Source organism: Bradyrhizobium sp. SZCCHNS1050, assembly GCF_032484785.1.
Lineage (GTDB): Bacteria > Pseudomonadota > Alphaproteobacteria > Rhizobiales > Xanthobacteraceae > Bradyrhizobium.
On the sequence record NZ_JAUETR010000001.1, the window covers coordinates 2,532,304 to 2,758,380 of the forward strand.

General features: G+C 66.2%; 205 protein-coding genes, 4 tRNA genes, 2 pseudogenes and 1 riboswitch (1 of these 212 only partly in view). Of the genes and pseudogenes, 113 read left to right on the plus strand and 98 right to left on the minus strand.

From position 1 onward, the window contains the following. Positions 1–136 precede the first annotated feature (136 nt). Complete coding sequence (locus QX094_RS11500) at positions 137–505, plus strand: hypothetical protein (protein WP_316173410.1); 369 nt, start codon at positions 137–139, stop codon at positions 503–505. 12 nt (positions 506–517) lie between these two features. Here the strand turns inward: QX094_RS11500 and QX094_RS11505 are convergent, their stop codons facing one another. Beyond that, positions 518–1,705 carry a DNA topoisomerase IB gene (locus QX094_RS11505; protein WP_315750595.1) on the minus strand — a complete coding sequence of 396 codons (1,188 nt, stop codon included), beginning with the start codon at positions 1,703–1,705 and terminating at the stop codon, positions 518–520. A 378-nt stretch (positions 1,706–2,083) separates the two neighbouring features. On the opposite strand from QX094_RS11505, the gene acs reads away from it, so the two are divergent. Together acs and QX094_RS11515 are read left to right on the plus strand one after the other, a co-directional pair. Further along, on the plus strand, positions 2,084–4,036 hold the full coding sequence (acs, locus tag QX094_RS11510) for an acetate--CoA ligase (RefSeq protein ID WP_316173411.1): 1,953 nt from the start codon (positions 2,084–2,086) through the stop codon (positions 4,034–4,036). Positions 4,037–4,263: 227 nt separating this feature from the next. Then, entirely contained in the window at positions 4,264–4,758 is a 495-nt protein-coding gene (locus tag QX094_RS11515; RefSeq protein ID WP_409977911.1) for a L,D-transpeptidase, read from the plus strand. Between the two features lie 84 nt (positions 4,759–4,842). Here QX094_RS11515 and QX094_RS11520 read toward each other — a convergent pair whose 3' ends face one another. Further along, positions 4,843–5,097 (minus strand): DUF1674 domain-containing protein, encoded by a 255-nt coding sequence (locus QX094_RS11520; RefSeq protein WP_409977908.1) that lies wholly within the window; start codon positions 5,095–5,097, stop codon positions 4,843–4,845. Between the two features lie 195 nt (positions 5,098–5,292). On the opposite strand from QX094_RS11520, the gene QX094_RS11525 reads away from it, so the two are divergent. From QX094_RS11525 to purH, 3 genes are all read left to right on the plus strand, one after another. After that, a complete protein-coding gene (locus QX094_RS11525) occupies positions 5,293–6,645 on the plus strand; it encodes an RsmB/NOP family class I SAM-dependent RNA methyltransferase (RefSeq protein WP_315715871.1) in 1,353 nt (450 codons plus the stop codon). A 242-nt stretch (positions 6,646–6,887) separates the two neighbouring features. After that, positions 6,888–8,603, plus strand: a complete 1,716-nt coding sequence (locus tag QX094_RS11530; RefSeq protein WP_316173412.1) for a heparinase II/III family protein — start codon at positions 6,888–6,890, stop codon at positions 8,601–8,603. A 173-nt stretch (positions 8,604–8,776) separates the two neighbouring features. Further along, positions 8,777–8,857: riboswitch (ZMP/ZTP riboswitch) on the plus strand. 23 nt (positions 8,858–8,880) lie between these two features. Continuing rightward, positions 8,881–10,473, plus strand: coding sequence for a bifunctional phosphoribosylaminoimidazolecarboxamide formyltransferase/IMP cyclohydrolase (gene purH / locus QX094_RS11535; RefSeq protein ID WP_315715869.1), 1,593 nt, complete (start codon positions 8,881–8,883; stop codon positions 10,471–10,473). Positions 10,474–10,603: 130 nt separating this feature from the next. On the opposite strand, the gene QX094_RS11540 is transcribed toward purH, so the two are convergent. Beyond that, the gene (locus QX094_RS11540) at positions 10,604–12,013 is read right to left on the minus strand and encodes an MFS transporter (protein ID WP_315750588.1); all 1,410 of its coding nucleotides are present in this window, start codon (positions 12,011–12,013) and stop codon (positions 10,604–10,606) included. A gap of 124 nt (positions 12,014–12,137) precedes the next feature. Here QX094_RS11540 and ggt point away from each other — a divergent pair, with 124 nt between their 5' ends. Both ggt and QX094_RS11550 read left to right on the plus strand, forming a co-directional pair. After that, entirely contained in the window at positions 12,138–13,889 is a 1,752-nt protein-coding gene (gene ggt / locus QX094_RS11545; RefSeq protein WP_410052954.1) for a gamma-glutamyltransferase, read from the plus strand. Positions 13,890–14,056: 167 nt separating this feature from the next. Next, entirely contained in the window at positions 14,057–15,463 is a 1,407-nt protein-coding gene (locus QX094_RS11550) for a serine hydrolase (RefSeq protein ID WP_316187933.1), read from the plus strand. A 3-nt stretch (positions 15,464–15,466) separates the two neighbouring features. Here QX094_RS11550 and QX094_RS11555 read toward each other — a convergent pair whose 3' ends face one another. Then, positions 15,467–16,132 (minus strand): glutathione S-transferase, encoded by a 666-nt coding sequence (locus QX094_RS11555; protein ID WP_316187934.1) that lies wholly within the window; start codon positions 16,130–16,132, stop codon positions 15,467–15,469. Positions 16,133–16,293: 161 nt separating this feature from the next. Between QX094_RS11555 and QX094_RS11560 the strand changes: the two genes are divergently transcribed. The 5 genes from QX094_RS11560 (at position 16,294) to panE (ending at position 20,919) form a co-directional block, all read left to right on the plus strand. After that, the gene (locus tag QX094_RS11560) at positions 16,294–16,866 is read left to right on the plus strand and encodes a DUF2239 family protein (protein ID WP_316187935.1); all 573 of its coding nucleotides are present in this window, start codon (positions 16,294–16,296) and stop codon (positions 16,864–16,866) included. Between the two features lie 151 nt (positions 16,867–17,017). Next, positions 17,018–18,331, plus strand: coding sequence for an MATE family efflux transporter (locus QX094_RS11565; protein WP_315716177.1), 1,314 nt, complete (start codon positions 17,018–17,020; stop codon positions 18,329–18,331). Between the two features lie 104 nt (positions 18,332–18,435). After that, on the plus strand, positions 18,436–19,044 hold the full coding sequence (locus QX094_RS11570; protein ID WP_316187936.1) for a 2-hydroxychromene-2-carboxylate isomerase: 609 nt from the start codon (positions 18,436–18,438) through the stop codon (positions 19,042–19,044). Positions 19,045–19,144: 100 nt separating this feature from the next. After that, positions 19,145–19,882: an SDR family NAD(P)-dependent oxidoreductase gene (locus QX094_RS11575; RefSeq protein WP_316173096.1), complete on the plus strand. Its 738-nt coding sequence runs from the start codon at positions 19,145–19,147 to the stop codon at positions 19,880–19,882. A 113-nt stretch (positions 19,883–19,995) separates the two neighbouring features. Further along, a complete protein-coding gene (panE, locus tag QX094_RS11580; RefSeq protein ID WP_316187937.1) occupies positions 19,996–20,919 on the plus strand; it encodes a 2-dehydropantoate 2-reductase in 924 nt (307 codons plus the stop codon). A 251-nt stretch (positions 20,920–21,170) separates the two neighbouring features. Here the strand turns inward: panE and QX094_RS11585 are convergent, their stop codons facing one another. Together QX094_RS11585 and QX094_RS11590 are read right to left on the minus strand one after the other, a co-directional pair. Next, positions 21,171–21,752, minus strand: coding sequence for a c-type cytochrome (locus tag QX094_RS11585; protein WP_315715861.1), 582 nt, complete (start codon positions 21,750–21,752; stop codon positions 21,171–21,173). Positions 21,753–21,924: 172 nt separating this feature from the next. Further along, positions 21,925–23,202, minus strand: a complete 1,278-nt coding sequence (locus QX094_RS11590) for a PQQ-dependent sugar dehydrogenase (protein WP_315750582.1) — start codon at positions 23,200–23,202, stop codon at positions 21,925–21,927. Positions 23,203–23,587: 385 nt separating this feature from the next. On the opposite strand from QX094_RS11590, the gene QX094_RS11595 reads away from it, so the two are divergent. The 3 genes from QX094_RS11595 (at position 23,588) to QX094_RS11605 (ending at position 27,882) form a co-directional block, all read left to right on the plus strand. Beyond that, positions 23,588–24,931, plus strand: coding sequence for an amidase (locus QX094_RS11595; RefSeq protein ID WP_316187938.1), 1,344 nt, complete (start codon positions 23,588–23,590; stop codon positions 24,929–24,931). A gap of 99 nt (positions 24,932–25,030) precedes the next feature. Beyond that, entirely contained in the window at positions 25,031–26,335 is a 1,305-nt protein-coding gene (gene pncB / locus QX094_RS11600) for a nicotinate phosphoribosyltransferase (RefSeq protein WP_315750580.1), read from the plus strand. 113 nt (positions 26,336–26,448) lie between these two features. Further along, on the plus strand, positions 26,449–27,882 hold the full coding sequence (locus QX094_RS11605) for a caspase domain-containing protein (protein WP_316173415.1): 1,434 nt from the start codon (positions 26,449–26,451) through the stop codon (positions 27,880–27,882). Positions 27,883–27,919: 37 nt separating this feature from the next. On the opposite strand, the gene QX094_RS11610 is transcribed toward QX094_RS11605, so the two are convergent. After that, positions 27,920–27,994 (minus strand) — tRNA-Gly (locus QX094_RS11610). Between the two features lie 288 nt (positions 27,995–28,282). On the opposite strand from QX094_RS11610, the gene trxA reads away from it, so the two are divergent. Both trxA and QX094_RS11620 read left to right on the plus strand, forming a co-directional pair. Beyond that, positions 28,283–29,203, plus strand: a complete 921-nt coding sequence (gene trxA, locus QX094_RS11615; protein ID WP_316169969.1) for a thioredoxin — start codon at positions 28,283–28,285, stop codon at positions 29,201–29,203. A gap of 48 nt (positions 29,204–29,251) precedes the next feature. Beyond that, a complete protein-coding gene (locus QX094_RS11620; protein ID WP_315715855.1) occupies positions 29,252–29,926 on the plus strand; it encodes an LON peptidase substrate-binding domain-containing protein in 675 nt (224 codons plus the stop codon). Here the strand turns inward: QX094_RS11620 and QX094_RS11625 are convergent, their stop codons facing one another. The 3 genes from QX094_RS11625 to QX094_RS11635 form a co-directional block, all read right to left on the minus strand. Next, a complete protein-coding gene (locus tag QX094_RS11625; protein WP_315715854.1) occupies positions 29,927–30,757 on the minus strand; it encodes an FTR1 family protein in 831 nt (276 codons plus the stop codon). 11 nt (positions 30,758–30,768) lie between these two features. Continuing rightward, complete coding sequence (locus QX094_RS11630; protein ID WP_315715853.1) at positions 30,769–31,065, minus strand: cupredoxin domain-containing protein; 297 nt, start codon at positions 31,063–31,065, stop codon at positions 30,769–30,771. A gap of 348 nt (positions 31,066–31,413) precedes the next feature. Beyond that, positions 31,414–31,764: a hypothetical protein gene (locus QX094_RS11635; protein ID WP_315715852.1), complete on the minus strand. Its 351-nt coding sequence runs from the start codon at positions 31,762–31,764 to the stop codon at positions 31,414–31,416. Between the two features lie 89 nt (positions 31,765–31,853). Here QX094_RS11635 and QX094_RS11640 point away from each other — a divergent pair, with 89 nt between their 5' ends. Genes QX094_RS11640 through QX094_RS11650 form a run of 3 tightly spaced genes read left to right on the plus strand, consistent with a single transcriptional unit; the run spans position 31,854 to position 33,583 of the window. Continuing rightward, positions 31,854–32,396, plus strand: coding sequence for a TetR/AcrR family transcriptional regulator (locus QX094_RS11640; RefSeq protein WP_315715851.1), 543 nt, complete (start codon positions 31,854–31,856; stop codon positions 32,394–32,396). Between the two features lie 56 nt (positions 32,397–32,452). Further along, entirely contained in the window at positions 32,453–32,650 is a 198-nt protein-coding gene (locus QX094_RS11645) for a Trm112 family protein (protein WP_006613415.1), read from the plus strand. Between the two features lie 3 nt (positions 32,651–32,653). Next, positions 32,654–33,583 (plus strand): alpha/beta hydrolase, encoded by a 930-nt coding sequence (locus tag QX094_RS11650; RefSeq protein ID WP_315715850.1) that lies wholly within the window; start codon positions 32,654–32,656, stop codon positions 33,581–33,583. A 58-nt stretch (positions 33,584–33,641) separates the two neighbouring features. Here QX094_RS11650 and QX094_RS11655 read toward each other — a convergent pair whose 3' ends face one another. After that, positions 33,642–34,862: a ubiquinone biosynthesis hydroxylase gene (locus QX094_RS11655; RefSeq protein WP_315715849.1), complete on the minus strand. Its 1,221-nt coding sequence runs from the start codon at positions 34,860–34,862 to the stop codon at positions 33,642–33,644. Between the two features lie 155 nt (positions 34,863–35,017). Here QX094_RS11655 and tesB point away from each other — a divergent pair, with 155 nt between their 5' ends. Further along, complete coding sequence (gene tesB, locus QX094_RS11660) at positions 35,018–35,893, plus strand: acyl-CoA thioesterase II (protein WP_315715848.1); 876 nt, start codon at positions 35,018–35,020, stop codon at positions 35,891–35,893. A 5-nt stretch (positions 35,894–35,898) separates the two neighbouring features. On the opposite strand, the gene QX094_RS11665 is transcribed toward tesB, so the two are convergent. Beyond that, on the minus strand, positions 35,899–36,774 hold the full coding sequence (locus QX094_RS11665; RefSeq protein WP_315715847.1) for a DUF4339 domain-containing protein: 876 nt from the start codon (positions 36,772–36,774) through the stop codon (positions 35,899–35,901). Positions 36,775–36,982: 208 nt separating this feature from the next. Between QX094_RS11665 and QX094_RS11670 the strand changes: the two genes are divergently transcribed. The 6 genes from QX094_RS11670 to QX094_RS11695 all read left to right on the plus strand — a co-directional run bounded on the left by QX094_RS11670 (position 36,983) and on the right by QX094_RS11695 (position 43,895). After that, positions 36,983–37,321: a P-II family nitrogen regulator gene (locus tag QX094_RS11670; protein ID WP_172112996.1), complete on the plus strand. Its 339-nt coding sequence runs from the start codon at positions 36,983–36,985 to the stop codon at positions 37,319–37,321. Positions 37,322–37,411: 90 nt separating this feature from the next. Then, entirely contained in the window at positions 37,412–38,722 is a 1,311-nt protein-coding gene (locus tag QX094_RS11675; RefSeq protein WP_315715846.1) for an ammonium transporter, read from the plus strand. Between the two features lie 332 nt (positions 38,723–39,054). Beyond that, complete coding sequence (locus QX094_RS11680) at positions 39,055–39,393, plus strand: P-II family nitrogen regulator (protein WP_006611147.1); 339 nt, start codon at positions 39,055–39,057, stop codon at positions 39,391–39,393. 39 nt (positions 39,394–39,432) lie between these two features. Further along, a complete protein-coding gene (locus QX094_RS11685) occupies positions 39,433–40,935 on the plus strand; it encodes an ammonium transporter (RefSeq protein WP_315715845.1) in 1,503 nt (500 codons plus the stop codon). 1,097 nt (positions 40,936–42,032) lie between these two features. Next, complete coding sequence (locus QX094_RS11690) at positions 42,033–43,232, plus strand: IS256 family transposase (RefSeq protein ID WP_315714240.1); 1,200 nt, start codon at positions 42,033–42,035, stop codon at positions 43,230–43,232. Between the two features lie 258 nt (positions 43,233–43,490). Further along, a complete protein-coding gene (locus tag QX094_RS11695) occupies positions 43,491–43,895 on the plus strand; it encodes a DUF2059 domain-containing protein (RefSeq protein WP_315715844.1) in 405 nt (134 codons plus the stop codon). A gap of 227 nt (positions 43,896–44,122) precedes the next feature. Here QX094_RS11695 and QX094_RS11700 read toward each other — a convergent pair whose 3' ends face one another. From QX094_RS11700 to tsaD, 4 genes are all read right to left on the minus strand, one after another. Next, on the minus strand, positions 44,123–44,338 hold the full coding sequence (locus tag QX094_RS11700) for a dodecin family protein (RefSeq protein WP_042340486.1): 216 nt from the start codon (positions 44,336–44,338) through the stop codon (positions 44,123–44,125). A 168-nt stretch (positions 44,339–44,506) separates the two neighbouring features. Further along, positions 44,507–44,920, minus strand: a complete 414-nt coding sequence (locus QX094_RS11705) for an EVE domain-containing protein (RefSeq protein WP_316173654.1) — start codon at positions 44,918–44,920, stop codon at positions 44,507–44,509. 175 nt (positions 44,921–45,095) lie between these two features. Next, positions 45,096–46,076, minus strand: a complete 981-nt coding sequence (locus QX094_RS11710; RefSeq protein WP_315750570.1) for an NAD(P)H-dependent glycerol-3-phosphate dehydrogenase — start codon at positions 46,074–46,076, stop codon at positions 45,096–45,098. Between the two features lie 214 nt (positions 46,077–46,290). After that, positions 46,291–47,358, minus strand: coding sequence for a tRNA (adenosine(37)-N6)-threonylcarbamoyltransferase complex transferase subunit TsaD (gene tsaD / locus QX094_RS11715; protein WP_316173421.1), 1,068 nt, complete (start codon positions 47,356–47,358; stop codon positions 46,291–46,293). Between the two features lie 140 nt (positions 47,359–47,498). Between tsaD and QX094_RS11720 the strand changes: the two genes are divergently transcribed. The 5 genes from QX094_RS11720 to QX094_RS11740 all read left to right on the plus strand — a co-directional run bounded on the left by QX094_RS11720 (position 47,499) and on the right by QX094_RS11740 (position 53,136). After that, on the plus strand, positions 47,499–48,227 hold the full coding sequence (locus tag QX094_RS11720) for a uroporphyrinogen-III synthase (protein ID WP_315715841.1): 729 nt from the start codon (positions 47,499–47,501) through the stop codon (positions 48,225–48,227). Positions 48,228–48,277: 50 nt separating this feature from the next. Then, positions 48,278–49,582 (plus strand): hypothetical protein, encoded by a 1,305-nt coding sequence (locus tag QX094_RS11725; protein ID WP_316173422.1) that lies wholly within the window; start codon positions 48,278–48,280, stop codon positions 49,580–49,582. Positions 49,583–49,599: 17 nt separating this feature from the next. Beyond that, positions 49,600–51,477 (plus strand): heme biosynthesis protein HemY, encoded by a 1,878-nt coding sequence (locus QX094_RS11730; RefSeq protein ID WP_316169977.1) that lies wholly within the window; start codon positions 49,600–49,602, stop codon positions 51,475–51,477. Positions 51,478–51,627: 150 nt separating this feature from the next. Continuing rightward, positions 51,628–51,703: transfer RNA gene (locus tag QX094_RS11735), tRNA-Thr, on the plus strand. Between the two features lie 185 nt (positions 51,704–51,888). Beyond that, the gene (locus QX094_RS11740; RefSeq protein WP_315715838.1) at positions 51,889–53,136 is read left to right on the plus strand and encodes a tyrosine-type recombinase/integrase; all 1,248 of its coding nucleotides are present in this window, start codon (positions 51,889–51,891) and stop codon (positions 53,134–53,136) included. 382 nt (positions 53,137–53,518) lie between these two features. Here the strand turns inward: QX094_RS11740 and QX094_RS11745 are convergent, their stop codons facing one another. Both QX094_RS11745 and traA read right to left on the minus strand, forming a co-directional pair. Beyond that, positions 53,519–53,734 carry an AlpA family transcriptional regulator gene (locus tag QX094_RS11745; protein WP_315715837.1) on the minus strand — a complete coding sequence of 72 codons (216 nt, stop codon included), beginning with the start codon at positions 53,732–53,734 and terminating at the stop codon, positions 53,519–53,521. A 128-nt stretch (positions 53,735–53,862) separates the two neighbouring features. After that, complete coding sequence (gene traA / locus QX094_RS11750) at positions 53,863–56,874, minus strand: Ti-type conjugative transfer relaxase TraA (protein WP_316187939.1); 3,012 nt, start codon at positions 56,872–56,874, stop codon at positions 53,863–53,865. A 169-nt stretch (positions 56,875–57,043) separates the two neighbouring features. Here traA and QX094_RS11755 point away from each other — a divergent pair. Continuing rightward, positions 57,044–57,370 (plus strand): annotated as a pseudogene (locus tag QX094_RS11755) (conjugal transfer protein TraD). A 1-nt stretch (position 57,371) separates the two neighbouring features. Next, a complete protein-coding gene (locus QX094_RS11760) occupies positions 57,372–57,647 on the plus strand; it encodes a conjugal transfer protein TraD (protein WP_315715835.1) in 276 nt (91 codons plus the stop codon). Between the two features lie 68 nt (positions 57,648–57,715). On the opposite strand, the gene QX094_RS11765 is transcribed toward QX094_RS11760, so the two are convergent. After that, entirely contained in the window at positions 57,716–59,122 is a 1,407-nt protein-coding gene (locus QX094_RS11765; protein ID WP_315715834.1) for an MFS transporter, read from the minus strand. Between the two features lie 100 nt (positions 59,123–59,222). On the opposite strand from QX094_RS11765, the gene QX094_RS11770 reads away from it, so the two are divergent. After that, positions 59,223–60,146, plus strand: a complete 924-nt coding sequence (locus QX094_RS11770; RefSeq protein WP_315715833.1) for a LysR substrate-binding domain-containing protein — start codon at positions 59,223–59,225, stop codon at positions 60,144–60,146. 287 nt (positions 60,147–60,433) lie between these two features. On the opposite strand, the gene QX094_RS11775 is transcribed toward QX094_RS11770, so the two are convergent. The 4 genes from QX094_RS11775 to QX094_RS11790 form a co-directional block, all read right to left on the minus strand. Beyond that, entirely contained in the window at positions 60,434–60,916 is a 483-nt protein-coding gene (locus QX094_RS11775; protein ID WP_315715832.1) for a hypothetical protein, read from the minus strand. A 257-nt stretch (positions 60,917–61,173) separates the two neighbouring features. Continuing rightward, on the minus strand, positions 61,174–61,953 hold the full coding sequence (locus QX094_RS11780; protein ID WP_315715831.1) for a class I SAM-dependent methyltransferase: 780 nt from the start codon (positions 61,951–61,953) through the stop codon (positions 61,174–61,176). A gap of 215 nt (positions 61,954–62,168) precedes the next feature. Further along, complete coding sequence (locus QX094_RS11785; protein ID WP_315715830.1) at positions 62,169–62,615, minus strand: hypothetical protein; 447 nt, start codon at positions 62,613–62,615, stop codon at positions 62,169–62,171. 216 nt (positions 62,616–62,831) lie between these two features. Then, positions 62,832–64,184 (minus strand): IS1182 family transposase, encoded by a 1,353-nt coding sequence (locus QX094_RS11790; protein ID WP_316167505.1) that lies wholly within the window; start codon positions 64,182–64,184, stop codon positions 62,832–62,834. Positions 64,185–64,358: 174 nt separating this feature from the next. On the opposite strand from QX094_RS11790, the gene QX094_RS11795 reads away from it, so the two are divergent. After that, the gene (locus QX094_RS11795; RefSeq protein ID WP_315723447.1) at positions 64,359–64,835 is read left to right on the plus strand and encodes a hypothetical protein; all 477 of its coding nucleotides are present in this window, start codon (positions 64,359–64,361) and stop codon (positions 64,833–64,835) included. A 120-nt stretch (positions 64,836–64,955) separates the two neighbouring features. Then, the gene (locus QX094_RS11800) at positions 64,956–66,308 is read left to right on the plus strand and encodes an IS1182 family transposase (protein WP_316167505.1); all 1,353 of its coding nucleotides are present in this window, start codon (positions 64,956–64,958) and stop codon (positions 66,306–66,308) included. Between the two features lie 204 nt (positions 66,309–66,512). On the opposite strand, the gene QX094_RS11805 is transcribed toward QX094_RS11800, so the two are convergent. Next, positions 66,513–67,121, minus strand: coding sequence for a bifunctional transcriptional activator/DNA repair enzyme AdaA (locus QX094_RS11805; protein WP_315718667.1), 609 nt, complete (start codon positions 67,119–67,121; stop codon positions 66,513–66,515). A gap of 55 nt (positions 67,122–67,176) precedes the next feature. On the opposite strand from QX094_RS11805, the gene QX094_RS11810 reads away from it, so the two are divergent. The 3 genes and pseudogenes from QX094_RS11810 to QX094_RS11820 all read left to right on the plus strand — a co-directional run bounded on the left by QX094_RS11810 (position 67,177) and on the right by QX094_RS11820 (position 71,153). Beyond that, positions 67,177–68,406: an MFS transporter gene (locus QX094_RS11810; protein ID WP_315718668.1), complete on the plus strand. Its 1,230-nt coding sequence runs from the start codon at positions 67,177–67,179 to the stop codon at positions 68,404–68,406. Positions 68,407–68,596: 190 nt separating this feature from the next. Beyond that, positions 68,597–68,881, plus strand: a pseudogene (locus QX094_RS11815) (IS110 family transposase); the annotation flags it as partial. 868 nt (positions 68,882–69,749) lie between these two features. Further along, positions 69,750–71,153, plus strand: coding sequence for a GSCFA domain-containing protein (locus QX094_RS11820; protein WP_315716721.1), 1,404 nt, complete (start codon positions 69,750–69,752; stop codon positions 71,151–71,153). Positions 71,154–71,170: 17 nt separating this feature from the next. Here QX094_RS11820 and QX094_RS11825 read toward each other — a convergent pair whose 3' ends face one another. Continuing rightward, positions 71,171–71,749, minus strand: coding sequence for a hypothetical protein (locus QX094_RS11825; RefSeq protein ID WP_315716722.1), 579 nt, complete (start codon positions 71,747–71,749; stop codon positions 71,171–71,173). Positions 71,750–72,174: 425 nt separating this feature from the next. Here QX094_RS11825 and QX094_RS11830 point away from each other — a divergent pair, with 425 nt between their 5' ends. Beyond that, on the plus strand, positions 72,175–72,576 hold the full coding sequence (locus tag QX094_RS11830) for a hypothetical protein (protein WP_315716723.1): 402 nt from the start codon (positions 72,175–72,177) through the stop codon (positions 72,574–72,576). Positions 72,577–72,655: 79 nt separating this feature from the next. Here QX094_RS11830 and QX094_RS11835 read toward each other — a convergent pair whose 3' ends face one another. Next, positions 72,656–73,699 (minus strand): polysaccharide deacetylase family protein, encoded by a 1,044-nt coding sequence (locus QX094_RS11835; protein ID WP_315716724.1) that lies wholly within the window; start codon positions 73,697–73,699, stop codon positions 72,656–72,658. A gap of 329 nt (positions 73,700–74,028) precedes the next feature. Here QX094_RS11835 and QX094_RS11840 point away from each other — a divergent pair, with 329 nt between their 5' ends. Both QX094_RS11840 and QX094_RS11845 read left to right on the plus strand, forming a co-directional pair. Continuing rightward, positions 74,029–74,316 carry a hypothetical protein gene (locus tag QX094_RS11840; RefSeq protein WP_316169979.1) on the plus strand — a complete coding sequence of 96 codons (288 nt, stop codon included), beginning with the start codon at positions 74,029–74,031 and terminating at the stop codon, positions 74,314–74,316. Between the two features lie 115 nt (positions 74,317–74,431). Next, the gene (locus tag QX094_RS11845) at positions 74,432–74,647 is read left to right on the plus strand and encodes a hypothetical protein (RefSeq protein ID WP_316173429.1); all 216 of its coding nucleotides are present in this window, start codon (positions 74,432–74,434) and stop codon (positions 74,645–74,647) included. Between the two features lie 28 nt (positions 74,648–74,675). On the opposite strand, the gene QX094_RS11850 is transcribed toward QX094_RS11845, so the two are convergent. Then, on the minus strand, positions 74,676–76,358 hold the full coding sequence (locus QX094_RS11850; RefSeq protein WP_316173431.1) for an MFS transporter: 1,683 nt from the start codon (positions 76,356–76,358) through the stop codon (positions 74,676–74,678). 177 nt (positions 76,359–76,535) lie between these two features. On the opposite strand from QX094_RS11850, the gene QX094_RS11855 reads away from it, so the two are divergent. The 6 genes from QX094_RS11855 to QX094_RS11880 all read left to right on the plus strand — a co-directional run bounded on the left by QX094_RS11855 (position 76,536) and on the right by QX094_RS11880 (position 83,456). Beyond that, positions 76,536–77,906 carry a hydrolase gene (locus QX094_RS11855; protein WP_316173432.1) on the plus strand — a complete coding sequence of 457 codons (1,371 nt, stop codon included), beginning with the start codon at positions 76,536–76,538 and terminating at the stop codon, positions 77,904–77,906. A gap of 201 nt (positions 77,907–78,107) precedes the next feature. Then, complete coding sequence (locus QX094_RS11860) at positions 78,108–79,499, plus strand: cytochrome P450 (protein ID WP_316173433.1); 1,392 nt, start codon at positions 78,108–78,110, stop codon at positions 79,497–79,499. 69 nt (positions 79,500–79,568) lie between these two features. Then, complete coding sequence (locus QX094_RS11865; RefSeq protein WP_316166436.1) at positions 79,569–80,978, plus strand: adenylate/guanylate cyclase domain-containing protein; 1,410 nt, start codon at positions 79,569–79,571, stop codon at positions 80,976–80,978. A gap of 126 nt (positions 80,979–81,104) precedes the next feature. Then, positions 81,105–81,572, plus strand: coding sequence for a TerB family tellurite resistance protein (locus QX094_RS11870; protein WP_315716731.1), 468 nt, complete (start codon positions 81,105–81,107; stop codon positions 81,570–81,572). 217 nt (positions 81,573–81,789) lie between these two features. Further along, positions 81,790–82,569, plus strand: coding sequence for an SDR family oxidoreductase (locus tag QX094_RS11875; protein WP_315716732.1), 780 nt, complete (start codon positions 81,790–81,792; stop codon positions 82,567–82,569). A gap of 80 nt (positions 82,570–82,649) precedes the next feature. Next, positions 82,650–83,456 carry a glutamine amidotransferase gene (locus QX094_RS11880; RefSeq protein WP_315716733.1) on the plus strand — a complete coding sequence of 269 codons (807 nt, stop codon included), beginning with the start codon at positions 82,650–82,652 and terminating at the stop codon, positions 83,454–83,456. A gap of 149 nt (positions 83,457–83,605) precedes the next feature. Here QX094_RS11880 and QX094_RS11885 read toward each other — a convergent pair. Continuing rightward, positions 83,606–83,681, minus strand: a tRNA-Ala gene (locus tag QX094_RS11885). Positions 83,682–83,880: 199 nt separating this feature from the next. On the opposite strand from QX094_RS11885, the gene QX094_RS11890 reads away from it, so the two are divergent. The 3 genes from QX094_RS11890 to folD all read left to right on the plus strand — a co-directional run bounded on the left by QX094_RS11890 (position 83,881) and on the right by folD (position 85,676). Next, the gene (locus tag QX094_RS11890) at positions 83,881–84,171 is read left to right on the plus strand and encodes a YggT family protein (RefSeq protein ID WP_315716734.1); all 291 of its coding nucleotides are present in this window, start codon (positions 83,881–83,883) and stop codon (positions 84,169–84,171) included. A 17-nt stretch (positions 84,172–84,188) separates the two neighbouring features. Then, positions 84,189–84,527, plus strand: a complete 339-nt coding sequence (locus QX094_RS11895) for a DUF167 domain-containing protein (RefSeq protein ID WP_315716735.1) — start codon at positions 84,189–84,191, stop codon at positions 84,525–84,527. 264 nt (positions 84,528–84,791) lie between these two features. After that, positions 84,792–85,676: a bifunctional methylenetetrahydrofolate dehydrogenase/methenyltetrahydrofolate cyclohydrolase FolD gene (folD, locus tag QX094_RS11900; protein ID WP_315716736.1), complete on the plus strand. Its 885-nt coding sequence runs from the start codon at positions 84,792–84,794 to the stop codon at positions 85,674–85,676. Here folD and QX094_RS11905 read toward each other — a convergent pair. The 3 genes from QX094_RS11905 to QX094_RS11915 form a co-directional block, all read right to left on the minus strand. Continuing rightward, positions 85,673–87,160 (minus strand): M20 family peptidase, encoded by a 1,488-nt coding sequence (locus QX094_RS11905; RefSeq protein WP_315716737.1) that lies wholly within the window; start codon positions 87,158–87,160, stop codon positions 85,673–85,675. The genes folD and QX094_RS11905 overlap by 4 nt on opposite strands. A 126-nt stretch (positions 87,161–87,286) precedes the next feature. Further along, on the minus strand, positions 87,287–87,823 hold the full coding sequence (gene ppa / locus QX094_RS11910; RefSeq protein WP_315716738.1) for an inorganic diphosphatase: 537 nt from the start codon (positions 87,821–87,823) through the stop codon (positions 87,287–87,289). Positions 87,824–88,021: 198 nt separating this feature from the next. Beyond that, on the minus strand, positions 88,022–88,531 hold the full coding sequence (locus tag QX094_RS11915) for a GNAT family N-acetyltransferase (protein WP_006611902.1): 510 nt from the start codon (positions 88,529–88,531) through the stop codon (positions 88,022–88,024). A 240-nt stretch (positions 88,532–88,771) separates the two neighbouring features. On the opposite strand from QX094_RS11915, the gene QX094_RS11920 reads away from it, so the two are divergent. From QX094_RS11920 to QX094_RS11945, 6 genes are all read left to right on the plus strand, one after another. After that, positions 88,772–89,671 (plus strand): alpha/beta hydrolase family protein, encoded by a 900-nt coding sequence (locus QX094_RS11920; protein ID WP_315716739.1) that lies wholly within the window; start codon positions 88,772–88,774, stop codon positions 89,669–89,671. A 9-nt stretch (positions 89,672–89,680) separates the two neighbouring features. Further along, positions 89,681–90,148 (plus strand): DUF2269 domain-containing protein, encoded by a 468-nt coding sequence (locus tag QX094_RS11925; RefSeq protein WP_315716740.1) that lies wholly within the window; start codon positions 89,681–89,683, stop codon positions 90,146–90,148. Between the two features lie 10 nt (positions 90,149–90,158). After that, on the plus strand, positions 90,159–91,484 hold the full coding sequence (locus QX094_RS11930) for an SDR family oxidoreductase (protein WP_315716741.1): 1,326 nt from the start codon (positions 90,159–90,161) through the stop codon (positions 91,482–91,484). Then, positions 91,484–91,894 carry a thiol-disulfide oxidoreductase DCC family protein gene (locus tag QX094_RS11935; RefSeq protein WP_315716742.1) on the plus strand — a complete coding sequence of 137 codons (411 nt, stop codon included), beginning with the start codon at positions 91,484–91,486 and terminating at the stop codon, positions 91,892–91,894. Before QX094_RS11930 ends, QX094_RS11935 begins: the two co-directional genes overlap by 1 nt. A gap of 135 nt (positions 91,895–92,029) precedes the next feature. Then, positions 92,030–93,100 carry a YeiH family protein gene (locus QX094_RS11940; protein WP_409977905.1) on the plus strand — a complete coding sequence of 357 codons (1,071 nt, stop codon included), beginning with the start codon at positions 92,030–92,032 and terminating at the stop codon, positions 93,098–93,100. Between the two features lie 7 nt (positions 93,101–93,107). Continuing rightward, positions 93,108–93,992 carry a LysR family transcriptional regulator gene (locus QX094_RS11945; protein ID WP_315716743.1) on the plus strand — a complete coding sequence of 295 codons (885 nt, stop codon included), beginning with the start codon at positions 93,108–93,110 and terminating at the stop codon, positions 93,990–93,992. Between the two features lie 99 nt (positions 93,993–94,091). On the opposite strand, the gene QX094_RS11950 is transcribed toward QX094_RS11945, so the two are convergent. The 3 genes from QX094_RS11950 to QX094_RS11960 all read right to left on the minus strand — a co-directional run bounded on the left by QX094_RS11950 (position 94,092) and on the right by QX094_RS11960 (position 98,454). Then, positions 94,092–95,336: an NAD(P)/FAD-dependent oxidoreductase gene (locus tag QX094_RS11950; RefSeq protein ID WP_315716744.1), complete on the minus strand. Its 1,245-nt coding sequence runs from the start codon at positions 95,334–95,336 to the stop codon at positions 94,092–94,094. A gap of 126 nt (positions 95,337–95,462) precedes the next feature. Next, complete coding sequence (typA, locus tag QX094_RS11955; RefSeq protein WP_315716745.1) at positions 95,463–97,289, minus strand: translational GTPase TypA; 1,827 nt, start codon at positions 97,287–97,289, stop codon at positions 95,463–95,465. Between the two features lie 403 nt (positions 97,290–97,692). Then, positions 97,693–98,454: a Crp/Fnr family transcriptional regulator gene (locus tag QX094_RS11960; protein ID WP_315716746.1), complete on the minus strand. Its 762-nt coding sequence runs from the start codon at positions 98,452–98,454 to the stop codon at positions 97,693–97,695. Positions 98,455–98,621: 167 nt separating this feature from the next. Between QX094_RS11960 and QX094_RS11965 the strand changes: the two genes are divergently transcribed. Beyond that, complete coding sequence (locus QX094_RS11965) at positions 98,622–98,996, plus strand: response regulator (protein WP_316173439.1); 375 nt, start codon at positions 98,622–98,624, stop codon at positions 98,994–98,996. A gap of 36 nt (positions 98,997–99,032) precedes the next feature. Here QX094_RS11965 and QX094_RS11970 read toward each other — a convergent pair whose 3' ends face one another. Further along, positions 99,033–100,604, minus strand: a complete 1,572-nt coding sequence (locus QX094_RS11970; RefSeq protein WP_316173440.1) for an alkaline phosphatase D family protein — start codon at positions 100,602–100,604, stop codon at positions 99,033–99,035. Positions 100,605–100,743: 139 nt separating this feature from the next. Further along, positions 100,744–102,087: a TAXI family TRAP transporter solute-binding subunit gene (locus QX094_RS11975; protein ID WP_316183624.1), complete on the minus strand. Its 1,344-nt coding sequence runs from the start codon at positions 102,085–102,087 to the stop codon at positions 100,744–100,746. A gap of 330 nt (positions 102,088–102,417) precedes the next feature. On the opposite strand from QX094_RS11975, the gene QX094_RS11980 reads away from it, so the two are divergent. Both QX094_RS11980 and QX094_RS11985 read left to right on the plus strand, forming a co-directional pair. Next, a complete protein-coding gene (locus QX094_RS11980; protein ID WP_315825711.1) occupies positions 102,418–102,765 on the plus strand; it encodes a 4a-hydroxytetrahydrobiopterin dehydratase in 348 nt (115 codons plus the stop codon). 105 nt (positions 102,766–102,870) lie between these two features. Continuing rightward, positions 102,871–103,272 carry a YkvA family protein gene (locus QX094_RS11985; RefSeq protein ID WP_315716752.1) on the plus strand — a complete coding sequence of 134 codons (402 nt, stop codon included), beginning with the start codon at positions 102,871–102,873 and terminating at the stop codon, positions 103,270–103,272. Between the two features lie 119 nt (positions 103,273–103,391). Here QX094_RS11985 and QX094_RS11990 read toward each other — a convergent pair whose 3' ends face one another. The 3 genes from QX094_RS11990 to QX094_RS12000 form a co-directional block, all read right to left on the minus strand. Then, on the minus strand, positions 103,392–104,567 hold the full coding sequence (locus QX094_RS11990) for a TAXI family TRAP transporter solute-binding subunit (protein WP_315716753.1): 1,176 nt from the start codon (positions 104,565–104,567) through the stop codon (positions 103,392–103,394). 149 nt (positions 104,568–104,716) lie between these two features. After that, a complete protein-coding gene (locus QX094_RS11995; protein WP_316173442.1) occupies positions 104,717–105,727 on the minus strand; it encodes a hypothetical protein in 1,011 nt (336 codons plus the stop codon). Positions 105,728–106,247: 520 nt separating this feature from the next. Beyond that, positions 106,248–107,222, minus strand: a complete 975-nt coding sequence (locus QX094_RS12000) for an NADPH:quinone oxidoreductase family protein (protein WP_315750543.1) — start codon at positions 107,220–107,222, stop codon at positions 106,248–106,250. Between the two features lie 262 nt (positions 107,223–107,484). On the opposite strand from QX094_RS12000, the gene QX094_RS12005 reads away from it, so the two are divergent. The 5 genes from QX094_RS12005 (at position 107,485) to argG (ending at position 112,341) form a co-directional block, all read left to right on the plus strand. After that, complete coding sequence (locus tag QX094_RS12005; RefSeq protein ID WP_316173443.1) at positions 107,485–108,096, plus strand: invasion associated locus B family protein; 612 nt, start codon at positions 107,485–107,487, stop codon at positions 108,094–108,096. A 115-nt stretch (positions 108,097–108,211) separates the two neighbouring features. Beyond that, on the plus strand, positions 108,212–109,423 hold the full coding sequence (gene rlmN, locus QX094_RS12010; RefSeq protein WP_316173444.1) for a 23S rRNA (adenine(2503)-C(2))-methyltransferase RlmN: 1,212 nt from the start codon (positions 108,212–108,214) through the stop codon (positions 109,421–109,423). A gap of 156 nt (positions 109,424–109,579) precedes the next feature. After that, a complete protein-coding gene (locus QX094_RS12015; protein ID WP_315716758.1) occupies positions 109,580–110,065 on the plus strand; it encodes a hypothetical protein in 486 nt (161 codons plus the stop codon). A 46-nt stretch (positions 110,066–110,111) separates the two neighbouring features. Then, complete coding sequence (locus QX094_RS12020) at positions 110,112–110,891, plus strand: phosphatase PAP2 family protein (protein WP_316166424.1); 780 nt, start codon at positions 110,112–110,114, stop codon at positions 110,889–110,891. 112 nt (positions 110,892–111,003) lie between these two features. After that, complete coding sequence (gene argG / locus QX094_RS12025; protein WP_316173445.1) at positions 111,004–112,341, plus strand: argininosuccinate synthase; 1,338 nt, start codon at positions 111,004–111,006, stop codon at positions 112,339–112,341. A 242-nt stretch (positions 112,342–112,583) separates the two neighbouring features. Here the strand turns inward: argG and QX094_RS12030 are convergent, their stop codons facing one another. The 10 genes from QX094_RS12030 to sdhC form a co-directional block, all read right to left on the minus strand. Further along, complete coding sequence (locus tag QX094_RS12030) at positions 112,584–114,782, minus strand: OmpA family protein (protein ID WP_316173446.1); 2,199 nt, start codon at positions 114,780–114,782, stop codon at positions 112,584–112,586. 243 nt (positions 114,783–115,025) lie between these two features. Next, positions 115,026–115,244 (minus strand): hypothetical protein, encoded by a 219-nt coding sequence (locus tag QX094_RS12035; RefSeq protein WP_316173447.1) that lies wholly within the window; start codon positions 115,242–115,244, stop codon positions 115,026–115,028. After that, positions 115,244–115,729, minus strand: a complete 486-nt coding sequence (locus QX094_RS12040; RefSeq protein ID WP_316173449.1) for a pyridoxamine 5'-phosphate oxidase family protein — start codon at positions 115,727–115,729, stop codon at positions 115,244–115,246. Before QX094_RS12040 ends, QX094_RS12035 begins: the two co-directional genes overlap by 1 nt. 82 nt (positions 115,730–115,811) lie before the next feature. Beyond that, a complete protein-coding gene (locus QX094_RS12045) occupies positions 115,812–116,639 on the minus strand; it encodes an FkbM family methyltransferase (RefSeq protein WP_316183629.1) in 828 nt (275 codons plus the stop codon). Positions 116,640–116,757: 118 nt separating this feature from the next. Beyond that, positions 116,758–118,713 carry an ABC transporter ATP-binding protein/permease gene (locus tag QX094_RS12050; protein ID WP_315750534.1) on the minus strand — a complete coding sequence of 652 codons (1,956 nt, stop codon included), beginning with the start codon at positions 118,711–118,713 and terminating at the stop codon, positions 116,758–116,760. Between the two features lie 64 nt (positions 118,714–118,777). Beyond that, positions 118,778–120,928, minus strand: a complete 2,151-nt coding sequence (locus QX094_RS12055; RefSeq protein WP_316173453.1) for an ATP-binding protein — start codon at positions 120,926–120,928, stop codon at positions 118,778–118,780. 121 nt (positions 120,929–121,049) lie between these two features. Continuing rightward, a complete protein-coding gene (locus tag QX094_RS12060; protein ID WP_315716769.1) occupies positions 121,050–121,832 on the minus strand; it encodes a succinate dehydrogenase iron-sulfur subunit in 783 nt (260 codons plus the stop codon). Positions 121,833–121,880: 48 nt separating this feature from the next. Next, positions 121,881–123,719, minus strand: coding sequence for a succinate dehydrogenase flavoprotein subunit (gene sdhA / locus QX094_RS12065; RefSeq protein WP_315750532.1), 1,839 nt, complete (start codon positions 123,717–123,719; stop codon positions 121,881–121,883). A gap of 3 nt (positions 123,720–123,722) precedes the next feature. Next, positions 123,723–124,097, minus strand: coding sequence for a succinate dehydrogenase, hydrophobic membrane anchor protein (sdhD, locus tag QX094_RS12070; RefSeq protein ID WP_315716954.1), 375 nt, complete (start codon positions 124,095–124,097; stop codon positions 123,723–123,725). Between the two features lie 20 nt (positions 124,098–124,117). Further along, positions 124,118–124,516, minus strand: coding sequence for a succinate dehydrogenase, cytochrome b556 subunit (gene sdhC, locus QX094_RS12075; protein ID WP_315716771.1), 399 nt, complete (start codon positions 124,514–124,516; stop codon positions 124,118–124,120). 555 nt (positions 124,517–125,071) lie between these two features. On the opposite strand from sdhC, the gene QX094_RS12080 reads away from it, so the two are divergent. Next, positions 125,072–125,329, plus strand: a complete 258-nt coding sequence (locus tag QX094_RS12080; protein ID WP_315758639.1) for a hypothetical protein — start codon at positions 125,072–125,074, stop codon at positions 125,327–125,329. 7 nt (positions 125,330–125,336) lie between these two features. Here the strand turns inward: QX094_RS12080 and QX094_RS12085 are convergent, their stop codons facing one another. Next, positions 125,337–126,863 carry a malonyl-CoA synthase gene (locus QX094_RS12085; RefSeq protein WP_316187940.1) on the minus strand — a complete coding sequence of 509 codons (1,527 nt, stop codon included), beginning with the start codon at positions 126,861–126,863 and terminating at the stop codon, positions 125,337–125,339. Positions 126,864–127,049: 186 nt separating this feature from the next. Here QX094_RS12085 and QX094_RS12090 point away from each other — a divergent pair, with 186 nt between their 5' ends. Then, the gene (locus QX094_RS12090) at positions 127,050–127,808 is read left to right on the plus strand and encodes an SDR family oxidoreductase (protein ID WP_316173455.1); all 759 of its coding nucleotides are present in this window, start codon (positions 127,050–127,052) and stop codon (positions 127,806–127,808) included. 1,109 nt (positions 127,809–128,917) lie between these two features. Here QX094_RS12090 and bamA read toward each other — a convergent pair. Further along, positions 128,918–131,419, minus strand: coding sequence for an outer membrane protein assembly factor BamA (gene bamA / locus QX094_RS12095; RefSeq protein WP_316173456.1), 2,502 nt, complete (start codon positions 131,417–131,419; stop codon positions 128,918–128,920). Between bamA and QX094_RS12100 the strand changes: the two genes are divergently transcribed. From QX094_RS12100 to QX094_RS12115, 4 genes are all read left to right on the plus strand, one after another. After that, positions 131,370–131,558 carry a hypothetical protein gene (locus QX094_RS12100; protein ID WP_315800934.1) on the plus strand — a complete coding sequence of 63 codons (189 nt, stop codon included), beginning with the start codon at positions 131,370–131,372 and terminating at the stop codon, positions 131,556–131,558. The two genes, bamA and QX094_RS12100, sit on opposite strands and share 50 nt — an antisense overlap. 670 nt (positions 131,559–132,228) lie before the next feature. Then, positions 132,229–133,443 (plus strand): aminotransferase class I/II-fold pyridoxal phosphate-dependent enzyme, encoded by a 1,215-nt coding sequence (locus tag QX094_RS12105; protein ID WP_315750529.1) that lies wholly within the window; start codon positions 132,229–132,231, stop codon positions 133,441–133,443. Positions 133,444–133,454: 11 nt separating this feature from the next. Continuing rightward, complete coding sequence (locus QX094_RS12110; protein WP_315716777.1) at positions 133,455–135,926, plus strand: DNA translocase FtsK; 2,472 nt, start codon at positions 133,455–133,457, stop codon at positions 135,924–135,926. Between the two features lie 196 nt (positions 135,927–136,122). Continuing rightward, entirely contained in the window at positions 136,123–136,884 is a 762-nt protein-coding gene (locus tag QX094_RS12115; protein WP_315716778.1) for an outer membrane lipoprotein carrier protein LolA, read from the plus strand. Between the two features lie 19 nt (positions 136,885–136,903). On the opposite strand, the gene QX094_RS12120 is transcribed toward QX094_RS12115, so the two are convergent. Then, on the minus strand, positions 136,904–137,974 hold the full coding sequence (locus tag QX094_RS12120) for a DUF2336 domain-containing protein (RefSeq protein WP_315716779.1): 1,071 nt from the start codon (positions 137,972–137,974) through the stop codon (positions 136,904–136,906). Positions 137,975–138,207: 233 nt separating this feature from the next. Here QX094_RS12120 and QX094_RS12125 point away from each other — a divergent pair, with 233 nt between their 5' ends. The 3 genes from QX094_RS12125 to QX094_RS12135 all read left to right on the plus strand — a co-directional run bounded on the left by QX094_RS12125 (position 138,208) and on the right by QX094_RS12135 (position 142,700). After that, positions 138,208–139,746, plus strand: coding sequence for a YifB family Mg chelatase-like AAA ATPase (locus tag QX094_RS12125; RefSeq protein WP_315716780.1), 1,539 nt, complete (start codon positions 138,208–138,210; stop codon positions 139,744–139,746). A 103-nt stretch (positions 139,747–139,849) separates the two neighbouring features. Next, the gene (locus QX094_RS12130) at positions 139,850–140,329 is read left to right on the plus strand and encodes a hypothetical protein (RefSeq protein WP_316173458.1); all 480 of its coding nucleotides are present in this window, start codon (positions 139,850–139,852) and stop codon (positions 140,327–140,329) included. A 136-nt stretch (positions 140,330–140,465) separates the two neighbouring features. Next, positions 140,466–142,700, plus strand: a complete 2,235-nt coding sequence (locus tag QX094_RS12135) for a PAS domain-containing hybrid sensor histidine kinase/response regulator (protein WP_315716782.1) — start codon at positions 140,466–140,468, stop codon at positions 142,698–142,700. 48 nt (positions 142,701–142,748) lie between these two features. Here the strand turns inward: QX094_RS12135 and coaA are convergent, their stop codons facing one another. The 7 genes from coaA to hisB form a co-directional block, all read right to left on the minus strand. Continuing rightward, complete coding sequence (gene coaA, locus QX094_RS12140) at positions 142,749–143,705, minus strand: type I pantothenate kinase (protein WP_315716783.1); 957 nt, start codon at positions 143,703–143,705, stop codon at positions 142,749–142,751. Positions 143,706–143,738: 33 nt separating this feature from the next. Beyond that, positions 143,739–144,062 (minus strand): phosphoribosyl-ATP diphosphatase, encoded by a 324-nt coding sequence (locus tag QX094_RS12145; protein WP_315716784.1) that lies wholly within the window; start codon positions 144,060–144,062, stop codon positions 143,739–143,741. Between the two features lie 77 nt (positions 144,063–144,139). Next, complete coding sequence (gene hisF, locus QX094_RS12150; protein ID WP_315716785.1) at positions 144,140–144,916, minus strand: imidazole glycerol phosphate synthase subunit HisF; 777 nt, start codon at positions 144,914–144,916, stop codon at positions 144,140–144,142. Positions 144,917–144,927: 11 nt separating this feature from the next. Beyond that, positions 144,928–145,662: a 1-(5-phosphoribosyl)-5-[(5-phosphoribosylamino)methylideneamino]imidazole-4-carboxamide isomerase gene (gene hisA, locus QX094_RS12155; protein WP_315716786.1), complete on the minus strand. Its 735-nt coding sequence runs from the start codon at positions 145,660–145,662 to the stop codon at positions 144,928–144,930. Positions 145,663–145,721: 59 nt separating this feature from the next. Further along, positions 145,722–146,372, minus strand: coding sequence for an imidazole glycerol phosphate synthase subunit HisH (gene hisH / locus QX094_RS12160; RefSeq protein WP_315750522.1), 651 nt, complete (start codon positions 146,370–146,372; stop codon positions 145,722–145,724). Continuing rightward, on the minus strand, positions 146,369–146,893 hold the full coding sequence (locus QX094_RS12165) for a DUF2628 domain-containing protein (RefSeq protein WP_316173459.1): 525 nt from the start codon (positions 146,891–146,893) through the stop codon (positions 146,369–146,371). The genes hisH and QX094_RS12165 overlap by 4 nt, the downstream gene beginning before the upstream one ends. A 27-nt stretch (positions 146,894–146,920) precedes the next feature. Continuing rightward, positions 146,921–147,514, minus strand: a complete 594-nt coding sequence (gene hisB / locus QX094_RS12170) for an imidazoleglycerol-phosphate dehydratase HisB (protein WP_172132601.1) — start codon at positions 147,512–147,514, stop codon at positions 146,921–146,923. Between the two features lie 195 nt (positions 147,515–147,709). Between hisB and hslV the strand changes: the two genes are divergently transcribed. The 4 genes from hslV (at position 147,710) to QX094_RS12190 (ending at position 151,585) form a co-directional block, all read left to right on the plus strand. Continuing rightward, the gene (gene hslV, locus QX094_RS12175; protein WP_315716790.1) at positions 147,710–148,270 is read left to right on the plus strand and encodes an ATP-dependent protease subunit HslV; all 561 of its coding nucleotides are present in this window, start codon (positions 147,710–147,712) and stop codon (positions 148,268–148,270) included. A gap of 3 nt (positions 148,271–148,273) precedes the next feature. Then, the gene (locus tag QX094_RS12180) at positions 148,274–148,873 is read left to right on the plus strand and encodes a DUF2585 domain-containing protein (RefSeq protein ID WP_315716791.1); all 600 of its coding nucleotides are present in this window, start codon (positions 148,274–148,276) and stop codon (positions 148,871–148,873) included. A 51-nt stretch (positions 148,874–148,924) separates the two neighbouring features. Then, on the plus strand, positions 148,925–150,229 hold the full coding sequence (gene hslU, locus QX094_RS12185; RefSeq protein ID WP_315716792.1) for an ATP-dependent protease ATPase subunit HslU: 1,305 nt from the start codon (positions 148,925–148,927) through the stop codon (positions 150,227–150,229). A 234-nt stretch (positions 150,230–150,463) separates the two neighbouring features. After that, positions 150,464–151,585 carry a hypothetical protein gene (locus QX094_RS12190; RefSeq protein WP_316173462.1) on the plus strand — a complete coding sequence of 374 codons (1,122 nt, stop codon included), beginning with the start codon at positions 150,464–150,466 and terminating at the stop codon, positions 151,583–151,585. A gap of 3 nt (positions 151,586–151,588) precedes the next feature. On the opposite strand, the gene QX094_RS12195 is transcribed toward QX094_RS12190, so the two are convergent. The 3 genes from QX094_RS12195 to QX094_RS12205 all read right to left on the minus strand — a co-directional run bounded on the left by QX094_RS12195 (position 151,589) and on the right by QX094_RS12205 (position 154,628). Beyond that, positions 151,589–152,164 carry a Smr/MutS family protein gene (locus QX094_RS12195; protein ID WP_315716794.1) on the minus strand — a complete coding sequence of 192 codons (576 nt, stop codon included), beginning with the start codon at positions 152,162–152,164 and terminating at the stop codon, positions 151,589–151,591. Positions 152,165–152,176: 12 nt separating this feature from the next. Next, positions 152,177–153,757, minus strand: a complete 1,581-nt coding sequence (locus QX094_RS12200) for a murein transglycosylase A (protein ID WP_315825693.1) — start codon at positions 153,755–153,757, stop codon at positions 152,177–152,179. 169 nt (positions 153,758–153,926) lie between these two features. Then, complete coding sequence (locus QX094_RS12205; RefSeq protein ID WP_315716796.1) at positions 153,927–154,628, minus strand: Tim44/TimA family putative adaptor protein; 702 nt, start codon at positions 154,626–154,628, stop codon at positions 153,927–153,929. 384 nt (positions 154,629–155,012) lie between these two features. Between QX094_RS12205 and secB the strand changes: the two genes are divergently transcribed. Next, complete coding sequence (secB, locus tag QX094_RS12210; protein WP_316173464.1) at positions 155,013–155,501, plus strand: protein-export chaperone SecB; 489 nt, start codon at positions 155,013–155,015, stop codon at positions 155,499–155,501. A 57-nt stretch (positions 155,502–155,558) separates the two neighbouring features. Here the strand turns inward: secB and dnaQ are convergent, their stop codons facing one another. From dnaQ to QX094_RS12230, 4 genes are read right to left on the minus strand one after another with little or no spacing between them, the layout of a single operon-like run. Beyond that, positions 155,559–156,257, minus strand: a complete 699-nt coding sequence (gene dnaQ, locus QX094_RS12215) for a DNA polymerase III subunit epsilon (protein WP_315716798.1) — start codon at positions 156,255–156,257, stop codon at positions 155,559–155,561. A gap of 42 nt (positions 156,258–156,299) precedes the next feature. Continuing rightward, positions 156,300–156,899: a dephospho-CoA kinase gene (coaE, locus tag QX094_RS12220; RefSeq protein WP_316173465.1), complete on the minus strand. Its 600-nt coding sequence runs from the start codon at positions 156,897–156,899 to the stop codon at positions 156,300–156,302. Between the two features lie 38 nt (positions 156,900–156,937). Then, on the minus strand, positions 156,938–157,546 hold the full coding sequence (locus QX094_RS12225) for a Maf family protein (RefSeq protein ID WP_316173467.1): 609 nt from the start codon (positions 157,544–157,546) through the stop codon (positions 156,938–156,940). Between the two features lie 11 nt (positions 157,547–157,557). Continuing rightward, the gene (locus QX094_RS12230; RefSeq protein ID WP_316166406.1) at positions 157,558–158,397 is read right to left on the minus strand and encodes a pyruvate, water dikinase regulatory protein; all 840 of its coding nucleotides are present in this window, start codon (positions 158,395–158,397) and stop codon (positions 157,558–157,560) included. A 414-nt stretch (positions 158,398–158,811) separates the two neighbouring features. On the opposite strand from QX094_RS12230, the gene hemJ reads away from it, so the two are divergent. The 7 genes from hemJ (at position 158,812) to QX094_RS12265 (ending at position 166,975) form a co-directional block, all read left to right on the plus strand. Beyond that, positions 158,812–159,234, plus strand: a complete 423-nt coding sequence (gene hemJ, locus QX094_RS12235; RefSeq protein WP_316166404.1) for a protoporphyrinogen oxidase HemJ — start codon at positions 158,812–158,814, stop codon at positions 159,232–159,234. Positions 159,235–159,473: 239 nt separating this feature from the next. Continuing rightward, positions 159,474–160,739, plus strand: a complete 1,266-nt coding sequence (gene rho, locus QX094_RS12240) for a transcription termination factor Rho (protein WP_008965552.1) — start codon at positions 159,474–159,476, stop codon at positions 160,737–160,739. Between the two features lie 179 nt (positions 160,740–160,918). Then, positions 160,919–162,256 carry a tRNA uridine-5-carboxymethylaminomethyl(34) synthesis GTPase MnmE gene (gene mnmE, locus QX094_RS12245; RefSeq protein WP_316173469.1) on the plus strand — a complete coding sequence of 446 codons (1,338 nt, stop codon included), beginning with the start codon at positions 160,919–160,921 and terminating at the stop codon, positions 162,254–162,256. Between the two features lie 228 nt (positions 162,257–162,484). Next, positions 162,485–164,362, plus strand: coding sequence for a tRNA uridine-5-carboxymethylaminomethyl(34) synthesis enzyme MnmG (gene mnmG / locus QX094_RS12250; RefSeq protein ID WP_316173471.1), 1,878 nt, complete (start codon positions 162,485–162,487; stop codon positions 164,360–164,362). Positions 164,363–164,372: 10 nt separating this feature from the next. Next, positions 164,373–165,041: a 16S rRNA (guanine(527)-N(7))-methyltransferase RsmG gene (gene rsmG, locus QX094_RS12255; RefSeq protein ID WP_409999204.1), complete on the plus strand. Its 669-nt coding sequence runs from the start codon at positions 164,373–164,375 to the stop codon at positions 165,039–165,041. Positions 165,042–165,075: 34 nt separating this feature from the next. Further along, positions 165,076–165,927: a ParA family protein gene (locus QX094_RS12260; RefSeq protein ID WP_315716805.1), complete on the plus strand. Its 852-nt coding sequence runs from the start codon at positions 165,076–165,078 to the stop codon at positions 165,925–165,927. A gap of 154 nt (positions 165,928–166,081) precedes the next feature. After that, entirely contained in the window at positions 166,082–166,975 is an 894-nt protein-coding gene (locus QX094_RS12265) for a ParB/RepB/Spo0J family partition protein (protein ID WP_315716956.1), read from the plus strand. A 413-nt stretch (positions 166,976–167,388) separates the two neighbouring features. Here the strand turns inward: QX094_RS12265 and holA are convergent, their stop codons facing one another. Genes holA through leuS form a run of 3 tightly spaced genes read right to left on the minus strand, consistent with a single transcriptional unit; the run spans position 167,389 to position 171,598 of the window. Next, positions 167,389–168,417 (minus strand): DNA polymerase III subunit delta, encoded by a 1,029-nt coding sequence (gene holA / locus QX094_RS12270; RefSeq protein WP_315716806.1) that lies wholly within the window; start codon positions 168,415–168,417, stop codon positions 167,389–167,391. An 18-nt stretch (positions 168,418–168,435) separates the two neighbouring features. Continuing rightward, the gene (gene lptE / locus QX094_RS12275) at positions 168,436–168,987 is read right to left on the minus strand and encodes an LPS assembly lipoprotein LptE (protein ID WP_315716807.1); all 552 of its coding nucleotides are present in this window, start codon (positions 168,985–168,987) and stop codon (positions 168,436–168,438) included. After that, complete coding sequence (gene leuS / locus QX094_RS12280; protein ID WP_316159332.1) at positions 168,974–171,598, minus strand: leucine--tRNA ligase; 2,625 nt, start codon at positions 171,596–171,598, stop codon at positions 168,974–168,976. Before leuS ends, lptE begins: the two co-directional genes overlap by 14 nt. A 324-nt stretch (positions 171,599–171,922) precedes the next feature. On the opposite strand from leuS, the gene QX094_RS12285 reads away from it, so the two are divergent. Then, positions 171,923–172,909 carry a GGDEF domain-containing protein gene (locus QX094_RS12285; RefSeq protein ID WP_315716957.1) on the plus strand — a complete coding sequence of 329 codons (987 nt, stop codon included), beginning with the start codon at positions 171,923–171,925 and terminating at the stop codon, positions 172,907–172,909. Between the two features lie 21 nt (positions 172,910–172,930). Here QX094_RS12285 and QX094_RS12290 read toward each other — a convergent pair whose 3' ends face one another. Continuing rightward, positions 172,931–174,628: a diguanylate cyclase domain-containing protein gene (locus tag QX094_RS12290; protein ID WP_316173475.1), complete on the minus strand. Its 1,698-nt coding sequence runs from the start codon at positions 174,626–174,628 to the stop codon at positions 172,931–172,933. Between the two features lie 109 nt (positions 174,629–174,737). Here QX094_RS12290 and QX094_RS12295 point away from each other — a divergent pair, with 109 nt between their 5' ends. Further along, positions 174,738–175,424 carry a YggS family pyridoxal phosphate-dependent enzyme gene (locus tag QX094_RS12295; protein ID WP_316183653.1) on the plus strand — a complete coding sequence of 229 codons (687 nt, stop codon included), beginning with the start codon at positions 174,738–174,740 and terminating at the stop codon, positions 175,422–175,424. A gap of 26 nt (positions 175,425–175,450) precedes the next feature. Here the strand turns inward: QX094_RS12295 and QX094_RS12300 are convergent, their stop codons facing one another. Together QX094_RS12300 and QX094_RS12305 are read right to left on the minus strand one after the other, a co-directional pair. Beyond that, the gene (locus QX094_RS12300) at positions 175,451–176,236 is read right to left on the minus strand and encodes a 2-keto-4-pentenoate hydratase (protein ID WP_315750505.1); all 786 of its coding nucleotides are present in this window, start codon (positions 176,234–176,236) and stop codon (positions 175,451–175,453) included. A 23-nt stretch (positions 176,237–176,259) separates the two neighbouring features. After that, on the minus strand, positions 176,260–176,781 hold the full coding sequence (locus QX094_RS12305; RefSeq protein ID WP_316183655.1) for a L,D-transpeptidase: 522 nt from the start codon (positions 176,779–176,781) through the stop codon (positions 176,260–176,262). Between the two features lie 274 nt (positions 176,782–177,055). Here QX094_RS12305 and QX094_RS12310 point away from each other — a divergent pair, with 274 nt between their 5' ends. Beyond that, the gene (locus tag QX094_RS12310) at positions 177,056–177,742 is read left to right on the plus strand and encodes a response regulator transcription factor (RefSeq protein ID WP_315716813.1); all 687 of its coding nucleotides are present in this window, start codon (positions 177,056–177,058) and stop codon (positions 177,740–177,742) included. A gap of 66 nt (positions 177,743–177,808) precedes the next feature. Further along, a complete protein-coding gene (locus QX094_RS12315; RefSeq protein WP_315716814.1) occupies positions 177,809–178,252 on the plus strand; it encodes a cyclic nucleotide-binding domain-containing protein in 444 nt (147 codons plus the stop codon). A gap of 13 nt (positions 178,253–178,265) precedes the next feature. Here QX094_RS12315 and QX094_RS12320 read toward each other — a convergent pair whose 3' ends face one another. The 4 genes from QX094_RS12320 to rsmI all read right to left on the minus strand — a co-directional run bounded on the left by QX094_RS12320 (position 178,266) and on the right by rsmI (position 181,531). Beyond that, a complete protein-coding gene (locus tag QX094_RS12320) occupies positions 178,266–179,084 on the minus strand; it encodes an exodeoxyribonuclease III (protein ID WP_315716815.1) in 819 nt (272 codons plus the stop codon). Between the two features lie 115 nt (positions 179,085–179,199). Then, positions 179,200–180,141 carry a glutathione synthase gene (gshB, locus tag QX094_RS12325; protein ID WP_315716816.1) on the minus strand — a complete coding sequence of 314 codons (942 nt, stop codon included), beginning with the start codon at positions 180,139–180,141 and terminating at the stop codon, positions 179,200–179,202. A gap of 33 nt (positions 180,142–180,174) precedes the next feature. Further along, positions 180,175–180,585 carry a YraN family protein gene (locus QX094_RS12330; protein WP_315716817.1) on the minus strand — a complete coding sequence of 137 codons (411 nt, stop codon included), beginning with the start codon at positions 180,583–180,585 and terminating at the stop codon, positions 180,175–180,177. After that, entirely contained in the window at positions 180,572–181,531 is a 960-nt protein-coding gene (rsmI, locus tag QX094_RS12335) for a 16S rRNA (cytidine(1402)-2'-O)-methyltransferase (protein WP_315716818.1), read from the minus strand. Before rsmI ends, QX094_RS12330 begins: the two co-directional genes overlap by 14 nt. 300 nt (positions 181,532–181,831) lie before the next feature. Here rsmI and QX094_RS12340 point away from each other — a divergent pair, with 300 nt between their 5' ends. Continuing rightward, positions 181,832–183,040, plus strand: a complete 1,209-nt coding sequence (locus tag QX094_RS12340) for a penicillin-binding protein activator (protein ID WP_316170007.1) — start codon at positions 181,832–181,834, stop codon at positions 183,038–183,040. A 13-nt stretch (positions 183,041–183,053) separates the two neighbouring features. On the opposite strand, the gene hemW is transcribed toward QX094_RS12340, so the two are convergent. Genes hemW through rph form a run of 3 tightly spaced genes read right to left on the minus strand, consistent with a single transcriptional unit; the run spans position 183,054 to position 185,552 of the window. After that, positions 183,054–184,211 carry a radical SAM family heme chaperone HemW gene (gene hemW / locus QX094_RS12345; RefSeq protein ID WP_316173479.1) on the minus strand — a complete coding sequence of 386 codons (1,158 nt, stop codon included), beginning with the start codon at positions 184,209–184,211 and terminating at the stop codon, positions 183,054–183,056. Beyond that, on the minus strand, positions 184,198–184,842 hold the full coding sequence (gene rdgB, locus QX094_RS12350) for an RdgB/HAM1 family non-canonical purine NTP pyrophosphatase (RefSeq protein WP_316173481.1): 645 nt from the start codon (positions 184,840–184,842) through the stop codon (positions 184,198–184,200). The genes hemW and rdgB overlap by 14 nt, the downstream gene beginning before the upstream one ends. Beyond that, a complete protein-coding gene (gene rph / locus QX094_RS12355; protein ID WP_315716822.1) occupies positions 184,839–185,552 on the minus strand; it encodes a ribonuclease PH in 714 nt (237 codons plus the stop codon). The genes rdgB and rph overlap by 4 nt, the downstream gene beginning before the upstream one ends. A 164-nt stretch (positions 185,553–185,716) precedes the next feature. Between rph and hrcA the strand changes: the two genes are divergently transcribed. Beyond that, positions 185,717–186,805, plus strand: a complete 1,089-nt coding sequence (gene hrcA / locus QX094_RS12360) for a heat-inducible transcriptional repressor HrcA (protein WP_316173482.1) — start codon at positions 185,717–185,719, stop codon at positions 186,803–186,805. A 131-nt stretch (positions 186,806–186,936) separates the two neighbouring features. Continuing rightward, positions 186,937–187,557: a nucleotide exchange factor GrpE gene (gene grpE, locus QX094_RS12365; RefSeq protein WP_315716824.1), complete on the plus strand. Its 621-nt coding sequence runs from the start codon at positions 186,937–186,939 to the stop codon at positions 187,555–187,557. A gap of 155 nt (positions 187,558–187,712) precedes the next feature. Here grpE and QX094_RS12370 read toward each other — a convergent pair whose 3' ends face one another. Together QX094_RS12370 and QX094_RS12375 are read right to left on the minus strand one after the other, a co-directional pair. After that, positions 187,713–188,648 carry a hypothetical protein gene (locus QX094_RS12370; RefSeq protein ID WP_315716825.1) on the minus strand — a complete coding sequence of 312 codons (936 nt, stop codon included), beginning with the start codon at positions 188,646–188,648 and terminating at the stop codon, positions 187,713–187,715. Between the two features lie 208 nt (positions 188,649–188,856). After that, positions 188,857–190,365: a hypothetical protein gene (locus tag QX094_RS12375; RefSeq protein ID WP_316173484.1), complete on the minus strand. Its 1,509-nt coding sequence runs from the start codon at positions 190,363–190,365 to the stop codon at positions 188,857–188,859. A 420-nt stretch (positions 190,366–190,785) separates the two neighbouring features. Between QX094_RS12375 and dnaK the strand changes: the two genes are divergently transcribed. From dnaK to QX094_RS12415, 8 genes are all read left to right on the plus strand, one after another. Then, positions 190,786–192,681 (plus strand): molecular chaperone DnaK, encoded by a 1,896-nt coding sequence (gene dnaK / locus QX094_RS12380; protein WP_315716827.1) that lies wholly within the window; start codon positions 190,786–190,788, stop codon positions 192,679–192,681. A 145-nt stretch (positions 192,682–192,826) separates the two neighbouring features. Then, complete coding sequence (dnaJ, locus tag QX094_RS12385; RefSeq protein WP_316173486.1) at positions 192,827–193,957, plus strand: molecular chaperone DnaJ; 1,131 nt, start codon at positions 192,827–192,829, stop codon at positions 193,955–193,957. Positions 193,958–194,193: 236 nt separating this feature from the next. Then, positions 194,194–194,796, plus strand: a complete 603-nt coding sequence (locus QX094_RS12390; RefSeq protein WP_315716829.1) for a class I SAM-dependent methyltransferase — start codon at positions 194,194–194,196, stop codon at positions 194,794–194,796. A 45-nt stretch (positions 194,797–194,841) separates the two neighbouring features. After that, positions 194,842–195,420 (plus strand): NAD(P)H-dependent oxidoreductase, encoded by a 579-nt coding sequence (locus QX094_RS12395; protein ID WP_315825824.1) that lies wholly within the window; start codon positions 194,842–194,844, stop codon positions 195,418–195,420. A 6-nt stretch (positions 195,421–195,426) separates the two neighbouring features. Continuing rightward, positions 195,427–196,158, plus strand: a complete 732-nt coding sequence (gene pyrF, locus QX094_RS12400; RefSeq protein WP_315825681.1) for an orotidine-5'-phosphate decarboxylase — start codon at positions 195,427–195,429, stop codon at positions 196,156–196,158. A gap of 33 nt (positions 196,159–196,191) precedes the next feature. Further along, positions 196,192–196,494, plus strand: coding sequence for a DUF1330 domain-containing protein (locus tag QX094_RS12405; protein WP_315716832.1), 303 nt, complete (start codon positions 196,192–196,194; stop codon positions 196,492–196,494). A 94-nt stretch (positions 196,495–196,588) separates the two neighbouring features. After that, positions 196,589–197,407 carry a 4-hydroxy-tetrahydrodipicolinate reductase gene (dapB, locus tag QX094_RS12410; protein ID WP_315716833.1) on the plus strand — a complete coding sequence of 273 codons (819 nt, stop codon included), beginning with the start codon at positions 196,589–196,591 and terminating at the stop codon, positions 197,405–197,407. A 24-nt stretch (positions 197,408–197,431) separates the two neighbouring features. Further along, entirely contained in the window at positions 197,432–198,055 is a 624-nt protein-coding gene (locus QX094_RS12415) for a 2,3-bisphosphoglycerate-dependent phosphoglycerate mutase (protein ID WP_315716834.1), read from the plus strand. A 602-nt stretch (positions 198,056–198,657) separates the two neighbouring features. Here QX094_RS12415 and QX094_RS12420 read toward each other — a convergent pair. Next, positions 198,658–199,557 (minus strand): bifunctional helix-turn-helix domain-containing protein/methylated-DNA--[protein]-cysteine S-methyltransferase, encoded by a 900-nt coding sequence (locus QX094_RS12420; RefSeq protein WP_315716958.1) that lies wholly within the window; start codon positions 199,555–199,557, stop codon positions 198,658–198,660. Positions 199,558–199,877: 320 nt separating this feature from the next. Then, positions 199,878–200,411, minus strand: a complete 534-nt coding sequence (locus tag QX094_RS12425) for a DUF2244 domain-containing protein (RefSeq protein WP_315825680.1) — start codon at positions 200,409–200,411, stop codon at positions 199,878–199,880. A gap of 22 nt (positions 200,412–200,433) precedes the next feature. On the opposite strand from QX094_RS12425, the gene nth reads away from it, so the two are divergent. The 4 genes from nth (at position 200,434) to QX094_RS12445 (ending at position 204,639) form a co-directional block, all read left to right on the plus strand. Then, on the plus strand, positions 200,434–201,258 hold the full coding sequence (gene nth, locus QX094_RS12430; protein WP_315825679.1) for an endonuclease III: 825 nt from the start codon (positions 200,434–200,436) through the stop codon (positions 201,256–201,258). Between the two features lie 209 nt (positions 201,259–201,467). After that, positions 201,468–202,520, plus strand: coding sequence for a type III polyketide synthase (locus QX094_RS12435; RefSeq protein WP_315716837.1), 1,053 nt, complete (start codon positions 201,468–201,470; stop codon positions 202,518–202,520). Next, entirely contained in the window at positions 202,517–203,023 is a 507-nt protein-coding gene (locus QX094_RS12440; protein ID WP_315716838.1) for an isoprenylcysteine carboxyl methyltransferase family protein, read from the plus strand. The genes QX094_RS12435 and QX094_RS12440 overlap by 4 nt, the downstream gene beginning before the upstream one ends. Beyond that, a complete protein-coding gene (locus QX094_RS12445) occupies positions 203,020–204,639 on the plus strand; it encodes a DHA2 family efflux MFS transporter permease subunit (RefSeq protein ID WP_315825678.1) in 1,620 nt (539 codons plus the stop codon). The genes QX094_RS12440 and QX094_RS12445 overlap by 4 nt, the downstream gene beginning before the upstream one ends. Here QX094_RS12445 and QX094_RS12450 read toward each other — a convergent pair. Then, entirely contained in the window at positions 204,577–205,329 is a 753-nt protein-coding gene (locus QX094_RS12450; RefSeq protein WP_315825677.1) for a sulfate transporter family protein, read from the minus strand. The genes QX094_RS12445 and QX094_RS12450 overlap by 63 nt on opposite strands. A 76-nt stretch (positions 205,330–205,405) precedes the next feature. Further along, entirely contained in the window at positions 205,406–208,099 is a 2,694-nt protein-coding gene (locus tag QX094_RS12455; protein WP_315825676.1) for a heavy metal translocating P-type ATPase, read from the minus strand. 46 nt (positions 208,100–208,145) lie between these two features. Between QX094_RS12455 and QX094_RS12460 the strand changes: the two genes are divergently transcribed. Then, positions 208,146–208,421: a metal-sensitive transcriptional regulator gene (locus QX094_RS12460; RefSeq protein WP_315716843.1), complete on the plus strand. Its 276-nt coding sequence runs from the start codon at positions 208,146–208,148 to the stop codon at positions 208,419–208,421. Positions 208,422–208,433: 12 nt separating this feature from the next. Here QX094_RS12460 and QX094_RS12465 read toward each other — a convergent pair whose 3' ends face one another. Continuing rightward, positions 208,434–209,411 carry a YiiX/YebB-like N1pC/P60 family cysteine hydrolase gene (locus QX094_RS12465; RefSeq protein ID WP_315716844.1) on the minus strand — a complete coding sequence of 326 codons (978 nt, stop codon included), beginning with the start codon at positions 209,409–209,411 and terminating at the stop codon, positions 208,434–208,436. A gap of 193 nt (positions 209,412–209,604) precedes the next feature. On the opposite strand from QX094_RS12465, the gene QX094_RS12470 reads away from it, so the two are divergent. Beyond that, positions 209,605–211,017: a flavin monoamine oxidase family protein gene (locus QX094_RS12470; protein WP_315716846.1), complete on the plus strand. Its 1,413-nt coding sequence runs from the start codon at positions 209,605–209,607 to the stop codon at positions 211,015–211,017. A gap of 139 nt (positions 211,018–211,156) precedes the next feature. Here the strand turns inward: QX094_RS12470 and QX094_RS12475 are convergent, their stop codons facing one another. The 7 genes from QX094_RS12475 to rpmI all read right to left on the minus strand — a co-directional run bounded on the left by QX094_RS12475 (position 211,157) and on the right by rpmI (position 217,707). Beyond that, positions 211,157–212,101 carry an MBL fold metallo-hydrolase gene (locus tag QX094_RS12475; RefSeq protein ID WP_315716847.1) on the minus strand — a complete coding sequence of 315 codons (945 nt, stop codon included), beginning with the start codon at positions 212,099–212,101 and terminating at the stop codon, positions 211,157–211,159. Between the two features lie 33 nt (positions 212,102–212,134). Next, positions 212,135–212,911, minus strand: a complete 777-nt coding sequence (locus QX094_RS12480) for a sulfite exporter TauE/SafE family protein (protein WP_316173489.1) — start codon at positions 212,909–212,911, stop codon at positions 212,135–212,137. Continuing rightward, a complete protein-coding gene (pheT, locus tag QX094_RS12485) occupies positions 212,908–215,316 on the minus strand; it encodes a phenylalanine--tRNA ligase subunit beta (RefSeq protein WP_316173491.1) in 2,409 nt (802 codons plus the stop codon). Before pheT ends, QX094_RS12480 begins: the two co-directional genes overlap by 4 nt. Before the next feature lie 16 nt (positions 215,317–215,332). Beyond that, positions 215,333–215,752 (minus strand): endonuclease domain-containing protein, encoded by a 420-nt coding sequence (locus QX094_RS12490; protein WP_315716850.1) that lies wholly within the window; start codon positions 215,750–215,752, stop codon positions 215,333–215,335. A gap of 92 nt (positions 215,753–215,844) precedes the next feature. Beyond that, positions 215,845–216,927, minus strand: a complete 1,083-nt coding sequence (gene pheS / locus QX094_RS12495; protein WP_316173493.1) for a phenylalanine--tRNA ligase subunit alpha — start codon at positions 216,925–216,927, stop codon at positions 215,845–215,847. A 143-nt stretch (positions 216,928–217,070) separates the two neighbouring features. Beyond that, positions 217,071–217,430 (minus strand): 50S ribosomal protein L20, encoded by a 360-nt coding sequence (rplT, locus tag QX094_RS12500; protein WP_012040570.1) that lies wholly within the window; start codon positions 217,428–217,430, stop codon positions 217,071–217,073. Positions 217,431–217,506: 76 nt separating this feature from the next. Then, on the minus strand, positions 217,507–217,707 hold the full coding sequence (rpmI, locus tag QX094_RS12505; protein ID WP_008539890.1) for a 50S ribosomal protein L35: 201 nt from the start codon (positions 217,705–217,707) through the stop codon (positions 217,507–217,509). A 261-nt stretch (positions 217,708–217,968) separates the two neighbouring features. Between rpmI and QX094_RS12510 the strand changes: the two genes are divergently transcribed. Then, positions 217,969–218,349 (plus strand): hypothetical protein, encoded by a 381-nt coding sequence (locus QX094_RS12510; RefSeq protein WP_316173494.1) that lies wholly within the window; start codon positions 217,969–217,971, stop codon positions 218,347–218,349. A gap of 93 nt (positions 218,350–218,442) precedes the next feature. On the opposite strand, the gene infC is transcribed toward QX094_RS12510, so the two are convergent. Continuing rightward, positions 218,443–218,982 (minus strand): translation initiation factor IF-3, encoded by a 540-nt coding sequence (infC, locus tag QX094_RS12515; RefSeq protein WP_315716960.1) that lies wholly within the window; start codon positions 218,980–218,982, stop codon positions 218,443–218,445. Between the two features lie 327 nt (positions 218,983–219,309). Here infC and QX094_RS12520 point away from each other — a divergent pair, with 327 nt between their 5' ends. Further along, the gene (locus QX094_RS12520; protein ID WP_316173496.1) at positions 219,310–220,095 is read left to right on the plus strand and encodes an alpha/beta hydrolase; all 786 of its coding nucleotides are present in this window, start codon (positions 219,310–219,312) and stop codon (positions 220,093–220,095) included. A gap of 11 nt (positions 220,096–220,106) precedes the next feature. Here QX094_RS12520 and queG read toward each other — a convergent pair whose 3' ends face one another. Together queG and QX094_RS12530 are read right to left on the minus strand one after the other, a co-directional pair. Further along, positions 220,107–221,291 (minus strand): tRNA epoxyqueuosine(34) reductase QueG, encoded by a 1,185-nt coding sequence (gene queG, locus QX094_RS12525; RefSeq protein WP_316173657.1) that lies wholly within the window; start codon positions 221,289–221,291, stop codon positions 220,107–220,109. Beyond that, on the minus strand, positions 221,240–221,932 hold the full coding sequence (locus QX094_RS12530; protein ID WP_315716854.1) for a glutathione S-transferase family protein: 693 nt from the start codon (positions 221,930–221,932) through the stop codon (positions 221,240–221,242). The genes queG and QX094_RS12530 overlap by 52 nt, the downstream gene beginning before the upstream one ends. 357 nt (positions 221,933–222,289) lie before the next feature. On the opposite strand from QX094_RS12530, the gene QX094_RS12535 reads away from it, so the two are divergent. After that, positions 222,290–223,096 (plus strand): undecaprenyl-diphosphate phosphatase, encoded by an 807-nt coding sequence (locus tag QX094_RS12535; protein ID WP_315716855.1) that lies wholly within the window; start codon positions 222,290–222,292, stop codon positions 223,094–223,096. A gap of 124 nt (positions 223,097–223,220) precedes the next feature. Here QX094_RS12535 and QX094_RS12540 read toward each other — a convergent pair whose 3' ends face one another. After that, complete coding sequence (locus QX094_RS12540) at positions 223,221–224,189, minus strand: complex I NDUFA9 subunit family protein (RefSeq protein WP_316173498.1); 969 nt, start codon at positions 224,187–224,189, stop codon at positions 223,221–223,223. Between the two features lie 222 nt (positions 224,190–224,411). Between QX094_RS12540 and QX094_RS12545 the strand changes: the two genes are divergently transcribed. Further along, positions 224,412–224,498 (plus strand) — tRNA-Leu (locus QX094_RS12545). Between the two features lie 1,334 nt (positions 224,499–225,832). Here the strand turns inward: QX094_RS12545 and QX094_RS12550 are convergent. After that, positions 225,833–226,077, minus strand: the end of a protein-coding gene (locus QX094_RS12550) for an NAD(P)-dependent oxidoreductase (RefSeq protein WP_316173499.1). 640 nt of this gene lie beyond the right edge of the window; the window shows 245 of its 885 coding nt (coding positions 641–885); its start codon lies beyond the right edge, outside the window; its stop codon occupies positions 225,833–225,835.

Genomic DNA, 226,077 nt, shown 5'->3' on the forward strand with positions numbered 1-226,077 from the left:
CTTAAGGTTGATTGGTCGGCACGGCGCCGGCTGCGGGAAGGGGATGTCCTGCACTGTCCGGCGCGATCGGCGGGGGTTTCCTACAGTGAACAGAACGATCTGGATTGCGGGGTTCTGCCTCGTGATAATCTGCTGCTTGCTTGCAACGAAGATGGTGCTTGCCGCGGTATCGCCCGGCGACATCGCGGGCGAAGCGACGTCGTCGCTGATCCGCGAGCCCATTCCCGGCGTTGATACGTTGAACGAGTCCGATCGCAGTTTCGAAACACCGCCGCTCGATCTCAACGAAGGCGCACGGCTGCCGCTGCTCTCGCGGGCCGTGCGCGCGGAGGGACGTGGTGCGTCGGCTGCCCACCGCGCCAAGCCGGCCAGCAAGTCGACCGTGCTGCGGCCGGCCAAGCGCGAGGCCGCGCCGGTGAAGAGCGCGGCGGCGCCGTGCCGGCAGCTCGATCCGATCGCCCGCTTCCTTGCGTCGGCGAAGATCGGGCCGCGCTGCCAGGCTTGATGAATTGCGGCGTCAGGCCGAGACCGCCGTCACCACCTGCGCCAGCAATTGCTCGCGCCGCGTCTGCGAGCGCTGGCCCTTCATGGTGGCGGCGAAGCGTTCGAGGATGCCGTCCTCGAACGCCGTAACGATGGTGTCGTGCACGTAGCTCTTGCGGCAGATCGCCGGCGTGTTGGTGAGCTCGTCGGCGGCGGCGCGGATCGCTTCCAGGATCTGCTTCTTGCGGCCGCGCGCGCTCGCCGCCGGCGTGATCCTCGACAAGGTCTCCAGCGCCACGGCCGAGGCCATCAGCGTGCGGAAATCCTTCAGTGAGATCTTGATGCCGGCGATCTCACGCAGGAAGGCGTTGACCTGTGTGGTCGAGACCGCGCGCACCACGCCCTGGGCGTCGCGGTATTGGAACATGCGACGGCCGGGCACGCCGCGCAAAATGCCGACGGCCCGCACCAGCTTGGCGGCGTCGCATTCCTTGCGCACGGCCTTGCCGCCCTTGGCCTTGAAGGTCAGCACCAGGGAGTCATCCTCGAGCGTGACGTTCGACTTCAACAGTGTGGTGGCGCCGCGCGTGCCGTTCAGCCGGGCATAGGACTCGTTGCCGGGGCGAATGGCCGTGCGCGCGATCAGCTCGATGACAGCAGCGAGCGCGAACTCGCGCGTCGGCTGGTCGCCGGCGAGATGTTTCGACACCGCGCGACGGATGCGCGGCAGCGCGCCGACCAGCTTGGCGAGGCGATGCGCCTTGCGATGCTCGCGCACCTTCTCCCAGTCGGCGTGATAGCGGTATTGCAGCCGGCCGGCGGCATCGACGCCAACCGCCTGCAGATGCAGGTTCGGATCGGGGGCGTAGCGCACCTCGCGATAGGCCGGCGGCACCGCCATCGCATGCAGGCGGCGGATGGTGCCGGCGTGGCGGATCGGGGTGCCGTTGGCGCGGATGAAGGTATAGCTCTTGCCCCGCCTGATGCGGCGGATGGTCAGCGCGGTCTGGTCGCCGAGCTTCAGCCCGATGCGCTTGGCGAGCTCCTCGACCGAGGTCTTGGCATTGCCTTGCGCGTCGGCGGTCTTGGCGTGGGCCAGATCCTTCAAGCTCAGCTTGCGGCGCGGCGGCTTGGGCGGCCACTGGCCCAGCGCTTTCGCGAGCGCGACCTCGGGATCGGCCGGGCCGACCCGCGGGCTCTCGAAATTCTGCTGGTCCATCATTGCTTTAGACGCCCTGCCGTCGTTTTCATCCGCTCAATGCCCCGGAGTCCGGTTTGGTTCCGGCCGGGTTATCCACAGCTTCAAGGCGATTTAGGGCGTGACGGGCCGGATAGCGAGTCCCAAATTTTGGGCAAAGCGGTTTCAAAATACCGGTACCCGCCCCGATTCCGGGTAACCTTGATGCTGCAGACTGTAGCGATCTCCGAGGCGCGGCCGGCGCACGCAACCTCCGCGCACAATTCTTTGATCCTGCTCAGACCGCCTCCCCGCCGAAGGTCCTACTTGTCTTGCCTTGTCGCCGCCGGTTACGCGGACGCATAGTGGGAACAACGATGGCCTGCGCGGGATCGACGGCAGGCCGCATGTGGAGGGTGTGAAATGTCCGAGAAGATCTACGACGTTCCGGCCGAGTGGGCGAAACGCGCCTTTGTCGACGACGCGAAGTACCAGGAGATGTACGCGCGCTCGATCAAGGACCCCAACGGCTTCTGGGCCGAGCAGGCCAGGCGCGTCGATTGGGTCAAGGCGCCGACGAGAATCGAGAACGTCTCCTACGCACCCGGCAACATCTCGATCAAATGGTTCGAGGACGGCGTCCTCAACGCCGCCTATAACTGCATCGACCGCCATCTCGCCACCCGCGGCGACCAGACCGCGATCATCTGGGAAGGCGACGACCCCTCGCAGTCGAAGCACATCACCTATCGCGAGCTGCACGACGAGGTGTGCAGGATGGCCAACATCCTGCGCAACCGCAACGTCAAGAAGGGCGACCGCGTCACCATCTATCTGCCGATGATCCCGGAGGCCGCCTATGCGATGCTGGCCTGCGCCCGCATCGGCGCCATCCACTCGGTGGTGTTCGCCGGCTTCTCGCCGGACTCGCTCGCCCAGCGCATCAAGGACTGCGATTCCAAGATCATCATCACCGCCGACGAGGGCCTGCGCGGCGGCCGCAAGGTGCCGCTCAAGGCCAATGTCGACGCAGCGCTGAACAAGGTCGACAATGTCGACTGGGTCGTCGTGGTCAAGCGCACCGGCGGCAAGATCGAGATGAATCCGAGCCGCGACCTCTGGTACCACGAGGCCGCCGAGATGGTGACCACCGAATGCCCGTGCGAGCCGATGAATGCGGAGGATCCGCTGTTCATCCTCTACACCTCGGGCTCGACCGGCCAGCCCAAGGGCGTGCTGCACACCACCGGCGGCTATCTCGTCTACGCCGCGATGACGCATCAATACGTGTTCGACTATCACGAGGGCGACGTCTACTGGTGCACCGCCGACGTCGGCTGGGTCACCGGTCACAGCTACATCCTCTATGGGCCGCTGGCCAATGGCGCCGTCACGCTGATGTTCGAAGGCGTGCCGAACTATCCGGACAATTCGCGGTTCTGGAACGTCATCGACAAGCACAAGGTCAACATCTTCTACACCGCGCCGACCGCGATCCGCGCCCTGATGCAGGGCGGCGACGGACCGGTGAAGAAGACCTCGCGCGCGTCTCTGCGCCTGCTCGGCTCGGTCGGCGAGCCGATCAATCCGGAAGCCTGGGAGTGGTATCACCGCGTCGTCGGCGACGACCGCTGCCCGATCGTCGACACCTGGTGGCAGACCGAGACCGGCGGCATCCTGATCACGCCGCTGCCGGGCGCGACCCGGCTGAAGCCGGGCTCGGCGACGCGGCCGTTCTTCGGCGTCGTGCCCGAGATCGTCGATGCCGACGGCAAGACGCTGGAGGGCGCGACCGAGGGCAATCTCTGCCTCACCCGCTCCTGGCCGGGCCAGATGCGCACGGTGTATGGCGACCATGCCCGGTTCGAGATGACCTACTTCTCGACCTACAAGGGCAAGTACTTCACCGGCGACGGCTGTCGCCGCGACGCCGACGGCTATTACTGGATCACCGGCCGCGTCGACGACGTCATCAACGTCTCCGGCCACCGCATGGGAACGGCCGAGGTGGAAAGCGCGCTGGTTGCCCATCCCAAGGTGTCGGAAGCCGCCGTGGTCGGCTATCCCCACGACATCAAGGGCCAAGGCATCTACGCCTATGTCACCCTGATGGCCGGCGAGCAGCCGACCGAGGAGCTGCGCAAGGAGCTCGTCGCCTGGGTGCGCAAGGAGATCGGCCCGATCGCCTCGCCCGACCAGATCCAGTTCGCCCCCGGCCTGCCCAAGACCCGCTCCGGCAAGATCATGCGCCGCATCCTGCGCAAGATCGCCGAGGACGAGCCGGGCGCGCTGGGCGACACCTCGACCCTTGCCGATCCCGGCGTGGTCGATGATCTCGTCCAGCACCGGCAGAACCGCAAGGAGAAGCAGGCGTAAGCACGCCGTGCCCCGCGGGCGCCAAGCGCGTTCGCCGCAATCGTCAAGTCTCATCGCACTCCCGCGGCTGATTCCGCGGGAGTGTTGTTTTCAGGTCATTTACTCGCAGACGGAGTTTTCCTTTCCTCATGCGATCTGCGTGCTCCCGGCCGGGAGCAGGCGCCGCGGAACCGGCTGAGGGGATGACCATGCGGACTGGGGCGGTCAGGCTGACAATGAAGGCGGCGATGCTGGCCGCGTCGGTGATCGGAACCATGGTCACGACGGCCGGCTCTGCGTCGGCCCGTCCCGAGTTGGTCGCCGTCGGCGGCGACTTTTCGCCGGGCACCATCGTCGTGAGGACCGGCGAGCGGAAACTCTATCTCGTGCTCGATGGCAGCCACGCCTTGCGCTACACGGTCGGCGTCGGCAAGGCCGGCCGGCAATGGGCCGGCACCACCAAGATCGACGGCAAGTACAAGAATCCGGCCTGGGCTCCGCCCGCCGACGTCAAGCGCGACAAGCCGGAGCTGCCGGACGTCATTCCCGGCGGCTCGCCGCGCAATCCGATGGGCGTTGCCGCCTTGACGCTCGCCGGCGGCGAATATGCGATCCACGGCACCAACGTGCCGAATTCGGTGGGCGGCTATGTCTCGTATGGCTGCATCCGCATGCTCAACCCGGATATCACCGACCTCTACGAGCGCGTGTCGATCGGCACGACGGTGGTGGTCACGCGCTGAGTCACCGTTGCGATACGGGAGTGCGGCGAACGCGGGACCGGCAAGCCCGGCGCCGAACAACGCAAGCCGCGCGCCGAGATCCCGTCAGAAGTCCGAGATGATTCCCTTTTTCTCCCAGTCGCCGTAACGGGTCGGCTCCGGCCCTTTCGGCCCCTGCAACTCCGTCGGCATCGGCTTCGTCTGTTGTGCTGCCAGTCGGCGGCGTTCCTCAGCCTCGGCCAGCGCGCGCTGCGCGGCCGGCGTCAGCGGCTTGCGCGGCGCCTCATTGCTGGCGACCACGGCCAAAGCGGCCTTGCCCTTCGGCTCACTCCTGGGCTCATTCTCGGGCTCGTTGCTCATCGTACCATTCCACCATTGAACCGGTTCGTTCCCGACCTCATCAGATCGTGTGCCCACCCATGAAAAAACAGGGCTAATAAAAGCAGAGCCGATTCTTACATTTGGCATATTCCGGTGACAGAGGACCCGCAAGCTGATGGCATGCACCCGATGGTCGCGGAACTGCCTTTCTTCTTTCGCGAGTAATTCCCAGGCATGCCTCCGCCGCGTTTTGCGACCCCTTCCGAAGTCCCAGGCCTGGCGGCACGGCGCATCGCCGCCGACGTGGTCGACGGCGTGCTGCACAAGCATCGCACCCTCGACGATCAGCTCGACGGGACCGGCGCACATCCCGGACTGAAGCATCTGGCCGACCGCGACCGCGCGCTGATGCGGCGGCTGGTCGCCACCACCTTGCGGCGGCTTGGAACGCTCGGTCACGTGCTGTCGCGGCTGCTGGATCGCGGCGTGCCGACCGACGCGCCGCGGGCGCAGAGCGCGCTGCTGATCGGCGCCGCCCAGATCCTCTGGATGGACGTTCCTGACCACGCCGCCGTCGACCTCTCCGTCCGCCTGGTGCAGGCCGACCGCCGCGCAGCGAAATATGCCGGGCTCGTCAACGCGGTGCTGCGGCGCTGCGCGCGCGAGGGCGCAACCCTGCTCGACGATGCCACCGGTCAGCCGCTCGACATCGCGCCCTGGCTGCTCAAGCGCTGGATCGATCATTATGGCGAAGCGACCGCCAGGGACATCGCCGCGGCGCTCGGCCAGGAGCCGTCGCTCGACCTCACGGTGAAGTCGGACCCGGCGCAATGGGCGTCGCGGCTGCATGGTGAGGTGCTGTCGACCGGCACCGTGCGCACCGTGCTGCATGGTTCGGTGACGGTGCTGCCGGGCTTCGCCGAGGGACAATGGTGGGTGCAGGACGCCGCCGCCGCCTTGCCTGCGCGCCTGCTCGGCGACATCAGCGGCAAGGCCGTCGCCGACCTCTGCGCGGCGCCAGGCGGCAAGACGGCTCAGCTCGCCCATGCCGGCGCCCGCGTCACCGCGGTCGACCGGTCGCCGGCCCGGATGAACCGGCTGAAGGACAACATGACCCGGCTGCAGCTGACCGCCGAGACGGTCGTGGCCGACGCCGCCGAATGGCAGCCCGCCGACAGCGGCGGCTTCGACGGCCTGCTGCTCGATGCGCCCTGCACCTCGACCGGCACGATTCGGCGTCATCCCGACGTCGGCTGGTTGCGCAGCGAGGCCGACATCGCCGCGTTGTCGGGCTTGCAGGCGCGGCTGTTGACCAGGGCGGGCAGCCTGATCAAGCCGGGCGGAACCCTGGTCTACTGCACCTGTTCGCTGGAGCCCGAGGAGGGCGAGCAGGTGGTCGAGCGCGTGCTGGCCGAAACCACCGAGCTGCGCCGCGTCCCCGTCAACGCCGGCGAGGTGGCAGGACTGGCCGAGCTGGTCACCCCGGCCGGCGACCTGCGCACGCTGCCCTGCCATTTGCCGCACCAGGACCCCCGGCTTGGCGGTCTCGATGGTTTTTATGCGGCGAGACTGGAGCGGCGGCCGTGAGCGTGTCATCGTGCGCCGTGCGCCGGCCCTGCGTCGGTCGGGCTTTAAGGGCGTCGGCGTTGCGTTAGTCCGTTAAATCCTGATTTTGCACCAGATTCTGGTCCCGCGATGGTGCTGCACCGGGGCCAAAAATGGTGTATCGGCGGCAGTTGCGATCTATGAAGGATGCGCAACCGAATCCCCCTCTGAATCCAAGGCTTGGCGTGTCCGCCGCTCAACGCAGACGCATATCGACGCTGGTGATGGGCCGCTTTGCGCGCAGCCTGATGTCCAACGTCAGCGGTGTATCGGTATCCGTGTCCGGGTTGTGGCCCGGTCGCGCCGACCGACTCATCATTGCGCCGCATGACCTGCGCACGTCGGACGCGACGCGGGCGGCCGAGATCTACGCCGGCCGCTTCGTCTTCGCCGGCAAGATCGTGACCTGCCATGGCCGCTCGATCTTCGACCTGGAGCCGCCGTCCGAGGACTGGGAGGTGGCCCTGCTCGGCTTCGGCTGGCTGCGACATCTGCGCGCAGCCGACACCGCGCTGACCCGCGCCAATGCCCGTGCTCTGGTCGACGACTGGATCACCAACCAGATCGGCCGCCATCCGCTGAGCCGGCGCGCCGACGTGCTGGCGCGGCGGGTGATCTCGCTGCTGTCGCAGGCGCCGCTGGTGCTGGCCGATTCCGACGGCAAGTTCTACCGCCGCTATCTGCGCGGGCTGACCCGCGAGATCCGCTATCTGCGCTATTCGACGATCGACATCCCGGATGGCGCGCCGCGGCTGCAGGTGCTGATCGCACTGTGTTACGCCTCGCTGTGCCTCGCCAACCAGGCCAAGCACATCCGCAGCGCGACCCGGAAACTCTCCGACGAATTGCAGCGGCAGATCCTGCCCGATGGCGGCCACGTCTCGCGCAATCCGGGCGCGCTGATCGAATTGCTGATCGACCTGCTGCCGCTGCGGCAGACGTTTGCGGCCCGCAACATCGCCCCGCCGCCGGCGCTGCTCAACGCCATCGACCGCATGATGCCGATGCTGCGCTTCTTCCGCCACGGCGACGGCAACATGGCGCTGTTCAATGGCATGGGCGGCACCCCTTCCGACCTGCTGGCGACCCTGCTCGCCTACGACGACACCCACGGCACGCCGATGGCGAGCATGCCGCATTCCGGTTTCCAGCGGCTCGATGCCGGACCGATGACGTTGATCGTCGATACCGGTCCGCCGCCGCCACCGCATCTGAGCCATGAGGCCCATGCCGGCTGCCTCGCCTTCGAGATGTCCTCCGGACCGTGCCGCATCGTGATCAATTGCGGCATGCCGTCGACCGGTCGCGATAATTGGCGCGCCTTCGCGCGCAGCACGGTGGCGCATTCGACGCTGACCTACCACAACACCTCGTCCTGCACCTTCGTCGAGATGTCGGCGATGAAGCGCCTGCTGCACGGCGCGCCGATCGTATCGGGTCCGACGCGGGTCGAGAATTTCCGCGAGATCGTGCCCGACGGCACCGTGCTGTCGACCTCGCACAACGGCTACGCGGCGAAATTCGGCCTGATCCATCGTCGCGTGCTGGTGGCGGCGGAGGACGGCTCGCGGCTCGACGGCGAGGACACCGTGACGCCGGCGCAGGGCGCGCGGCTCCGCGGCGGCGGATCGGACTACGCGCTGCGCTTCCACCTGCACCCGGCCGTCAAGGCCAGCCGGCTCAGCGACGGCCGCGGCGCCATGCTGGTGCTGCCCAATCGCGAGGTCTGGACGTTCGAGACGTTCGACGATCGAGTCGACCTCGAGGACAGCGTGTTTCTCGCCGGCAATGACGGTCCGCGCCGCACCACGCAACTGGTGATCCGGCAGGACGCGCAGCAGGCCCCGTCGATCCGCTGGAGCTTCGTCCGCTCGTCGACGTCCCCGACCGAGACCAACGGGCGCCGCAACGGGCGGAGAGAGCCTGAGCTGCCGCTGTAACACCCTGGCTCTCGCTTCTCAGATCATCTCACATCACCGTCCGTCGAGACGTCCGCCTTCGGCGGGCCCTCGGAACGCGGCCGACGTTCGGGCGGCTCATCGTGAGACGTGCGGCCAAGATGATCGTTCGATCGGCCACCCGTTGTCGCGGGCGGCAAAAGCTGATATGAGGCCCGCTCTCGCGCGACTGGCGACTTTGGATGGAGCACCATCGGGGAGCGCGGGATTTGACGCCGTGCGCCTGGGCATTTTGAACTCCTGCACAAGGACTCTGCCCATGACCAATCAGCTTCGTCGCGTTCACCGTGCCCTGCTTTCCGTATCCGACAAGACCGGCCTGGTCGACTTCGCCCGCTCGCTCGCCGCGCGCGGCATCGAGCTGATCTCGACCGGCGGCACCGCCAAGGCGATTGCCGATGCCGGCCTCAAGGTGAAGGACGTCTCCGACCTCACCGGCTTTCCCGAGATGATGGACGGCCGCGTCAAGACGCTGCATCCGAAGGTGCATGGCGGACTGCTCGCGATCCGCGGCAATGATGAGCATGCCGAGGCGATGAAGACCCACGGCATCGCGCCGATCGATCTGCTCGTCGTCAATCTCTACCCGTTCGAGGCCACGGTCGAACGCGGCGCCCCGTTCAACGACTGCATCGAGAACATCGACATCGGCGGCCCGGCGATGATCCGCGCGGCGTCGAAGAACCACGAGGACGTCGCCGTCGTCGTCGACGTCAACGACTATCACGCCGTGCTGGACGACCTGGCGCGGCATGAGGGTTCGACCACGCTGCTGCTGCGCCGCCGGCTTGCCGCCAAGGCCTATGCGCGCACCGCCGCCTATGATGCCGCGATCTCCAACTGGTTCGCCGCCACCATCCAGAACGACGCGCCCGATTACCGCGCCTTCGGTGGCAAGCTGATCCAGTCGCTGCGCTATGGCGAGAACCCGCACCAGCACGCAGCGTTCTACGCGCTGCCCGGCCGCCGTCCCGGCGTCGCCACCGCTCGCCAGCTGCAAGGCAAGGAGCTGTCCTACAACAACATCAACGACACCGACGCGGCCTATGAGTGCATCGCCGAGTTCGACCCGGCGCGCACCGCCGCCTGTGTCATCGTCAAGCACGCCAATCCCTGCGGTGTCGCCGAAGGGCCCGATCTCGTCACCGCCTACCAGAAGGCGCTGGCCTGTGACTCGACCTCGGCGTTCGGCGGGATCATCGCGATGAACCGCAAGCTCGATGCCGCCACGGCGCACGCGATCACCGGCATCTTCACCGAGGTGATCATCGCGCCCGACGCGACCGAGGAGGCGATCGCGGTGATCGCAGCGCGCAAGAACCTGCGGCTGCTGCTCGCCGGCGCCCTGCCCGATCCGCGCGAAGCCGGCCTCACCGCCAAGACCGTGGCCGGCGGCCTGCTGGTGCAGAGCCGCGACAATGCTGTCGTCGATGACATGGAGCTGAAGGTGGTGACCAAGCGCGCCCCCACCGAAGCCGAGCTGCGCGACCTGCGCTTCGCCTTCCGCGTCGCCAAGCATGTCAAGTCGAACACCATCGTCTACGCCAAGGAGTCGGCGACAGTCGGCATCGGCGCGGGACAGATGAGCCGGGTCGATTCGGCGCGCATCGCCGCGCGCAAGGCGCTGGATGCAGCCAGCGCGCTCAAGCTCGCCGAGCCGCTGACCAAGGGATCGGTGGTCGCCTCCGACGCGTTCTTTCCGTTCGCCGACGGCATGCTCGCCTGCATCGAGGCCGGCGCCACCGCCGTGATCCAGCCGGGCGGATCGGTGCGCGACGACGAGGTCATCAAGGCCGCCGACGAGCACGGCATCGCCATGGTGCTGACCGGCGTCCGGCACTTCCGGCACTGATTGCGCCCACAATCTCCGCCGTCATTCCGGGATGCGCCGCAAGGCGCAGGCCCGGAATCCATAACCACGATCGTGAGTATGGATTCCGGGCTCGCCCTGCGGGCGCCCCGGAATGACGGCGGAGCAAGTTTCAGGCGCCCTGCCCCGCACGACCACCTGAATTCACCCGCGCCAGCAACAGCAATCCCGCCGCAAAGAACGGCACCAGCACGGCCATGCCCGCCTTCTGGCTCGCGGTGGCCGCGGTGATGATGCCGATCAGCAGCGGGCCGATGAACGACGTCACCTTGCCGGTGAGCGCGAACAGGCCGAAATACTGCGCGACGCGCTCCTTGGGCACCATGCGGATCAGCAGCGAGCGCGAGGCCGCCTGCAGCGGCGCGCCGCAGGCGCCGATGACGCAGCCGAGCAAGAGATAGGCGCGCTCCGGCAGCGAAGCGAACAGCGGGCCGCCCGGCACGGCCGGCGTAACCGAAATGAACAGAACCGAATCACGGCTCACCATGAGAATCGCGATGATCGCGAGCAGCAGCAGCGTCATGCTGCCGGCGATCACGCGCTTCGGCCCGAGAAAGTCATCCAGCTTGCCGCCGAGCCAGCCGCCGAACGTGCCGGCGGCGGCGAGGATGATGCCGAAGGTGCCGATCTGGATCGTGTTCCAGCCGAACGTGCCGGCGGCATAGATGCCGCCGAAAGCGAACAGCGACACCAGCCCATCGGTGTAGATCATGTTGGCGAGGAGAAAGAGCGCAACGTCGCGCTGCTGCGGCAGGCTGCGCAGCGTCTGCTTCAGTTGACCAAGCCCCTCGCCCACGGCCGCGCGCAGCCGGTGCCGCGCCGGAAAGTCCGGTGTGAACAGGAACATCGGCAATACGAACACGATGAACCAGAGCCCGGTGAGCGGACCGGAGATGCGGTCGCCTTCATGGCTCACGGGATCGAGCCCGAACAGCGGCTTGAATCCAAACAGCGTGCGGCCGCTGTCGGGATTGGCGGCGAGAAAGCCGAGCACGATGACGAGCGAGAGGATGCCGCCGACATAGCCGGTGGCCCATCCGGTGCCGGACAGCCGGCCGATGCGTTCCGGCGGCACCAGGGTCGGCATCATCGCGTTGTTGAACACGGTGGCGAACTCGACCCCGATGGTGGCGATCACATAGGCCGCGAGCAGCGGCGGGATCAGCTCGGGCGCGCCGGGACGCCCGATCCACATCAGCGAGGCGCCGATCACCAGCATCGCGCCGAACGCCGCGATCCACGGCTTGCGGCGCCCGGTGGCATCGGCGATGGCGCCGAACACCGGTGACAGCAGCGCGATGACGATGCCGGCCGCGGCGGTCGCAAAGCCCCACAGCGCCTGGCCGCTCGCCGCGTCCGGCGCGACATGCGCAGCGAAATAGGGCGCGAAGACGAAGGTCGTGATCAGCGTGAAATAGGGCTGCGCCGCCCAATCGAAGAAGATCCAGCTGACGACGGCCGCGCGCCCGGGATAGATTCGGCCGTCGGCAGGGCCAGAGGTCTCGATCGTGATGACGGCCATTCGAAAATCCTCTGCAATCACCGCGTCGCATCTCGCGACGATCACGGCGTTGCGTTTTACGCCGGCGACGCGGCCCTATAACATCTGACGATCCCAGGCGGATGTCAGCAACGGCAGAATTGCGATGACCACGTTCACGATTGATCGACGACGGCTCCTTGCGGGTTTCATGCTGTTGCTGGCCGGCTGCCTGCCCGCGCGGGCGCTGGATTCGCAAACCTTCGATATCCCGCAGCCACCCGGTGTCACCGCGCCGGCGCAGCCGCCCGCACATGGCATGGTGGTGGCGCAGGAGCGGATCGCAGCCGAAGTCGGCCAGCGCATCCTTGCGCTGGGCGGCAACGCGGTCGATGCCGCCGTTGCCACCGGCTTTGCGATGGCCGTCACCTATCCCGTTGCCGGCAACATCGGCGGCGGCGGCTTCATGGTCATCCACATCGCCAGGACCAACGAGGACGTGGCGATCGACTATCGCGAGACCGGTCCCGCCGCGATCACGCGCGACATCTTCCTCGGCGCCGATGGCAAGCCCGACAACGTCAAGTCGCGCGATTCGGCGCTGTCGATCGGCGTCCCCGGATCGGTGGCAGGTCTCGCGCTGGCGCTGGAGAAATACGGCTCGGGCAAGTTCACGCTGGCGCAGGTGCTGCATCCGGCGATCGTGCTGGCGCGCGACGGCATCCCCGTCGCCGACGACGTTGCCGTCACCCTGCCGATGATGGCGCCGCGGCTGGCAAAATGGAAATCATCGGCCGCGATCTTCATCCGTCCCGATGGCACGGTGCTGAGGGAAGGAGACCAGCTGATCCAGCGCGATCTGGCGGCGACGCTCACCGCCATTGCCGAGCAGGGCCCGCGCGGATTTTATGAAGGGCCGGTCGCCGACCAGCTCGCCAAGGCGATCCAGGATGCCGGCGGCATCATGACAGCGGACGATCTCAAGGCCTACCAGCCGGTGCTGCGCACGCCGGTGCGCGGCACCTATCGCGGCTATGACATCGTGTCGATGCCGCTGCCGTCCTCGGGCGGCACCGTGCTGGTCGAGATGCTGAACATCCTCGAGGGCTTTCCGCTCGCTGAGCTGAAGCAGGGCTCGCCCGCCTCGCTGCATCTGCTGATCGAGGCGATGAAGCGCGCCTATGCCGACCGCGCGCGCTATCTCGGCGACCCCGCCTTCGTCGACGCGCCGGTGCGCGCGATGCTTTCGAAGGACTATGCCGCGCGCCAGCGCGCCGGGATCGATCCCGCGCACGCCACCAGCGCCGGCGACGTGCTCAACACCACGCCGCTGCGGGAGGGCAGCAACACCACGCATTTTTCGGTCGTCGACAATGACGGAAATGCCGTCAGCAACACCTACACGCTGAACTTCCCCTATGGCGTCGGCCTCGTCGCCGAGGGCACCGGCGTGCTGCTCAACAACGAGCTCGACGATTTCACCGCCGCGCCCGGCGCCTCGAATGCCTTCGGCCTGGTCGGCTTCGAGGCCAATCTGCCCGGCCCCGGCAAGCGGCCGCTATCGTCGATGTCGCCGACCATCGTGCTGAAGGACGGCAAGCCCGTGCTCGTCACCGGCTCGCCGGGCGGCAGCCGCATCATCTCGACCGTGCTGCAGGTGATCGTCGACGTGCTCGACTATCGGATGGACGTCCGCCAGGCCGTCACCGCGCCTCGCCTGCATCACCAATGGATGCCCGACGAGGTCCGAATCGAGAAGGGTTTTGCCGAGGACGTGCTCGCCGGTCTGCGCGCCCGAGGTCACAAGCTCGAGGAGCCGATGGGACGGACTTCGGCCAACTCCATCCTGGTGACGTCGGATGGATTCGTCGGCGCGCCGGATCCGCGCAGCAAGGGCGCCACCGCAGCCGGGCGCTGAGGCGCCGGTTCCCAGGCGATGTCGGACATCGCGGCCCCGGATGACGATTTGCCGCCGCCCGGCGGGGCCCCGCACCCGCTTCCCTCCGTTGGCGTGGTGACCGAGGCGCGTTAGAAGCATACAAGGGCGCAGCGAGGCTCGCCCGCGAGACGGTGTCGGACGTTCTGGTGCATTTGCGAAGATTCGTGGTCGGTCTGCTGGTGTTTGCGGCCCTGCTGGTGGCGGGGTGGCTCACCTATCGGCCTGACCGGGCGCTGCGCGTCGCGACCAGCGCGGTCGCCGAGATGATCTGCGCCAAGACCTACGTCTCCGGCTTCGATCCGCAAACGGTGTTTGCGGAGACCATGGAACGGCCCGGTCTGCGCCGGCTGCGGGCCGTGATGCGCTACCGGGTGGAGCCGGACATGCGCATGGTGGAGGCGTCGCTGCTCGGCCTGCACGCCACCCGGGCCACGTATCATGACGGTCTCGGTTGCGTGACGCTCCAGGGCCAGAAGCCGCCTTACGTGCCTCACACCGACGTCGCTGCGCTGCGTGCCGCGGCGCCCGCTCCCGCGTTGCCCGACTTCGCGGACAACACGGCGGTGGAGCCCAGCGATCCCGCGCTGAAGGCAGCGCTCGATCACGCCTTCGAGGAGCCGGCCAACCCGCCGTTCCGCCGCACCAAGGCGGTCGTCGTCGTCAAGGACGGTCGCCTGGTCGCGGAGCGCTATGCGCCGAACATCGGCGTCGATACGCCGCTCCTGGGCTTCTCGATGACCAAGACGGTCACCAATGCGCTGCTGGGCATCCTCACCCGGCAGGGCAGACTGAGCCCGTCGGTCCCGGCGCCGGTTGCGGAATGGCGCGAAGCCGGAGATCCGCGCCACGACATCACCATCGAGCAGTTGATGCGCATGACATCAGGTCTGGCGCTGGACGAGACCAATTCCGGCTTCGACCCGTCGAGCCAGATGGATATCCACCGCGACATGGCGGCGTTCGCGGTGCATGCGCCGCTGATCGCGCCGCCCGGCCAGCGCTGGGCCTATTCGAGCGCGAGCACCCAGATCCTGGCACGCATCATCCGCGATGCCGCCGGCGGTCCCGAGCAGGCGATCGAACTCGCGTGGCGCGAGCTGTTCCATCCGCTCGGCATGCGCAGCGCGACGCTGCAGTTCGACGGCACCGGCACGCTGCAAGGTTACGGCAACATGCTGGCGAGCGCGCGCGACTGGGCGAAGCTGGGGCTGCTCTATCTCGGTGACGGCGTCGCCGGGGACAAGCGCATCCTGCCCGAGGGCTGGGTGGCGATGTCGGCGGCCGCGACGCTGGACACCGACTATGGCGCGGGACTGTGGACGAACCGCAGCCAGCATTTTCACGCGCTGGGACGGGCGCGCGCCGGCATCCCGGCCGACGCGTTCTTCGCCTTCGGCCTGCTCGGCCAGCGGCTCGTGATCATGCCGAGCCAGCGCATGGTGGTGGTCCGGCTCGGCGATTCCGTGGATCCGGACGGCGACATCAAAGGCGTCGCCCGGCTCGTGCGCGAGGTGATTGCGGCGACCGCGGCGCCGGCGACGGCCGCCAAATAGCGCTCAGCGGCCGACCTCGTAGGGCCCGCCCTTCTCCAGCGCGATCTTGTAGGCCGGCCGTTCCTCGATGCGGGCGAGGAAATCCATCGCCCGCGGATGGCCCTGCTCCAGGCCGCCGCGCGATGCCGCCGCCTGCAGCGGGAAGCTCATTTGGATGTCGGCCGCGGTGAACGAATCGCCCGCAAACCACTCGCTCTTCTGCAGCTCGCTTTCCCAGAACGCCATGTGCTGCTTCAATTGCGGATTGACCAGCGTGCTCAAGGCCTGGTTCGACACCTTGCGCACGATCGGACGGAGCAGCGCCGGCGCGCGCTTCGGCATGATGTTGAACAGCAGCTTCAGCAGCAGCAGCGGCATCGCCGAGCCCTCGGCGTAGTGCAGCCAGTACGAATAGCGCAGCCGCTCCGGCGTCTTCGGCGGCGGGATCAGCCGTCCCTCGCCATAGGTCTCGATCAGATATTCGACGATCGCGCCGGACTCCGCGACCGTGTTGCCGTCGTCGGTGATCACGGGCGACTTGCCGAGCGGATGGATGGCGCGCAGCTCCTTGGGCGCGCGCATGTCCGGCTGGCGCTCGTAGCGAATGATCTCGTAGGGCACGCCGAGCTCCTCGAGCAGCCAGAGCACGCGTTGCGAGCGGGAATTGTTGAGGTGGTGAACGGTCAGCATGGGGTTCCCAGGGACGGATCGAGTGGCGGGCGCCGTTCCGTAGCAGGACAGGACGGGTTCGGCGAGGCGTCCTCGGCGCTGCAGGCGGCACAATAATTATCCGGGTAATATTGACTTTAATTTCACCCGGGTCTTATTAGGCGCATCACAGGGACCAAGCCATGGACACTTTCACCGCGTTTGCCGGCCAGACCCGGGTCGCCGCCGGGCCGCTGCCCAAGGTGGCGCTGGTGCTGAAACACGCCGCGCCGAACACCGAGCCGATCGTGATCTTCAGCGACCGCACCGGGCAGCCGATCGACCTCGATCTGCGCGGCAGCGACCGGGAGATCCTGGCGCGCCTGCCGGTCGACGCCGGCGCGGTCGCAGACCAGCCGACGAGCGGGCCGCGCGGCCGCGGCCGGCCGAAGCTCGGGGTCGTGGCCCGCGAGGTCACCTTGCTGCCGCAGCACTGGGACTGGCTGAACGCGCAGCCGGGCGGCGCCTCGGTGGCATTGCGCAAGCTGGTCCACGAGGCCCGCCGCGTCAGCGGCGACACCGACCGCGCCCGCGAGGCGCGCGACGCGGCCTATCACTTCATGTCGGGGATCGGTAGCAACCTGCCGCAATTCGAGGAGGCCTCCCGGGCGCTGTTCGCCGGCGATCTCGGCCGCTTCGCCGCGCTGATCGCGGACTGGCCGGCCGACATCCGCGACCATGCGGTGGCGCTCGCAAATCGCCACAGGGCCGATTGAGATCGGCTGATTTCAACAGCCAGCGGGAGCGGCCGTTCGCGGCCGCTCTCATTCCAATTCCTCGCAACGCGACCGTGCTCCGAATGAAGAGCGGTCGACGGAGAACCATGCCGTGTCGCCGCCAACCGCCTCGCTGCGCAAGCCGTTCCTGATGTTCGTCGTTCCGATGATGCTGAGCAACACGCTGCAATCGCTGTTCGGCACCATCAACAATGTCTATCTCGGCCAGATGATCGGCGTCGATGCGCTCGCCGCGGTCTCGGTGTTCTTCCCGGCGATGTTCTTCTTCGTCTCCTTCGTCATGGGCCTCGGCTCGGGCGCCGGCGTTCTGATCGGACAGGCCTGGGGCGCCGGCGAGCCCGCCAAGGTGAAGCAGGTCGCCGGCACGACGCTGACCATTGCGCTGCTGCTCGGCGGCCTGATCGCGGTGCTCGGCGGCCTGTTCAGCCGCGAATTGCTGACCGCGCTCGCCACGCCCGCCAACATCCTCGATGCCGCCGCGGGCTATGCCCGCATCATGATGATCACGATGCCGCTGACCTTCGCCTACATCCTGCTGTCGTCGCAGATGCGCGGCGTCGGCGACACCGTGACGCCGCTGGCCTCGCTCGCCGCGTCGACGACGCTCGGGCTGGTGCTCACCCCGGTGTTCATCCGCGGCTGGCTCGGCGCGCCCGTGCTCGGCGTCGCCAGCGCCGCCTGGGCGTCGGCGATCTCGACCCTGACCACGCTGGCCTGGCTCCACGTCCATCTGCGCCGGCGCAAGCATCCGCTGGCGATCGATGCGGCCTTCCTGCAGGGCATGCTGCCTGATCCGAAGCTGCTGCGGGCGGTGCTGCGGCTCGGCATCCCCGCCGCGATCGGCATGATCGTGATGTCCTTGGCCGAGATGGTGCTGATCGGCCTCGTCAACGGCTTCGGCTCGGACGCGACGGCGGCCTATGGCGCGGTCAACCAGGTGCTGGGCTATGTGCAGTTTCCGGCGCTGTCGATCGCGATCTCGGTCTCGATCTTCGGCGCCCAGGCGATCGGCCGCGGCCAGGCCGAGCAGATCGGCGACATCGTGCGGACGGGCATCGAGATGAACGTGGTGCTGACCGGCGGCCTGGTCGCGATCGGCTATCTGTTCTCACGGGTGCTGATGGGTTTCTTCATCACCGACCCTGCCGTCATCGAGGTGGCGCAGCATTCGCTGCATATCGTGCTGTGGAGCTCCGTGCTGTTCGGCATGTCCATCACGTTCTCGTCGGCGATGCGCGCCTCCGGGACGGTATGGATGCCGTTGGCGATCTCGGCGTTTGCGATCGCCGCGATCGAGGTGCCCGCCGCCACCTGGCTCAGCCGCAGCATCGGGCTCGACGGCGTCTGGCTCGCCTATCCCATCACGTTCGCCGCGATGATGCTGCTGCAGATGAGCTATTATCTCCTGGTATGGCGCAAGCGGACGGTGCGCCGGATGATCTGACGCACCACCGGCGTCTTCCGGCCGCTGGAATATGATGACCGTCATAAAACCCTGGACGGAGCTGCTGCGCTGGACCACAATGTGAAAAACCGAGGAGACCGCCCATGAGCCGTCCTGCGCCAGAATTCATGTTCGACTTCGGCAGTCCCAACGCCTATCTGAGCCATGAGGCGATCCCGGCGATCGTGAAGCGGATCGGCGTCCAGTTCTATTATGTCCCGGTGCTGCTCGGCGGCATCTTCAAGGCGACCAACAACAAGTCGCCCGCCGAGTCGCTCGCCGGCATCAAGAACAAGCGTGAGTTCCACGAGGTCGAGACGCAGCGCTTCCTCAAGCGCTACCACGTGAAGCCCTGGGTCTGGAATCCGTACTTCCCGGTGAATACGCTGAACTTGATGCGCGCGGCCATCGCCGCCCAGCTCGAAGGCGTGTTCGAGGCCTATGTCGACGCGGCGTTCCACCACATGTGGCGCGAGCCGAAGAAGATGGACGATCCCGAGATCGCGATCGCCGCGATCACATCCTCCGGGCTCGACGGGGCCAAGCTGTTCGCCCGCGCCCAGGAGCCCGAGGTCAAGGCGAAGCTCGTGGAGAACACCCAGCGCGCGGTCGAGCGCGGCGCGTTCGGCTCGCCGACCTTTTTCGTCGGCAACGAGATGTTCTTCGGCAAGGAACAGCTGCGCGACGTCGAGGACTACATCCTAGGCAGGTAATCGCCGTCGTCGCGAGCGAAGCGAAGCGATCCAGAGCCACGACGAAGGACTGGATTGCTTCGCTGCTCGCAATGACGCCTCGGGAGAACGGAGAGCAAGCATGCAGCAGCGCAACGCCACCGTCGCGGTCGTCGGGGCCGGCGACTACATCGGCGCCGAGATCGTCAAGAAGTTCGCGTCCGAAGGCTTCACGGTGTTCGCCGGCCGCCGCAATGGCGACAAGCTCGCGCCGCTGGTCGCGGAGGTCGAGAGCGCCGGCGGGCGGATCGTGGCGCGCTCGCTCGATGCCCGCAAGGAGGACGAGACCACCGCCTTCCTCAACGACGCCGACAAGCATGCGCCGCTGGAGGTCGTGATCTTCAATGTCGGCGCCAACGTCAACTTCCCGATCCTCGAGACGACGGACCGCGTGTTCCGCAAGGTCTGGGAGATGGCGTGCTGGGCCGGCTTCGTCACCGGGCGCGAGGCCGCCCGGCTGATGCTGCCGCGCGGCGGCGGCAAGATCTTCTTCACCGGCGCGACCGCCTCGCTGCGCGGCGGCGCCGGCTTCGCCGCCTTCGCCTCCGCCAAGTTCGGCCTCCGCGCGGTGGCGCAGGCGATGGCGCGCGAACTGATGCCGCAGAACATCCATGTCGCCCATCTGATCATCGATTCCGGCGTCGACACCGCCTGGGTGCGCGAGCGCCGCGCCCAGCTCTGGGGCCAGGAGGCGCTGGACAATCCCGACCTGCTGATGCCGCCGTCCTCGGTTGCCGGCGCCTATTGGCAGCTCTACCAGCAGCCGAAGAGCGCCTGGACCTTCGAAATGGAGATCCGGCCGTTTGGCGAGAAGTGGTAGAGGCGAATAGCGAATAGGGAGTAGCGAATAGGGAATGGAGCCTATTCCCATTCGCTACTCGCCATTCGCCACTCGCTTCTGCATGATGCGGCCCGCTCACGGAGGATCCACCCATGCGTATTCTCGTCGTCGGCGCCGGCGCCATCGGCGGCTATTTCGGCGGCCGGCTGCTGCAGTCCGGAGCCGATGTCACATTCCTGGTCCGCCCGCGGCGCGCGGCTGAGCTCGCCAGTGCCGGCCTCGTGATCCGCAGTCCGACCGGTGACGTCACCTTGCCCAATCCGCCGACGGTGCAGGCGGACGGTTTGAAGCAACACTTCGACGTCGTGCTGCTGAGCTGCAAGGCCTTCGATCTCGACGACGCGATCGGCTCGTTTGCACCGGCGGTGGGACCTGACACCGCGATCATTCCGATGCTCAACGGCATGAAGCACCTCGACGTGCTCGACGCCAGGTTCGGGCGCGCGCGCGTGCTCGGCGGGCTCTGCGCCATCGCCGCGACCTTGAACGAACAGCGCGAGGTGGTGCAGCTGCAGCCGATGCAGTCGCTGAGCTTCGGCGAGCGCGACGGCGGATCGTCGGAGCGCGTCCGCGCGATCTTCGAAATTTTCCAGCGCGGCAATTTCAATGCGTCGGCCAGCGAGAACATCATGCAGGACATGTGGGAGAAGTGGGTGTTCCTGTCCTCGCTCGCCGCGTCGACCACCTTGATGCGCGGGCCGGTCGGCGTGATCCTGACCGCGCCGGGCGGCAAGGATTTCCTGCTCGGCATGCTCGACGAATGCAGCGCCACCGCTGCGGCCGCCGGCTACCCTCCGGCCGGCGCCTTCTTCCAGCGTGTCTCCGGCATGCTCACGGCGGAGGGATCACCGATGACCGCCTCGATGTTCCGCGATCTCCGCGCCGGCCTGCCGGTCGAGGCCGATCACGTCATCGGCGATCTCGTCGCCCGCGCCGATGCCGCCAAGGTCCCGGTGCCACGGCTGCGCATATCCTACACCCAGCTGAAGGTGTACGAGGCTCAGCGGCAAAGTTGACCGCAGTGGCCGGATAGTCAGGCGATTTAGGTTGATCAGGCACAGTCCCCGAGGCAAGTACAGGTGTCGTCCCTGCGAACGCAGGGACCCATACTCCGCGGCCGCGGTGAGGCAGGCAACTCGCAGCGAAATCCCTCGATGGACTCCGCGGTATGGGTCCCGGATCGGCGCCCACCAACGCTTCGCGTCGGCAGGCTTGTCCGGGACGACAGCTGTGGGTGTGGCGCGAGACCCCATCCCATCACCAGCAACTACAGATGCGCCAGATAATGCGCGAGCGCCGTGATCTCCTCGTCGCTCAGCGGATAGGCAACATCCGTCATCGCCGCCTGGCTGCCGCCGACGCGCTGGCCGCTCTTATAGTCGTGCAGCGCCTTGACGAGATATTCCTCGCGCTGGCCGGCGAGCCGCGCCACGCCCTTGGTGCCGGCATAGCTGTCGAGATGGCACGAGGCGCAGCGGCGGCCGGCGGCGGCTTGCGCGCCTTTGGCCGACAGATCCGGATCATTGTCGGGCGGCGCCTTGGCCGGCTGCAGCGAGGCGAAATAGGCGCCGAGATTGCGGATATCCTCGTTGGTGAGCTGATCGACGATCGGCTTCATCGCCTCGTTCTTGCGTGTGCCGGCGCGGAAGAACACGAGCTGCCACTGGATGAACTGATCCTGCTGGCCGGCGAGCGAAGGAATGTTCTCGGTCTGCGAGATGCCGTTCTCGCCGTGACAGCCGGCGCAGAGCTCGGCCTTGGCCTTGCCTGCCTCGAGATCGGCCGCGGAGGCCGGACGCGCCGCAAGCACGAGCAAGAGCGTCAGCGCGGCCGCTGCTGCCTGGCACATTCTGGAGGTCCCTGGAGTCATCGCGGGGGTTCTCGCTCCCATCATTGCTATGGCGCGCGGACCGGCCTTCGGTCGATGAGCGGTACCTCGCCCCCGGTCAACGCGCGACTATCAAAATAGTTGGGGCTGCGGCCGCCGTAAGGCAGCGCGCAGCCCCGCTTTCACGACGAGCTCATTTCTTCTCGTAGCTGATGCGATAGATCGCGCCGGCCCAGTCGTCCGCCACCAGGATCGAGCCATCCTTGGCGAGGATGATGTCGTCGGGGCGGCCGAGATAGCCCTGGTCGCCTTCGAGCCAGCCGGAGGCGAACACCTCCTGCTTGGCGTCCTTGCCGTCGGGACCGACGATGACGCGCATGATCCGCGCACCCTGGTACTTGTGCCGGTTCCAGGAGCCGTGCTCGGCGATCAGGATGTTGTTCTTGTACTCCGCCGGGAACTGGTCACCGGTGTAGAACTTCATGCCGAGCGGCGCCACGTGCGCACCGAGGTTCAGCACCGGCGGTGTGAACTCCGAGCACTTGTGGCCCATCGCGAATTTCGGATCCGGCATGTCACCCTGGTGACAATAGGGATAGCCGAAATGCTCGCCGATGCGGGAGATCATGTTGAGCTTGTCGCTCGGCAGATCGTCGCTGACCCAGTCGCGCGCGTTCTCGGTGAACCAGTAGCGGCCGGTGCGCGGATCGACGTCGCCGCCGACGCTGTTGCGCACGCCGAGCGCCCAGATCTCGGCATTGCCGGTGCGCGGATCGACGCGGCGGATCTGCGACACCGACGTCGGCGGAATGCCGATATTGAAGGGCGGTCCGAACGGAATATAGAACCAGCCTTCCTTGTCGACCGCGATGTATTTCCAGCCATGCGCCGCATAGGACGGCATGTCGTCATAGACGACCTTGCCCTGGCCAAGATTGTCGAGATTGGCCTCGGCATTCTCGTATTTGATCAGCTTGTCGACGGCGATGACGTAGAGATTGCCGTCCTGGAAGGCGAGGCCGGTCGGCATGTTCAAGCCCTTGAGGACCGTCTTGACCTCGCGCTTGCCGCCCTTGTCGCTGATCGCATAGACGTTGCCGAGCCCGAACGAGCCGACGAACAGCGTGCCCTTGTCGCCCCACGCCATCTGCCGCGCGGCGAGCACGCCCGACGCCCAGACCTCCATCTTGAAGCCGTCCGGCAGCTTCACTTGCTTGACGATCTTCGCAAGCTCCGCATCGGAGGCACCGGTCGGCGGGCCCGATGGCGGCGCCAGCCCCTTCTGCGCCTCGGTCTCGTCGCCGAGGAACCAGTCGTCCGGCGGATGTGTCCAGAACTCCTTGGTGCCTGATTCGTATTTCTTCAGGCCCTTGCCCTGATCGGATTGCTGCTGCGCGCCGGCGATGCTGGTGCCGGCGAGAAGACTGATTGTTGCAAGCGCAAGAATGCTTCGGTGAAAAGCCGATGTCATCGCTTCACTCCCATGAGGCAGCTCATGTGGCTGCGTCTACTTATCGGAACGTATCTGAAGACGTCCTTTGGCCGACCACGTCGAGTGGTCCTGCGTGAAAATGGTAGCACATCCTGAGCGGGTGAGAAGCGGATTGCTGCCAGGGTCGCGCGAGGCTCAAGAGATGCCGTTCCACTCATCTCATACTGGATCCGCATGCTCACGCTCGCACCTGCGCCGCATCGGCGATTGTCCGCCACGCGGCACGAGCCTGCCGCCATGCGCTGTATTCATATGCTCCGATCGGCCGGACGATTGGCGCGCGCTTGAGCACCCGATAGGATCGGAACAACCGGCTGCGACCGTTCACCGCGCGGCAATGAGATCAAGTCGACAGGATCGATGAATGCCCGAGCGTTTCCCTGTGTCCACGCCAAAGGCCGGTGCCGGCGTTCTGGAGCTGCTGCGACGATTTGCAGCCGATCCGACAGCGGCCACCGCCTATGGTGAAGATTGCCTGAAGAAGACGCAGGCAATCGAACCGCGGCTGAAAGCATTCGAATATCTGCCGCGGGATGTCGCTCCAAAGACCGGCCCGCTCGGTGGAATTCCCGTCGCCATCAAGGATATCATCGCCACCTCGGACATGCCGACCACCAACGGCTCGCCGATCTACCGCGATCACGTGCCGAATGCGGACGCCTGGGTGGTCGAGCGACTGCGCAATCTCGGCGCAACCATCTTCGGCAAGACGGTCTCCACCGAATTCGCCTGGCGTCATCCAGGTCCGACCGTCAATCCATGGAACCCCGAGCACACGCCGGGCGGCTCATCGTCCGGATCGGCCGCGGCCGTTGCGGCCGGCCTGGTCCCGCTCGCGCTGGGCACGCAGACACTCGGCTCGGTGATCCGACCGGCGGCCTTCAACGGCGTCGTCGGCTTCAAGCCGAGCTTCGGCGCGATTCCACGCGTCGGCGTGCATCCCCTCAGCCCGTCGCTCGACCATGTCGGCTTCTTCGCCCGCCGCGTCGACGACGTGGCCTTGGCCCTCTCTCTGCTGGCCGGCACCAGCGCCGATGATCGCCACGGCCGGCCGCTGCCGGGCTTCACCGTCGACATCGACCACGGCCCCACACCGCTCCGCACGCCACGGCTTGCGGTGGTGCGCTTCGCCAAATGGGAGCGCGCCGAGGCCGAGCAGAAGGCGGTGTTCGAATCGGTCGTCGACAAGCTGCGCAGCGCCGGCGCGACGATCGACGAGATCGAACTGAGAGAGCTCGACGCGGTGAACTGGGATGCGATCACCACGATCATGCTCAGCGAGGCGACCACGATCTTCTCCGATCTGATCGCGCGCTATCCCGACCGGGTCAGCGAGGTCATGAAGGGCCACGTCGAGAGCGGGCGAAGCAAGACGGCCATGGAATATCTCGCCGCGAAGGCGGCCCAAGCCCTCAGGCAGAAGGCGCTCGCCGCTGAGCTCGACGGCTTCGACGCAGTGCTCACCTTGCCAGCCTTCGGCGAAGCGCCGCGCGGCCTGGATTGGACCGGAGACGCCGAATATTGCGCCCCTTGGACCTTCGTCGGAGCGCCGGCCATCTCCTTGCCGGCCGGGTTCGGCAACAACGGCCTGCCACTGGGCGTGCAGATCGCCGGCCCCTATCGCAACGACCTCCACGTGCTCCGCGTCGCGAAATGGGCCGAAGCGGTGCTGGCGTTCGATCCCGGCGTGCCGCTCCTGGCGCGCTAATCGCCGCCACGCCCCCCGAGCAAGGATGCCGCCGCGCCACGAGGGCCTCCTCCGACAAGCCCAGTGGCGGGTTTGCGGCCAGCGCTGTAAAACGGTCACATGACAATCACAGACATCGCGAGCAGAACCTATAATCACGGTTGGCGCCTCGATCCGATCGTGCGCAGCCTGCTCGACACCGATTTTTACAAGCTGTTGATGCTGCAGATGATTCGGGAGTTCTACCCGACTCAGCAGGTGACCTTCTCGGTCATCAACCGGACCCGGCGGGTGCGGCTCGGCGACGTCATCGACGAGGGCGAATTGCGCGCCCAGCTCGACCACGCCCGCACCATCCGCTTCGCCAAGAAGGAGCTGATCTGGCTGGCCGGCAACACCTTCTACGGCAAGACCCACATGTTCTCGCCGGAGTTCATCGCCTGGCTCGCCAATTTCCGCCTGCCCGAATACGAGCTGCGCAAGTCCGACGGCCAGTACGAGCTGCATTTCCACGGGCCCTGGACCCACACCACGATGTGGGAAATCCCGGCGCTCGCGATCGTCAACGAGCTGCGCTCGCGCCAGGCCATGAAGGGCCAGGGCCGGTTCGCGCTCGACGTGCTGTTCGCCCGCGCCAAGGCCAAGCTGTGGGCCAAGGTGGAGCGGCTGCGCAAGCTCGAGGGGCTGCGGCTGTCGGATTTCGGCACCCGCCGCCGCCACGGCTTCCTGTGGCAGCGCTGGTGCGTCGAGGCCGTCAAGGAAGGTCTCGGCCCGTCGTTCACCGGCACCTCCAACGTGCTGCTGGCGATGGACAACGACCTCGAGGCGATCGGCACCAACGCCCACGAGCTGCCGATGGTGGCAGCGGCGCTCGCCAAGGACGATGACGAGCTGCGCTTCGCGCCCTATCGCATTCTCGACCAGTGGCGGCAGACCTACGCAGGCAACCTGCTGATCGCGCTGCCCGACGCATTCGGCACCAAGGCCTTCCTGCGCGACGCACCCGACTGGGTCGCCGACTGGACCGGCTTCCGTCCCGACAGCGCGCCTCCGATCCAGGCCGGCGAGGAGATCATCGCCTGGTGGAAATCGAAGGGGCGTGATCCCAAGCAGAAGCTGCTCGTGTTCTCCGACGCGATGGACGTCGAATCGATCGAGCAGATCCATCACCGCTTCTCCGACCAGGTGCGGCTGTCGTTCGGCTGGGGCACCAACCTGACCAACGATTTCGTCGGCTGCTCGCCGGACGGCTCGGTCGACCTCGATCCGATCTCGCTGGTCTGCAAGGTGACGTCGGCAGACGGGCACCCCGCCGTGAAGCTGTCCGACAACCCGGAGAAGGCGACCGGCGATCCCGCCGAGATCGCCCGTTATCTCCGCGTGTTCGGCGATGCCGGCCGGGTGCGCACGCCGGTGGTCGTTTAGGCCGCCGACAGCCCACGGCAATTTCTCTTTCCTGCCACGATTCTTGTTCCTGCTTTGTTCGAAATGCGGTAAAATCGTCGCACGAGCAGATCGGGTGACAGGAGATCGTTGGCATGCGTCGGGTGATCGGCCGAGTTGGACAGCTGCTGTCTGCAACCATCCTTGTCGTCGGCGCGATCCTGATCTCGACCGGGCCCGCTGCCGCCGACAAGCGGGTGGCGCTGGTGATCGGCAACGCCATCCACGAGCACGCACCGCTGCTGGACGAGCCGGCGGCGGATGCCCGGCTGATCGCCGACAGCCTGTCGCGGCTCGGCTTCACCCTGAGCGGCGGTGCCGCGCAGATCGACCTCGACAGGCGAAGCTTCGATCGCGCGCTTGCCGAGTTCAAGGGCCGGATCGCCGACGCCGACGTCGCGCTCATCTATTATGCCGGCTATGGGCTCAACCTGGGCGGCGCCGATTATCTCGTCCCGGTCGACGCGGCGCCGGCGACAGCTGCGGATCTCAAGACCGAGCTGCGCGACCTGACTGCGATTTTGCGCGAGCTGGGCGGATCGAGCCCCCGGCAGAACGTGATCATTCTCGACGCCTTCCGCTCCAATCCGTTCGCCGGGCGCGGCATCGCCGGTCTTGCCGCCGGCCTCGTCCCGGTCGACGTTTCCGCACGGACCGTGATCTCCTTTGCCGCACAGGCCGGGACGGCGGGACAGCGCGGCCCGGACGGTCACGGCGTGTTCGCCGCCGCCCTTGCAGAGGCGCTGCAGCAGCCAGGCCAACGCCTGATCGAGACCTTCAACCAGACCAATGCGGCGGTGGAGCGTGCCACGGGCGGAGCGCAGCAGCCGCTCGTGATGTTCACGTCGATCGACGGCGGCGCTCAACTGAGCGCCGCTGCGGCGAAGCCAGCGCAGCCCGCTGGCCCCGCCGCCGCCCGGAGCAGCGCTCCCGTTTCGAGCCCGACCGCATCGTCCGACGCGGCAGATGCGCGGACGCCCGGACTTGCCGTGCTGTATGATGAGGATCTCTCCGACCCCAAGGGTAAGCGCTATTCCGGCTCGGTCACCTGGCGGACGGAGACGGTCAAGAACGCACAATCGGGACGGCCCACGCCGGTGATCCGTGGCGAGATCGACATTCCCGAGCGCAAACTGAAGGTCAGCCTGCAGTTGCGCCGCAACGACGATCCCAGCCTGCCGGCCAGCCATGTCGCCGAGCTCACATTCAGGCCCGCTGCCGATTTCGTCGGTGGCGGCATCCGCAGCGTCCCAGGAATGCTGATGAAGACGGATGAGAAGTCGCGCGGGACGCCGCTTGCCGGGCTTTCCGTCAAGATCACCGAAGGTTCGTTCCTGGTGGGCTTGTCCAACGTCGAGGCCGATCGCGCGCGCAACGAGGAGCTTCTCGCACGGCGCGAATGGTTCGACATCCCGGTCGTCTATGCGAACCAGCGCCGGGGCATCCTCGCAATCGGCAAAGGTCCCAGTGGAGATCGGGTATTCGCCGACGTGCTCGCGGCCTGGGACAAATCCCCGCCGACAAAATGATGAGGCACGAGACGAAGGAACAACGGAGCGAAATTTTTGGAGCGGGCGAAGGGGTTCGAACCCTCGACCCCGACCTTGGCAAGGTCGTGCTCTACCACTGAGCTACACCCGCATCCGTGACGCCTTGGCGGCGTGGCCGCCAGCGACGGGCAGACCTATGCCAAATGCCGCGGACGAATGCAACAGGTCTGCGACAGGTTTCGTACGCCGGCGACGTTCAAATTTTAGCGGCCGGGACCGGCCGAACCGGGCTGAGACCTGCCCATCACCGGACCGCGATGGGCGCTGATTGAAATTTCCAGCTGGACCGCCACTTAAAGTGAAAGAAAACGTGTATTGAGGCGCGGCGGCGGCCGGTTCCCGGTCGCCGTTCATCGGAATTTTTCGGACGAGGGACCCCGTGACCATTGTTGAGCAGGGCGGCGGACCGGCGCCGCAGGTGCCGGATCTGATCAAGGACACCACGACGCAGAGCTTCGTGAAGGACGTCATCGAGGAATCGAAGCGGCAGCCGGTCCTCATCGACTTCTGGGCGCCGTGGTGCGGACCGTGCAAGCAGCTGACGCCCATCCTGGAAAAAGCCGTCAAGGCCGCCAAGGGCAAGGTCAAGCTGGTCAAGATGAACATCGACGAGCATCCGGCCATCCCTGGCCAGATGGGCATCCAGTCGATTCCGGCTGTGATCGCGTTCGTCGGCGGACGGCCCGCCGATGGGTTCATGGGTGCCGTGCCCGAGAGCCAGGTCGCCGCTTTCATCGAAAAGATCACCAAGGGCGTTCCCGGCGCCGGCGAGCCCGACATCGCCGAAATCCTCAAGGAAGCCGAAGCGGTTCTCGCTGAAGGCGATGCGGCCGGCGCGGCCGAGATCTATGCCGAGGTGCTCGCGATCGATGCCGCCAACATCCCCGCGATCGCCGGGCTTGCGAAGTGCCAGGTCGAGCTCGGCGCGATCGACGAGGCCAAGCAGACGCTTGCGATGGTCCCGGACGCCAAGCGTAGCGATTCCGCGGTCTCCGCCGTGCAGGCCGCGATCGATCTGGCAGAGCAGGCCCAGTCGCTCGGGCCGGTCGGCGAACTCGAACAGAAGGTCGCCGCCAATCCGCTCGACCACCAGGCACGTTTTGACCTGGCGACCGCACTGAACGCCGCGGGCAAGCGGAAGGAAGCCACCGACCAGTTGCTCGAGATCGTGAAGCGTGACCGCAAATGGAACGAAGACGGCGCGCGCAAGCAGCTCGTGCAGTTCTTCGAAGCCTGGGGCGGCGCCGACGAGGCCACCATCGAGGGCCGCAAGCGGCTGTCGACGATCCTGTTTTCGTAACCCGGCTGGACGGGACGCGCGCTCGTTCCAGCGGACACGAGGTATCGCATGCCGATCAATGCCGAATATCGCGGTCCCGCCGAGCTGCCGGAGATCGTTCCGGTGTTTCCGTTGGCGGGAGCCTTGCTGCTGCCGCGCGGCCAAATGCCGCTCAACATCTTCGAGCCGCGTTATCTCGCGATGGTCGACGATGCGCTTCGTGACGGCCATCGGCTCATCGGTATGATCCAGCCCGACGTCACGCACTCCTCCAGCGAGGAGCGCCCGGTGCTATTCAAGGTCGGCTGCGTCGGCCGGATCACGCAGCTCGCCGAGTCCGGCGATGGCCGCTACATCCTTGAGCTCACCGGCGTGTCCCGTTTCAAGGTGGTCGAGGAAATGACGGTGCTCACGCCCTATCGGCAGTGCAAGGTCGATTATTTCCCGTTCGTCGATGATTTCACGGCGCGCAAGGGTGAAGACGCGGTGGACCGCGAAGCGCTGCTCGCGGTTCTCACCGACTTCCTCAAGGCGAACAATCTCAAGGTCGACTGGGCCGGCATCGAAGCGGCGCCGAACGAAGCGCTCGTGAACGCGCTGGCGATGATGTCGCCCTATGGTCCGGCGGAGAAGCAGGCGATGCTCGAGGCGCCGGACCTGAAGACCCGCGCCGAAATCCTCATCGCCGTGACCGAGATGGATCTCGCCAAGAAGCGGACCTCGGGCGATCCGCCGCTGCAATGATCACTCGGCGGGAGCCGCGCGCGGCGCTGGCGGGGCCGCCGTCAGGCGCATCAGTGCGATGGTGGTGACGATCACCCCGATGTAGACTGCGAGCTGCATCGCGGTAGGCTGATCCGTATAGCCGATCAGAGCCTTGAGCGTCCGCCCGGCGACGCCACGCTCGGGCAGAACCGCGCTCGAATCCCACACCACATGGTCGAACGTTGTCAGCCAGTTGGCGCGGGCGAGAAAGAACACCGCCTGCGCGGCCATTCCCGCCGACAGCAGGGTGATCAGCACGGTGGTGGTCTTGAACAGCGCGCGCGGCGGGATGCGCATCAGGCCGAGATAGGTCGCGAGACAGACGGCAACGCCGAGCAGCAGGCCAAGGACGCCGCCACCGAGTAACGCCCGCCCGCTGCCGTCGCCGGAGGCCGCCACCCCATAGAGAAACAGCGCGACCTCGCTGCCCTCGCGCAACACGGCGATGGCGATCACGGTCGCCAGCGCGACCAGCGGCTTGGCGCCTTCGGCCACCGCTTGGCCCATCGTCCGCAGCTCGGTGCTCATCTCGCGGCCGTGCCGGGCCATCCAGACATTGTGCCAGGTCAGCATGATCACGGCAGCCGACAGGATCCCCGCATTGAACAATTCCTGCCCCATGCCTTCAAATAGCTGCGTCAACGTTCCCGCGAACGCCGCGACGATGCATGCGCCGACCAGGCCGGCAAACAGCCCTGCGCCGATCCAGCGCAGGCGATGCGGAACCGCGCTGGTGACGGCAAGCACGATACCGACGATCAGGCCGGCTTCGAACACTTCGCGGAAGACGATGATCAGGGCGGCGAGCATGGGATCTGGACCTATTGGACGTTGACGAAGCCGCGGGCCTTTTCGTTGAAGTCGTTATAGAACTCGTAGCGCCCGGACTTCATGGCGCGGACGTTGAGCACCGCCTCGCTGTTGGCCGCGATCACCTTCTCGACCTTCAAGGTCTCGCTCTCGAACTCGATGGCCTTGCCCTCCATGTTCCGGACGCGGATGGTCAGCGGCGCGTCCGCGGGAACGGTCGGCTCCTTGGGCTCGAATTGACCGTTGGCATAGGTGAGGCAGATCTCGCTCGATCCCCCGGCGTGCGCCTGCGCTGCCATCAACAGCATGCCGACGCTTCCACCTACGACGACCAACTTCCGCACCACGTCGACCAACATCGATCCGTCCCCTCTCCTATCCAGACAAGCAAATCGGAGAACGGTTGTGCGCCCGGATCGATGTCGACGCCGGGCACCCGTTCGCGACGACGAACAGCTAAGCGGCTCGTCGCCGTGTCTGCAAAGAGACTCCTTCTAAGTTGGAACCATTCTTGGCGAATGTGTCGTGGCAGTGGCCTCGCGGTGAACGGAGTGCGGCCGAACAGCAGTTGAGGCGACGCGGCGGTTACGGAGCGTCGCGATGCCTTCCTCTCGCCGGGTACGTGGCGGCGCTGCGGTGGACCGGGATTCGCCGCGTCAGTAGCCGGCGATGGCGAGACTGACTACGCCGGCGAGCATGACCCAGCCGAAATGCCGCCCGCGCGTCGCGAGCGCATTGGCGCCTGCGGCGAAAGCGAACACGACGATGACCGTGGTCACCGTCCAATGCCGCGCCGACTCCGACGCCATTTGCGGGGCGACGGCGAGCAGCACGCCACAGCCGATCCACGCCACCGTGCCAGTCTGCCAGACCAGCCGCAGCAGGGTTCGCAGCCGCTCCGGCGAGATGGTGGCACGCGCGAAAACCGTCGTCTCGCCGAGCACGCCGTGGATCACGGCGACGGTGATCGCCATCAGCCCCGCGGTCACGAGCAGCGCATCGCGCATGGCACGCCTCCATACAGTTATGTATGGACAATGCACGAAGCCCTGGCGGTCGTCAATACAGCTGTGTATGGTCGTCTCATGGTGACGACATGACCGATCAGCTCTCGGCCGACGATTGGCTGACACAGGGATTGAAGGTGCTGGCCAGCCGGGGCTTCACCGCGCTGAAGGCGGAGCCGCTGGCGAAAGCCTTGGGCGTGTCGCGCGGCAGCTTCTACTGGCATTTCGCCGATGTGGCCGGGTTTCACGCGGCCCTCCTCAAGAAGTGGCGGGAGATTGCGGCCGAGCAGATCATCACCGGGGTGGAGGCGAACGCCGGCGACCAGCCGGCCATTGCCGTGCTCCTCCGCCGCGCGTTCAACGTCAAGCTCACCCTGGAGCGCGCCGTGCGCAACTGGGCCGGATCCGACCCCGCCGCGCGGCAGGCTGTCCAAGCCATCGACAGGCGCCGGCTGGGCTATGTCGAGAGCCTGCTTGCAGCCGAGGGACTAGTGCCGGCGATCGCGCGCGCACGCGCCCAGGTGCTGTACTGGACCTTCCTCGGCCACGCGCTGTCGGATCGGCCGTTGCCGGCCGAGCAACTGGACGCGGTCATCGACGAGCTGATCCGGATCGCCCGGCACATGCCTTGAAGCACGACAAGCGAGCGGACGTTATGCTACAGAGGCGCCCGCCGGAGACCCTTGCCATGAACGCCCCGCTCGAACGCCCCGCCAATTCCGTCGATCCCAAGCTGCTCGAGATCCTGGTCTGCCCGATGACCAAGGGCCCGCTGGAATACGACGCGGCGAAACAGGAGCTGGTCTCGCGGTCGGCGAAGCTCGCCTACCCGATCCGCGATGGCATCCCGATCATGCTGCCCGAGGAAGCGCGGAAGATCGACTGACCGATGCGGCCCGTCGTGATCCGCTGTGCGCTCGCCGTGGCGCTGATGGCCCTCGCTTCGGGGGTCTCGGCCGAGGAGAGCGCCGTCCGCATTGGCGCACTCGACGCCGTCCTGACGACGCCAGCGGGTGTCGAGCGCCCGCCGGTGGCGCTGCTGATCGCCGGCTCCGGGTCGACGGACCGGGATGGCAATGGGCCGCAGCTCAAGCCGGCGACCTTGAAGAAGCTCGCCGAGCAGCTCGCCACCCAAGGCATCGCCAGCCTGCGCTACGACAAGCGCGGCGCACGCGGCTGGAAGGCGGAGTTCGGCAAGCCGGAGGACTTCCGCTTCAAGGACTACGTCGACGACGCCGCCGCGCTGGTCGACTTCCTGCGCGGCAAGTTCGCCCGCATCGTTCTCGTCGGCCACAGCGAGGGCGGCCTGGTCGCCATCCTCACCGCCCGCCGCACCCCGGTCGACCGCCTCGTGCTGCTCACCACATCGGCGCGGCGGCAGGGCGACCTGTTGAAGGCGCAGCTCGAGAAGAAGCTGCCGGCCGCGAAGATGGAGCCGGTCGCCAACGCGATCGACGCCATCATGGCCGGGCAGGTCGTGGACCCGCCACCGCCCGAGCTGCCGGTCGCACCGAGCATGCAGCCCAGCATCGGCTCCGCCTTTGCCGAGGACCCGATCGATCCACTGAAGCAGCTCACGATCCCGATTCTGATCGTCGGCGGCGCCCGCGACCACCAGATCGCACGCCTCGACATGGTCGCGCTCGCCGCCGCCGCACCGGCCGCCAAGTCGCTGTGGCTGCCGGAGATGAACCACGTCCTGGTCGACGTCGCCAACGAGGACGAGAACCTCGCCTCCTACAACGACCCCGACCGTCCGCTCGACCCCGACATGGTCGAGGCCGTCGCCGGCTTCATCGCCGCCGCAGGCCCGCGCTGAGCTCTTTGTTCGAGCATGATCTTTTCGGAAAACCGGTCTCCAGTTTCCGGATCATGCTCTACAGCGCCTCACCCTTCAGCAGCCGTGGCATCTCTCCGGTGAGGCCCGCGGCCTGCTTGATGAACAGCTCCTTCAACGGCGGCGCGCGATCGACGATGCCAAGGCCGATGTCGCGCACGGCCCGCAGCAGCGTCGACTTGTTCGAGAACAGGAAGTTCAGCGAATTGGTGGCAACGCCCATCGCCATCGTGTCGAAGCGGCGCCAGCGCTGGTAGCGTTCGAGGACATCGACCTGCCCCGGATCGATCCCCATTCTTGCCGCATCGACCACGACCTCGGCCAGTGCGGCGACGTCCTTCAGCCCCATGTTGAGCCCCTGCCCCGCGATGGGATGGATCACATGGGCGGCGTCGCCGACCAGCGCCAGCCGCGGCGCGATGAACGAGCGGGCGACGAAGTAGGACAGCGGAAAAGCGCGCGGCTGGTCGAGCACCTTCAACTCGCCGAGATGCAGACCGGCCCGCTTCTCCAGCTCGGCATGGAATTCATCCGCGCTGAGCGCGACGAGGCGCTTCGCCTCGGCGCGCCGCTCGGTCCAAACCAGCGAGGAGCGCTTGCCGGTCAGCGGCAAGATCGCGAATGGTCCGGGCGGAAGAAAATGCTCCTCGGCGCGGCCGCCATGGTCGCGCTCATGACCGATGGTCGCGACGATGCCGGACTGGTCATAGTCCCAGCCATGGGTCTGGATGCCCGCGCGCTCGCGCAGCTTCGAACGCGCGCCGTCAGCGGCCACCAGCAGGCTCGCCTCGAGCTGGCTGCCGTCGCCCAGAGTCACCGCGATGCCGTCGGCCCGCGTCACGAAGCCGGTCACCGGCATCGCCTTGAGCTCGACGCCTGCGGCCTCCGCATGCCGCACCAGCGCATCGATCAAGAGCCGGTTCTCGACCATGTGCGCGAACGGCTCGCCGGCCTCGACCTGGCCCGCAAACGTCAGGAACGACGGGCGGGTCGCGTCCTCGAGCTTGGAATCGGTAATGACCATGTCGAGGATCGGCTGCGCCTGCGGCGCCACGTCCGCCCAGACCCCGATCGCATCGAACAGCTTGCGGCACGCCGCGACGATGGCGCTGGCGCGTGGATCGCGGCTCGGCCGGTTGGCGAGCGCCGGATCGGCCACGATCACCGGCACTTCGGGACCGAGCCCCTGCCGAAGCGCGAGCGCGAGCGCCAGGCCGGCAAAGGCCCCGCCACAAATGACAATGCTTCGCTGTGTCGTCATGCCACCCTGCTCACAGTTACTCTTGCGGGAGGATTATAGCTGGGCGAAACAGGGGCGTGAACCAAGGGCTGCCACCCGAGGCCATCAATTCCGGATGCCTGATCCCGCGAGAACGGGACCGGAGCGGCCGGCCGAGCCAGCGAAAGCACCGCGCCATGTCCAAGGGACTGATCGACCTGATCTCGATCCTCGATCTCGAGCCGATCGAGGTGAACCTGTTCCGCGGCAACAGCCCGAAGACGAGCTGGCAGCGCGTGTTCGGCGGCCAGGTGATCGGCCAGGCAATGATGGCGGCGTGCCGCACCGTCGAGGGCCGGCTGCCGCATTCGCTGCACTGCTACTTCATCCTGCCCGGCGACCCGCAGGTGCCGATCATCTACCAGGTCGAGCGTCTGCGCGACGGCAAGAGCTATGCGACGCGGCGCGTCACCGCGATCCAGCACGGCAATGCGATCTTCTCGATCATGGTGTCGTTCCACAGCGACGAGGAGAGCGCGTTCAACCACCAGGACAAGATGCCGGACGTGCCGCCGCCGGAGAAGCTGACGGCGGAGGAGATCTCCAAGCAGCCGATGTTTCAGGAGGTCTTCCAAAGGATGCCGGACTTCATCCGCCGCTACTACGAATCCGACCGGCCGATCGAGCTGCGCCCCGTCGAACTGAACCGGTACTTCGGCCAGAAGATCGAGGATGGCCGCATCAACGTCTGGATCAAGACGGCGGCGAAGCTGCCCGATGATCCGGCGCTGCACATGTGCGCGCTGGCCTATGCGTCGGACTTCTCACTGCTCGACGCGGTCATGGCGCGCTATGGCCGCACCTTGTTCGACAAGCGCATGATGCCGGCCTCGCTGGATCATGCGATGTGGTTTCACCGGCCGTTCCGCGCCGACGAATGGCTGCTCTATGCGCAGGATTCGCCGAGCGCGCAGGGCGGCCGCGGGCTCACCCGCGGCTCGATCTTCAAGCCCGACGGCACGCTGGTCGCCTCCGTCGCGCAGGAGGGCTCGATCCGCGAGCGCCGCGCCTAGCCGCATCACATCGGCTGTGCCGTCCGCGGGACGACCGCGAATTGCGACACGTACCAGGCGCTGTACCAGCGCAGCAGCCACGGGATCGGAATGATCACCGAGCAGCCGAGCACGAACGCGAAGGTGCGCCACAACACCTGCAGGCCCGAGCCGGTGAACACGACCTCGCGCCGCGTCCCCTGGATGTTGCGGCAGACCCAGCGCATCCAGGCGGTCAGCACCCAGGCCCAGCCGATGACGGTGATACCCGACACGATCATCAGCAGGTACCAGCCGGCATAGACGACGGGGCTGCCTTCGAAATGGATCGGCAACCGCTCGCCATTCGAAGCGAGGTTGCTCAGCAGCCAGCGCAGCACCAGCCAGCCCAGGAACGCCGGGGCAACCAGCGAGATCAGGTTGAGGATCGGCCGGTCGCTGAGGCCGACATAGGCCAGCACGCCCATCGCGATGAAGACGTACCAGATGTCGAGCGGCTGGCCGGTGAAGGTGAGGTTCGGCCGGCCGGGCACCCGCATCCGCTCGATCACGTAGCGGTAGAGATAGACAGCGGTCCAGGGCGTGATCACCACCAGGAACTGGCCGACGACATACAGCAGCGTCCAGCCGAGATAGGACCAGGTGTCGAGCTTGACCGAGAGCGCGCCGCCCGACGCAGGCACGCCGGCCTCGAACGCGGGCGGGACGCCGGGGGAGATGCTCGGCACGCCCGACATCAGGCCGGGAATGCGCCCGGCCTTCTCCCAGCCGGCCATGCCGTCGCTCCACAGCAGCGTCTCGGCCGTGACGACACCCCGGGCGATCAGGTCGCGCAGTTCGTCTTCCGAAATGGGGCCCTGTTGCTGGCCTTGCGCCGCGTAATACCAGGAACGATTCGACATGGGATGTCCTTGAATGGAGGATGGCAGGAAAACGTCTTCAGTCTGTCGGGCGATGTCGCGTTCCGTTCAGTGATATCCGTCACTCCTTGACGTTTTCGCTTAACGCTGCGCTGATTTTGTGCCATTTGCCTAGGAACAGGCCAAAATGGCCATCCCAAGCCTGCCTCCGAAACAGGCTGCTCCTACCTGAGGAAACCAGGGCCCGCCCATGAAGCTCGTCGTCGCGATCATCAAACCCTTCAAGCTCGACGAGGTGCGCCAAGCCCTCACCGCGATCGGCGTCCACGGCATGACCGTCACCGAGGTCAAGGGCTACGGTCGCCAGAAGGGCCATACCGAGATCTACCGGGGCGCCGAATATATCGTGAACTTCCTGCCCAAGCTGCGCATCGAGATCGCGGTCAACTCGGACATCGCCGAGAAGGCGGTCGAGGTGATCACGACGCACGCGCGCACCGGCCAGATCGGCGACGGCAAGATCTTCGTGACGCCGATCGATCATGCCCGCCGCATCCGCACCGGCGAAACCGACACCGACGCACTCTAAGCCCGTCAAGCAGCCGCAACGGCTGCACGCCCGCCGCAACGGCGCGGCGGACTGCAAAATCCTAACATCTGACATGCCGGGGGGACTGTCATGGAGACCAGCGCGTCTCGTAGCCTGCGCGCGTCTGCAGCATTGGCTGCAGCGGGAGCGATTGCCTTCACCACGCCAGCAGCGGCCGCAGCGCCGTCCACGATCGAACCGGCCGACACCGCCTGGATGATCGTCGCCACCGCTTTGGTGCTGATGATGACCATTCCGGGTCTGGCGCTGTTCTACTCGGGCATGGTGCGCAAGAAGAACGTACTGGCGACGATGGCGCAGAGCCTCGCAGCCGTGATGCTGATCTCGATCCTGTGGGTCGCATTCGGCTACTCGCTGGCCTTCGTCGGCGACGGCACCTGGATCGGCTCGCTCGACCGCGCCTTCCTCGCCGGCATGGGCATGGACAGCGTCCATCCCGGCGCCAAGACGATCCCCGAGTCGCTGTTCATGCTGTACCAGATGACGTTCGCGATCATCACGGTGGCGCTGGTGGCGGGCTCGGTCGCCGACCGCATGCGCTTCTCCGCCTACCTCCTGTTCAGCATCGCATGGTTCATCTTCGTCTATGTGCCACTGGCGCATTGGATCTGGGGCGGCGGCTTTCTCGCTCAGGCCGGCGTGGTCGACTTCGCCGGCGGTCTCGTCGTGCATCTCTCCGCGGGCACCGCGGGATTGGTCGCCGCGCTGGTGATGGGACGGCGCCAGGGCTACGGCAGTGAGAACCTCTCGCCGTTCGACCTGTCGCTCGCGGTGGTCGGCACCGGCCTGCTCTGGGTCGGCTGGTTCGGCTTCAATGGCGGCTCGGCGCTCGGGGCGAATGCGCATGCGGTGATGGCGATCCTGACGACGCATCTGGCCGCCTGCGCCGGCGCCGTCACCTGGGGCGCGCTGGAATGGTCGACGCGGCGCAAGCCGTCTGTGCTCGGCATGATCTCGGGCGCGGTGGCCGGCCTCGGCACCATCACGCCCGCGTCCGGCTTCGTCGCCCCCTGGCATGGGCTGGTGATCGGCGCGCTCGCTGGTATCATCTGCTACTGGGCCTGCACCTCGCTGAAGCACCGCTTCAACTATGACGATTCGCTCGACGTGTTCGGCGTCCACGGCGTCGGCGGCCTCACCGGCACCGTGCTGGCCGGCGTGTTCGCGACCGCCGCGATCGGCGGCACGGCGGGGCTGATCGAGGGCAACCCGAAGCAGCTTGCGGCCCAGCTCTACGGCGTCGCCGTCACCCTGGTGTGGTCGGGCGGCGTCACCTGGGGGCTCCTGAAGCTGGTCAGCGCCTTCGTGCCGCTGCGGGTGTCGCGTGAGCACGAGCTGGAAGGACTCGACATCTCCCAGCATGGCGAGGCGCTGCAATAGCTGCAGCAATTGACGCCAATTGACCTGTTCGGCGCCGCAGGATTCTGCCCGCGCGCTGAGCAGCATTGTGTCTTGAGCCTGACATGCGCAACTTTTGCGCATGTCTGCCCATTCCTTGAGCGCGACGGAATAGCGCAGCCCCTGCTGCCCCTCCCGAGGGGTGAAAAGGTCAGGATTCACCGCTCGTTAGCCCTGACCAGCCGTCTGGCACGGCATTTGATTCTATCGCTCCCGGCTGTGCCCGCGTCGTGAAGATTTCTCCGCGTGGTGAACCTCAGTCGACAGGAAGCGCTCGGTAACGTCCGTGCCGGGCCCAAGCGGGGATAGGACCCATGAAAATTGTTATGGCGATCATTAAGCCATTCAAGCTCGAAGAAGTCCGGGACGCCCTGACCGCCATCGGCGTTCATGGTCTCACGGTGACGGAAGTGAAGGGGTACGGCCGTCAGAAAGGTCATACGGAAATCTACCGCGGCGCCGAATATGCGGTGAGCTTCCTGCCCAAGATCAAGATCGAGGTCGCGATCCCCTCCGACCAGGTCGACAAGACCATCGATGCGATCAGCTCGGCCGCCAAGACCGGCCAGATCGGCGACGGCAAGATCTTCGTGATCAGCCTCGACCACGCCGTGCGTATCCGCACCGGCGAAGCGGACGCTGCGGCCCTTTGATTTCGCGCTCAAACCAGAACACTTACGGAGTACAATAAAATGACGTTCAAGCGTCCAACCAGCGCGGGATGGGTTACGCTCGCAATTGCAGGGCTCTGCGTCGCAGGCCTCGTCGATGTGGCGTTCGCCGAGGACGCGCCTGCCGCCGCTGCCGCAGCCGCCCCGGTTCCCAACAAGGGCGACGTCGCCTGGATGCTCGTGTCCAGCGCGCTCGTCCTGATGATGTCCATCCCCGGCCTCGCGCTGTTCTATGGCGGCCTCGTCCGCACCAAGAACATGGCCTCGGTCCTCACCCAGGTGTTCGCCATCGTCGCCATGGTCGGCGTGGTCTGGACGCTCTACGGCTACTCGCTCGCCTTCACCGACGGCGGCAGCATGACCTCGTGGGTGGGCGGCTTCTCCAAGGCCTTCCTGCACGGCGTCGACGCCAACTCGACCGTTCCGACCTTCTCGAACGGCGTGGTGATCCCGGAGCTGGCCTACTTCGTGTTCCAGATGACCTTCGCGATGATCACCCCGGCCCTGATCGTCGGCGCCTTCGCCGAACGCATCAAGTTCTCGGCGGTGATGCTGTTCATCCTGCTCTGGGTGACCTTCATCTACTTCCCGATCGCGCACTGGGTCTGGTACATCGCCGCTCCCGATGACGTCGCTGCTGCTGCCAAGGCTCTCGCTGCCGCTGGCGACGCTGCCGCCAAGACCGCCGCCCAGGCCAAGCTCGACGAAGTCACCGGTGCTGTCGGCTGGCTCGCCGGCGCCGGCGCTCTCGACTTCGCGGGCGGCACCGTCGTTCACATCAACGCCGGCATTGCCGGTCTGGTGGGCGCGGTTCTGATCGGCAAGCGCACCGGCTACGGCAAGGAGCTGATGGCTCCGCACTCGCTGACCATGACCATGATCGGCGCCGCGCTGCTGTGGGTCGGCTGGTTCGGCTTCAATGCCGGCTCCAACCTGGAATCGAACGGCGTCACCGCCCTGGCCTTCGTCAACACCATGGTCGCGACCGCCGGTGCGGCGCTGTCCTGGCTGCTGTGCGAATGGGCCGTCAAGGGCAAGCCGTCGCTGCTCGGCATCTGCTCGGGCGCGGTCGCCGGTCTCGTCGCCGTTACCCCGGCCTCCGGTTATGCCGGTCCGATCGGCGCGCTGGTGCTCGGCCTGATCGTCTCCCCGGTCTGCCTGTTCTTCGTCTCCACCGTGAAGAACGCGCTGGGCTATGACGACGCGCTCGACGTGTTCGGCGTGCACTGCATCGGCGGCATCATCGGCGCTCTGGCCACCGGCATCCTGGTCAACCCGGCCCTGGGTGGCGTCGGCATCACCGACTACACCAACATCACCGGCAACAACGCCGGCACCTACGACTTCGCCACGCAGATGCTGGCGCAGATCAAGGCTGTCGTCGCCACGCTGGTATGGTCGGGTGTCGGCTCGGCGATCCTCTACAAGGTCGTCGACGTGATCATCGGCCTGCGCCCGACCGTGGAGCAGGAGCGCGAGGGTCTCGACATCACCGACCACGGCGAGCGCGCCTACAACTACTGAGTTCTCCCGGGACTTGGTCGTACGCGACCAGGTCCGCAACTTCGGTTCGGGCAAATACCCGGCAATGCCCTGACCGTTGAGGGGCTCCAGCGCAAGCTGGGGCCCCTTTCTTTTTGTTTGGATCGTGAGGGCCGAGCGCGCGCCAAATAGCCGATGTCGTCCCTGCGAACGCAGGGACCCATACCGCGTGATGTTTGTAAGAGGCAGGCGGCGAGTCCCGTGTAAAACAACTGAACCCTGTGGTTATGGGTCCCTGCGTTCGCAGGGACGACGGCGGAGGTTGGCGTTGGCAGCGTTGCCTTCGAGACAGAGTTGAATACGTGCGTGTTCACCCCGCGACGCATCCGCGCCCGAGCTGTGCTGAAACTATCGCCCTCCTCAAACAGAGGGCGCAGGGAAGGCCGGGCGCTGGCCGCGCCCGTGGCCCGCCAGCGAAAGAAAATGCTGGCGGCAGGCACCACAGGTCTGGCCGAACACACCCGGCCCTCCCTGCGCGATTGGTTTTAACGGCTGCTTCGCGTTCTCCCTGGTGCGCCGGGCTGTCTGGCCACCATCACGAGCGCGACACGCTGAGGGTATCGGCACCCGCTTGATATCAGCGTCGGGATATCAGGACCGCGCGACTTGACCGTGCGTGCATCGCCGTTCGTCCGCGCGATCAGCTCACGCTGCGTCGACCCACGCCCATCGCATCCCACTGCCAACGATCCGTGACGGTCGCGAAACGTCCCTCATGCGGCAGCAGGGACGTGCGGAAATGTGCAGGTGATTTGCCCGACGGTGCAATGCCGACAGCGTGCGACAAACTAACACGACGGGCAATTCGCGCATGTCGGGAATGCGGAAACTGCCCGACGGGCAACAGAGCAGGCTTTGATCCGCACAATAATAGCGCGGGGATGCCAATCCGGTTGCAGCGGCAGAAAACACAGCTTAGCGGGGTCGTGTCCCCGGAGGTGGTGTAGCTCGGTGGAGCAAAGCCGCCCGGACGCGCGCTCCCAAATAGCGCCGTAGCGGGCGGGCGGCTTTGCGGTGGTCACCGGCAGTTCTCCGGTAGGATCGGGTTGCGACACGCCAACGCAACCGAGGAACCACCGATGACCGAAGACATGATGAACCTGCGCACGCTGGTAGAGAAGACCCCAGACGCCGATCTGCTGCGCGAGATGATCGGCTTTGCGGCCCAGCGCCTGATGGAGCTGGAGGTCGAGAGCCAGACCGGGGCTGCCTATGGCGAGAAGAGCCCCGAACGTCTGGCCCAGCGCAATGGCTACCGCGACCGGATCTGGGAGACCCGCGCCGGTGCGGTGGAGCTGCGCATCCCAAAGCTGCGCAAGGGCTCCTATTTCCCCGGCTTCCTGGAGCCGCGGCGCATGGCCGAGAAGGCGCTCACCGCCGTGGTTCAGGAGGCTTACGTTCAGGGCGTCTCGACCCGTTCGGTCGACGATCTGGTGCAGGCGATGGGCATGACCGGCATCTCCAAGAGCCAGGTCAGTCGGTTGTGCGGCGAGATCGACGACAAAGTGAAGGCCTTCCTCGGCCGTCCAATCGAGGGTGACTGGCCCTATCTTTGGATCGACGCCACCTATGTGAAGGTGCGCCAGCAGGGGCGCATCGTCTCCGTCGCGGTGATCGTTGCAGTCGGCGTCAACAGCGACGGCCGGCGCGAGGTTCTCGGCATGGACATCGGGCCGTCCGAGGCCGAGACGTTCTGGACCGCCTTCCTGCGCAAGCTGGCCCGCCGCGGCTTGCGCGGCGTCAAGCTGGTGGTGTCCGACGCCCACGAGGGCATCAAGGCCACCGTGACCAAGGTGCTCAACGCCAGCTGGCAACGCTGCCGCGTCCACTTCATGCGGAACGTGCTGGCTCATGCCGGCAAGAGCGGACGGCGCGTGGTCTCCGCCTTCATCGCCACGGCCTTTGCCCAGGACGATGCCGAGGCCGCTCGCACCCAATGGCGCAAGGTCGCCGATCAGCTCCGTCCCAAGCTGCCCAAGCTTGCCGGCTTCCTCGACGAGGCCGAGACCGACGTGCTTGCCTACATGACGTTCCCGCCGCAGCATCGGACCAAGTTGCACTCCACCAATCCGATCGAACGCCTCAACGGCGAGATCAAACGGCGCACCGAGGTGGTCGGCATCTTCCCCAATGAGGACGCTATCGTCCGCCTCATCGGAGCTGTCCTGCTCGAACAGAACGATGAATGGGCGGTCCAACGCGCCCGCTACATGACGCTGGAAACCATCGCGCCATTGAGCGATGATCCGAACGTCAGCCTCACGGCTATCGCCAGCTGACAGGCCCGGCTCCAGCCGGCGAACGCGGTGGGCCGCCAGCTACACCACGCTTGGGGACACGATCCTTAGCGGTACTGTTCGCTGGCTCCGGCTGATCTTAAGAATTGGAACCCGGCCGTAACAGCGATCGCCGCTGCAGCCGGCACATGGGGGATCAGGATGAAGCATCGCTGTCGGTACGTAGTCGTCGCCTCCGCCATTTGGCTCACCGCCGCAACGCCGCCATCGGCAAGAGCCCAAGCGACATCACAGGAGTCCTTGGCGGCCGCGAAAGAGCTGGTCTCCGTGATGCATATGAATGACCAGGCGACAGCCCTGTTGCCGATCATTCTGAAGAACCTGAGACCGACGATCGTCCAGGGGCGCGCCGAGGTCGCTCTGCAATATGATGCGTTGATCCCGAAGTTCACCCAGGCCTTTCAGGGCAGGGTTTCCGAATTCTCGGATGCGATCGCGGTCGTCTATGCCAGGAACTTCTCGGCGGACGACCTCAGGACCATGGCTGAGTTCTACAGGACCCCGACAGGTCAACGAGTCCTGCAGAAGCTGCCGTCCGTCACCCAGGAGTCGAGCATTGCCGGGCAGAAATTTGGTCAAGCTCTCGGCGAAGAGATCAGGAAGCAGATGGTCGATGAACTGAGGAAGAAAGGTCTCGATCTTTGATCCGAACTCCCGATCGTCATGCAGCGGCGCTGCCCTGCGACATAACCGGCGCGACGGGCAATTTCCGTATGACAGGCTTGTGGTCCGTCCCGCCTCGCCATCCCCGGGAAGCCGAACCGAGACGTCCACGGTCATGCCCCCGATGCCGGGCACGACACCGGATTGCAGGCTCAAACCTTGCCGCGGGCCGATAGTCCGGCGAACGACAACGCAAGTCGATGGTCAGCTCATGCGCCTTCGAACTTGAACGACACGTTGAGCTTGGCTCGATAGGCTTCCACCTTCCCCTTCGCGTCGAGCTGCATATCGAGCTGGACCACTTCTGCGACACGCAGGTCTCGGAGTGTCTTCGCCGCCTGCTCGACAGCGTTGGTAGCTGCCCTTTCCCAAGATTCGCTGCTGGTACCGATCAGCTCGATGACTTTGTAGACGCTGTCAGACATGTCGGTCTCCTGTTCGGTATGGAGCAGGAAGCAGGTGCTCCCTGCCACAACTGAACGTAGCATCATCGCGCGGCGCCTGAAAGGACGCAGCCTACCCATGGCAGCCGCAGGTCCGGAGCTACCACGAGTAGCGCTAACGCCTTGCGCGTCTCACAAGCCCTTGCGCCCCTACACGCCGCCCAGCTTGCAGACGTGCTTCCATTCCGCAGGCGTGACCGGCTGCACCGACAGCCGCGACTGCTTCACCAGCGCCATCTCGCTCAGCATCTTGTCGGCCTTGATCGCGGCGAGCGTCACCGGGGTCTTGAAGGGCTTGTGCGCCTTGATGTCGACGCAGACGAACTTGCCGGTCTTGTCGGTCGGATCAGGATAGGCTTCCTTGATGATCTCGGCGATGCCGACGATCTCCTTGCCCTCGTTGGAATGATAATAGAAGGCGAGGTCGCCCTTCTTCATCGCCACCAGGTTCTGCCGCGCCGTGTAGTTGCGCACGCCGGTCCAGGCCTCCCCGTTCGCGCCCTTCGCCACCTGCTGGTCCCACGACCATACCGAGGGTTCGGATTTCACCAGCCAGTAGTTCATGATGGTCGTCTCTTTCCACTCGTCCTGGCCAGGCAAAAGCGCGAAGCGCTGGGAGGTCCCGGCCATCCACGTCGCACTGCTCGGCGCATTATCCAAGACATGGATGCCCGCGACAAGCGCGGGCATGACGGCGGAGAGAGCGTCGTGCTGGATGACGTCGGTCGCGCGGCGGCCCTCACTCCTCCGCCTTGAATGGGCGCATCATCAGCGCCTCGATCGCGGCATCGATCGTCACGGTGCCGGCGAGAATGGCGGCGACCGCCTGCGCCACCGGCATCTCGACGCCGCGCGAGGTGGCGAGTTCGACCAGCACGGGCGCGGTGTATTGTCCCTCGGCGAGCTTGCCTGCGGGCAGCGGCTCGCCGCGGCCGAGCGCGAGGCCGGCGGCGAAGTTGCGCGATTGCGGACCGGCGCAGGTGAGGATCAGGTCGCCGAGGCCGGACAGGCCGGTCAAGGTCTCGCTGCGCGCGCCATAGGCGCGGCCGAGCCGCACCAACTCGGCGAAGCCGCGCGTGGTCAGCGCCGCCAGCGCCGAGGCGCCGAGATTGCGGCCGGCAACGATGCCGGCGGCGATCGCCAGCACGTTCTTGGCGGCGCCGCCGATCTCGACGCCGCGCACGTCGGTCGAATGATAGGGCCGGAAGGTCGGCGAACCCAGCGCATGGACGAGGTCGGCCGCGAGCGCCTCGTCGGGCGCGGCGAGCGTCACCGCGGTCGGCAGCCCTCGCGCGACGTCGTCGGCGAAGCTCGGGCCGGACAGGATCACCGGGATCGCGTTCGGCGCGGCCTCCGCGATCACCTCGGTCATGAATTTATGGGTGCCGTGCTCGATGCCCTTGGCGCAGGCGACGAGCGGCGTGCCCGGACGGAGCAGCGGGGCGAGATGCATGACCGCACCGCGCAGATGCTGGGCGGGGACAACGATGAGAACGGCGTCGGCGCGGGCGGCCTCGGCGAGATCGGCAGTCACGGCGATGCTGGGGGCGAGCGGAATGCCGGGCAGTCGCGGGTTTTCGCGGGCAGCAGAGATGCGCGCGGCGTGGTGGCTGTCGCGCGCGTAGAGCGTGACCTCACGGCCGGCACGCGCGGCGACGGCGGCGAGCGCCGTGCCCCACGCACCGGCGCCGACGATGGAGATCGTTTGGAAACGAGTCATTCGCCGCGGATTCGGCTGCGCTCCCTCCCCCCTTGCGGGGGAGGGTTGGGGAGGGGGGTGCCACGAGCGAGAATTTTTATGGAGCCACCCCCACCCCCGACCCCTCCCCGCAAGGGGGAGGGGAGCGCACCGCGTATGGTGCAGGAGCTTGCCACATCACTGCCGAGGGCGATCCAGCCGCTTCGTGCAGGATGAAAAAGCAATTCCATCACCCTCAAAACCCCGCCCGCGTATTCGCGAACTTGCCCGGCACGCTGGCATTGGCATCCAGCAGCCAGCGCGCGCGCGGCGCGGCGTCCATGCCGTCCACCATCCCTAGCGCCAACCGCTCCAGCCCGGCCCAGGCGATCATCGCGCCATTGTCGGTGCACAGCGCCGGCGGCGGCATGATCAGGCGGGTGCCGGCCTGCTGCGCGACATCGTCGAGTGCGCCGCGGATCGCCTGGTTGGCGGCGACACCGCCGGCGGCCACCAGCGCGGTCGGCGCGCCGAAACGCTGCTTGAACAGATCGAGGCCAACGCGCAGGCGGTCGGCGGTCGAGTCCAGCACCGCGGCCTGGAAGCTGGCGCAGAGGTCGGCGATGTCCTGCTCGCTCACCTTGCCGAGCCGGCCGATCTCGTTACGCACGGCGGTCTTCAGCCCGGACAGCGAGAAATTGGCATCGCTGCGGCCCTGCATCGGACGCGGGAAGGCAAAGCGCTGACCGTCGCCGTTGCGCGCGGCCTGCTCGACCTGTGGTCCGCCCGGATAGGGCAGACCCAGCATCTTCGCGACCTTGTCGAACGCCTCGCCCATCGCGTCGTCGACGGTGGTGCCGAGCCTGACATAATCGCCGACGCCGGCGACCGCGACGATCTGGGTGTGGCCGCCGGAGGCCAGGAACAGGCAATAGGGGAAGTCGATTGCATCGGTGAGGCGCGGCGTCAGCGCATGCGCCTCGAGATGGTTGACCGCGATCAGCGGCGTGTCGTGCACCATCGCGATCGCCTTGGCGGTGGTGAGGCCGACGATGACGCCGCCGATCAGGCCCGGCCCGGCCGCCGCCGCGACGCCGCCGAGCGCGGCATAGTCGATGCCGGCCTCGCGCATCGCCGCGTCGATGAGATGGTCGAGCATGTCGACATGGGCGCGCGCGGCGATCTCGGGAACCACGCCGCCATAGATGGCATGCTCGTCGGTCTGCGAGCGCACAACATTGGAAAGGATCTGCCCCTTGCCGCCCGAATCACGCGCCACCACCGCCGCGGCGGTCTCGTCGCAGGTGGTTTCGATGCCCAGCACGAGCGTTTGCGATTCGTTACCCAATCTCAACCCTTTTGGTCATTATGAGTGCGCAGAACCGCCTAACACCACGAGGTCGCCAGGTGCAATCGTCCGTCCGTTGCAGCCCGGCCGATCCGTGTTCGACGGGAGCATAGCACATGGCCGTGCTGGTGACCCGTCCCGCCCCTGACAATGAACGCACCGCGAGCGCCCTGCGCGCGCGTGGCTTCGAGGTGCTGCTGGCGCCGATGCTGCGCTTCGAGCCGGTCGCGCTGCCGCCGGACGTCGGCGGCGATGCCGCCGGACTCATCGTAACGTCATCGAACGCGCTGCGCGCGGCGGCGCCGCAGCTCAGGGCGTCCGCCTTGCTGCGCCTGCCGCTGTTCGCGGTCGGCGACCGGACGGCCGCAGCCGCACGCGAGGCCGGCTTCACGCAGGTGATCTCGGCCGCGGCCGATGCGACCGCGTTGCGCGACCTGATCGCAGACAGCGGCGTCATCGAGGCCGGGGCCACCCTGCTCTATCTCGCCGGCGCCGACATCTCGCGCGACCTCGCCTCCGAGCTCGCCGAGCGCGGCTTCGATGTGATCACCCAGACCGTCTATCGCATGGCGCAGGTGACCACCCTGCCGCGCGAAGTCTGCGACGCCTTCGCAGCCAACCGGATCGAGGCGGTGCTGCATTATTCGCGGCGGAGCGCGGTTGCGTTCGTGGCGGCCATCCGCGCCGACGGCGTCGAAATCTCGGCGCTGGCGGTGCCGCATGGCTGCCTGTCGGCCAATGTCGCCGAGGTGCTGCGCGAGGCCGGCGCCACCCAGGTCACAATCGCGGCGCATCCGGATGAAAACGACATGCTGGAGGGCCTGACCCGTGCGCTACGGTCGTGAATGGCGTAAGAGGGCCTGCTCAATCTTGCCTCAGCCAGGGAACTTCCACCATGGTCGATGAACCCGACACCGCTGCACCGGCCTCCGACACCGGGCGGCCGAAACGGCCACCGCCGACCATCGATTTGGAGCCGACCTCGCGCGAGGAGCGCCCGTCGGCCAGCGAGAGCGCGGCCGAGCGGCCGACCACGTCGCCCTGGTCGGCCCCGGCCGAAGCCTTGGCCGAGGGGTCGTCGGGCGCGGCGAGCCAGTCGCATCCGCATGGCGCCGGTGACGCCGAACCGGAATCGGCCGCCAGCGAGACGCCCGAGGAGACGGTCGCCGCGGCCGAGCCGCCGCACGCCGAGCTTCCTCCACCCCCGCCGCCGCGTCCGGTGTCGCCCTGGATCATCGCACCGTTCTCCGGCGCGGCCGCGGCCGCGCTGGTGATCGGCGTCGGCTGGATGCTCGGCTGGCCGCCCGTGCAGCCGCCCTCGGCGATCTCGCCGCAGTCCGCCGCTATCGACGAGCTCACCTCCCGCGTCGCCGGGCTGGAGCAGCGCGTCGGCAAGCCGGACGGCGCCGTGACCGGCCGGCTCGATGCCGCCGACAAGACGATTGCAGCGCTGCGCAACGACGTCGCCGGCCTGCGCGCGCAGGCCGACAAGACCGTGGCAGCCCTCAACGATGTCCGGGCGCAGCCGCGCGACGGCTCCGCGCCGGCGCCCGCACCCGAGCCGATCGATCTCTCCGGCCTGACGGCGCGCATCGACGCGCTGGAGCGGGCGAGCAAGAGCCAGAGCGCGGCGCTGGCACAGGAGCGCGCCAAGCTCTCAGAGGCGGCCAAGCCGGCCGACGATGCGCCGCTGCGCCGCGTGGTCGCCGCGACCCTGCTCGACGTCGCCGTGCGTCACGGCGATCCCTATGGAGCGGCGCTGACCACCGCCAGATCGCTGGCGCCCGACGCGGCCGCGCTGAAGCCGCTGGAGGCATTCGCCACGACCGGCGTGCCGAGCCCCGCGGCACTGAGCCGCGAGCTGCTCACCATCGTGCCGAAGCTCTCGCCGCCGGCGCCCGAGAGCACCACGGGGACTTCGATCCTCAGCAAGCTCTCGGCCGGCGCCTCGAGCCTGGTCAAGGTCGAACGTACCGACGGCGCCGGCACCGATCGCGGCGCGGTCGTGGCACGGATCACCGCGGCGGCGCTGCGCAACGATTTCGCCGAGGCCCGCCGCGAGCTGAAGGGTCTCTCGCCGGAGGATCGCGCCCCCGCCAATGATTGGCTCGCACGCGCCGATGCCCGCGACGCCGCGCTGTCGACCGCCCGCAAATTCGCCGACGACGCGATGACCGCGCTCGCCAAACCCGCGCAATAGGACGCCCAAGGACGCACATGTTCCGGATCGTCATTTTCCTCATCCTGGTCGGGCTCGCCGCTGCGGGCTCGGCCTGGGTCGCCGAGCAGACCGGCGACGTCGTCTTGAATTGGGGCCCGTGGCGGATCGCCATGACCTTGCCGGTGTTCGTGCTCGCGCTCGGCCTGACCATCGCGGCCTGCGTGCTGGTCTGGAACCTGATCAGCGCACTGCTGCGGGCGCCCGGCCGCATCCGCAAGGCGCATCGCGCCCGCCGGCATCAGCGCGGCCGCCACGCCATCACCCACGGCCTGCTGGCGATCGGCCAGGGCGATTCGACGGCGGCGCGGCAGCACGCCGACACCGCCAAGCGGCTGGCCGGCGATGATCCGCTGACGCTGCTCCTGCACGCCCAGGCGGCGCAGCTCGAAGGCGACCGCGACGGCGCCCGGCGCGCCTTCCGCGCCATGGCCGAGCGCCACGACACCCGCCTGCTCGGCTTGCGCGGCCTGTTCATCGAGGCGCAGCGCGCCGACGACGCCTATGCCGCGGTGATGATCGCCGACGAAGCGCTCAGGCTGGCGCCCAACGCCACCTGGGCCTCGCATGCCGTGCTCGGCTTCCGCTGCGCCGAGGCCGACTGGGACGGAGCGCTTTCGATCCTCGACGGCAACTACACCGCCGGCATGATCGACAAGCCGACCTACCGCCGTCAGCGCGGCGTGCTGCTGACGGCGCGCGCGCTGGCGCTGGAGACCGGGGATCGCGACCTGTCGCGCTCGAGCGCGATGGAGGCGGTGAAGCTGGCGCCGACACTGGTGCCGGCCGCGGTGCTGGCGGCGAAGTTCGAGAGCGAGGCGCACCAGGTGCGGCGCGCGATGAAGATCATCGAGGCGGCCTGGGCGGCGTGTCCGCATCCGGATCTCGCCGATGCCTACGCCCATGTGCGGCTCGGCGATTCGGCCACGCAGCGGCTGGCGCGGGTGGAGAACCTGGCCGCGCGGACGCCCGGCCATGTCGAAGGCGCGCTGGCGGTGGCGCGCGCGGCGATCGACGCCGCCGAATTCGGCCGCGCCCGCGAGGCGCTGGCGCCGTTCACGGAGGATCCGACCCAGCGCGTGGCGATGCTGATGGCCGAGCTGGAGCGCACCGAGCATGGCGACGCCGGCAAGGCGCGCGAATGGGCGCTGCGCGCGGTGCGCGCCCGCCACGACCCGGCCTGGACCGCGGACGGCTATGTCAGCGATCGCTGGCAGCCGATCTCGCCGGTCACCGGCCGGCTCGACGCCTTCCAATGGCAGACGCCGGTGGCGAGCCTGCCCTCGGAGCGCAGCAGCGTGATCGAAAGCTCGGCCTTCGCCGAAGCCGTGCTGGCGCCGCCGGCCCGGCCCACCGTGGCCGAAGCCGCGGTCGAGCCGCCGCGCGAGGCCGTGGTGATCACTCCGGCGCTGCAGGACAACGAGCCGCCGCGGCCGGTGGTCGCGGCCGATCCCGAGCAGGCCGAACAACCGGCCGAGGCCGTGGACAAGCCTGTCGACAAGCCGGTGGATATCCCTGTGGACATGGCTGAGGATAGCCGGTTGATCGAGGCCGTCGCCGCCGAGCCGGCGCCGCCGTTGCAGGCCGCGGGTCCCGTCGAGGCCGAATCGGAGCCGGAGACGGAGGCCGAGCCGAACGCGGTCGCCGCCAAGCCGGCCGAGACGGCGGCAGCCGCGCCGACGCCGCTGTTCCGCACCCGCAACGATCTCGCCCGGCCGGCGGAGACGCCGATCCAGGCGATCGTGCCGATCATGCGGCCGCCGGACGATCCCGGTGTCGATGACGATGACCAGCCCCGCGACGAGTTCGCCGAGCAGATCGCGCCCAAGGCCCAGGCCGGCGGCTGGCGCGGGTTCTGGTCGCGGTTCGGCGGCTGAGGACCGTCAGGCCCTCCCGCCGTCCCGGTCACAACGGTTCGTTTCGGAGCCGCGGCCGCGCGCGTTGTCCTTGCCAACGGGCCGTCCGCCCGATATCAGGAGCGCGTCCGCGTCGTCCGGCCTCGTGCCGGGCGCTCGCCGCTATGGTTCGCCGCAATAGCTCAGCTGGTAGAGCACGTCATTCGTAATGACGGGGTCGGGGGTTCGAGTCCCTCTTGCGGCACCACCCCCCTTCCGCAGCCGTCCTCCCTCGTTCGTTTCTCGCCGACAAGGTACTGAAAACAAAACATTTTCGGTCATTCGTGGCCGTCACGGTTTGTTCTCGTTCGTTGACAGCCGATGAAATTGTTGGCCTCCTTGTTGGCCTTTCGGGCGATGTAGCTTTGAAAAGGCCAACAGTTGGTGCGTGGCATGGCGAGTGGAAAACTTACGGACGCTGCCGTTAGGAACGCCAAGGCTAGTGGGCGGCTAGTGAAGCTCTCGGACGGGGGCGGCCTGCAACTGTGGCTTACGCCAAGCGGTGGCAAACTCTGGAATTTCGCGTATCGGTTCGGCAGCAAGCAGAAGAAGCTCGCCCTTGGCGAATACGGCAAGGCCCCGGCCGGTGTGCCACTGGAAGCTGCCAGAAGGCTAAGGGACGAAGCTGCGGGCCTCTTGCGGGACGGCATCGATCCCGCCATCCGGAAGCGCCAGGTGAAGGCGGCGCGCGCCGAGGCTCAGGCCAACACGTTCAGTGTTCTGGCCGATGAGCTGCTTGCCAAGAAGAAGCGGGAGGGCGTTGCGACTGCGACCGCTGGCAAGCTGGAATGGCTGCTCGGCCTGGCCAAGGCCGATCTGGGACCGCTGCCGATCGGCGACGTCTCCGCTGGCGAAGTCTTGCGGGTGCTGCAACCACTGGAAGCGGCCGGCAAGCTCGAAACGGCAAAGCGCCTGCGGGCGGTCATTGGTGCCGTATTTCGATATGCTGTCACGACCGCCCGTGCCAATGCGGACCCGACCCAAGCGCTGCGCGGCGCAATCGCAGCTCCAAAACCGAAGCACCGGGCGGCGATTATCGAGCCTGTCGCGTTCGGCGGCTTGCTGCGGGCGATTGACGGCTTTCAGGGCCAGCCAACGACGAAGGCCGCGCTGCAACTGATCGCCCTGCTAGCGCCGCGGCCGGGCGAGCTGCGCCACGCGACATGGGCTGAGTTTGATCTGGACGCTGCCGTGTGGAACATCCCCGCCGAGCGGACGAAGATGCGCAGACCTCACCGCGTCCCGCTTCCAGCGCAGGCTACCGCCATTTTGCGGGATCTGCATCCGATCACAGGGCGAGGCGTGGCCGGGCTTGTCTTCCCGGGCCTGCGTTCGGTGACGCGGCCGATCAGCGAAAACACGCTGTGTGCGGCGCTGCGCCGTCTCGGCTATTCGAACGACGAGATGGTCGCTCACGGTTTCCGCTCGACCTTTTCGACCCTGGCCAACGAAAGCGGAAAGTGGAGCATCAACGCCATCGAGGCTGCGCTGGCGCATGTTGAGCCGAATGCTGTGCGCCGGGCCTACGCCCGCGGCGACTATTGGGATGAGCGTGTGAAACTGATGACGTGGTGGGCCGACTATCTCGATGCGCTGCGCCAGGGTGCGCGCATATTGCAATTCAAGGAAGCGTCAGCGTGAGCAGTGGTGGGCCTAGTACGTTAAGATCGTGTGCGGGGATAGGAAGGCTATCCGATAATCCGGTCAGCACCTCCGGGTACACATCGATTGGGGTACGACACGAGTGAGCTTATGGCGGCGGCCCTTTTGGTGAACAATGGGACGCCGGCATTTCACCAAGAACGGATCAGAAAACGCGGAGTTGGCTGCGTGGAGAAGCCCCTCTGTCAGCGCAGGACAAGCCTGTTGCTATCAGCGCAGAACTAGGACCGATTGACGGTCCAATCAGCAACGGGCCGAAGACGCGCCTCTCTAAGGAATAGGGCAAGCTGCCGCCACGGCGGACGCGCGCGTTGTTGATCATGCGTTTCGAGGACAACGACGATTGACGTTCATCTTCTCGTCACCGGACTTCACCGAGCGCGCCCCTCGGTCGCCACGAGACAGGATCTGCGATCCACCGGTTGATTTCGGATTCATGCCAACCGCTGCCATTGGTGCTGATCTTGATCTGAACCGGGAATGTGCCCTCGGCGATCTTGCGGTAGATCGTGGACCGCGACAGCCCGGTCCTCGCGAGAACGGTTTTCAAACGGATGATGCGGTCCGCTTCGCGCATGGCCGGGCTGCCTCCTGCTGGCTGGTTCTGACGGCTGCTGAGAGAAGAGAGGCCACCGCCTGGCGGGCGTGCAATTGGGTTTTCGACTTGTCGGGGCGTGGCGCCCAAGCGGCGGCAGATAGGCCTAGTCAGCGTTCGAGGCCTCGGTCTTTTCCAAGGCCGATACCGTGGGCAAGGGCTAGCTCCTGGCCGAGCCGGCGGCCGGATTCGAACGCGATGCCGAGGTCGTTCTTGCGGCCGGCGAGGATGGATTCCAATTGCGGATCGCGTTCGAGGCTTTTGGCCATGTCGCCCATTGCCGAGCGCGCAGCCTTGTAGCCGGACATGTCGCCAGCTTGGTATAGGCGCTGACTGGTGTGGCCAAGCTTGTGCCAGCGCTCCACAAAGCGATCGGCGCGCCGGCTTGGATCGGTGCGAAGTTCGGTCTCGATCTGGAGCGCACGGATGGCGGGGCTGACCTGACCGGCCGCCGCCTTACGGGCGAGCTCCGGGTTGTTTCGGTAGGCGGCTTCGGCGTCATGCGAGCCATAAGGCCGCACCGCCTCGAAGGCATGGCGGGCCGTCTGTAGTTCTTTCACCTGCTCCGGACTTGCCTGCCTGCCTATCTTCCGCTCCGCGAAGATCGCATCCACGGCGCGGGCATGGCGCACGAGTGCCCGGGTCCGGACGCGACGTGCTTCCACCTCGGGATCTTGCGCCACGTTCCTTGCCGGCACTTCGGGTTCACGCCGGTCGGTTGCCGTACCACTCCTTTCCCTTTCCGGCGACCCGGGCTCGGGCCGTTGTCCGCCATATCGGTCGGACACCTCCCCAGGAACGCGAAGGCCGTCGAACATGTCGCGCAGCTTCTCCGGCATGACCTTGCGTACGATCTCGGCCACGCGCTCGCGAAACGTGATCCCACGCCGCTCGGCGTAGCTTTGGATCGGATCGGCACGGTCGTAGTCGGAAGCCATGTCCTTGGCGCGATCGCGCGACAGGGCGCGGACCAGCCGAACCTCATTGGCAAAGTCGTCACGGCCATAATGCAGGTCGACGCTGTCGCGATGCCGCGACAGGGAGACATAGCTGCTGTGGGCGTCCATGCCGGGCGTCGCCAGCACATGGACGCGGTCCACCGTCATGCCCTGCGCCTTGTGGATCGTCGCCGCATAGCCATGGTCGAGCCGATTGTAATCTTTGAGGTCGAAGCGCACGGATCGGCCATCGTCGGTCTGCACGGTCATGGATTTTGCGCTGACCTGCTCGACGGTCCCGAGTGTGCCGTTCTTGACGCCGAGCCCGCGCTCGTTCTGCAGGAACATGACCCGATCCCCGCCCGCAAAGTCTCTCGTGCCGCGCTCGACCGTCACCTCCACCTCGTCGCCGAGATTGCCCGCTGCCCGCATCCGCTCGCGCGCCGTCTCGTTCAGCGCATGGACCTCTTCGTTGGTATGGGTGAGGATGATCCGGCTCCGATCCGGCGAGGCCAGCCGGTCGCGGTCCCAACGCTCGATCAGATCCCCTCGAGCCTGCTCGCGGGTCTGGGCCTCGTGCACCAAGCCATGGGCGCGGTAAGCTCCGAGCGCATGATCCACCTTGCCGGTCGCTAGATCGCGCGTGGCACCGCGCTGCCAGTCCTCCCGCTGACGGCGCACTTCGCCGATCTCGGCGCCGCCGTGACGCTCATAAATCGACCGGAAGGCCGCTCCCGCTTCGATCGCCTGCAGCTGTTGCGGATCGCCGACGAGCACCACCTTTGCGCCAGCCTCGGCGGCATGGGACAGCACGCGCTCGAGCTGCCGCGTGCCGACCATCCCCGCCTCGTCGATGACAAGCACATTGCTCGATTTGAGCAGATCACGGCTCTGTCCCCAGCCGTGCTCCAGGCTGGCAATCGTGCGCGACGCAATGCCCGATCCGCTTTGAAGGTTTTCCGCGGCAATGCCGGACAGCGCCACGCCCCGGACCTCGAAGCCAGCCGCTTCCCACGCCTCCCGTGCCACCCCCAGCATCGCGCTCTTTCCCGTCCCGGCATGGCCGACCACGACGCTGAGATCGCGTCCACCCGTGACGTGCGCCAAGGCGTCAACCTGCTCGGATGACAGCACCAGGCCGCGCGCTTCCGCACGCGCCAAAGCCGCCCTGCGCTCCGCATCTCGCACCTCGAGGCGCTCCCCTCCCGCCAACAATTCAGCGGCACGGTGCAGGCGCTGTTCCGTCTCGATCATTCCGCGGGTTGTGAACCGATCCTCGCCGCGGGCGTCCTTACCGAGTTCGATCAGATCGGGCGTTCCCTGTATCGCGCCCATGACCGCATCGAACTGGTCGAGCCCGTCACTGTGCCGGTGCGCGAATTTTGCCAGGTCGCGGCGCGTGAAGGTCGATTGCTGCTGGGTGATCGCGTCCAGTCCAAGGGAGGGATCAGCGATGATCCGCGCGCCATTGTTGCGCGCGATCTCGCGGTGCATCTCGGCCCGGTCGGCCTCAGACTCGTCGCCCGCAATGCCTCGGATCTCAATCCGTTTGGCGGGCGCGCCGATCTGGCTTTGCGGCTCCAGCGCAATGCCCTGGGCTTCCAGGCTGCGATGGTCGATCCGCGCGTCGATGTCGAGCTGGGCCAGCCGCTCGTTGACAAGCTCGGCCCAGCGTCTGCGCCAGCGCTCGACCATCTCCGTACGGTTCCAGTCCCGTACCTTATTGCCAAAGCCGCTCTCGTCGACCCCGCGCATGGTCAGCATGACATGGGCATGCGGCTTGGGCATGCCGTCCTCGGCCATATCCCAGTGCACATTGAGATCGGCGATCATACCGAGACCCACGAACTCGCTCCGAACGAAATCGCGGGCTAGCTCGATGCCCTGCGCCTCACTCATCTCGCGCGGAAGCGCAAACTCCACCTCGCGGGCCAGCTGGGCATCTTTCCGGATTTCGTGCGCTTCGACGTCATTCCAAAGCCGCTCGCGGTCGCTCCATGCTTCCGGCACGTTCTCCGGCAGCATGACCTCGGAATGAACGACGCCGCGCTTGGCGGAGAAATCCTGATCGCGGCCGAGCCGCTCGTCACGCAGCCGCGAGCCGGAGCGGTAGGCCGCCGATGCTACCGCGCTGCTCCCGGCCTTTCGGCCAATGACCTTGACGTGAAGATGATAGATCGCCATCGCGACCAGATCATCTACACGGCGAAGCGCACGTCGGAACGACGTATAAGCGCGCCCTCCTCGAAAAAATCTCGGGAGGGACTACCCCGTCTCAGCTCGTCCTGATGACCTTACAGCATTCTGCGGTGTGCTCGCCTATTATTTCTCCATCGAGCTCATGGAGACGATGATGCGCAAGCCACGAGACTTTGATGCGGATCTGAAGGCACTCGAAGACAAAGCGCGCGGGCTGAAAACTCGAAAGGTGCGCCAGCTCGGCGAATTGGTCATCGCGACCGGAGCTGACACACTGACGGCTGAAGAACTGGCAGGCGCGCTGATCGTGCTGGCCGAGACGAAGGAGGCCGGGAAGAGGGAGGCATGGGCCAAGCGCGGCGCCGCGTTTTTTCAAGGACGGACGCGCTGAAATGCGCCAGCAACTGACCGCAACACGGACGGCGCTCCTGGGCAACCGGACGGCGCGCAACCGGCATCAAGCCGCAAAAGCGCGACATGACATGCGCGCGTGGCAGGTCGAACGCCGCAAGCGCACCCGGCACCTCATCGAACTCGGCGGCCTCGTGGTCAAAGCCGGCATCGTGGACCTGACCGGTGACGACCGTTCCACGATCTTGGGCGCGCTGCTTTGGATGGCTGACAAGCTTAAAAGCGGTGAGGGCGAACGGGCACGTGAGCTTTGGGCCGCGAAGGGAAAACAAGCGTTCGAAACGGACCCTGCAATGGAAACGCGCACAGTTCGTAGAATGCGCGACAATCGCACGTTGGCCGACTAACGCTTCCGCAGCAGCCCGCTTGGTGAATTGCACGATCCTAATATCAACTGCAAAGTTGGTTTGCCGCTTTACTGCAGCTCCCTTGCGACAGGAATTGAGAGCAAGGCAAACACAATTGCACCAAGCACAAGCGTGATCGCACCGACGAGAAGAAAAGCGGGTGGATACAGGCCGCTACCGCCCAGATTCAGGACGGCTCCTATCAGCGCGATGCCGAAAGCAAAGCCCACCTGACGCATTGTGACACACATGGCGGCAGCCGTCGCCGCTCGATCGGCTGGAACCGAGGAAACCGAGAAGGCCGTGATCTGAGCGTTGAACAGTGCGCACCCCGCTCCGCCCAGGAGCAGCATCGCGCCCACGGCCCACGTCGCTGCCGAGCTGGATAGATCCCTTGAAATGGCTCCCAGGAACAATGCCGCGACGCCAACCACCGTCAGTCCTCCGCCGAAGTAGAACCGTGCCGGCATACACTGCGACAAGCGCGCGCCCAGACTAGGCAGCAGGAGCATTGGTATGGTGAGCGCGGTTAGCAGCAATCCGGAGCGACTTGCATCGAGCCCCATCGGCCCGCGCATCATCTGCGGCAGATGGACGAGCAAGGACCAGTAACCGATCGAACTTGCAATAGCGGTGATACAAAGGGCAAGGAACGGAACCGACGCAAACAGTCCGAAATCAAAGGCCGGCCGCGGGTGCCTGCGCTCTACGACCCAGAACGCACAAGAAGCGAGCACGGTTGTAGCCAATGCTATCCCACGAAATCCGCCTGATGAGAGGAGCGCGTACGCTGAGGAACCGACGACTAGCGCTAGCAGGTTCGGCCCGAGCCAATCCATTGGCGGTTGAGAGCCGACACGTTCCGATTCCGCCAGCGGCGAGGCGAAGACCACGAGCGCCATACAGAGCGGAAGATTGATCCAGAAGATCCACGGCCAGCCAGCATAGGAGGCAATGATTGCTCCGAGCGGTGGTCCGACGACCATTGAGCCACCGATGACCGTACCCCAGATGCCGAAGGCCCAGGCGCGTCGCTTACCCGGATAAGCGGCCGCGAGTAGCGCCGCAGCCGCCGACGTGATCGCAGCGCCTGCGACGCCTTGCAGCACGCGCCACGCCAGCAGGCTCTCGAACGTGGTCGACGCCGCAGACAGTGCCGAGGAGAGAGCAAACAAGACGCCGCCGCCAATGAACACTCTTCGCCGCCCGTGTCGGTCTGCAAACGGACCGGCAACCGGAAGCGCGAAGATGAGAGCGAGGCTGTAGATGTCGATAATCCAGGCCTGGTCTTGCACCGGGACCCCTAAGCTGCTGGCGATGTCCGGTAGCGCTGCGGCCAGGCCCGTGAGATCGACCTGGAACAGGAATCCGCTGACACTCGCCGCAAGAAGCGCAAACCGCGGCAATCGTGAAGAAGAACCGTTATCCGCGATTGTCGGATCCTCAACCAGCGCAATTTCGAGATGTTCTGCCATCGCCTTAGGCTGGCGGAAAAACGGCTTGGCAGCGAATGAAGCATTCTCAAAATCTCATGAAACTGTATCATGTGGTTCTCATTGATCACTTCTTGCTCCGATGGTCCGTCGCCTTCCACCTTTTGCTCCATTGGTCGCGTTCGACGCCGTCGCGCGCCACCGCTCATTCACTCGCGCGGCTGAAGAACTTGGTGTGACCCAGAGCGCGGTCAGTCATCGAATTCGGCAGCTCGAGACATTTTACGGGACGACTCTGCTCCGCAGACTCAATCCCGGGGTCGAGCTGAGCGCCGAAGGAAGTTTGCTGCGAGCCGAACTTGCGATGTTGCTCGACACCATGGCCGGACTGGAGCCTCGTCTGCGCCGCCGCGCCAGCCGCCAAACCGTCAGATTGGGTTCAGGCCCGGCGTTCGCCGCGTGGTGGCTCGTCAGGCGACTTCCATCGTTTCAGTCGGAGCATCCCGACATCGATGTCGAGTTCGAGCCAATCCAAGCGGAGCAGGACGCGACGAGTTCAGTCGATCTTCGTATCGTCTGGACGTCGCTTGCCGAAGCACGGCCCAGTTCGACTCAAGCGCCATTGTTTCAGGAACGGGTGGTTCCGGTGTGCGCGCCACGTGTGCTGCCTGAAGGCAAGCCGCTGGCGAATCCGGCCGGTCTGATTGAGCTTCCGCTGATTCGCAAGGGGAGCGATCCCGCCGGTGAGTGGAGTTGGGAATTCTGGTTCAAGACACTTGGCGTGAACCAGGCCGTCTCCCGCGGGCCGGTTCTGCGTGATATCGGGCTTTGCCTCACCTCTGCCGTCGAAGGCGGCGGGGTCGCGCTTGGACGCTCGCTTCTGATCGCCGACGCAGTCGCCGATGGCCGCCTCGTACCGGCGTTGTTGGCGACGCCTCACGTGTCTTCGAGCAAAGTCCATGTGGCACGTTGGCGTCCAGAACTCACCGGTGATCGAGCTATCCGGACTTTAGTCAATTGGCTTTCTCGAGAAACATTGGTTACGGCAAACTGCCCCTCGGCTTGAACACGATGCGCAGAACGCAGACCTCTGAATTGCTCCGCAACTACGGTGTACCCAATCGAAATGGCGCACCACGGCCGATGAAGATGGGCACTACTGCTTCGCTATACCTCTATGATGCAGCGGCCGCCAAAGCGATCCGGCCGGATAACCAGCGACGGACTACGATCTTCCGCTACGCCTCATGGGCGACTGTCTTCCCGATTCCGCTGGTGGTCCGGTTACCCCTCGATAGCGGCCATTTCGATCAATCGCAGGATCGACGTGATGGGCCAATAGCCGACCACCAGTCACCGTCCCAGGCGCGATAGGAGCGCGGCCGCGTTCGGCTGCCTCGCAGCCCACGTAATATTATGTTCGCCGTCGACCTGCACAAAACCTGTACGTTCAGGCATGTCACTCCCATCAAGTGAGTTGAAAGTGCATGTTGCGCTTTCGCGAATGATGGCACCGATACGATCCTGAGCTTGGTAATCGATGAGCGCGATATACTGAACCGGCGAAGCTCGCTCGACTTGGGCAATGGCTTTCTTGGCTGCCTCGGACACTCGCCGTATCGGGTCTTTGAAGAACTCGTCGAACGTGATTGTCTTCCGAGACTCGTCTACGCTGATCCGCTCATAGGTGGACGGAGCAACCAACCGCTCCTTGATTGCTCTATCACATGTCTGCACAAATTGAGCGGTGAAGGGTGCGTAGCCGCGAAGGTACGCGTGGCCTAGAACGATCACACCGAAGCTCAGAAGCATTGCAATTGCGAGCTTTGTTCTCATCTTCCTGGTCGCTTGCCGACATTGCCCACGCCGCACTCAATACCGCTCTTGGACAAGGAAGCGGAAATCGAAGGAGAGCATCTTTTGTGCGGCCGTTACTAAAAACTAACGATGTCCGATTCGAAAAGCTGCCTTCTGATCGTCTGACGGCTCGCTTCCGGTTAAACCGCGAAAGCGGACATTCTCAATGCCGCTCTGGATCGTCCGTAGGGGGCCAGAACCGGAAGTGAACGCGACAAATGGGCTAACGCGAAGGGCTATTTGTCGCCATCAATACGGTGAGCAATGTAAAGATGCGTTTCATAATCGATGTCGAGGCCGCCTCCTTGATCGTCGATTGCTTTTGCAATTTCATCGAGCAGGTCTTCACGCGTCTCTGCCGCGAGTAACCGAACGTCCGACCGCGTGCTCAGAAACTCGGTGTAGCTGGACGCCGTGTGCTGCCATTTCCACAGATAGCACTTGTGTTCAACGGGCCCGAACAACTGCGACTGGTCAAACCAGTCCTTAAACGGGCCGTTCGGTAGGTACCAAGCTTCGGGCGGCGCCCCCCACGAGCCCGTGTGACGTAGCCAAATTTGCTTAAACCGTTCCAGTAAATGTGAGGGTAGTCCGACAGGCACGTGCCCGAAGACGGCCAGTGTTCCGTTAGTCGAAAGCAGTTGGGCGGCTTTTACGAACCGCACTTCCGGGGATACCCAGTGCCACGCCTGTGCCGCAAAGATTAGAGCGAACACTGAATTTCCAACCGGCCACGCCTCGAAAGTAGCCTCGGCTAGTTTCACGTTGGCAAAACTCGCCAAAGTCTCGCGCGCGTAGCGGATCATTTCCGATCCGGGATCAATGGCGACGATCTGCAAACCCCGCTTCGCAAAGCTTTTTGTTGCTTGACCCGTTCCACAGCCAATTTCAAGAACGGCATCGGTTGGCTCTAGGTTTGCAAATGACATGACATCGTCAATCAGAGCCTCAGGGTAATCGGGTCGTGAGGCCCTGTATACGTTCGCGACCTGATCGAATGTGAAACGCTGCTCCATCGTTTGCCCCCTTTTGGCGGTTAGGGAACATAACCTGAGCGGCGTCTGCCCGTCCAACAGCCCACTTCCGCTTCGGGTCAAAAAGCCGGCGGTCGGTGCCCGGCTCCCTTATTCCGGTCGAGGCCCGGAAGCCGACATCACCGGCGGGACCGAAGGTCCGGGACGGGCCAGCAGCGGAAGTAAACGCGACAAAAGCGAAGGGCTACTTGTCGCCGTCACCTCTTTGGCAGCGCGTCGATAGCCGCTGCATACGAATCAGCAGATTGCAGAAGCCTGATGGCCCGTGCCGCCGGTGCCTTATCGGAGTCATATTGATAGCGAATCCTGATCGCGCCGATCAGCGTTTTCTTAAACTCGGACAGCGGCAGCCTCGCTTCATTGGCCAGCACCGGAATCGCAAAAATCGAACGCAGCAACCATGGTCCGATGGCTCTGATGCCGCCGAACGGGCGAACACGAATAAAGTCTAGAACATCGAACGACCGGCCGTCGGCGTCTACTAAGTGCCATTCGCCAGCGCGGGCGCGTTGGGCCGTCTCCTCAAACATCGAGCGGGGATGTGCACAGAGTTCGAGTGGCGTCGCAGCCAGATAGATGTAGCCCTCTCGCCAACAAAGCACGGGATACGAGATGTCGGGCAGATCGGCCGTCGTTTGACTCACTGGTCGCCGCAAAGTGCCAAATTGCTTGTACTCCAGGAGGCCACGATGCCTCGGTACTCTCCCTCAACGTACCAGCATACGTTGACTGAAGCTTTGCAACCCCAAAATGACAGCGGTGCGAACGAAGGTCCGGTTTAGGTCGATTCCGTTGAAAAAGTCGGCAGTAGTTTCGTCGTGAACGCCATCTGTTTCGAGGACGAATTGGCGCGTTGTGGTTCACGCGGGCGTCAGCGCGGGCATCGGGATCAGCTTGGCCATCTTACGAAGGTTCTGAGCGGCTGCAGCGAGGGTGAACTCGTCGCGTGCGCCGTTCGGCCCTCTTAGTCGCAGCCGATCTAGCTTGAGGATGCGCTTGAGATGCGCGAACAGCATCTCAATCTTCTTGCGGAGCCGGCGTGAAGTGCGGCCTTCCCATGAGCTTGCGATCTCGCGTGCCATGTCGCGAGCGCCCTCGTAGATCGAGCGCGGCACTTTTCGAGCCGGGGTGTTGGGGCAACACCTGCTTCTTAGAGAGCATGCTTGACAATCGCGCTTGCTCGCACGGTAGAGGACCGTCGTGTCGTTGTTCACCAGCGTCCCTGTAGTGGTGAGGGGGTTGCCAGCGGGGCAGCGATAGACGTCCCTGGTATGGTCGTAGGTGAAGGCCTCACGCGAGAAGGTCCCGTCGGTGCGGGCCGACTTGTCGAAGACGGTCACGTGCGGCTCGATCCCGTGCTCGTAGACCAGCCACCCGAGCATCTCAGCGGAGCCATAGGCGCTGTCGCCGAGAAGCCGGCTTGGATAAAGATCGAACCTTTCGATTGAACGCTCAATCATGCGCTTGGCGGCCAATACTTCTGCCTGGCGGATCGCCGTGGTCGCTTCGACATCGACGATGATCGCATTCTCGACGTCGACCAGATAGTTCGTCGAGTAGGCGAAGAAGGCTTGGCCGCCGTGCGCTCCCGTCCAGCGCGCCGCCGGGTCGGAGGGCGATACAAACTTGGGCGTGACCTCCGTCGCGGCACCGAACGCGGCATCATCAAGAACGGCAAGATACTCGTCGATCGCTCGACCCGCAGCCTCCGGCGGAAGCCTCTTATCGCCTTCGATTCCCTTCTGCCGATTGGCATCCGCCTTGATCAGGCTCGCGTCGACTGCGAACCCTTCGCCGCCGATCAGGCGCTCCCGGATGCAGCGGCGCAAGACGGTCTCGAACACGCGACGGAAGAGATCGCTCTCACGGAAGCGGCCGTGCCTGTTCTTCGAGAACGTCGAGTGATCGGGGACGCCTCCATCTAGACCCAGCCGGCAAAACCAGCGGTATGCCAGATTGAGATGGACTTCATCGCAGAGGCGCCGTTCCGATCGGATGCCGAAGCAATAGCCGATCAAGAGCATCCTGATCATCAGCTCCGGATCGATCGAGGGCCGCCCGATGTTGCTGTAGAACGGCGCCAGCTCCCGCCGTAAGTCCTCAAGGTCGACGAACCTATCGATCGACCGCACGAGGTGGTCGGCTGGGATGTGCCTTTCCAGCGAGAACTCATAGAACAACGCAGCCTGTTCGACTTGCCGATGCCCCATCATGACCTTCAGTCCTGCCCACTAGACAGACTGAATCACCGATATCTCTGCGTCGCAACTGCTGACTTTTTCAACAGAATCGGCCACAAGCCGACCTGGGCCTTCAAAGGGAGCCGTGCAATCATCCAGATGATCCGGGCATCAGAGGGGAACGATGGCATGAGGATAGTGGCCCGCTTGGCGGCCTATTTTGCCGCGAGCGCAACGTCATCAGCGGTCTTCACCGTTTGGATGGCCTGTCGCGACTCCCGCGATCCGGCAGGAAAAGGGCTGAACCTCATTGAAGTTGGGAGCGAGACCTTGCAGGTTTGGCCCTATGTCTTTGCGTTGGCGCTTTTGCTGATGTTCTTGCCTTGGTGCTTGATCACGGGGATGTCGCGATGGTTGCCTTTTGGAGGACCAGTCTACAGCGCCAGCGGTTCGGCTCTCGCAGCGATCCTCGCTTGGGGTTGCTTGGGAGGCCTATTCCCCGCGCGCGGCCATCCAAGCTTCACGGAAGGCTTCGCGCTGGCCCTAGAGGCAAACGGACTCCCAGTTCTGATTTCTGGCGCGATCGGAGGCTTGATCTATTGGCTGGTCCGCGAACGCGCCGAACACCTCAAAAATACGATGCGATCCGTCGAGCATATTGAGGCTGATGCAAAGGTCCATTGAGTGCTATCAGTCCGCATCTGACCGGGATGTCTGCTCAGGGTCGATTCTGTTGAAAAAGTCAGCAGTTGCGACGCAGAGATATCGGTGATTCAGTCTGTCTAGTGGGCAGGACTGAAGGTCATGATGGGGCATCGGCAAGTCGAACAGGCTGCGTTGTTCTATGAGTTCTCGCTGGAAAGGCACATCCCAGCCGACCACCTCGTGCGGTCGATCGATAGGTTCGTCGACCTTGAGGACTTACGGCGGGAGCTGGCGCCGTTCTACAGCAACATCGGGCGGCCCTCGATCGATCCGGAGCTGATGATCAGGATGCTCTTGATCGGCTATTGCTTCGGCATCCGATCGGAACGGCGCCTCTGCGATGAAGTCCATCTCAATCTGGCATACCGCTGGTTTTGCCGGCTGGGTCTAGATGGAGGCGTCCCCGATCACTCGACGTTCTCGAAGAACAGGCACGGCCGCTTCCGTGAGAGCGATCTCTTCCGTCGCGTGTTCGAGACCGTCTTGCGCCGCTGCATCCGGGAGCGCCTGATCGGCGGCGAAGGGTTCGCAGTCGACGCGAGCCTGATCAAGGCGGATGCCAATCGGCAGAAGGGAATCGAAGGCGATAAGAGGCTTCCGCCGGAGGCTGCGGGTCGAGCGATCGACGAGTATCTTGCCGTTCTTGATGATGCCGCGTTCGGTGCCGCGACGGAGGTCACGCCCAAGTTTGTATCGCCCTCCGACCCGGCGGCGCGCTGGACGGGAGCGCACGGCGGCCAAGCCTTCTTCGCCTACTCGACGAACTATCTGGTCGACGTCGAGAATGCGATCATCGTCGATGTCGAAGCGACCACGGCGATCCGCCAGGCAGAAGTATTGGCCGCCAAGCGCATGATTGAGCGTTCAATCGAAAGGTTCGATCTTTATCCAAGCCGGCTTCTCGGCGACAGCGCCTATGGCTCCGCTGAGATGCTCGGGTGGCTGGTCTACGAGCACGGGATCGAGCCGCACGTGACCGTCTTCGACAAGTCGGCCCGCACCGACGGGACCTTCTCGCGTGAGGCCTTCACCTACGACCATACCAGGGACGTCTATCGCTGCCCCGCTGGCAACCCCCTCACCACTACAGGGACGCTGGTGAACAACGACACGACGGTCCTCTACCGTGCGAGCAAGCGCGATTGTCAAGCATGCTCTCTAAGAAGCAGGTGTTGCCCCAACACCCCGGCTCGAAAAGTGCCGCGCTCGATCTACGAGGGCGCTCGCGACATGGCACGCGAGATCGCAAGCTCATGGGAAGGCCGCACTTCACGCCGGCTCCGCAAGAAGATTGAGATGCTGTTCGCGCATCTCAAGCGCATCCTCAAGCTAGATCGGCTGCGACTAAGAGGGCCGAACGGCGCACGCGACGAGTTCACCCTCGCTGCAGCCGCTCAGAACCTTCGTAAGATGGCCAAGCTGATCCCGATGCCCGCGCTGACGCCCGCGTGAACCACAACGCGCCAATTCGTCCTCGAAACAGATGGCGTTCACGACGAAACTACTGCCGACTTTTTCAACGGAATCGGTCAAAAGCCACCTTCCGGTCGGCCAGTAACTTACGTCCGGTTGTATCCAGCAGTAGGCGTTCCAGGCGCCGGCCCGAAGGTCCCAGATGGGACAACATCAGACGTCGGGCGGGTTCGTATTAGCGGATCAAGCCTTCGCCCGCCGGATCGAAGTCGGTGGACGCTTGTATACCTCAGCAAACACACTGTTGAAACGCCGTAGGCTGCAGAATCCTGATCTAAGTGCGACCTCGGTCATCGGAAGCTTCGTCTCGTCCAAGAGACGCTTTGCTCGTTGAACACGCCCCGTTCGCGCGACTTGGGCGGGACTTGCGCCGACATATTTTTTGAATAGGCGTGATAGATGCCGCGGTCCGATGCCGAGACGTTCTGCGAGTGTTTCGATGTTCGCATCGTCTAGTGCACCACTGCTAATCAGACGTAGGGCGCGCTCAACTGTCGTCCGTGAGCCCTTCCAAGCTGGAGAGAACGGTGCCGTTTCGGGGCGGCATCTGAGGCATGGTCGAAATCCCTCCTGCTCAGCTGCAGCTGCCGAAAGATAAAACGTCACGTTTTCGGCCTTGGCGGGGCGCACCGGGCACACCGGCCTGCAATAGATCCTCGTGGTTCGGACGCCTGAGAAGAACAGGCCGTCATAGCTCTTGTCGCGACTCACTCGGGCACGTTCGCATACAACGGGATCAAGCCTCCCGATGTCCGTTAAAGCCGACGACGGAGTCCGATTCCGGCGAGCCACAACACGCTCCAATTGCTACGACGCCATCAACCTATCAGCATGAGTGAGCGAGACAATGGGTGACGAGCAGCATTTCGTTGGTTGGTCGGTGGCATGGGCTGCCTTTACCTTGGCGGTGCTCGCCTGGGGCATCGGCTTCTATGGTCCTTCGGTCTTTCTTCCGACTCTGCACTCCTCGCGCGGATGGTCCATCTCGGAAATCTCGGCTGCCATTACCTTTCATTTCGTGCTGAGTGCGCTCCTGGTCGCGTATTTGCCCGACATTCATCGCAGAATTGGGATTGCCGGGACGACACTGGGCGGTGCTCTTCTGATGGCCATCGGGTTGATCGGATGGTCCAGATCGTGGGAGCCGTGGCAACTCTTCTTAGCGGCCATTCCGAGTGCGGGAGGTTGGGCCGCTACAAGTGGTGCTGCCCTAAACGCCATTGTCGCCAGATGGTTCGAGCGCGATCGCCCGAAGGCGATGAGTCTGGCGTTCAATGGCGCAAGTGTCGGGGGGGTTCTGTTCGTGCCTTTGTGGCTCTTCTTGATCGATTGGCTCGGCTTTCAAACCGCGGCGCTGGCCGTGTCCATTGTTGCCCTCGGCGTTATGGGTTGGATTTCTATTCGATACTTCAGGCTGTCCCCCACCAGCCTTGGTCTCTCTCCCGATGGCAACGGAGTGCCTACGGTTGTCGCGAAACCGACAACGAGACTATCTCGCTCTAGCATTATTCGTATGCCGGGATTCCTTACGCTTTCGGCGGCGTTTGCGCTTGGCTTGTTTGCGCAGATCGGCCTTCTGTCACACTTGGTCTCCCGCCTCACTCCCGATGTTGGTGCGACAACTGCGGGCCTGCTTCTCAGCCTAGCGACGGCATGTGCAGTAATCGGACGGACTCTGACGGGATGGTGGATCGGAGATCACGACCGGCGGATCGCCGCAGCCATTAACTTCGCGGTTCAGACCGTAGGAGTTCTGCTGCTCATCTTCGGCAACGGATGGATCGTACTGACATTTGGCTGCGTCATCTTCGGATTTGGCATCGGGAATCTTACGACTTTGCCGCCATTGATCGCGCAGAAGGAGTTCGATCGTAAGGATGTGGTGGCGGTGGTTGCGCTGATCGTTGCCATCAATCAGGCAGTATTTGCGTTCGCGCCAGCCATTGTTGGTGCTCTCCGCGATGCGACTTCGGGTTATGGAACGGCGTTCGGGATTGTCGCTTGCATCCAGCTTTTGGCTGCGATGGTTGTGCTCCTTGGGCGTAAGGCCGTGGTCCCGCCGGCGAGGTCAGCTTAGGGTCATTCGCGTCGGCATTGCCATGTCCGCCTCCTGGTCCGCTATCGACAATACCCAACCTTACCGACCGAGTAGGTGTGGATCTCGACCGATTAGGACTGCCGTCCGTTATCGGCCTGACCGTCCGTCAGCTGACGCGACAGCGGCGGCCATGCAGAATGAGCGCTCTCGACCACACAGGAGGCGCGCAATGGAGTTCTTCTGCGGGCTGGATGTCGGCATGGATCGAACCACGATTTGCGTGGTCGACGACAAGGGCGAAGTGCTGCTGGAGGTCGCGGTGATGACCGACCCGAATGCGGTCAGGGGAGCACTGGCGCCATATCTCGGCCGCTTAAGGCGGGTCGGCCACGAGGCCGGGGCGCTGTTGCCGTGGCTGCATCCCGAGTTGCTCAAGCTTCGCCTGCCGGCGATCTGCCTGGAGACCCAGCATGTGCGGGCGGCGCTGAAGGCGCAGCGCAACAAGAGCCCGCGCTGGCGCAGAGCAGGCTGAGGGTGCGCTGGATCGGGCTGGGCCGAGCATCACACCCCAGGCAATCAAAACCTCGCCAGCCAGGCCCGCAAACGCATGAGGACTGACTCGAAGAGCTACCGGCGCGACTACCTCCGCGCGCTCGCCCAACGCGTCGAAGTGGACGCGAAAGAGCTTCGCATCATGGGATCGAAAGCGCGCTCCTGCGCACGCTGGTCGGTGCCTCGGGCGCAAAGACGGCCCAGTTTGGTACCGAAGTGGCGCACGCGACACGATTCGAACGTCTGGCCTTCGCCTTCGGAGCGCACCCGGCATCGGTGTTCAATCCGCCACACGCACGCGCAGCGACAAATCTGCGCGGCGGTCGGGATCGTTCGGCCGTGGCCGCGAAAAATGTTGGCCTTTTCGTTGGCTTTCGTTGAAATCGCACAAAAATACATAAGCTAAGTCAGTAGGATGCGCCTATAGCGAGGCGCCCTCTTGCGGCACCAGCCTCTCCTTCCGTCCCCGTCTCTCCTTTCCTGACGCGCCCGCTCGCCGCGCTCCATTTGCCGGTTAAGAATTGCTTAACCCAAATCGCGCCATCGTTCGGCGCGAGCGGCGGGATGAATGCCCGCACTGGCGGCTGGCGGCGATCCGGACGAGCGCGTCCGTCGCGTTCGAATCCCGCAGGTGCCGGTTGCGCTCGGGCGTACGCCAGCGGCCAAGCCGGTGGCGATCAGTATCCAGAGGTCATGGTGGGACGTCTCTCGCAAGGGCATGGCGCCTGTGCACGTGACGATTCGACCGGCACTGGCGATGCACCGGCTGCCGGCAGCGGCGCCGGACCAACGGCCGAAGACGCAACGCGAGACAAAGGCGAACCCGCGACATGAGCACGACTGCCCTCGACAGCCACACCCAGTTTCAATCCATCGTCGGCCAGATCCGGACGCTCGCCTACAAATACATCGAGGACAAGGACTTCGTCAGCGCCCAGCTCGCGTTCCAGAAGCTGCTCGAGCTCGACCCCAAGGACATCAACGCGCGCTTCATCTATGCGCAGCTGATCGACGACGGCTCACACAAGAAGCGCGCCGAAGCGCGCGACATGATGCTGGCGATCCTCGACGAGAACCCTGAGATCTTTGAGCAGGCCACCGAAGGCAATCTGCACCTGATCCGCAGCGCCGCCGTGCGCTGCAGCCATGTCGGCCCGTTCACGCGCTCGATGGAGCTGTTCCGCAAGCTCGCGGCAGCCTCCAACCAGGCCGCCGACTATTTCTCGCTCAGCGAGATCCTGACCCAGGGCAACGAATTCGAGGAAGCGGTCGCGGCGCTGGAAAAGGCGATCAAGCTCAACCCGGCCTATGACAACCCGATCAACCGCGAGACGCTGGAGCTCGCGCGGTCGAACGCCAAGAAGGGCAAGGCCAAGGAAGCCAAGGGCCGCGCCAAGGTCGGACGCTATCCGGAGACCAAGGACTTCCTCGGCGACCTGCAGACGCTGATCACCAGCCACATCGCGGTGAACCTCGCCGCCGCGCCGAAATTCCTCGACAAGAGCACCCGCTTCTTCACCATGGGCTCGTGCTTCGCGCGCAACCTCTCCAAGAGCCTCACCGACAGCGGCTATGCCAGCCACCACATGGAGATCTCGGAGTACATCAACACGACCTTCGCCAACCGCGTGTTCGTCGACTGGCTGCGCGACGCCCAGATCGATCCCGAGATCCGCGAGCGCATCGTCGAGTTGCTGCCGCCGGGATCGAGCAAGGAGAATACGCTCGCCGTCATCAAGCAGGCCGACGTCTTCATCCTGACGCTCGGCGTCGCCGCGGCGTTCTTCGACCGCGAGACCGGCGCCTTCGTGCTGCCGCGGCCGACCGCGCTGAACTCGCGGGCGCTGGCCGAGAAGTACAAGTTCCGCACCGCCAGCGTGCAGGAGAACGTCGACAACGTGCTCTATCTGATCGAGTTCATCCGCAGCATCCGGCCTGGCATCAAGGTGATCGTCACCGTGTCGCCGGTGCCGCTGCTCACCTCGTTCGAATATGAATCGGTGGTGCAGGCCGACTGCCTGTCGAAGAGCACGATGCGGCTGGTCGCGCATGAGGTCGTCAACAATTCGAACCTCGAGGACATCTGGTACTGGCCGTCGTTCGAGGTGTTCCGCTGGGCCGGCTCCAACGCCTCCAGCTTCTTCGCCGCCGATGACGGCGCCGCCTGGCACGTCTCGGAGGACAAGGTGTCCGCGACGGTGCGCGCCTTCGTGCAGACCTTCTCGCCGGCCTGAGCGCGCGAACGGCTGCCTCAGGGCAGCCGCTTCTTCCAGAGGCGGATGACCAGGATGCCGGCCTGGGCGTAGCCCGGCGGCGAACTTTCAGTGCCGAACGGCGTCTTCGAATACAGCGAGCTCGAAACCAGGAAGCCGCCGACATACGGCTCAGGCAGGCCCGACAGCGCCAGGAAGCAGCGGTGCGTGAGCAGGCCGTCCTCCGGCAGATTGCCACGCACCAGCCGGCAATCGCCGATGCCGGTGAATGCGATGCCGTTGAGCTGGCCCTCGGTGTAGGTGCCGAGCAGGGTCGGATCCATCGCCTGGCCGACGCAGACCCGCATCTCGCCGATGCTCTTGTCGCCGGTCTCGGTCATGCGGCCGTCAGCCGGCCGGACCCCGACGGAGTGGATCGAGAGCTGATCCTCCAGCGCCGGCGCGAAGCCGGTCTTGGTCGGCGCGCAGAAATCCGACGGCACGACGCGGCCCTGGCGCACGCTCCGCGCAATGTAGATCTCTTCGACGTTGTCGTCGCCGGACTGCGCCCGGCCCGGCCCGCTGGCGGCCAGCAGCGTCACGGCCGCCAAGAACACTGCAACGATCACCCGGCGCATGCGCGCATCCTTCCCCCGAATCGATCGGTCTCCCTATCGGATTCGGCGAAGCTTCTGAACAGCACCAACGAACAGTACACGTACATACGATCATACCTCAACCCCGGATCTCACCGGCAGCATGGAACACCGCGCCTTGACGGTAATTTGGTAGCAACAGTCGGGTGTGCCGGATCGTGTCGCCCACCGCCCACGTGCTGCCGCCGGTGGATTTCCGGATGGGCTCGTCCAGAACTCCCCTCGTCCTGAGCGGACGTCCCCGCGGCGCCGGAAAGGTTTCGAGAAAGATGGCGCACCGATCCGCAGTGCCGTGTGCCGGCATCCGGCTTCATTCGCGCTTGCCATGCGGAGCGTGACGGGGGTCACATCGGACGGTCGCGCCGGCGCCTAAACCTTCCCGCAGCCAACAAAGGGGAGCTTACTCGATGCGCAAGATGATCCTGATCGGAGCCATGGTGCTCGCATCCGCCACAGTCGCGCAGGCCGAGGGCACACGCAGCCTGTCGCTGTCGTCGAACGACGCCGCCGCGCGGGCGCCGCGTCCGACCTACGTCCAGCAAGCCGGCGAGGTCACCGTCACCCCGGCGCCGGTGCCGGCCGTCGCGGCCGAGGTCCAGCCCGCTGCGCAACCGGTTGCGCCAGCGGCCCCGGCCGCCGCACCGCCGCCGCCGCAGCCCACCGCCGCTGCGGCGCCGGCACCGCAGCCGGGCTCTGTGCAGCAATCATCGCGGCGGTCGAAATCGGCGCGCTCCGACCGGACGCGCCGCAAGAGCTGGACCGAAGCCCGCATCGTCCGCGAGCTGCATCGCCACGGCATCTATTGGTGAGCATCCGCCAATCGGCGACAAACGAAGAAGGCCGGGCGAATGCCCGGCCTTTCGCGCGAGGAGACCCTGCAGCGAGGCATCACTGCGAGATGGTCTGGATCACGCTCGAGATCGGCCGCGCATTGGTCATTGTCGTCGGCAGCTTCGGATCCTGGCCGATCATCGCGTCATATTCCGGCAGCGTGTCGAGCGTGCCCTTCGGCTTCATCGCGACCACCTTGTAGCCGCCGGCCTTGAGCCGCCGCAGCAGGGTCGGCAGCGCCAGCGCAGTGTTCTTCTGGAAGTCGTGCATCAGGATGATGCCCTTGCCCTTCTTGTCGAGCCCGGTCATCACGGTGTTGACGACCTGGTCGGCATCCTTGGAGCGGAAGTCGAAGCTGTCGACGTCGCAGGAGAACATCGCGACATTGCGGCTGCCGAGATAGGCCACGGCAGAGGACCGGTGCTGCAGTTGCGGGAAGCGGAAGAACGGCGCCGGGTTGGTGCCGAGCGCGAACTTGACAGCGCTGAAACCCTTCTCGAGCTCCTCCTTCGCCGTCTCGTCGGTCATCTTCTTGCCGTTCAGATTGGCGTGCGACCAGGTATGAACGCCGACGACGTGACCGGCGGCCAGCACCTGGCGCAGGATCTCCGGATGATAGGTCGCATGCTTGCCGATGGTGAAGAAGATGCCGGTGGTGCATTCGTCGGCCAGCGCCTTCAGCACCGCCGGCGTGTTGACCGGCCACGGGCCGTCGTCGAAGGTCAGCACCACCTCGTGGTCGGCGAGGAAGTCGAACTGCTTGAAATGGTCGAGGCCGAAACCGGGGCCGCCGGTGGTGTCGACCATGACGGTGCGGGAGATGCCGAGCGCGTCCGGATTGGCGCAGGTCGATTTGGGCTGCACGGGCGCCGGCGCGCTTGCCGCCATACGCGTGGAGACGGTACCGGTCGTCTCGACATCGTCCTTCGAGCTGGCCTTGGCGGCGACGCGCGCCGGAGGCGGCGCCGGCTCGGACGGCTTCGCCGCTGCGCTCTGCGCGGCGGCCTTGGCGGCGCTGGGCTTCGATACGTAGTACCAGACACCGGTGATCGCCAACGCCGCGACGACGGTGGCCAGCAGCAAGCCTAACGCATTACGCATGGTTACTCTTCCCGAAAACGCGAGACACTCGATGGCGGACGCAACGCTGTCCGCCTCCTTCAATTAGCTTCCATTAGTGCCAACGATTCCTTAACGCGGTGCCAACACGACCAGGATCGGACAAGATTTCCAGGATGATGCCCGCACCGAAGCGGCCGTTCACCGGAGCGACATGGCGCCGCGGCCATCGGCCTGCCGAAACTGCCGGCCAGGGTTGAGCCGCCGGATCTGGCGTGACCCGCATCACGGTTGCCAACAGGGCATCCCGCCATGATGGACGCATTGAAACACGCGGCCCCGCCAACATGCGGCGCCAATGGGAGCCAGCCATGACGAAGTCCTTCAATCTCCTGCGCAAGGCCGCTCTGGCGGCCGCCAGCGTCGCAGCCGTCTCGACCTTCTCCTCGACGGCAAGCTTCGCCTTCAGCGCCGAGGCGCAGCAGATGTGCACCGGCGACGCGTTCCGCCTGTGCAGCAGCGAGATCCCGAACATCCCGGCGATCACCGCCTGCATGATCAAGAACCGCTCGTCGCTCAGCTCCGGCTGCCGCGTCGTGCTCGACCGCGAGATGTCCAAGCGCAGCGGCAAGGTCGCGGATGCCAACGAGGCCAATTGAGAGCGCTTCCGGCTCCCGCCTGCGCACCCCGGCTGCGACCGAGGCGCTTGCGACGGCCGGTTGCGACCACTAAAAGCGCCGCCAAACGTTCAGTCCCGGGAGCGAGGCGCCAGTCATGAACAAACTCTCTCTGATTATCCCTCTGGTCCTGTTGGCGTCGACGGCCTCAGCCCAGCAGCAGCCCGGCCAGGATGCCTGCGCGCGCGACGTCTCGCGGTATTGCCGCGCGGTGATGAACAACGGCGATCAGGCGGTGCTGGCCTGTCTCAAGGAGCATCGGGCCAAGCTGTCGAAGGCTTGCGAGAAGGTGCTGACCGAGCACGGGCAGTAAGCGCCTGCTCAGTGCAGATGGTCCGGAGCTACGGCCCGCTGCGAGCCGCCGAGGCGACAGCAGGCGCCTGCTCGGCGGTGCGGTCGATGTCGTCCCTGGCCCGGACCGAGCCGAACGGGCGTTCCAGCATGCGGCGGATGCGCACCGGGTCGGTGCCGATGTGGAAGTCGATCGCGCGCTTGTGCAGCTCGCGCTCGGCGCGGGTCGAGCGGTTGCGCTGACGCAGATAGTCGATCCAGGTCGGGCAGTGATAGCGCTCGGTCCATAATTCGGGGTCGGCGATGTCGCGCGCGATCGACCAGCCATAGGCGCCGTTGCGCTGGCGGCTGAGCTGCACGTCCTGCATCAGGTCGTGAAACGCGCGGGCATTGTCTTCAGCGACGCGGTACTCGATCTCGACCACCAGCGGCCCCGAGCGCGGCGTCAGCTCGAGCTGCACCTCCGGATCGGCCAAGGTCTCGCCGTCCTCGTTGCGGGCCCCGATCGGCGGCATCCGCAGCCACAGGCCGAGCAGCGGCGACACCATCATCAGCGCTCCCGACGCGAGCAGCGCGACCTCGACGCCGGCGGCGTCGGTGAGACGCCCCCAACCCCAACTGCCGATCGCGATGCCGCCGGAGATCGCGGCCTGAAATGCCGCCAGTGCGCGGCCCGCGACCCAGCGGGGTGCCGAAAGCTGCACGCCGATGTTGAACAGCGCCACCGCCAGCATCCACACCGCACCGGCGATGACGAGCGCCGCCGCCGTCAGGACCGGCGCGGTGCTGAGCGCGACGGCCGCGGTGGCCGCGCCCAAGGTGAGCGCGCAGGTGCGGATCGCGGCCTCACCAGACAGCCGTTTCCTGATCTCGCCGATGTTGAGCGCGCCGACCACCGCGCCCATGCCGAAGGCGCCGAGCATGATGCCGTAGGTCTGCGCGCCGCCATGCAGCAGGTCGCGCGCGACCAGCGGCATCAGCGCCGAGATCGAGCCGCCGATGATGCCAGTGACCAGCGTGCGGATCAGCACGATCCGGATCGACGGCGAATGGACGATGTAGCGGACGCCGGAGACGATGGCGCGGTTGAGCGGCTCGCGCGGCAGCCGGCTCGGCTCGACCACGCGCCGCCACAGGAACAATGCCGCGAGCAGCGGCAGATACAGCAGCGCATTGGCCGCGAACGCGGCGACCGCGCCGGCGGCCGCGACCACGACGCCGCCGATCGCCGGACCGAAGCTGCGCGCGATGTTGTAGCTGATGCCGTTCAGCGCGACCGCGGCCGGCAGCGTCTCCGGCGGCACCTGCTCGCTGACGGAGGATTGCCAGGCCGGCCCCATCAGCGCCATGCCGCTGCCGATGACGAAGCACAGCGCGAGCAGGCGCTCCGGCGTCACCAGGCCGTACCATGCCAGCACCGTCAACGTGGTGGCGCCGCCGAGCGCCACGGCGAGCGCGACCAGCGCGACGATGCGCCGGTCATACATGTCGGCGATGGCGCCGGCCGGCATCGAGATGAACATCACCGGCAGCATCAAGGCGGTCTGCACCAGCGCAACCTTGTCGGCCGACGACGTCATCTGCGTCATCGCCCAGGCGGCGCCGACCGCCTGGATCAGCAGGCCCAGGTTCGACAGCAGGCTCGCCAGCCAGATGCGGCGGAACACCGCGTGCCGCAGCGGCGCGGCGATGCCTTCGGCGGCGAACAGCTCACGTTTCTGCGGCGCATTCATGCGGGTCCGTCCACGTCGCCAGTTCGCCTTGAAGCTCGCATCGAACTATCGCTTGATTCCAGCTGGACCTATGTGATGCCTGCGAATGTCCGCCGCTGTCCAGTGCTGCCTGCAAAGGCCGGCATCGGGGATCGCGGCCAACGAACACAAATGAATGAGACCAAAGGGAGACCGCCGATGAAGCTGACGCGCCGCAACATTTTGCAGGGAATGGGAACCCTTCCCTTGCTCACCAGCGGTCTGCCCTTACCGGTACGCGCCCAGAGCGCGGCGGCAACGACGGTGGGCGACATCCCTCCGGTCCTGTTCGTGCACGGCAATGGCGACCACGCGGCATTGTGGATGACCACGCTGTGGCGGATGGAATCCAACGGCGTGCCGCGCACGCGTCTCGCTGCGCTCAACTTCACCGACCCGCTGGCGCGCAACGACGACGCCGTGGCGCAGCCGAACCGCTCGTCGACCGACGATCAGCGCCGCGAACTCGCCGAGGCCATCAAGGCACTGAAGGAGCGCACGGGCGCTGCGCGCGTCGCGCTGGTCGGCAGTTCGCGTGGCGGCAATGCGATCCGCAACGTCGTGAAGAACGGCGGCGGCGCCGATGTCAGCCACGCCGTGCTGTGCGGAACGCCCAATCATGGCGTGTTCGACTGGGATGACAGCCCCGGCAGCGAGTTCAACGGCCGCGGCCCGTTCCTGCGCGGACTGAATGCCGGCGACACCGAGGTGACCGAGGGCACCGCCTTCCTGACGCTGCGCAGCGACGGGCTCGACAAATACGCCCAGGCCGACGGCCGCCTGGTCGGCAAGCCCGGCGTGCCGACCGGGATCACGTCCGAAGGGCCGGCGCTGAAGGGCGCAACCAATCTCGTGATCGGCGCGCTCGACCATCGCGAGGTCGCGTTCCACCCGCGCGCGTTCCGCGAGATCTACAAATTCATCGCCGGCCGTGAGCCGACGCAGATCGCGATCCAGCCCGAGCAGCAGGTGCGGCTCAGCGGTCTGGTGACGGGAACGCCGGGCGGCGCGCCGACCAATCGCCCGGTCGCGGGCGCAAGCGTGGAGGTCTATCGCGTCTCGAGCGAGACCGGCGCACGCAATGGCGAGCCTGTCTATCGCGGCCAGACCGGCGCCGACGGGCGCTGGGGTCCCGCGGAGGTCGATCCGACGTCCTATCTCGAGATCGTCCTGACCTCGCCGGGCGCGCCGGTCACGCACTTCTACCGCTCGCCGTTCCCGCGCTCGTCCGACGTCGTGCATCTGCGCGCGGCGCGGCCGCTCGGCCAGGCCGATGCCGGCGCCGGAGCGATTCTCATCATGATCAGGCCGCGCGGCTATTTCGGCCTGCCCCGCGACATCGTGCTGCTCGACGGCAAGGAACCAACCGACGTACAGAAGGGAATACCGACCGATGCGGCAACGACATTGCGGCTGCCTGCGGGCGACGTCGGACGCAGCGTCATCGGACTGTTCAACGAGGAACGCATCACCGCCCGTCTTTGGCCAGCATCGGAGAGCAGGATTGCGGTGATCGAGCTGACTAATTAGTTGCTGGAGTATGATGATACATCATAGCCTCGGAGAGGGCGGAAGCGCGCCCCTCTCGCTTGTGAGCGGGACGACAGAGTTACCTCTGGCAGAAGGCCGTCGTTGCGCGACGGCCCGTTGCGGCCCCGCAACCGAGGCTCGGTTGCTCGCGATGCAGCCGATCGGTGGTTCCAGGCTCGTGACAGCGTCGAGAGGCCGTGAATGAGTACCGCCGACGTCCATTATCTGCCGCAGGCACGATTGCCGCTGATACCGCCGACACCGCCGCGGGCGCCTGACAGCATGGGCGCGCTGCGCCGCGTGCTGATGATGGGCGACAACGCGATCGCGACCTGGAGCCAGCGCGCCTATGAGGACGACATCATTCGCGGCCGCTTCTTCGGCAGCTCCAGCTACATTCTCAATACGCCCGACACGATCAAGCACGTGCTGGTCGACAATTGGGAGAACTACGCCCGCACCGTCGGCGCCATCCGCGTGCTGCGTCCGGTGCTCGGCGAGGGGCTGCTGATCGCGGAAGGCAAGGCGTGGAAGCACCAGCGCCGGACGCTCGCGCCGGCGTTCACGCCACGCGCCGTTTCCGGCCTCATCCCGCACATGGTCGCGGTGAGCGACGAGACCGTCGCCAGGCTGAAGCAGCAATGCGGGCAGGCGCTCGACCTGCGCGAGATCATGCAGCGCATGACGCTCGACATCGCCGGCCGCACGATGTTCTCGTTCGAGATGGGCCGCCATGGTGCCACCCTGCGCGATTTCGTCTACGAGTATGGCGCGCGGCTGGCCAGCCCGCATCTGCTGGACATCGTGCTGCCGCTGTCCTGGCCGACGCCGCGCGACTTCGCGCGCCGGCGGTTCCGCAAGCGCTGGACCGGTTTCGTCGCCATGCTGATGGCCGAGCGCCGCGCCGCCGGCAAGCTGGAGGACGCACCGCCGCGCGACCTGTTCGACCTGATGGGCGCGGCACGCGATCCCGAGACCGGCGCGGCGTTCACCGATGCACAACTCGCCGACGAGGTCGCGACCATGATCCTCGCCGGCCACGAGACCACGGCAACGGCGCTGTTCTGGGCGCTGTATCTGATCGCGCTCGACCCGGCCAATCAGTACAAGCTCGCGCAGGAGGCCCGCGCCGCAACCGATCTCAGCGATCCGGATCAACTGCCGTTCACGCGCGCCGTGCTGGACGAGACATTGCGGCTCTATCCGCCCGCGTTCCTGATCGCGCGCGCAGCCAGCGGCCCCGACCGGATCGCCGCGTTCCAGGTGAGGCGCGGCGACGTCGTGCTGATCTCGCCGTGGCTGCTGCACCGGCACGAGAAGCTGTGGGATGCGCCCAACGCCTTCAAGCCCGAACGATTCATGCCGGGTGCGCCGCCGCCGGAGCGCTTCGCCTATCTGCCGTTCGGAGCGGGCGCGCGGGTCTGCATCGGGGCTCATTTCGCCCTGACCGAGGCGGTGCTGGCGCTGGCACGGCTGGTGGCGGCCTTCGACATCGAAATGCTCGACGCCGCACCCGTGATGCCGGTCGGCGTGGTCACGACCCAGCCGGATCGCTCGCCGCTGTTCAAGCTCACGCCCAGGGCGGGCGTCTGATCCCGGCGGCGGCCGGGCCATCGCTTCGTCTCTTGCTTGTGGGTTTGCTAGGCACCATCTTAGCACGCCATGAGCGACATCCAGGCCCAGCTTTCGGTTCTGAAGCAGACCGCCGATCCGGCCGTTGCGGACGCGATCACACGGTTGATTGAGGCGGGTGAAGATCACGAACTCAACCGTATCAATGCCCTGGAGTTCTCGGCGCGCGCCGGTCTCGATGAAGAACGGGTTATTTCCGGGTTCCTGCATGCTGCACGGATCGGCTTGTTCGATCTGACTTGGAACGTGCTCTGTCCTGGCTGCAGCGGCGTGCTGGATGCGCACGCCACGCTGAAATCTCTCCGCCATGACGATTACCATTGCGGACTATGCGCTTGCGGCTACGAGCCTTCCATCGACGAGCAGGTCGAAGTTGCTTTCACCGTGAGCTCCAAGGTCAGGAGCATCGCCGCTCACGATCCGAACACGCTGCCGCTCTGGGAGTATTACAAGCAGGTCTTCTGGAGTTCCGGGATCGACCTCGACCGGGAGACTTTTGCCTCGCTCAGCGAAGAAGTGACGCTTGATGCGCTCGAGCTGCCAGCCGGTGAAAAAGCCGTGCTCTCGCTGCAGCTCCCATCCGATTTCATCATCATCTTCGAACCGGTGACGCATTCTGCGCATTTCATCGACGTTCAGGGCGAGCCCACCAGGGAACGCCAGCAGCTCGGACTACTATTCAACAGGGCGCATCCTCCGACCGGATCGATCACGTTGCGTCCAGGCCCGCTGCGACTGGCGCTCGACAATCAGGCCGGCGTACGGACGCTGCCGACCGTCTTCGTTGCCGGCGATGCGCTCCACCATCTCCTTGGCAAGCGCCGGCCTTTCCTGACCGCCAAGCGCATATTATCCAACCAGACCTTCCGCGACGTGTTCAAGGCGGACAATCTCAACATCGACCAGCGGCTGAAGATCACCTCGCTGACCTTCCTGTTCACCGACCTCAAGAGCTCGACCGCGCTGTATGAGCGTGTCGGCGATCTCGCGGCCTTCGACCTGGTGCGCGCCCATTTCCGCGCGCTGCTGGAGATCATCAACGCCGAGAAGGGCGCGGTGGTGAAGACGATCGGCGACGCCGTGATGGCGACCTTCGTCAAGCCCGAGCATGCGCTCGCCGCCGGCCTGCGCATGCGCGCGGCGATGCAGCGGCTCAATGCCGAGCGCGGCACCGAGGACCTCGTGGTCAAGATCGGCATCCACGAGGGGCCGTGTCTCGCGGTGATGCTGAACGACCGCCAGGACTATTTCGGCCAGACCGTCAACATCGCCGCCCGCGTGCAGAGCCTGTCGACCGCGCAGGAGATCCATCTCACCGCGCCCGTGATCGAGAGCCCCGGCGTCGCCGACATCCTGCGGGGCGCGAAGATCGCGCCAATTCAGAAGCACGCGGCGCTGCGCGGCATCGCCGACCGCATGATGGTGTACGAAATCCCCTGAGCCTTACCGAAATGTCATGCAGCCCGAAGGTCGCAGCGGATTGCCGGCGCAGCGTGGCATTCGCATATAATGAGCAGTCGCCGGCCGGTTTGCGGTCCACTACGGATCTGACAACGAAAGGACGCCATGCTCGAAGGATTGCGCCAATTCATCGCCGACGTCGTTTCGCCGCACGAGACCCCGGCGTTCGACGACAATGGCTATCAGCTCGCGGCGACGGCGCTGCTGATCCACGTCATCTCGCTGGACGGCGAGCCGAGCGAGATCGAACGGCGCAAGCTGCACGGCCTGATCGAGCTGCGCTTCGGGCTCGACCCCGGCAGCGCCGACCGGCTGATCGCCCAGGCCATGCTGGCGGAGGGCGACGCCGTCGATCTCTATCGCTTCACCAGCGTGATCATGCGCGAGGTCGACGAAGCCGGCCGCCTGCGCATCGTCGAGATGATGTGGGAGCTGGTCTTTGCCGACGGCAAGGTGACGGAGTTCGAGGACAATGTGGTCTGGCGCGCCTCCGAGCTGCTCGGCATCTCCACGCATGACCGCGTCGACCTGAAGCACCGGGTGGCGTCGCGGAAGTCCGGCGCCCCTGCTTGAACCGCCTGGCTCCGGGCGGAACCGACTTCATGCGGAGATGAACAAACTTTAATTTTGTTTCCGAACCCCCCCGTTCATGTAAACCCATGTGAATCTGAGGCTATTGCCGCAATCCCGCGCAAGGCCATGGAGCACGGTGTCTTGCATGTTCCCGTCCCGCTATGCTCTCGTCCGCCGCGATTGGATGATGTGCGGATTGTGATCGAAGAGCAGGATCGTGGGTGAACGTGTCACGCTCGTAACGGGTGCCTCGGCCGGGATCGGCAGCGAGTTGGCGCGCGTATTTGCCGCGAACGGGCACCGGCTCGCATTGACGGCCCGGCGCGAAGACCGGCTCGCGGCGCTGGCCCAGGAGATCGCCGCCAAGGGCGGCCCGGCGCCGCTGGTGATCCCCTGTGACCTCACCTCCGCCGACGCCGGCGCGACCATCGAGGCTGCGCTGTCGGCTGCCGGCCTGGAGCTGGAATATCTCGTCAACAACGCCGGCTTCGGCCTGTTCGGCAAGGCGGTACAGCTCGACCGCACCGAGCAGCTCGACATGATTTCCGTGAACGTTCGCGCCCTGACCGAGCTGTCGCTGCGCTTTTCCGAGCAGCTGATCCGCAACAAGGGCGGCATCCTCAATCTGGGCTCTGTGGCCGGGTTCCTGCCGGGTCCCGGCATGGCCGTCTATTACGCCTCCAAGGCGTATGTGATCTCGTTCACCGAGGCGTTGCGCAAGGAGCTGGCGCCGCATGGCGTCCGGGTCACGGTGCTGTGTCCCGGTCCGGTGCCGTCGGAATTCCAGGACCGCGCCGGCTTCAAGCCGGGCGTGGATTCGGTGATCCTCAACGTCTCGCCCAAGGCGGTGGCGGAAGCCGGCTATCGCGGCCTGATGGCCGACAAGCGCGTGGTGCTGCCCGGGCTCGGCATCAAGATCGTGCCGTTCATGCTGCGCTGGTTCCCGCGCGGCTTCATCCTCGCCGCGGTCGGCCGGCTGCAGCTGAAGCGGACCTGATCGCGCTGGCCCGGCGCTTGCTTTGCAATGTGCGCTCGCTCACGCGCCGTTAACCTTTGCTTAGCTATGATCGCCAGGTGATGCTCAGGCAAGACCCTTCGCTCCATCCGAACGGGCCCCAGGCCGACGTTCGGCAGCTCCATCCCAAGCCGGCCATGGCGGCTGCGCCGCAGCGGCCCGTCCTCATCATCCTGCACCAGGAAACGTCGAGCCCCGGCCGGGTCGGCAATGCGCTGCGCGCCCGCGGCTATCCGCTCGACATCCGCCGGCCGCGGTTCGGCGATCCGCTGCCGGAGACTCTCGATGAGCATGCGGGTGCCGTTATTTTCGGCGGTCCGATGAGCGCGAACGATCCGGACGACTTCGTCCGCCGCGAGATCGACTGGGTCGAGGTGCCGCTGCGGGAGCAGCGTCCGTTTCTCGGGATCTGCCTGGGCGCGCAGATGCTGGCGATCCAGCTCGGCGCCGCGGTTGCGCCGCATCCAGAGGGGCGCGCCGAGATCGGCTATTATCCGATCCGCCCGACCCGGGCCGGGCGCAAGCTGTGCCCGCATTGGCCCGATCACGTCTATCACTGGCACCGCGAGGGCTTCGATCTGCCCGATGGCGCGGAGCTGCTCGCCGAGGGCGGCGACTTTCCGGTGCAGGCCTATCAATACCAGAACGCCACCGGGCTACAGTTCCACCCCGACGTGACCTACGCGATGATGTGCCGCTGGACCACGCGCGGTCATGCCCGGCTGGACACACCCGGCGCCCGTCTGCGCCACCATCATTTCGAGGGCCGCGCCGTGCACGATGCGGCCGAGCGAGCGTGGCTGGCGCAGTTTCTGGATGGCTGGCTTATGCGCGAGCCGGTGGCGGCGATGGCCGAGGCGGCGGAGTAGGACGGGCGTCCTGGTCAGTCGATTGTTGGGAATCTTTGTCATTCAGCCCGCCGTCGCCCTTCGGGCTCTGGCGCGGCAACCTTCGCACGCTTCGCTATTCATTTGCCGAAGCGGCTTGCCGAGCCGAAGCTCGCGACGCGAGCGAAGGTTGGTGGAGCCAGGCGGGATCGAACCGCCGACCTCGTCATTGCGAACGACGCGCTCTCCCAGCTGAGCTATGGCCCCGTAACACGACCGCCTCGATGTTGGGAAAAGGCAGCCGGCAGATCGGGCGCCATTTACAGTGGGTGCCGAGGTCAAGTCAAGAACGGTCACATCGCCCGTTAGCCTTGACGGGCACCTTCCCTTGTTTGCGCCGGGGGGAACCGATATCTACCGGTCGTCACAGGTCGAATTCGCGACCTCGCCCCCCGAGTGGACCCGCATGCGTGCCGTTCTCGACATCGTTCTGATCGTTCTCGACCTCTATGTCTGGCTGCTGATCGCCTCGGCGATTCTGTCGTGGCTGATCGCCTTCAACGTCGTCAACACGCGCAATCAGTTCGTCTCCGCCGTGGCCGAGTTCCTGTACCGAATCACCGAGCCGGTGCTGGCGCCGATCCGGCGCATGCTGCCCAATCTCGGCGGCCTCGACATCTCGCCGATCATCCTGATCCTCATCATCATGCTGATTCAGCGGGTGATCACCTACTACATCTATCCATTCGTGTTCTGACCGCCTCGCCGTTCGCCATGGACCCCTGGCGCGCCGCCGCTGACGGTCTCACCGTCGCGCTGCGTGTGACGCCGCGCGGCGGCCGCGACGCGATCGACGGCGTCGAAACGCTGTCCGACGGCCGCAGCGTGCTCAAGGTCCGCGTCCGGGCCATCGCGGATGGCGGCGAGGCGAATCGCGCGGTGACAGAGCTGCTCGCCAAGGCGATCGGCGTCACCAAGGCCTCGGTGCGAATCACCTCTGGCACCACCTCACGGCTAAAACAGGTCGCCATCGACGGCGATCCGTCCGCGCTCGATCAGGCCTTGCGCGACCTCCTTGCAGCCCATAAGCCGACCCGGAAACAACGAGAATAGACGCAAGAAGCGCGAGCCGAGGCCTTTCGGCTTCGCAAGCGGCGATCTTCACCCTCCCCTGGAGGGGGAGGGTCGCCTCACGGTGAGCGAAGCGAGCGTGAGGCGGGGTGGGGTGATCTCTCCACCGGTACCGGCATCCGTGGCTTCACCCCACCCCGCTCGCCCGCTTCGCGTGCGATAGACCCTCCCCCTCCAGGGGAGGGTGGGAGCACGCGGCCAGCGTCTTGCTCGATGAAACAGCCTTTGAACCGAGGATAGAGCAAAATGACCGCGCGCATCATCGACGGAAAGATCATTGCAGCCGACCTGCGCGCGCAGGTCGCCCGTGAGGTCGAGCGGGTCAAGCGCGACCATGGCCTGACACCAGGCCTCGCCGTGGTGCTGGTCGGCAACGATCCGGCGTCCGAGGTCTATGTCCGCAGCAAGCATACCCAGACCCAGGCGGCCGGCATGGCCTCGTTCGAGCACAAGCTGCCGGCTGACGTGTCGCAGGACAAGCTGCTGGCCTTGATCGGCAAGCTCAACCGCGATCCCGCCGTACACGGCATTCTGGTGCAGCTGCCGCTGCCGAAGGGGCTGGAGACCGAAGTCGTGATCAATGCGATCGATCCGGCCAAGGACGTCGACGGGCTGCATCCGCACAATGCCGGCCGCCTCGCCGGCGGCCAGCAGGCGCTGGCGCCGTGCACGCCGCTCGGCTGCATCATCCTCAGCAAGACCGTGCATGGCTCGCTGGAGGGCATGAACGCGATCGTGATCGGCCGCTCGAACCTGGTCGGCCGTCCGCTGGTCCAGCTCCTGCTCAACGAGAACGCCACGGTGACGATCGCGCATTCGCGCTCGCGCGACCTGCCGGCGCTGACCGCGCGCGCCGATCTGGTCTACGCCGCCGTGGGCCGCGCGGAGATGGTGAAGCGCGACTGGATCAAGCCGGGCGCGACCGTGATCGACGTCGGCATCAACCGTATCCCAACGGCTGACGGCAAGACGAAGCTGGTCGGCGACGTCGCCTATGCCGAGGTGGCGGAGGTCGCCGGCGCGATCACGCCGGTGCCCGGCGGCGTCGGCCAGATGACGGTGGCCTGCCTTCTGGTGAACACGCTGCGCGCCGCCTGCGCGATCGCCGGGCTGCCGAAACCGGCCGTCTAGGCCGGGCTCGCGGCGGCTTCCAGCAGCCGCCGATAGAAGCGGATCATGTCGGCATAGCCCTCGACCGACAGCCGCTCATTGGTGCCGTGGAAGCGCTTGAGATCCTCCGTCGTCGCGCGCAGCGGCGAGAAGCGGAAGATGCTGTCGGCAATGCCCGCATAGTGGCTCGAATCGGTGCCGGCGACCATCAGGCCGGGCGCCACCACCGCGTCGCTGAAGATCTCGCGAATGGTCCGGTTCACGAGCTGATAGGACGGTCCGGCGGTCGAGGTGACCGGCGGGGGCTCGCGGTTGCCGCGCAAGGACGTGATCGAGATGCGGTCGTTGGCCACGGTCTGCCTGACGTGGTCGATGATGCCCGCCTCGGTGTCCCCCGGCAGCAGCCGGAAATTCACGGTGGCGGAGGCGTTGCCCGGCAGCACGTTGTCCTTGTCGCCCGCGTTGAAGATGGTCAGCGCGGTCGTCGTACGGACCATCGCTTCGGCCGGACCGCTCTTGGCGAACTCGCCGAACAGCAGCGGTTTGGTCAGCCAGAGATTGGACAGCACGGCGCGGTTGATGCCGGTCATTTCCGGCGCCAGCGTATCGAACATCTCGCCGACCGTGCCGTCGATGCGCATCGGCAGCCGGTTGGCCTCGAGCTTCGCCAGCGCCGCACTCATCATGCCGATCGCGGTGTCCCGCGGCGGCATCGAGGAATGCCCCGGGGTGGCCTTGGCCGTCAGCACCAGGCTCGCATAGCCCTTCTCGGCAACACCGACCAGTGCCGCCGGCTTGTCGAGGCCCTTGACGCCGCCCTCCGAGATCAGCAGGCCCTCATCGATGACGAAGTCCAGCCGGACGTTGCGGGCGGCGAGGACGGCCGAGATGGCCTTGGCCCCCCGGGTGCCGCCGACCTCCTCGTCGTGACCGAAGGCGAAATAGATCGTGCGCTTCGGCTTGAAGCCGGCCTTGATCAGCGCCTCGGCCGCCTCCAGCATCGCATACAGATTGCCCTTGTCGTCCCAGGCGCCGCGGCCCCAGACGAAGCCGTCTTTGACGACGCCGGCAAACGGCGGCACGGCCCAGTCGGGCTCGGTGCCCGGCGCGACCGGCACCACATCCTGATGGGCCAGCAGCGCAATCGGCCTGGCCGCCGCATCCGAGCCCTTCCACCGGTACAGCAGGCTGTGCCCGGCCACGACCTCCTGTGTCGCGGCCGCATGAAAGGCCGGGAAGCTTGCCTCGATATGGGCCTTGAGCGCCGCGAAGGCATCGGCATTCAGCTCGGGATCGTCGGAGCTCGAAATCGTGCGAAAACGAACCGCCGCCGCGAGCCGCTGCGCCGCAGCCTCGGCATCGATGCTGATCTTCGGCAGCGCCGCGACATCGAGCTGCCGGGAGCCATGGCGAAACATGTTGACCAGCACGACCGCGACGAGCGCCGCGCCTGCCGCCAGGATGAGAAGACCAAGGTATCGAAGGGACCTGAGCAGGCGGCGCATTGCAGAACGCTCCAAGACGAGACGGCGCCGCAGATCCTATCTGCGACGCCGTGAAACTGCTCGGAGCGGACTCGAAAGTCCATCGCCTGGAGCCGCGAAGCGCTGCGTTTGGAGCTTCCGCGCGCCCTACTTCTTCGCCGCCTTGGCGCGGGCGATGCCCTCGGCAATCAACTGGTGGGCGTCGTCGGCATTGCCCCAACGCAGCACCTTCACCCATTTGCCGGGCTCGAGATCCTTGTAGTGCTCGTAGAAGTGCCGGATCTGCTGCAGCGTGATGTCCGGCAGGTCCGAATAGGTGCGGACCTTGTCGTAGCGCTGGGTCAGCTTCGAGGACGGCACCGCGATGATCTTCTCATCGCCGCCAGCCTCGTCCTCCATCAGCAGCACGCCGACTGGGCGCACGCTCATGACCGCGCCGGGCACGATCGCGCGCGTGTTGGCGACCAGCACGTCGCAGGGGTCGCCGTCATTGGACAGCGTGTGCGGGATGAAGCCGTAATTGCCGGGGTAGCGCATCGCCGTATAGAGGAAGCGGTCGACGAACAGCGTGCCGGCTTCCTTGTCTAGCTCGTACTTGATCGGCTCGCCGCCGACCGGCACTTCGATGACGACGTTGACCTCGCGCGGCGGATCTTTCCCGATCGGGATGGCGTCGATGCGCATGGATGCTCCGTAGAACTTGAACGTTTGAGAACTTGAACGTTGAGGGTCGGACGCTCGACAGGCGAGCGCTGGCATTCGCAGTCGCAAAAAAAACGCGGCTGCGCAACAGCTACCTCAAGCCAACACTTTCAGTTCAATTCCAGTTCAATTCGCTGGCGCGTTAACGTTTAACGCGCCCGGAGCACGGCCGGCCCAGGCTCAGTTGGTCCAGGCAAAGGCAACCTTGTCGAGCGACTTCGGCCCGAAGCGCTCCGACGACCGCGCGACCATCCGGCCGCCCAAGGCGCGGTAGAACTCGGTGGCGGGATCGTTGTCGGACAACGCCCACACCACCATGCTCTTCAGGCCGCTCTGCGCGAGGTCGCGCTTGGCGGACTGGAAGAGCCGGCGACCGAACCCCAGCCCCTGAAATTCCGGTCGCAGATAAAGCTCGTAGACTTCACCGTCGAAGTGCAGGCTGCGGGCGCGATTGCGGCCGTAATTCGCATAGCCTGCGACCTTGTCGTTGAACACCAGCACGCTGACGCGGCTGCCTTTGCGGATCGCGCTGTCCCACCATTGGGGGCCGCGCCGGTTGATCAGCTTCTCCAGCTCTGCGCCAGGGATGATTCCCTGGTAGGCGGAACGCCAGGCTTCATCATGGGCTGACGCCACCGCAGCCGCATCTGCAGCCTTGGCCGGACGGACTTCGATCAGGGTTGTGCTCATGAGCGGATCAAAGCAAGTCGGCGGTCCGCCTTCAAGGTGCCACGTTAAAGATCGGTTAACCTGTGGACTTTCGGCATCACCGTGGCGGAAAGCTGTGCCGAAAAGGGACAAATTCGCAACATTGTTGAGGGTCGACGGTGTCCCGTCACCGCAGGTTCATACCACGAACTAAAAACTGCAACTCACTCGCGGTGGGCTCGGCTAGTGTGGCCGGAGCTCAACAACTTCCCGCCCGGCTGAATGCTGCTGCTTCGCTGCCTCTCATGGTTGATCGCGCTCGTCCTCGCGGGATCGAACGCCTGGGCACAGACATTCGGCCCGGCCTCGCCGGAAGGCGAGCCGGCCCGGCTGCAGCAATGGCTGGTGCCCTCGACCGAGCCTGGACTCCCCGCGCATGCGCTGCTGTATCGGCCTGCCGGTGACGGACCGTTTCCGCTGGCGCTGATCGCGCATGCCTCGACACAGAATGCGTTGCGGCGCGCGCAGCTGCCGCAGCCGAGCTACACGGCGATGGCCAGCGAGCTGGTCGCGCGCGGCTATGCGGTGCTGGTGCCGGAGCGGCTCGGGCATGGCCGTACCGGCGGCCCCTATGTCGAGGATCAGGGCGCGTGCGAAAATCCGGACTACGAGAAGGCGGGACGTGCCACCGCCGCGCAGATCTCGCGCGCGCTTGCCTTCATGCGCGATCAACCATTCGTCGCCAAAGGCGGCGCACTTGTGGTCGGTCACTCGGCCGGCGGCTGGGGCGCGCTGGCGCTCGCCGATCAGCCCCGGCAGTTCGTTTCGAGCATCATCGTGTTCGCGCCCGGCCGTGGCGGCCATGCCGACGAGGTGCCAGGGCGCGTCTGTGCAGAGGCGCGCCTGCTTGATACGGCCCGCGCATTTGGACGCGGCGCGCGCGTGCCGGTCACGTGGCTGGTCGCGGCCAATGACAGCTACTTTCCACCATCGCTTTCGCGTCGGCTTGCGGAGGACTTCGACTCGGCCGGAGGCCGGGCACACTTCAAGCTGTTGCCAGCGTCCGGCGAGGAGGGGCATTGGATGATCGAGCACGACGACGGCGTGGCACTGGCGGCGGATTTGCTGTCGCGGGCGCTGACAACGACACGTCGATCGACGCATCCGATGCCGCCGAACTAGCAGGACACGATGACGCTGTATTTCCTGATCAAATATCTCCACGTGCTCGGCGCCATCGTCATTCTCGGCACCGGCACGGGGATCGCATTCTTCATGCTGATGGCGCATCTGAGCGGCGAGGCCGCGTTCATCGCGCGCACGGCTGGCGTCGTGGTGATCGCGGACATGCTCTTCACACTGTCGGCGGTGCTGCTGCAGCCGGTCACCGGCGGCACCTTGATGTGGCTGTCGTCCACGGCCGTGAGCGAACGCTGGCTGCTCACCTCGCTCGCACTCTACGCCGTCGCCGGCCTGTTCTGGGTCCCCGTGATCTTCATGCAGATCGAACTGCGCGACCTCGCCCGTGCTGCTGATATCAGCGCCCAGGCGCTGCCGCCGCGCTACTTCATCGTCTTCCGCCGCTGGTTCCTGTGCGGCATCCCCGGTTTCGGCGCGGTCATGGCCATTCTCTGGCTGATGATCGCAAAGCCGCTCTGACGAGACGCGCATGATCACGTCGACCACCCCCCGCATCCTCGTGCTTGGCGCCTCCGGCCTGATCGGGCGCTTCATCACCGACGATCTGCGCCAGCGCGGCTGTGCGACGGTCGGCGTCGCGCGCGCGTTCTCGCCATCGCAACGCACGTCGCCGTTCGACATCGAGCTGCCGATCATGGCGCTCGATGCGCCGGCTTTGGCGAGCCTGATCCGCGCCCACGAGATCGACGTCGTCATCAACTGCCTCGGCGTGCTGCAGGATGGTCCGGGCAGCGATACCGCTGCCGTGCATCGTGAGTTCGTCGCGCGCGTGCTCGCAGCGATCACGGCCTGCGGCCGTCGCGTACGCTTCATTCACATCTCGATCCCCGGCACGGCCGATGAGGATCACACCGCTTTCGCGACCACCAAGCGCGAGGCGGAGCAGTTGATTGCATCCTCAGACATTCCCTACGCCATCCTGCGCCCGGGCTTCGTGATCGCGCCATCGGCCTATGGCGGCAGCGCGATGGTCCGCGCGCTCGCGGCGCTTCCGGTCGACCTGCCGGCGAGGGATGCGGCGACGCCGTTCCAGCCGGTGGCGGTGGCGGACATCGCCGCGACCATCGCCTGGCTCGCGATGCGGCCGATCGATGACGAGGCGACGCGCGCGGTGAGCTGGGACCTGATGCAGCCCGAGGCGGTGACGCTTGGCGACGTCGTCGATGCGTTTCGGCGCAGTTTCGGCACGACGGATTGGCCGCGCGTTGCCTTGCCCGCACCGCTGATCAATCTCGGCGCTTTCGCCGGTGACCTCTGCAGCCGGCTCGGCTGGATGCCGCCGATGCGCACCACCGCGATCGCCGAGCTTCGCCGCGGGGTGCACGGCGATCCCGCACCGTGGATCGCGGCAACCGGCATCACCCCCACGCCGCTGGACGCCGTCGGCGTGCGTGGCGCCACCATTCAGGACAAGTGGTTCGCGCGGCTGTTCCTGATCAAGGCACTGATCATCGCGAGCCTCGTGCTGTTCTGGGTCGCATCGGGGTCGATTGCACTGTTCGTCTCGTTCCCGGCGACCACGGCGGTCCTGACCACGCACGGCTGGCCGGAAGGCTTTGCGATTCCGTTCGCGGCGATCACCAGCATGATGGACATTTCGGTCGGTCTATTGATCGCGTTCCGCAAGACCGCAGCATTCGGGCTCGCCGCCGGCATCCTCGTCTCGCTCGGCTACATGCTCGGCTGCGCGATCCTCACCCCCGATCTCTGGCTCGAGCCGCTCGGCGCCCTGGTGAAGACGGGACCTGCGATCGTGCTGATGCTGGTCGCGCTGCTCATGATGGACAATCGCTGATGACCAACTGGCCCGACGATGACGTGATCCTCTACGACGGCGTCTGCGTGTTCTGCTCCCGCTGGGTGCAGTTCGTGATCGCGCGCGACACCGCCAGGCGCTTCCGCTTCACGCCGATCCAGTCGCCCTACGGCACCCGGCTGGCACAGGCCTTCGGCATCGATCCCCAGGACCCCGACACCAACGCGGTCGTGCATGGCGGCAAGGCGCATCTCAAATCCGATGCTGCGCTGACCGTATTGTCGAACCTGCCGGGCTGGGGCTGGACGCGCGCGCTGCGCGCCATTCCGAAGCCGCTGCGCGATGCGGTCTATGGCGTGGTCGCACGCAACCGCTACCACATCTTCGGCAAATACGAATCCTGCTTCGTGCCGGATGCCGAGCTGCGCAAGCGGGTGCTGGAGTCGTGATCCGGTCGGCGGTGAGATGCGGCCATGAGCGCCGATTAATCGATTGAATCGAATGATACGTGCGATATAATCTGTTGGATCGATTGGTCACAGCATGAAATTCTCTTCCTTGCACTTGGTTTGGGAGAGATTTCCATGGCCGCCCCCTCGCATGATCTGATCGCCGATGCGCCCGTTGCCATTCATCATCGACCTGCGCACGCGCCTGCGACGCCGGCGGCACCGACGCTGCTGCCCGGGCTCGCGCTGTCCGCGGCGCTCGCGGCCGGCGCCTTCGGGCTGCGCCTGCTGCCAGGCCTCGGCCTGTTCAGCCCGATGATCCTGGCGATCGTGGCAGGGATGGCGCTGCACAACGTGGTCGGCACACCGGCGCGGGCCAAGCCCGGCGTCGCCTTCTCGATGCGTCGCGTACTGCGGCTAGCGATCATCCTGCTGGGCCTGCAACTGACGGCGACGCAGATCGTCGAGGTCGGCGCGCGTGGTCTCGCCGTGATCGCGCTGAGCCTCACCGGCACCTTCCTGTTCACGGTGTGGATGGGACAGCTGCTCGGCGTCAACCGCAAGCTGGCGGAGCTGATCGCGGCGGGCACCTCGATCTGCGGTGCGTCCGCCGTGATCGCGACCAACACGGTCACGCGCGCCCATGACGAGGACGTCGCCTATGCGGTGGCCTGCGTCACGGTGTTCGGCTCGATCGCAATGTTCATCTATCCGCTGCTTCCGGCGCTGCTGCATCTCGACGCCCACGCCTTCGGCCTGTGGAGCGGGGCTTCGATTCACGAGATCGCCCAGGTGGTCGCGGCCGCGTTTCAGCAAGGCCAGCAGGCCGGCGAGTTCGGCACCATCGCCAAGCTCGCCCGCGTGATGCTGCTGGCGCCGGTCGTGCTCACGCTCGGCCTGCTGGCAACGCGGCGTGCGCGCCATGGCGGCGAGACCCGGGGCAATGCGCAGCCGCCACTGCCCTGGTTCGTGTTCGGCTTCATCGCGCTGGTCGGCCTCAACAGCGTGATCAGCATTCCCGCCGAGATGAAGACGGTGATCGTGACCGCGACCACGTTCCTGCTGTCGATGGCGCTGGCCGCGATGGGACTGGAGACAGATTTCGCCAAGCTCAAGGCCAAGGGCCTGCGGCCGCTGGCGCTGGGCCTGCTCGCCTTCCTGTTCATCGCAGGCTTCAGCCTGGCCCTGGTGAAGCTCACCACATAGGACGCTTGTGACGCTCGAACAGCTCAGGATCTTCGTTGCGGTCGCGACCCGCGAGCACGTCACCCAGGCGGCGCGCGACCTCAATTTGACCCAGTCGGCGACATCGGCGGCTGTGGCCGCGCTCGAAGCGCGCTACGAGACCAGGCTATTCGATCGCGTCGGACGCCGCATCGTGCTCACGGCGACCGGGAAGGCGTTTCTCGTCGAAGCGAAGGCGGTGCTGGCGCGCGCGGCCGCCGCCGAGACCGTGCTGAACGATCTCGCCGGCCTGAAGCGGGGGCAGCTGGCGCTGGCGGCCAGCCAGACCATCGCGGGCTATTGGCTGCCGGCCTTCATTCACCGCTTCAGTGCTGCGCATCCGGCGATCAAGCTGCAGCTGTCGATCGGCAATACCGAGCAGGTCGCGACCCAGGTCCGCGAGGGCTCTGCCGATCTCGGCTTCGTCGAGGGCGATGTCGACGATCCCGTGCTCACGGTTCAGCCAGTCGCGCAGGACAACATGGTGCTGGTCGGTCCGATCGGTCATCCGCTGTGCCGCGGAAGGTCAGTGACAACCGGCGACCTGAAGACGGCGCGCTGGGTGTTGCGCGAGCAGGGCTCCGGCACGCGCGCCGCGCTCGAAACAGCGCTTGGCCGCTTCGGGATCACCCCGGCCGAGCTCGATGTGGTGTTCGACCTGCCGTCCAACGAGGCCGTGCGCGGCGCCGTCGAAGCCGGCGCCGGCGTCACCGTGCTGTCGCGCCTCGTGGTCATGCGCGCCGTCAAGGCCGGGCTGCTCGCCGTCGCCAACATCGAGCTGCCCAAGCGGCACTTCTACAGCCTGCGCCACAAAGAGCATCACCAGACGCAGGCCGCGCGGGAGTTTCTGCGGATGGTGGGGGAGACGCATTGATCGGGGCACGTCATCGCGAGCCCAGCGAAAGCGATCGAGAAATCCCACCGCGGTGACAGTCTGGACTGCTTCGCTGCGCTCGCAATGACGATCGATGGACTAGCGCCTGGTTAATGACGCCAGAGCTTCCCGCGCCGCGCGCTCGCCGCTGTCGCGCGCGCCATGGGCGGTCGAGAAGAAATCCGAGGGCGTCGCCTCGCCGGCGAAGAACAGCCGATCATCAACCGGCGCGGCCAGCACGGCGCGCTTGTCGGCATGTCCGGGCAGTGCATGCGAATAGGCGCCGCGCGCGAACGGGTCGGCGCCCCAGCGGGACTCGGCGAGCGGACGGAGGCTGTTGCGGATGTCGTTGCCGAGCAGGGCCGCGATGTCGTCGATCGCCTGCGCCGCCAAGGCCCCCTCGCCCGCCGCCTCGATGTCGCGGGCGAAGCTGCCGCCATAAAAACCTTCGATGCAGGGCTGGCCGAACGGGCGCAGCTGGAAGCTGCCGACCCGCGCGGTGTGGCTGCGGCCGCGCATGCCCGAATCCCTCGGCAGGTGCTCCCAGCCGTCGAGCGCCAGCGTCACCTTGTTGTCCAGCCCGAGTGGCAGGCCGGTAGCGGCTTCGACCTTGGCAGGCAGCGCCGGCGTGAAACGGAGCGCTTCGTCGGCGATGAGATTGGTCGGCACGGTCACGATGACCTTGTCGGCCGTCAGCGTGCCCTGTGACGTCGTCAGGCGGATGCGCCTGTCGCCACGGTCGATCAGCGTCACGTTGCAGTCGAGCACGATCGGCAGGTCCGCACCGTAGGCTGCAACGAGGGCGCCATAGCCGCGGCGGATCCGCCAGTTCAGCTCGGTGTCCTCATAGGCCTCGAAGTCGAGCAGCGACATCTGCTCCAGCTCGCAGCCGTTGAGATAGGTGCAGATCGCGTCGATCATGCCGTTCCAGCGATTGCCGGGCTCGAGGCAGATGCTCGCAGGCGCATCGCGGCCGCTCTTGGCAGCCTCCGCGGTACGCATGAAGAACGCCTCCAGCGCGCGGATGAATTCTTCGCGCTCTTCGCGCGGGAATGCCGCCTCATAGGCCTGGTCGCGCCACGGTGGACGTGACTTGTCGATGGCGAAAGCGAGCTTCCCGGCGATGGCGACGAAGGAGTTGCGATCAGCCGAATGCAGCCAGCCGCAGCCGAGATCGAACGTGACATCAGGCGAAGCCATGATGGTGTGGGCACGCCCGCCGATGCGGCCGCGGGCCTCCAGGACGATAAACGAGACGCCCTTGTCCTGCAGCGCATGTGCGGCGCCGAGGCCCGCGGCACCCGCGCCGATGATGGCGATGTCGATGGAGGATGGGAAAGACATTGGCTCATCCAACTCCGTCGTCACGCCCGGCCTTGTCCCGGGCATCCACGTCGTCCTCGCAAGCCCCAAAACGTGGATGGCCGGGACAAGCCCGGCCATGACGCATTTGAGAATGGAGGGCGGAAATTACGCCACCGCTTCCTTCTGCTTCTCGGCGCGCTTGCGCTCGTTCGGATCGAGATGCTTCTTGCGCAGCCGGATCGACTTCGGCGTGACCTCGACCAGCTCGTCGTCCTCGATATAGGCGAGCGCCTTTTCCAGCGTCATCTTGATCGGCGGCGTCAGGCGGACTGCCTCGTCCTTCGACGTGGTGCGGATGTTGGTGAGCTGCTTGCCCTTCAGGACGTTGATCTCGAGATCGTTGTCGCGGGTGTGCTCGCCGACGATCATGCCGCGATAGACCTTCCAGCCCGGCTCGATCATCATCGGGCCGCGGTCCTCCAGCTTGAACATCGCGTAGGCCACCGCCTCGCCCTGGTCGTTGGAGATCAAGACGCCGTTGCGGCGGCCGGCGATCTCGCCCTTGAACGGGGCATAGCCGTGGAACAGGCGGTTCATGATCGCGGTGCCGCGGGTGTCCGTGAGCAGCTCGCCCTGATAGCCGATCAGGCCGCGGGTCGGCGCGTAGAACACCAGCCGCAGGCGGTTGCCGCCGGACGGGCGCATCTCGATCATCTCGGACTTGCGCTCGCTCATCTTCTGCACGACGACGCCGGAATGCTCCTCGTCGACGTCGATCACGACCTCCTCGATCGGCTCCAGCCACGCGCCAGTGGCCTCGTCCTTCTGCAGCACCACGCGCGGACGCGACACCGACAGCTCGAAGCCTTCGCGGCGCATGGTCTCGATCAGGATCGCGAGCTGCAATTCGCCGCGGCCCGACACTTCCATGGCGTCCTTGTCGGCGGATTCGACGACGCGCAGCGCGACATTGCCCTCGGCCTCGCGCAGCAGGCGGTCGCGGATCATGCGGCTCGTGACCTTGTCGCCTTCGGTGCCCGCCAGCGGCGAGTTGTTGACGATGAAGGACATCGACACGGTTGGCGGGTCGATCGGCTGCGCCGGGAGCGGAGTCTCGACCGAGGGATCGCAGAACGTGTCGGCGACGGTGCCCTTGGTCAGGCCCGCGATGGCGACGATGTCACCGGCCTCGGCCTCGTCGAGCGGCACGCGCTCGATGCCGCGGAACGCGAGAATCTTGGAAATACGGCCCTGCTCGACGACCTTGCCTTCGGCGTTCAGCACCTTCACGGCCTGGTTGGGCTTGATGCTGCCCGAGGTGATGCGGCCGGTGATGATGCGACCCAGGAAGTTGTTGGCCTCCAGGATGGTGCCGATCATGCGGAACGGTCCCTCTTCGACCGACGGCGCCGGCACATGGCGCAGCACCAGGTCGAACAGCGGCTGCATCCCGGCGTCCTTCGGACCTTCCGGGCTCTCGGCCATCCAGCCCTGCTTGGCCGACCCGTACAGGATCGGGAAGTCGAGCTGCTCCTCGGACGCGTCGAGTGCGGCGAACAGGTCGAACACCTCGTTGATAACCTCGGTCGGACGGGCGTCGGGACGGTCGACCTTGTTGATGACGACGATCGGCTTGAGGCCGACCTTGAGCGCCTTGGAGACCACGAACTTGGTCTGCGGCAGCGGGCCCTCGGCGGCGTCGACCAGCACCAGGGCGCCGTCCACCATGTTCAGGATGCGCTCGACCTCGCCGCCGAAATCGGCGTGGCCGGGAGTGTCGACGATGTTGATGCGGGTGTCCTTCCACTGCACCGAGGCGGCCTTGGCCAGGATGGTGATGCCGCGCTCGCGCTCCAGATCGTTGGAGTCCATGGCGCGCTCGGCGACCTTCTGGTTCTCGCGGAAGGTACCCGACTGCTGCAGGAGACGATCAACCAGGGTGGTCTTGCCGTGGTCGACGTGGGCGATGATGGCGATGTTGCGAAGATTCATGGTCGGTGTCTTCTAAGCTTTCTCAAGAGCTCGTGCTCTGTCCCCGGCGGGGCGCGCGCTTTGTTATAGTCGAATCAAGCTGTTAGCTTTGCGACGCGCGCTCGCGAAACTCGTTCGGCGGCAGGGGCCGGCAGCCCCAAATAGGAAGCCCGGCCAATCGACCGGGCAGACCTCACGCGTTGCGGCGCAATATAGGCAGAAAATGCCAAAAAACAATGACTGCTTTCAGGAACGAGGAGCGGTTTCCAAGCGGCTGGCTAACGCCTCCGCGACCGCACGCTTCCGGGCAGCGCGGGAGAAGACGAGACCAACCACTCCGACCGGCAATTCCACGAGGACCAGCGCTGACAGCCAACGCGGTTGGCTGGTGTCTGTGCGCGGAAAGTCACTGGCGCCTGCAGGCTCAGCCCGCCGCGGCCTGCTCGGTCGGATAGACGCCGCGCAGGACCTCCTCGAAATGGGTCTTCACGGCCTCGTTGCACAGGCAGGAGCGGCGCTTCAGCGCGTCGAAGTCCCGCACCATGAAGGCGCCGCGGCGGGTTTCGAGAATGCCCTCGGCCCTGAAGGTCTGGACAACCCGGCTGACGTAGCTGCGGCCGACGCCCAGCAGCGTTGCCAGCTGCTCATGCGTCAGCGGCACGATCGGCTCGCCATCGGTACGGTCCATCGCGGCCACGATCCACTTCGCCGTCCGCTGCTCGATCGAATGGATCGCGTTGCAGGCGGTCGACTGGAACATCTGTGCCAGCATGCAATCGGCGTAGCGCGCGAACACGTTGCGCAGCGTCTTGGATTGCAGCTTGGCGGCCGCCAGGCGGGACAGCGGCAGCCGTGCGAACGGGCCGCCGAACTTGACGACGATCCGTGTGTAGGCCGGCAGGAAGCCTTCGCTGACGATCCCGCCGACGGCGCCCTCGCGGCCGACCAGGATGGTCTCGACGTCGCGGCCATCCTCATTGGGAACGAGATAGGACGTCAGCGCCGGCCCGCAGGGAAAATGCACGATCTGGACGTCGTCACCCGGACTGTAGAGCAGCTCGTTCGGCGTTGCCTCATCCTCCACCAGATACGGCGAGATCAGCGCGTAGTCGGCCGGACTGAGCCGCCGCAGCAGGTTGTTGTAGGGCCGCTCCCGGCTCAGCGTGGTCACACCTTGGCTCAGCATCGTCATCCCCGTGCGCAACGCATGTGCGTGATCCGTGCACCTTGTGTTCACAAGTGCACCGACACAGGAACTCTGATATGCTGCCTTGGTTCCAGGAACCCGCCAGCGCGCTCGAGAGGAGGCGCCGGCCGCGGGGTCCATCCCTCATCCTGGAACCCGCAGATCCCATGACCAGCCCGCAATCAGGCGTGCCCGAGTTCTATCAGCATGTGCTGGTCGTCGAAGACGACCCCATCATTGCGCTCGGACTGGAAGACACCATCACCGACCTCGGCGTTCCCGACATCAGGATCGCAGCCGACGTCGCAACCGCGCTCGCCATGATCGCCGAGCGCGTCCCGCAATTCGCGCTGCTCGATGTCGGCCTGGTCCGCGAAAAGAGCTTTGCGATTGCCGAGCGGCTGACGGCGCTCGGCATTCCCTTCGCCTTCTCGACCGGCTATGGCGCCGACCGCGTGCCACCCGCGTTCGCCGACCGGCCGCGGCTGCCGAAGCCTTGCCCGACCGAGGCGCTGGAGGCGGTGCTGCGGCGACGCGATTAGTTGCGGTCGCCGCACGCGGTCGCCGACGCAGAAGGCTCAGCCCAGCTTCGGATCGAGCGTGGTCGACCACAGCGCGACGTCGGCGCGATCCCGCAGGGTCACGGTCATCTGGCCCGTGGCGCCTTCGATCTTGACGTGGCCGAAGAACTGCATGCCGGCCGACGGCGGCAGATTCTGCTTGTCGAGGCCGGGCGCCTTGATGAAGCGCACCTCGGGGCCGAAGGTGTTGTCGAGCTCGTTCGGACCGAACGTACCGGCATGCAGCGGACCGGAGACGAACTCCCAGAACGGCTCGAAGTCCTGAAACTGCGCCTTGTTCGGATCGTAATAATGCGCGGCCGCGTAATGCACGTCCGCCGTCAGCCACACCGTGTTCTGGATCGGCGCCGTCTTGATGAAGCGCAGGATCTCGGCAATCTCGAGCTCGCGGCCGCGCGCCGGGCCGTCACCCTGGGCGATGGCTTCCGAGCCCTTCTTGTTGGCCGCGTCGTCATAGACGATGATGCTGAGCGGCATGTCGGAGGCGATCACCTTCCAGGTCGCGCGGGAATTGAGCAGCGCCTGCTTCAACCAGCGCATCTGCTCCGGCCCGATGAAGTAGGACGCCGGACCATACTTGTCCTCGAGATTGGGACCGTTGGCGCCGCGGTAGCTGCGCTCGTCGAGCACGAACACGTCGAGATGCGGGCCATAGTTGATGGTGCGATAGACTCGGCCCGGCTCGATGATGCTCTCGCGCATCGGATACATCTCGTGGAAGGCGCGCGCCGCGCGGGCCGCGAGCAACTGGATGTTGCGCTCCTTGTAGGCGGCGGGCAGCTCCTTGGAGGCCGACCAGTTGTTGGTGACCTCGTGATCGTCCCACTGCACGAAGATCGGCACCTCGGCATTGAAGGCGCGAACGTTCTCGTCGAGGAAATTGTATTTGTGGGCGGCACGGAATTCGTCGAGCGTCTCGGCGACCTTGGCCTTCTCTTCCACGGTGAGGTTCTTCCACACCTTGTTGTCCGGCAGCTTCACCTCGGACTTGATCGGACCGTCGGCGTAGATGGTGTCGCCGGAGTGCAGGAAGAAGTCCGGGCGGTGCTTCCTCATCGTCGAGAAGGTGAACATGCCGCCATCATCGGGATTGATGCCCCAGCCCTGCCCCGCCACGTCGCCGCCCCAGACGAACGAGACGTCGCGCTTGTTGCCTGGCGCGGTGCGGAAGCGGCCGGCCACGGCCTCGCTTTCGACGGCGGTATGCGACAGGTCCCGGAACTTGACACGGTAGAAGATGTCCTGGCCGCTCGGAAGGCCGTCGATCAGCATCTTGGCCGTGAAGTCGCTTTCCGGAAGCGCGGCGATCGGTGGCAGCGCCCGTGCGTCCTTGAACGACTCGGTGGTCGCCACCTCGACCAGCATCTGCGACGGCCGGTCCGCGCGCGCCCAGACCACGCCACCATCCATGCCGACGTCGCCGGACTGCACGCCATGCGTGATCTGCGGCCGGTCGGCGGCGCGGCTCAGATAGGGCATCGCCAGCGTCGTGACGCCGGCTGCGGCGGCCGTCGACAGGAAGCGGCGGCGGGACAGGGCGGTGTGCGGTCGAGGAATGCGAAGCGTCATGCGGATCTCCTGGTCGGATCGCGCGCGGGAGCCGGCGCGAGCCACGGCCCGGCAGACCTAGAAAAGATTGATGACGCTGGAATTACAATCGCGCCGTGGACAGCGCGTGACACGGCCGCAGGGCAAGCGTGGTCCGACCTCAGGTGCCGGCGGCACGCAGCTGCGCGCCGGTTCGCTGCAGATTGGCGGGCATGCTCATCAGGATGAGCTTGCGATCGGCCACCGCGTTGTGGAACTGCTCGAGCGCGATGTTGAACGCGGTCAACGCCCCGTGCTCGATTGCACCGTCCTCGAAGCAGGTCAGCGTGTTGCGCAGGATCTCGTCGGCCTCGCTCTGCAGCTGGTCGAGCTCCTCGGTCGAATCGCTCTTGCGCGCGATCGTGATCATCTCCAGCAGACGATCGCGCAGCGAGGTGTTGATGGTGCGTTCGTCGCGCTTGAGATAGCCGGCGAACCAGGCACCGGCCGAACCCATCGCCGAAAGCGCCATCAGGCCCCACCAGATGTAGTCGCTGTAGCGGTCGAGGAATGTCTTCTCCTCGCCGTTGATGAACGCCGCCGCGCCGGGATGCGCCGGAATCGCGGCGTCCTTGTCGGTGTCGGGGGTCTCGATCTTGGCAGCCAGCGGGAACTCCGACAGCAATTGCTGGCGCACCGAAAACAGCTGATGGGTGAACGCGGACACGGTCGAATCCGACAGGCCTTTGCGCGCCACGATGTGGTGGTTGAAGCTGATGGTCTTCACCTCGTCCTCGGGACGATCGGGCGAGCCGCCAAACGCGCCGGCGGGAATTTCGGTCGATTCATATTCGGGGTGGTTCTGCGCGATCGCTTCGGCCGAATCGATCGCCAGGAAGGTCGGCGTGCCGCCGTCCTTGGTGGCAGCGGCGATCGCATCCGCCGTGATCTTGCTATTGATCGGTCCGGCCGCAAGATAGACGTCCGCCCGCTGGTTGCGCACGGCTTCGGCGGCCTCGGTGATCGGGACTTGGACGATCTCGACCTTGCCGGCGTCGACGCCGTACTGATGCAGGATCACCTTCAGCAAATTGGCGTTCGCCGGGGTCCGACCGATGATGCCGACCTTGTGGCCCGCGAGCTGGGAGATCTTGGTGATCTTGGCGCCCTTGCGACCCTTGCCCTTGCCGCCCGGAGGCACCCAGAGCACGGCGACGTTCTTGCGCAGCGTCGCCACGGCCTGCGCGTTCTTTGGGACCTCGAGGTCACCCCGGACGATCGCGAGGTCAACCTTGCCTGCGGCCAGCGCCTGCGCGCTCTGTGCGGCGCCCTCGGTCGGAACCGGCCGCAGCCTGACGGAGGCGTGCGACTGGGAAAAGGCCTGGGTCAGGGCCTGGACGACCTTCAGGTCGTCGCTGTTGGGCGGACCGACCGCGATCTTGAGCACCACGGGACGCATCGCGAAATAGTAGGCACCCGTCAAAGCGCCGACGACCGCGAGGATCCCGGCGATGACGATGAACACGGCTGGGCGCATCCGTGAGCGCTGCGCTGGCGTGGTCTGAGTATCTACCAGATCCCGTCCTCCGGTGGTCCCAGGCCCGGGCGATGCCACAGGCGGCTTCGTCTGGCCACGTCGTCCTTCAATAGAGCCGAACTGTAGCAAATTTCTTGTCCGCCCGGGGTGACATCTGCGTCATGGTTACCATCGCACCAGTCGCCGGAGGATCGGGGCAGTTCCAAGCGCCTCCGGCATCGCGCCTGTGACAAGGCTCTGATAGGGATGCGTTTTCGGTTAGTCTTGGCAACCGGACACCGGCGCGACCCAGCCGGAGGTAGCCCCGCGATCGCCCGGATGCCGCCGCGTGTCCGGTCGATTGCACCACAAGAGGAGATCGAGATGCCGCAACCATTGTCGGCGGAGGCACGCGCCACCGCCTTGCGGGAGCTTCCCGGCTGGTCCGAGGCGCAGGGCCGTGAGGCCATCGCCCGCACGTTCACATTCACAGACTTCAACGAAGCCTTCGGCTTCATGACCCGCGTCGCCTTGGTCGCTGAAAAGGCTGACCATCATCCCGAGTGGCGCAACGTCTACCGCACCGTCGAGGTGGTCCTCACGACCCATGACGCAGGCGGCGTGACCATGCGCGACATCGCGCTCGCCAAGGCGATGAATGCGATCGCCGCGACGATGCGCGGCTGAGATCTTCGCGACGACGGCACGCGCCTTGCGGCCGGCGCCGCCATCACCACATCCGAGGGCGAGGACCGCGCCCCCAGCGCCGTCGGGAACCGGAGATCGGACATCATGTCGGATGCGACCGACTACAGCGTTGGCTTCGAGCCCGCGGAGCGGCTGGCCCGGGATCGCGAGACCCTTCGCCGTCGTTTCTGGATCAAGTTCAAGAAGGTTGTCGCGCGGCTGCCATTCGCCGAGGAGCTGCTTGCGGCGTATTACTGCGCCTTCGACAAGGAGACACCCCGGCACGTACAGGTCGCCCTGCTCGGCGCCATCGCCTACTTCGTCGTGCCGTTCGACTTCATGCCTGACGTGTTGCCCATCCTCGGCTTCACCGACGACGCGGCGGTGCTCGCCACCGCCATCCGCATGGTCGCCTCGCACATCACGCCCGACCATCATGCGGCAGCCCGCGCCGTACTCGCGCGGCTGGCGGCAGACAAGAACGCTGACGGCGAGAATATCGGCTGACGGCGGCTCCGGCCGGCAAGCCGGGCGCCCGCAGTCAGCGCATCGGAAGGGCACAACAGCAAAAAGCCCCGCATCCGCGGGGCTTTTCTCTTGATGGGACTTCGTCGAACGCTACGAGCTCAGCGCTGGCCGCGCGCCTGGGCGCGGGCGCTGCCGGTCTTCTCGGCCTCCCAGGCCTGGTACTGCTTGAACAGCGCCTCGCGGTCGGCCTCGCTCGGCATCGCCCTGCCGGCGCTGCTCTGCTTCAGGAAGTCATCGAAGCGGTCGCGCTGTGCGCCTTCCATGGCGTGGCTCTCCAGCCATTTGCTGGCGGACGGCAGCCGCTGCCAGCCGGCGAGCGGCGCCGACAGCGAAACCTCCTTCCACTTCGGATGGAACGGCGGATTCTGGAATGCCGGGAATTTGGTGAAGAAGGCGTCGACGAAGGTCGCGAGCTTGCGATAGCGGTCGGTGTTCGGCGCCCAATTATAGGCGGCGAGCACGGCCGGCACCGCGATCGTGTCGACCTTCTCGCCCTCGGCGATCAGGTTCGGGTAGTCCTTCGCCGTCAGGGTCGCCGGCAGATAGTCGGTCTGCAGCGGTCGATCGTAGTCGACGTTGACGAGATGGAAGCGGCCGTCGTTCACGAAGGTCGAGACCGACTTGTAGGGCTTGCCGCCGACCACGATGACGGCATCGAGCTCGCCGCGCTTCAGCTTCTCCATCGCGATGCGCTGCTCGATGTAGGCGAAGTTGGCGCGCAGGCCAAGGCGCTCGAACACCGTCAGCGCCGTGACGAAGGTGCCGCCATTCGGCAGGTCGACGCTGACGCGGCGGCCCTCGAGATCACGCAGGTTGCGCACCGCGCGCGGCGCGATCACCTGCATCTCTTCATTGTAGAGCTTGGTGACGTAGGTGAACTGCCGCTTGATGTCCTTGGCGAAACCCTTGCGCTCGAGGTAGTCGAGCGTATCGGCGCGGACGACGCCGAGATCGACGCCCTGCAGGAACAGGATGTCGGCCACGCTCTGCACCGAGCCGCGGCCGACGATCGGCAGGACGCGCAGATTGTTGCCGTCGTCGAGCAGCGAGGCCAGATCGGCGCCGAACTGCACATAGGTGCCGCCAATGGTGCCGGTGATGAGCGTCACCGTGTTGGCGTTCAGCGCCTGCTTGGTCTGCACCGAGCCGAACTGGAAGATCGCCTTGAGGCTGTCGCTCACCTTGGCGGGGTCGAACTCGCCTTCCTCGGCGTGGGCAGCGAAACCGCACGCAATCATCATTGCGGCCAGGGCCGCTCCAACAAGACGTCGCATCTGTCCCCCTTGATCTAAGGCTGGCACATGTTTGCGAGCCGGAACGCGGGCAGCGCCAAGTCTCGCCTAGCATCGCCCATGAACAGACTCGAAAATCACGCGTGAAACAAAAAAATGAAACGAGGCGGCATCGCTGCCGTCACGAGCGTTCAGTTCTGCAGTTGATCGAGCCTGCGCTGCGCTTCAGCCGAGCCGAGCTGGGCGGCGCGGCGGTACCAGTTGCGAGCCGCAGCCGGATCGGCATTGATGTTGCGGATGTCCTTCGTCCCCAGCACGTGGGGATCGTAGGTCTGCGCAAGCATCAGCGCCGCGGCCGGTTCTTGCGCCTCGGCCGCGCGCTCCAGCAGCAGTCGGGCCGGCGGGATGTCGCCCGCGGCCAGCAGGCTCTTGGCGCGTTTCATGATGCCCGCGAGTTCGTCGGGATCTAGCCGGCGGACCTGCGCGGGCGGCGGAGCGGCGGTCACGGCGCCGAGGCCGGGTGCGACGATTGCCGATCCGGCGCCCGGCGAATTGATCGAGGATGGCTCCATCGCGCTCGGGGCCGGCGCGGACGGTGCCGTGGCGAAGCTCGGTGGTGCTGCAACCGGCGCGGGCTGCGTCACACTGCGATTCTGCAGCGCTGTCTGGTAGGCGTTGGCGATGTCGTCACGCGTCGGGGCCACGGCTGCCGTCTGCACCGGCGCCGCCGCAGCCGGCGGCTCGGCGGGCGGCAGTCGCGCCGGCTCGTTCAGCTGCATGTCGCGCGCGGTGAGCTGCGTGTTGGTGGCCTGCGGCGGGGCCGTCGGGTCCGGCGTGGCGCCGATGATGGAAGCCTTGGCACTGGCGATCAGGTCGCGCGTCGCATCCGAGGTGACAAGCGCGAAGAGCACCGCGACGCCGGCCGCAGCCACCACGGCGAGAAGAATCCGGGACGAGACCGAGACGCGGCGGGCCCGCTCCGGCCACTGGTCCTCGAAATGCGTGCTGTCGATCTGGTTGCCGCTCTCATACTCAGAGAGGAACATCGGCATCGATTCGTCGTTTGGATAGTTGTCCTGGGTCGACCGGCCGAAACGATAGCTCGGGGGGCGCTCCTGAGGGAGTTCGTCGGGGAAAGGCCTGAAGTCAGGCTCCGAAGGAGTTCTGTTGTTGAAACGCCCGCGCGTCGTCCGCTCAGCCATGGCCTTCATCCCCATCTCAACTTCACGCAACATACTTTTGGTCCCAAGCCCGTCAGAAGCTCGAGACACGTCACGATTGCCAGAGGCACCCCACTGCCGACAACTAATTGACTAATTGAATCCGACTAAAAGTGGACGAGAGCCGGCATGATTCTGGAAACATTTTGATCTGATTGTGGCAACGCACGTGCGACATCGCACGGCACCAAATCCAGAAACGTCGTGATAACAACGGCAAAGCCTCAAATTAACCACGCCATAATGTGGCGCGGTTGCGTTAACCAAGAAACGCTCGTTTTCGGATTTTCTGCTTCCGGTTGCGAATCCGTGGCGCCGGCGCGGCAGCCCGCCGAACAAATTTGCGACCGCCGCGCAGCGCGCGGATGTCACAGCGACGCCGGGCCGGCTCGAGCATTCCATCGGCACAACAGCCGGGGCTCTGCTCGGTTTGGTTGCACGGATCAGGGCGAGGCTATCCCGGGGAGTACAGCCCCCCGGGGGCCTTCATTGCGCGACGTCCTCAGGGGTGCAGGATCACCTTGCCCATCGCCTGGCGGCCGGCCAGCACCTTCAAGGCATCGGCGGTCTGAGCCAGCGGGAAGGTGCGGTCGACATGCGACGACAGCTTGCCCTCCGCGGTCCACTGCACGAGCTTTTCGAGGTTGGCGCGGTTCTTGGCGGGGTTGAGTCGGGTCCAGGCGCCCCAGAACACGCCGCGGATATCACAGCCCTTCAGCAGCGCGAGGTTCAGCGGCATCTTCGGGATGTCGCCGGCCGCGAAGCCGATCACCAGGAACCGGCCCTCCCACGCGATGGAACGCAGCGCCGCCTCGGCGTAGGCGCCTCCGACGGGATCGAAGATGATGTCGGCACCCTTGCCGTCGGTGAGCCGCCGCAGTCCCTCCTTGAGATCCTCCTTGGCGTAGTTCAACGTCAGCGTCGCGCCGTGCTGCCTGGCAAATTCGAGCTTCTCGTCCGAAGAGGCGCAGGCGATGACCTTCAACCCCATCAGCTTGCCCAGCTCGCAAGCCGCCAGGCCGGTGCCGCCGGCGGCGCCAAGCACGGCCAGCGTCTCGCCCGGTTTCGGACTGGCACGATCCTCCAGCGCATGCAGCGCAGTGCCGTAGATGATGATGATGCCGGCGGCGCGATCGAAATCGAGATTGTCCGGAATCTTGACGATCGAGGCGGCCGGCAGCGCGATCTTTTCGCGCGCGCCGTTGTGGCCGCAGGAGGCAACGACACGGTCGCCGACCTTCAGTTCGGTGACGCCATCGCCGACGCTCTCGATGACACCCGCGACCTCCGCACCCGGCGAGAACGGGAACGGCGGCTTGATCTGGTACTTGCCTTGGATCATCAGGATGTCGAAGAAGTTCAGCGCCGCCGCCTTGATCGCAATCACGGCCTCGCCGGGACCGGCCACCGGATCTGGCACCTCGGTGAGGACGAGATCGTCGGGCTGACAGAATTGCGAGCAGAGAATGGCTTTCATGGGCGCTCCTTGGTCGTTGCCGCCGGATCGAGGTCCGGCTTTGGGAACGTCATGCCGGATTTGCCGCCGCGCCACAATCATCATCAGGCCGCGGCAGCTGCGCAGCGCCGGGCCAGGGACGCGGAGCGCCGGACAATCCGGCTCTGCGGCCTTTGCAAGCGGTGCATTTAGCCGCTATCCATCGCGACCACGGTCAGCGATTCCGGGCCATTATCCAGTCACAATATTGGTGGAACGAAGTCGCGGGGGAACTCAACGTATCATGTTGTTCGGGCGATTGTTGACAACGCTGGTCGGCGGCGTGCTGCTGTTCGGAGCTCCGAGCCTCGTAGCGGCACAGAGCGCCGCGCCAAAGGCCGCAGCTCCGCATCCGAAGGCCGCACCGAAATCGGAATCGAAGCCGGCCGTTCCCAACATCGGCGGCGCGGAACCGACGCTGATCGGACAGTTCGGCGGCTGGGGCGCCTATACCGCGATGCCCGGCGGCAAGAAGGTCTGCTTCGCGCTGGCCAAGCCGACATCCTCCAAGACCAATCCGCCCAACCGTCCGCGCGATCCCGCCTATGCCTTCGTGTCGACCCGGCCCTCCGAGAAGGTCTTCAACGAGGTCTCGATCATGATCGGCTATGCGCTGAAGCCGGGATCCGACGCCACGGTGGAGGTCGGCGGAGCCTCCTATGCCATGTATACCCAGGGCGACGGACTTTGGATCAAGAACGCCGCGGAGGAAGAGCGGATGGTCGATGCCATGCGCAAGGCGCCCGAGGCCGTGGTCAAGGGCGTCTCGGCCAAGGGCACGGAGACCACCGACGTGTTCTCACTGAAGGGCCTCGCCCAGGCGCTCGACCGCATCGGGCAGGATTGCCGCCGGTAGACGGCGGCCGCTGGTACCGCTCGTCAGACGGGTCGCATTTGCCGGCCGGATCGTTATATAAACCCGCTGAACGCCTTCGGCCGCCGCGGCCGGGCAGCACTTTGGGCCCATCGACATGGCAACGACTGCCGGGCTGCGCGACTCCTCTGCGCCCCTCGAAAAGACTCCGCTCGAAACCTACGTCCCGCCGGCGAAGCCCTCGCTGATCGGCCTGTCACGCGCGGAGCTGGCAGCAAGGCTCGGCCAGGTCGGAGTGCCAGAGCGCCAGCAGAAGATGCGGGTGCAGCAGTTGTGGCACTGGATCTATTTCCGGGGCGCCAGGTCGTTCGACGAGATGACATCGGTATCGAAGGACACACGCACCGCGCTGGCCGAACATTTCACGGTCGAGCGTCCCGAGGTCGTGGCCGAGCAGATCTCCAACGACGGCACCCGCAAATGGCTGCTGCGGCTGCCGAGCGGCGACAATCTGCAGAAGGCCCACGAGGTCGAGTGCGTCTACATCCCCGAGACCGATCGCGGCACGCTCTGCGTCTCCTCCCAGGTCGGCTGCACGCTCAACTGTTCGTTCTGCCACACCGGCACGCAGCGGCTGGTGCGCAACCTGACGGCCGGCGAGATCGTCGGCCAGGTCATGGTGGCGCGCGACCGGCTGAACGACTGGGCCGACCGCGAGACCCCGCTCGGCAACCGGCTCATCACCAACATCGTCATGATGGGAATGGGCGAGCCGCTGTACAATTTCGACGCGGTGCGCGACGCGCTGCTGATCGTCTCCGACAATGAGGGCATCGGCATCTCCCGCCGCCGCATCACGCTGTCGACCTCCGGCGTGGTGCCGAACATCAAGCGCGCCGGCGAGGAGATCGGCGTGATGCTGGCGATCTCGCTGCATGCGGTTCGCGACGAGCTGCGCAACGAGCTGGTGCCGCTCAACCGCAAATATCCGATCGCCGAGCTGCTGCAGGCCTGCCGCGACTATCCCGGCGCATCCAACGCGCGCCGCATCACCTTCGAATATGTGATGCTCAAGGGCGTCAATGATTCGCTCGACGACGCCCGGCTGCTGGTCAAGCTGCTGAAGGGCATTCCGGCCAAGATCAACCTGATCCCGTTCAATCCCTGGCCCGGCTCGGCGTATGAGTGCTCGGACTGGGAGCAGATCGAGAAGTTCTCGGAATACGTCTTCAACGCGGGCTATTCGTCGCCGGTGCGCACGCCGCGCGGCCGCGACATCCTCGCCGCCTGCGGCCAGTTGAAGTCGGAGACGGAGAAGCTGTCCGCGCGGGAGCGTCAGGCACTGCGCGCGATGGCGATGACGGATTGATGATTGATCGCGCCTGCATCTCCGAACGAGATCGTCATGCCCGGGCTTGACCCGGGCGCCATCGATTCATCGACCGAGAGATGGATGGCCGGCTCATGCCGGGCCATGACGAGCGAAGAAAGCGGGGCCTCGCTTGGGTAATACGGGTCTAAAGCCATGGCGCTGATCGGTCGTCTCGTCGTGATCGCGCTCGCGTTTCTTGCCGCGTGCTTCCTCGCGGGGCTGATCGTGGTGACCGCGGTCCTGTTTCCGGAGTTCTCCGATCTCGGCAACGGCCCGATCGATCAGGGCGCGTTCGAGGTCATCATCGGCTTCGGCTTCATCTTCGTGTCGGGCTTCGCGCTGATCCCGGCGCTGCTGATCGCACTGATCACCGAGGCTTTCTCGATCCGCAGCGTGCTCGCCTACGCGATCGGCGGCGGCGTGGTCGGCGCAGCCTGCTATCTCGGCCTGGTCCCGTTCGATCCCGAGACCTTCCGGTTCGAGGGCATCGTGCGTCGCCATCTCGAGATCCTGACCGGGGCCGGCATCGTCGGCGGACTGGTCTATTGGCTGATTGCCGGCCGCAACGCCGGCCGCTGGCGCGAGCCGTCGCCGCGCCTGCCGCCACCGCCGCCATTGCCGTCGGGATCGCCACGTTGAGCCGCCGGCCTTTCCATCGCCATCCGCTTTCGCTAAACCGCGCGCCATGAACCGGACCGGCCTCTTCATCGCATTGTCGCTCGCGCTCGTCATCGGCGTGCTGTTCGGCGTCTATCCCGAGCTCGACCTCAAGCTGGCCGCGCTGTTCTACGATCCGCGCACGCACAGCTTCCCCGTGAAGCTCGACGGCTATGCTGCGTTCGCGCGCGATGCCGCGATGTGGGTCGCCTGGGGCATCGCGCTGCCGTCCATCGTTGCGCTGGTCGTGAAGCTCGTCCGTCCCGACCGGCCGCTGCTGGTGAAGGGCCGCACCGTGGCGTTCCTGCTGCTGACCTTGTCGCTCTCGGCCGGCGTGCTCACCAACTTCACCTTCAAATCCTATTGGGGCCGGCCGCGCCCGGTTGTGGTGGCCGAGTTCGGCGGCGACATGCAGTTCGTGCCGTGGTGGGATCCGCGCGGCGGCTGCGGCCGCAACTGCTCGTTCTTCTCCGGAGAGGGAGCCACCGCATTCTGGACCCTGGCGCCGGCCGCGCTGACGCCGCCCGCGATCCGGCCCGTCGCCTACGGCGCCGCCGTCCTGTTCGGCATCGCCACCTCGGTGTTGCGGATGGCGTTTGGCGGACATTTCTTCACCGACATCGCCGCGGCCGGCCTCGTCACCTTCATCGTGATCTGGCTGCTGCACGGCTACATCTACCGCTGGCCGTCCACCCGCCTCACCGACGCCGGCATCGACGCCGCCCTGACCCGCTTCGCCTGGCCGGGCTTCCGCCTGATGCGCCGGCTGTTCGGCCGCCGTACCGCGGATACCAGCCCCGCGGCCTGAGCGCGGGCCGGTCGCCCTCAGTCGCCATTAAAGGCGTGCCCAGCAACGCAAAATCTGTTATTCGCGCCCGAATTTCTGAACGGCGCAGCCACAAACACGGTTGGACTCTCCCATGACCACGATCCTGAAAAGCCTGCCCAAGGGCGAGAAGGTCGGCATCGCCTTTTCCGGCGGTCTCGACACCAGCGCCGCGCTGCTCTGGATGAAGCAGAAGGGCGCGCGTTGCTTTGCCTACACGGCAAATCTCGGGCAACCCGACGAGTCCGACTACGACGAGATCCCGCGCAAGGCGGTGAGCTTCGGGGCCGAGAAGGCGCGCCTCGTGGATTGCCGCACTCAGCTGGTGCATGAGGGCATCGCCGCGATTCAGTCGGGCGCCTTCCACATCTCGACCGGCGGCATCACCTATTTCAACACCACCCCGCTCGGCCGCGCCGTCACCGGCACCATGCTGGTCGCCGCGATGAAGGAGGATGGCGTCAACATCTGGGGCGACGGCTCGACCTACAAGGGCAACGACATCGAGCGGTTCTACCGCTACGGTCTGCTGACCAATCCGAGCCTCAAGATCTACAAGCCCTGGCTCGACCAGCAGTTCATCGACGAGCTCGGCGGCCGCTCCGAGATGTCGGCCTTCCTCACGGCCAACGGCTTCGACTACAAGATGAGCGCCGAGAAGGCCTATTCGACCGACAGCAATCTGCTCGGCGCCACCCACGAGGCCAAGGATCTCGAGAGCCTGAGCAGCGGCATCCGCATCGTCAATCCGATCATGGGCGTGCCGTTCTGGCGCGAGGATTGCGCCGTGAAGCCGGAGACGGTCGTGGTCCGCTTCGAGGAGGGTCAGCCGGTCGCGCTGAACGGCCAGAGCTTCAGCGATCCCGTGGCGCTGTTCCTGGAGGCTAACGCGATCGGCGGCCGTCATGGTCTCGGCATGAGCGACCAGATCGAGAATCGCATCATCGAGGCCAAGAGCCGCGGCATCTACGAGGCGCCGGGCATGGCGCTGCTGCACATCGCCTATGAGCGGCTCGTCACTGGCATCCACAACGAGGATACGATCGAGCAGTACCGCATCAGCGGCATGCGCCTCGGTCGCCTGCTCTATCAGGGCCGGTGGTTCGATTCGCAGGCGCTGATGCTGCGCGAGACCGCGCAGCGCTGGGTAGCGCGCGCCGTCACCGGTGAGGTGACCCTGGAGCTGCGCCGCGGCAACGACTACTCGATCCTCAACACCGAGAGCCCCAACCTGACCTACCAGCCGGAGCGGCTGAGCATGGAGAAGGTCGAGGACGCCGCGTTCACGCCTGCCGACCGCATCGGCCAGCTGACGATGCGCAATCTCGACATCACCGACACCCGCTCCAAGCTGAAGCTCTATTCGGACACGGGGCTGCTGTCGGGCGCGGACGGCGCTCAGATCTTCCAGCTCGGCCACGACAAGGGCTGAGTTGGAGCTGTCGAGCGCAATCCGCGCCGTCTCCACCGCTGTCGTCCCTGCGAACGCAGGGACCCATATCCACCGACTGACACGGTGAGAGCCGGCTGCGGCTCCAGCCATCGCAAAACTGGATCCTGTGAGTATGGGTCCCCGCGTTCGCAGGGACGACACCGAACAGGACGAAACGGATTGCCACTTACAAAAATGGCCGGGATCGCTCCCGGCCATTTTCATTTTGGCTCAGTCGCGTCTCACCGCGGCGGCGCGACGCCCGGAGGTGGCGGCGGCAGGGCGGCCTGGCCGCCATTGAGCAGCGGCGTGATGCGGCGGACCGTGACGCGGCGGTTGATGCGGCTCGGCCCCTGCGTCTGCTCCTTCAGGTACTGCGCGCCGTAACCCTGCGACGTCAGGTTCTCGGCGGGCACGCCGAACTGCTGCGTGAGCAAGGTGGCGGCCGACTCGGCGCGGCGATCCGAGAGCGACAGATTGTCGGTGTCGTTGCCGACCGCGTCGGTGTGGCCCTCGATCAGGAAGACCTCGCGCGGGTTGCGCTGGATCGCCTGGTTGAGGCCGTCGGCGATGACCTGCAGCTTCGCCACCTGGTCGGGACTGATCTCCCACGATCCGGTCTCGAAGGTAATCGTGTTGAGATCGATCGACGGCATCAGCTGCCGCACCGATGGGGAGTAGCGGACCTCGTCGAGCGAGTAGCGGCGCTGGACGCGCTCCACCGGCGGCGCGATCAGCGTGTCGTAGATGACATCCGGCTCGGCCTCATCCGCGTCGACGATGTAGCGGTTGTAGGGGATGCGGATCTCCGGCGGCGGCAGGTCGACGTAGAAGCCGCCGACCGCCTGGGGATCGCGGTAGGTGTTGTCGATGATGATGATCTCGCGGCCACCGATGTCGCGGCGGATGCGGCGCAGCAGCCGGCCGTCCGGCGCGGTGATCGTGACGATCTGGCTACCGTCGGGACGGATCACCACCGTGCGCGTCTCTCCCCGCTCCTGCTGGACGCGGATGTCCCGCGCGCCGTAGCGGAAGCGCTCAAGCTCGTCATGACGCACGAACTCCTGACCGCTCGGATCGCGCACGATGACGCGGCCCGGCTCGTAGATCAGCGTGCGACCGCCCTCCTGGACCTCGCGGCGCTGGCCGCGGAAATCGTCCAGCCGCTGCGGCCCCGCCAACGGCGCGCCGGGCGCGATCGGCGTGAGCTGCTGTGCCGTCGGCGGCGGCGGCGCCGGGATGGGCGCAGTGACCTGCGGCGGCGGCCGATTGGACATGGCCGGGGGGCCGGCGGGCGGCACAGCGCCAGGACCGGCCTGCGGCGCGCCGGCGGGTCCCGGACCGGGTCCGGCAGCACCAGGACCTGCCGCCGGAGGCGGACCACCCGGGGCTCCTGGGGGCGTCCCCGGACGTCCGCCGGGCGGGCTCCCGGCTGCGGGCGGCGTGCCTTGCTGCGACGGCGTCTGGGTGGCCGGAGGCGCGGGTGGCGCCGGCGGAGTTCCCGGAGCAGGCGCGACGGTTCCGGCCGGCGGCGTCGGCGCGCCGCGTGGCGGGGGTGCTCCCTGGGGAGCACCAGGCGGCGGGGCGCCGGCACCTGGCTGTGTCGGCGGCCGCTGCCCGGGGCCAACCGGAGGAGTCGGAGCCGGCGTCGGCTGCGGAGACGGCGCCGCGGACGGAGCCGGCGAGTGCGCAGGCGGCGACGCGTTCCCGGCCGCTGGCGACGAAGGCGGGGGTGTCACGGCTGACGGCGGCGTTCCCGGCCGCAGGTTCGGTGCCGGACTCGGCGGAGGTGGCGGGGCGGGCGTGGCCACGGGCGGCGTGGGCGGCGTTGGACGCGCGGGAGCAGCCGTCGGCGGGGGCGCAGGCGGAGTCGCAGGACGTGCCGGCTCACGCGGCGGCCCCGGCGGAGGCGCTGGAGGCGGCGGCGTATGCACCGGCGGAGCCGCAACAGGTGGCGCAGGACGCGCCGGCGGAGGTGCAGGCGGCTCAGCCCGTGGAGGCGGCGGTGCCGAATGTGGCGGCTCAGCCCGCGGCGGCGGAGCAGCCGGACGTGGTGGCTCGGCCCGTGGCGGAGGGGGCGGTGGGGGCGCCGGACGCGGCGGCTCGGCCCGCGGCGGAGCAGGCGGTGGTGGAGGGGGTGCGGGACGCGGGGCCGCTGCCGGTGGCGGCGCGGGCGGTGGAGGCGCTGGGCGTGGAGCAGCGGCCGGCGGCGGCGCGGGAGGCGGCGGAGGCGCAGCCTGATGCGGTGGCGGCGCGCCTGGGCCAGGTCGCTGCGGCTGCCCCTGCGGCTGCTGTTTCGGCCGGCCGTCTGGACCGACTTCGCCGCCGCCCGGGCCTTGGGCGACGATCATCGGCGCCCCCTGCGCATGGGAGCCGGAGCTCATTAGTTGCATCGCCGACAGCGCAGTCGTCGCCAGCAGCAGGACGCGAAGTTTGCTCATGTGTCTTGTTTTCCCGGAACGATCTTTTTCAAGCACGGAGAGATCAACAAGTATGCGTTAGGCCGGATTGTGGCGCAGTTCAAATCCGCAGGCGGATTTATTTCGACGCGAAGCCACCCCCGCAGGGCCGCCATTCAGGTTTCATTCAGCCTTGATTTTCAAGGGCTTGGCGCAGCCGCAGGGCTGCGGGACAGGCCCGCGACCAAGCCCTGGCGGGCGATCATCATGACCGTCCAATCGCGGTCAATCCGTGGCCGGATTCGGTGTGGTGGGACCGAGCGGCCCCCGGCCGGGGATTTCGTCCGGCGTCTGCCCTGGCAGCTCTTGCGGCGGCGCCGGCGCATCGGGTTCGTAGACCGGCGGCGGAATGTCGGGCTGCGGATTGCCGACGGGATCCTCCGGCGGCGGTTCGACCGGGCGGCCCGGCGTCGCCGGCGGAATCTCTGGCGGTTCGATCGGCATCACATCGCGACCTTTCGATTGTCGCCGAGGTCGGGACGCGTGCCTGTCACCGCGGCCGCCGCCATCTTGACGTAGCTCACGACCGTGCCGGGGGAATCCCAGAATTCGGCGTCGTCGGGCGTGATCTTCAAGAGGCGGATGTTCGGATCCTCGGCGCTGTCCCACCAGGCCTTGGCCGGCGTTGAGAACAGCTCCCGGATCTTGCCGCGATCGTTGGAAATGGCCGCCGTACCCGTGAGCGACACGTACTTCTGGTTGCCGGCGTCCGCGAACGACAGATTGACCTGCGGCGATCGCGCGATCTCCTCGTCCTTGTGATGCCGCGCGTCGGTGAGAAAATAGATCGTGTTCTCGCCGCGCGCGAGATACGCGCTCATCGGCCGTGCCCGCAGCCTGTCACCGTCGCGGGTGACCAGCATCGCAAAGCCGATCTTCTTCATCAGGTCCCAAACGCGGTCCTGGTCGCGCGCGTCGTCATTGCTCATGGTCGGCTCCCTCAATGTCAGGGGCGACAACGCCGCGTGGGGCGCCGATGTTCCGGACGCGCCCGGGGAAAGCGAACGCCGTTCAGCCGCGCAGCAGCAGCGTATTGCTGCGCGTGCGGCCGCTCTCACGGTAACCGCGACCGAGCATGTCGGCGAGACAATCGTTCTGCCATTCGTCGCGCGACAGGTGTTCGATGACGACGGCACGCGGCCATAACGCGGCAGGCGCGTCACGGAAGAAGCCGGTCAGCACGCGGTCCTCAAAACCTTCCACGTCGATCTTCAGCGCATCAACCCCGGTCGCTCCGGCCTGTGCGAGAATGGTCTGCAGCCGCAACGACGGCACCTTGAACGCTTCCGCTCCGGCCTCGCCGGTCACGATGTGACTGGCGCCGAGATTGTCCCCATCGGTCTCGATCATCACCTCGCCATCGCTCTCACCCGCTGCCACCGCGAGCAGCCTGACCTGGGGCAGCGCGGACGCAGCACGGTTGAAGCTCAGCCGCGCATGCGTGACCGGATGCGGCTCCACTGCGATCACGAGGCCATCAGGCCCGACGTGACGGGCAAGCGGCAAGGCGAACGTTCCGACATTGGCGCCGACATCCACCACCACGCCGCCCGGCGGAACGTGGCTGCGCAGGAAATCCAGCTCCTCGCGATTGTAGTCGGGATTGAACAGTGCACCGCGCTCGGTCGCACTGACCTGATGGTAGAAACGGAAATTGGCGCCCTGATAGCCGACGTCGACGGGGCCTGCTCCGAGCATGTTGACGACACGCGTCAACATCGGCCGGAACGCGCCGCGCTTCAGCCCGGAGCCGTGCGCCATGCGGATCACCAGCGCCTGGGCGGCATTCGGAGCGAAGGCACCAAAGGGGGGCGGAGAAGGATCGTTGTCGGGCGTCAAGGTCGCGTCCTGGGCTGAGGGCGACGTGTGATAGCTGGTTTCGCCGCGATCTCCAATGCAGGCGGCGTGGCCGCATTGTGTCGTCTCCAGGACCGCGCTGAGGCAACGCCCGAGCCGTTCAGGCCGCCTTGCGCTGACGCAGGAAGCGGCCGATGAGGCGGCGCTTCCCCTTGCGCGGAATGAGATCGATGTCGCTGACGAGCTTGGCGCCGCCCTTGCGCCGTTCGAGCACGATCTTGCGGCTGTGGAAGGCCTCGAGCTCCGCCCGATGCGCCACGCTGACGATGGTCGCCTTCGGCAGCTCGCTCGTCACCATCTCCATCATCTTGTCCTGGCTCTTCTCGTCGAGCGCGGAGGTGGCTTCATCGAGCACGACGATGTCGGGGCTGTGGAGCAGCAGGCGCGCGAAGGCGAGACGCTGCTTCTCGCCGCCGGAGAGCGTCTGATCCCAGGGCGCGTCCTCCTCGATCTTGTCCTTGAGATGGTCGAGACCGACCTTGTGCAGGGCTTCGCCGACCTGCGCCACGCTCCAATCCTCGGCAGCCCCGGGATAGGCGACGGCCCGGCGCAGGGTGCCCGATGGCACGTAGGGTCGCTGCGGCAGCATGAACAGCTTGCGGTCGGGGTGAAAGTTGATGCTGCCGCCGCCCCACGGCCACAGCCCGGCGATGGCGCGCACGAGCGTGCTCTTGCCGGTGCCGGATTCGCCCGCGACGAGCAGGCGCTCGCCGGGATCGACCACGACCTCGGTCTCGCCGACCACGGCGGTGCCGTCGTCGAGCGTCACCTGCAGATCATTCAGACTTAGCATCGCGTCGCCGGTGGTCTCGCCGCGCTTGATGCGGCCGATGCCGTCGCCTCTCTCGGCACGTTCCAGCGCATCGAGCGACATCATCAGCGAGGCGATACGGCGGGCACAGGCATTCCAATCCGCGAGCCGCGGATAGTTGTCGACCAGCCAGCCGAACGCGGTCTGCACGATCGTGAACGCGCTCGCCGCCTGCATCACCTGCCCGAGCGTCATGCTGCCGTCGAGAAATTTCGGCGCGCACAGCAGCAGCGGCACGACAGGGGCGATGAGGCTGGAGCCCTGCGACACCAGGGTGGTGCGCATGTGCTGGCCGGCGAGCCGCGCCCATTGCTGCAGCACGTTACCGAACGTCCGGTCGATGCCGGCGCGCTCTTCGGTCTCGCCGCCGAGCAGGGCGATGCTCTCGCCGTTTTCGCGGACGCGGGTCAGGGTGTAGCGGAAATCGGCCTCGGCCTGGTTCTTGTCCTCGGAGACCTGCACGAAGCGGCGGCCGATCGTCATGATCGAGCCCGAGGCGATGGCGGCGTAGGCGATCGCGGCAATGACCAGAAAACCGGGAATGGTGATCTCAGTGGCGCCGAGATGCAGCGTCAGCGCGCCGCCGATGGTCCAGAGCACGACGATGAAGGTCGCGGCCGACAGCAGCGCCGAGGTCACGCCGGCGATGAAGTCGACCGGCGAATCGGTCGCGATGCGCAGGTCCTCGGCGATCCGGTATTCCGGATTCTTGTGGTCGCCGCTGACGAGATTGAGCTGATAGTAGCGCCCGCTGGCCAGCCAGCGGGTGACGACGCTGTTGGTCAGCCAGGCGCGCCAGCGCCGCTGGATCGACATGCGCGCATAGACCTGGGCGACCCCGAGTATGACGCTGCCGATCGCGAGCGGGAAGAAGATCGCGGTGAGATGAAAGACCGTCGCCGAATCGCGTTTCTCGATCGCATCGAAGATCGACCGATTCCAGACGTTGATGCCGTACTGAAATCCGACAGTCGCAACGATCAGGAACAGCAGCCCGATCGTGAACGCCCACGCCAGACGGTCGCCGCTCTGACCCCAATAACCGCGGGCGCTGATCCAGAACCGCGTCAGCAGATAGCGCTTGCGCAGCTGCTCTGCCTCTTCGGGCGACAGCTCCGGATCAGGCTCCACCAGTTCGGGCGGCGGCGGCTCAACCTGGGCGCCATTCTCGGCCGCGATCTCGATGATCGGCGCCTTCTCGGGCGCCTGTGCCGGCGGCCGCGCGGTGTCCTGAACCTGTCCCATCGCGCGATAACAGCAGTGCGAACAGAAGGTTCCCGGCCTGGTTCCCGCGCGATGCGCGCCGGTTTCAGGGCACCTGCGTGTTCGGTGCCATTGGTGGGGAGCGATACAGCGGCACCGGAACGACCTTGTTCAGCACGCGCGACAATTCCTCGATCGAATAGGGTTTGCGCAGCAGCTCGAAGCCATGCGTGCCCTGCTGCGCCAGCACATGGCTGTAGCCACTCGCGAGCACGACCGGCACGTTGAGCTCGAGCCGCCTGATTTCCTCGGCAAGTTCCAGCCCAGTCATGCCGGGCATCACGACATCGGTGAAGACGACGTCGAACCGGCTGGTGCCGCTGATCAGCTCCTCCAGCGCGTCTCTGGCGTTGTCGACCAGCGTGGTCCGATAGCCGAGCTCGGCCAGCGCTTCGGTCGCCGACCTGCCGACGTCGATGTTGTCCTCGACCACCAGCACCGACATGCCTCGACCGTCGATCGGCTCCGCATGGCTGCCGTCCTCGCCGCGCTGCACCTGGGCTGGAGCGACGCGCGGCAGATAGAGCGTGAACGTCGCGCCGCGGCCCGGCTGGCTCATGACCCCGATTTCGCCGCCGGACTGCTTCGCGAAGCCGAAGACCTGCGAGAGACCGAGGCCGGTGCCCTGGCCGATGGTCTTGGTCGTGAAGAACGGCTCGAAGATGCGTCCGAAATGCTCCGATGGGATGCCGACGCCGGTGTCCTGGACGGTGATGGCGACATAGCCCAGCGGCGGACGGTCGTGCGGCGCCGCCGGCGTCGGCAGCGCCGCTGCAGGGGCGACGGTGATGCTGAGACGTCCCTGGCCGGCCATCGCATCGCGGGCATTGACGGCCAGGTTGATCAGTGCCGTCTCGAACTGGCCAGCGTCGGAATTGACGTAGCACGGCTCGTCGGGAACGGAGACCGCGACCTCGACGCGTGACCCGACCAGGGTCTTGGTCATGTCGCGCAGGGTGACGACGCTGCGGCAGATGTCGAAGACCTCCGGCTTCAGCGTCTGGCGACGGGCGAACGCGAGGAGCTGCGACGTGAGCTTCGATGCGCGCGCCACCGTATCCGAGATCGCGTCGATATAGCGCTGCCGCCGTTCATCAGCCAGATTCGGCCGGCGCAACAGGTCGGCTGAGGCCCGGATCACGGTCAGCAGATTGTTGAAGTCGTGCGCGACGCCGCCGGTCAATTGTCCGAGCGCCTCCATGCGCTGACCGTGCTTGAGCGCATCCTCGGCCTCGAGGCGGCGGGCGGCCTCGACATGCAGGCGCTCGGTCCGCCGCTGGGCAAGGGCCAGGAAGACGATAAGCAGCGCGGTTGCCGGGATGCCGAAGATGAGATGCCGGCCAATCGTGCCGAGCCAGCGGTTGCGGATGGTCGACGTCGCAAGCCCTGCCGAGACGTAGACGGGATAGCCGCCGAGCCGCTGATACCCGACGAGACGCTCGACGCCATCGACCGGCGAGATCTCGGTGACGAGCTGCTCCGTATCTGCGGCCCGGGCGGCGATGTCGCTGGGCCCCGCAGCCGCGCTTCGCCCGCCAGCCGGGAAGCGCGCCAGAACGAGACCATCGAAGCGGCGCAGCGCGAAGTAGCTGCCGGGCGCCCGGCCGATCCGGGCATAGAAGTGCTCGAAATAATCCGGAAGCACCGAGGCCTGGATGATACCGGTGAAGCTGCCGTCGTCGCTCTGGCGGCGGCGGCTGATGCTGAAGAACGGCGCGCCTTGATAGGGCGGCCGCGGCGTCAACTGCGCGCCGATGAAGGTGCCGATGCTGTCCTTGACGTGGGCGCTGAAGTAGTCGCGGTCGAGGAACGTCATGTCCGGCGCCGGATAGATCATGCTGTTGACCAGCGGCCGGCCACTGGCGTCGAACACCCAGGCGGACTTCATCTGCGGCAGCGCGTCCGACAATTGTCGCAACCGGGCATGCAGCACCTGCTCGCGCGCCTTGATGTCGGCATCCGACAGGTCGCGGACGACCTCGTCGATCTCCGAGAGGCTGCGCTCGATCGTCTCGAACACCTTCAGCGCGTGCTCGTGGACGATTTCGAGCGAGCGGCGGATCTCGCGATCGGCCTCCTCATACGTCGTGCCGTGGGATACGTAGGCCGTGATCACGAACAGCGCGACGGGAAGCGCGAGGGACGCGACCATCATCCAGCGCAGCATCGTCATCGATTTGCGTTGTGCGGTCTGCACGGTCGCTCCGGCTTCAAAGGGCCACGAGCTTAACGCAATCGACGGCAGCTACAAACCAGCCGCGCCCGAAACTTGCACCGGTATCGGGCGCGGAAGGTGAGATCGAAAGCCGCCCGTCAGGCTAGATCTGCCGCTCGACCAGCTTGAACTTGAGTTCCGCGATCGCCTCGGCGGGGTTGAGCCCCTTCGGGCAGGCCTTGGCGCAGTTCATGATGGTGTGGCAGCGGTACAGCCGGAACGGGTCCTCGAGATTGTCGAGCCGCTCGCCGGTGGCTTCATCCCGGCTGTCCTTGACCCAGCGCGTCGCCTGCAGCAGAGCGGCGGGTCCGAGATAGCGCTCGCTGTTCCACCAGTAGCTCGGGCACGAGGTCGAGCAGCAGGCGCACAGGATGCACTCGTAAAGGCCGTCGAGCTTCTCGCGATCCTCGTGGCTCTGCCGCCATTCCTTCTGCGGCGTCGGCGAGGTCGTCTTCAGCCACGGCTCGATCGAGGCGTATTGCGCGTAGAAATTGGTGAGGTCCGGCACCAGGTCCTTCACGACAGGCTGATGCGGCAGCGGATTGATCTTGACCGCGCCGTCCTTCACGTCGTGCATCGACTTGGTGCAGGCCAGCGTGTTCTGGCCGTCGATATTCATCGCGCAGGAGCCGCACACGCCCTCGCGGCAGGAGCGGCGGAAGGTGAGCGACGGATCGATGTGGTTCTTGATCCAGATCAGCCCGTCCAGCACCATCGGGCCGCAATCGTTGACGTCGACGTAGAAGGTATCGACGCTCGGATTCTTGCCGTCGTCCGGATTCCAGCGATAGACCTTGAACTCGCGGACCTCGGTGGCGCCGGCCGGCTTGGGCCAGGTCTTGCCGCCGGTGATCTGAGAATTCTTCGGAAGTGCGAACTCAGCCATTTCGGAAGGCCTTCTTGGGTTTGACGGACGGGCTCAGGTCACACGCGATCAGTACACCCGCGCCTTCGGCGGGATGTACTGCACGTCGTTGGTCATGGTGTAGTTGTGCACCGGGCGGTAATCGATCGTGGTTTTGCCGTCCTTGCTGTCGATCCACGCCAGCGTGTGCTTCATCCAGTCCTTGTCGTCGCGATCCGGAAAATCCTCGCGCGCATGGGCGCCGCGGCTCTCGGTGCGATTGACGGCCGAGTCCATCGTCACGACTGCCTGCGCGATCAGATTGTCGAATTCGAGCGTCTCGATCAGGTCGGAATTCCACACCAGCGATCTGTCGGACACCGCGATGTCGCCGATGCCGCCATACACCTTGTGGATCAGGTTATGGCCTTCCTGCAGCACCTCGCCGGTGCGGAACACGGCACAGTTGGTCTGCATCACGTTCTGCATGCTCTCGCGCAGCTTCGCGGTCGGCGTGCCGCCGGAGGCGTAGCGATAATGATCGAGCCGGCTCAGCGCCTTGTCGGCGGAGTCCTTCGGCAGATCCGGCTGCTTGCCGTTCGGCGTCAGCTTCTCGGCCAGCCGCAGCGCCGCCGCGCGGCCGAACACCACGAGGTCGATCAGCGAGTTCGAGCCGAGCCGGTTGGCGCCGTGCACGGACACGCAGGCCGCCTCGCCCACCGCCATCAGGCCGGGGACGATCGCGTTGTCGTCGCCATCCTTCTTGGTCAGCACCTCGGCGTGATAGTTGGTCGGGATGCCGCCCATGTTGTAGTGCACGGTCGGCACGATCGGGATCGGCTCGCGCGTCACGTCGACATTGGCGAAGATCTTGGCCGATTCGGAGATGCCGGGCAGACGCTCGGCCAGCACCTTCGGGTCGAGATGGTCGAGATGCAGGAAGATGTGGTCCTTCTTCCGGCCGACGCCGCGGCCTTCGCGGATCTCGATGGTCATCGCGCGGGAGACGACGTCGCGCGAGGCGAGGTCCTTGGCGGACGGCGCATAGCGCTCCATGAAGCGCTCGCCTTCGGCGTTGACGAGATAGCCGCCTTCGCCGCGCGCGCCTTCGGTCACCAGACAGCCCGAGCCGTAGATGCCAGTCGGGTGGAACTGCACGAACTCCATGTCCTGCAGCGGCAGGCCGGCGCGCAGCGCCATGCCGCCGCCGTCGCCGGTGCAGGTATGCGCCGAGGTGCAGGAGGCATAGGCGCGGCCATAGCCGCCGGTCGCGAGGATGGTGGTCTGGGCGCGGAAGCGGTGCAACGTGCCGTCGTCGAGCTTCAGCGCGATGACGCCACGGCAGACGCCCTGGTCGTCCATGATCAGGTCGATGGCGAAGAACTCGATGAAGAACTCAGCGGCGTGCCGCAGCGACTGGCCATACATCGTGTGCAGCATCGCGTGGCCGGTGCGGTCGGCGGCGGCGCAGGTGCGCTGCGCCTGGCCCTTGCCGTAGTCCAGGGTCATGCCGCCGAACGGCCGCTGGTAGATCTTGCCGTCCTCGGTGCGCGAGAACGGCACGCCCCAATGCTCGAGCTCGTAGACGGCGTCGGGCGCGTTGCGCACCATGTATTCGATCGCGTCCTGATCGCCGAGCCAATCCGACCCCTTGACGGTGTCGTACATGTGCCAGCGCCAGTCGTCCTGGTGCATGTTGCCGAGCGAGGCCGAGATGCCGCCCTGCGCCGCCACCGTATGCGAGCGGGTCGGGAACACCTTGGTGATGCAGGCGGTGCGCAGGCCCGCCTCGCTGCAGCCGACGACGGCGCGCAGGCCCGCGCCACCGGCGCCGACCACGACGACGTCATAGGTGTGGTCCTCGATCGGATAGGCTTTTCCGTTCGTCGCGGGCGCGCCATTCGCGCTGCCATTTGCTCCGCCGGCCATAGGCTAGACTCCAGTGGACAGTTTGATGAGGGCGTAGATCGAGGCGAGCGCCACGGTCACCGCGAAGAAGTTGTTGGCCATGATCGCGACGAGCTTGAGCGGCTCGCTGTGCACGTAGTCCTCGATCACGACCTGCATGCCGATCTTCATGTGCCAGCAGCTCGCGATCACGAACAGCAGCATGATCACCGCAATCGGAATCGAGCCGAGTATCTGCGCCGCGCCGGCCTGGTTGCGGCCGAGCAGCATGATCACGACCACGACGACCGGCACGATCAGCAGGGTCATGGCGACGGCGGTGAGCCGCTGGCGCCAGAAGTCGCCGGTGCCGGAATGCGCTGCGCCGAGGTTGCGGACCCGGCCGAGCGGGGTGCGCATCGATTTCGCGTGTGCGTTGCTCATCGGCCGCCTCCCACTGCGTAAGCCACGATCCACACCAGGACGGTCAAGGTGATGCCGCCGATCAGGGCGCCCCAGGTGAGCGCCTCGCGCTCATTGGCCTTGAAGCCGTAGCCGAGGTCCCAGACGAAGTGGCGGATGCCGGACAGCAGGTGGTGCAGCAACGCCCAGGTGTAGCCGAACACGATCAGGCGGCCGAGGAAGCTGCCCATGAAGCCCTGGACGTAGGAGTAGGCGCTGGGACCGGACGCGGCGGCGATCAACCACCAGGCCAGCAGCAGCGTCCCGAAATATAATGCAACCCCGGTGGCGCGATGGACGATCGAGAGAATCATCGTCAGCGTCCAGCGGTAGGTTTGCAGATGCGGCGAAAGCGGTCGTTCGATCCTGGCTGTCATTGGTTACTTTGATGATTTCTTGTGGGCCGTGAACGCGGGGGGCTTGCGGCCGTGTGGATCGGCAGGCGGGCTTTATTTACGGAGAAGGAACAGGTGTTGCAACGGACAAATCGCCCAAATCCGAACAAGGATTCAGTCCTAGGCGACCGATCGCAAAAGGATCAATGGCCGTCGTGGTATACCAGAAACCGATCGCGCCCGGATGCGGCGAACTATTATTCATTCCTAACTCCTCACCAAGGCCACGACCAACGCGGCGAGACTGTCAAATAGCGCCGACTGTCGAGCGTTGATTCACCGCTTAGCTACGGTCCTGAGCAAGCCGGTTTCGCGGCAAGCGCCAGCGCCATCTGATGATTCTGCAAACCTGCCCGGAGCGATTCGCGGAGCAACAACCTGCGTTGCGACCGCCTGCGCTGCAGCAAATCTCCCTCGATCTCCCGCGTTCCTCGCCCACACGGGGCCCCTCCGCCGGTCGATTTTGCCGCATGTCGCCGCCCGGCGAAGCGGCCTAGTCTCAGACGAGGTGCAACAGACGCGGTGCAGGGAGCCTCGATGCCGCTGCCGACGGTCCGACCGACAACCACCGAACGCCCGGCGGCACTGCCGGCGCGCAAGGTGTCGTCGCACGAGCCCGTCGAGGAGCCCCTGACCTGCGTGCTCGGCTTCACCGCCGCCGGCCTGTTCGCCGCCTGTCTCGCGCTGGCCATCCAGCATGAGATTGCCTCGCTCGCCGTGCTCGAATTCGTGCTGATCTGCGCCGCGCCGCCGCTGGCCGCGCTCGCCGGCCTCGCGATCGGACGACGGCGCTAGGCCGCCGTCACTTCGTATAGATGTCCTTGTACTGATCACGCAGCACGTTCTTCTGCACCTTGCTCATCGCATTGCGCGGCAGCTCGTCGACCACGAACACGCGCTTGGGCATCTTGAATTTCGCCAGTCGGCCGTCGAGACCCTTGAGCACGCCGGCCTCGCTGACATCGGCCCCCGGATGGCGCACCACGACCGCCGTGACACCTTCGCCGAAATCGGGATGCGGCACACCGATAACGGCGGACTCGACCACGCCCGGCATCGCGTCGATCTCGCTCTCGATCTCCTTCGGATAGACGTTGAAGCCGCCGGAGATCACGAGGTCCTTGCCGCGGCCGACGATGTGGACGTAGCCCTGCTTGTCGATCTTGCCGAGATCGCCGGTGATGAAGAAGCCATCGTCGCGGAATTCCGACTTGGTCTTCTCAGGCATCCGCCAATAGCCCTTGAACACGTTCGGGCCCTTCACCTCGATCATGCCGATCTCGTCGCGCGCGAGCTCCTTGGCCGTCTCGGGATCGGTGACGCGCACCGAGACTCCGGGCAGCGGGAAGCCGACCGCGCCGGGCACGCGCTCGCCCTCGTAAGGATTCGACGTGTTCATGTTGGTCTCGGTCATGCCGTAGCGCTCGAGGACGGCATGGCCGGTCCGCGCGAACCATTCGCGATGGGTATCGGCGAGCAGCGGCGCCGAGCCGGAAATGAACAGCCGCATGTGGCTGGTCGTCTCCTTCGACAGCCGCGGGTTCTGCAACAGCCGAGTGTAGAACGTCGGCACACCCATCAGCACGGTGGCGCGCGCCATCAGGTCGATGATCAGATCCGGATCGAGCTTGGGCAGGAAGATCATCGACGCCCGCGCAAACAGCGTGACGTTGCTGGCCACGAACAGACCATGGGTGTGATAGATCGGCAGCGCGTGGATCAGCACGTCGTCCTTGGTGAAGCGCCAGTAGTCGATCAGGGTCAGCGAGTTCGAGGCGAGATTGTCGTGAGACAGCATCGCGCCCTTGGAGCGGCCGGTGGTGCCCGACGTATAGAGAATGGCGGCGAGATCATCGGCGCCACGTGGCACGGTGGTGAACGCCTTGTCGGCCTTGTCGGCCGCCTCGGTCAGCGAGCCGCTGCCCGACGCATCGAGCGTTTCCACCTTGGCGCCGACCTTGGCCGCCAGCGCGCCGATGCCCTCGGCCTTGGCCGGATCGCAGACGACGACGGTCGGCTCGGCGTCGCCGATGAAATAGTCGAGCTCGTTGAGCGTATAGGCGGTGTTGAGCGGCAGATAGACGCCGCCTGCACGCACCGTGGCGAGATAGAGCACGAGGCCGGACACCGACTTCTCGGTCTGCGCCGCAACCCGGTCGCCCGGCTTGACGCCGCGAGCCGCCAGCACATTCGCCATCTGCCCTGCCCGCGCGATCAGGTCGCCGTAGGTGATGCGCTGACCGTCATGGGTCTCGATCGCCAGGCGGCTGGGATCGTCGAGGCCATCGAACAGGCGGGAGAACAGATTGGCGTTGGCGGCTTGGTTCATGCAACATTCCCCTGGGAGCATGGGCAGGCCGGCAGTGCCAGCCGGCGGAACATCATGCTCGACGAAGACGAAAAGGGCCGGGACAGCGAACAAGACCGGTGACATCGCCATCACCACGGTCGCCATCTCTGATCGAGGCTGCTCTAGCAAAAACGCCCTTTCGAAGGCAACGGGAGACGCTGGGATATGGTCAAGGGAAAACGGATCGCGTGGATCACCGGCGGCGGCACCGGAATCGGCGAGGCCGGCGCACTGGCGCTCGCCGCCGACGGCTGGACGGTGATCGTCTCGGGCCGGCGCACGGCCGCGCTCCAGGCCGTGGTGGCCAAGGTTGCCGCGGCGGGCGGCACGGCCGAGGCCGTCGCGCTCGACGTTGCCAAGGCCGCCGACGTGCAGGCCGCGGCCGATGCCATCCTGGCGCGGCATGGCCGCATCGATCTGCTGGTCAACTCGGCCGGCGTGAACGTGCCGAAGCGGCGCTGGGACGACATGACGATCGAGGGCTGGAACCAGCTGGTCGAGATCAACCTCAACGGTGTGCTCTACTGCATGAAGGCGGTGCTGCCGGCGATGCGGGCGCAGCAGGACGGCACCATCATCAACGTCTCGTCCTGGGCCGGCCGTCATGTCTCGAAGATGCCGGGACCGGCCTACACCTCGACCAAGCACGCAGTGCTGGCGCTGACGCACTCGTTCAACATGGAGGAATGCGTCAACGGCCTGCGCGCCTGCTGCCTGATGCCCGGCGAGGTCGCCACGCCGATCCTCGAGCAGCGCCCGGTGGTGCCGAGCGCCGAGGAGCGGGCGCGGATGCTGCAGCCGGAAGACCTCGGCCGCACCATCGCCTTCGTCGCGAACGTGCCGCCGCGCGTCTGCGTCAACGAGATCCTGATCAGTCCGACGTGGAATCGGGGATTCATCCAGACGCCGGGGAACAGGGATTGAGCGGGGCTGGATATCGGTTGCGGCAATCGTGTCGGCGCGGGTCATGAAGATCGAGGTGATGCCCAGCTACCGGTGTCGTCCCTGCGAACGCAGGGACCCATACCGCGTGATTGTTGTAGGAGGCAGGCGGCGAGTCCCGTGCAAAACAACTGAACCCCGTGGCTATGGGTCCCTGCGTTCGCAGGGACGACGGCGGAGGTTGGCGTTGGCAGCGTTGCCTTCGAGACAGAGTTGAATACGTGTGTTTTCATCCCCGCGACGCATCCGCGCCCGAGTTGTGCTGAATTTGGTCGCCCCGCAAACAGAGGGCGCAGGGAAGGCCGGGCGCTGGCCGCGCCCGTGGCCCGCCAGCGAAAGAAAATGCTGGCGGCAGGTACCACAGGTCTGGCCGAAAACACCCGGCCCTCCCTGCGCGATTGGTTTTAACGGCTGCTTCGCGTTCTCCCTGGTGCGCCGGGCTTGTTGGCCACCATGCGTACGACGCGCTCGCGCGCATCGTGCGGGACATCAGCATCGGGATGTCAGGACCGCGCGACTTGACCGTGCGTGCATCACCGTTCGTCCGCGCAGACTGATCCACGCTGCGGCGACACACGCCCATCGCATCCCACTGCCAACGGTTCGTGACGGTCGCGAAACGCCCCTCATGCGGCAGCAGGGACGTGCGGAAATGTGCAGGTGATTTGCCCGACGGTGCAACGTCGGCGGTGTGCGACAAAGTAGCTCGACGGGCAATTTGCGCATGGGAGGGATGCGAACAACATCATTCGATCGACGCGATCATCTCTGATGCGACCTCTCTCATGAGAGATCAAGCTGATCAGAGATCATGTGGACCGCACTGTGCGCCGCGCAGACGGTCGGCTCCCCTCCCCCTTGCGGGGAGGGGTTGGGGGTGGGGGTCCGCGGGCGCTGACTTCAGTGGCGTGAATGCCGGGCGAACAGCAATCGGCGCTATCGCCGATATCAGGGCATGGGCTTTGACCCTCATGTCGAGCATGATTCGTGGACCCCCACCCCCGACCCCTCCCCGCAAGGGGGAGGGGAGCGCGCACCGCCCGCGTGGTGAGCGGCACGCACCTCTTCTGGGAGCTCAGTCGCTGTGCGCCTCAGAACGACGTGCCGCCGCCGAACCTGAACTCCTGGACGGTGTCGTATTTGCCCTTGGACAGCGGCACCGCGTAGTCGAAGCGGAGCGGACCGAACGGCGAGGCCCAGATCAGGCCGACGCCGACGGAGGAGCGCACCACCTTGCTGTCATCGTACAGCAGGCCGCATTTGCAGGTCGCGGTGTTGACCTCGCCGGTCGCCGCCCAGGAGGTCGGGCCCTGATAGCCCCACAGCGAACCGGCATCGGCATAGACGGCGCCCTTCAAGCCCACTTCCTTCGGCAGGAACCAGAACGGCATCTGCAGCTCGGCCGAGGCGCCCCAATATTTGGTGCCGCCGAGCGCATCGCCGGTGGCACCGAGGCTGCGATAGGTGATGTCGCGCGCCCCGATTCCGTTCGAGGCGAAGCCGCGCACCAGGCTCGGTCCCATCTGGAAGTGATCGAGCATCCGCAGATCCTTGTCGCCGATCTTGTTCAGCATGCCGCCCTGCAGATGGATGATGCCGACGATGTCGGCCACCAGCGGCGAGTAATATTTCGCATCCACCGCCGACTTGAGGTAGCTGACATTGCCGCCGACGCCGGCGAAATCCTGCTTCCAGTCGATCAGCAGGCCATCGGTCGGGTTCTTGTTGTTGTCGAGCGTGTTGTAGCTGAGCGTGTAGCCGAGCGCAGAGGTCAGCGCGGCGCCGTCGCTCAGCTCCTTGCGGACCGGCAGGCTCGACTCGCCATCGCCGTAGCAGCCCCAGCCATAGTAGCCCGAGCTGGTCGAATTGGTCGGATCGACGCCGCCGAGCACGCTCTTGATGTAGGCCGGGGTCGGGTTGAAGGCGAGCAGGCTGTTGGCGGCGTTGTTGTTGCAGTTCTTGTAGTAGGACGGCAGCGATATCTCCTGGCGATACAGCGAGTATCGCAACTGGAGCGAGAGGTCTTCGCGCAACTGGAAGCCAAGCCGCGGGCTGAAGCCGATCGTCGTCACGCCATAGCTCGTATAGCTGTTCGCCAGCTGCTGCTTGTAGTAGACATCCAGGCCGAGCGCGATCCGGTTGTCGAGCAGATAGGGCTCGACGAAGGACAGCGAGACGCCCCTGCTGTATTGGCCGTAGCTCACGGACGCCTTGGCGTACAGACCGCGGCCGAGGAAGTTGCGCTCCGAAACCGAGACCTCACCCAGCGCGCCATCGGTGGTCGAATAGCCGCCGGAAACGGAGAGGTCGCCGGTCGACTTCTCCTCCAGATTGACCACGAGGATGACGCGGTCGCTCGACGAGCCCGGTTCGGCCGCGATCTTCACGTCCTTGAAGAAGTCGAGATTCTTCAGCCGGCGCTCGGCGCGGTCGACCAGCGCGCGGTTGTAGGCGTCGCCCTCGGACAGATCGAACTCGCGCCGGATCACGTACTCGCGGGTGCGGGTGTTGCCGCGGATGGTGATGCGCTCGATATAGGTGCGCGGGCCCTCGTCGACCTGGAACATGATCGCGACCGTATGCGCTTCCAGATTGCGGTCGCCGCGCGGACGCACGACGGCGAAGGCAAAGCCGCGACGCGAGGCCTCGATCTGCATCTCCTCGACCGACTTCTCGAGCTGCTCGACGTTGTAGAGCGCGCCGACATTGACGCGCGAATAGCCGCGCAGCGTGTTGGCGTCGAGCGCCGCGACGCTCGACTGGAACTGCACCGAGCTGACGCGGTATTGCTGGCCCTCCTCGATCTGGAACGTGACCAGGAAGCCCTTCTGGTCCGGGTCATATTCGCTGAGCGCCGCGACGACCTGAACGTCGGCATAGCCGTTCTTCAGATAGAAGCGGCGGATCAGGTCGCGATCGGCCTCGACGCGGTCGGGGTCGTAGACGTCGTTGTTGCCGAGGAAGCTGAGCCAGTTGGTTGCGTGCGTCTTGATGACGTCGCGCAGGCGCGCGGCGGAATAGGCGTTGTTGCCGACGAAGCTGATCGACTTCACGCCGGTCTTGACGCCCTCTTCGATGGTGAAGACGAGGTCGACGCGGTTGTTGGGCTGCTCGATGATCTCGGGCGTGACGCGGACGTCGTAGCGGCCGGAGCGGCGGTAGATCTCGGCGATGCGCTGCGCGTCCGACTGAACCATCGGACGGGACAGCGTGCCGCGCGGCTTCGACTGCACTTCCGCCGAGAGCTGCTCGTCCTTGACCTTCTTGTTGCCCTCGAAGGCGACGCGGCCGATCACGGGATTCTCGACCACGCGCACGATCAGCCGGCCGCCCTGCCGGTCGATCTTCACGTCGGCGAACAGGCCGGTCTGGACCAGGGCCTTGAGGCCGTCGTCGACCTGGCCGGCATCGAGTGTGCCGGCGGGACCCGGCTTGAAATAGGAGCGGATGGTGTCGGATTCGACGCGCCTGTTACCCTCGACGGTGATCGCGCTGGCGACGGCGGGTGCCGCCGCGGCCATGCGGGGCAGCGAGGAAACGGGCATGGCCAGCAGCATCAGGGCAAGCACGCCCAGCAGTCTCAGACGCATCATCGACGCTCTTTCGAAAGTCAGAGTCCTCGGCGCGCAGACGTTCGTCGGCACGCCACCGGAATCGCTGATGCCCGTCAAAGATGGTCGCGATGCGCCGATCTCGTTTCGTGAAATGTCTGATGATGCTGGATGTGACTGAGTGTTTCCGGTCAGACAAGATTCTCGGGCCAACCGAGCGGCAGAGGGCATGAGCAGCTAATAAGTGCGTCGCCCGCGCTGCGACCGGAAAGCCACGGCTGAGACGGACATCTCCGTTAAGCAATCGGCCCGGCCGCGCCGCATTCGGTGGCTTCCGAAATCAAATTCTACAAATCTTCGGAAATTGGCAATACGAGGGAAAAACGAGGGTGCTAATTGATCGTCATCCGAACTAAGCCCCCAAGTAGTTCGGCCAAGGCCCGGTGCGCGTAGATTCCCATTGATATTCCGGCGCACCGGGCCGCCCGTTTTCCCTCGCGCGCGAGCCGATGGCCCGTAGGATGGGCGGAGGCGGTCGTGCCGCGGCTCCATCCGAGGTCGCGGCAGCGCCATGCCCACGGTCTGCGCGCGAATGCGCTGCGCGGCGGTGTGCCGGCCGCCGCCTTCGGCGGCCGCCTTGCCCTCCCACGGTTCCCGCCGCCCCACCCGAATCACCACAATGTCCGCCGCTGTTGCGAAATTGCCTCTGGATCGGGGCGGGAAAACCGATCAAAACGGGCGGCAGCGCCGATGGTTAATCGCGTCTTAACCTCGCCCCACCTATGGTGACCAGACAGGCACCGGTTCATGGGCGATCGGCGGCTTCCACTGGTTTGGCGCGCGTTTTACGTATGGCAATGACCGCTTCATCCCCCGCGCCCGCTGGCGCCAGCCATTCGGAGAGCGAACGCTCGCCGTTTGCGCGGCTGAACGAGCTGCTCGCCCCTTACAAGCCGGGCAAGCCGATGATCACACTCGCCGTTGGCGAGCCGCAGCATCCGGTGCCGGACTTCGTCGGGCCTGTATTGGCCCAGCACATCGCCGAGTTCGGCCGCTACCCGGCCGCCAAGGGCATCGAGCCGTTCCGCAAGGCGGCCGCCGGCTGGCTGTCGCGCCGATTCGCGCTGCCGCGCGCTGTTGATCCCGAGCACGAGATTCTGGTCCTGAACGGCAGCCGCGAGGGCCTGTTCTTCGCCGCCCATGCCGCGCTCCGCCATGTCGGCCCGCGCCGCGGACGGCCGGCGATCCTGATGCCGAACCCGTTCTATCCGGTGTATGGCGTCGGCGCCCGCACCGCCGGCTGCGACTCCATCTATCTGCCGACCACGCGCGACAACGGCTTCCTGCCCGATCTCGATGCGATCGACGAGGCGACCCTGGCGCGCACGATCGCGTTCTACCTCGCGACGCCGGCCAACCCGCAAGGCTCGGTGGCATCAGCGGACTACATGCGCAGGCTGGTCCAGCTCGCCAACGCTTACGGCTTCCTGATCTTCAGCGACGAATGCTATTCGGAGATCTACACGAAGGCGGCACCCGGCAGCATGCTCGAGCATGCCGGACCCGACTACACCAACGTGGTCGCGTTCCAGTCGCTGTCGAAGCGCTCCAACGTGCCGGGCATGCGGATCGGCTTCGCCGCCGGCGACCGCCGATTCCTCGCGGGCTTTCACGAGCTGCGCAACGTCGCGGCGCCGCAGGTGCCGGTGCCGCTGCAGCACGTGGCCGTCGCCGCCTATGCCGACGAGGCGCATGTCGAGGAGAACCGGCGGCTGTACCGCGCCAAGTTCGATCTCGCCGACCAGATCATCGGCAACCGCTATGGCTACAAGCGTCCCGATGGCGGCTTCTGCGTCTGGCTCGACGTGGCTGATCGCGGCGGCGACGAGGACGTGACGTTGCGGCTGTATCGCGACGCCGGCGTGCGCGTGGTGCCCGGCAGCTACCTGGCGCGGCCGCAAGCCGACGGGTTCAATCCGGGCCTGGGCTACATCAGGCTGGCGCTGGTGGCGGACGCCGGATCCACCGGTGAGGCGTTGCACCGGCTGGTCGAGGTCCTGGGATAATCGCGGGGCTGATGCAGATGCCGGCGATCGAACGAGTCATCCCTCTGGTCAACCACCTGCCGACGTCGCTGCGCGACGCGCTGGTGCGGCGGCTGCGCGAGCTCGCGGGCCTCTGCCTGATCGCGCTGTGCGGCGTGGCCGCGGCGGCGCTGATGACGTGGTCGGTGCAGGACCCCAGCCTGAGCCACGCCACCTCGCGCGCCATCCGCAACATCGTCGGCTATCCCGGCGCGATCAGCGCCGATCTGCTGATGCAGATCCTCGGTCTCGGCTCGATCATGGCGATCCTGCCGCTTTCGATCCGCGGCTGGCGGATGATGACGCACCGGCCGTTCGACCGCGAGGCGCTGCGCTTCGGCGCCTGGATTCTCGGCGCCGTCATCGCCGCCGGCTTTGCCAGCTGCTGGCCGCGCTCGCACGCCTGGCCGCTGCCGACCGGTCTCGGCGGCGTGGTCGGCGACGCCCTGGTGCGCGCACCGGCCGTGGTGTTCGGTCCGCCCGGTGTGATCTATCGGCTGGTGCTCGGCGCCCTTCTTCTGGTTGCGATGATCGGCTGCCTGCTGGTGGCCGGCGGCATGGGCGCGAAGGAAGCCGATCCGAGCCTGCTCGCGGATGAGGACGACGACACGCCGCTGGCCGACCCCGAGGACGACGACGACCGCAAGGCGATCCGGCTCGGCTGGGTGTTCCACGCCATCATGAGCGCCAAGGCCCAGGTCGTCTGGTTCCTGAGCACGGCCTATCGTGCGCTGGTCTCCTCCGGCCCGCAGCCGCGCGCCGCCGCCGCAGGCCGGCAGGAGCCGAGCCTGGGTCGCGGCAAGCCGACGCTCGCGCCCGAGATGGACGAGGACGGCGGCGACCAGGACGAGGCCGACGAAGGCGAGGACGAAGAAGAGGAGGAGGAGCCCGCTCCCCGCGCCCGCAAGAAGCCCGCGGCCAAGACGCCGGCGCGCAAGGCCAACGACAAATACGACCTGCCCTCGGTCTCGATGCTGGCGGCGCCGAAATCCTCCGACCGCCAGCCGCTGTCGAAGAGCGAGCTGGAGGCCAATTCGCGCGCGCTGGAAGGTGTGCTGCAGGACTTCGGGGTGCGCGGCGAGATCGTCAAGGCGCATCCCGGCCCGGTCGTCACGCTGTACGAGCTGGAGCCGGCGCCGGGCATCAAATCGTCCCGCGTCATCGGTCTTGCCGACGACATCGCCCGCTCGATGAGCGCGCTGTCGGCGCGCGTCGCGGTCGTGCCCGGCCGCAATGCCATCGGCATCGAGCTGCCCAACGCGCATCGCGAGAAGGTGTACCTGCGCGAGCTGCTCGTCGCCAAGGAGGCGACCGAGAGCGTCGCCAAGCTGCCGCTCTGCCTCGGCAAGAACATCGGCGGCGAATCCATCATCATCGATCTCGCCCGCACCCCGCACATGCTGATCGCCGGCACCACCGGCTCGGGCAAATCGGTCGCCATCAACACCATGATCCTGAGCCTGGTCTATCGCCTCAGGCCCGACCAGTGCCGGCTGATCATGGTCGACCCGAAGATGCTCGAACTGTCGGTCTATGACGGCATCCCGCATCTCCTCACGCCGGTCGTGACCGATCCGAAGAAGGCCGTCGTCGCGCTGAAATGGGCCGTGCGCGAGATGGAGGAGCGCTACAAGAAGATGGCCAAGCTCGGCGTGCGCAACATCGACGGCTACAACGCCCGCCTGGGCGAAGCGCGCGCCAAGGGCGAGGAGCTGACGCGCACCGTCCATACCGGCTTCGACAAGGAGACCGGCAAGGCGATCTACGAGGAAGAGAAGCTCGACCTCGATCCCCTGCCCTACATCGTCATCATCGTCGACGAGATGGCCGACCTGATGATGGTCGCCGGCAAGGACATCGAGGGCACGGTGCAGCGCCTCGCGCAGATGGCGCGTGCCGCCGGCCTGCACGTCATCCTGGCAACGCAGCGCCCGTCGGTCGACGTCATCACCGGCACCATCAAGGCGAACTTCCCGACCCGCATCTCCTTCCAGGTCACGTCCAAGATCGACAGCCGCACCATTCTCGGCGAGATGGGCGCCGAGCAACTGCTCGGCCAGGGCGACATGCTCTACATGGCCGGCGGCGGCCGCATCAGCCGCGTACACGGCCCGTTCTGCTCCGACGAGGAGGTCGAGAAGGTCGTCAAGCATCTCAAGGCACAGGGCTCGCCGGAATATCTCGAGGCGGTCACCGCCGAGGAGCCGAGCGAGGAGGATGGCGCCGTGTTCGATGCCACCGGCATGGGCGGCGGTGGCGGCGGCGACGACCTGTTCTCCCAGGCGGTCGCCGTGGTCAAGCGCGACCGCAAGGCCTCCACCAGCTACATTCAACGCCGGCTGCAGATCGGCTATAACAAGGCCGCTTCGCTGATGGAGCGGATGGAACAGGAAGGCATCGTCGGCCAGGCCAACCACGCCGGCAAGCGCGAGATCCTGGTGCCCGAGGAGGAAGGCGGGTTCTGACGGCCCCGATGGCCGCAGAAACGCCGCTTCGGTGCCCGATCTTCACGCGATTACGATCACGCTGCCCGGCCGAACCGGGATAGAACGCGTAAAACCTCAGGACGTCGTTTTGAAAAGCTCCTTGTTGAACAGCACGTTTTCGTATCACGCAGCTTGGCGCGGGCGCCGGATCGGCGCTTGGCTGGTCGCCTGCGCCGTGACGATATGCTCTGTCGCCGGTGCGTCCGGTCACGCCGCCGCGCAGGGCACGCCGGCTCCGAAATCAGGCCCGAAGAGCGGCTCCCAGCTCAGCGCCTCCGACCAGCAGCGGGCCGGCCAGAGCCCCTCGACCACCCAGACGGCCCCGCCCAACCCGGTCATTCCCGATCCCCGGCGCAACGTGCCGGCCAGCATCTTCACCTCGTTCGACGCCAACCAGAAGGCGCAGGCGGCCAAGGTCAGCGCCTATCTGTCGTCGCTGCAGACCCTGGTCGGGAACTTCGTCCAGGTCGGCCCGGACGGCAGCAAGACCAAGGGCGATTTCTACATCCAGAAGCCCGGCAAGGTCCGCTTCGAATACGAGCCGCCGACGCCGATCGACATCATCGCCGACGGCTCTTCCTTGGTGGTGCGCGACCGCAAGCTCGCGACCCAGGACGTCTATCCGCTGTCGCAGACGCCGCTGCGTTATCTGCTGTCCGACCGCATCGACCTGTTGAAGGACACCAACGTGATCGCGGTCGCCGCCGACGACCTCTACGTCACGATCACGATCGAGGAGAAGCAGGCCCTGATCGGGACCAGCCGGCTGATGCTGATGCTCGGCGCCAAGGACGGCCAGCTCAAGCAGTGGACCGTGACCGATCCGCAGGGCTACGACACCACGATTGCCGTCTACAATCTGGATACGACCAAGAAGCTCGATCCGGCGATGTTCAAGATCGACTTCACGGCCTATCCGAGCACGCCGCCGGGCTGACGCCGCTTCTCGCGCTCGCTCAGCGCGATTCGAGCCCGCGCACCTTCCATTGCGCTTCTGACAGTGCGAGCTTCTCGAAGCGCTTGCGCGCCTCCTCGAGGTCATCGGCCGGAAGCGCGTCGCAGCCGGGCCGGTCGCGCAGGATCATCGACGTCGTCGCCCAGCTGAGCCGCGCGGCCTTGCAGGCCAGCAGCAGGTCCGTGATGCGGTCCTCCTCCAGCAGCGATTCGATCGTCTCGATGGTGACGACGCAGAGCAGCGCCAGCGCTGCGATCACGGCAGGGAAATCGCCGGTGGCGCAGAAGCGGTTGACGGCGGAGTCGCCGAGCTTGCCGGTCCGGCTGAGGGCGGCAACCTCGGCCTTGACCTGCTGATAATCCCAGATCGCGCGCATTGCCGCGCCGGGCGAGCGGGTCGGCGTCGCCTGCAGGGTGGCGCGGGTCGCCGGCGGCGCGGCCTTGATGAAGCGGGCGCGGGCGCCCTCGCTGGCCGCGGCGACGAAGGCCCGCGACAGCTTGGCCGGCAGGTCGGTGCGCAGCGCCAGCTTCTCGGCGAGATCCTCGTCGCGCTCGGCGATCTTGAACAGGCTGCGATAGCCGTCCTCGGACAGCCGGGCGGAAAGATTCTGCGCCAGCGCCATGCGCACCGCCGGAAAGCCGCGCGCGATCAGCTGCGTCGTGAGGCTGTCGCCGATGCCCCTGCGGCTGGCGATCGCGACGAGATGCGCCGGGCTGCCGGTGCGGATGAACTCGGCGAGATCGCGCTCGGTCAGCACCGCCGCCTTGGCCAGCATCGGCCCGGCGACGCGCAATTCGGGGTGAACGGCGAGCATCCGCGCCGTCGCGTAAGGCGCGCGCTCGACGCCGGCGAGCGCCATGCTCAGCTCGGCGAGCAACTCGGTCGCGACCTGCGGCATCAGCCGGGCGAACATCTGATCGTAGAGATCGAGCTGCTCGGCGGACGCCGGCCGCGGACCGGCCAGGAACAGGCTGGTGGTCCGGCGCAGCATGTCGGTGGCGAGCTCGGACACCGTCCGCGCATCACCGGCGGGCGTCTTGGCGGTCGGAGCTGCCGCAGGCGCTGGAGGCATCGCACGTCCCTCGTTGGGCGCCTCCCTCGGCTGTGACGGAGGCGCGGGTCGATCATCAATTGAGGAAGAATGCGAAGGCCGGACTAAAGGGGCGTTAAGCGCAGCGGGCGGAGCTGAAACCCCACGCGGCTGTCGTTAATGGATTGCGGCAGAGCGCGGCAACAACGATGTTCCCGTATTGTTCTTGCGAACGATGCCGGCTTCCGCTAGCCTCCTTGTCCGGGAGGGGCATCATGGTCCAGCGCGTTTCCACCGTCGCCTTCGAGGGGATCGAGGCCCGCGCGGTCGACGTGCAGGTCCAGGTCGCGCCGGGGCTGCCGGCGTTTGCGATCGTCGGATTGCCGGACAAGGCCGTGTCCGAGGCGCGCGAGCGGGTCCGTTCGGCGCTGATCGCTTCGGGCCTGGCGCTGCCGGCGCGGCGCATCACCGTCAACCTGGCGCCAGCCGACGTGCCCAAGGAAGGCAGCCATTACGATCTGCCGATCGCGCTCGGCCTGATGGCCGCGATCGGGGCCATTCCGCCGGATGCGCTCGGCGGCTTCACGGTGCTCGGCGAGCTCGGACTCGACGGCTCGATCGCGCCGGTTGCTGGCGTGCTGCCGGCGGCGATCGGCGCCAATGCGCGCGAGGAAGGATTGATCTGCCCGGCCGCCTGCGGCGCCGAGGCGGCGTGGGCGAGCCCGGACCTGCAGATCATCGCGGCGAGCTCGCTGATCCAGATCGCCAACCATTTCAAGGGCACGCAGGTGCTGTCGCGGCCGCAGCCGAAGATCCAGGAGGCACCCGCCAGTCTGCTCGATCTGCGCGACATCAAGGGCCAGGAGAGCGGCAAGCGCGCGCTCGAGATCGCGGCCGCCGGCGGGCATCATCTGCTGATGATCGGCTCGCCCGGCGCCGGCAAGTCGATGCTGGCGGCGCGGCTGCCCTCGATCCTGCCGCCGCTGTCGCCGGCGGAGCTCTTGGAAGTCTCGATGATCGCCTCGGTCGCCGGCGAGATCGAGGGCGGCGCGCTGACGTCGCGACGGCCGTTCCGCAGCCCGCATCATTCCGCGAGCATGGCGGCGCTGACCGGCGGCGGCCTGCGCGCCCGCCCCGGCGAGATCTCGCTGGCGCATCAGGGCGTGCTGTTCCTCGACGAGCTGCCGGAGTTCGATCCGCGCGTGCTGGATTCGCTGCGCCAGCCGCTGGAGAATGGCGAGGTCTCGATCTCGCGCGCCAACCACCGCGTCACCTACCCTGCCCGCTTCATGCTGGTCGCGGCGATGAATCCGTGCCGCTGCGGCAACGCCTTCGAGCCCGGCTACGCCTGCAAGCGCGGCCGCATCGACCGCTGCACCGCCGACTACCAGATGCGCATCTCCGGCCCGCTGATGGACCGCATCGACCTGCGCATCGAGGTCCCCGCCGTCACCGCCGCCGACCTCATCCTGCCGCCCGCCAAGGAAGGCTCGGCCGAGGTCGCCGCCCGCGTCGCCGCTGCACGCGACCTGCAGCGCGAGCGCTATGCCAAGGCCGGCCTGCCACACATCCGGACCAACGCCGAGGCCCCCGCCGCCGTGCTCGACGAGGTCGCCAGGCTGGATGCGCCCGGCCAGAAGCTGCTGCGCGAAGCCGCCGAGACGATGCGGCTGTCCGCCCGCGGCTATCACCGCGTGCTGCGCGTGGCGCGGACGCTCGCCGATCTCGACCACACTGATGCGATCGGCCGGCTGCATCTGGCCGAGGCGCTGTCGTATCGCGCGCTGGCGGAGGACAATCGCCACGCGGCGTAAGGGCGCCCCCTCCCCCTCAACACTCTGGTAACGACTTCTCTTTACGCTCCGACAACCATAAGGCCCGCGTTCCGTCATTAGGCCTGCCCCGTCGGTGCGTATCATGTTGCGTTTCAAGGTCCTTGTCTCGGCCGTGCCGCTGATCGCGGCCGCAGTCATCGCCAGACTCGAATTGGCGCCCTCCCCGCAGCCCTGCATTGCCGTCGGCGCCGACAGCATCTCGCGCGGCTCGGCGCCGTTTACCGCCGATCTCCATGTCGACTTCACCGATGACCCGGCGCTCGCCACTATCAGCGTGGCGCTGGCCGACAGTCCGGAGACGGCCGATTTCGTCGTGGTCGACGATGTGCTCGCCAAGGAGGATCGTGGCTGCGGCATGACTGCCGCGACCGCGGTCGTCGCGATCGCCGCCGATCCGCATCCTGACGTGCCCCGAATCCATCTCGCCAAGGACAGCGCAGCAGATGCTCACGCCGACGATCGCATCCACGTCCGCTCCAGCCACGCCACGGCGCGAGACGCCGCCGCGCTCATCGTCTCGGCCCGCGGCCATGACTCACCGCCCGCCGATCCGGTTCTGTGAGTCGGGCTAACGCCCGGTTCACCATCTCAGCACGGCTTCATCGCGCGTGCAGACCTTTCAAAGTCTCAGCAATACCGACGCCGCATGGTGCGGGCCGGCCATGACATTGGGATCGAAATCGTCGGGGGTGATCGAGATGGGACCGATTTTTCACGTCAGGCTGCGCCTGCGCCGGTTCATGCGCCGTCACCGCACCATCTTCGCCATCCTGCGCTCGCTGATGATCTTCTCCGCCGGCTTCGGCGGCGCGTACGGCTTCATCAAGGCCAGCATCTCCGACAACTCCGGCTATAACCCGCACACGTTCGCGATCGGCGCCAGCTTCCTGTTCGCGCTCGCCTGCGTCGGCCTGGCCACGCTCAGCATGCGGCTGCGCTTCGTCGCCAGGAAGATGCACAAGATTGCGCTCCACAACGAGGTGCTGGCCGACCGGAACTGGGAGCTGCAGGAAGCCGAGCAGCGCGCCCGCAATCTGTTCGAGCAGCAGGGCGACCTCATCGTCATGCGCGCGCGCGACGGCAGCATCATCTTCGTCAACGACGCCTATTGCCGGATGGCGGGGATAGATCGCGACAACCTGCTCGGCAGCGCGTTCACCTTTGAGCTGATCGAGCAGGGCGACAGCGCGCTGGAGCCGAACGGCACGCGCGTCCACGACCAGCGTATCGAGAGCGCGATCGGGCCGCGCTGGATCGCGTGGCGCGAGGCGCTGGTGCGTTCCGACGCCGGCCAGCCCGCCGTGCTGCAATGTGTCGGCCGCGACGTCACCGACCGCACCGAGACCGAGCGGGCGCTGGCGGAGGCGCGCGACCAGGCCAATGCCGCGAACCGCGCCAAGTCGCGGTTCCTGGCGATGGCGAGCCATGAGATCCGCACGCCGCTGAACGGCATCCTCGGCATGAGCGGGCTGCTGCTCGAGACGCAACTGACGCCGGAACAGACGACCTACGCCAAGGCGGTCCGCACCTCGGGTGAGGCCTTGATGTCGCTGATCGACGAGCTGCTCGACTATTCCAAGATCGAGGCCGGCAAGCTGGCGCTCGAGGCGCAGCCGTTCTCGCTGGCGGCGCTGATCGAGGAGATCACCGAGCTGCTGGCGCCACGGGCGCAGGCCAAGCAACTGGAGATCGCGGCCTATCTCGACGAGCGGCTGCCGACCTGGGTGACGGGCGACGCCGCGCGGCTGCGCCAGGTGCTGCTCAACCTCGCCGGCAACGCCATCAAGTTCACCGCGACGGGCGGCGTTGCCCTGATCGCCGAGCCCGGCATCTGGCCGAACGAGATCAGCTTCCAGGTGTGCGACACCGGCATCGGCATCGCAGCCGACGCGCAGGAGCGGATCTTCCGCGAATTCGAACAGGCCGACGACAGCGTGGCGCGCAGCTTCGGCGGCACCGGGCTTGGCCTTGCGATCTCGGACCGGATCGTCAAGCGGATGGGCGGCCGCATCGCGCTGCAGAGCGCGCTCGGCGCCGGCTCGACTTTCGAGGTGTCGGTGCCGCTGCCGCCGGCGCTGGAGCGCGGCGAGCAGAACAGCTTCCGCGGCCCCGATCTCGCAGGACGGTCAATCATGCTGGTCGCGCCGGCCGGGCTGCAGGCCGAGCTGATCGAGCGGCGCTTGCAGAACTGGGGCGCGCAGACCTGCCTGGTCGCCGAGGCCGAGGTGGCGGAGGCCCTGCTGCCCGAACGCGCCTGGCACGCCGTGCTGGTCGACGACAGCATCGGCGGCGATGAATCGCTGCGTGTGGGCGGGGTCGCGCGACATCATACGACGCGGCTGATCGTGCTGGTGACACCGGCGAGCCGCCACGAGCTGGCGCCGGGGGCGCCATTCAACGGCTATCTCGTCAAGCCGCTGCGGGCCGCCTCGCTCGCCGCGCGCGTGAGCTTCGACACCGACGGCACGGTCATGGCCGACGATCCGATCCCGACCATCGCGCCGCCGATCGCGGCCCAGGCCGGCGCGGGACTGTCCATCCTGGTCGCCGAGGACAACGACATCAACGCACTGCTGATGCGCTCGCTGCTGAGCAAGCTCGGCCACCACGCCGACATCGCCGTGCATGGCGAAGCCGCGCTGGACTCCTGGCTCGCGGCGCGCTCGGCCGGCGCGCCCTATGATCTGATCCTGATGGACGTGCAGATGCCGAAGCTCGACGGCATTGCCGCCGCCAGGCGCATTCGCGCGATCGAGGCCAGCGAGCCCGGCGGGCGCACCCCGATCCTGGCGCTCACGGCCAATGCCCTGGTCGAGGACCGTTACGCCTGCTTCGAGGCGGGCATGGATGGGTTCCTGGTCAAGCCGATCGATCGCGACAAGCTCGACGAGGCGCTGGCGAATCTGGCGGCGGCACGACAGGTGCCAGCGTAGGTCATTAGTTGGAGCGGATCAGCTCGGCGCCGCGCTCGCGGGCCCCGCTCACAACCGCCTGAGCGCCACCGTCTCGATCTCGTGATCCGCGCCCTTCTTCAGGATCAAGGTCGCACGCGGCCGTGTCGGGAGGATGTTGTCCTCGAGATTGGCCAGGTTGGTGCGCTCCCAGATGGCGATCGCGGTGGCGATGGCCTCCTCGTCCGACAGCAGCGCGTAGCGGTTGAAGTAGGACCGCGGATCATGGAACGCCGTGTCGCGCAGCGACAGGAAGCGCTTGACGTACCATTTGCGCAGGATCGCCTCGTCGGCGTCGATGTAGACCGAGAAGTCGAAGAAGTCGGAGACGACCGGCACGGCCTGGCCGTCGCGCGGCAGCGGTCCGGTCTGCAGCACGTTGACGCCTTCGACGATCAGGATGTCCGGCTGGTCGATCTCGGCCCACTGATTGGGGACGATGTCGTAACTCAGATGGGAATACACCGGTGCGCGCACGGGATGGCGGCCGGCCTTGATGTCGGAGAGAAAACCGAGCAGCCGCGGCAGGTCATAGCTTTCCGGAAAGCCCTTCTTCTGCATCAGGCCCTGCCGCTCCAGCACCGCGTTCGGATACAGGAAGCCGTCGGTGGTGATGAGATCGACCTTGGGCCGCGGCGACCAGCGGGTCAGCAACGCCTGCAGCACGCGCGCAGTGGTCGACTTGCCGACCGCCACCGAGCCGGCGACGCCGATGATGTAGGGCATCTTGCGGTCGCGGATGCCGAGAAACTGGCGCTGCGCGTAGTACAGCCGCTGCGCCGCATCGACATACATCGACAGCAATCGCGACAGCGGGAGGTAGATGTCCTCGACCTCCTGAAGGTCGAGACGATCGTGCATCGACCGCAGCTTGGAGAACTCGCCGGGCTCCAAGGTCATCGGCGTGTCGTTGCGCAGCTCGGCCCATTGTTCGCGGGTGAAGACGCGGTACGGATTATATTGTTGTTCGGTGGTGCGCATGTCCATGACGCTGCCCTTCGTTTCCCCCGCCGTCGCGCCCTACTCCGTCTTGCGCGACGCCTTTTCTTCCAGCCCCGATTGGCCGGTCCGCTTGCCGAGCGCCGCCTCGACCTCCTCGAGCCGGACGTCGCGCGACTTCAACAACACCAACAGATGAAACAGCAGGTCGGCGCTTTCGGAGATCAGATGCTCACGGTCGGTGCCAAGTGCGGCGATGACCGTCTCGACCGCCTCCTCGCCCATCTTCTTGGCGCATTGCGGCGGACCCTTGTCGAGCAGCTTGCGCGTATAGGACGCCTCACCGCCCGCCGCGGCGCGCGCGTCGATGATGGCAGCCAGGTCGTGAAGCGTGAAGCGGGACATCAGCCGGTACTCGGAACGCCTGCCCGACCACGGCGGCCGGACCAGCGTTCATCTAACATTTTTGCGACGCAATGTCGTCAGGGATCGAGCCGCATCGGCAGCCCCTGGCGCACCATGTGCTCCTTGGCCTGCCGGATGGTAAATTCCCCGAAATGGAAGATTGACGCCGCCAGCACCGCTGTCGCGTGGCCCTCGCGGATGCCGTCCACCAGATGATCGAGGTTACCGACGCCGCCGGAGGCGATCACCGGCACCGGGACGCTGTCGGCGACTGCCCGGGTCAGCGGCAGGTCGAAGCCCTGGCGGGTGCCGTCGCGGTCCATCGAGGTCAGCAGGATCTCGCCGGCACCGAGCGCGACCACCTCCTGGGCGTATTCCAGGGCATCGATGCCGGTCGATTTGCGGCCGCCATGGGTGAAGATCTCCCAGCGGCTGCCGCCGCCCGGCCGCGACACGGACTTGGCGTCGATCGCCACCACGATGCACTGCTCGCCGAACTTCTCGGCCGCCTCCTTGACGAATTCGCGCCTGCTCACCGCGGCCGAATTGATCGAAACCTTGTCGGCGCCGGAACGCAGCAGGGTCTTGATGTCGTCGATGGTGCGCACGCCGCCGCCGACCGTGACCGGCATGAAGCAGGCCTCCGCCGTGCGCCGGACGACGTCCAGCATGATGCCGCGGTTCTCATGGGTGGCGGTGATGTCGAGGAAGCACAGCTCGTCGGCGCCGGCCGCGTCATAGGCGATCGCGGCTTCGACCGGATCGCCGGCATCGCGCAGATTGACGAAGTTGACGCCCTTGACGACTCGTCCGTCCTTGACGTCGAGGCAGGGAATGACACGGACCTTGAACATCCTGTTTCCTCCTACGCACGCGCCGCGCGGATCAGCGCCAGTGCTTCCGCGGGATCGAGGCGGCCGTCATAGAGCGCGCGGCCGGCGATGGCGCCTTCGAGCTTTTTCGCCCGCGGTGTCAGCATCGCCTTGACGTCCTCGATCGAGGCCAGGCCGCCGGAGGCAATCACGGGAATCGAGATGGCGTCACCTAGCGCGATCGTGGCATCGAGGTTGAGGCCCTTGAGCAGGCCGTCGCGCGCGATGTCGGTGAAGATGATCGCGGCGACGCCGGCGTCCTCGAAACGCTTGGCAATGTCGAGCGCGGTCACTTCGGATGTCTCGGCCCAGCCCTCGACGGCGACCTTGCCGTCGCGCGCATCGAGCCCGACGGCGACGCGGCCGGGGAAGGCCTTGGCTGCGGTCTTCACCAGCTCGGGATCGCGCACCGCCGCGGTGCCGATGATGACACGGGTGATGCCTTTGCTGAGCCAAGCCTCCACCGTCTTGAGATCGCGGATGCCGCCGCCGAGCTGCACCGGCATCTTGACGACTTTCAACATCGCTTCCACGGCGTGCGCATTCATCGGCTTGCCGGCGAAGGCGCCGTCGAGATCCACGACGTGGAGATAGTCGAACCCCTGGTCGGCGAAGCTCTTGGCCTGCGCGGCGGGATCGAGGTTGAACACGGTGGCGCGCGCCATGTCGCCCTGCTCCAGTCGCACGCACTGGCCGTTCTTCAGATCAATGGCAGGAAACAGGATCATCGGAGCTGTCTTTCAGGCAAGCGCCCTGCTCGCCCCTTGGACGAGCAGGCACGCTGCGCTCATGGCTTCCACTTCAGGAAGTTGGAAATGAGGGCGAGACCGAAACGCTGGCTCTTCTCGGGATGGAATTGGGTGCCGATCGCGGTGTCCTTGCCGACGATCGCGGTGACCGGTCCGCCGTAATCGGCGCGTGCCAGAACGTCGCTCTCGTTGACGGCATTCAAGTGATAGGAGTGCACGAAATAGGCGTGCAGGCCCTTCGGTCCGAGCGGCAGCCGCTCCAGCACCGGATGCTCTTGCAGCGCATCGAGCGTGTTCCAGCCCATATGCGGGATCTTCAGGCTCTCGTCGCGAGGCGTGATCTTCTCGACGTCGCCGGAGATCCAGTCGAAGCCGTCGGTGGTGACGTGCTCCTTGCCGCGCGTTGCCATCAATTGCATGCCGACGCAGATGCCGAAGAATGGCCGCGCCTTGTGGCGCACGGCTTCGGTCATCGCCTCCAGCATGCCGTCGACGGAGTCGAGCCCGCGGCGGCAGTCGGCGAAGGCGCCGACGCCGGGCAACACGATGCGATCGGCGCGATAGACCGTATCGGGATCGCGTGTCACGACGACCTTCTGCGGATCCGCCATGCCGCGCGCAGCGCGCTCGAACGCCTTGGCGGCGGAATGCAGATTGCCGGAGCCGTAATCGATGATCGCAACACTCATCGTCCACCTCCGGGTTCGGGAAACAAGCCAATGATGCTGGCATGCGGCAGCGGCGGCGGGTGCTGCCCATTGCCATTGTCGCGTGTCGGCGGCGCCGCGCCGCGATCGACGGTGTGGTTGTCGTAGCCGAGCGTGCTGCGCCGGGCGGCCCAGCGCTCGAAGAAGCGGCGCTCGGCGGCATCGAGATCGTCGGCGACGACGACGTCGATCTGGCGCCAATTGCCGCGCGAGTAGCTCCAGCGCTTCAGGCTCGAGGCTTCGAGCCCGAGCAGGATCGCAAGCAACAGATCGATGCCGGCAATCGCGCCGCCGCTGACGCCGACGCGCACCAGGACGACGTCGAGCGCGATCATCAGCACGGCCCAGACCAGCATCGCAAGCCAGAGACGATGCCAGGCCAGCCAGACGGCGCCGAGCACGGCGGCCCAGAAATGGAAGCCGTCGCGGATGAAGACAAAGCGATCGGTCGAACGCAGATCGGCCCCGGCGGCCAGGGGAGCGTGAACCGTATAGACGGGCATGTCGAAAATCCCTTGGGAGGAGGGAGGTCAGCCGCCGAGCTGACCCTTGGTGGATGGCACTTCGCCCTGATTGCGAGGATCGATCGCAAGGGCTGCGCGGAGGGCCCGCGCCAGACCCTTGAAGCAGGATTCGGCGATATGATGGGCGTTCTCGCCGTACAGCGTCTCGACATGCAGGGTGATGCCGGCGTTCATGGCAAAGGCGTTGAACCATTCGCGCACCAGCTCGGTGTCGAACTCGCCGATCTTGTCGCGCGCAAAGGTCGTGCGGAATACCAGCATCGGCCGGCCCGATACGTCGATCACGACGCGCGTCAGGGTCTCGTCCATCGGCATGTGGATCGAGGCGTAACGGGTGATGCCGGCCATGTCGCCGAGCGCCTGACGCACGGCCTGGCCGAGGGCGATGCCGACATCCTCGGTGGTGTGGTGGAAATCGATATGGAGGTCGCCGACCGCCTTGACGGTCATGTCGATGCGGGAATGCCGGGCCAGCAGATCCAGCATGTGATCGAAGAAGCCGATCCCGGTCGCGATGTTCACGACGCCGGTGCCGTCGAGGTTCACGGACACCTCGATGTCGGTCTCTTTGGTCTTGCGCTTGATGGTCGCGCTACGCATGGGGTCAGCTTTCCCTTGAAAACGCGGCCCTTTTATCAAACGGATGACGCCTTAGCTACTGCGGGATGAGCCCCATGAGGCCTGATCTCGGGCCATGGTGAGCGGATTTCAAGACCCGGTCGGGCAGGGCAGGGACCCGGTAATTGTATCCCGACGCCTGAGCGCCTAAATCAGGGCATCAACCAGGGATCCCCCATGCACGCATCTTCGAACGAGCCCACTGTCTGGCACGGCACCACGATCCTGACCGTCCGCAAGGGGGGCAGGGTGGTGATCGGCGGCGACGGCCAGGTCTCGATCGGCCAGACCGTGATCAAGTCCAATGCCAAGAAGGTGCGCAAGCTCGGCAAGGGCGACGTCATCGGCGGCTTCGCCGGCGCCACCGCCGACGCCTTCACCCTGTTCGAGCGGCTGGAGAGCAAGCTCGAGCAATATCCGGGTCAGCTGACCCGGGCCGCGGTCGAGCTCGCCAAGGACTGGCGCACCGACCGCTATCTGCGGCGGCTCGAAGCCATGATGATCGTGGCCGACAAGGAGGTCTCGCTGGTGCTGACCGGGACGGGCGACGTCCTGGAACCGGAGGCCGGCGTGATGGCGATCGGCTCCGGCGGCAACTATGCGCTTGCGGCCGCGCGTGCGCTGATCGACACCGACAAGGACGCCGAGAGCATCGTGCGCCGCTCGCTCGACATCGCCGCCGACATCTGCGTCTACACCAACCGCAACATCACCATCGAAGCGCTGTCGGCCGAGTAGACGATGACCGCGGACGAGATCGGCGCCCCGTCCCGGCATTGGTCCGGACCCTGGCTCATCCTGGCGCTCGGTCTGCTGGCGCTGCAGGCCGCACTGTTGTTCGCGATGGGCCGGCTGCCGATCTGCGCCTGCGGCACGGTCAAGCTGTGGCACGGCGTGGTGCAGAGCTCGGAGAACTCCCAGCATCTCGCCGACTGGTACACGTTCTCCCATGTCATTCACGGCTTCCTGTTCTATGCGCTGACCGCGCTGGTTCTGCCGTTTCTGCCGTGGCAGGGGCGGCTGATCATCGCGATGCTGATCGAGGGCGCCTGGGAGCTGGTCGAGAACTCCAGCTTCATCATCGAGCGCTATCGTGCCGCCACGATCTCGCTGGACTATTTCGGCGACAGCATCGTGAACTCGGTCGGCGATACGCTGGCGATGATGACCGGCTTCCTGCTGGCGCGGGTGCTGCCGGTCTGGCTGACCGTCGTGATTGCAGTCGCGTTCGAGATCGGGGTGGGCCTGCACATCCGTGACAACCTGACCCTGAACATCTTGATGCTGATCTATCCAACCGAGGCGATCCGGCAGTGGCAGGCCGGACCGCCGCTCCTGTGACGGCGGAAATCCGGCTTGCCCTCATCCCCGTCCGACCCTAGCTAGAGCCTCATGACCGACTTTTCACCCCGCGAAATCGTCTCCGAACTCGACCGCTACATCGTCGGCCAGGCCGACGCCAAGCGGGCGGTGTCCATTGCCTTGCGCAACCGCTGGCGCCGGCTGCAGCTCGATGCAGGCCTGCGCGAAGAGGTGCTGCCGAAGAACATCCTGATGATCGGGCCGACCGGCGTCGGCAAGACTGAGATCGCGCGGCGGCTGGCCAAGCTTGCGGGCGCACCGTTCCTCAAGGTCGAGGCGACCAAGTTCACCGAGGTCGGCTATGTCGGCCGCGACGTCGAGCAGATCATCCGCGACCTCGTCGAGGTCGCGATCGCCCAGGTCCGGGAGCGCAAGCGCAAGGACGTCGCCGCCCGCGCGCAGCTCGCCGCCGAGGAGCGCGTCCTCGACGCGCTGGTCGGCGCCAATGCGAGTGCTGCGACGCGCGACTCGTTCCGCCGCAAGCTGCGCGCCGGCGAGCTCAACGACAAGGAGATCGAGATCGAGACGCAGTCCTCCGGCGGCGGCTTGCCGATGTTCGAGATCCCCGGCATGCCGGGAGCCCAGATGGGCGCGATCTCGATCGGCGACATCTTCGGCAAGCTCGGCGGCCGCACCAAGACGCGGCGCGTGACGGTCGAGGCCTCGCACGACATCCTGATCGCGGAAGAATCCGACAAGCTGCTCGACAGCGAGCAGCTGGTGCAGGAAGCAATCAGCGTGGTCGAAAACAACGGCATCGTGTTTCTCGACGAGATCGACAAGATCTGCGTGCGCGAGAACCGCGCCGGCGGCGACGTCTCGCGCGAGGGCGTGCAGCGTGACCTGCTGCCGCTGATCGAGGGCACGACGGTCTCGACCAAGCATGGCGCGGTCAAGACCGATCACGTCCTGTTCATTGCTTCCGGCGCGTTCCACATCGCCAAGCCCTCGGACCTCTTGCCGGAGCTGCAGGGACGATTGCCGATCCGGGTCGAGCTGCAGGCGCTGACGCGCGACGACATGCGGCGCATCCTGACCGAGCCGGAGGCATCGCTGATCAAGCAATATGTCGCGCTGATGCAGACCGAGGGCGTGACGCTCGACATCACCGACGATGCGATCGACGCGCTCGCCGACATCGCAGTCGCCGTGAATTCGACGGTCGAAAACATCGGCGCGCGCCGGCTGCAGACGGTGATGGAGCGCGTGCTCGACGAGATCTCCTTCACGGCGTCCGATCGTAACGGCGAAACCATGCGCGTCGACGCTGCGTATGTGCAGCAACACATCGGCGACCTCGCCAAGAACGCGGATCTCAGCCGGTTCATTTTGTAGTCGGCTGCGCCTAGCAAGCGCTGAGCTTCTTCGCTCCGGCGCGGCGTTAAAATCCGCTGCCGTCCCCGCGAACGCGGGGACCCATAACCACCAAAGCTGATTGTGACTCACGATGGCGGCTCCAGCCTTGCCTCACCACGAACGGCGGCGGCTATGGGTCCCGGCTCAAGGCCGGGACGACAGTGGTGGACGGGGCGACGACCTCGTCGCCATCTATCACCGCTCGGACGCCGCATGACCGCCGCCTCCAGCAAACACTGGCGCCTGATGCTCGCCGTCAACGCCGCCGTGATGCTCGGCGTCTTCCTGCACAAGCTCACGCTGCCGCCCTACATTCCGTACATCCATCTGCTGGTCGACTATCACTTCGGCTTCATCAAGCGCGCGCTGATCGGTGCCATGGTCGGCCTGTTCGCCGCGAAGGTGCCGGTCTGGCTGGTGTTCGCGCTGGCCGGTTGCGTCTGGCTCATCACCTTCGCACTGTTCGCGCAGCTCTTCCGCCGCACGTTCGGCTTCGATCGCGCACGGCTGCCGTTGTTCATCTTCACCGCCTGCTCGCCGTTCGTGTTCAAGAACTTCCTGTTCACGCTCGGCCATTTCGACATCTATGGCTGTCTCGGCGCGATCGTCCTGCTGCTGGTGCCGGCGCGCACGCTGGCCTACGTGCTGCTTGCGGCATTGATCTCGGCCCTGCTCGTGCTGATTCATCACATCCATCTGCTGATGTACGTGCCGACCATCACCGCGATCGTCGTGCTGCGCTACTACCTGACACGTCCCCTCACTCGCCTGGATATTGCAGTCGGCGCCAGCGCGCTGCTCGGCCTCGGCGCGCTGTTCCTCGCGGCGCAATTCCTCGGCACCATGCCGCTGCCCGAGGCCGACTTCGTGTCCTACTTGCGCTCGCGCATGGTCGATCCGTCGCGCACCGAGCTCTTGCAGTTCGCCTATGTCTGGTATCAGCCGCTCGCCAAGGAGGTGCAGGACACCTGGGCGCGGCTGCCGTCGAACCTGCTGGGCCTGCCCATCTATGCGCTGCTGCTGTGGCTGCACGCGCCGCTGTGGCGGAATCTCAAGGATCTCATCGGCGCCTTGGCTGACAAGCGCCATCGCCAGATCGTCATCGCCGCGCTGATCGTCATCAGCTCCGCTTACCTCGTCATGTTCGCCATGGTGTTCGACTATTCGCGCTGGATCTCGAGCTGGGTGGTCTGCATGGTACTGATGCTGCACGCGCTGAAGACGCTTCCTGCGACCAAGCCGATCACTCCGATCGACGCCGACGACCGCATGACGACGATCCTGGGCTGGATCGTCACCGCCGTACCGCGGATCGGGATCATCCGCCCGTTCTGACGCTCAGCCGCGGGCGCGCCTGATCCGGACATAGAGCGCGCCGGCGCCGCCATGGCCGACATGAGCCTCCTCGAAGCCGACGATGAGCGAGCGGAATTCCGGCAGGCTAAGCCAATGCGGCACCTGCCGCCGGAGCACGCCGCGTTCGGGATCCGCCCCGATGGTGCCCTTGCCGGTGATGACCAGCACGAAGGTGAGACCGTCATGCTGGGCGCGATGCAGGAAATGATGCAGCGCCTGATGCGCCCGACTCTGGGTCATGCCGTGCAGATCGAGCCGCGCATCGATCTCGCTGCGGCCGCGCGACAGCTTCGACCGCTCCTTGCGGCCGAGCGAGACCAGCGGCGGGATCGCCGGCCGGGCCGGCTTGGGCACGACCACCGGCGCGACCGGCCGCGGTGTCATCATCGGCTTGTCCGGCTGCGGCTCGGCCGTCACCATCGGCGGATGCGGCCGCACCGGACGGTGCGTCTTGCGCAGCGGCTTGACCTGGCGCGCCACCGTCTCCCACAGGGTGCGCTCGTCCTCGGAGAGGCCACGCTTGCGACGGCCGCGCGGCGGCTCGGGATCTTCAGACATGGAGACGGCTTGTCATCGGCGGTTGCGATGGCGCCTGCCATAACGCAATCGGCGGATATTGCGATCACTTTCGATACGGGGGCGGGCCTCGGGCAGGGGCACGGGCTGCGGCGCCACAACGTTCTGCGCCACCGTGGTCGCCGGGATTGCGCTCGCGGCGGAAGCAGGGGCCTTCGCATCGTTGACCGGGGAGGCGGCGGCTTTGGCGGCCTCCTTCGGCAGCACCTGCGGAAACAGTTTTGCGATCTTCTCCGACGGGCGTGCATCCGGCAGCGGCATCTTGCGGCCACGCGCGACCGGATCGAGGCTCTTCGGCACCAGCATCACGAACTGGATGCTGTGCTTGAGACGGCCGGAGACCTTGCCGGCGTCCTGGCCGGCGCCGAAATAGAGATCGGCGCGCGCAGGTCCGACGATCGCCGAGCCTGTATCCTGCGCAATCATCAGCCGGTGGAACGCGGTCTTCGACTTCTCGGATTCGATCGGCAGCTCGCCGGTGATGAAGAACGGCGTGCCATAGACGTGCAGCGACTTGTCGACCGCGATCGAACGGCCGGGCGTCAGCGGGATGCCCTGCGCGCCGACCGCCTCGTCCTTCTCCGACAGCTGCACCTCGCGGAAGAAGATGTAGGAGCGGTTCATCCGCCGCAGCTCGTTGGCACCTTCCGGATTCTGCTCCATCCAGTCGCGGATACGCTGCATCGACATCTGCTCGCGCGGAATGATGCCGCGTTCGATCAGGATGCGGCCGACCGGTGTGTAGGGAAGGCCATTATAGGCATCGTAGTTGATGCGGATGGTCGAGCCGTCGTCGAGACTGATGCGCGCCGATCCCTGGATCTGGGCAAACAGCAGGTCAGTCTGGTTCCTGAGCCACGCGATCTCCAGGCCGCGGCCCTCGATGGCGCCGTCCTCGATCTCCGCGCGGTCGTAATAGGGGACCAGCTTGCGCCGTCCGATCTTCCGATAGACGGGACCCTTGTTGGGCAGACTCGTCGCGTCCTGCTTGAAGCCACGGACGAACAGATTGGAGGGGCGACGATAGACCGGAACGTTGTAGACCTCGTTCTGGGTCCGCGAGCCCTCGATGACGGGTTCGTAGTAGCCGGTGACGAAGCCATCGACATCGCCGAGCTTGGAGATCTTCAGCGGCTCGAAGTGCCGTTCGAAGAAAGCCCTTGCCGCAGCATTGTCGGCGAGATCGGTGGCCCGAGCGTCGCGACAGGGGTCGCGCAGGGAATCACCCAGCGGCTTGCCATCCGCCTTGGCATCCGGCGCTGCATCCGTCTTTGCGGCGATCGGCTTGCAGCTGGCGCGGAACGTCCGATAGGCCGCAAGCTGGTCGTCGTCGTTCCAGCCGGGCACGTCGTTCCAGGCCAATGGCAGGTACTGGCTGTTGCTGATCTCGAGCGGCCAGTCGAGTTGCGGGTAGGGCAGGTGGCGCACCGGGGGCGTCGCCGCCCGGTGGCGCGAGCGCACCGCCTCGGCCGCATAAGGGGCGAGCGCCACGGCGGCGACGCTCAGGGCGAGCGCCGGCGTCCAGTATTTCAGGCGATGAGCGGTGAAACCCCGCTTCCAAATTTCGCGAACCATGCTTGCACCATCAAAGTACCACTCAACGCGAAATTCAGAGAAAACGGGATGCTGAAAAGATCCGGGTCAAAAAGCCGAGGATGGACCTCGTCGTCCTCCTTGCAGAACTGGGTCGACATCGAGAGCGGGCGATCTCCCGATGTAACGCCGGCGGCGGCAACCTATTCCATCAATGGCTGCCGGTGCCGACCAGCTTCCAATTGGGATCGCGCGAGCCGGTATCGCGGGCGAAAGTCCAGATGTCGGTGATGTCGGCCACCTTGTCCGGATTGCCGTCGACGATGTTGCCCCCCTTGTCGCGTGTCACCGAGATCATTTGCGAGACGAAGCGCACCGTCACCTGCGCGGTGCGGTCGCGCAGCTCGGCACCGACCAGTTCGGCGGTATCGATGGAGACGAAGCGGGTTTCGGTCTTCTGCTCCTGCTTCTCACGCTCCTTGATGACGGCGTCGAAACTCTCATAGACCTCGGACGACAACAGGTCGCGCAATGCGCGGCGATCGCCATTGGCGAACGCCAGCACGATCATCTCGTAGGCACTGCGCGCGCCGGTCAGGAAATGGCGCGGATCGAACGACGAGTCGTCGGCGACGATCGCGTCGAGGCCACGGGCGAGCGGTGTGCCCGGCTCGGCCAGGCCACGCCAGCGATCGCCCGGCGCCGGCATCTCGCCGCCGGGGACCGCAGCCGAGGGATCGATAGGCTTGTTGGGAACCGGCATGACGTGGTTGTCCGGCGCGCCCTGGACCGCGTTTCGGGCGGCGTGATCGAACGGCGTCCGCTCGCTCCCGGTGCGCTGCCCGAGCACGGCGCGCAGGCGGATGAAGATGAAGACCGCCAGCGCCAGGAAGATGATGGTATAAATGTCCACTTCGTGTTCGCTTTCTGACTTGTCGAGCCGAACGCGGAGCCCGGCCACCGGGCACCCGTTCTACAGGATCCGGGTAAAGACCCGTGAATCCCTCGGTCGACCCGGATGTAGTCATCGAATTGGGCCCGGCCAATGGCACATTGTGGCCCGGTGATCCTAACCCTTTTCCCTCTCAAGGGGAAATCCGATCGACCTTGGATTGGAACAGAGTAGACGGTCGCTGGTTCCGCCCCCGGGCCGATGCGACAAATAGAGGCATGCCGGCCGGATCAACCCTCTGCCTCGGCCTTTTGCGGCGTCCGTGCCTCGTCCTTGTGGAACAAGCCGGCCCTATGGTAGCCACGCGCCGCAACGACCCGCCCTTTTTGCCTGGAGAACACTGCGATGACCAACGGTAACGGCGCCACTCCCGAGGCGGCTCCTCCTCCTCAACTGAACGTGCTGGCGCAATACATCAAGGATCTCTCGTTCGAGAATCCGAACGCTCCGCAGTCCCTGGCGCCGCAGGGCCAGCCGCCGCAGATCAACATCCAGATCAATGTCGGCGCCAATGCTCTGAATGACACCGAATACGAGGTGATGCTGACGATCGAGGGCAAGGCCGAGAGCGGCAGCCAAGTGATGTTCAGCTTCGAGCTGGTCTATGGCGGCGTGTTCCGGCTGGTCAACATTCCGCGCGAGAACCTGTCGCCGATGCTGCTGATCGAATGCCCGCGCCTGCTGTTCCCGTTCGCCCGCGAGATCGTCGCCAATTCGGTGCGTGACGGCGGTTTCCCGCCGCTGATGCTGGACCCGGTCGATTTCGTCGGCCTGTACCGCCAGAACATGGAGCGCCAGGCGGCGGCCCAGGGCGGCCAGGTGCTGTCGAGCTGATCCGGTTCTGCTTACGATTGATGTTTGCCGGGCGTGATCCGCTGCCGATCAGGCGGATCACGTGCCGGCGAGAAACTCCGTCCAGATCGGCTTGTCGCCGAGCGTGGCGATGAAGGCGCGATGCGCCTCTCGCTCCGCATCCGTGACCCGCGGCAACAGCGGCTGCTCGCGCTGACGGCGCGGCGTCTCGCCGGCAGATCCGATGCGGATCTCCTGGCTGTCCTGGGTCAGGATCAGCTGCGACTGCCGCGCCCCGACCAGATCGACATAGACCTCCGCCAGCAGCTCGGCGTCGAGCAACGCGCCGTGCTTGGTGCGGCGTGAGTTGTCGATCGCATAGCGTGAGCACAGGTCGTCGAGGCGGTTCGACACGCCGGGATGCTTGCGACGTGCCAGCAGCAGCGTGTCGACCAGACGGTCCCTCGGAATGGCCGCGCGCTTGACCCGGTCGAGCTCGGCATTGATGAAGCCGATGTCGAACGAGGCGTTGTGGATCACCAGCGGGGCATCGCCGATGAATTCCAGGAACTCCTCCACGATCTCGTGAAACAGCGGCTTGTCCGCGAGGAACTCGCTCGACAGTCCGTGAACCGCGAACGCTTCCGCCGGCATGTCACGTTCGGGATTGATGTAGCGGTGGTAGACTTGGCCGGTGGGCATGCGGTTGATGATCTCGACGCAGCCGATCTCGACCAGGCGGTCGCCGCGCAAGGCGTCGAGGCCGGTGGTTTCGGTGTCGAGAACGATCTCACGCATCTGATTTGATCCGTCGAATTCCGCGCGGCCGGCGTTCGCGAATCAGCGTCGGCGCTGTGGCATTCTAACGACCTCCGCCAGGATGTCGCGGATGCGTGCCCGCACCGGATCGAGCCCGTGCGAGGTATCCACGACGAAATCGGCGCGCTTGCGCTTCTCGGCATCCGGCATCTGCCGTGCGAGCAGCGCATCGAGCGCTTCTTCCGTCATCGTGCCGCGCGCCAGAATGCGCTGACGCTGGATCTCGGGCGCGGTCGACACCACCACCACGGCATCGACGCGCTTGTCGCCGCCGGTCTCGAACAGCAAGGGGACATCGACGACGGCAACGGGCACGCCGGACTGCTCGGCGTCGTCGAGAAACTTCTGATGATAGGAGCGCAGCATCGGGTGCACGATCGCTTCGAGCCTGCGGATCGCGTCGGCATCGCCGACGACCTTGGCGGAGAGCCTGGCCCGATCCACCTTGCCGTCCACCGTGGTCCCAGGAAATTCGGCTTCGATCGCCGGCACGGCTTCGCCCTCATAGACCTTATGAACGGTCGCGTCGGCGTCATAGACCGGGACGCCGGCTTCGGCGAACAGCTTTGCGGTCGTCGACTTGCCCATGCCCATCGAGCCGGTCAGACCCAGCACTCTCATCCGCGGTCACTCCCCCTTGCGCGTGGCTGCGGTCGGCCTCAGATCCTGAGCAGCTTCGCTTCGCGAAAATAGGCGAGCAGCGGCAGCAGCGGCAGGCCGAGGATGGTGAAGTGATCGCCGTCGATGCGGTCGAACAGGTGCACGCCGAGCCCTTCCAGCTGGTAGGCGCCGACGCTGGATGTGACGGTTTCGCCTACGGCATCGAGATAGGCTGCGATCTCGGTTTCGGTGAGGGCCCGCATCGTCATCCAGGCGACGGCGACGTGCGAGAACAGCACCTCGCCATTGCGGACCACGGCGATGGCCGAGTGCAGCGCATGGGTGCGTCCGCCCAGCGCCAACAGTTGCTGCATGGCATGCTGGCGGCCGGCCGGCTTGTTGAACATGCGCTCACCCAATGCCAGCGTCTGATCCGCGCCCACCACATATGAATTGGGCCTGTTTGCCGAGACCGCTGCGGCCTTCGCGTTGGCAAGGTGCAACGCAATCTCGTAGGGCGCGACCAGGCCGGCTTCGGCCTGCACCGCGCGTTCGTCGATATCGGCGGGAAGCGCCTCGCAGGCGAGGCCTGCGTTCTCGAGCAGCATCCGCCGCGCGCGGCTCTGCGATGCCAGAATCAGAGGCTCGTCACTGCACCAGATGGACATTGATCCGCTCACTAGTCCGGAAGCCGCTGCCGCTGCCGGTCGGTATAGAGTTTCAGGATCGCGGCGGCCGTCTCCTCGATCGAGCGCCGCGTCACGTCGAGCATGACCCAGTTGAACTTCGCACTCAGCTTGCGTGCATAGGCGACCTCGTCCGTCACCGACTGCTTGTCGACATAGTTCTCATTGCCGGATTCCGCACCCATGCTGAGCAGGCGATTCTGCCGCACCTGGATCAGCCGCTCCGGGGTCGCATGCAGGCTGACCACCAGCGGCTTCTTCAATATCTCGAGCTGATGCGGGATCGGAATGCCCGGGACCAGCGGCACGTTGGCGGTGCGCACGCCGCGGTTGGCGAGATAGATCGAGGTCGGAGTCTTCGACGTCCGGCTGACGCCGACCAGCACCACTTCGGCGTCTTCGAGACCGTCGACCATCTGCCCGTCATCGTGGAGCATCGTGTAGTTCAGCGCATCGATGCGGGCGAAATATTCGGCATTGAGCACGTGCTGCGCACCGACGCGGCCGGCGGTCGATGCGCCGAGATAGGCCTCGAACAGCTGCATCACCGGACCGATGATCGACAGGCTCGGGATGTTGATCTGCTGGCACTTGGCTTCGAGCCGGCTGACCAGATCCTTCTCGAGTAGGGTGAACAGCACGATGCCCGGCGCTTCCTCGATCTCGTCGAGCACGCGGTCGAGCTGCTTCTGGCTCCGCACCAGCGGGTACACGTGCTCGACCGGGGTCACGTTGGTGTATTGCGCGGCGACCGCACGCGCGACCGTGATCAGGGTTTCGCCCGTCGAATCGGAAACCAGATGGAGGTGAAAGTAGTTGCCGGTGGTGGGCATCAAATCCTTAACGATCTGTGAATCCCTGTGAAGGATGGGGCCAAAAAGCCGCCTCGGACCGCTCCCTTTGTATAACCCCGATTGTTCTGCACATGGTCGCCGTCCGGGACAACGTCAGGCAGCAGCGCGATGATATCGGGACGAGGCCCATTTGTCTCTGGATAAGCTGTCGAAGGATTTCGACAAGCGTCTGAATCACATCAGACTCTGGGGCGAACCGGCGTGCGCAGCTCGCATGTTGAGGGATGTGAACAAGCTGCGGGCAGACTGCGGATGACATTGCATGAGTCCAATCCACCGCTACCTAGACTCAAACCTTAAGATTCTAAAATTATTTGGTTTGGAGGGGACTGAGCGAGCGGATATGTCTCGACACGCAAGCTGATCGCCAGCCGAGAGGACCACGCGTTTCCGATGTATGAGTGGATCAAGGCCCTTCACGTCATCGCTGTCATCGCGTGGATGGCCGGCATGCTGTATCTGCCACGGCTGTTCGTCTATCATTGCGACGCCGAGATCGGCTCGAAGCAGTCCGAGACGTTCAAGATCATGGAACGGCGCCTGCTCAAGGCGATCATCAATCCGGCGATCACCGTGACGTGGCTTGCCGGACTCTATCTGGCCTGGTCCGGCCACTGGTATACCAGCGGTTGGTTTCATGCGAAATTTCTGCTGGTGCTGATCATGTCCGGGGTCCATGGACTGTTCACCCGCTGGGTCAGAGAATTCGGCGCCGACAAGAACACCCGAAGCCAGAAATTCTACCGGTATATCAATGAGGTACCAACGGTGCTGATGATCGGCATCGTGATTCTCGTCATCGTCAAGCCGTTCTGACCGCTTCCCAGGGAATACCGCTCCGCTGCAGATGCCTTGCAGACGACGGCGCGATTTTCTATATTATGGATATCCCACCCCACGCAGGCGGATGTGGTTGCGTTCCGGCTTGACCGGCCGCCGCATCAGGTCTGGTGCCTCATCGGCGCCAACCTTGCTCAGACCTGCGGACCTCATTTCGTCCGCCTTCCCACAGCCACCTCGCATCCCTCCCAAGTCGCTTCCACAGGACCACCCCAATGCGGGAAATCAAACTACAGGACCTCAAGTCAAAGACGCCGGCCGAGCTCGTCTCCTTCGCGGAGGAAAACGGGGTCGAGAACGCCAGCACGATGCGCAAGCAGGAGCTGATGTTCGCCATCCTCAAGCAGCTCGCGATCCAGGAAACCGACATCATCGGTGAGGGCGTCGTCGAGGTGCTCTCCGACGGCTTCGGCTTCCTGCGCTCGCCGGATGCGAACTACCTGCCCGGTCCCGACGACATCTATGTCTCGCCGTCGCAGATCCGACGCTTCGGCCTGCGCACCGGTGACACGATCGAAGGGCATATCCGCAGCCCGAAAGAAGGCGAACGCTATTTCGCGCTGCTCAAGGTCAACACGCTGAACTTCGAGGATCCCGAGAAGTCCAAGCACAAGGTCAATTTCGACAATCTCACGCCGCTGTTTCCGGACGAGCGCTTCCGGCTCGAGCTGGAGGATCCGACCCGCAAGGATCTGTCGCCACGCGTCATCGATATCGTCGCGCCGATCGGCAAGGGCCAGCGTGCGCTGATCGTCGCGCCGCCGCGCACCGGCAAGACGGTGCTGATGCAAAACATCGCGCACTCGATCACGGCCAATCATCCGGAGTGCTACCTGATCGTGCTGCTGATCGACGAGCGTCCGGAAGAAGTCACGGACATGCAGCGCTCGGTCAAGGGCGAGGTCGTGTCATCCACCTTCGACGAGCCGGCCGCCCGTCACGTCCAGGTCGCGGAGATGGTGATCGAGAAGGCCAAGCGCCTGGTCGAGCACGGCCGCGACGTCGTCATCCTGCTCGACTCGATCACCCGTCTCGGCCGCGCCTACAACACCGTCGTGCCATCCTCCGGCAAGGTGCTGACCGGCGGCGTCGACGCCAACGCGCTGCAGCGTCCCAAGCGCTTCTTCGGCGCTGCCCGCAACATTGAGGAAGGCGGCTCGCTCACGATCATCGCGACCGCGCTGGTCGACACCGGCAGCCGCATGGACGAGGTCATCTTCGAGGAGTTCAAGGGCACCGGCAACTCTGAGCTCATCCTCGACCGCAAGGTCGCGGACAAGCGGACCTTCCCGGCGATCGACATCGCCCGCTCCGGCACCCGCAAGGAAGAGCTCATCACCGAGCCGCAGAACCTCAAGAAGATGTACGTGCTCCGCCGCATCCTCAATCCGATGGGCACCATGGACGCGATCGACTTCCTGCTCGACAAGCTCCGCAGCACCAAGAGCAATGCCGAGTTCTTCGAGTCGATGAACACCTGATCGAGGCACTGCTTCAATCTGCAAAGGGCGCTCTCCGGAGCGCCCTTTTTGTTTGACGTGTTTGTCGCTGCGCCCCGCGTGAAGACCTCGATGCTTATCCGCCCGCCATGGTTTGCCGGCGTAAAGCATGCCGCTGCAAACCGATTGTCTTTCGCTGCCGGTGAGCCCAACTGAGGATCATGCATCCTCACGACCAGACCATCTTCGCGCTGTCCTCCGGACGCCTGCCGAGTGCGATTGCGATCGTCAGACTCTCCGGGCCTCACGCCGGCATCGCCCTTCAGATGCTTGCGGGGAAACTGCCGCTGCCGAGGATGGCGACGCGCGCCTTGCTGCGGGATGGTAATGGCGAGCCGATCGACGATGCCGTCGTGCTGTGGTTTCCCGGACCCGCAAGCGCCACCGGCGAAGATGTTGCCGAGCTGCATGTGCACGGCAGTCGAGCCGTCCTGGCGACAATGTTCTCGGTGCTGTCGACGATGCCGCAGATGCGCCCTGCTGAGCCGGGCGAGTTTACGCGGCGCGCGTTCGAGAATGGCAAGATCGATCTGACCGAGGCCGAAGGTCTCGACGACCTCATCCACGCCGACACGGACCGCCAGCGGCGCCAGGCGTTGCGGCAGCTGAAGGGCCTGTTGGGCGACAAGGCGCGGAGCTGGCGTGAGCAGATCATCGAGGCGGCGGCGCTGATCGAGGCCGGGATCGACTTTGCCGATGAAGGCGACGTGCCAACCGAGCTGATGGCGCCGGCGCTCGCCCGGATCGGCCAGCTGTTGACCGAGATCGAGTCGGTGCTGTCGGCCGAGGGCCGGGCCGAACGTCTGCGCGACGGCCTGACGGTCGTCATTGCCGGACCGCCGAACGCGGGCAAGTCGACCTTGATGAACCAGCTTGCGCGTCGCGAGGTCGCGATCGTCTCTCCGCAGGCCGGCACCACGCGCGATCTCATCGAGGTTCAGCTCGATCTCGACGGCTATCCAGTGACGGTGATCGACACCGCGGGCATTCGCGAGACGGACGATCCGGTCGAGCAGGAGGGTGTTCGGCGCGCGCGAGACCGAGCGGCGCAGGCGGATCTGGTGCTGTGGCTGTCGGAGGATGAGCAGGCCGAGGTTGAGCGCCAAAGCGAGGCTCCCGTCTGGCTCGTTCGTAACAAGATCGATCTGAGCAGAGGTCGGGAGGGGGGTCGTCCATCGTCCAGCGGAGATAACCCGGTCTTTCAAATCTCCGCGCGAAGCGGGGCAGGGCTGGTCGAGCTGCTGGATGCGCTGGTTGGCTTTGCCCGGGACTATTTTGGATCAACTGAGAGCGGCCTGATCACACGGCAGCGGCAGCGGACTCTGCTCGCCGACACCGCCGCTGCGCTTCAGCGTAGCATCTCGGCGATCGACCTGGGCGAGGAGCTTGCTGCGGAGGAGCTGCGGATCGCCGCGCTTGCGCTCGGGCGTCTTTTGGGACGAGTGGATGTCGAAGACCTGCTCGACGTGATCTTTCGCGAGTTCTGCATCGGTAAGTAGCCGCGGCCCCACGAACCGGGTCGAATATACTTAATGAAGCGTTGCTTGGTTAATCGATCGTCAATTGTTTCACGTGAAACAGGATGTGCGGACGCCGTCAGGATGTTTCACGTGAAACACGATGGGACCGCTGGTCGTGTTTCACGTGAAACAACGAGGATTCGACGTCGGCGAATGTTTCACGTGAAACGTCTTCCGAGCATTGTCTGCAGGCGTTAGATAAGCCCCATGATCCAGCATCTGACATCCTACGACGTCGTCGTCATCGGTGGCGGCCACGCCGGCTGTGAAGCCGCGGCGGGCGCGGCGCGCATGGGCGCCCTAACCGCGCTGATCACCCATCAGTTCGCGACGATCGGGGCCATGTCCTGCAATCCGGCCATCGGAGGACTGGGAAAAGGACATCTGGTTCGCGAGGTCGACGCTCTCGACGGCTTGATGGGTCGCGTCGCCGACGCCGGCGGCATCCAGTTTCGCGTTCTGAATCGCCGGAAAGGACCGGCCGTTCGAGGTCCACGCGCCCAGGCCGACCGCAAGCTCTACGCCGCGGCGATGCAGTCGGCGATCCGGGAGACCCCAAACCTCACCGTCATTGAAGGCGAGGCGGACGAACTGATCGCTACCGGCGGACGGGTGGCAGGGGTGCGGTTGGCTGACGGCCGGACCTTCATCTGTGGCGCTGTCGTCATCACGACCGGCACGTTCCTGCGTGGTCTGATCCACCTGGGTGAGAGGACCTGGCCGGCCGGCCGGGTCGGCGAGGCGCCGGCGCTGGGGCTGTCCCAGTCTCTCGAAGCCATCGGATTTCGGCTCGGCCGCCTCAAGACCGGCACGCCGCCGCGCCTGGATGGATCGACGATCGACTGGAGCGCGGTCGAGATGCAGCCCGGCGACGATCCGCCGGAGCCGTTCTCCGTCCTGACCGACAGGATCACCACCCCGCAGATCCAATGCGGCATCACCCGGACGACGACCGCAACCCACGAGGTGATCCGCGCCAACGTCCATCGCTCGCCGATGTACTCCGGGCAGATCAAGTCGACCGGGCCGCGTTACTGTCCCTCGGTCGAGGACAAGATCGTCCGCTTCGGTGACCGCGACGGTCACCAGATCTTCCTGGAGCCCGAAGGGCTCGACGATACGACGGTCTACCCGAACGGCATCTCGACCTCGCTGCCGGAGGAGGTCCAGCTCGCGCTGCTGCCGACCATCCCGGGTCTCGAACGGGTCCGGATGATCCGGCCGGGCTATGCCATCGAGTACGACCACGTCGATCCGCGTGAGCTCGAGCCGACCCTGCAGACCAAGCGGATGAAGGGTCTGTTCCTCGCTGGCCAGATCAACGGCACGACCGGTTATGAGGAGGCCGCAGCTCAAGGTCTGGTCGCGGGCCTCAATGCCGCGCTGGCCGCGGGCGGCGGCGGGCCGGTCGTATTCGATCGCGCCGATGGCTATCTGGGGGTGATGATCGACGACCTCGTCACGCGGGGGATCACCGAGCCGTATCGGATGTTCACCTCCCGCGCCGAGTATCGGCTGACGCTGCGGGCGGACAACGCGGACCAGCGGCTGACCGACAAGGGCATCGCGCTCGGCTGTGTCGGCATTGATCGTGCGCGTTTCCATCGAAGCAAGATGGGCGCGTTGGAAGCTGCCCGCGCGATGGCGAGGTCGCTGACGATCACGCCCAACGAGGCGGCGAAGCATGGCTTCACGCTCAACAAGGATGGCCAGCGCCGCTCGGCCTTCGAACTGATGGCCTATCCGGAGATCGGTTTTTCCGAGGTGAGGGCGATCTGGCCGGAGCTCGGCGCGATCGATCCCGCCATCGTCATCCATCTCGAGATCGATGCCAAATATGATGTCTATGTCCGCCGGCAGAGCCAGGACGTCGACGCCTTCCGGCGCGACGAAAGCCTGGTGCTCGGTGACGTCGACTATGCGCTCGTCCCAGGTCTCTCCAATGAGGCGCGAGCGAAGCTGACGGCGGCTAGGCCGGGGACGATCGGGCAGGCCGGCCGGATCGATGGCATGACGCCGGCGGCGCTCGGGATCCTTGCGGCCTATCTCCGCCGCGAAGCGCGTCGAAGCAAGGCCACGGGTTGAGGCGTTTCACGTGAAACAGGCATCGCCAGCGGTGGCATCCAAGATGATCGAATCGGACAAGGCGGCAGCGCTCGCGCTGACTCCCGTTTCACGTGAAACGGAGCAGCGTCTCGATCGCTACGTCGCACTGCTGCTGGAGTGGCAGGCGAAGACCAATTTGATCGCGCCGTCGACCTTGCCGCATCTCTGGACGCGCCACATCGCCGACTCGCTTCAGCTCCTGGACCTCGCGCCCGACGCCCGGATCTGGATTGATCTCGGCAGCGGCGGCGGCTTCCCGGGCGTCGTCCTCGCCTGCGCCCTGGCCGAGCGGGATGGTGCCCAGGTCCATCTGGTCGAGCGCAACGCCAAGAAGGCCGCCTTCCTGCGCGAGGCAATTCGCGTCACCGGCGCTCCGGGGATCGTGCATTTGTCAGAGATCGGGGATATCGTGGAGAAGTGGGGCGGGCGAGTCGATTGCGTGACCGCACGCGCGCTTGCTCCGCTACATCAGCTCATCGGCTTTGCGGAGCCCTTGGTGAAAAAAGGCGCGAGAGCGCTGTTTCTCAAGGGTCAAGATGTAGAAGCGGAATTGACCGAATCTACTAAGTATTGGAAAATTGAGTCGAAACTTCACTCCAGCCGGACGGGCGGGCAGGGCTGGATCGTCGCAATCGATTGCATCGAGCGACAGAGCTGAATTCCGTCAAGACGACAACCAATGGCGATCGCGCATGGCCGTAATTGATCAGATTTATCAAGAAGATAGGGCTCCTCACCCGGAGGGGCATCCGCGCATCCTGGCGCTCGCCAATCAGAAGGGCGGGGTCGGCAAGACCACGACCGCGATCAACCTCGGTACGGCGCTGGCCGCGATCGGCGAGCGGGTGCTGATCGTCGATCTCGATCCGCAGGGCAACGCCTCGACCGGCCTCGGCATCGACCGTGGCAGCCGCAACTGCTCGACCTATGACGTGCTGATCGGCGAGGCCTCGCTGCGCGACGCCGTCGTTGCGACGGCCGTGCCGCGGCTGCACATCGCCTCCTCGACGATGGACCTGTCGGGGCTCGAGCTCGAGCTCGGCTCCACCGCCAACCGCGCCTTCCGTCTGCGCGATGCGATCGCCGGCCTCAACAACAACGTCTCGCCGGAGAACGACTACACCTACGTGCTGGTCGATTGTCCGCCGTCGCTGAACCTGCTGACGGTCAATGCGATGGCCGCGTCCGACGCGATCCTGGTGCCGCTGCAGTGCGAGTTCTTCGCGCTCGAAGGTCTGTCGCAGCTGTTGCAGACCGTGGAGCAGGTGCGCTCGACCTTGAACCCGAACCTCTCGATCCACGGCATCGTGCTGACGATGTTCGACTCGCGCAACAACCTGTCGAACCAGGTGGTCGCCGACGTCCGCCAGTTCATGGGATCGAAGGTCTACAACACGATGATCCCGCGCAACGTGCGCATCTCGGAAGCGCCGTCCTACGGCAAGCCGGTGCTGGTCTACGACTTGAAGTGCGTCGGCAGCGAGGCCTATCTCAAGCTCGCGACCGAAGTCATTCAGCGCGAGCGTGACCTGCGCACGAACTGACTTTGCCTCTGCTCCGGGGGACCTCGTCGCCCGGATCTCATTCGAGGACGGCAGCGGATTCCGAAATGAATCCGCTCCCTCGTTCATTGTGCCGGCGGGACCCGATCGGCAGCAGACGCAAGCGGAGCGTGACGTGAATCCAAAGGAGAAGGCGATGGCCGACGAGTCGCGATCGCGATTGGGCCGGGGTCTCGCAAGTCTGATCGGTGACGTCGGCCGCGAGGCCGGCGCGCCGCCGGAGCGGCCGCGCAATCAGCGCAAAGTGCCGATCGAATTCCTCAAGCCGAACCCGCGCAATCCGCGTAAGACGTTTTCCGACGGCGAGCTCGCCGAGCTCTCGGCCTCGATCAAGCAGCATGGCGTGATCCAGCCGATCGTGGTGCGTCCGGTGAAGGGCCAGCACGACCGCTACGAGATCATCGCCGGCGAGCGGCGCTGGCGCGCCTCGCAAGCCGCCGGCCTGCACGAGGTGCCGATCGTTCCGGTCGATGTCAGCGACAGCGATGCGCTGGAGCTCGCGATCATCGAGAACGTGCAGCGCGAGGATCTCAATCCGATGGAGGAGGCGCAGGGCTATCACGCGCTCGCCAACGAGTTCAAACGCAACCAGGAAGACATCGCCAAGATCGTCGGCAAGAGCCGCAGCCACGTCGCCAACATGATGCGGCTGACCAAGCTGCCGGCCGAGGTGCAGGGCTTCATCGCGACCGGGCAGATCTCGGCCGGCCATGCGCGAGCGCTGATCAACCTGCCGGATCCGATGTCGGCGGCGAAGAAGATCATCGCGGAAGGGCTGAACGTCCGGCAGACCGAGGCGCTGGCGCATGAGGAGGGCGTGCCGGAGCGCAAGCCGCAGAAGCCGCGCAGCAGCGGCAGCGCGCCGGCGGAGAAGAAGGACGCCGACACCATCGCGCTGGAGAAGCGCGTCGGCGATGCACTCGGCCTTTCGGTGTCGATCAGCCACCGCGACCCCGGCGGCACGGTGCAGATCACCTACCGCAGCCTCGAGCAGCTCGACGAGGTGATGCGCCGGCTGGAGCAGGGCTAGGTTGTTAGGTCGTGGCGCTCATTGCGCCGCCGCGGCTGTGCCTCGGGCCTCCATGAGTTCGTTGCTCCGCTCTCACCTACGTCACGGCCGGGCTTGACCCGGCCATCCATTTTTTTGGACGAAGCGGATGGATGCCCGGGTCAAGCCCGGGCATGACGAGCTAATAATTTGGAAGAGCTACGGCTGTGTTTTTCGTCGCGATTGCCAAAGCGAGCACACGACTCTCTCCTCCGTCATTCCGGGGCGTGCGAAGCACGAACCCGGAATCCATCTCTCAGCAGATCCTGTAGCCCGATGGATTCCGGGCTCGCCCTTCGGGCGCCCCGGAATGACGGCTGAGGTTGGAGAGCGATCTCGGGTCCACTCGGGCTGAAGTTCTCGACGCCGTATTCAGGGAGCCGGCGCACTGACCATCACCCCTTCCGCCGTGCCGCGACCGCGATCGACAGCAGCGTCCGCTGCGCGATCGCTGCCGCCAATCCCGGCTGCTTGCGCATGTCGAGCGCGGCTGTCGCCAGTTGGTCGATGATCGGCAGCAGGCGGGCAGGGGAGAAATTGCGCAGCGCCGTCTCGGCGCTCGGCTTGCGCGAGAAGTGCAGCCGGGGGAAGCCGCCTTCGAGGATGGACGAGACTGGCGTGCCGGAAGCGACGGCGAGCGCCGATTTGTGTAGCCATGCGGCATGTCGCTGCGCGGCGGAGATGATGACGCCGGGATAGGTGCCCGCGATCATCGCCTTGCCGAACTCGGTCTCGACCATTTCCGGCTTGCCGCCGAAGGCGCCGTCGACGATCGGATCGAGCTTCATCTCCGAGGCGTCGGCGACCACGGCCATCACGTGGTCGAGCGTCACCTCGCCTTCGCCGTGGGCGAACAGGGTCAGCTTGCGCAGCTCGTTGCGGGAGGCCTGGCGGTCGCCGCCGAGCAGCGCCATCAGATAGGCGCGGGCCTCCGGAGAGATGCGCAGCGAGGCCAAGCGCAATTCGTCGTCGATCAGCTTGGCGAGATCGCGCTCGGTGTCCGGGTAGCAGCCGATCGCCACCGCCGTTCTGGCCTTCTCGCAAATCTTGCGCAGTGGCGAATCGGGGCGGATGTCGCCGGCCTCGATCACGACGCGGCAGTCCCGCACGTTCATCTCGCTGAGCGTCTCGACGCCGCTGGCGAAATTGCGCGAGCCGGCGCGCACCCGGATGGCCCGGCGGCCGCCGAACAGCGGCACGGTCATGGCTTCGTCGACGAGGCGCGACGGCTCCGCGGAGAGCTCGTCACCGTCGAGCCTGACCACGGAGAAGGGATCATCGGGGTTGTCGACGGCCGAAGCGATGAGGGCCTCGGCGCGCTCGCGAACCAGGCCGGTATCCGGACCGTACAACAGGATCAGCGGACGAGCGGCGTCCGGTTTGGCCAGGAAGGCATCGATGTCTCGTCCGCGCAGCGCGACCACGGCGATGTCAGCCGTGCGTCAGGTGCCCGCGGTGAAATAGGCCGCGAGCCGCGTTTTGATCTTCTCGGCGACCTCCTCGGAGGCGCGATCCTCGGCGTCACGGAAGGCCCGCTGCCGGGCGAAACGCTGGTACGAGCCGGGGATGTCATAGGAGGTGCGTGCGAAGGTCGTTCCGGTCATGACCGATTTGTTGGTCGCCAGCTCGACCAGATTGTACTGCACGTCGAGGCCGACATTCTCGGTGGTCGGCAGGCCGGTGGTCTGCGAGACGATCAGCGAGGACCGGCTGGTCTGCAATCGCAGGACCAGCTTGTGGGTCGGCGCCGTGCCGGTTGCGGTGCCGTACAGCTTGAAGGCGAGCGCGTTGCGGATGCCGACGCCGATGCGCGCCTCGGGCGAGGCGTTCGGCTTGTCGACCGGCGGCAGCTCGATGCCCATCAGCTTTTCGCGCAGGCCGGGCGTGCCGTCGGTATGCTCTGCATACATCGGCTGGAAGCAGCCTGCCGTCAGCGCGGCCAAAGCGGCCACGGCAACAAGCCGAGCAGCGATCCGAAACCTAGCCGACGACATTCACGATCCTCTTGGGAACAATGATCACCTTGCGGACGGGTTTGCCATCCAGCGCCAGTTTTACTGCATCGAGGGCCAAAACGGCAGCCTCAATTTCCGGATTCTGCGCGTTGCTGGCGACTGTGACTTCTCCGCGCTTCTTGCCGTTGACCTGGACGACCAGGGTCATGCTGTCCTCAACCAGCAAATCTCGTTCGATTTGCGGCCAGGAGGCCTCCGAGATCAGCCCGGTCTGACCCAGCACCTGCCAGCATTCTTCGGCCAGATGCGGCATCATCGGCGAGAACAGCTGCACCAGGATCCCGGCGGCCTCGCGAATCGCCCAGGCCAGGTCGGCCGCCGGCTTGGCCGGCCGCGCCAGGACGTCGGCCAGCGCATTGGCGAACTCGCGGATATGCGCCAGGCAGACGTTGAAGTGCAGCCGCTCGATGCCGCCGGTCACCTTGTCCAGGGCGCCGTGGGCAGCCTTGCGCAGCGCCAGCGCGTCGGGGCCGAACGCGGCCGGGCGGGAGGAGGGCGCCTCGGCCGCTGCCGCGACCGATTCGTTGACCAGCCGCCACAGCCGCTGGACGAAGCGCGCCGCGCCCTGCACCCGCTCGTCGCTCCAGATCACGTCGCGGTCCGGCGGCGAGTCCGACAGCATGAACCAGCGCGCGACGTCGGCGCCGTAGCTCTCGATGATGTCGTCGGGGTCGACGGTGTTCTTCTTCGACTTCGACATCTTCTCGATCGGGCCGATCGTGATGTCCTCGCCGGTGGCGGCCAGCACGGCGCGGCGGCCGTTGCCGCCGATCTCGATCTTGACCTCCGCCGGGTTGACGTAGGTGCCGTCGGCCTTCTGATAGGTCTCGTGGACCACCATGCCCTGTGTGAACATGCCGGCGAACGGCTCGTCCATCGCGACGTGGCCGGTGGCCTTCATCGCGCGGGTGAAGAACCGGCTGTAGAGCAGATGCAGAATCGCGTGCTCGACGCCGCCGATATACTGGTCGACCGGCATCATCCGGTTGGCCACGGCCGGCGTCGTCGGCGCGGTCTCGTTCCATGGATCGGTGAAGCGCGCGAAGTACCAGGACGAATCCACGAAGGTGTCCATGGTGTCGGTCTCACGCTGCGCCTTGCCCCCGCATGCGGGGCAGGTGACGTGCTTCCAGGTCGGATGGTGGTCGAGCGCATTGCCCGGCTTGTCGAAGGTGACGTCGTCCGGCAGCACCACGGGCAGGTCCTTGGCCGGCACCGGCACGACATCGCAGGTCGGGCAGTGGATCACCGGGATCGGGCAGCCCCAATAGCGCTGGCGCGAGATGCCCCAATCGCGCAGCCGGAAATTGACCTGGCGCTCGCCGACGGCGGCGCCAGCGCGCTGCTCGGTCTCCAGCCGCTTGGCGACCTCGTCCTTGGCCTGCGCGATCGTCATGCCGTCGAGGAAGCGCGAATTGATCAGGCGGCCGTCGCCGTCGAACGCGGTGTCGGTGATGACGAAGCTCGCCGGGTCTTGACCCTCGGGGCAGACCACCGGCGTGTTGCCGAGATTGTATTTGTTGACGAAGTCGAGGTCGCGCTGGTCATGCGCCGGGCAGCCGAAGATGGCGCCGGTGCCGTACTCCATCAGCACGAAGTTCGCGACATAGACCGGCAAGGTCCAGCTCGGATCGAACGGATGCACGGCGCGGATGCCGGTGTCGAAGCCCTGCTTCTCCGCGGTGTCGATCGCCTCCTGCGCGGTGCCGATCCGCTTGATCTCGGCGACGAACGCGGCGAGCTCCGGGTTCTTGGCGGCCGCGGCTTGCGCCAGCGGATGGTCCGCCGAGATCGCCATGAACTTGGCGCCGAACAGCGTGTCCGGCCGCGTCGTGAAGATCTTCAATTCGGTCTCGCCCGCCGGCGTCGTCTTGGGATCCAGCGCGAAGCGGATCAGCAGGCCTTCGGAGCGGCCGATCCAGTTGCGCTGCATCAGCCGCACCTTGTCGGGCCAGCGGTCGAGACCATCGAGCGCGTCCAGCAGCTCCTGCGAGTACTTCGTGATCTTGAACACCCATTGGTTCATCTCACGCTGTTCGACCACCGCACCGGAGCGCCAGCCGCGACCGTCGATGACCTGCTCGTTGGCGAGCACGGTCATGTCGACCGGATCCCAGTTCACCTTGCGCTTCTCGCGCTCGACCAGCCCCGCTTGCATGAAGTCGAGGAACATCTTCTGCTGGTGCTTGTAGTAGGATGGATCGCAGGTCGCGAACTCGCGCGCCCAGTCGAGCGACAGGCCGATCGAGCGCAGCTGCTTCTTCATCGCCGCGATATTGTCGTAGGTCCACGCCTTGGGCGCCACCTTGCGCTCGATCGCGGCGTTCTCGGCCGGCAGGCCGAACGCGTCCCAGCCCATCGGGTGCAGCACGTTGAAGCCCTTGGCACGCATGAAGCGCGCCAGCACGTCGCCCAGCGTATAATTACGGACATGCCCGATATGGATGCGTCCCGACGGATAGGGAAACATCTCGAGCACGTAGTATTTCGGACGCGGATCGTCGTTCCTGGTGGCGAAGATCGCCTTTTCGTCCCACTGGCGCTGCCAGCGCGGCTCGGCTTCACGGGCGTTGTAGCGTTCGGATGTCATGGAATCGCTTGTAATTTTCGAGGATTCGCGTCGTTTGAAGACGGCGGACTAGGCCACAAAAGCGGCAGCCCGGTCAATGGGGCGACAGATGATGATACCATTTTGGGCATCCGCTAAGCGACGGTAATCGTGAGTTTTTTTGCAGCCTCTGCCGGCAGTGTCGAAGGTTCGATTGAGGCACGGTTAAGACTTGAATGGGAGACTGAGTGCATACATCCAGGCATCAGCCCGCATCTGGGATCACTCCACATCGTGTCCGGCGCTACGTTCGACGAGCTTGACTTCGAGTACGCGACGACGGTCGCGGAAAAGGCCATGAAATCCATGGCTCAACAGCGCGTGCCACCGACGCCTAACAACTTCCATCTGTGGTTCAAGTACTCACTGGGCTCGGCGTCGGATCTCAAGCGCGCCGTCGACATCCTGGTCAGCAACAAGCGCAAGTTCGACAAGACCACCAACCAGGCGCTGTTCGACACGTACATCGGCCAGCAGGGTACGGAAGCGGCTGTCGTCCACAAAGTCTCGCAGCAGTTGCATGGCGTGATGGACTCCGCCAAGCAGTATCTGACGGCCGCGATCGCCGACAACCGCACACACATGGCGGCGATCGATGGCGTCGCCGAACGCAGCGAGCAGGGCGTCGATCCGAAGATCCTGATCGAGAACCTGGTCAGCGAGCTCGCCCAGGCGACCGCGCGTGCGGCGAAACTCGAAGCGAGCTTTGCCGAGAAGTCACGCGAGCTCGACACCATCCGAGACTCGCTCAACAAGTCGGAGCAGCGCGCACGCACGGACACGCTGACCGGATTGCCGAACCGGCGCGCGCTCGAAGAGTTCTTCCGCCATGCGCAGGTCGAGGCGATGGAGCGCGACGAACCGCTCAGCGTCCTCCTGATCGACGTCGACCACTTCAAGAAGTTCAACGACAATTACGGCCATGGCGTCGGCGATCAGGTGCTGCGCCTTGTCGCCAAGGCATTGCGCGAGCGCGTTCGCGACAAGGATCTTCCCGCACGCTACGGCGGCGAGGAACTGATCGCGGTGCTTCCGCAGACCGACCTCGAAGGTTGCACCGTCATCGCCGAACGCATCCGGCGCACCATCGCCGATTGTCAGTTCACGCGGCGCTCGACCGGCGAGGTGTTGCCGCAGATCACGGTGTCAATCGGCGTCGGCCAGTTCCAGTTCGGCGAATCGATGGCTGATCTGATCGACCGTTGCGACCGCTCGTTGTATCTCGCCAAGAAGCTCGGCCGCAACCGCGTGGTCAGCGAGCTCGAGCTCGACCAGAAGCTCGCGGTCGGCTGATCGCAGGCCGCCGCCGCAGCCCTATCCTGCGCGTGCCACGCCGCTCCTGTCATCCGCGACATCCGCGAAGCCATGCGCGATGACCGTGTTGCGGCCGCGATGCTTGGCCGCATAGAGCGCGGCATCGGCGGCTTCGATCAGGTCGGAGGGCGTCAGCGACTCGTTCGGCCGGGTCGAGGCGACACCGACGCTCACGGTGACGCACCGATGCGCCGACGTCGCGTGCGGCAGCTCGAGCTCGAGAACCGTGGCGCGTACCTGCTCGCCGACCGCGAGCGCCTCTCTGGCGCCCATGCCCGGCAACAACAGGCAGAACTCCTCACCGCCATAGCGGCCGGCGAAAGCCGTCATTGCGCCGGCGATCTGCGACAGCGTCTCGCCGAGACGTGACAGGCAGGCGTCACCCTCAGGGTGCCCATACGTGTCGTTGTAGAGCTTGAAGTGGTCGACGTCGATCATCAGCAGCGACAGCTCGGTGCCGGCCTGCTGCGCGCGGCTCCATTCGACGTCGATGCGGTTCTGGAAGCCGCGGCGGTTGGCGAGGCCCGAGAGCATGTCGATCGACGCCATCACCGTCAGCCGGTCATTGGCGGCGACCAGCTCGCGCTCGCGCTGGCCGAGCTTGGCGGCCATCGCATTGAAGGACTTTGCCAGCGGAACGAACTCCGACGGCAGATGCTTGGTGGTGACGCGCGCCGACCAGTGGCCGTGGCCGAAGCGCTTGGCGGTCGCCGCGAGCATGCTGACGGGCTTCACGATCAGCTTCTCGGCGGCGATCAGCGCGCCGAGCAGCACGATCAGGCAGACGAGGCCAGCCTGCAGATAGGCGTTGCGGATCTCGCGGTCGATGGCGGCGGTGACGCGGGTCTCATCGATGCTGACGATCAGCCGCGATCCGGTGTCGGCGATCCGAGTGAAGGTGATCGCGCGCTTGGAGCCATCCGCCGCCGTGAAACTCATCGTCTCGCTCGGCTTCCCCGAACTCAGGGCGGTCTCGGCAACGGCCGACAACAACGGCACGCTGTCGAGCGGCCGGCCGATCAGCTCGTTGCGGTCGGCGGGCGCCGCCAGCACGGTTCCTTCGCTGTCGACCAGCACCGCCGTGATGCCGGGGCGGCCGCCAAGATTGTTCATGATCTTGGACATCCATTCCAGGTTCACGCTCGCCAGCATCACCGCGTCCGGCTCGCCGGTGATCGCGCCGACCGGATAGGCGGCCATGACGATCGGCACGTGCGACGGCTTCGACAGCAGGTAGTCGCTGAACACGAAATCACGTGATTCCTGGGCGCCACGGAAATACGGCCGGTCGCTGAAATCGAGCCCGACATATTGGTTGTTGGTCGAGCACTGGATGCGGCCGTCGCGGCCGGCGATCATCAGGGTGCGGATCCACGGCAGGGTCGCCGGCAGGCTGGCGCGCATCATGTCGCAGCTGCGGCTCACGCCGGTGCTCGACGCCCGGACATAGGCCGTCGACTTCAGCACCGTCTCCACCGACATGATGACCTCGCGCTGCATGTCGGCGCTTTGCCGGGCGAGGCCGGAGAATTCCTCCGATGCGAGTGCGATCTGCCTTGTCCTGGCGCTTTCCAGCGAGCGCGCGCGTTCCAGCATCAGCGGCGCGACCAGGATCAGGGCGAGCAGCGCCAGCCGGGCGCGGATCCCCATCAGCCGGTTCAGCTTCACTCTATTGCGATTGAACCGGATGCTTGGCATTTCTTCCCCCTACCCCCGGCCGTGAAGGGTAAGGAGAAGGGCTCAAGAACCCTTTCTCGAACTCCGTAAAATTGCAGCCAAACCCGTAAATCTACCGACGGACGCCATCGTGCCTGATGAATCGAACGCCTCAACCTCGTCCTCGCCGTCCGCGCTCGCCGCCGTCGAGCAGGAGATTCTGCGCGCCTGCCGCGACGCCAAACGTGATCGCGGCTCGGTCACGCTGATCGCTGTGTCGAAGACCTTCGATGCCGACGCGATCGAGCCGGTGATCGCGGCCGGACAGCGCGTGTTCGGTGAAAATCGCGTTCAGGAAGCCAAAGCCAAGTGGCCGCCGCTGATGGCCGCGCATCCGGGGCTCGCACTGCACCTGATCGGGCCGCTGCAATCCAACAAGGCCAAGGAGGCGGTCGCGCTGTTCGACGCCATCCATTCGGTGGACCGGCCAAGTCTGTGCGTGGCGCTTGCCAAGGAGATTTCCGTCCAGGGCCGGCATCCGCAGCTGTTCGTCCAGATCAATACCGGCGAGGAGCCGCAGAAGGCGGGCATCGCGCCCGGCGACGCCGACGCCTTCATCGCCGCCTGCCGCACGGATTACGGGCTCGCGATTTCAGGGCTGATGTGCATTCCGCCGGTCGACGAAGCACCGGGGCCGCATTTCGCGCTGACTGCCAAGATCGCCGCCCGCAACGGCCTCGCGCATCTGTCGATGGGCATGAGCGCCGATTTCGCCACCGCCATCCAGTTCGGCGCCACGCATGTCCGGGTCGGCTCGGCGATCTTCGGGCATCGCTGAAGGAGGGGCGCGGTCGCGGCCGGTCCCTACTCGAACCGCACCGATACCTGCCCCAGATCGCCGAAATCGGCCTCCATGTGGTCCCCGCTGCCGATCGGCAGCGGCGGATGACAGGTGCCGGTCGTGACCACCTGCCCTGCCCGCGCGGGCACGCCGAGCGCGCTGAGCTCGTTGACCAGCCAGGCCAGCGCTATCAGCGGATCACCGAGCACGTTGCGGCCGTGGCCGATGAAGGTCTCGCCACGCAGCGCGATGCGCGGCCGCTCCGCGATCAGGTCGCGGCTGCGCCAGTCGGCGGTGCTGGCCTCGCCCAGCACGAACAGATGCGCGCAGGCATTGTCGGCGATCAGTTGCGCCTCGCCGGCGCTGACGAAGTCGGCGAACCGCGAATCGGGAATTTCGATCGCGGGGTGCAGCGTGTCGACCGCGGCCAGCACCTCCGCGACATCATAAGGTGTCGGTCTGGGCGGCAGATCGCGTCCGAGGCGGAACGCGAACTCCGGCTCGGCGACCCGCATCGCGTTGCCGGCCATCGACGCGGTGCCGCCGACCGGCAGCACCGTTTCGGCCAGGATCCGCCCGGCCATCGGACCGGCGACATTGATATGGCGCTGGCCGGCCTCGCTGGTCGCCGCAATCTTCCAGCCAAATAATGGCTTGGGCGAGTGGCGCTCGAGCTCGGCCTGGATGGCATAGCCTTCGGCGCGGTCTCTCGGACGCAGCTCCGGCGGCAGCTCTGCCAGCTTGCTGCCTTCGCTCCAATGCTGGCGCAGGATGCCCGCGGCGCTGGCTGGCTGATCCGGTGCGCGCATGACGTCCTCCCCCAACTCGCTTCTCATTCGATGACGATTCTGGTGCGCGGACCGATTCTTTGCAACAGACGCAGCATCGCCGGCCGGGTCATGGCCACGCAGCCTGCGGTCGGGCCGAAATTCGGCCGCGCTAGATGCAGGAACACGGCGCTGCCGCGGCTGGCGATCCGCGGCCGCGTGTTGTGGTCGATCTCGATGATGAAATCGTACAGATGGTCCTGGCGCGCCAGCCGGTCTCCGGGATGGTCGCCGTGCAGCCGGATCGCCTGGTTGTAATGCCGGTCGGCCGGGTCCTCGCACCACGCATCCTCCGGGCCAATCGGCCGGACCGGCAGAAAGGTGCGCGGACGCGAATGACGATCGGCCCGCCACCACAGCCGCCGGGGCCGGAAGGTCCCCCGGGGGGTGCCACCATCGCCCTCGCGCTTGTTGGCCAGGACGCCGCCGCGGCCGAGCGCCACCGGGATGACATGGCCCCAGACATGGAGCCAGCCGCGCTGCCGCGACCCGGCTTTGGTGCGAATCGAGATCCGCGATGCTGGCATGCCAGGCTTCACCTTCGCTAACGACATGAAACAACGTGCCTTTTCATTGCCATGGATTGCCCGGTAATTGCCTTAATGTCGGCAAATGGTCCGCCGCGAGGGTCGAACAGGACAATCATCTCAATCCCTGCTCAATTCTGGAGTAGAGTCCCGGGCGCTTGTGAATCGGTAACAGCCCCCTACTTCAAGACGGAACAGGGCTGATGAGCCTGTTTGCCCACCGTTGACGGCGCCACCCATCCGATCCCGCCGGCGCCACCTAGAGGATTGTACAATGGCCAATGCCCGCAAGATCCTGATCGTGGATGACGACACCGATCTGCGCGATGCCCTGATGGAGCAGCTCTCGCTGCATGACGAGTTCGAAGCCCAGGCCGTCGATACCGGCGCCAAAGGCGCCACCGCCGCAAAGGCCAATTCACCCGACCTGGTTCTGATGGACGTCGGCCTGCCCGACACCGATGGCCGCGAAGTGGTGCGGTCCCTGCGCAAGGGCGGCTTCAAGGCGCCGATCATCATGCTGACCGGGCACGATACCGATTCGGACACGATTCTCGGGCTCGAATCCGGCGCCAACGACTATGTCGCCAAGCCCTTCCGCTTCGCCGTGCTGCTGGCACGCATCCGGGCCCAGCTTCGCCAGCACGAGGCCAGCGAGGACGCGGTGTTCTCGGTCGGCCCCTACAGCTTCCGGCCGGGCTCGAAGATGCTGACCGGCGCCAACGCCCGCAAGGTCCGCCTGACGGAGAAGGAAACGGCGATCCTGCGCTTCCTGTACCGCGCCGGCCAGCAGCCGGTGTCGCGCGAGACGCTGTTGCAGGAGGTCTGGGGCTACAATTCCGGCGTCACCACCCACACGCTGGAAACGCACATTTACCGTCTGCGGCAGAAGATCGAGAAAGATGCCGCGAATCCGGAGATTCTGGTGACGGAGGCCGGTGGCTACAAGTTGGTACCGTGATAGGTTCGGGGATGGCGGTTTCGCCATTTATGATATTGGTTCCATTCAGCCTTCCCCGGGCCCTTGATGTCGATCGAAGACGATATTGCGCTATTGGAGCGGGTCCCAACATTGCGCCTGCTGGGAAGCGACTCGCTGCGCATGATCGCCATCGGCTCCGAGCAGCGTAACATCCAGAGCGGAGAGACCCTGTTCCGCGAGGGGGACACCGCCGATTGCGGCTATGTCGTGCAGCGCGGGTCGTTGCGCATCAGCGACGAGGTCGGTGCCGAGATCGTCGCCACGCCGACCATGCTGATCGGCGAGCTGGCGCTGCTGGTCGAGATGCGGCGCCCGGCGACCGCGACGGCCCTGGAATATTCGACCGTGGTGCGGATCTCGCGCAGCCTGTTTCAGCGTGTGCTGGAAAGCGACGCCAAGGCGGCGCGCCGGCTGCGCGACGAGTTCGCCCACCGCGCCAGCCGAATCGCCAACGACATCATGGCGGCCGGGGCCAAGCTGACTTCGTGACCGCGCGGGTCCGCTACGACACGTCCAGAGTCACCGTGACCGGCACGTGATCCGACGGCCGCTCCCAGCTGCGGGCGTCGCGCAGGATCCTGAAATCGCTGACCCGGTCCTTCAGTGCGCGTGACACCCAGATGTGGTCGAGCCTTCGGCCGCGATCGCCGACGGTCCAGTCGGCCGCGCGGTAGCTCCACCAGGTGTAGACCTTCTCCGACATCGGGATGCGCTCGCGAGCGACATCGACCCATTCGCCATGGGTCTGCGCCGCCAACAGCTTTTCACATTCGATCGGCGTGTGCGACACCACCTTCAGGAGCTGCTTGTGCGACCAGACATCGTGCTCATGCGGCGCGACGTTGAGATCGCCGACCAGGATATGCCGGTCGTCGCCGCGTGGATGCAGCGGCTCGCACGCCTTCATTTCGTCGAGGAATTGCAGCTTGTGCTCGAATTTCGGATTGAGCGCGGGGTCGGGAATGTCGCCGCCTGCGGGCACATAGAAATTGTGCAGCACCAGCGGCTGCGCGAGCTGCGCCTTTTCGCCGAACGCCACCGTGATGTGGCGCGAATCCACCTTGTCGCAGAAGGTGCGGACGTTGGTCTCCTCGAACGGCCATTTCGAGATCACGGCGACGCCGTGATAGCCCTTCTGCCCGTTCAGCGCGACGTGCTCATAGCCGAGCCTCTTGAAGCGCTTCAGCGGAAAGGCGTCGTCGATGCACTTGGTCTCCTGCAGGCACAGCACATCGGGCCTGACCTGCTTGATGAGCTTGGCGACGAGGTCGATGCGCAGGCGCACCGAGTTGATGTTCCAGGTGGTCAGGACGAGACGCATGAGACCCGCGTCATACCATGAATTGCGGCGATGTCAGCGATTCCGCATCGCCTCGGACGCATCGGACTGACCGCGTTGGTTGGCCTTATCCCCAGCCATGTGGGACGGCGCCTGATCAGCGCCGTTTGCTCTCGATGACGTCCCATACGCGGGCGGCGATGTCGGGTCCGCCGAGCCGCGAGATCGCGCGGATGCCGGTCGGCGACGTCACGTTGATCTCGGTGAGGTTGCCGTCGATCACGTCGATGCCGACCAGCAGCAGGCCGCGCGCGCGCAATTCCGGACCGAGCGTGTCGCAGATCTCGCGCTCGCGTGCGCTGAGATCGGTGGCCTGCGCGGCGCCGCCGCGCACCATGTTGGAGCGCAGATCGTCTGCTGCCGGCACGCGGTTGACGGCGCCGGCGAACTCGCCGTCGACCAGGATGATGCGCTTGTCGCCGTGCTTCACCTCGGGGAGGAAGCGCTGGATCACCCAGGGCTCCTTGAACGTCACCGAGAACATGTCGAACAGCGAGCCGAAATTCATATCCTGCGGCATCACCCGAAACACCGCCGCGCCACCATGGCCATGCAGCGGCTTCATCACGACAGCGCCGTGCTGATCGCGGAAGGCGTTGATCTCGTCGAGATCGCGCGAGATCAAGGTCGGCGGCATCAGTTGCGGGAAGTTCATCACGAACAGCTTTTCCGGCGCGTTGCGGACGCTTGCGGGATCATTGACCACCAGCGTCTTCGGATGGATGCGCTCGAGGAAATGCGTCGAGGTGATGTAGGCGAGATCGAACGGCGGATCCTGCCGCAGCAGCACGACATCAAAGGATGTCAGCGCGGTCGGTTTCGGTTCGCCGAGCGTGAAATGGTCGCCGACCTGGTCGCGCACCGTCAGCGCCTGCACCGGCGCATAGAGCTCGCCGCCGCGCAGCGACAGCTTGTCGGGCGTATAGTAACACAGGCCATGGCCGCGCCGCTGCGCTTCGAGCAGCATCGCGAAGGTCGAGTCGCCGCGGATGTTGATGCGCGCGATCGGGTCCATCTGGACGGCGACGTTCAGTTTCATGGGCAGGTCCCTGCTCTCTGCAATCAGTTCATGTCAGGTGCTGGCGTCGAACGCCGCTACCAGATGGCGCGGCAGGCTGCGCGGCGCAACCAGAATCGCGTCGAAGCGCAGCTCCAATTCGGCATGGTCGGGATGCGCCATCAACCAGGCCTGCGCGGCATCGATGATGCGCTGCTGCTGGCGCGGCGTCACCGCATAGGCGGCATCGTCGAGCGAGGCACGCGCCTTGACCTCGACGAAGGCAACCAGGCCGCGCCTGCGCGCGATGATGTCGATCTCGCCTTGGGGCGTGCGGAAGCGTTTGGCGAGGATGCGATAGCCCTTGGCGATCAGCAGCGCTGCGGCGCGGGCTTCCGCCGATAATCCGGTGCGGAAGGCGGCGACGCGTTCGGGTGCCGCCGTCTTCGCCGGCTTGTCAGGGGAGACGCGCTCAGTCTTCGCCATCGGCCGACCCTGACCGCGCGTCCTTCACCAGCTCGAGCGCGCGCGCATAGACTTCGCGGCGCGGCCGGCCGGACAGCTCGACGGCATGCATCACGGCATCCTTGACGCTCGATCGCTGCAGCAGATCCTTCAACACGGCGTCGAGCGCATCCGGCGTCAGCACCCCGGCGCCGCGCGGCGGCGGACCGATCACCAGCACGAACTCGCCGCGCGTTTCGAGATCGCCGGCCTCCGCAGCGAGATCGCCGATGGCGCCGCGCAGCACCTCCTCGTGCAGCTTGGTGAGCTCGCGGCAGATCGCGGCCTGACGTCCCGCCATGGCATCGGCGAGGTCGGCCAGCGTCTCCTGCACCCGGTTGCCGGCTTCGAACAGCACCAGCGTCGCGTCGATCCGCGCGAGCTCGGACAGCCGCGTACGCCGCGCCTGCTGCCTGGCCGGCAGGAACCCCTCGAAGAAGAAGCGGTCGGTCGGAAGCGCGGCCACGCTGAGCGCCGCGAGCACGGCGGAAGGTCCCGGCAGCGCGGTGACAACATGCCCGGCCTCACACGCCTCGCGCACCAGCTTGTAGCCGGGATCGGAGATCAGCGGCGTGCCGGCGTCGGACACCAGCGCGATGGCCGCGCCTTCGGCGAGGCGCTGCAGGATCCTGGGTCTGACGGCTTCGGCATTGTGCTCATGATAGGCTGCGAGTTCCGCGCTGAGGCCGTAGCGCTCGGTCAGGCGCCGGGTGATTCGCGTGTCCTCGCACAAGATGAGGTCGGCGCCGGCCAGGGTTTCCAGCGCGCGCAGCGTGATGTCGCCGAGATTGCCGATCGGGGTCGCCACCAGATGCAATCCAGGCCGCGCCTTGGGCGCCGCAACGATCTGCCCCGCCACCAGATAGGTCGACGTGGTGGAAGATTTGCCGTCATCCGGCGACGTCTTGGGGATTGCCTTCGCGCCCATCGAGGTAATTTAAAGGGCCTGCCGCGGGATTGCCACAGGGGAACAGCCGCGCAGCGATTTTGAAGTGCCGATCGGCACGGGGGGGCCGTTCATCGCAGCTTCAAGTTCGAAGCTGCACCTCGATGAGGGTGTGTACGAGCAGGGGATAGGCCGTGCAAAACGTCGAATTGATCGGCTGTGTGGCGCTGACAGCCTTTTGTTTTGCTTAACTATTCGTCGACAATATGAGTGAATCTGCACGGCCTGCGGGACGTGCGTTTGGGGAACTTCTGGCCGGACTCGGCCGAACGAAGAGATGCCATGGTGGGCCCGCGTCATCCCAACTCTCTCGGTCCGGGACCCCATGGGGTCGCCCGGCGAACGGCGCTGGGCCTGATCGTCGGCGCGCCGCTGCTGTCGGCGTGCTCCAACGTCCAGCAGGGCTTCAATCCGTTCGAGCAGCCGACCGCGCCGGCGGGACCGCCGCAGCAACCGGCGGTGGCCGGCAACGGCCAGGTCAAGGTCGGGCTGATTCTGCCGCTGTCGGCGTCGGGCAATGCCGGCGTCGCCGCGCAATCGATGAAGAACGCCGCCGAGATGGCGCTGGCCGAGTTTCAGAACCCCAACATCCAGCTCCTGATCAAGGACGACGCCGGCAGCCCGCAAGGGGCGCAGCAGGGCGCGCAGCAGGCCTGCGACGAAGGCGCCGAGATCATTCTCGGCCCCCTGTTCGCGGGCTCAGTGCCGGCGACGGCTCAGGTGGCGCGCGCGCGCAACATCTCGGTCATCGCCTTTTCGACCGATTCGAGTGTGGCGGGGCGCGGCGTCTATCTGCTCAGCTTCCTGCCGGAGTCCGATGCCAGCCGCATCGTCGAATATTCCGCCAGCGTCGGCAAACGCTCGTTCGCGGCGCTGCTGCCCGACAATGCCTACGGCACCGTCGTCGAGGGGGCGTTCAAGACCGCGGTCAGCCGCCGCGGCGGACGCATCGTGGCATTCGAGAAATATTCCGGCGACCGCAACGGGCCTGCGCGCACGGTGGCGCAGGCGCTCGGCGGCGCCGATGCGCTGCTGCTGGCCGATGACGGCGAATCGGTCGCGGCGACGGCCGATGCGCTGACCGCTGCCGGCGCCAATCTGCGCAACATCCAGTTGCTCGGCACAGGGCTGTGGGACAATCCGCGCGTCTATGCCAGCGCCAGCCTGCAGGGCGGCCTCTATGCCGCGCCGGATCCCTCCGGCTTCCGCGCCTTTGCCGGCCGCTACCGGACGCGATTCGGCGGCGATCCCGTACGTACGGCGACCCTCGCCTATGATGCGGTGGCGCTCGTGGCCGCGTTGGCGCGCACCCAGGGCAACCAGCGTTTCGCGCCCGATGTCCTGACCAATGCATCCGGCTTCGCCGGCATCGACGGGCTGTTCCGGTTCCGCAGCGACGGCACCAATGAGCGCGGGCTTGCGGTGATGCGCGTCGGTTCGGGTGGCGGACAGGCGGTCGCCGGCGCGCCGAAGAGTTTCAGCGCGACGTGAGTCGCAGCACTTCTCAGGCGGCGAGGTCGGCGACGACCGCGTCGAGCACCGGAAAGCCGTCCTGGGTCACGCGCAGCCGCCCGTCCGGATCGACCGCGATCGCGCCCTCCTCGCGCAGCAGCGCGATGCGGCGCGGATCGAGCGTGCGGCCGGAGATCCTTGCGTAGCGCTGCGGGTCGATGCCCTCGGCCAGTCGCAGCCCCATCAGCAGGAATTCGTCGGCGCGCTCCTCGCGGTTGAGCTCGTCGTCGGTCATCACACCATGACCGTTGGACTCGACCCGCATCAGCCAGGCCTCCGGCCGCTTGTCGGTCGCGGTCGCGTGCCTGATGCCGCCGATGTCGAGGCGGCCATGGGCGCCCGGGCCGATGCCGGCATATTCGTGGCCGCGCCAGTAGACGAGGTTGTGCCGGCACTCCGCGCCGGGCCGGGCGTGATTGGAAATCTCATAGGCCGGCAGTCCGTGACGGCCACAGATCTCCTGCGTGACGTCGTACAAGGTGCGCGCCAGGCCTTCGTCCGGCGTCTTCAGCTTGCCCGCGGCGTGCAGGCCGAAGAACGGCGTGCCTTCCTCGATGGTCAGTTGATACAGCGACAAATGCTCAGCCGCCTCGCCGATCGCCCGCGTCAGCTCCTCGGTCCACATCGCCGGCGTCTGGTCGGGCCGCGCGTAGATCAGATCGAACGAATAGCGCTCGAATGCATGGCGCGCGATCGCGACCGCCTTCATCGCCTCCTCGGCGGTGTGCAGGCGGCCGAGCATCTTGAGCGACGCATCGTCCATCGCCTGGACGCCGAGCGAGACCCGGTTGACGCCGGCGGCGCGATAGCCGGCAAAGCGGGTCGCCTCGACGCTGGTCGGGTTGGCTTCGAGCGACACCTCGACATCGCCAGCGACGTGCCAGTGCCGGCCGATCGCGTCGAGAATGGCGCCGACCGTCTGCGGCTGCATCAGCGACGGGGTGCCGCCGCCGAGAAAGATCGACGTGACGGTGCGCGGCCCAATGCGGGCGGCCGTGGTCGCGATCTCCTGCGCAAAGGCGCGGGCGAAGCGGTCCTGATCGATGGCGGCATGCCGGACGTGGCTGTTGAAGTCGCAATACGGACATTTCGACAGGCAGAACGGCCAGTGCACATAGACGCCGAACGCTTCGCTGTCAGCGCTGCTCAAGACAGATCTCCGCGAGTTTCACGAAGGCGCGCGCCCGGTGCGACAGGCCGAGCCCGAGCGGCGGCAGGCCATGTTTCTCGATGCTGGTCATCTCGCCGAAGGTCCGGTCGTGGCCCTCTGGCAGGAACATCGGGTCGTAGCCGAAGCCCGCCGTGCCACGCGGCGGCCAGACCAGGGTGCCGTCGACCCGCGCCTCGACCTCCTCGACGTGACCGTCCGGCCACGCCACGCACAGCGCCGAGACGAAATGGGCGCTGCGCTTGTCGGCACCAGTCGCGCCCCGCTCCTGCAGGAGGCGCTCGATGCGCGTCATCGCGCCGCCGAAATCCTTGTCCGGTCCGGCCCAGCGCGCCGAATAGATCCCCGGCGCCCCATCGAGCGCATGAACCACGATGCCGGAATCGTCGGCAAAGGCAGGAAGCTGCGCGGCTCTGGCCGCGGCGACCGCCTTGATGCGGGCGTTGGCCTGGAAGGTCTCGCCGGTCTCGTCCGGCTCGTCCAGGCCGAGATCGCCGGCCGACACCGCCTCGACGCCATGGGGGGCGAGCAGCTCGCGCATCTCGGCAAGCTTGCCGGGATTGTGGGTCGCAATGATGATGCGACCGGTGAGCTTGCGGTGCGGGCTGTTCACGCGACCGCCATCTTCTGCAGGTCGACCAGCCGCGCGACGCCCTTGCGGGCGAGCGCCATCAGCGCCAGGAATTCGGCCTCGGTGAACGGCGTCTTCTCCGCCGTGCCCTGCACCTCGATGATGCGGCCGTCGCCGGTCATGACGAAATTGGCGTCGGTCTCGGCCTCGGAGTCCTCGGCGTAGTCGAGATCCAGCACCGGCGTGCCGTTGTAGATGCCGCAGGAGATTGCGGCGACGTTGGCGCGCAGCACCTCGGTCTTGATCATGTTGCGCGATTTCATCCACTTGATGCAGTCGGCCAGCGCCACCCAGGCGCCGGTGATCGACGCCGTGCGCGTGCCGCCATCGGCCTGCAGCACGTCGCAATCGACCGTGATCTGGCGCTCGCCGAGCGCTTCCAGGTCGATCGCGGTGCGCAGCGAGCGGCCGATCAGGCGCTGGATCTCGACGGTGCGGCCGGTCTGCTTGCCTGCGGAGGCCTCGCGCCGGGTCCGTTCCAGCGTGGCGCGCGGCAGCATGCCGTATTCGGCGGTGATCCAGCCGCGTCCCTGGCCCTTGAGCCAGGGCGGCAGCCGGTCCTCGAGCGTGGCGGTGACCAGGACATGGGTGTCGCCGAACTTCACCAAGCAGGAGCCCTCGGCGTATTTGACGACGCCGCGTTCCAGGCTCACGGCCCGCAGTTCATCCGGTGCACGGCGGCTCGGCCGCATGATTCTCTCCGTGAAAGCGCGCGAAAGACCGACTTTGACGGGCCTTGTAGGAGCCGGGACAGGCAGCGGCAAGGGTTTATCATGGCTTCGCCCGCGAGCGCCGACCGGCTTGCCACCGAGCCGCCGCATGGACACATTATAGGCAGCTGGGAGGAGTTCATCTGGTGGCCCACCACGATCCGATCAACCTGATGACACCGCCGGCCGGTCTGGCGCACCTGAACGAGCGCTCGCGCGAGATCTTCCGGCAGATCGTCGAAAGCTATCTGGCGACCGGCGAACCGGTCGGCTCGCGCAACATTTCGCGGCTGATCGCGGTTCCGCTGTCGCCGGCCTCGGTGCGCAACGTCATGGCCGATCTCGAGCAGCTCGGCCTGATCTACGCGCCGCACACCTCGGCCGGCCGGCTGCCGACCGAGGCTGGCCTGCGCTTCTTCGTCGACGCCCTGATGCAGGTCGGCGACATGACGGAGGCCGAGCGGCAGTCGATCCAGAGCCAGCTCGCGGCCGTCGGCCGGGCGCAGTCGGTCGAAGCGGCGCTGGATGAAGCGCTGACCCGGCTGTCGGGTCTGACCCGTGCCGCTGCCGTGGTTCTCACCGCCAAATCCAACACCCGGCTGAAGCACATCGAGTTCGTCAGGCTCGAGCCCGAGCGCGCGCTCGTCGTTCTGGTCGGCGAGGACGGACAGGTCGAGAATCGGGTCCTGACCCTGCCGCCGGGCGTGCCGTCTTCGGCGCTGACCGAGGCGTCCAATTTCCTCAATGCCCGCATCAGAGGACGGACGCTGGCGGAAGCGCGGCTCGAGCTCGAGACCGCGCTGGCGCATGACCGTGCCGAGCTCGATCAGTTGACGCAGAAGGTGATCGCCGCCGGAGTCGCGAGCTGGTCCGGAGGGGACAGCGACGAGCGGCAGCTCATCGTGCGCGGCCACGCCAACCTGCTCGAGGATTTGCATGCGCTCGAAGATCTCGAGCGTGTCCGGCGGCTGTTCGACGATCTCGAGACCAAGCGCGGCGTCGTCGATCTGCTCGGACGGGCGGAGAGCGCGGAAGGTGTCCGCATCTTCATCGGCTCGGAGAACAAGCTGTTCTCGCTGTCGGGCTCGTCGACGATCGTGTCGCCCTATTCCGACGCCACGGGCCGCATCGTCGGCGTGCTCGGCGTCATCGGTCCGACCCGGCTCAACTATGCCCGGGTGATTCCGACGGTCGATTATGCCGCGCGTCTGGTCAGCCGGTTGCTGGGCGGCTGACGCGTGACCTGGTTAACCCGCGGACAGCGCCTTCGGGCGCGATGGTCAGGCTGCGCTTGATTTTCGACGCCCAAAGCACGATATCCCGCCCCATATCCCCAAACCCGTCAGCCGAACTTGCGAGTCTGTCCATGACCGATCCCGACCTGCATAAGAATGATCCGGAAAACCCGGCGCAGGCCAGCGAACCCGTCGTCTCCAAGCCCTACATCATGCCCGATGATCCTGAGGCCGGCTCGGCCGAGGCGCTTGCCAAGGAGGCGGCCGACGCGCGCGACAAGATGCTGCGCACGCTGGCGGAAATGGAGAACCTGCGCAAGCGGACGGCCCGTGAAGTCGCCGATGCGCGCATGTACGGCATCACCGGCTTCGCGCGCGACGTGCTCGACATCGCCGACAATCTGCAGCGCGCGCTCGATGCCGTGCCGGCCGAGACACGCGCCAATGCCGATGCGGGCCTGAAGTCGTTGATCGAGGGCGTTGAGCTCACCGAGCGCTCGCTGCTCAACACGCTGGAGAAGAACGGCGTCAAGAAGTTCGATCCGACGGGACAGAAGTTCGACCCCAACTTCCAGCAGGCGATGTACGAGGTCCCGGATCCGTCGGTGCCGTCCGGTACCGTGGTGCAGGTCGTGCAGGCCGGCTTCATGATCGGCGAGCGCGTGCTGCGTCCCGCGCTGGTCGGCGTGTCCAAGGGTGGCGCGAAGGCGGCGCCGGCGGCGAGCAACGATCAGTCGAACAGCGCCGCCTGACGGCGAGCATAGGCAGGCGTCCTGCTGCCGTCCTGTCGATCGAACGAACAAGCCACGGGCAACGATGCCCGTGGCTTCTTGTTTGTCGGCCAACTTTGTAGTCCGTCTCACGGCGAGCGGCCGACGTGATCACGACGTCCGATGCCGGACTGGTCTCAGCCTCTCGGCTGGATGCCGTCGCGGACGGCGCGGAAGCGCGGGAAGGCCGCCGACCACTGGTCGCGCGGCGCGCTGCCGATGATCCGCAACGTGTTCGGCCCGCCGAAGCGCAGCCACTGCACCACCGTCACCGGCGTATTGTCCTTGCCGCTGGTGGCGTCGATCCGGGTCTCATAGGCCGGCTGGCCGTCGATGCGGATCGGCTCGGACATCGTGATGCGCGCTTCGCGGACGCCCGGAATGGTGGTGGCCGCCTGCTGCGCGACGCGCGCGCGGTCGCCTGCCTCCGGGGCGACGCCGGCCACCAGCCCGATCACCACGAAGGGCGCGGCCTCGAAGCCCTTGTCCTCTTCGCCATCGGCCAGGATCAGGGCGCCCGGCCCGAGCGTGCGGATGGTCTTGAACCCGGAGAGGTCGGTGACCTTGAACGGCATCATCGCGAGCTGCTCGTCGACCGGAACGTCCTTGCGGACGACGGCGGAGGCGAACATCTGGCGCACGGCATCGTCGGTATAGATCCGGCTCGCGGTCTCCGGGATCTGCACGGCCACGTAGCCGGAGAAGCCGTTGCCGGGCAGGATCATCGAGTAGCGCCGCACTGGCGTGGCGCCATCCCGGCCGTTCTCCACCGTGTAGTAGGCGGTGCCGGCAGCGGTCTCGATGCTCTCCGGCTTGACGCTGCCGGTCCCGGCGGGATTGGCGGTAAACGCATTCTTCACCTCGCCATAGGCGGCCGCCGGCAGTTCGGTCAGCAGCACCTTGACGCTCTGGTCCTCGGTTTCGAAGCCGGAGAACGTCTTGGCCTTGGCGAGTCCCACCAGGGGCGCGAGCCCGATGCGGACGCCGGGCGGAAATATGGCGTCGGCGGCCAATGCGGGGTGCAGCAGCGACATCAGCAGGGTGGCCGCGGCGAAAAATCGAACGATCATCATCAACATTGCCTCGTTGACCGAGGCCTCGTGCCGAGGCGGTCGGGATCCTCGCCAGCGTGGTCTTCGGCGGGCACGCTTTTAGCGGCTTTGCGCCCCCCGCAACAGGCCGGGCGCGCGGTTTTGATCGCCTGCGGCGATTGGCGGGACCCCGCGGGGGCCCATTTCGCGGATATTTCGCCTCGAAAGGCGGATTCAGGATGGTCCAGCGCTAGCTGCGTTTCAGGATTTCGACGCCGTCGACGGTCTGTACCAGCACATAGGGCTCGAGCAGAGCCCTGAGTTCGGGGTCGGAACGCGCCCAATCGCCCCAGTCGCTGTTCTGATTGTCGATCAGGACGACGTCGGGCGGCTGTTTCCGGAAGTCGGCGACGATCCCGGCGCGTTCGCGTTCCACGTAGGGCGCGAGCCTCTGCGCCGTCTGTGAATCGATGGTTCCGTCCTGTTGCGAGCGGCGAACGATTTCCCGAACCCAGAACGCCTCCTGGCGCGAGATCCAGGTGCCATCAAGGGTCCGCACCATGGGGTGGCCGATGACCGCAGCCGCGCTGAGCACCAGCATGCTCGGGTGCGGACCGAGCCGCGCCACCTGGGCTTCGATCTGCCGGACGTCGACGCTGCCATTGAACCAGAAGCAGGTCTGCACGAACAGCACGGCGCCGGCGAGAGCGGTGGCGGCACGCGGCCAGCGTCGCGCGTCGCGGCTGCTGTCGATCGCCGACACCGCAAGGCCGGCGGCCAGCAGCGCCAGCGCGACCATGGGGTAGGCGTGATAGCCCCAGCCTTTCTGCTGCGCGACGAACGACACCAGGAAGCCGAGCGATCCGGCCAGCGTGGTGAAGGACGCCGCGTCGCGCTCGTATTGCCGGCGCTGCAGGAGGAGGACGATGATTGCCGCGGCGAGCCACAGGCCCATCGGCAGAGTGACGAGGATGGTCGGTACGGGCGCCTTCAGAAGCAGATAGACGTCGCGGACCAGCGGATAGATGACCGTGAAATATTCGGGAAAGAACAGGTAGATGCACGCCGCGTTGAGCAGCACCAGGGCCGCGGCGATCCAGTTCTCCAGCGCGAACAGCACGCGCCAGTCGCGCGCCTGCGCGGCGGCGGCGAGAATGCAGAAGCCGACGCTGAAGGCGAAATAGGGCTTGAAGCTCATCGTGAGGCCGGCGCTGAGCCCGGCGATGAGGATGGCCGCCGGGGCTACCCGCTCGCCCTCGGCGCGCAGGATATACACCGCGATCGCCGGCAATATCGTGATCAGGGCCAGATGTTCCCGCTGGCCGAAATCATACATCGGCGCGATCAGAAGCAGGGCGGTCGTCCACGCCGCCAGCCGGCCGTCCGCGAGCCGATGGCGCAGGGCCGATGTCCGCAGCACCAGCCACACCAGCGTCAGGGATGCTGCGGTCAGTGCGAAGATCAGGATATTCGTCGCCAGCTCGGGCCTGAGATGGATCGCACGCGCCAGTGCGACCGCCAGAAGATAGACCGATCCCGCCATGGGCGGATTCGTCTCGAGGATGTCGACGTAGAGTCGCTGGCCATCGAGCATGCGCTCGCTGACGAGGAGCCACCAGCTGACGTCGACATTGAGGGGAAGGACGTACCGCAGCCACGCGGCTGCAACCACGATGGCGCAGATCAGCAGTCTCGGGAACGTGGCCTGGCCGGCTTCACGCGCGCGTTGCGGAAAGCCCCAATCGGTGTCGATGACCATGCCTCATTCCCGTCCCAGGAGTGCGGCAGGCTAGGGCCCGTGGGTTAACAACGCATTTCGGTCATTGGGGCAGATCAGCGGTACCGGGTCTGTCGCACTTGCCGGCGATCGCACACCCCGCATTTCGCACCAGCCGTTCGATGTGCCGACAGGTGGACCCGCGGAGTCGCCTCCGGTCCGAGCCGCCGTTCCGCGTCGCCGCCGGGCCCGATGGGCCGCTCTGATGTCTCCATGATGACCTTGGGCGGCGGCCGTGATTTTCGTGGGGTCGAACCCCTGGTCCGGTCCTTGCGGGCCACTCCCCCCCTCCTATATGACGCTCATCGTCGCAATATCGCGAGCATTTGATCTGAGGGGGTTTTGGATGGGGGCGCCGTCAGGGCCCCACCCAACCTGCCGCAAAAAGAAGGATATGAGACCATGGGAAAGGTCATCGGGATCGATCTCGGCACCACGAATTCGTGCGTGGCCGTCATGGACGGCAAATCGTCGAAAGTCATCGAGAACGCCGAGGGCATGCGCACCACGCCGTCGATCGTCGCCTTCAGTGACGACGGCGAACGTCTGGTCGGTCAGCCGGCCAAGCGCCAGGCCGTGACCAACCCCGAGCGCACCTTCTTTGCGGTCAAGCGCCTCATCGGCCGCCGCTACGACGACCCGATGGTCGAGAAGGACAAGAAGCTCGTCCCCTACAAGATCGTCAAGGCCGGCAACGGCGACGCCTGGGTCGAGGCCGACGGCAAGACCTATTCGCCCTCGCAGGTCTCCGCCTTCATCCTGCAGAAGATGAAGGAGACCGCGGAAGCCCATCTCGGCCAGAAGGTCGACCAGGCCGTCATCACCGTCCCCGCCTATTTCAACGACGCCCAGCGTCAGGCCACCAAGGACGCCGGCAAGATCGCGGGCCTCGAGGTTCTGCGCATCATCAACGAGCCGACCGCGGCCGCGCTCGCCTACGGCCTCGACAAGACCAAGGCCGGCACCATCGCCGTGTACGACCTCGGCGGCGGCACCTTCGACGTCTCGATCCTGGAGATCGGCGACGGCGTGTTCGAGGTGAAGTCGACCAATGGCGACACCTTCCTCGGCGGTGAAGACTTCGACATGCGTCTGGTCAGCTACCTCGCCGACGAATTCCAGAAGGAGCAGGGCATCAACCTGCGCAACGACAAGCTCGCTTTGCAGCGCCTCAAGGAAGCTGCCGAGAAGGCCAAGATCGAGCTGTCGTCGACCACCCAGACCGAGATCAACCTGCCCTTCATCACCGCGGACCAGTCCGGTCCGAAGCATCTGACGATGAAGCTGACCCGCGCCAAGTTCGAGGCGCTGGTGGCCGACCTCGTCGAGAAGACCATCGAGCCGTGCCGCAAGGCGCTGAAGGATGCCGGCCTCACCGCTGGCGAGATCGGCGAAGTGGTCCTGGTCGGCGGCATGACCCGCATGCCGAAGATCCAGGAGATGGTGAAGCAGTTCTTCGGCAAGGAGCCGCACAAGGGCGTCAACCCCGACGAGGTGGTGGCGATCGGCGCGGCCATTCAGGCCGGCGTGCTGCAGGGCGACGTCAAGGACGTGCTGCTGCTCGACGTGACCCCGCTGTCCCTGGGCATCGAGACCTTGGGCGGCGTGTTCACCCGCATCATCGACCGCAACACCACGATCCCGACCAAGAAGAGCCAGGTGTTCTCGACCGCCGAGGACAATCAGAACGCGGTCACCATCCGGGTCTTCCAGGGTGAGCGCGAAATGGCGGCCGACAACAAGATGCTCGGCCAGTTCGACCTGATGGGCATTCCGCCGTCCCCGCGCGGCATGCCGCAGATCGAGGTGACGTTCGACATCGACGCCAACGGCATCGTCAACGTGTCGGCCAAGGACAAGGCCACCGGCAAGGAGCAGCAGATCCGCATCCAGGCTTCGGGTGGTCTGTCGGAGGCCGACATCGACAAGATGGTCAAGGACGCCGAGGCCAACGCCGTGGCGGACAAGAAGCGCCGCGAGGCGGTCGACGCCAAGAACCATGCCGACGCGCTGGTGCACTCGACCGAGAAGGCTCTGGCCGAGCATGGCTCGAAGGTCGCCGACACCGAGCGCCGTGCCATCGAGGATGCCGTCAGCGATCTCAAGGAAGCGCTGAAGGGCGACGATGCCGAGGCGATCAAGGCCAAGACCAATACGCTGGCCCAGGCGTCGATGAAGCTCGGCGAGGCCATGTACAAGCAGCAGGCCGAGAGCGATGCGGCCCGCGACGCCGCCAAGGATGACGTGGTCGACGCGGAGTTCACCGAGGTCGACGACGACAAGAAGAAATCTGCTTAACTGAGGCAGAGGTAGTGACCATGACCCCCATGCCAAAGAGCGCTTTCAGCGGCTCGTTGGATGGGGGTCATTTTCATTGACCCGGAACGCGCGCGGCGATCGCGCCAGCCGTTCCTGTTGGGCGAAGTTCGGGCGGGTTTGATTGATGTCCACCAAGCGCTGCTACTACGAGACCCTGGAAGTCGAGCGCAACGCCGACGAGAGCAAACTCAAGGCCGCCTTCCGCAAGCTGGCCATGAAGTGGCATCCGGACAAGAATCCGGGCGATGCCTCCAGCGAAGTGAAATTCAAGGAAATCAACGAGGCCTATGAGGTGCTGCGCGACGCCGACAAGCGCGCCGCCTACGACCGCTATGGCCACGCCGCCTTCGAGCAGGGCGGCATGGGCGGGGCGCACGGCTTCGGCGCCGGCTTCGCCTCCTCGTTCTCCGACATCTTCGAAGACCTGTTCGGCATGGCCGGGCAGCGCCGTGGGGGCACCGGACGCGAGCGCGGCGCCGATCTGCGCTACAACATGGAAATCACCTTGGAAGAGGCGTTCCAGGGCAAGACCGCACAAATCGAAATTCCGGTCTCGGTGACCTGCGAATCCTGCTCCGGCACCGGCGCCAAGGCCGGCACCAAGCCGAAGACCTGCGCGATGTGCGGCGGCGCCGGCCGCGTGCGGCAGGCGCAGGGCTTCTTCACCCTGGAGCGGACCTGCCCCGGCTGTCACGGCCGCGGCCAGATGATCGAGGACCCCTGTCCGTCATGCTCCGGCTCCGGCCGCGTCACCCGTGACCGCACGCTGTCCGTCAACATTCCCCAGGGCGTCGAGGACGGCACCCGCATCCGTCTCGCCGGCGAGGGCGAGGCGGGCCTGCGCGGCGGGCCGCCGGGCGATCTCTACATCTTCCTGTCGTTGACGGCTCACGAGTTCTTCCAGCGCGACGGCGCCGACCTGCACTGCCGGGTGCCGATCTCGATGGTGACCGCGGCGCTCGGCGGCGAGTTCGAGGTGCCCACGATCGACAAGGGCAAGACCAAGGTGAAGATTCCCGCCGGTGCGCAGTCCGGGCGCCGGTTCCGGATCGCGGCCAAGGGCATGCCGGTGCTGCGCTCGCGCCAGACCGGCGACATGTATGTCCAGATCGTTGTCGAGACGCCGCAGAACCTGACCAAGAAGCAGCAGGAATTGCTGGCCGAGTTCGAGAAGTTGTCCTCGGGAGCGACCCAGCCCGAGGCCGCCGGCTTCTTCACCAAGGTCAAGGACTTCTTCGGCAAGGCGGCGAGCTGAGCCGTGAGTGCAGAACCGCGGGGCCTGGTGCTTTCGCTGGATGGCATCGGAATGTCGATTTCGAGCGAATTTGCTGCTCCGCACATGCAAAAAATTATCGAATGCAACTGTAAGAGCGCGGACCCGCCAGCCTTAATCGTACGTTACGGTTCGGCTTGACCGCCCCGCCTGCGCCCTATACGTCTTTGTGACTCTTTTCTGACATCGCCGTGAAGACGGTCCCGTCTGGTACTGAGATGCCCCTGCAAACGTCCGTGCGTGCGTCGAAAAAGCCTCTCCGTCTGGACGACGAAGTGCGCTTCCTCCGCTCATGGATCGAAAAGCCGCTGCACATGGGCGCCGTCATGCCGTCGGGCCGACTGCTGGCCCGCACCATGGCGCAGTACGTCGATCCGCACGGGACAGGACCCGTCATCGAGCTCGGACCGGGCACCGGCGCGATCACCAATGCGCTGGTCGAACATGGCGTCGATCAGAAGCGGCTGGTGCTGGTCGAGTACAATCCGGGTTTCTGCGCCCTGCTGCGCGACCGCTACCCGCAGGCCAAGGTGGTCCAGGGCGACGCCTATCGCCTTCGCGACACGCTCTGGAACGTGCTCGGCGCCCCGGCCTCGGCCGTCGTCTCCGGCCTGCCGCTCGTGACCAAGCCGATGCTGACCCGCATGAAGCTGATCCGCGATGCCTTCGCGGCGATGTCGCCGAATGCGCCGTTCGTGCAGTTCACCTATTCCGTCGTGCCGCCGATTCCGAAGTCGCTGCCCGGCGTTACCACGCAGGCCTCCGAGCGCATCTGGATGAATCTTCCGCCAGCGCGCGTCTGGGTGTATCGCAAGCCCTGACCGGCGGCCGCGATCCTTCGTGGCGGGTCGTTGACCGACCTCACGATGTCCGCGCTGAAGATGCTCATCATCCCCGGTTCGACGCGAGCCGGCTCGCACAACGCGAAGCTCGCCGCGGCCGCCGCCTATCAGTTCGTGCAGGCCGGCGCCGACATCACCCGCATCTCGCTCGCCGACTTCCCGCTGCCGATCTACGACGCCGACCTCGAGGCGCAATCGGGCATTCCGCTTCACGCCGTGAATCTGACGCGCATGATCGGCGTCCATCATGCCGTGCTGCTGGTGACGCCGGAATACAACGCCTCGGTGCCGCCGCTGCTGACCAACGCCATCACCTGGATCTCGCGCGTCGACGAGCCGCCGGGCAGCCGCGGCGCGGTGTTCCGCAACAGGCCGTTTGCGATCGCCGCCGCCTCCGAGAACCGCTTTGGCGGCGTGCGTGCGCTCTCGGCCTTGCGGCTGATGCTGACGGCCTGCAACGCGACGGTGATCCCGAGCCAGCTTGCGCTGGCCTTCGCCGACAAGGCCTACAACGACATGGACCGGCTCAAACTGCCCGCCGACATCACGGCGCTCGACGCGCTGGTGCGGGAGCTGATCGCAACAGCGCAACATACGATGTGAGGTGACATGCCGACCGAGATTGCTCCCCGCGACCGCCTGATCGTGGCGCTCGATCTGCCGAGCGTGGCGGAGGCCGAAGCCATGATCGCACGGCTCGGCGACGCCGTGACGTTCTACAAGATCGGCATGGAGCTGACCTATGCCGGCGGCCTCGGTCTCGCCGAACGGCTCGCGGCGGAGGGCAAGCATGTGTTCATGGACCTCAAGCTGCACGACATCCCGAACACCGTCGAGCGCGCCACCCGGCAGATCGCCAGGCTTGGCGCCCGCTTCCTCACCGTGCACGGCTTCTCCCAGAGCATGAAGGCGGCGCTCGCCGGCGCCGCCGGCTCCAGCCTCGAGCTGCTCGCCGTCACCGTCATGACGTCCTACGACGATGCCGATCTCGCCGCCGCCGGCTACGCCATGGGTGTCAAGGAACTCGTGGCGCACCGCGCCAGGCAGGCCAAGGAGATCGGCATCCACGGCCTGATCCTGTCGCCGGAGGAGACCCAGCTCATCCGCCCGCTGGTCGGCCCTGATATGCAGCTCGTGACCCCCGGGATCCGCCCGGCGGGATCGGACGTTGGCGACCAGAAGCGCATCATGACCCCGGCGCTGGCGATCGCCGGCGGCGCCGACCGCCTCGTCGTCGGCCGTCCCGTCACCGGCGCCGCCGATCCGGCGGCGGCCGCCGAGAGCATCGTCGCCGACATCGCCAGCGCCGTCGCGCTGGTCGGCAAGACCAACCGAGCTTGAGCAAGCGCGCCAGAGAGCAAGGAGACGACAGGGATGCCCAAGGCCTATTGGATCGCGCGGATCGACGTGCACAACATGGACGGCTACAAGGACTACGTCGCGCAGAACGGCGCCGTGTTCCACCAGTACGGCGCCAAATTCCTGGTCCGCGGCGGCCAGTACGAGACCAAGGAAGGCACCTCGCGCTCGCGCAACGTCGTGATCGAGTTCAAGGACTACGCGACCGCGCTGGCGTGCTACAATTCCCCTGAATACCAGCGGCTGGTGGCGATGCGCGCGCCGCATTCGCAAGGCGATCTGGTGATCATCGAGGGCTATGACGGCCCGCAGCCCTGATCGCCGCCCGCCCCGGCCACCGTCGACGTGGCCTCGCTCGGTTGCCGCCGCTATCAGCCCCGGCTATAGCCCTTGAAGGGGCAGAGGAGTTGACATGTCCAAGATGCGCTTGATCGTTGCCGGAGCCGGCGGCCGCATGGGCCGCGCCCTGGTGCGCGCGATCGCCGAGACCGACGGCGCCGTGCTGGCGGGCGCGCTCGAAGCCCCCGGCTCGGAGCTGATCGGCAAGGACTCCGGCGCCCTCGCCGGCCTGCCCGCCAACGGCATCAAGCTGTCGGGCGACCTCTGGAGCATGTCGGCCGAGGCCGACGGCATCCTCGATTTCACCGTCCCGGCCGCGACCATCGCCAATGTCGCCATCGCCGCCCAGCGCGGCATCGTCCACGTCGTCGGCACCACCGGCCTGTCCGCGTCGGACGACGCCGTCATCAGGAGCGTCACCAAGCGCGCCATCGTCGTGCAGTCCGGCAACATGAGCCTCGGCGTCAACCTGCTGGCGGCGCTGGTCAAGCAGGTGGCGAAGTCGCTCGATGCCGGCTTCGACATCGAGATCCTCGAGATGCACCACAAGCACAAGGTCGACGCGCCCTCGGGCACGGCGCTGATGCTCGGCCGGGCCGCCGCCGAGGGCCGCGGCATCGCGCTCGACGAGCATTCCGCGCGCGGCCGCGACGGCATCACCGGCGAGCGCCGCAGCGGCGACATCGGCTTCGCCTCGCTGCGCGGCGGCACGGCGGCGGGCGATCACAGCGTCATCTTCGCCGGACCCTCGGAGCGGCTGGTGCTGTCGCACCAGGCCGAGGACCGCATGATCTTCGCCCATGGCGCGCTGAAGGCGGCGCTGTGGGCCCATGGCAAGCCGCCGGGCTACTACACGATGGACGACGTGCTCGGCCTCAAGGACCTTTTCTAGTTCAACGTCGATGGAAGCGAACTGATGAGCGAACGTCTCCTGGTGCTGGTGCGCCACGGCCAGAGCGAGTGGAATCTGAAGAACCTGTTCACCGGCTGGAAGGATCCGGACCTGACCGAGCAGGGCGTGGCCGAGGCCAAGGAGGCCGGGCGCAAGCTGAAGGCGCAGGGACTGGTCTTCGACGTCGCCTTCACCTCGGTGCTGACGCGCGCCCAGCACACGCTCGACCTGATCCTGACCGAGCTCGGCCAGACCGGCCTGCCGACAGCCAAGAACCTCGCGCTCAACGAGCGCGACTATGGTGACCTCTCGGGCCTCAACAAGGACGACGCCCGCGCCAGATGGGGCGAGGAGCAGGTCCACATCTGGCGCCGCTCCTACGACGTCCCGCCGCCCGGCGGCGAGAGCCTCAAGGACACGCTCGCCCGCGCGCTGCCCTACTACGTCCAAGAAATTCTTCCCGGCGTCCTCCGCGGCCAGCGCACCCTGGTCGCCGCCCACGGCAACTCGCTGCGCGCCCTGATCATGGTGCTGGAAAAGCTGACGCCCGAAGGCATCCTGAAGCGCGAGCTGGCGACTGGCGTGCCGATCATCTATCGCCTGAACGCGGACTCGACGGTGGAGTCCAAGCTGGACCTGGCGGGCTAGGACCGTCGCAAGATTCCACTTCTCATGGGTGATCGCATCCCCATGAGTTGAAGCCCAGCCCCCGCCGTATCGACGCTGCGCTCCCTCTGCCCGTTCTCAAGGGCAGAGAATTGAGAGCAGCCGAGGTGAGCCCCGCTGTCACCCTCCCCTGGAGGGGAGGGTCGGCTCAGATGCGCGGAGCGCATGTGTGCCGGGGTGGGATGATCTCTCCACTTGCACCGGTTTCCGCGGCTCACCCCACCCCGCTCGCCCGCTTCGCGCGCGATCGACCCTCCCCCTCCAGGGGAGGGTGAGACTGAGATCGCGGCGCCTGCCGTCGGCATCATCGAAAGTTGGCGACGTTCGCGCAGCGCAGCCGCCACGATCTGCCATGCGATGGATTCCGGGCTCGTGTTGCGCACGCCCCGGAATGACGGCGGAGAGAGTGGCGCCTGACTGGAATTCGTGTCGTATGAAAAGCTGCGTAGTTTTACAGTCGTCATGCCCCGCGCAGGCGGGGCATCCAGCACGCCGTGACGGTCGCGAGACTCGAGACGTCGGTGCTTACTGGATCGTCAGCGTTCGCGGACGATGACAGCGAGAGTAGCAGCGGCCTCGCCGCTCTACCCCATCCCCACCTGCCCCGCTTCCCACCCAAGCATCGCCTGCTTGCGCGTGAGCCCCCAATGATAGCCCGTCAGCGCGCCGGTCTTGCCGAGCGCGCGATGGCAGGGCACGACGAACGAGATCGGGTTCTTGCCGACCGCCGCGCCCACCGCGCGCGAGGCTTTCGGCGACTCCAGCCGGGTCGCGATGTCCGAGTAGCAGACGGCGCGGCCCATGGGGATCTTGAGCAGGGTCTCCCAGACGCGGACCTCGAAGTCGGTGCCGATCAGGACGACGCGCAAGGGCTGGTCGGGCCGCCACAGGGTCTTGTCGAAGATGCGCTGGGCGAGGCCGGCGGTGCCGGGGACGTCTTCGATATAGGTGGCGCGGGGCCAGCGGCTCTTCATGTCGGCGAGCGCGCCAGCCTCCTCGCCGGGGTCGGCGAAGGCGAGGCCGGCGAGGCCACGCGGGGTGGCCATCACCAGCGCGATGCCGAACGGGCAGGGGTGGAAGCCGTAACGAAGCGTGGTGCCGGCGCCGCCGGTCTTCCATTCGCCGGGCGACATCGCTTCATGGGTGACGAACAGATCGTGCAGCCGGCCGGGGCCTGAAAGCCCCGAGTCGAGCGCGGCGTCGAGCACGCTGGCTGAGCTCTTCAGCAGGCCCTTGGCGTGATCGAGCGTCAGTGCCTGCATGAACGCCTTCGGCGTCAGCCCGGCCCAGCGCCGGAACAGATGGTGCAACTCGTCGGGCGTGAGGCTGGCGGCGTCGGCCATGTCCTCGATGGTCGGCTGCCGGCGCCAGTGCTCGGAGATGAACGCGATCGCGCGGCGCACCGCATCGTAGTCGCGCAGCGCGGCCGATTGTTGCGGGCCCGGCTTGGCCAGGGCGGAATCGTGAATGGCGAGGGTCATCATGATCCGGATGTAGGGCGGCCGGGGCGCGGACTCCACCCGATTTCCGATCGGGAGGCTAGGGGCGTTGCGATCGGCTTCGGCTTGAAACAGGAGTTTCCCGGCTTGCTCCGTCATTCCGGGGCATCGCGCAGCGATGAGCCCGGAATCCATAACCACGAGAAGACGTGTGAGGCGAGATGCCCACTACCCGCGTGCCCCACACAAGGTCCTGTGGGTGTGGGTTCCGGGCTCGCGCTGCGCGCGCCCCGGAACGACGCCGGAGGGTGTTAGCGGCGCTTTCGCCTGGGTAGAGCTGCCCGCAGTCAGTGCCCTTGGACGCGCTACAGCGGGTTGTACACCGGCCCGCGCTTCGCGGCCTGCAGCCCGGCCGTGAGGGCCTTCGCAAAACTGGCTTTCTCCTCCGGGCCCAAAAAGCTCGCGATGGCGACGCGCTGGCCGCGCGCCACCAGGTAGAGGCGCTCGATACCGAACTCCTCGTGGGTCTCCTGGTCGAGCCGCACCCAGAGCGGGTTGAAGCGCCATTCCATGACGTGGCCCTTGTGGCTGACGCGGCGCAGGCGCAGCTCGGTCAGGGTGATCGAGATGTCCTCATAGGCGTTGGCGCGGCGGAAGTTGACCTTGAAGGCCCAGTAGATCGCGAGCGCATCCAGGCCGAAGAAGCCGAGCACCGGCCAGGCGCCCATCAAGAGCGAGGCGATGCCGCCGATGAAGCTGATGGCGCAGACCACGACCATCAGCACCAGAAAGCCGGTGCGGTTGAGCGAGCGATGCGGCGTCAGCCGGGCCGCGAACAGCTCGGGATCAGCGGCGTCGGTGCCGGTCTCCTGATACGCAAAAGCATTGCCTGGCGTCATGGGGCCTCAGTATACCCGGATCATGGCCAAAATCACCCGCCCCCAACGCGCCAAACCGGCGCCGGTTCGCAGCCCCTTGAAGAAGGCCGCTCCCAAGGCCGGGCCCAAGTCAGCCCCCAAGGCCGCCTCGAAACGGGCCGCCAAGAAGGCTCCGACGGCCAAGCCGAAGAGCCCTGCCCGGCCGGTCAAGACAGCGTCGAAGGCGGCCAGGCCCTGGACCCCGGCCGAGATCCGCGAGGCCTTCAGCCGCTTCGCACAGGCCAATCCGGAGCCGAAGGGCGAGCTCGAGCACCTCAACCCCTACACCCTGCTGGTCGCCGTGGTGCTGTCGGCGCAGGCGACCGACGCCGGCGTCAACAAGGCGACGCGGCCGCTGTTCGCCGTCGCCGACACGCCGCAGAAGATGATCGCGCTCGGCGAGGACAAACTCCGCGACTACATCAAGACCGTCGGCCTCTACCGCACCAAGGCCAGGAACGTGATCGCGCTGTCGCAAAAGCTGATCAGCGAGTTCGGCGGCGAGGTGCCGCGTACGCGCGCCGAGCTCGAGTCGCTGCCCGGTGCCGGCCGCAAGACCGCGAACGTCGTGCTCAACATGGCGTTCGGCGAGCACACGATGGCGGTCGACACCCATGTGTTCCGCGTCGGCAACCGCACCGGCTTAGCACCCGGCAAGACGCCGCTGGAGGTCGAGCTCGGGCTGGAGAAGGCGATCCCGGCCGAGTTCATGCTGCATGCCCATCACTGGCTGATCCTGCACGGCCGCTACACGTGCCTGGCGCGCAAGCCGCGCTGCGAGCTGTGCCTGATCAAGGACCTCTGCCGCTGGCCGGAGAAGACCGCCTGATACGTTGTGCGTGACGAACGGTTTCGCCTGAGAACGCGTTTGACAGTCACTATTGTGTCACGGCGCGACGCCGTCTCACCATGGCCGGGCCACATCGCCGCCCGCATTGGACATAAGATGACACCCGTAATCCGGGGCGATGTGAGTGGCGCGTGACGATTCCCGCGTTCTCGGACCTTTCTGCGCCGGGACGTTGAAGGATCAGCCGCATGGACAACACTGCCGCACTCGTGTCGCTCGCGACCTCGGTGCCACCGCATCAGTTTCGCCAGAACGAAGTGATGGAGGCCGCCCGCGTGGTGCTGGCGCCGCGCTTCCCGCAGTTCGACACGATGGCGAGCCTGTTCGCCAACACCGGCATCCGCCAGCGCTACGGCGTCAAGCCGATCGAATGGTACATGGAGCGGCGCGGCTGGCCGGAGCGCACCGAAGCCTATCTCGAAGGCGCCGAGGCGCTGTTCGTCGACGCGGCGAACAAGGCGCTTGCGCAGGCCGATCTCAACGCCGCCGACATCGACACCATCGTCACCGTGAGCTCGACGGGGATCGCGACGCCGACCTTGGAAGCGCGCGTCGCCGGCCGCCTGGGTTTTCGCGCGGACGTGTCGCGCGTGCCGGTGTTCGGGCTTGGCTGCGCCGGCGGGGTCTCGGGCCTGTCGATCGCCGCGCGCCTGGCGCAGGCCCGGCCCGGCACCAACGTGCTGCTGGTGACCTTCGAACTGTGCACACTGGCTGTCCGCCATGATGAGTTGACGAAGGCCAACATCGTCGCGCTGAGCCTGTTCGGCGATGGCGCGGCGGCCGCGATCCTGCGCGCCGGCGATGGCGGCGCTATCCGCGTCGAGGCGACCGGCGAGAAGCTGTGGCCCGATACGCTCGACATCATGGGCTGGAGCGTCGATCCCGAAGGTTTTGGCGTGATCTTCCAGCGCACCATTCCGGACTTCGTCACCGAGAACATGGGCCCCGCGGTCAACGAGATCCTGGACCGGATGAAGCTCGCGCCTGCCGACGTCGACCGCTTCGTCTGCCATCCCGGCGGCGCCAAGGTGATCACGGCGCTGGAGCGCGCGCTGTCGCTGGATCAGGGCACGCTGGATCATGAGCGCGAGATCATCGCCGACTACGGCAACATGTCCGCGCCGACGGTGCTGTTCGTGCTGGAGCGCGCCCGAGCCCGGGGCTTGCCGCCGCGCTCGGTGCTGACTGCGCTCGGACCTGGGTTCACCGCAAGCTGCGTTTCATTGAGGCACGCCGCATGACCTTCGCCGCCTTCGTCCTCGCCCTCGTCACCATGCAGCGGCTCGGCGAGCTCGTGCTCGCCCGCCACAACACCAAGCGCCTGCGCGCCATGGGCGCGGTTGAGGTCGGGGCGGATCATTATCCGCTGATGATCTCGATGCATGCGGCCTGGCTGGTATCGCTGTGGCTGCTCGGCGCCGACCAGGAGGTCGACCCGTGGCTCTTGAGCGGCTTCGTGCTGCTGCAGGGGCTGCGCTGGTGGGTGCTGGCGACGCTCGGTCCGCGCTGGACGACGCGCATCATCATCCTGCCGGGGGCGCCCCTCGTCACCGATGGTCCCTATCGCTACATCTCGCATCCGAACTATCTGGTGGTCGCAGCCGAGATCGCGCTGCTGCCGCTGGCGCTGCATCTGCCACTGATCGCCCTGATCTTCTCCGGCCTGAATGCGGCGGTGCTGTTCATCCGCATCCGCGCCGAATCGGAAGCACTCACCGGCATCGGCGGCGGCCAGACCGCATGAGCGCATCGGCCGCGCCGCAGGATCGTCCGAGCCTCGCCACCTGGCTCGGCTTCATCCTGATGTGCGTCGGCATGTTCATGGCGATCCTGGACATCCAGGTGGTGGCGACGTCGCTGCCGACCATCCAGGAGGCGCTCGGCATCACGCCGGAGGCGATGAGCTGGATCCAGACGGCGTATCTGATCGCCGAGATCATCGCCATTCCGCTGACCGGGTTGCTCACGCGGGTGTTCACGTTGCGCTGGCTGTTCGTCGGCGCCGTCGGCATCTTCACCGCCGCCTCGCTCGGTTGCGCGTTCAGCGGCGATTTTCACACGCTGCTGGCGTTCCGCGTGCTGCAGGGCTTCTTCGGTGGTCTCTTGATTCCCGTGGTGTTCTCCGCCGTGTTCCTGCTGTTTCCACCGCGCCTGCACGCGGTCGCGACGACGATCGGCGGCGTGGTCGCGGTGCTCGCGCCGACCATCGGCCCGGTCGTCGGCGGCTTCATCACCAACACCTGGTCGTGGCCCTGGCTCTTCCTGATTAACATCGCGCCCGGCCTCGTCGCCGCGCTGGCGACGCCCGGCCTGCTGCCGAAGCAGCGCATGGACCTCGCGGAGCTCGACAAGCTCGACCTGTTTGCGCTGCTGCTGCTCGCAGTGTCCCTGGCCAGCCTCGAGCTCGGGCTGAAGGAGGCGCCGAAGGGCGGCTGGCTGTCGTCGAACTGCATCGCGTTCCTGGTACTGAGCGCGTCGTGCCTCACCTTGCTCGTCCAGCGCCTGCTGACCTCACCGCAGCCGATCCTGCGGCTCGGCAGCTTTCAGCGCCGGTCGTTCACGCTCGGCTGCCTGTCGAGCTTCTGTCTGGGCATCGGGCTGTTCGGCTCGGTGTATCTGATGCCGGTGTTCCTCGCCTTCGTGCGCGGCCACGATGCGTTCGAGATCGGCAAGATCATGCTGGTCACCGGCGTGGCGCAACTGATCGCTGCTCCGCTGGTGACGGCGCTGGACGGCAAGGTCGACGCGCGTCTCCTGACGGCGTTCGGTTTCGTGCTGTTCGGCGCGGGGCTCGCCGCCAGCGCGTTCCAGCCGCCGACCGCCGACTATCAGGAGATGTTCTGGCCGCAGGTGGTGCGCGGCGTCGGCATCATGTTCTGCCTGCTGCCGCCGACGCGGATCGCGCTCGGCGACCTGCCACAGGCCGAGGTCGCCGACGCCAGCGGGCTGTTCAACCTGATGCGTAATCTCGGCGGCGCCATCGGCATCGCGCTGATCGACACCATCATCTATGGCCGCGTCGCCATGCATGCCCAGGCGTTTCGCGACCGCCTGCTGGCCGGCGATACCGCGGCGGCCAAGGCAATCGGGCTCGCGCCGGAGCTGCTGCGCAACCGGCCGCGCGGCATCTCGGAGGAGCAGGCGATCGCCTATGTCCGGCCGCTGGTGGAGAAGGCCTCGCTGGCGCTGTGCGTCAACGAGGCCTGGTCGCTGCTCGCTGGTGTCGCGCTGCTCGGCTTCCTGCTGATCCCCTTCGCCCGCAGCAAGGCGACGAGCCTGTCGCCGCGGATGATGGCGCTAGAGGCTGCGCAGCCGGCGCTCCGGCGACGGCTCGATCAGCTCGGGCCGCGGTCCGGATAGGCGCTTGTGCAGGTGGACCATGAAGGCCATGCCGAACAGCGGCGTCGCCAGGTTCACGATCGGGATGGTGACGAAGGCCGCGATGATCAGCCCCGCGGTGAACACCGTGATCGCATTGTCGCGCCGCATCGCCTTGGCCTCCGCCGGCGGCCGGAAGCGCATCGCGGCGAGCTCGAAATATTCGCGGCCGAGTAGCCAGGCCGTGGCGAGGAAGAAGATCACGAAGCCGGCGCCGGCGAGGAACACGAAGGGCAGGGCGACCAGATAGACCAGGATGGTGAGGCCGGCGGCCTTGAGGCCCTCGATGATGGCGACGCCGAACGGCAAAGCGGCGCCGGGGCGCTCGGCCGGATAATGCTCGCGCTCGACGAGGTCGGCGACGTCGTCGACGAACAGGCTCGCGATCACCGAGGTGATTGCCGGCATCAGCATGATGCCGCCGAACACGACGCCGAAGCCGGCGGCGATCGAGATGATCCAGGTCAGCACCTCCAGCGTGCCGTGCGAGTTCGGCCCGAGCATGGCCTCCGCCCAGCCCTCGCCGGCAGTCGCGAGCCAGGTCAGGAGCCGCTGCAGCCCGATCGCGAGCACCGTGACCAGCACCAGCGCCAGCCCGATCGAGCGCCACAGGATCGAGCGCATCGGCGGCGACAGAATCTGCGAAATCGCCTTGATGGCGGCGTCGATCATGGCGGGGTCCCTCGCTGCAAAGCCCGCGGCAGAGGTAGACATGCCGGCGGGCTTCGGCAAGTCCGCCGGCATCGTATCAAAGATCGGTCGCCCGCAGCCGTAGCGCGTTGCCGACCACGCTCACCGACGACAGCGACATCGCCGCCGCTGCGATGATCGGCGACAGCAGGATGCCGAACAGGGGATAGAGGACGCCGGCGGCGATCGGGATGCCGGCGGCGTTGTAGATGAACGCGAAGAACAGGTTCTGGCGGATGTTGCGCATCGTCGCCGCCGACAGTTTTCGCGCCCGCGTGATACCGCCGAGGTCGCCCTGCAGCAGCGTGATGCCGGCGCTCTCCATCGCAACGTCGGTGCCGGTGCCCATGGCGATGCCGACGTCGGCCGCGGCGAGCGCCGGCGCATCGTTGACGCCGTCGCCGGCCATCGCGACGATCTTGCCGCTGGCGCGCAGACGCGCGACCACGGCGCTCTTCTGCTCGGGCAGCACCTCGGCCTCGACCTCGGTGATGCCGATCCTGCGCGCGACCGCGGTGGCCGTGGTGCGGTTGTCGCCGGTCAGCATGATCACCTTGATGCCGTCGGCCGCGAGTGCCTTCAGCGCCTCCGGCGTCGACGCCTTGACCGGATCGGCGACCGCAAACAGCGCAGACGGCTTGCCGTCGACGGCCATCGTGATCACGGTGGCGCCCTCTTCGCGCAGCCGCTTGCTCTCGACGCCGAGCGTATCAGTGATGATGCCGAGCGAGGCGAGATAGGTCGCATTGCCGAGTACGATGGCCTTGCCGTCGACCTCGCCGCGCGCGCCCTTGCCGGTCGGCGCGTCGAAGTTCTTGACGTCGGCGAGCTTGATGTTGCGCTCCGCGGCATGCCGGACGATGGCCTCGGCCAGCGGATGCTCGCTGGCGCGCTCGACGCTGGCGGCCAGCCGCAGCGCGTCGGCCTCGTCGAAGCCCTGAGCGGTGACGATGCTGGTCACCCTCGGCTTGCCCTCGGTCAGGGTGCCGGTCTTGTCGACGACCAGCGTATCGACCTTCTCCATCCGCTCCAGCGCCTCGGCGCTCTTGATCAGCACGCCGGCCTGGGCGCCGCGGCCGACCCCGACCATGATCGACATCGGCGTCGCAAGACCGAGCGCGCAGGGACAGGCGATGATCAGCACGCTCACCGCGGCGACGAGGCCGAAGGCGAAGCGCGGCTCGGGACCGAACGCGTACCACGCGACGAAGGCGGCAATGGCAGCAGCGATCACCATCGGCACGAACCAGCCCGCGACCTGATCGGCGAGGCGCTGGATCGGCGCGCGCGAGCGCTGCGCATCGGCGACCATCTGCACGATCTGCGACAGCAGGGTCTCGCGGCCGACCTTGTCGGCGCGCATCACGAAGCTGCCGGTCTGGTTCAAGGTGCCGGCGATGACGCGCTCGCCCTCGTCCTTGGTCACCGGCATCGACTCGCCGGTGACAAGCGATTCGTCGAGCGACGAGCGGCCTTCGAGAATGATGCCGTCGACCGGCACCTTCTCGCCCGGGCGCACACGCAGGCGATCGCCGACCGCGAGCTCGGCGATCTCCACCTCATGATCGTTGCCGTCGGTGTCGAGGCGGCGCGCTGTTTTGGGCGCGAGCTGCAACAGCGCCTTGATCGCTCCCGACGTTGCCTCGCGCGCGCGCAGCTCCAGCACCTGGCCGAGCAGGACGAGGACGGTGATGACCGAGGCCGCCTCGAAATACACCGCCACCGCGCCGCCATGGCCGCGGAACGCCGGCGGAAACGCCTGCGGCGCGACGGTCGCGATCACGCTGTAGACATAGGCGACGCCCGTGCCCATTGCGATCAAGGTGAACATGTTGAGATTGCGGGTCTGGACCGACTGCCAGCCGCGTACGAAGAACGGCCAGCCGGCCCACAGCACCACCGGCGTCGCCAGCGCGAACTGGATCCAGTTCGACAGCACGGGATCGATCAGGCCGTGGCCGCCGACGAGATGTCCGCCCATCTCGAGCACGACAACGGGTGCCGACAGCACAGCGCCGATCCAGAACCGCCTGCTCATGTCGGCGAGCTCGGGATTGGGCGCATCGTCGAGGCTGATGACGTCGGGCTCGAGCGCCATGCCGCAGATCGGGCAGGTGCCTGGGCCTTCCTGACGTATCTCGGGATGCATCGGGCAGGTGTAGATCGTGCCCGCCGGCATCTCCGGCGGCGGCCCGCGTTCGCCGAGATATTTGTCCGGCTCGGCCGCGAACTTGGTACGGCAGCCGGCCGAGCAGAAATGGAAGGTGTGACCCGCGTGTTCAAAGCGATGCTTCGAGGTCGCGGGATCGACACTCATGCCGCAGACGGGATCGATGACCTTTGCCGTCTCGCCATGCTGATGCGCGTGATGATCGTGGCCGCCGCAGCACGACCCCGTGGCTGCCGGTGAAACGGCGGCTGCGAGATACTTGGCCGGATCGGCGGCGAACTTGGCGCGGCAGCCGGCGGAGCAGAAATGGAAGGTCTGTCCCTGATGCTCGAAGCGATGCTTCGAGGTCACGGGATCGACCGACATGCCGCAGACCGGATCCGTTGCCTTCGCTGGTTCAGGCGCGGCGTGGTCCGAGCCGCCGCCCGAAGCGCTGGCAGGCGCCGCGCCGGCACGATCGCTGCAACAACTGTCCGCGGATGCCTGTTCGTGTCCGGTTTCCACCGCGCGCGCGCGCGATCCACAGCCGCATCCGCCCTCGCCGCCCGCCGCGACGCCATGCTCGTGTCTGGTTTCCGACATCGCTCAGCCTCTTGAAACCTATACCCTGTAGGGGTATATAGGCTCCATGCGCGAGGACATCAAGACATCCTGTCAGAAACGTTTGAGTCGGATCGAAGGGCAGGTCAGGGGCCTGTCGAAAATGGTCGAGGACAACCGCTACTGCATCGACATCGTCACCCAGATCTCCGCTGTGCGGGCGGCGTTGCGCCGGGTCGAGGAGGAGATTCTGCGCGACCACGTCGCGCATTGCGTCGAGCATGCCATCGCATCCGGCGACAAGGCCGATCAACGGCAGAAGATCGCGGAGTTGATGGATGTGATCGGCCGGTCGGATCGCTGAGGTCAGCCCAGCTCAGACCGCCACCTTGTTGCGGCGGCGTGCGGTCGGACGTGGCGCGACGTTTCGTACCGGCTCGGCGACGAGAAAATGCTCGTTGACCACGAGCCGTTCGCCGAGCTTCGCAACTATTTCCTCAGCCGCAGCCTGCTGCGTCGCCTCTTCGTCAGCCGTCTCAGGAACGAGCGGCGGCGCTGTGATGGCTCCTGGAAACACGGCGAACTCGCCCGCTACCTCCGCGAGCGGCTTCTGCTTGTCGGCCCAATGCAGGGTCGTGTAGTCGAATCCATTGACGATGGTCGGCTTGACGATCTCGAAATAGGGCGAGATGTCGAAGTCGCGCGGCATGTAGAGCGAGGAATCACGGATGTGCAGGATCTCGCGCTTGGCGCGCCGCGATGGCGCCCGCGTGATCTTGGGCAGGATCGGGTAGCGCACCGCATCGAAGGCCTGCGCGATCAGCGCCGAGCAGATCATCTTGGTCGGATCACCCGAGCCCAGCGCGATCATGCGCCGCCGCCAGCGTTGCGGAATCGGCATCGGGATCAGATAGCGCATCAGGTCGATGATGTTCTTGGTGTCGTAGCCGAAGCCGATGCGATTGATGGCGTAGCGGCACACCGTGTGCCGGTCCTCATAGGTCAGGCCGACCGGACGGCACACACGGGTGTGATAGGCGAAATATTTCGACAGCGGCGCCGAGATCACGCCGTCGCCGACATAGGCCTCGACCAGCACGTGCGGCTCGCCGTCGGGCTCGACGGCGCCGTCGATCGGTCCGACATAGAGCGCGGCGTGCGACCAGGTCGACTGCGTGAGGTATTTGATGATGCCGGAGATGCGGCTGTTGCCCTCGACGAGCAGCACGTCGCCGGGCTGGACGTCCTTGCGCAGATAGTCCGGATCGCTCGGCGTGAACGGCTCATAGCCGGGGATCTCCTTCTGGAGATAGGCGGCAATCAGCTTGCCGATCTGATCAAGCACGATACCCATAACGCTCCCCGGGCGACCTTGGCCGGTCGCCGGTTTTTTCCCTTCTTCCATGATGGTCGATTGCGGTTGCAATTTGGTTCATAGTGGACGCGTTCTGCACGGTATCACGTTTACCATCCCGGTTGCCGCAGCGCGGCAGATGCGGCAAATTCGGCGGATATTCGTTTGGTTCAAAGCTTTCGGAAACCATGTCATGAATGTCACGCGCCGCGGCTTCCTCTCCGCTTCCGCGGCGCTGGCCGTGCTGCCCATCGCCGGCCGCGCCGCGCAGGCGGCTGTTCCACGAGAGGCTGACATTGTCGTGATCGGGGCGGGTGCGGCGGGAATCGCCGCGGCCCGCCGCATCGTCGCGGCCAATCGCAAGGTCGTGGTGCTGGAGGCCGCGCCACAGCTCGGCGGCCGTTGCCGCACGGATGCAGCCACCTTCGGCGTGCCGTTCGATCGCGGCGCCCGCTGGCTGCTCAACGCCGACGGCAATCCCATCAGCAGGCTCGCGCGCGGTCTCGGACTCGATCTCGTCGCGGCTCCCGTCGGGCAGAAGATCCGCGTCGGCCGGCGCAACGCGCGGCCCGGCGAGACCGAGCAGTTCCTGGCGGGGCTGGTGCGCGCCAATCGCGCCATCGACGAGGCGGCGCGCGGCAAGCTCGATACCTCCTGCGCCGCGGCGCTGCCGAAAGATCTGGGCGACTGGACCAGCACCACCGCATTCGTGCTCGGCGCCAGCGCGACCGGGAAGGATCTCGCCGATCTCTCCGCGATGGACAAGGCGCGTGCGCAGGACCGCAGCGCGCCGCTGGCCTGCCGCCAGGGGCTGGGCACGTTCATCGCCAGGCTCGGCGAATCGTTGCCGTTGTCGCTGTCGACTCCAGCAACGCGCGTCGTGTGGGCCAACCGCGACGTCGCGGTGGAAACGCCGGCGGGGCGAATCGCGGCGCGCGCCGTCATCCTCACGGTGTCGACCAACGTGCTGACATCAGGCGCCATCAAGTTCGCGCCCGAGCTGCCCAAGCGGCAGCTCGACGCCGCCGCGAAGCTCAGCCTCGGCAGCTATGATCACATCGCGCTGATGCTGGCGGGCAATCCGCTCGGCCTGTCGCGGGACGAGGTCATCATCGAGCAGAGCAATTCCAGTCGCACAGGTCTGCTGCTTGCCAATATCGGCGGATCGTCGCTTTGTACCGTCGATGTTGCCGGCGCCTTCGGCCGCGAACTATCAGCGCAGGGCGAGGCGGCGATGGTCGACTTCGCCAGGGAGTGGATCGGCAAGCTGTTTGGAAGTGAGGCCGCCGCAGCGGTGAAGTCGTCCGCAGCGACGCGCTGGAACCTGGCGCCGGGCGTGCTCGGCGCGATGTCGGCGGCCACGCCCGGCAGCCAGGGCGCCCGCAAAATATTGGGCGAGCCCTTGGGTCCGCTGTTTCTTGCGGGAGAGGCCACGCACGAAACGCTGTGGGGCACGGTCGACGGCGCCTGGGACTCCGGCGAGCGCGCCGCGGAAGCCGCGCTGCGCAGGATCGGCGCGATCAAGGACGCTGAGCCGGAGCCGAGCAGTGAGCGGCAACGACCGCGCCGTCGCGGCAAGGTGCGCTCGGCATCGCCGGAGGATTGACGGTCGATCCGCAAGCTCATCAGCAAGAGGGTGGGCACGGCGCAACTGCGATCTCAAGCGTTGAAATGGCACGGCTGCGCCTTTGCCCACCCTACGGCTGATGCAGGCGAGCTGCCGATTGAAGCACGCCCAGCCTTGGCTACACCGGCAGCTTCAATTCCATCAGGTCTTTCGCGACCACGATGCGGCCCGTGTAGTTCTTCTTCACGTCCCGCGTCCAGTCCTCGTCCGTCACTTCGGGATCATCACCGGGCACGAAGTGGCTGAGCACCAGCACCTTCACGCCTGCAGCCGCGGCGATGCGTCCGACGTCTTCCGTGGTCGTGTGACTGTCGAGCAGGTGCTTCTTCAGCGTCGAGCCGTTCTTCGTCTTGGCGACCAGCCGATCCACCGCGGGCACATAGAGGCATTCATGCACGAGCACGTCGGCGCCCTTGGCAAACTCTGCAAGCTTCGGGTTATAGGCCGTGTCGCTCGAGAACACGATCGTGCCGTCGGGCGTCTCGAACTTGTACGCGAAGTTGTCGGTGATCGGCGGATGTGGCGTGCGGAACGCGGTCACCGTCACGTCCGCCGTCTTCAGCACGACGCCGTCCGCGTCGATATCCTTCGCGACCAGGAGTGGCCGCGGATCTGGCCGGCCTTCGTCCGCGATGCGGGTGTCGACGTCGAACTTGTTGGTTTCCCAGAAGCTCCTGGTCATCGCCTCCAGGCCCTTCGGTCCGAACGACTGGATCGGCGTCGACAATCCTGCGGCCCAGGCGTTGTAGAACAGATTGCCGTATTCGAGATTGTGATCGGAATGGTGATGGCTGATCAGGATGTACTTGACCGAAGGGATCGGAACGCCCGCATTGACGAGCTGACGGCTGACGCCCGTGCCGCAATCGATCACGAACGGCGTGCCGTTGACGACGACGAGATTGGCCGGATTCGAAGCGCCGACGCCGACGCGCGGGCCGCCCTTGGTGCCGAGGAAGACCATCCGCGTGCCGGTCTTCGTGCCTTGCGCGAACGCCGCGGGCGCCGCGATGGCGCCGGCCGCTCCCAGCGCAAGCTTGAGCATTGTTCGCCGATGGATCACGGCGGCCTCCCTGTCTGCTTCGTTGCAGGAAGGCTAACCCCGCCCGAGCACGCCGTCGAGGGCCGGCAGGCCGGCGATCACGGCGATTGCGATCAGCGCATAGCAGATGGCGCGGAACACCTGCTCGCTGGCGCGGCCGAACAGCGACGCGCCGAACGCGACGCCGAGCGCGTAGACCGGCCCGATCAGCAGCGAAAGCTTCAGCGAATCCCAGGTGATCAGCCCGCTCATTGCGTAGCTCACCATCGCGAAGAAGTCCGATGCGCCGAAAAACAGCACGATGTTCGCCCGTGCGATCTTTGGCGGGATCGGGCGTCCCAGCCAATAGCCGACGATCGGCGGGCCCCCGGTCTGCGCCAGTCCGCTGCAGAATCCGGAGATGCAGCCGACAGCGACCGACAGCGCGGTGTACTCCCTGCCGCGATAGCGCCAGCCGGACAGCAGCAGCGCAAGCAGCGCGATTACGAAACCGGTGATGATCCAGCGGACGGTGACCGGGTCCAGCCGGCTGAGGAAATAGGTGCCCACGGGCACGCCGACCAACGCACCCGCGACGATCACCGCGGTGGCCTTGCGGTCGGCCTCCCGCCAGGCCGGCGCCACCATCGGGGCCATCGAGACGAAATCGATCACCAGCAGCAGCGGCGCAACGAGACGGGGCGTCGCAAAACTGCTCGCCAGCGGCATGAAGATCAGCGCCGCGCCGAAGCCGGAGAAGCCGCGCGCCGTTGCGGCAATGAAGGCGACGATCGCCAGCGCGATCGTCGCGAACAGGCTGAGATCGGCAGGGATGAGCCCGGAGAGGCTCATCCGCGCAACGTGCCGCCGGTCTTCTTGCCGACGTCTGCGGTGATCTTTGCCGCGACGGCGTCGATCTCCTCGTCGGTCATGGTCTTGTCGCGTGGCTGCAAGGTCACGGCGATCGCGATCGACTTCTTGCCGTCCTCGATGCCCTTGCCCTCGTAGACGTCGAACACGGTGACATCGGTGATCAGCTTCTTGTCGACGCCCTGCGCGGCGCGGACGATGTCGCCGGCCTTGACCTTGCGATCGACGATGAAGGCGAAGTCGCGCGACACCGGCTGGAATGCCGAGAGCTCCAGCACCGGCTTGGCGCGGGTCGGCTTCGCCTTGGCCGCCGGAATGCGATCCAGGATCACCTCGAAGGCGACCAGCGGCCCGTCCGCCTTCAGCGCCTCCAGCGTGCGCGGATGCAGCTCGCCGAAATGCCCGAGCACGTTCTGCGGGCCCATCTGGATCGTGCCGGAGCGCCCCGGATGCATCCAGGCCGGCCCGCCGGCGACGATCTGCAGCGACGCCATCGGCGCGCCGGCCGCCGCGAGCACCGCGAGCGCATCGGCCTTGGCGTCGTAGGCACTGGCCGGCTGCGATCCGGTCCAGTGCCGGCCGAGTCCCTTCGCCGGCGCGATGCCGCGGCGGATGCCGCTCGCGGCCACGAACTGATCCGTCGGGCCATCGCCCTTGAAGACCTGCCCGACCTCGAAGATCGCCGCATCGCCGAAGCCGCGATCGGCATTGGCCTGCACCGTCGCGGTCAGGCCCGGCAACAGGCTTGGGCGCATGTCCGAGAGATCGGACGCGATCGGGTTGGCGAGAGCGAGCTCGGCCTTGCCGCCGCCGAACAATTCGGCCGCCGGCTTGGAGATGAATGACCACGTCACGGCTTCGACCATGCCGCGCGCGGCCAGCGCGCGCTTGGCGCGCCGCGTGCGCAATTGCAGCGGCGTCAGCACCGGCTTGCGCGGGGCGTCGCCGCGCTCGAACGGCGTCATCGGCACCTTGTCGACGCCGACGATGCGCACGACTTCCTCGACGATATCGGCCTTGCCGTGCACGTCGCTGCGCCAGGACGGCACCGCGACCTTCACGACGGGGCCGTTGCCGGCGACCACGAAGCCGAGATGCGTCAGGATCCGCCGCATCTCGGTCAGCGGCACCTCGATGCCCGTCAGCCGCTTCACCTCGGTCAACGGGAAGTCGACGATGCGGTCATCGCCGAACGGGTTGCCGACGACGACAGTCTCCGATGGCGTGCCGCCGCACAGGTCGAGCACGAGCTTGGTCGCCATCTCCAGGCCCGGCACCATGAAGGCCGGATCGACGCCGCGCTCGAAGCGGTAGCGCGCGTCGGAATTGATCCCGAGCTTGCGGCCGGTCTGAGCGATGTTGATCTCGTTCCACAGCGCCGATTCGATCAGCACGTCGGTGGTGCCTTCATCGCAGCCCGAAGCCTCGCCGCCCATGATGCCGGCGAGCGATTCGACGCCGGCGTCATCGGCGATGACGCACATCGCATTGTCGAGCGTGTAGGTGCGGCCATCCAGCGCCAGCAAGCTTTCGCCATCGCGCGCGCGGCGGACGACCAGATTGCCCTTGACCTTCTTGGCGTCGAACACGTGCAGCGGGCGGGCGCGGTCGAAGGTCATGTAGTTGGTGATGTCGACCAGCGCGTTGATCGGACGCAGTCCGATCGAGGTCAGGCGCTGCTGCAGCCATTTCGGCGATGGTCCGTTCTTGACGCCGCGCACGAGTCGCAGCGCGAAACCGGGACATAGCTTCTCGTCTTCGACCTTGACCTTCACGGGGCAAGGGAATTCGCCCCTGATCGGCTTGATGCCGGGATCTTTCAGCTTGCCCATGTCGGCGGCGGCGAGGTCGCGGGCGATGCCGTGCACGCCGGTGCAGTCCTGGCGGTTCGGCGTCAGGTTGATCTCGAATTGGGGATCGCCGAGCCCGGCCCATTCGGCGTAGGGGGTGCCGATCGGCGCATCCGCCGGCAGCTCCATGATGCCGTCGTGATCGTCGGAGATCTGCAGCTCGGCCGCCGAGCACAGCATGCCGCGGCTCTCGACGCCGCGGATCGTGCCGACCGACAGCGTGATGTTCTTGCCGGGGATGTAGGTGCCCGGCGGCGAGAACACCGACACCAGTCCCGCGCGCGCATTCGGCGCGCCGCACACCACCTGCACCGGCGCGCCACCGTCGCCGGTGTCGACCATGCAGACGCGCAGCCGATCCGCATTCGGATGCTGCTCGGCGGAGACGACGCGCGCGATTTTATACGGCGCGAGCAGCTTCGCCTTGTCCTCGAGATGCTCGACCTCGAGGCCGATCATCGTGAGCTTGTTGGCGAGCGTCTCGACCGACTCGTCGGTGTCGAGATGGTCCTTCAGCCAGGACAGCGTGAATTTCATGGCTCTTTCCGCTGATTCAGTCCCGTTCCCTCCCCCGCTTGCGGGGGAGGGTCAGGGTGGGGGCTCTCGCCGCAATGGCAGCGGCAATGGTTTCAAGAACGCCGGCGCGATTGGCCAGGACGTCGTTATTGGCAAAGCGCAGGATGTGAAATCCTTTGGCTTCGATCGCAGCTGAGCGTGAAGCGTCGCGCTGTTCGCCTTCAGTTGAGAAGTGCTGTCCGCCATCGAGCTCGATGACGAGACGTGCGGTGTGGCAGACGAAGTCGACGATGTAGCGGTCGATCGGGACCTGACGGCGAAAGCCCGCGCCGAGCAGGCGATGGCCGCGCAGCTCGGACCATAATATTCTCTCGGCATCCGTCGAGTTTTGGCGGAGGGCGCGCGCATTCGTTCGAAGCTTCGGCGAGACTGTCCAGATGGGCTTCTCGTCGTCCATCGACACCTCCTGCGCGGAGAGACCCCCACCCCAGCCCTCCCCCGCAAGCGGGAGAGGGAGTTCGAGCGTTTGCTGAGAGAGGGCGAGGCTCATCACGAACTCAGCCCTCCGGCCAAGGTCGGGACCTCCAACGGCTTGAAGCCGTAATGCGACAGCCAGCGGACATCGCCCTCGAACAGCTGGCGCAGGTCGCTCATGCCGTATTTCAGCATCGCGATGCGGTCGATGCCCATGCCCCAGGCAAAGCCCTGGTATTCGTCGGGATCGATGCCGCAGGCGCGCAGCACGTTCGGATGCACCATGCCGCAGCCGAGAATCTCCAGCCAGTCCTCGCCCTCGCCGAAGCGGATCTCGCCCTTGTCGCGGCGGCACTGGATGTCGACCTCGAGCGACGGCTCGGTGAACGGGAAGAACGACGGCCGGAATTTCATGTTGATGTGGTCGACCTCGAAGAACGCCTTGCAGAACTCGTGCAGGATCCATTTGAGGTGACCGAGATGCGAGCCCTTGTCGATGACGAGGCCCTCGACCTGGTGGAATTGCGGCGTGTGGGTCGCGTCCGAATCGATGCGGTAGGTGCGGCCCGGGCAGATCACGCGGATCGGCGGCTTCTGGCTCAGCATCGTCCGCACCTGTACCGGCGAGGTGTGGGTTCGCAGCAGCATGCGCGAGCCGTCCGGCTTCGGATTGAAGAAGAACGTGTCGTGCATCTCCCGCGCCGGATGTCCTTCCGGGAAGTTCAGCTTGGTGAAGTTGTAGTCGTCGGTCTCGACATCCGGGCCTTCCGCGATCGAGAAGCCCATGTCGGCGAAGATCGTGGTCAGCTCGTCCATCACCTGGCTGAGCGGATGGATGCGGCCGGTCTCGGCCGGCGAATCCTGCAGCGGCAGCGTGACGTCGATGGTCTCGGCCGCGAGCCTCGCGTCGAGCGCCGCGGCCTTGAGCACGTCGCGGCGCGCGGTCAGCGCCTGCGTGACCTTGTCCTTGGCGAGGTTGATCGCCGCTCCTTGCGTCTTGCGCTCGTCCGGCGACATCTTGCCGAGCGTCGCTAGCAGCGCCGAGATCGAGCCCTTCTTGCCGAGCGCCGAGACGCGGACGGCTTCCAGAGCGGCCTCATCGCCGGCGGCGGCGATCTGGTCGAGGATCGAGGTTTCGAGCGTAGCGAGGTCGGACACGGTCAAAATCTCCGCGGGACAAAAGGCGGCTGGGTTGTCGCCGCGCGGGCGACACGGGTCAAGCGAAAGCAGGCATGTTGCCGGATAGCAAAAAGCGGCCGAGAGCATCGGCCGCTTTTGAAATCCTCACGATGCGGAGGCGATCAGGCGGCGAGCGCCGCCTTGGCCTTCTCAACGATCGCCTGGAACGCGGCGGGCTCGTTGATCGCGAGATCCGACAGCACCTTGCGGTCGACGGTGATGCCGGACTTCGACAGGCCGTCGATAAATCGGCTGTAGGTGAGCTCGAAGGGACGCACGGCGGCGTTCAGGCGCTGGATCCAGAGCGCGCGGAAGGTGCGCTTCTTGCGCTTGCGATCGCGGAACGCATACTGGCCGGCCTTCTCGACGGCCTGCTTGGCGGTGCGGATCGTGTTCTTGCGGCGGCCGTAATAGCCCTTGGCGGCCTTGAAGACTTTCTTGTGCTTGGCGTGGGCGGTCACACCGCGTTTGACGCGAGACATGCCGGAAATCCTTGGATTCAGAGATGACGATCAGCCGCGGCTTTGAGGCGGCCAGGGTTCGGAAGCGAGAGGCCGGTCAGGCGTTCGGCAAGAAGTACTTCTTGACGTTGTCGCCGTCGGTCTTGAACAGCACGCGGGTGCCGCGCAGCTGCCGGATCTGCTTCTTCGTCCGCTTGATCATGCCGTGGCGCTTGCCGCGCTGGGCGTGCATCACTTTGCCGGTGGCAGTCACCTTGAAGCGCTTTTTGGCGCCGGATTTGGTCTTCAGCTTGGGCATTTGGCTCTCCTTGATGCCAACGGCAAGCCGCCCGCAAAAGCGGCGCCATCCGGCGAAAATGCTCGTTAGAGCGTTGGTTGTGCTCAGGTTTCGGGTCCAAACCAGGACCCACCCGCACAGAAACATCGCCACGGCAGCCCTTGATCAGCCGGGCGACGAAGGCCGCGCTTATGCCAGAGACAAAGCCCGTTGGCAACGTCGAACCACGGAATCAGCTATTCCGACCCATGATCAGCCGACCATGACAGTCGAGGATCGACCATGACCCGCCTCATTCGCCGCGCCATCTCCGCCGCCTTCACGACCGCGCTGCTGACGGGCCTCGCGGGCCTGACGGCAAGGCCGGCGCACGCTGCCGGCTTCGATGGCGCCTGGACCGTGCTCATCATCACCGAGGCCGGCAGTTGCGACCAGGGCTACAGCTTCCCGATCCGGATCAGCGGCGGCCGGGTCCTCTCGAACAGCACCGCCAACATTACCGGCTCGGTTGGCCGCGGCGGCGCCGTCACCGTGCGGGTATCCCAGGGTGGTGCCTCGGCCAGTGGCACCGGCCGGCTTGGCGCCACGTCCGGCGTCGGTCGCTGGAGCGGCAAAGGCTCGTCCGGGACCTGCAGGGGGCGGTGGCAGGCGACGCGGTCCTGACCCGGGCCCGCAAGAGCGGCCCTGACGGGCGCCCCAAGAGAAAAGCCCGCCAAACGCGTGGCGGGCCCGGCTTCAGGTGTCGGCGTGCTGGACTTAGCGCGGCGCCAGAACCATGACCACCTGACGTCCCTCGAACCTGGCGTCCTGCTCGACCTTGGCGAACGCCGCCACGTCGGACTTCACCTTGTCGAGCAGCTTGGTGCCGATCTCCTGGTGCGCCATTTCGCGGCCGCGATAGCGCAGCGTGATCTTGACCTTGTCGCCCTCTTCGAAGAACCGCTGCATCGCGCGCATCTTCACGTCGTAGTCGTGGTCGTCGATCATTGGGCGGAGCTTGATCTCCTTGATCTCGACGACCTTCTGCTTCTTGCGGGCCTCGGCGGCCTTCTTCTGCGCCGAATATTTGTACTTCCCGTAGTCCATGATCTTACAGACGGGAGGCGAGTTGTTCGGCGAAATCTCGACCAGATCCATGCCGGCATCAGCGGCCATCTTGATCGCAACAACGGTCTCGACGACACCACGGTTGGTGCCTTCGGCATCGATCAGCTGGATCTGCGCATTGCGAATCTCATCATTGGTACGCGGCCCGTCTTTGACGGCAGCGGGCGGGGCTCGATTGGGGCGGCGAATGGGTAGTGCTCCAAGGTTGTGGAAGAAGGCGGCTAGTTTGAAGGAAGATGCTTTCGCGGGCAAGGTCGCAACGGTCCGGTGCGTCGAAATTCCGCCCGGTCGTCGCGGCTCCTGCGTCGCATGCGCGAGACTTGCGCGTCGATGCATTCCCCCAAGGAAGCCACACGGCCGAGAAATGCGATCAAACTCGCGCTTTTTCGGGCCCTCGTGGTTCCGCCGGGGGACATAGAGTGCGCGGCGCGCTTTCGCAAGCGGCTGCGTCGGGCCGCGCCGATTGACGGAAACGGCCGGTTCGCCCACACAACACCCGACAGCGAGTAACGATCCATGAACCCTGCTGCAGAAAATGCCGATCCGCCCGTCTTCGTCACCGTCGGCGCGGGCGAATCGTCGCGCCGGATCGCGGTGCGGGCGCGGCCAGGCCGTCCGCCCGGGCTGTTCTGGCTCGGTGGCTTCAATTCCGACATGAAAGGCACCAAGGCCCTGGCCCTCGACGCCTGGGCCGCCGAGCGCGGCCGCGCCTGCGTTCGCTTCGACTATTCCGGGCACGGCGAATCCGGCGGACGCTTCGTCGACGGCACCATCAGCCGCTGGCTCGAGGAGAGCGTCGCGGTGTTCCGGCAATTCTGCCGCGGACCTCAGGTCGTGATCGGTTCCTCGATGGGCGGCTGGATGGCGCTGCTGCTGGCGCGCGAGCTGCTCAAGGAGCCGGCCGAAGCAACGCTGGCGGGCCTGGTCCTGATCGCCCCGGCGCCCGATTTCACCGAGGAGCTGATGTGGAAGGGCTTTGCACCGGCGGTCCGGACCGAGATCGAGACTAACGGCGTCTGGATGCGTCCGTCGGAGTATGGCGAGCCCTATCCCATCACCAGGGCGCTGATCGAGGACGGGCGCAATCATCTCCTGCTCGGCGGTGCCATCAAGGTCGGCTGCCCGGTGCGCATCCTGCAGGGCGCGCAGGACCGAGACGTCCCCTGGCAGCATGCGTTCGCACTGACCCACCGCCTGCCGGCCGAAGACGTGGTGCTGACCATGATCCAGGACGGGGACCACCGGCTGTCGCGTCCTCAGGACATCACGCGCATGCTGGCCGCCGTCGGCGAGATGGGCTGAGGCGGCCGGCTTCAGCATCGGGCCTGCCATTCCGCGCGGACGCTCTCGTCGGTCTCCGACGTCAGCGCGGCCTCCGCACGTCGCGCGTAAGCAGCCTCGTCGAGCAGCCAAGCGAGCGCCCAGGCGGCGGCACCGCGCACCAGCGGACTGGGATCGGCGGCCAACCGCTCGGCTGACGGCGTCAGCGCCGCATCGCCGGAGTTGCCGATCGCGATCAGCACGTTGCGCAGGAAGCGGTCGCGGCCGATGCGCTTGATCGGCGATTTCGCGAACAGTGCGCGGAACGCGGCATCGTCGAGCGCCGCCAGCTCCGCCAGTGAAGGCGCGCGCAACGCGTCGCGCGCGGCCAGCTTCGCCTCGCGTCCCGCCTGCGCGAACTTGTTCCAGGGGCAGGCGGCGAGGCAGTCGTCGCAGCCATAGATGCGGTTGCCCAGCGCCTTGCGGAACTCGCGCGGGATCGGCCCCTTGTTCTCGATCGTCAGATACGAGATGCAGCGCCGTGCATCGAGGCTGTAGGGGGCCGGGAACGCCGCGGTCGGGCAGCTGTCGAGGCAGGCCCGGCACGAGCCGCAATGATCCCGCTCCGGCGCGTCCGCCGGCAGCGCCAGCGTGGTGTAGATGGCGCCGAGGAACAGCCAGGAGCCGAAGCCGCGCGACACCAGGTTGGTGTGCTTGCCCTGCCAGCCGAGCCCGGCCGCTTCGGCCAGCGGCTTCTCCATGACGGCCGCGGTGTCGACGAACACCTTCACATCACAGCCGGCCTGCGCGACCAGCCAGCGGGCGAGCGCCTTGAGGTTCTTCTTGATGACGTCGTGATAGTCGTCGCCGCGGGCATAGACCGAAATCGCAGCATTGCTGCGCCGGGACAGGACCGCGCGCGGGTCCTCGTCGGGGCCGTAATTGACGCCGAGCATGATGATGCTGCGGACCTCGCGCCACAGCGTGGTGGGATCGGTGCGGCGGGACGGCTCGCGCGCCAGCCAGTCCATGTCGCCGTGCTGGCCGGCGGCGAGGAAGCGTTCGAACGCAGCGGCCCGTTCGGCACTCACGACCGGGGCGGTGATACCGACGACATCGAAGCCCAGCCGTTGCGCCTCGGCGGCCAGCGCCGCCTTCAACGTCTCCGGCGTGGGCCTAGCGGCGCTCAGAAGTCCAGATCCACATAGGTGCGCGACGCCGGCACGCCCGCCAGCCAGTCGGAGAGCAGCGGCCGGAACGACGGCCGCGACTTCACCCGCGCGTACCACGCCTTCGCGGCGTCGTCCTCGATCCATGGCACGTCGCCCAGATAGTCGATCGCCGACAGATGCGCGGCGGCGGCGAGGTCGGCATAGGTCAGGCGGTCGCCGGCCAGGAAATTGCGCCGCTGCGCCAGCCAGCCGATATAGGCGAGATGATAGCGCACATTGGTCTTGGCGGCGCGAATCACGTCGGTCGACGGCGGCCCGCCGCCATCCTCCTCGCTCATGAAGCGCTTGTAGATGCGCTCGGTGACCAGCAGGTTCGAGGCCTCCTCGAAGAACTTGGTGTTGAACCAGTCCATCAGCCGGCGCACCTCGATGCGCTCGGCCGCCGAGGCCGGCATCAGCCGGCGATCACCCATCTCGGGCCCGCAGGTCTCGTCGATGAATTCGGCGATCACGCCGACACCGGGCACCGGCGGCAGGCCTTCGACCGACAGCACCGGCGTGGTGGCCGCGGGATTGAGCACGAGAAACGCCTCGCGGCGCTCCCAGGCGCGTTCCTCCACCAGGCGCAGATCGAGCCCGTATTCGCCGAGCACCAGCCGGACGAAGCGTGAATGCGGGCAGAAGGGATGGTGGTAGAGCGTGTACATGGAGCCTTTCGACGATTCCGCAGCTACGGCGCTTAACGAACAATCAACCATCGGTTCGCACCGACGCCTCGTCCCGATACCGGCGCGCGGGTGCGCTCGCGAATCGGACCATTAGCGCATGGTCGGCGAAAGTGTAAGCAGTAGGGCGACGGGCGGTCATGCGGGAAACGGCGCTTTCGGGAACAGCGATCAGCGCGCCCGATCCGCTGTCCGGCATTGCCTCGTTCCGATTCGCATGGCCGATCACACGCCGGTTCATTCATCGGATGTGGCCGGTTCGAGCGCTTTTTGCAATTGCGGGCGGGGGCCGAATAGGCGAGAAGGGCGGCGTTTTGCCGGCCATCCAGGATCCGATCAATGATGTCAGATACGCTGCGGGCGGTGCTTCTCGGCATCGTTGAGGGCGTCACCGAGTTTCTTCCCGTATCCTCGACGGGCCATCTGCTGCTCGCCGAGCGCTTTTTCGGGCTCGGCGACGAGGGGTTCTGGAAGAGCTTTGCGATCCTGATCCAGCTCGGCGCCATCCTCGCCATCGTTGCGCTGTACTTCTTCAAGCTGTACCGCGTCGCGATCGGCGCGCTGACGAACCCTGACGACCGCCGCTTCATCATCGGCGTGCTGATCGCCTTCCTGCCCGCGGTCATCATCGGCCTCATCGCCGGCAAGTACATCAAGGCGCTCCTGTTCGATCCCTGGGTCGTGTGCTTCTCGCTGATCGTCGGCGGCGCCATCCTGCTGTGGGTCGATCAGATCGATCTCAAGCCGCGGGAGCACGACGCCACGCGCTATCCGCTGATGATGTATCTGTGGATCGGCGTCGCGCAGTGCGTCGCCATGATCCCCGGCGTGTCGCGCTCGGGCGCCACCATCGTGGCGGCGATGCTGCTCGGCGGCGACAAGCGCTCGGCCGCGGAGTTCTCCTTCTTCCTGGCGATCCCGACCATGGTCGGCGCCTTCGTCTACGACTTCTACAAGAGCCGCGCCGAGATGACGGCGGACCATCTCGGTCTGATCGCGATCGGCTTCGTCGTCTCCTTCATCACCGCGATGATCGTGGTGAAGGCCTTCCTCGGCTACGTCACCCGCCACGGCTTCGTGCTGTTCGCCTGGTGGCGCGTCATCGTCGGCACCCTCGGCCTGATCGCGCTGGCGCTGGGGAAGTGAGCTGAGCCCCAGCTCCATCCACCGTCATTGCGAGCGTAAGCGAAGCAATCCAGTGTGGTGTCCGGGACTCTGGATTGTTTCGTCGCTTCGCTCCTCGCAATTACGAGGACCAGCAGTCGTGGCTTCACGCGTTCTTGCGCTGGAACTGGCCGGACGGACGGAAGCGCCAGAGATATTGCGGGGCGATCGCCTCGAGTGAATCCGGCGTGATGCCAAGGCCCTGCAGCGTCAGCCCCGCCGCCTTCGCCGCTTCCGACACCACGTTGTCATGACGCAGCAGCTCGACCTGGTCCGGCGTCAGCTTCAGCGGCCCCGGCGCGAACTGCAGGATTGCGGCCTGGAGTTTGGCGAGCCCGAACGGCAGCGGCAGCAGCGCGCGGTCGCGGTCGGTGATGTCGAGGATGATTTTCAGGATTTCCCGGAAGCTCAGCACCTCGGGCCCGCCGAGCTCGTAGGTCGCGCCCGGCTGCGCCTTGCCGTCGACCGCATCGGCCACCGCGGTGGCGACGTCGCCGACATAGACCGGCTGCATCTTCGTCTCGCCGCCGCCGATCAGCGGCAGGAACGGCGAGATCCGCGCCAGCCCCGCAAAGCGGTTGGTGAACTGGTCCTCGGGGCCGAACACGACCGAGGGGCGCATGATCACGGCCTCGGGCACCGCGGCCAGCACGGCGGCCTCGCCGGCCGCCTTGGCGCGGGCATAGCTCGACGCCGACTCTGCGTCGGCGCCGATCGCCGAGACGTGCACCATGCGGGCGCCAGCGGCGGCCGCCGCCTTGGCGACGGTGGCGGCGCCCTCGGCCTGTACGGCCTCGAAGGTCTGCGCGCCGCTCTCGGTCAGGACGCCGACGAGATTGATCGCGACATGGCTGTCACGCAGCGCTGATGCGACCGAGTCGGGATAGCGCAGATTGGCCTGTACGGCGTGGATCTGGCCGACCCGGCCGAGCGGCTGCAGATGGCCCGCCAGCTCCGGCCGACGCACCGCGACGCGGATGCGGTAGTCGCGCTTGGCCAGCGCCCGGACCACGTTGCGCCCGACGAAGCCGGAGCCGCCGAAGACGGTAACCAATGTGTCCAGATTCGATGCCATGGAATGAGTCCTGGGATTGCCGGGCGGTCGGTCCGCCCCGGACGAGATAGCTGTCAGCGGCGATTCGCACCCCGCGGCCCGCCATCCTGGGCCGCTGTATAGCCCATCGCCCGCACCGCGGAAAAGGGAGCCGTGTTTTTGCGCATGGGGTGAGAAAAATTGTCATCTTGGGCGTTCAGCGGTTTGACAAGCGCCCGTTCGATCCGTACACAGCGCCCCCATGCCCAGGTGGCGGAATTGGTAGACGCGCTGGCTTCAGGTGCCAGTGGCTTAACGGCCGTGAAGGTTCGAGTCCTTTCCTGGGCACCATTTTTGGTGGTGACCTCCCCCGCACAGAACTCTGTGACAGACGACGGCGCTGATGCGCCTCGCGATCTGATTGGGTGGCATCGATTTAGCTGATGTCTTCGCGACATCAGCGACACGCTCGTCCCCGAGCCAGCCGATAATCCTCCTTTCAACGCCCGTGATGTAGCCGCTGCTGCCGGCTGCGAGCCTCCACCCTCCCCTGGAGGGGGAGGGTCGATCGCGCGCGAAGCGGGCGAGCGGGGTGGGGCGATCTCTCCACGCACGCCAGCGCCAGAGGAGAGATCACCCCACCCCGCCTCACGTTTCGCTTCGCTCTCCGTGAGGCGACCCTCCCCCTCCAGGGGAGGGTGGGCACCGCCTTCGTGTCGAGTGATCGCCATGACCGCCGTGGTCTTTCTCGTTTAGGGCAAGACCTATCAGCCTCGCGGCGCGCTTTGCGCCCGAGCTGTGCTGATCGTCTCGCCCTCGAAATCATGAGGGCGCAGGGAGAGCCGGGTGCCGACCGCACCCATGGCCCGCCAGCGAAGGAAAATGCTGGCGGCAGGAACCACAGGTACGCGCCGGATCATCCGGCCCTCCCTGCGCGATTGGTTTTAACGGCTGCTTCGCGTTCTCCCTGGTGCGCCGGGCTTGTTGGCCACCATCCCCACGCGAAGCGAAAGCTTCGTCATGAGTTGATATCAGCGTCGGGATATCAGGACCGCGCGACTTGACCGTGCGTGCATCCTTGTTCGTCCGCGCGAACTCAATCACGCTGCAACGACACACGCCCATCGCATCCCACTGCCAACGTCTCGTGACGGTCGCGACACGCCCCTCATGCGGCAGCAGGGACGCGCGGAAATGTGCAGGTGATTTGCCCGACGGCGCAAGCCCGGATGCTGCGACAGACTGGCACGACGGGCAATTTGCGCATGACAGGCATGCCATCTCCACCGTGATTGCGAGCGAAGCAATCCAGAGCCACGGGTGTCGCCCGGGATCGCTTCGTCGCTTCGCTCCTCACAATGATGGTGGTGAGCACTACGCCCCGAGCTGGCTTAGGAGCAACCTCACCTATCAACTTGCATTGGCGCACAGGATTAGCACGTGAGTTCGGCGCAGAGCTTTCGCTTCACCACCGGTGTCGTCCCCACGAACGCGGGGACCCATACCACGCAGGCGGTACGTTCCGCGCGACTCGTCGCAGCCGGTGACCATCTGTCTCGGATCGGCGCCCGCCGACGCGTTGCGTCGGCGAGCTTATCGGCGACGACAGAGGATGTCGTTGTCAGCTGGCCGTCACAGGCGCAGTTCGCCCGTCCAGGGCAGGCCGACAAAGCCCGATGGGCGGGTCATGCCGTGCGTGATGCCGCGATCACGCGCGCCAGCACTGGCCAATACAGATCGCCATAGCCCGCCTCGATCGCCTCTCCGAGTCGCCTGTCGGCAAGCTCCGCGCCCGGCAGGTCGATCTGCACGGACCTGGCGAGATCGAGAGCATAGCCGATGTCCTTGCGCGCATATTCGGTCGAGAACGCCCGCTCCGGATATGTGTCGGGCAGCATCGCCTTCATGCCGTGGTTGCGCAGCGCGAAGC

What these genes read in the sequence shown, in the direction of transcription:
- QX094_RS11505 (WP_315750595.1), bottom strand. Translation starts at nt 1,705, where the DNA reads ATGATGGACCAGCAGAATTTCGAGAGCCCGCGGGTCGGCCCGGCCGAT.
- acs (WP_316173411.1), top strand. Translation starts at nt 2,084, where the DNA reads ATGTCCGAGAAGATCTACGACGTTCCGGCCGAGTGGGCGAAACGCGCC.
- QX094_RS11515 (WP_409977911.1), top strand. Translation starts at nt 4,264, where the DNA reads ATGCTGGCCGCGTCGGTGATCGGAACCATGGTCACGACGGCCGGCTCT.
- QX094_RS11520 (WP_409977908.1), bottom strand. Translation starts at nt 5,097, where the DNA reads ATGAGCAACGAGCCCGAGAATGAGCCCAGGAGTGAGCCGAAGGGCAAG.
- QX094_RS11525 (WP_315715871.1), top strand. Translation starts at nt 5,293, where the DNA reads ATGCCTCCGCCGCGTTTTGCGACCCCTTCCGAAGTCCCAGGCCTGGCG.
- QX094_RS11530 (WP_316173412.1), top strand. Translation starts at nt 6,888, where the DNA reads ATGGGCCGCTTTGCGCGCAGCCTGATGTCCAACGTCAGCGGTGTATCG.
- purH (WP_315715869.1), top strand. Translation starts at nt 8,881, where the DNA reads ATGACCAATCAGCTTCGTCGCGTTCACCGTGCCCTGCTTTCCGTATCC.
- QX094_RS11540 (WP_315750588.1), bottom strand. Translation starts at nt 12,013, where the DNA reads ATGGCCGTCATCACGATCGAGACCTCTGGCCCTGCCGACGGCCGAATC.
- ggt (WP_410052954.1), top strand. Translation starts at nt 12,138, where the DNA reads ATGACCACGTTCACGATTGATCGACGACGGCTCCTTGCGGGTTTCATG.
- QX094_RS11555 (WP_316187934.1), bottom strand. Translation starts at nt 16,132, where the DNA reads ATGCTGACCGTTCACCACCTCAACAATTCCCGCTCGCAACGCGTGCTC.
- QX094_RS11560 (WP_316187935.1), top strand. Translation starts at nt 16,294, where the DNA reads ATGGACACTTTCACCGCGTTTGCCGGCCAGACCCGGGTCGCCGCCGGG.
- QX094_RS11565 (WP_315716177.1), top strand. Translation starts at nt 17,018, where the DNA reads ATGTTCGTCGTTCCGATGATGCTGAGCAACACGCTGCAATCGCTGTTC.
- QX094_RS11570 (WP_316187936.1), top strand. Translation starts at nt 18,436, where the DNA reads ATGAGCCGTCCTGCGCCAGAATTCATGTTCGACTTCGGCAGTCCCAAC.
- QX094_RS11575 (WP_316173096.1), top strand. Translation starts at nt 19,145, where the DNA reads ATGCAGCAGCGCAACGCCACCGTCGCGGTCGTCGGGGCCGGCGACTAC.
- panE (WP_316187937.1), top strand. Translation starts at nt 19,996, where the DNA reads ATGCGTATTCTCGTCGTCGGCGCCGGCGCCATCGGCGGCTATTTCGGC.
- QX094_RS11585 (WP_315715861.1), bottom strand. Translation starts at nt 21,752, where the DNA reads ATGTGCCAGGCAGCAGCGGCCGCGCTGACGCTCTTGCTCGTGCTTGCG.
- QX094_RS11590 (WP_315750582.1), bottom strand. Translation starts at nt 23,202, where the DNA reads ATGACATCGGCTTTTCACCGAAGCATTCTTGCGCTTGCAACAATCAGT.
- QX094_RS11595 (WP_316187938.1), top strand. Translation starts at nt 23,588, where the DNA reads ATGCCCGAGCGTTTCCCTGTGTCCACGCCAAAGGCCGGTGCCGGCGTT.
- pncB (WP_315750580.1), top strand. Translation starts at nt 25,031, where the DNA reads ATGACAATCACAGACATCGCGAGCAGAACCTATAATCACGGTTGGCGC.
- QX094_RS11605 (WP_316173415.1), top strand. Translation starts at nt 26,449, where the DNA reads ATGCGTCGGGTGATCGGCCGAGTTGGACAGCTGCTGTCTGCAACCATC.
- QX094_RS11620 (WP_315715855.1), top strand. Translation starts at nt 29,252, where the DNA reads ATGCCGATCAATGCCGAATATCGCGGTCCCGCCGAGCTGCCGGAGATC.
- QX094_RS11625 (WP_315715854.1), bottom strand. Translation starts at nt 30,757, where the DNA reads ATGCTCGCCGCCCTGATCATCGTCTTCCGCGAAGTGTTCGAAGCCGGC.
- QX094_RS11630 (WP_315715853.1), bottom strand. Translation starts at nt 31,065, where the DNA reads ATGCTGTTGATGGCAGCGCAGGCGCACGCCGGGGGATCGAGCGAGATC.
- QX094_RS11635 (WP_315715852.1), bottom strand. Translation starts at nt 31,764, where the DNA reads ATGCGCGATGCGCTGCTCGTGACCGCGGGGCTGATGGCGATCACCGTC.
- QX094_RS11640 (WP_315715851.1), top strand. Translation starts at nt 31,854, where the DNA reads ATGACCGATCAGCTCTCGGCCGACGATTGGCTGACACAGGGATTGAAG.
- QX094_RS11645 (WP_006613415.1), top strand. Translation starts at nt 32,453, where the DNA reads ATGAACGCCCCGCTCGAACGCCCCGCCAATTCCGTCGATCCCAAGCTG.
- QX094_RS11650 (WP_315715850.1), top strand. Translation starts at nt 32,654, where the DNA reads ATGCGGCCCGTCGTGATCCGCTGTGCGCTCGCCGTGGCGCTGATGGCC.
- QX094_RS11655 (WP_315715849.1), bottom strand. Translation starts at nt 34,862, where the DNA reads ATGACGACACAGCGAAGCATTGTCATTTGTGGCGGGGCCTTTGCCGGC.
- tesB (WP_315715848.1), top strand. Translation starts at nt 35,018, where the DNA reads ATGTCCAAGGGACTGATCGACCTGATCTCGATCCTCGATCTCGAGCCG.
- QX094_RS11665 (WP_315715847.1), bottom strand. Translation starts at nt 36,774, where the DNA reads ATGTCGAATCGTTCCTGGTATTACGCGGCGCAAGGCCAGCAACAGGGC.
- QX094_RS11670 (WP_172112996.1), top strand. Translation starts at nt 36,983, where the DNA reads ATGAAGCTCGTCGTCGCGATCATCAAACCCTTCAAGCTCGACGAGGTG.
- QX094_RS11675 (WP_315715846.1), top strand. Translation starts at nt 37,412, where the DNA reads ATGGAGACCAGCGCGTCTCGTAGCCTGCGCGCGTCTGCAGCATTGGCT.
- QX094_RS11680 (WP_006611147.1), top strand. Translation starts at nt 39,055, where the DNA reads ATGAAAATTGTTATGGCGATCATTAAGCCATTCAAGCTCGAAGAAGTC.
- QX094_RS11685 (WP_315715845.1), top strand. Translation starts at nt 39,433, where the DNA reads ATGACGTTCAAGCGTCCAACCAGCGCGGGATGGGTTACGCTCGCAATT.
- QX094_RS11690 (WP_315714240.1), top strand. Translation starts at nt 42,033, where the DNA reads ATGACCGAAGACATGATGAACCTGCGCACGCTGGTAGAGAAGACCCCA.
- QX094_RS11700 (WP_042340486.1), bottom strand. Translation starts at nt 44,338, where the DNA reads ATGTCTGACAGCGTCTACAAAGTCATCGAGCTGATCGGTACCAGCAGC.
- QX094_RS11705 (WP_316173654.1), bottom strand. Translation starts at nt 44,920, where the DNA reads ATGAACTACTGGCTGGTGAAATCCGAACCCTCGGTATGGTCGTGGGAC.
- QX094_RS11710 (WP_315750570.1), bottom strand. Translation starts at nt 46,076, where the DNA reads ATGACTCGTTTCCAAACGATCTCCATCGTCGGCGCCGGTGCGTGGGGC.
- QX094_RS11720 (WP_315715841.1), top strand. Translation starts at nt 47,499, where the DNA reads ATGGCCGTGCTGGTGACCCGTCCCGCCCCTGACAATGAACGCACCGCG.
- QX094_RS11725 (WP_316173422.1), top strand. Translation starts at nt 48,278, where the DNA reads ATGGTCGATGAACCCGACACCGCTGCACCGGCCTCCGACACCGGGCGG.
- QX094_RS11730 (WP_316169977.1), top strand. Translation starts at nt 49,600, where the DNA reads ATGTTCCGGATCGTCATTTTCCTCATCCTGGTCGGGCTCGCCGCTGCG.
- QX094_RS11740 (WP_315715838.1), top strand. Translation starts at nt 51,889, where the DNA reads ATGGCGAGTGGAAAACTTACGGACGCTGCCGTTAGGAACGCCAAGGCT.
- QX094_RS11745 (WP_315715837.1), bottom strand. Translation starts at nt 53,734, where the DNA reads ATGCGCGAAGCGGACCGCATCATCCGTTTGAAAACCGTTCTCGCGAGG.
- traA (WP_316187939.1), bottom strand. Translation starts at nt 56,874, where the DNA reads ATGGCGATCTATCATCTTCACGTCAAGGTCATTGGCCGAAAGGCCGGG.
- QX094_RS11760 (WP_315715835.1), top strand. Translation starts at nt 57,372, where the DNA reads ATGCGCGCGTGGCAGGTCGAACGCCGCAAGCGCACCCGGCACCTCATC.
- QX094_RS11765 (WP_315715834.1), bottom strand. Translation starts at nt 59,122, where the DNA reads ATGGCAGAACATCTCGAAATTGCGCTGGTTGAGGATCCGACAATCGCG.
- QX094_RS11770 (WP_315715833.1), top strand. Translation starts at nt 59,223, where the DNA reads ATGGTCCGTCGCCTTCCACCTTTTGCTCCATTGGTCGCGTTCGACGCC.
- QX094_RS11775 (WP_315715832.1), bottom strand. Translation starts at nt 60,916, where the DNA reads ATGAGAACAAAGCTCGCAATTGCAATGCTTCTGAGCTTCGGTGTGATC.
- QX094_RS11780 (WP_315715831.1), bottom strand. Translation starts at nt 61,953, where the DNA reads ATGGAGCAGCGTTTCACATTCGATCAGGTCGCGAACGTATACAGGGCC.
- QX094_RS11790 (WP_316167505.1), bottom strand. Translation starts at nt 64,184, where the DNA reads ATGATGGGGCATCGGCAAGTCGAACAGGCTGCGTTGTTCTATGAGTTC.
- QX094_RS11800 (WP_316167505.1), top strand. Translation starts at nt 64,956, where the DNA reads ATGATGGGGCATCGGCAAGTCGAACAGGCTGCGTTGTTCTATGAGTTC.
- QX094_RS11810 (WP_315718668.1), top strand. Translation starts at nt 67,177, where the DNA reads ATGGGTGACGAGCAGCATTTCGTTGGTTGGTCGGTGGCATGGGCTGCC.
- QX094_RS11820 (WP_315716721.1), top strand. Translation starts at nt 69,750, where the DNA reads ATGAGCACGACTGCCCTCGACAGCCACACCCAGTTTCAATCCATCGTC.
- QX094_RS11825 (WP_315716722.1), bottom strand. Translation starts at nt 71,749, where the DNA reads ATGCGCCGGGTGATCGTTGCAGTGTTCTTGGCGGCCGTGACGCTGCTG.
- QX094_RS11830 (WP_315716723.1), top strand. Translation starts at nt 72,175, where the DNA reads ATGCGCAAGATGATCCTGATCGGAGCCATGGTGCTCGCATCCGCCACA.
- QX094_RS11835 (WP_315716724.1), bottom strand. Translation starts at nt 73,699, where the DNA reads ATGCGTAATGCGTTAGGCTTGCTGCTGGCCACCGTCGTCGCGGCGTTG.
- QX094_RS11840 (WP_316169979.1), top strand. Translation starts at nt 74,029, where the DNA reads ATGACGAAGTCCTTCAATCTCCTGCGCAAGGCCGCTCTGGCGGCCGCC.
- QX094_RS11845 (WP_316173429.1), top strand. Translation starts at nt 74,432, where the DNA reads ATGAACAAACTCTCTCTGATTATCCCTCTGGTCCTGTTGGCGTCGACG.
- QX094_RS11850 (WP_316173431.1), bottom strand. Translation starts at nt 76,358, where the DNA reads ATGAATGCGCCGCAGAAACGTGAGCTGTTCGCCGCCGAAGGCATCGCC.
- QX094_RS11855 (WP_316173432.1), top strand. Translation starts at nt 76,536, where the DNA reads ATGAAGCTGACGCGCCGCAACATTTTGCAGGGAATGGGAACCCTTCCC.
- QX094_RS11860 (WP_316173433.1), top strand. Translation starts at nt 78,108, where the DNA reads ATGAGTACCGCCGACGTCCATTATCTGCCGCAGGCACGATTGCCGCTG.
- QX094_RS11865 (WP_316166436.1), top strand. Translation starts at nt 79,569, where the DNA reads ATGAGCGACATCCAGGCCCAGCTTTCGGTTCTGAAGCAGACCGCCGAT.
- QX094_RS11870 (WP_315716731.1), top strand. Translation starts at nt 81,105, where the DNA reads ATGCTCGAAGGATTGCGCCAATTCATCGCCGACGTCGTTTCGCCGCAC.
- QX094_RS11880 (WP_315716733.1), top strand. Translation starts at nt 82,650, where the DNA reads ATGCTCAGGCAAGACCCTTCGCTCCATCCGAACGGGCCCCAGGCCGAC.
- QX094_RS11890 (WP_315716734.1), top strand. Translation starts at nt 83,881, where the DNA reads ATGCGTGCCGTTCTCGACATCGTTCTGATCGTTCTCGACCTCTATGTC.
- QX094_RS11895 (WP_315716735.1), top strand. Translation starts at nt 84,189, where the DNA reads ATGGACCCCTGGCGCGCCGCCGCTGACGGTCTCACCGTCGCGCTGCGT.
- folD (WP_315716736.1), top strand. Translation starts at nt 84,792, where the DNA reads ATGACCGCGCGCATCATCGACGGAAAGATCATTGCAGCCGACCTGCGC.
- QX094_RS11905 (WP_315716737.1), bottom strand. Translation starts at nt 87,160, where the DNA reads ATGCGCCGCCTGCTCAGGTCCCTTCGATACCTTGGTCTTCTCATCCTG.
- ppa (WP_315716738.1), bottom strand. Translation starts at nt 87,823, where the DNA reads ATGCGCATCGACGCCATCCCGATCGGGAAAGATCCGCCGCGCGAGGTC.
- QX094_RS11915 (WP_006611902.1), bottom strand. Translation starts at nt 88,531, where the DNA reads ATGAGCACAACCCTGATCGAAGTCCGTCCGGCCAAGGCTGCAGATGCG.
- QX094_RS11920 (WP_315716739.1), top strand. Translation starts at nt 88,772, where the DNA reads ATGCTGCTGCTTCGCTGCCTCTCATGGTTGATCGCGCTCGTCCTCGCG.
- QX094_RS11925 (WP_315716740.1), top strand. Translation starts at nt 89,681, where the DNA reads ATGACGCTGTATTTCCTGATCAAATATCTCCACGTGCTCGGCGCCATC.
- QX094_RS11930 (WP_315716741.1), top strand. Translation starts at nt 90,159, where the DNA reads ATGATCACGTCGACCACCCCCCGCATCCTCGTGCTTGGCGCCTCCGGC.
- QX094_RS11935 (WP_315716742.1), top strand. Translation starts at nt 91,484, where the DNA reads ATGACCAACTGGCCCGACGATGACGTGATCCTCTACGACGGCGTCTGC.
- QX094_RS11940 (WP_409977905.1), top strand. Translation starts at nt 92,030, where the DNA reads ATGGCCGCCCCCTCGCATGATCTGATCGCCGATGCGCCCGTTGCCATT.
- QX094_RS11950 (WP_315716744.1), bottom strand. Translation starts at nt 95,336, where the DNA reads ATGTCTTTCCCATCCTCCATCGACATCGCCATCATCGGCGCGGGTGCC.
- typA (WP_315716745.1), bottom strand. Translation starts at nt 97,289, where the DNA reads ATGAATCTTCGCAACATCGCCATCATCGCCCACGTCGACCACGGCAAG.
- QX094_RS11960 (WP_315716746.1), bottom strand. Translation starts at nt 98,454, where the DNA reads ATGCTGAGCCAAGGTGTGACCACGCTGAGCCGGGAGCGGCCCTACAAC.
- QX094_RS11965 (WP_316173439.1), top strand. Translation starts at nt 98,622, where the DNA reads ATGACCAGCCCGCAATCAGGCGTGCCCGAGTTCTATCAGCATGTGCTG.
- QX094_RS11970 (WP_316173440.1), bottom strand. Translation starts at nt 100,604, where the DNA reads ATGACGCTTCGCATTCCTCGACCGCACACCGCCCTGTCCCGCCGCCGC.
- QX094_RS11980 (WP_315825711.1), top strand. Translation starts at nt 102,418, where the DNA reads ATGCCGCCGCGTGTCCGGTCGATTGCACCACAAGAGGAGATCGAGATG.
- QX094_RS11985 (WP_315716752.1), top strand. Translation starts at nt 102,871, where the DNA reads ATGTCGGATGCGACCGACTACAGCGTTGGCTTCGAGCCCGCGGAGCGG.
- QX094_RS11990 (WP_315716753.1), bottom strand. Translation starts at nt 104,567, where the DNA reads ATGCGACGTCTTGTTGGAGCGGCCCTGGCCGCAATGATGATTGCGTGC.
- QX094_RS11995 (WP_316173442.1), bottom strand. Translation starts at nt 105,727, where the DNA reads ATGGCTGAGCGGACGACGCGCGGGCGTTTCAACAACAGAACTCCTTCG.
- QX094_RS12000 (WP_315750543.1), bottom strand. Translation starts at nt 107,222, where the DNA reads ATGAAAGCCATTCTCTGCTCGCAATTCTGTCAGCCCGACGATCTCGTC.
- QX094_RS12005 (WP_316173443.1), top strand. Translation starts at nt 107,485, where the DNA reads ATGTTGTTCGGGCGATTGTTGACAACGCTGGTCGGCGGCGTGCTGCTG.
- rlmN (WP_316173444.1), top strand. Translation starts at nt 108,212, where the DNA reads ATGGCAACGACTGCCGGGCTGCGCGACTCCTCTGCGCCCCTCGAAAAG.
- QX094_RS12015 (WP_315716758.1), top strand. Translation starts at nt 109,580, where the DNA reads ATGGCGCTGATCGGTCGTCTCGTCGTGATCGCGCTCGCGTTTCTTGCC.
- QX094_RS12020 (WP_316166424.1), top strand. Translation starts at nt 110,112, where the DNA reads ATGAACCGGACCGGCCTCTTCATCGCATTGTCGCTCGCGCTCGTCATC.
- argG (WP_316173445.1), top strand. Translation starts at nt 111,004, where the DNA reads ATGACCACGATCCTGAAAAGCCTGCCCAAGGGCGAGAAGGTCGGCATC.
- QX094_RS12030 (WP_316173446.1), bottom strand. Translation starts at nt 114,782, where the DNA reads ATGAGCAAACTTCGCGTCCTGCTGCTGGCGACGACTGCGCTGTCGGCG.
- QX094_RS12035 (WP_316173447.1), bottom strand. Translation starts at nt 115,244, where the DNA reads ATGCCGATCGAACCGCCAGAGATTCCGCCGGCGACGCCGGGCCGCCCG.
- QX094_RS12040 (WP_316173449.1), bottom strand. Translation starts at nt 115,729, where the DNA reads ATGAGCAATGACGACGCGCGCGACCAGGACCGCGTTTGGGACCTGATG.
- QX094_RS12050 (WP_315750534.1), bottom strand. Translation starts at nt 118,713, where the DNA reads ATGGGACAGGTTCAGGACACCGCGCGGCCGCCGGCACAGGCGCCCGAG.
- QX094_RS12060 (WP_315716769.1), bottom strand. Translation starts at nt 121,832, where the DNA reads ATGGCTGAGTTCGCACTTCCGAAGAATTCTCAGATCACCGGCGGCAAG.
- sdhA (WP_315750532.1), bottom strand. Translation starts at nt 123,719, where the DNA reads ATGGCCGGCGGAGCAAATGGCAGCGCGAATGGCGCGCCCGCGACGAAC.
- sdhD (WP_315716954.1), bottom strand. Translation starts at nt 124,097, where the DNA reads ATGCGCACCCCGCTCGGCCGGGTCCGCAACCTCGGCGCAGCGCATTCC.
- sdhC (WP_315716771.1), bottom strand. Translation starts at nt 124,516, where the DNA reads ATGACAGCCAGGATCGAACGACCGCTTTCGCCGCATCTGCAAACCTAC.
- QX094_RS12080 (WP_315758639.1), top strand. Translation starts at nt 125,072, where the DNA reads ATGCCGCTGCCGACGGTCCGACCGACAACCACCGAACGCCCGGCGGCA.
- QX094_RS12085 (WP_316187940.1), bottom strand. Translation starts at nt 126,863, where the DNA reads ATGAACCAAGCCGCCAACGCCAATCTGTTCTCCCGCCTGTTCGATGGC.
- QX094_RS12090 (WP_316173455.1), top strand. Translation starts at nt 127,050, where the DNA reads ATGGTCAAGGGAAAACGGATCGCGTGGATCACCGGCGGCGGCACCGGA.
- QX094_RS12100 (WP_315800934.1), top strand. Translation starts at nt 131,370, where the DNA reads ATGGCCAGCAGCATCAGGGCAAGCACGCCCAGCAGTCTCAGACGCATC.
- bamA (WP_316173456.1), bottom strand. Translation starts at nt 131,419, where the DNA reads ATGATGCGTCTGAGACTGCTGGGCGTGCTTGCCCTGATGCTGCTGGCC.
- QX094_RS12105 (WP_315750529.1), top strand. Translation starts at nt 132,229, where the DNA reads ATGGCAATGACCGCTTCATCCCCCGCGCCCGCTGGCGCCAGCCATTCG.
- QX094_RS12110 (WP_315716777.1), top strand. Translation starts at nt 133,455, where the DNA reads ATGCAGATGCCGGCGATCGAACGAGTCATCCCTCTGGTCAACCACCTG.
- QX094_RS12120 (WP_315716779.1), bottom strand. Translation starts at nt 137,974, where the DNA reads ATGCCTCCAGCGCCTGCGGCAGCTCCGACCGCCAAGACGCCCGCCGGT.
- QX094_RS12125 (WP_315716780.1), top strand. Translation starts at nt 138,208, where the DNA reads ATGGTCCAGCGCGTTTCCACCGTCGCCTTCGAGGGGATCGAGGCCCGC.
- QX094_RS12130 (WP_316173458.1), top strand. Translation starts at nt 139,850, where the DNA reads ATGTTGCGTTTCAAGGTCCTTGTCTCGGCCGTGCCGCTGATCGCGGCC.
- QX094_RS12135 (WP_315716782.1), top strand. Translation starts at nt 140,466, where the DNA reads ATGGGACCGATTTTTCACGTCAGGCTGCGCCTGCGCCGGTTCATGCGC.
- coaA (WP_315716783.1), bottom strand. Translation starts at nt 143,705, where the DNA reads ATGGACATGCGCACCACCGAACAACAATATAATCCGTACCGCGTCTTC.
- QX094_RS12145 (WP_315716784.1), bottom strand. Translation starts at nt 144,062, where the DNA reads ATGTCCCGCTTCACGCTTCACGACCTGGCTGCCATCATCGACGCGCGC.
- hisF (WP_315716785.1), bottom strand. Translation starts at nt 144,916, where the DNA reads ATGTTCAAGGTCCGTGTCATTCCCTGCCTCGACGTCAAGGACGGACGA.
- hisA (WP_315716786.1), bottom strand. Translation starts at nt 145,662, where the DNA reads ATGATCCTGTTTCCTGCCATTGATCTGAAGAACGGCCAGTGCGTGCGA.
- hisH (WP_315750522.1), bottom strand. Translation starts at nt 146,372, where the DNA reads ATGAGTGTTGCGATCATCGATTACGGCTCCGGCAATCTGCATTCCGCC.
- QX094_RS12165 (WP_316173459.1), bottom strand. Translation starts at nt 146,893, where the DNA reads ATGCCCGTCTATACGGTTCACGCTCCCCTGGCCGCCGGGGCCGATCTG.
- hisB (WP_172132601.1), bottom strand. Translation starts at nt 147,514, where the DNA reads ATGCGTAGCGCGACCATCAAGCGCAAGACCAAAGAGACCGACATCGAG.
- hslV (WP_315716790.1), top strand. Translation starts at nt 147,710, where the DNA reads ATGCACGCATCTTCGAACGAGCCCACTGTCTGGCACGGCACCACGATC.
- QX094_RS12180 (WP_315716791.1), top strand. Translation starts at nt 148,274, where the DNA reads ATGACCGCGGACGAGATCGGCGCCCCGTCCCGGCATTGGTCCGGACCC.
- hslU (WP_315716792.1), top strand. Translation starts at nt 148,925, where the DNA reads ATGACCGACTTTTCACCCCGCGAAATCGTCTCCGAACTCGACCGCTAC.
- QX094_RS12190 (WP_316173462.1), top strand. Translation starts at nt 150,464, where the DNA reads ATGACCGCCGCCTCCAGCAAACACTGGCGCCTGATGCTCGCCGTCAAC.
- QX094_RS12195 (WP_315716794.1), bottom strand. Translation starts at nt 152,164, where the DNA reads ATGTCTGAAGATCCCGAGCCGCCGCGCGGCCGTCGCAAGCGTGGCCTC.
- QX094_RS12200 (WP_315825693.1), bottom strand. Translation starts at nt 153,757, where the DNA reads ATGGTTCGCGAAATTTGGAAGCGGGGTTTCACCGCTCATCGCCTGAAA.
- secB (WP_316173464.1), top strand. Translation starts at nt 155,013, where the DNA reads ATGACCAACGGTAACGGCGCCACTCCCGAGGCGGCTCCTCCTCCTCAA.
- dnaQ (WP_315716798.1), bottom strand. Translation starts at nt 156,257, where the DNA reads ATGCGTGAGATCGTTCTCGACACCGAAACCACCGGCCTCGACGCCTTG.
- coaE (WP_316173465.1), bottom strand. Translation starts at nt 156,899, where the DNA reads ATGAGAGTGCTGGGTCTGACCGGCTCGATGGGCATGGGCAAGTCGACG.
- QX094_RS12225 (WP_316173467.1), bottom strand. Translation starts at nt 157,546, where the DNA reads ATGTCCATCTGGTGCAGTGACGAGCCTCTGATTCTGGCATCGCAGAGC.
- QX094_RS12230 (WP_316166406.1), bottom strand. Translation starts at nt 158,397, where the DNA reads ATGCCCACCACCGGCAACTACTTTCACCTCCATCTGGTTTCCGATTCG.
- hemJ (WP_316166404.1), top strand. Translation starts at nt 158,812, where the DNA reads ATGTATGAGTGGATCAAGGCCCTTCACGTCATCGCTGTCATCGCGTGG.
- rho (WP_008965552.1), top strand. Translation starts at nt 159,474, where the DNA reads ATGCGGGAAATCAAACTACAGGACCTCAAGTCAAAGACGCCGGCCGAG.
- mnmE (WP_316173469.1), top strand. Translation starts at nt 160,919, where the DNA reads ATGCATCCTCACGACCAGACCATCTTCGCGCTGTCCTCCGGACGCCTG.
- mnmG (WP_316173471.1), top strand. Translation starts at nt 162,485, where the DNA reads ATGATCCAGCATCTGACATCCTACGACGTCGTCGTCATCGGTGGCGGC.
- QX094_RS12260 (WP_315716805.1), top strand. Translation starts at nt 165,076, where the DNA reads ATGGCCGTAATTGATCAGATTTATCAAGAAGATAGGGCTCCTCACCCG.
- QX094_RS12265 (WP_315716956.1), top strand. Translation starts at nt 166,082, where the DNA reads ATGGCCGACGAGTCGCGATCGCGATTGGGCCGGGGTCTCGCAAGTCTG.
- lptE (WP_315716807.1), bottom strand. Translation starts at nt 168,987, where the DNA reads ATGTCGTCGGCTAGGTTTCGGATCGCTGCTCGGCTTGTTGCCGTGGCC.
- leuS (WP_316159332.1), bottom strand. Translation starts at nt 171,598, where the DNA reads ATGACATCCGAACGCTACAACGCCCGTGAAGCCGAGCCGCGCTGGCAG.
- QX094_RS12285 (WP_315716957.1), top strand. Translation starts at nt 171,923, where the DNA reads ATGGCTCAACAGCGCGTGCCACCGACGCCTAACAACTTCCATCTGTGG.
- QX094_RS12290 (WP_316173475.1), bottom strand. Translation starts at nt 174,628, where the DNA reads ATGCCAAGCATCCGGTTCAATCGCAATAGAGTGAAGCTGAACCGGCTG.
- QX094_RS12300 (WP_315750505.1), bottom strand. Translation starts at nt 176,236, where the DNA reads ATGCGCGCACCGGATCAGCCAGCCAGCGCCGCGGGCATCCTGCGCCAG.
- QX094_RS12305 (WP_316183655.1), bottom strand. Translation starts at nt 176,781, where the DNA reads ATGCCAGCATCGCGGATCTCGATTCGCACCAAAGCCGGGTCGCGGCAG.
- QX094_RS12310 (WP_315716813.1), top strand. Translation starts at nt 177,056, where the DNA reads ATGGCCAATGCCCGCAAGATCCTGATCGTGGATGACGACACCGATCTG.
- QX094_RS12315 (WP_315716814.1), top strand. Translation starts at nt 177,809, where the DNA reads ATGTCGATCGAAGACGATATTGCGCTATTGGAGCGGGTCCCAACATTG.
- QX094_RS12320 (WP_315716815.1), bottom strand. Translation starts at nt 179,084, where the DNA reads ATGCGTCTCGTCCTGACCACCTGGAACATCAACTCGGTGCGCCTGCGC.
- gshB (WP_315716816.1), bottom strand. Translation starts at nt 180,141, where the DNA reads ATGAAACTGAACGTCGCCGTCCAGATGGACCCGATCGCGCGCATCAAC.
- QX094_RS12330 (WP_315716817.1), bottom strand. Translation starts at nt 180,585, where the DNA reads ATGGCGAAGACTGAGCGCGTCTCCCCTGACAAGCCGGCGAAGACGGCG.
- rsmI (WP_315716818.1), bottom strand. Translation starts at nt 181,531, where the DNA reads ATGGGCGCGAAGGCAATCCCCAAGACGTCGCCGGATGACGGCAAATCT.
- QX094_RS12340 (WP_316170007.1), top strand. Translation starts at nt 181,832, where the DNA reads ATGGTGGGCCCGCGTCATCCCAACTCTCTCGGTCCGGGACCCCATGGG.
- rph (WP_315716822.1), bottom strand. Translation starts at nt 185,552, where the DNA reads ATGCGGCCGAGCCGCCGTGCACCGGATGAACTGCGGGCCGTGAGCCTG.
- grpE (WP_315716824.1), top strand. Translation starts at nt 186,937, where the DNA reads ATGACCGATCCCGACCTGCATAAGAATGATCCGGAAAACCCGGCGCAG.
- QX094_RS12370 (WP_315716825.1), bottom strand. Translation starts at nt 188,648, where the DNA reads ATGATGATCGTTCGATTTTTCGCCGCGGCCACCCTGCTGATGTCGCTG.
- QX094_RS12375 (WP_316173484.1), bottom strand. Translation starts at nt 190,365, where the DNA reads ATGGTCATCGACACCGATTGGGGCTTTCCGCAACGCGCGCGTGAAGCC.
- dnaK (WP_315716827.1), top strand. Translation starts at nt 190,786, where the DNA reads ATGGGAAAGGTCATCGGGATCGATCTCGGCACCACGAATTCGTGCGTG.
- dnaJ (WP_316173486.1), top strand. Translation starts at nt 192,827, where the DNA reads ATGTCCACCAAGCGCTGCTACTACGAGACCCTGGAAGTCGAGCGCAAC.
- QX094_RS12390 (WP_315716829.1), top strand. Translation starts at nt 194,194, where the DNA reads ATGCCCCTGCAAACGTCCGTGCGTGCGTCGAAAAAGCCTCTCCGTCTG.
- QX094_RS12395 (WP_315825824.1), top strand. Translation starts at nt 194,842, where the DNA reads ATGTCCGCGCTGAAGATGCTCATCATCCCCGGTTCGACGCGAGCCGGC.
- pyrF (WP_315825681.1), top strand. Translation starts at nt 195,427, where the DNA reads ATGCCGACCGAGATTGCTCCCCGCGACCGCCTGATCGTGGCGCTCGAT.
- QX094_RS12405 (WP_315716832.1), top strand. Translation starts at nt 196,192, where the DNA reads ATGCCCAAGGCCTATTGGATCGCGCGGATCGACGTGCACAACATGGAC.
- dapB (WP_315716833.1), top strand. Translation starts at nt 196,589, where the DNA reads ATGTCCAAGATGCGCTTGATCGTTGCCGGAGCCGGCGGCCGCATGGGC.
- QX094_RS12415 (WP_315716834.1), top strand. Translation starts at nt 197,432, where the DNA reads ATGAGCGAACGTCTCCTGGTGCTGGTGCGCCACGGCCAGAGCGAGTGG.
- QX094_RS12420 (WP_315716958.1), bottom strand. Translation starts at nt 199,557, where the DNA reads ATGATGACCCTCGCCATTCACGATTCCGCCCTGGCCAAGCCGGGCCCG.
- QX094_RS12425 (WP_315825680.1), bottom strand. Translation starts at nt 200,411, where the DNA reads ATGACGCCAGGCAATGCTTTTGCGTATCAGGAGACCGGCACCGACGCC.
- nth (WP_315825679.1), top strand. Translation starts at nt 200,434, where the DNA reads ATGGCCAAAATCACCCGCCCCCAACGCGCCAAACCGGCGCCGGTTCGC.
- QX094_RS12435 (WP_315716837.1), top strand. Translation starts at nt 201,468, where the DNA reads ATGGACAACACTGCCGCACTCGTGTCGCTCGCGACCTCGGTGCCACCG.
- QX094_RS12440 (WP_315716838.1), top strand. Translation starts at nt 202,517, where the DNA reads ATGACCTTCGCCGCCTTCGTCCTCGCCCTCGTCACCATGCAGCGGCTC.
- QX094_RS12445 (WP_315825678.1), top strand. Translation starts at nt 203,020, where the DNA reads ATGAGCGCATCGGCCGCGCCGCAGGATCGTCCGAGCCTCGCCACCTGG.
- QX094_RS12450 (WP_315825677.1), bottom strand. Translation starts at nt 205,329, where the DNA reads ATGATCGACGCCGCCATCAAGGCGATTTCGCAGATTCTGTCGCCGCCG.
- QX094_RS12455 (WP_315825676.1), bottom strand. Translation starts at nt 208,099, where the DNA reads ATGTCGGAAACCAGACACGAGCATGGCGTCGCGGCGGGCGGCGAGGGC.
- QX094_RS12460 (WP_315716843.1), top strand. Translation starts at nt 208,146, where the DNA reads ATGCGCGAGGACATCAAGACATCCTGTCAGAAACGTTTGAGTCGGATC.
- QX094_RS12465 (WP_315716844.1), bottom strand. Translation starts at nt 209,411, where the DNA reads ATGGGTATCGTGCTTGATCAGATCGGCAAGCTGATTGCCGCCTATCTC.
- QX094_RS12470 (WP_315716846.1), top strand. Translation starts at nt 209,605, where the DNA reads ATGAATGTCACGCGCCGCGGCTTCCTCTCCGCTTCCGCGGCGCTGGCC.
- QX094_RS12480 (WP_316173489.1), bottom strand. Translation starts at nt 212,911, where the DNA reads ATGAGCCTCTCCGGGCTCATCCCTGCCGATCTCAGCCTGTTCGCGACG.
- pheT (WP_316173491.1), bottom strand. Translation starts at nt 215,316, where the DNA reads ATGAAATTCACGCTGTCCTGGCTGAAGGACCATCTCGACACCGACGAG.
- QX094_RS12490 (WP_315716850.1), bottom strand. Translation starts at nt 215,752, where the DNA reads ATGGACGACGAGAAGCCCATCTGGACAGTCTCGCCGAAGCTTCGAACG.
- rplT (WP_012040570.1), bottom strand. Translation starts at nt 217,430, where the DNA reads ATGTCTCGCGTCAAACGCGGTGTGACCGCCCACGCCAAGCACAAGAAA.
- rpmI (WP_008539890.1), bottom strand. Translation starts at nt 217,707, where the DNA reads ATGCCCAAGCTGAAGACCAAATCCGGCGCCAAAAAGCGCTTCAAGGTG.
- QX094_RS12510 (WP_316173494.1), top strand. Translation starts at nt 217,969, where the DNA reads ATGACCCGCCTCATTCGCCGCGCCATCTCCGCCGCCTTCACGACCGCG.
- QX094_RS12520 (WP_316173496.1), top strand. Translation starts at nt 219,310, where the DNA reads ATGAACCCTGCTGCAGAAAATGCCGATCCGCCCGTCTTCGTCACCGTC.
- QX094_RS12530 (WP_315716854.1), bottom strand. Translation starts at nt 221,932, where the DNA reads ATGTACACGCTCTACCACCATCCCTTCTGCCCGCATTCACGCTTCGTC.
- QX094_RS12535 (WP_315716855.1), top strand. Translation starts at nt 222,290, where the DNA reads ATGATGTCAGATACGCTGCGGGCGGTGCTTCTCGGCATCGTTGAGGGC.
- QX094_RS12540 (WP_316173498.1), bottom strand. Translation starts at nt 224,189, where the DNA reads ATGGCATCGAATCTGGACACATTGGTTACCGTCTTCGGCGGCTCCGGC.